The following is a 229,698-nucleotide window of genomic DNA, read 5'->3' on the forward strand; positions in this document are numbered from 1 at the left end:
GCGGACATGCTGAATGCGCCCCTGCTGAGAGGGAGTCGTAGGTAGTGGGTTGGCCGCTTCCGGCTGCTGGCGAATGCCGTACCCGGGTCAAGCGGCTCGGGCTACATTACGCACCCCGCCAAGACGCGTCAACTTGGCCGACGTCGCGGCGTATGAGCCCGATACGGGCTAACCGTAGGGTCGTTGGTGATCCAAAACCGCCATGGGTGGACGGCGCCCTCGCCGGACACTCCGGTGCGGGGACCGTTGCTTACCTGATGGGAGGGGACGGGTGTACCGGCCAGCATCCTCAAGGGTGTCTCGCCCGTGGTGCACGCGTCCGTGCCGTCCAGGGAGCGGTCTACGTCCAGGGCGGTGGCCAGGCGGGCGGGGCCTTTGGCCAGTTCTTTGTCATTTCGGGCCGAGAGTCGACGTTTGCGCGCGAGTTCGGCGCCCTCGACGATCTCGCCGGCGCGAAGCAGGACCCCTCTTGCCGTGCCCTCCGGACCGCACACCAGGTTCATGCAGTGCCACATGCCGTAGGTGAAGTAGACGTACACGTACCCAGGCGGACCGAACATCACGCCGTTGCGGGCGGTCGGACCCCGATATGCGTGGGACGCGGGGTCGTTGCCGCCGTCGTAGGCCTCGACCTCTGTGATGCGCAGGACGATCGGGCCGTCGGGGGTCGTACGGACGACGATGCGGCCCAGGAGGTCGGGGGCGACCTCCAGTACAGGGCGGTCGAAGAACTCTCTGGGGAGTGGCATACGGTCCGGGGGCGCGATCATGGCGTCCGAGCGTAGTCCAGGCGCGCTTGTGCCAAGGGGTGGTCAAGGTTCCGTCCGCTTGCCAGGGTGTGGCGCGGAACCGGGCGCGGTCGGTTCGCGTTTGTAGGGATCAAGGGTCCATACGTAAAGGGAGAGTCATGGCGTTCAAGAAGCTGCTCGCGAGCCTGGGGGCCGGCGGGGCTTCGGTGGAGACGGTGCTGACCGAGGTCAACGTCGTTCCGGGCGGGGTCGTCCAGGGCGAGGTTCGGATCCAGGGCGGGTCCGTCGCCCAGGAGATCCAGGGGCTCTCGGTCGGACTGCAGGCCAAGGTCGAGATCGAGAGCGGCGACCAGGAGTACAAGCAGGACATCGAGTTCACGAAGGTGCGGCTGGGCGGTGCCTTCGAGTTGCAGGCGGGTGCCGCGCACAACGTGCCGTTCGGGCTGGAGATCCCCTGGGAGACGCCGGTCACGATGATCGACGGCCAGCCGCTGCGCGGGATGCACATCGGGGTGAGCACCGAGCTGGCGATCGCGCGGGCCGTGGACTCCAGTGACCTCGACCCGGTCAGCGTGCACCCGCTGCCGGCGCAGAAGGCGATCCTGGACGCCTTCATCCGGCTCGGCTTCCGCTTCAAGAACGCGGACATGGAGCGCGGTCACATCCGGGGGACGCGGCAGAAGCTGCCGTTCTACCAGGAGATCGAGTTCTACCCGCCGTCGCAGTACCGCGGGCTGAACCAGGTCGAGTTGAGCTTCGTGGCCGACGAGAACGCGATGGACGTCATCCTGGAGATGGACAAGAAGCCGGGCCTGTTCAGCGAGGGCAGTGACACCTTCCGGTCCTTCCAGGTGGGTCTGCACGACTTCCAGGGGACCGACTGGGCGGCGTACCTCAACCAGTGGCTGTCCGAGGTCGGCAGCAAGCGCAACTGGTTCTAGGCTCGGTATCCACTGAAGAAACCGATCAGGAGGTACCGAGGTGACCGAGCTCAAGCGGCGGCCGCTCCCCCATGACTTCCACCCGCCCGTGCCGGCGTTCACGGTGACGAGTGAGGACGTCGAACCGGGGGCGAAGCTCAAGGACGCTCAGGTCTACGCGGCCGGCAACACCTCGCCGCAGCTGCGGTGGGAGGGCTTCCCGCCCGAGACCAAGAGTTTCGCCGTGACCTGTTACGACCCGGACGCCCCTACGGGGAGCGGGTTCTGGCACTGGACCGTGTTCGACATCCCGGTCTCGGTGACCGAGCTGCCGGAGGGTGCGGGCAGCGGCAAGTTCGAGGGACTGCCGGAGGGCGCCGTACAGGTGCGCAACGACTACGGGTCGAAGGACTTCGGCGGTGCCGCGCCGCCGCCCGGGGACGGGTCGCACCGTTATGTGTTCACGGTGTACGCCGTGGATGCGGAGAAACTTGGTCCGGACTCGGACGTTTCTCCGGCGGTCGTCGGTTTCAACCTGCGGTTCCACGCGCTGGCGCGTGCCCAGCTGATCGGTGAGTACGAAGCGCCCGCCGAAGACTGACCTTCATAGAACGTTTGCCCGCCTCTGGTCTTGGAATTGATCAGGGGCGGGCATTTTTTATTGCGTTGTCCATCTCGGCATGCCCGGCCAGAGTTGATCCAAGCCCGCCGTGCGGTGGGCCGGTTGCACATGGGAGGTGGGCTGGATGCGGGACACGCTGGTGCTGAACGCGAGCTTCGAGCCGCTGTCGACGGTGTCGTTGAATCGAGCCGTCGTTCTGGTGCTGCAGGACAAGGCTGTCGTCGAGCAGGCCCACCCCGAACTGCGGATGCGCGGAGCCGAGGTCGATATACCGGTCCCCCGGGTGATCCGGCTGTGCAGGTATGTCAGGGTGCCGTTCCGAAGACAAGCTCCCTGGTCGAGGCGCGGTGTGCTGGTCCGGGACCGGCACAGGTGCGCGTACTGCGGCAGGCGGGCGACGACGGTCGACCACGTGGTGCCGAGGGCGCAGGGCGGTCAGGACTCCTGGCTGAATACGGTGGCCTCGTGTGCGGAGGACAACCATCGCAAGGCGGCGCGGACTCCGGAGCAGGCGGGGATGCCGTTGCTGCGGCAGCCGTTCGAGCCGACGCCCGCTGACGCGATGCTGTTGGCACTGGGGACCGAGGACTTCGATGCGCTGCCGGAGTGGTTGATCCAGCCGGCCGCGTAGAGCGCGTGAGCAGAACTGGGGCCCATCTCCTGCGGGAGGTGGGCCCCAGTGTCGTGGCTACGACCCGTCAGTCGATGGACGGCTTCTCTCGGCGTTCCGAATTGCCGTCCGAGTTGCCGGAGTTGCCTCCGCCGCCGCCCGAACCGCCGCCGAACGGGCCCACGTTGCCCATGGCGCCGGAGAGGCCCTTGAGGGCGTCGCCGATTTCGCTGGGGACGATCCAGAGCTTGTTGGCGTCACCTGCAGCGATCTTGGGCAGCATCTGGAGGTACTGGTAGGAGAGGAGCTTCTGGTCGGCGTCGCCCGCATGGATCGCCTCGAAGACCGTGCGGACGGCCTGGGCCTCACCCTCGGCGCGGAGGGCCGCGGCCTTGGCCTCACCTTCGGCGCGCAGGATCTGGGACTGCTTCTCACCTTCGGCGGTGAGGATGGCGGCCTGGCGCGTACCTTCCGCGGTGAGGATCGCGGCGCGCTTGTCACGGTCGGCGCGCATCTGCTTCTCCATCGAGTCCTGGATGGAGGTGGGGGGCTCAATTGCCTTGAGCTCGACGCGGTTTACGCGAATGCCCCACTTGCCCGTCGCCTCGTCGAGGACTCCGCGCAGGGCCGCGTTGATCTCCTCGCGGGAGGTCAGGGTCCGCTCCAGGTCCATGCCGCCGATGATGTTGCGGAGCGTGGTGACCGTGAGCTGCTCGATCGCCTGGATGTAGCTGGCCACTTCGTAGGTCGCGGCCCGCGCGTCCGTCACCTGGTAGTAGATGACCGTGTCGATGTTGACGACCAGGTTGTCCTGGGTGATCACCGGCTGCGGCGGGAACGGTACGACCTGTTCGCGCAGGTCGATGCGGTTGCGGATCGTGTCGATGAACGGGACGACGATGTTGAGTCCCGCGTTGAGTGTCCGTGTGTAGCGACCGAATCGCTCGACGATCGCGGCACTTGCCTGCGGGATGACCTGGATCGTCTTGATCAAAGCGATGAAGACCAACACCACCAGGATGATCAAGACGATGATGACCGGTTCCATCGTGCTCCCCGTACCCTTCTCCGCCTCGGCGCTTTCGGAAGATCTTATGGTTGTTGAAGATCTTGCTGGTCGAGTCTGTCAGACCGTCACGCAACTCGTGTGCTGTTCGGTTCAGTTGAGACCTGCCAGGTCATCAGTCGTGTCCTGCGAGATCGTCGGTTGAGTCCTGCGAGGTCAGATGACGATCGCGGTGGCTCCCTCGATCTCCACGACGTCCACCTCCTGGCCCGGTTCATAGGCGCGGTCGGTGTCGAGCGAGCGGGCCGACCAGATCTCTCCGGCCAGCTTGATCCGGCCGCCGCCGGAACTGTCCACGCGCTCCAGGACGACGGCCCGTTTGCCCTTCAAGGCATCGATGCCCGTGGCGAGTTGGGGCAGCGTCGCGCGGTGCCGGGTCGCGATGGGTCGTACGACCGCGATGAGGGCGACCGAGACGACGACGAAGACGAGGACCTGGACGACGATGCCCCCGCCGATCCCGGCGGTCACCGCGGCGGCGACGGCGCCCACGCCGAACATGCCGAATTCCGGCATCGCGGTCACCACGAGGGGGATCCCGAGTGCTGCCGCGCCGACGAGCCACCACACCCATGCGTCGATGTCGTTCACATCGTCAATGGTAGGGCTGCGGGTCCCGTCACGGACAGGGCGCATATGTCCCTACACCCGCTTCTTACAAGGCAGTTCAGGCCATGGGGAGACCGTGAGCGGTCCAGCGGTCGCCGACCTGCTCCACGATGAGCGGGAGACCGAAGCACAACGACAGGTTGCGGGCGGTGAGTTCGAGCTCCAGCGGGCCCGCGGCGAGGACCTTGCCCTGACGGATCATCAGGACATGGGTGAAGCCGGGGGCGATCTCCTCGACGTGGTGCGTGACCATGATCATGGAGGGGGCGATCGGGTCACGGGCGAGGCGGCCGAGCCGGCGTACGAGGTCCTCGCGACCGCCGAGGTCGAGGCCGGCGGCGGGCTCGTCGAGGAGCAGCAGCTCGGGGTCGGTCATCAGGGCGCGGGCGATGAGGGTGCGCTTGCGCTCGCCCTCGGACAGCGTGCCGAACTTGCGGTCCAGGTAGTCGCTCATGCCGAGGCGGTCGAGGAAGGCGCGGGCGCGCTGCTCGTCGACGTCCTCGTAGTCCTCGTTCCAGCCCGCGGTCATGCCATAAGCCGCGGTCAGGACGGTCTGCAGGACGGTCTGGCGCTTGGGGAGCTTCTCGGCCATGGCGATGCCGGCGACGCCGATGCGGGGGCGCAGTTCGAAGACGTCGACCTTGCCGAGGGTCTCGCCGAGGATGGTGGCGGTGCCGCTGCTGGGGAACAGGTAGCTGGACGCGACGTTCAGGAGCGTGGTCTTGCCGGCGCCGTTCGGGCCGAGGATGACCCAGCGCTCGCCCTCCTTGACCGACCAGGAGACCTGGTCCACCAGAGCCCGGCCCTCCCGGACCACGGTTACGTCCTCCAGCTCCAGAACATCGCTCATGAGCGCGCTGTCTCCCATTGCATCGTCGGCCTGTCTCGGCTGTCGCGTGCGCCGGTAGGCGCAGCCCTCGAAGAAATCTACGCCACCGGCCGGGCGGTCCATTCCATCGGTCCTGTCCTTAGGGTGGACGCCATGCTTTCGGAACCACGCTCAGGACGCCTCGCCGCCTGGGGAAATGCCCTGTTGGCCGGACTTGTCTCGCCGGACGACGCCGTCCTCGCCATCGTGGGCGAGGACGCCGTGCACCGGGTGGAGGGGCTGCCGGGCGAGTCGGCACCCGTCGGACTCACCCTCGCGCTGGGACGGCTGCGCACCCTCGGGGCGACCGGCCTGCGGGTGGCGCTGCCCACGTCGGGACACCCCCTGGGGCTGAGCGGCCCGCCCGCCTTCAACGCCCGCGCACTGGAGGCCGAGGAGGCGGTGATCTGCTACGGCGTCGCGCTCGGCCTCGTTCCCGAGGTGTACGAGGCCGGTCCCGCCGGTGACGTCCATGTCGAGGTCGTGTGGCACTGCCTGCCAGTGCGGGAGGCGCCGCCCGCCGATGTGCCCTCGCTCGGGGAGGCCGAGCGGGAGCTGGCGGAGGCGCTGCGCGACGCGACAGCGGTGTTGTCGCGGCTCGACGTCGCCGGGTCCGGACCGGTGGCCGAGGCTGCGGTCGACGCGTATCGGGCGCGGGCGGAGCGGGGGCGGGAGGTGTTGGCGCCGGGGTATCCGCCGCGGGCGGTGCGGGTGCTGGAGCTTGCGCAGCGGGTGGGGTTGTTGGTGTCCGTGGCTTACGAGAACGGGCCCGGGGGTGCGGTGAGCGCGTCCGAGATGGGGGCGCGGGCCGAGGCGTTGCGGCCGGTGGAGCGGACGGCTCGGCGGGCTCAGGTGGCTGCGTACAACTCCGTTGTGGAGGAGCGGGAGAAGGGGGTGCGGTGAGCGTTTCGTTGCGATGGTTGCCCTGTGTTGGTGTGGGCGTCTTCTGGGGGCTCTGCCCCCAGACCCCCGTTCGGCCCTGAACGGGCCTCGTCCTCAAACGCCGGACGGGCTGAACAATGCCGGCCTGGGTTGAAAGGCGAGCCCGCGCAGAAAGCCTGACTTCGCTTCAGGTGTCACAAGGAGGGGCCCCGCGAGTCGTCGTTGACTCGTGGGGCCCCTCTTCAGTGCTGTGGGCGTCAGTCGTTGATGCCCTTGTTGCCGAACGCGGGGTTCAGCAGGCCGATGACGTTGACGCTGTCGCCGACGACGTTGACCGGGACGTGGACCGGGACCTGGACGGCGTTGCCCGAACCGACACCCGGGGACTTCACGGCCGCGCCGTCGGCACCGGCGTCGGCGAAAGCGGCACCGGCGGAGGCGCCGGCGGCGATACCGGCGACGGTGAGGGCCACAGCGGCCTTCTTGGCGATGTTCATGGGAAGCGTTCCTCCTGCGATTGCGTGACCGACCCGGCCGCGGGTCGTGCGCTGATCAACGCACGGAACGGCGGAAACGGCACGGACATCCGCGTTTGACTGCCCGTTCGGATCATTGGCGCGACAAGCCGACCAGGTGACCAGGTGACGAGCAGACCGGCCTCCCAGGGAGTGCCCTGGGAGGCCGGAGGTCACTGTCGCGGGGCGACGTGCGTCACTGGTTGACGCCCAGGTTGCCGAAGGCGGGGTTCAGGACGCCGATGACGTTCACGCTGTTGCCGACCGCGTTGACCGGGACGTGCACCGGGACCTGGACGACGTTGCCCGAGGCGACGCCGGGCGAACCGGCGGCCTGGCCGTTCGCCAGACCGTCGGCGGAGGCCAGCCCGGCACCGGCGGCTACCAGCCCGCCGGCCACCATCGTCACGGCCGCTGCCTTCTTCAGGTTCTTCACTTCTGAGCCCTCCTAGCGATCACCGCGGCAGGCGCCGCGGCACGCACTGGAGAACGGCGGAGATCCACGAAGGATGCGCCATTCGAGGGACATTCCCACGACGGTATGAATCTCAGCCCGGAACGAGACGCTCCGTGTTGCCGTCATGCCACCACTGCGACACCGCTCACCTGGTCAGACCGTGGCGTACGGCGAACAGCGCGGCCTGGGTGCGGTCCGCCAGGTCGAGCTTCATCAGGATGTTCGAGACGTGGGTCTTGACCGTCTTCTCGGAGAGCACCAGGGCGCGGGCTATCTCGCGGTTGGAGCGGCCGTCGGCGATCAGGCCGAGCACCTCGCGCTCCCGCTCGGTGAGCGAACCGCCTCTCCCCTGCCCCGAGTTGGACTCCTCCTGGGACAACAGGACGCCGGCGACCTCGGGTTGGAGCAGGATGTGGCCCGCGTGGACGGAACGGATGGCGCCGGCCAGGGCGTCCGGGTCCACGTCCTTGTAGACGTAACCGGCGGCGCCCGCGCGCAGAGCCGGGATCACCGTGCGCTGTTCGGTGAAGCTGGTGACGATCAACACGCGCGCGGGGTGGTCGAGTTCGCGGAGCTTGCGCAGGGCCTCGATGCCGTCCATGCCCGGCATCTTGACGTCCATGAGAACGACGTCGGGCTTCAACTCCTCGGTGCGGGCGACTCCTTCGGCGCCGTCGGCCGCCTCGCCGACGACCTCGATGTCGTCCTGCACCTCCAGGAAGGTGCGCAGGCCCCGGCGGACGACCTGGTGGTCGTCGACGATCAGCACCTTGATTGCGTCAGCCACCGGGGACCTCCATCTCGATCGTGGTGCCCTTTCCGGGCGCCGATTCCACGGTCAGCGTGCCGCCGACGCCGTTCGTCCGGTCCCGCATGGAGACCAGGCCGAGGTGGCGTCCCGCGCGTCGGATCGACTGGGGTTCGAAGCCGCTGCCGTCGTCGGTGATCCGTAGGACCGCTCCGCAGCCGCGTCGCTCCAGGGTCACGGCGACGTGGTCCGCGCCGGAGTGGCGCAGTGCGTTGTGCAGGGCCTCCTGGGCGACGCGGAGCATGGCCTCCTCCTGGGCGGCTGGCAGGGCGCGGAAGCCGCGGCCGGTGAAGGTCACGCGTGCGGTGTGGGCGCGGTCGAGGACCTGGATCTGGGTGCGCAGGGTGGCGCTCAGTCCGTCCTCGTCGAGGGCGGCGGGGCGCAACTCGACGACGGCGGCGCGCAGTTCGTCGGCTGCCTCGGCGGCGAGCGCGGCCACCTGCTGGAGTTCGCCCTTGGCCCGGGAGGGGTCGCGGTCCACGAGGGTGGCGGCGGCCTGTGCGGTGAGGCGGAGCGAGAACAGCTTCTGGGACACCGCGTCGTGCAGTTCGTGGGCCAGGCGGGAGCGCTCCTCGGCGATGGTCAGCTCGCGGCTGCGCTCGTACAGGCGGGCGTTGGTGAGGGCGATGGCGGCGTGTTGGGCGAGGATGGCGAGCAGCTCCTCGTCCTCCTCCGTGAAGCCGCAACTGCCGTCCCGCTTCGGGCAGTTCTTGTTGGCGAGGAAGAGTGCGCCGATGACCTCGTCGTCGTCGCGGATGGGCAGGCCCAGGAAGTCGGACATGTCGGGGTGGGCCGAGGGCCAGCCCTCGAAGCGCGGGTCCTTGCGTACGTCCGCGAGGCGCTCGGCCTTGGCCTCGTGCAGCATCGAGGCGAGGATGCCGTGCTGGCGCGGGAGCGGGCCGATGGCCTTCCACTGGGCGTCGCTGACGCCGTCGACCACGAACTGGGCGAAGCCGCCGTGGTCGTCGGGGACGCCGAGCGCGGCGTACTGCGCGTCGAGCAGCTCGCGGGCCGAGGCGACGATCGTCTTGAGGACGTCGCGCACCTCAAGGTGCCTGCTCATGGCCAGCAGTGCGGTACTCACCGCCGCGAGGCCGGACCGTGGACCTTGACTCATGTCCTCACGGTACCGGCGGGGTCCGACAGTGCGGATCGGGCTGGTGGCGGCCGTCGTCTGGTCCGGTGGACCTAGGGCGAAGGGCCCCGGTGGACTGCGGCCGACGTCCGACGCGGCGGAGGCGATCCCGTTCCTACGTTGGGGGCACGCCGACGGAGGCGTAGTGGACGAGGGGACGTGTGTCATGTCGGTAGCGATCATCACGGGGGCGTCGAAGGGGCTGGGGCGGGCACTCGCCGAGGCGCTGGCCGCGCGGGGCTGGGACCTGGTGCTCGACGCCAGGACCGAGGGGGTGCTCACAGACGCCGCGGTGGCCGTCGCCGCGTACGGCACGCGCGTGGAAGCCTTTCCCGGGGACGTCACGGATGCCGCGCACCGCGCGGAGCTGGTGGCCGCGGCGGGGAAGCTGGGCGGCGTCGACCTGGTCGTCAGCAACGCGAGCGCGCTGGGCGCCGAGCCGCTCGTACGCCTTGAGGAGCTGACCCTGGACGGGCTGCGGCGGGCGCTGGAGGTGAACGTGGTGGCCGCGCTGGGGTTGGTCCAGGAGGCGTTGCCGCTGTTGCGGGCCTCGCGGGCGGGTGCGGTGATCGCGGTCAGCTCGGACGCGGCGGCCGAGGCCTACGAGACATGGGGCGGCTACGGGGCGTCCAAGGCGGCCCTCGACCATCTTGCGGCCGTGCTCGGCGCCGAGGAGCCCAGGCTGCGGGTCTGGGCGGTCGACCCCGGGGACATGGGCACCGACCTGTACGCGGCGGCCGTACCGGACGACGACGATCCGCGGCCGTCGCCGACCTCCGTAGTACCGGCCTTTCTACGGCTGCTGGACGAGCGTCCGGCGAGCGGGCGCTACGGGGCGCCGGCCCTCCTGGAGGAGCGATGACAGTGGCCGTGCGGGTCCCGGACGAGCTGTCCGCGCGTGTGCCCGCCGAGCAGCGCGGGCCCGGGCTCGACCGGGATGCCGTACGACTGCTCGTGTCGCGCGGTACCGAGGTGTCGCATCACGTGTTCGCGGAGCTGCCGCGGCTGCTGCGGGCCGGGGATCTGTTGGTCGTGAACACGTCGCCGACGCTCGCCGCGGCGGTGGACGGGTGGATCGGGCACGCACGCGTGGTGGTGCATTTCTCCACCCGGGGCGATGACGGACGGTGGGCGGTCGAACTGCGCGAGCCGGACGGGAAGGGCACCACACGCGCGCGTGCGGGCGGCCCGGAGGGGACGCAGGTGCGGCTGCCCGGAGGTGTGCGGCTGGTCCTGGAGGAGCCGCTGAGTGCGCGCGGTGAGCGGTTGTGGTGGGGGCGGGTGTCGGGGGTGTCGCATCCAGAAACGCCGGGGACCGGCGTGCCCGCGCTGCTCCGGGAGCATGGGCGGCCCATCCGTTACTCCTATACGGAGCGCGATCAGCCGCTCTCCGTCTACCAGACGGTGTTCTCGCTGCCTACGGAGGACGGGACGGGCAGTGCGGAGATGCCCAGTGCGGCTCGGCCCTTCACCGCGCGGCTGGTGGCGGAGCTGGTGAGTCGGGGGGTGCAGTTCGCGCCGATCACCTTGCACACCGGGGTGGCCTCGGCCGAGGTGCAGGAGCCGCCGTATCCGGAGCGGTTCGCGGTGTCGGAGGTGTCGGCCCGGTTGATCAACGCGGCCCGGGCCGGAGACGGCCGGGTGATCGCGGTCGGGACCACCGCCGTGCGAGCCGTCGAGTCGGCCGCCGGGGACGACGGGGTCGTACGCGCGCGTGCGGGGTGGACCGATCTCGTCGTGACGCCGGAGCGGGGGGTGCGGGTGGTGGACGGGCTGCTGACGGGGCTGCACGAGCCGGAGGCCTCGCATCTGCTGATGCTGGAGGCGGTCGCCGGGCGGGCCGCCGTAGGCCGGAGTTATGAGGAGGCGCTGCGGGGGCTCTACCTGTGGCACGAGTTCGGGGACGTGCATCTCATCCTCCCGGAGGAGGGCCCTCACGCGGCGCGTTGCTCCAGCAACTCGGAGTGAGGTTGATGTGCGGTCGATGTGACCCCGCACATAGGGCGCAGATCACGTACTAGCGGACATAGGAGATATAGGCGCCCCCCTTGAGCGGGACAGACGGCCCTGTCTGTCCCGTTTTGCCCTGGACCGGTCAACTACCCGGGATCGTACGTCACACCTTTGCCAGGGGTTTTTGCGGCCGCTAAGAATTGCAGCCGTCGCTCAGCGCCGTGGATCCCGTCCGCGGCGTTTGTGCCGGAAGCACCCGCGTCCCCGCCGGACGGTGAGCGACCTCCGCGCAATTCGAAGAGGTCCATCCGCCATGCCCAAGAACTCGAACACTCCTGGTCATAGTCGCCTGACCAAGCTGAACAAGCTGAACAAGCAGCACAAGATCGCGCTCGCCGGTGTCGCCACGCTCGGCGCCGCCGCCCTCGCCTTCTCCGCGGTGCCCAGCGACGCGGGGACGACCACGAGCGACGCCGCGGCCTCGACGAAGGTCGCGTACAGCACGGAGCCCATCAAGGGCGTCAAGGCCAGCGTCACCGACCAGCTCGCCGGTGCCGGCGTGAAGACCGAGGCGATCCAGGCGAAGGCCGACGCCAAGGCGAAGGCCGCGAAAGCCAAGGTCGACGCCGCCGCGAAGAAGAAGGCCGCCGCCGAGGCCGCCGCCAAGAAGAAGGCGGAGGCCGCGCGCAAGGCCAAGAAGGCCGCGAGCCGCTCCACCGAGCGCGTCAAGCTCCAGCCCGTCGCCGCGACGACGTACGCCAACAACCTCAACGGCTGGATCAACCACGCGCTGGCGATCATGAAGCAGAAGGGCATCCCGGGCTCGTACAACGGCCTGTACAAGAACATCATGCGGGAGTCCTCGGGCAACCCGAGCGCCATCAACGGCTGGGACGTCAACGCGGTCAACGGCACCCCGTCGATCGGTCTGCTCCAGGTCATCCAGCCGACGTTCAACGCCTACCACGTCTCCGGTACCTCGTCGAACATCTACGACCCGGTCGCCAACATCACCGCCGCCGCCAACTACGCGGCCGACCGGTACGGCTCGATCGACAACGTCAACAGCGCGTACTGAGACGCGTACCGAGGCCTCCGGCGGACCTCTGGGTCTCGGTATCGACGCCGAAGGGCGGCACCCGTGTGAGGGGTGCCGCCCTTCGGCGTCGTACGGGAAGAACTACTTGCGCATGACCTCGGGCTCGTGGCGGCGCAGGAAGCGGGCCACGAAGAAGCCGCAGATCACGCCGAGGGCGATCAGGGCGGCCATGTCCATGCCCCAGGCGCCGACGGTGTGCTCCCACAGCGGGTCGGTGGCGTCGCCGGGCTTGGGCGGGCTGATCTTGTTGAAGTCCAGCGTGGCGCCCGCGGCACCGACCGCCCAGCGCGAGGGCATCAGGTACGAAAACTGGTTGACGCCGACCGCGCCGTTCAGGGTGAACAGGCAGCCGGTGAACACGACCTGGATGATCGCGAACATGACCAGCAGGGGCATGGTCTTCTCGGCCGTCTTCACGAGTGCGGAGATGATCAGGCCGAACATCATCGCGGTGAAGCCGAGACCCATGATCGGGATGCAGAGTTCGAGCATGGTCTGGCTGCCGAGGACCAGGCCCTGCTTGGGGATCTCCCGGCTCGCGAAGCCGATGACACCGACCATCAGGCCCTGCAGCGCGGTGATCACACCGAGCACGAACACCTTCGACATCAGGTACGCCGAGCGGGAGAGGCCGGTCGCGCGCTCCCGTTCGTAGATGACCCGTTCCTTGATCAGTTCGCGGACGGAGTTGGCCGCTCCGGCGAAGCAGGCTCCGACCGCGAGGATCAGCAGGACGGTGGTGGCCGTGCCGTTCGGGATGATGGTGCCGTTCGCCCGGGCCGGGTTGGGCAGCAGGCTGTTGCCCGAGTCGATGAGCAGGCTCACCGCGCCCAGGACGGCCGGCAGGATCACCATCAGGGCCAGGAAGCCCTTGTCGGAGGCGATCACCCCGACATAGCGGCGCACCAGCGTGACGAACTGGGACATCCAGCCCTGCGGCTTCGGCGGCTTCATCGCCTGCATCGGAGGCATCTGTACGGACTGCGGCGCAATCGCGTCGATGTCGGCGGCGTACATCTGGTAGTGCTGCGAGCCCTTCCAGCGGCCCGCCCAGTCGTAGTCGCGGTAGTTCTCGAAGGCGGAGAAGACGTCGGCCCAGGTGTCGTAGCCGAAGAAGTTCAGCGCCTCCTCGGGCGGGCCGAAGTAGGCGACGCTGCCGCCCGGAGCCATCACCAACAGCTTGTCGCAGATGGCCAGTTCGGCCACGGAGTGGGTGACGACGAGGACCGTGCGGCCGTCGTCGGCGAGGCCGCGCAGCAGCTGCATGACATCGCGGTCCATGCCCGGGTCGAGGCCCGAGGTGGGCTCGTCCAGGAAGATCAGCGAGGGCTTGGTGAGGAGTTCCAGGGCGACCGAGACGCGCTTGCGCTGGCCGCCGGAGAGGGAGGTGATCTTCTTCTCTTTGTGGATGTCGAGCTTCAGCTCGCGCAGCACCTCGTCGATACGGGCCTCGCGCTCGGCGCCGGTGGTGTCGGCGGGGAAGCGCAGCTTGGCGGCGTACTTGAGGGCCTTCTTGACGGTCAGTTCCTTGTGCAGGATGTCGTCCTGCGGGACCAGACCGATGCGCTGGCGCAGCTCGGCGAACTGCTTGTAGAGGTTCCGGTTGTCGTAGAGGACGTCGCCCTGGTTGGCGGGCCGGTAGCCGGTGAGCGCCTTCAGCAGGGTCGACTTGCCGGAGCCCGACGGGCCGATGACCGCGATCAGCGACTTCTCCGGTACGCCGAAGGAGACGTCCTTCAGGATCTGCTTGCCGCCGTCGACCGTCACCGTCAAGTGCCGGGCGGAGAAGGAGACTTCACCGGTGTCGACGAACTCTTCGAGCCGGTCCCCGACCAGCCGGAACGTCGAGTGGCCGACGCCGACGATGTCGTTCGGGCCCAGCAGCGCCGAGCCGCCCTTGGTGATCGGCTGGCCGTTGACGTACGTGCCGTTGTGCGAGCCCAGGTCGCGGATCTCGAAGCGGCCGTCGGGCGTCGCGTGGAACTCGGCGTGGTGGCGCGAGACTTGGAGGTCGGAGACCACCAACTCGTTCTCCAGCGCACGGCCGATGCGCATCACGCGGCCCAGCGAGAACTGGTGGAACGTGGTCGGGCTGCGGTCGCCGTAGACCGGCGGCGCCCCCGCGCCGACACCGGGTCCCGGCTGCTGCGGAATCTGGGCGGCGGCCGACGGCGGCTGGTAGCGCTGCTGCTCAGGCGTCTGCGCCGGGGCCTGTTGCGGCGGTGCCTGCTGGGCCCAGCCGGGGCTCGCGCCCTGTGCGGCGTACGGCTGTTGCTGCGGCTGGGCCTGCGGGCTCGCCACGGAGGCCGCGGCGCCGGACAGGCTCAGCCGCGGGCCGTCGGTCGCGTTGCCCAGGTGCACGGACGAGCCGGGGCCGATCTCCATCTGATGGATGCGCTGGCCCTGCACGAACGTGCCGTTGGTGCTGCCGTGGTCGTCGATGACCCAACTCCGGCCGCTCCAGCTGATCGTGGCGTGCCGCCAGGAGACCCTGGCGTCGTCGACCACGACATCCCCCTGCGGATCACGTCCGAGGGTGTAGGGCCTGGACGCGTCGAGCGTCCAGGTCCGTCCATTCAATTCCAGTACGAGTTCCGGCACTCCATGCCCCACTGAGTAGTCCCCCGAGTTACCCCCATCACAGGGAGTCTAGGGATGGCGAACATCGTCGGGAACTATTTCAGGCTGCACCCCCTGACCGAAAGTCGGGCCTTGTGAAGACCACGTCCATACGCTTCCGTCGGTTCCGTTGACGGGGTTGAAACCGGCCCGGAGAGTGGTAATCCACGCGAGGGGGACATGCGTGGTGTCCGCACCGCGCCGCGGATCGGGGGGTCTGCCATGAGCTCAGCTACGAGTGTCAGGACGCCGAACTACGACACGAGGGTGCCCTGGGTCGACGTCCTGCTGTCCGCGATCGCCGCGGTGAGCTGGGCGCTGATAGGCATGGCGGGCACGGCCGCGCTCGGCCTGCACCTGCTGGGCGCCGACGCGACGGGCTCGCTCGGGCCCATGACCGCGGCGGTGGTCGCCCTCGGTGCGGGCGGGTCGGTCACCCCGACCGGCGACGTCTCCGCCTTCGGCCTGACCGGCGCCCAGGCGACCACGGCGGTGACGATCACGCCGTTGGGCGTGAGCCTGGTGGGAGCACTGCTTCTTTCGTACTTCTTCCTACGGTCCCTGCGGGCGGCCGGAGTTGTGATCGCCCCGGCCGAACTCCTCGCGCGCGTGGGCTCGGTGATCGCGCTCTTCGTGGCGATGCTGGGTGGGCTGGCCTGGGCCGGGCACGATGTCATCACGATCGACGGCAGCAAACTCGGCCTCGACAAACTGACGGGCGGCGGTGGAGGGAACGGCGGCGGGCTGAGCATCCCCGGCCTCGGCGACATCGGTGACATCGGCGGGCTGCTGCCGGGCAAGATCAGCGACCTGGTCAAGGCGAAGGCGGCGGTGGGCTTCACGGTCGACACGGCGCCGACGTTGCTGGGCGGCCTCGGCTGGTCGGCCGGCATCCTGCTGATCGCGCTGTTGGCCTCGCGCCGAACTCCTTTGCCGCGCGGTTGGGAGGCCGTCCATCGTGTCGTACGCCCGGCCGCGTCCGCGCTCGTGGCGGTACTGCTGGTCGCGGTGGCGGCGGGGCTCGCGGCGGCGGTGTACGCGGCGATCGGCGACGACCACCCGAAGCGAATTGCCGGCGCCGCGCTCCTTGGCGCCCCCAACGGAGTCTGGCTCGGCATCCCGATCGGCCTCTTCGTTCCCTGGGACGGCAGGGCGACGGGCGAACTGGCAAAACTCCTCCCCCATCCCCTGGACCAACTCCTCAGCGTGAAGTCCGACCAGCCGGTGACGTTGGGGCGGCTGGCCGAACTGGACAGCCGGGTATGGCTGTTGGGGGTTGCGGCGGCGCTGATGATGTTGCTGGCGGGGGTGTTGACGGCGGTGCGGACGCCCTTGGGGGCGGGGCCGGGGAGCGGCTCTGATCGTGCCGGTGCCGGTGAGCGCGGTGTTGCGGGGATTCGCGGGAGTGCTCTCGGTTTCGCCGGGCGGTGTGGTTTACGGCTTGGGGTCGTCACCGCGCTGACGTTGCCGTTGCTGGCGTGGCTGACGGATGTGTCGGTGGACGCGTCGCTGTCGGTGCTGGGGTTCGACGCGTTCGGTGCGGGGATCGAGTTGCACGGGCAGCTGGGGATGGCGTTGGTGCTCGGTGCGGTGTGGGGTGCGGGGGCGGGGTTCCTCGGGGGGTTGCTCGCGTACGCGACCGGGGCTGCGGGGCGGCAGGCTTCGCGGTTGGCACGGGGTGACTTGGGGACGGTGGGATCGGTTCCGGGGACGGGGTCGGGGACGGATTCCGGGTCCGGGTCGGATGCCTGGGCGCCGGGGCAGCCGGGGTATCCGGAACACGCGCAGCCTGCGGGGGGTGTGGGACATGCAGGGCATCCGGCGAGCGCCGGGGACCCTGGGCCCTACGTGCCCAGTTCGCCCTACCGCGCGCCGAACCCCGAGACCAACCCGTATCTGCAACTGCCCGATGAGCTACGGCAACCGGAAGACCGCAGGCCGCCGCCGAGTGGACCCTGGCCTGGTGGGAAGCCACCGGGGCAAGGGGGCGGGGCAGGGCCCAGAGGTTCGGGGTCTGAGGGTGCGGGGCCAGGTGCTTCGGGGCCTAGCGGTGCCATGCCTGGCGGTGGGGCTCGGTCCCGTGGACCGGGGTGGCCGCCGGACGCGGGCTCGGCTCAGGAGGGTGGGTGGCCACCCGGCGCACGGGCGCCGCGGGAAGGCGGTCGGCCGCCCGGCGGAGGCCCGCGGCCCGGCAGCGGCCCTCAACCTCCGGGAAACGCCGGGCAGTTCGGGGCCGGCCCAGTGCCCGGAGCCGCAGGGCCCGGTGGAGTAGGCCCGTATCCCGGAAGCTCGCAGTCGGGCGGAGCCGTCCCGCCTGACGACGGCACTCGCCCCTACGACGACCCGCAGTCGCCCGGCATCCCTTCGCCGCCCGCCGACATGTACGGCGCTCCGACCATGGCCCAGTCCTACGAACCGCCGTCCCGGTCGCCCCGGCGTCGGCCCGGGGCACGTTCGCGGGACTGGCCGGGGGACGACTCGGACGGTGGGCAACCTCCTCCTCCGCCCCCGCCCCCGCCACCACCGCCTCCGCCTCCGGGTAGGCCCAAGGGACGCCGGTGATCCACGTCGGCGCCGGGTGAGCCGGCCGTGGGCGATGTCGGAGAAGACGTGGGGCAAGAGGTAGCGGCATCCCCACGACCCGACAGCCAGACAACCCAGCAGCCCAACCCCCTGCACCCCACCCGTCCGGCCGTATCCCCGCACCCGGCGCCCCACCAATCACCTCTCGCCCAACGACCGGCCAATCCCTGATCGGCACCACACCTCCCCGCGATCACCTCAACGCGTCTCCTGACCGCCCCTCAGCCGACTCTCGACCACCCACAGCCCACTCCTGACCAGGTCACCGCCCCTTCGTGATCGCCTCGTAAGATTCGCGCCACCGACCCGACACCCACTGTTCCGTGTCCGCTAGGCGGACCTCTGCGGCATAAGGCACTCCGTGCCGGATACGGTGGGTACACCATGAGCGCTTCGCAGACCTCTGACGTCCCCACTCTCCTCGTCAAGATCTTCGGCAAGGACAGGCCGGGCATCACGGCCGGACTCTTCGACACCCTCGCCGCCTACTCCGTCGACGTGGTCGACATCGAGCAGGTCGTCACGCGTGGCCGGATGGTGCTGTGCGCGCTCGTGACGCCGCCGCCCGCCGGGCTCGAAGGGGGTCTGCGGGCCACCGTGCACAGCTGGGCCGAGTCGATGAAGATGCAGGCGGAGATCATCTCCGGCCTCGGCGACAACCGGCCGCGTGGGCTCGGGCGTTCGCTCGTGACCGTGCTCGGCCACCCCCTCACCGCGGAGTCCACCGCCGCGATCGCCGCCCGCATCACCAAGGCCGGCGGCAACATCGACCGAATCTTCCGGCTCGCCAAGTACCCCGTGACAGCAGTGGAGTTCGCGGTGTCCGGCGTGGAGACCGAGCCCCTGCGCACCGCCCTCGTGACTCACGCGGCGACGTTCGGCGTCGACATCGCCGTCGTGGCGGCGGGGCTGCACCGGCGGGCCCAGCGGCTGGTCGTCATGGACGTCGACTCCACGCTCATCCAGGACGAGGTCATCGAACTCTTCGCCGCGCACGCCGGCTGCGAGGGCGAGGTCGCCGAGGTCACCGCCGCCGCGATGCGCGGGGAGCTGGACTTCGAGCAGTCGCTGCACGCGCGCGTGGCGTTGCTGGCGGGGCTGGACGCGTCGGTCGTCGACAAGGTGCGCAGCGAGGTGCGCCTGACACCGGGCGCCCGCACCCTCATCCGTACGCTCAAGCGACTCGGCTACCAAGTCGGCGTCGTATCAGGCGGGTTCACCCAGGTCACCGACGACCTCAAGGACCGGCTCGGGCTCGACTTCGCCCAGGCCAACACCCTGGAGATCATCGACGGCAAGCTGACCGGCAAGGTCACCGGCGAGATCGTCGACCGCGCGGGCAAGGCGCGGCTGCTGCGCCGCTTCGCCGCCGAGGCGGGCGTACCGCTCGCACAGACCGTGGCGATCGGCGACGGCGCCAACGACCTGGACATGCTCAACGCGGCCGGTCTCGGTGTCGCCTTCAACGCGAAGCCGGTCGTACGGGAGGCCGCGCACACCGCGGTGAACGTGCCGTTCCTCGACACCGTGCTGTACCTGCTGGGCGTCACCCGCGAAGAGGTCGAGGCCGCGGACACGCACGACGAGGACTGATCCCGGCCTCGCACGACTTTCGGGGGCCCGGCACCGCATGGTGCCGGGCCCTTTCTTTGTCGTACGAGTCCGCAGAGCTGCGGGGCTATGGGTCTGCGGAGCTACGGGCTACGGGCTACGGGCTACGGGTCTGCAGGGTTACGGGCTACAGGTCCGCGGGGTTACTCCGACGGCGCCCAGTAGTCGTCCAGCGTGGCCACGCCCGGCTCCAGCGCCTTCCAGGAACCCGTGAAGGACAGGACGGCGAAACCGGCGGTCGCGAACCCACGGCGGTCCAGCCACTCACGGGCCTCGCCGGAACCCGCTCCCGCGCCCGGGAGGATCTCGGCCAGGCCCTGCACGCTCGGGTTGTGGCCGACGAGGATCACGTTCCGCGCGTCGTCCGGCGTCTCGTTCAGCACCGCGATCAGCTCGCCGGGCGAGGCCTCGTAGAGCCGCTCCTCGTAGACGGTTTTCGGCCGGTGCGCGAGCTCGTGGACCGCGAGCTTCCAGGTCTCCCGGGTCCGGACCGCCGTGGAGCAGAGGGCCAGATCGAAGGGGATGCCGGTGTCGGCCAGTCTACTTCCGGCCGTGGCCGCGTCCAGGCGACCGCGCTCAGCGAGCGGTCGCTCGTGATCGGTCACCTCGGGCCAGTCGGCTTTCGCATGCCGGAAGAGGACAATCCTGCGGGATTCTGCGACGCTCATGGGATCCAGCTTCGCATGAAACAGGCCATGGGGCGCAGGGAGTTGACCGGGCGGCTCCGCACGTGCACAACGGGTGCTCAGCGGGCTATGAGCTGCTGCACGCGCTCGAACAATTGGGTGATCATCGGGTCCGAGGTCGCCGCTTGCGCGTCCGTCGGGTTGAGCATCATCACGAGCAGCACGACGAACGCGAGCGCCGGCAGGGCGAGAGCCCACCACGGCAGCCTGATGTCGACGCCGCCCGTGGTCGCCGGGAGGGGCCGGGTGTGCGTTGGGGCCGACATGGGTGCCTCCGCTGGTCTCCGAGTGGTCCGCGATCCGCTTCTCGCGGTCACATCTCGAAGTTACGGAACCCGCGGCCCCCAACCCATCCGGAGATCCACCCACTTGACCCTGAGCCTCACCCCCTAGGGGATGGTGGGGACAACCCCACCATCGGCCCGCGGAGGCGCGTTCACGGGCACGTGGTCACGGGGACGCGATCGTCGCGATGATGGCGATGACGATGAAGATGGCGAAGAACGAACCGAAGACGATGAGCATCTTCCGCTGGCCGTTCTGGGGGTTCGGGTCGAGCACTGGCATACGGCAAGTCTCGCACCCACCGACGACGCCACGTCCGCCGGGGTGAGGTCAGCGGGCCGCCTCGTCCTCCACCGTGCGGTTGCGCCCCGCGAGGACGCCGACAACCATCTGCGGGACCATCAGGCCGGCCATGAGCGCGATCGGCAGCCCCCAGCCGCCGCTGTGCTGGTAGAGCACGCCGACCAGGAGCGGCCCCGGGATGGAGATCAGATACCCGGTGCTCTGCGCGAAGGCCGACAACTGGGCGACGCCCGCACCGGTCCTGGCCCGCATCCCGACCATCGTCAGGGCCAGCGGGAAGGAGCAGTTGGCGATGCCGAGCAGTACCGCCCAGGCCCAGGCGCCGCCGGCCGGCGCGAGGTACAGGCCCGCGTATCCGGCGAGGCCGCAGACGCCGAGGGCGATCACGATCGGGCCCTGCCGAGGCAGCCGGGTGGCCACGCGCGGGATGACGAAGGCCAGCGGCACGCCCATCACCATGGTGACGGCGAGCAGCAGTCCGGCGGTGCCCGCGGAGACCCCCGCGTCCCGGAAGATCTGCGCCATCCAGCCCATCGTGATGTAGGCGGCGGTGGCCTGGAGCCCGAAGAACACGGCGAGCGCCCAGGCGGTTCGGCTGCGGGTGATCCGCAGCACCGGCTGCGCCTGCTCGGCGTCCCGCGCGCGGGAGCGCTGTTCCCCGGCTGCCTCCGCTCCGGAGGGCACCTCCCGGTGTCGTACAAGAGCGATCCACGGCAGTACGGCGGCGGCGGCCAGTGCTGCCCACACGGCCAGGCCGGAGCGCCAACTGCCGCCCAGGGCATCGGTGATGGGCACGGTGACCGCGGCTGCGGAAGCCGTGCCGAGGGCCAGACCCATCGAGTAGAGGCCGGTCATGGAGCCGACCCGGTCGGGGAACCAGCGCTTGACGATCACCGGCATGAGGACGTTGCTGACCGCGATGCCCATGAGCGCGAGGGCGCTGCCGATCAGGAAGCCGACCGTGCCGCCTATGTAGGGCCGTATGAGCAGGCCCGCGGTGATGAGGACCATGCCCGCGCAGACCACCGCGGGCGGGCCGAAGCGGCGGGCGAGGCGCGGGGCCATGACGCCGAAGACGGCGAAGCACAGCGGGGGTACGGAGGTGAGCAGTCCGGCGACGCTGCCGCTCATGCCGAGCCCGTCGCGGACCTCTTCGAGGAGGGCACCGAGGCTGGTGATGGCGGGGCGGAGGTTCAGCGCGGCCAGCACGATGCCGAGGACGAGCAGACGCGTCGTCCACGCGCGCGTGGACGCTTTCTCGGGCTGCGTCCCGGTCCGCTTTCCTGTCGGCGCCGGGGAGTCGCTCGCGGCCGAGCTGTCGACGTTGCCGCTGACGTTCGTCGTGGACTTCAGTGTCCGGGTTTCCTCGCTTGCCATGCCGCCCATCATAGAATGATGGGATGATTGGTTGTCCATCCCCGGGTGGCCCGCTCCCGCCCCGCACATGCGAAGGTGTGCCATGCCCCTGAGCCACCCCCGCCGTTCGGTGCTGTCCGAGCAGGTCATCGCCTCACTGCGGAACCAGATCACCTCGGGCGAGTGGCCGGTCGGCTCCCGGATCCCGACCGAGCCGGAGCTGGTCGAGCAGCTCGGGGTCGCCCGCAACACGGTCCGCGAGGCCGTCCGCGCGCTCGCGCACAACGGCCTGCTGGACATCCGCCAGGGCTCCGGGACGTACGTCGTGGCGACGAGCGAGCTGGCCGGCGTGATGCACCGCCGCTTCGCGGACGCCGACCCCCGGCACATCGCCGAACTGCGCTCCACGCTGGAGTCGTCGGCGGCGCAGCTGGCGGCCGAGCGGCGCACCGAGAAGGACCTCAAACAGCTGGACGCCCTCCTCGTACGACGGGAAGAGGCCTGGGCATCGGGCGACACGGAGGCCTTCGTGACGGCCGACGCGACCCTGCACATGGCCGTGGTGGCGGCCTCCCACAACGACGTCATGACGGCGATGTACGCCGACCTGGGCGAGGTGCTGCGGGACTGGCTGCGCGCGGACGTCGGCGAGGCGCTGACTCCGGAGACGTACATGGACCACACGCGCCTGGTGGACGCGATCCGCACGGGTGACGGGCAGGCGGCCGCCGAGGAGGCCGCGGGCTATCCGTTCGTGTGCCGCCCGGGGAGGCTCAGCTCGCCCGCTTCTGGTGGCTGACCCACACCGCGCGGACGTCCTCCCAGCAGCGGCCGGTGAGCCGTACGGTCTGCGCCGGGCCCGCGTCGGTCGCGATGCCGTCGCTGTCGATGTCCCACCAGCGGTCGCACTCGATGTGCAGGCTGACGCGGTCGGTGCCGGGGTACGGGTTGTGGCAGTACGCGATCACCTGCGAGCCGTGGACGGCGGTGCGGCAGTCGGCGCCGAACAGCTGGGGCGCGGCCGGTTTTCGGGCCTCCACGCGCGTGTGGGGCATCGCCTCGTACGCCAGGGAGATGACGAGCGCGACGGCGACGGTCACTGAGGCCAGGCTGCGGGACAGGCGCACAAGGGAAACCTCCTCGGCAGTGCTGGGGAGGGAATCGCGTGGTGAACGCGTAATCAAGAGTGCGCAGTTGTGCCCTGCCCCCGCCCGGCCGGAGGGGCCGAACGGGTGACGCCCCGCTCCCCGCGCGGTGCGGGAAACGGGGCGTCGACGCCGTAGGAGAGGCCGGGTCGGGAGGTCAGGCTCCGATGGCGTGCAGGCCGCCGTCCACGTGGACGATCTCGCCGGTGGTCTTCGGGAACCAGTCGCTCAGGAGGGCGACGATGGCCTTGCCGGCCGGCTCCGGGTCGTTGAGGTCCCACTCCAGGGGGGAGCGGTTGTCCCACACGGAGGCCAGCTCGCTGAAGCCCGGGATGGACTTGGCGGCCATCGAGCCGAGCGGGCCCGCGGAGACGAGGTTGCAGCGGATGTTCTGCTTGCCCAGGTCGCGGGCGAGGTAGCGGCTGGTGGCCTCCAGGGCGGCCTTGGCCGGGCCCATCCAGTCATACTGCGGCCACGCGAAGGACGCGTCGAAGGTGAGGCCGACGACCGAGCCGCCGTTCTGCATCAGCGGCAGGCAGGCCATGGTCAGCGACTTCAGGGAGAACGCCGAGACGTGCATCGCCGTGGCGACCGACTCGAACGGCGTGTTCAGGAAGTTGCCGCCGAGCGCGTCCGGCGGCGCGAACCCGATGGAGTGCACGACACCGTCGAGGCCGCCCAGCTCCTCACCGACGACGTCGGCGACGCGCGCGAGGTGCTCGCTGTTCGTCACGTCGAGCTCGATGACCTTGGTGGGCTTGGGGAGCTTCTTGGCGATGCGCTCGGTCAGCGTGGGCCGCGGGAACGCGGTCAGGATGATCTCCGCGCCCTGCTCCTGGGCCTGCTTGGCGGCGTGGAAGGCGATGGAGGACTCCAGCAGCACACCGGAGATCAGGACGCGCTTGCCCTCGAGAATTCCGCTCATGGTGATCAGTGACCCATTCCCAGTCCGCCGTCTACGGGGATGACGGCTCCAGTGATGTACGAGGCGTCGTCCGAGGCCAGGAACCGCACCGTCGCGGCGACCTCCTCGGGCTGCGCGTAACGGCCGAGCGGCACCTGCTTGACGATGTTCTCGCGCTGCTCGTCGGTGAGCGCCTTGGTCATGTCGGTGTCGACGAAGCCGGGCGCGACGACGTTGAAGGTGATGTTGCGCGAGCCCAGCTCACGGGCGAGGGAACGCGCGAAGCCGACGAGGGCGGCCTTGGAGGCGGCGTAGTTCGACTGGCCGGGGCCGCCCATCAGGCCGACGACCGACGAGATCAGGACGACGCGGCCCTTCCTGGCGCGCAGCATCGCGCGGTTGGCGCGCTTGACGACGCGGAAGGTGCCGGTGAGGTTGGTGTCGATGACCGAGGTGAAGTCGTCCTCGGACATGCGCATCAGGAGCTGGTCCTTGGTGACGCCGGCGTTGGCGATCAGGACCTCGACCGGGCCGTGCTCGGCCTCGATCTCCTTGTAGGCCTGCTCCACCTGCTCGGAGTCGGTGATGTCGCACTTCACGGCCAGGCAGCCCAATTCCAGCAAGGCGGCCGGCGGCTCTCCCGAGCGGTAGGTGAAGGCGACCTTGTCGCCGGCGTCGGCGAACGCACGGGCGATGGCGAGGCCGATGCCCCGGTTGCCTCCGGTGACGAGAACCGAGCGGCTCAACGGATCACTCTTTCGATCGACGGTTATGTACCCGTCGAAACTATCTCGGCCCGGCATCGGGCGCCGAATCCGGCGTCAACAGGGGGCGAGGGTGGGTTCTGTCGGGTCTCCACAGTTCCCACCCAGTCCGTGCCCGGCTTCTCGGGTCGTACGTCACTCCATGCCGGGGGCGTGGGCGCGCAGACCTGCCGCGAGAGCCGTGTCCAGCATGCGTTTGTCGTAGGTCACCAGAGCCGTGAGATCCTCCCCCAGGCTGAGGGCGCTGGCGACATGGATCGCGTCCAGCGCGCGCAGTTGGTTGGTCAGCCCGCCAGAGACCCGACGCACCTCCGAAGTCAGCAGTACTTCACCGACCCTACGCTCCAGTTCGGCCATGGCACCGGGAACGTACCCATGAGGTCGAGCGCGCGGGTCGTCTCCACGAAGCCTTGCTGAGGAAGGCGTCGAGAGCGGTCCAGTGATTGCGCTGCGACATCCATGTTTCCAGCGCGGAGACGTCCATGTAGATCACCGGTAGTCCTCCTCGCGCTCGGCGAGAAGAGTGGCGAGCGGGTCCACGCCTTCGGGCACGTCATAGGGCGGCATGTCGTGGAGGAGAGCGGTGGTGAACTCTGCCAGTCGGATCTTGCCCTCCGCAACCAGGTGCGCGTACTTCTGCAGCGGGCTGGCCGCCGGGGTCAGATGGCGATGACGTTGCCGTGGCAGGTGACCTGCAAGGTCCCTCCTCGTCCCACTCGGGCGAAGATGGCGCTGGGGTTGGGGGAGAACTCGCGGATTGAGATGGCGCTCATAGCGACCTCTTCGATTGTGCATACATGACATTCACTGTAACCACAATCGAGATATCCGGGTCACGCCATGCCCGGCTCCTCAATCCGCTTCCTTTTCGTCCTCCACGTCCCCCAGGAGGCGCCAGGCGAGATCGGCGAGCGTCTCTCCGTCCTGGGTGGCCCAACGCGCGGTTCCCTGGTTGGAGACAGGGCGGTCTTCCCACTCGGCAAGTTCCCACATCCGCGCGATGAGGCCACTGGGCGAATAGGCAAGGCCGTCGGCTGCCCAGATGATCGGCCGCGCCCGGTTAGTGTTGGTCCACTTCGCCAAAGCGCGGCGCGGGTTCGCGTCGAGCCATGCGGCGAGGGCATCCTTCTCCGGCAGTACGTACAGAGACAGATGTAGGGGGGTGCCCTCTTCCAAGGCACCACTGTTGACGATGACATGTACCGCGTTGGGCCGACGGCGTTTGCGGGGCTTGATCTCCTCGCGCCGGTATCTGGCAGCGGCGCCTTCGGTGCCACCGCCTTCGAGGGCCGTGAGAACCGCCGCCACGAGGCCGACGGCCTCCCCGGAGTCAGCGCACACACGCTGGAGGCTCGACCGGGTCCCCACCTCGTCGTCCAGGGTTTGCACGAGCACTGGCACGGTGCGCTTCACGAGGTCGGGCACCTGACCGCGGGCCGTAGCGGCCCAGGCGAGTGAGGGGTCCGGCTCACCCATGCCGGCGTCCTGCGTGAGCAATTGCCGGAACACCAGGTGGGTGATGAGAAAGATGCCGTCGTCGATGACAGCGGCCGCACGCCCTGTGTACTGCTCGCGTTCAGCGCGCAACGCAGTGCGTACGGAACGCAGGACGTTTACGGCGTTCCAGGTCTCGTACACGTTGGGCACGGATCGGAAGAGCGGGTCGTAGATACCGCTGCTGCCCCTCTCCCACAACACGTCGGTGGACTCGGCTGCGACGAGTCGGGCCGCGAACCGGCTGCCGACGTGGGCACAAGCCAACGCGCACGCGGCTTCCACGACCGAGCAGCCCTCGTTGTCCTGCGGTTCGAGTTCGCTGCGACGCACGCTATACACCAGGCCGAGCTCGGCGCGGAACTCCTCGATGAGGACCGCCTGGACGGGATCGAGGGCGATGCGGTCGCGTTCAGTGATGTGGTTCTGCCGGTTGGTAGCCTGCGTGGTCCGATCGGCGAACTCGGTGTCGCCACCGGTGACGATGAACCGGACGGTGACCTGGGCGAGTTCGGCATCTTCCGCCTGCTGGGCGGCATCGATGACGGAGCGTACGGTCTGCGCGCCGTTCACGACACTAGCGCCGTGCGCGACGAGCCGGACAGGGGAACGTTCAGGCACTCTCTGCGACCCCGGCACCGCGTCCAGAGACTCGCACAGGACGGTGATCCCGTTGTTGAAGTACCAGAAGTGGGACGGCTCGTCGGTGAGGGTGTCCACCAACTCTTTATTGATAGGCGTCAGCCCGAGCGGGTTGCGGATGTTGCGAACGAACAGTTCGTTACCGTGGTCTGCCCAGCGCGCGACTTCCTCGGCCTGCATCACACCCTCGTACGACAGGTAGGGCGACGGCACGCTGAACCAGGGCTGGAGCGTCGCCTCCAGGGTGACGGGCTCGCTGCGCTGATCCTGTCTGACGAGAGCGTGGATCTGCGGAGCATGAAGGAAGTGGTGGCCGACGTAGTCACCGTGGGAGTTGAACTCCCGTTCGCCGTTGGCGATGACCTGCCGTACACCCGGGGAGGGCGGCTCGGTCCCCATGAGGACGATCACCTGCGTGACCTTGGGGGCCTTCGCGCCGATGAGGTCGTGTGCCTTCTTGGCCAGAATCTGACCGCGGGGGTTGAACTGTGCAGCCTCTCCGGAGTCGATGAGCCTCAGTCCGGCGAACAGCTTATGGACGGCCGTCTCGTCGGCCTTCGCTGATCCGGTCAGGCTCCATTTGGCCTGAACGAGGTAGATCTGCTCCTTGCCCTCGTCGATGGCGATGGCATCGATCCCCTGGTCCTGGCCACCATCGATGACACAGTCAGCCGCCTGTTCGGGGGCCCACCCTGTCATGATGCGCACCGCGTGCGCCGCGAGGGCTCGCGAGCGGAAGGCGGGCGTGGTCTGCTCCGGCGGCCGGTTGCCGAAGTCACTCATGTCGATGAGACCGGTGTACGTCTCGTCGAAGGCGCGGGCGACCTGGCGGACCTGGGTGGGGACGTCGGGCTGCTGGGGGGCGGAATTCATACGGATGTGGTTCCTGTTCGGCCGGCTGCGAGCGGTGGGAACGAGGTCTACAGAGATCAACGCAGGGAGTCCACAACCGCCTGGAAGCTCTTCTGGGCATCGCCGAGATGGTCCACGATCGACTTCGCGATGTCACGCGGGTTGCCGAAGTCGTCGAGCTCACTGGAGGGATCGGCGTTCAGGAGGAGGCTGGCCTTGGGGTCATCCAGCACCTGCCGCACGTCGTAACGCTTAAATCGTCGCGATTTCGTGCGCACTGAGAGGCCGTCCACGCCGGACCGATATCCCTGCAGAAACTCCGCGAAGTCCTCCTCTGTAACCCGATTGTCCGTGTCCGTGTGATGGCGATCTCGAGCGTCGTAGACCCACAGTTCACGGGTCGCGGCCTCGCCGGACGGCCTAGGGGCGGACTTCGTGAAGAACAGGATGTTCGACTTGGAGCCGGTGTCGTAGAACATTCCGGTCGGGAGCCGCAGCAGGGCGTGTACGTCGCAGTTGTTCAGCAGCGCCCGGCGGATCGTAGCCGCTGCGCCTCCGTGGAACAGCACGCCGTCGGGGACGAAGACAGCGGCCCTGGCGCCCTGGGGCAGGGTGATGGCGATGTGCTGGAGAAAGTTGGCGGGGAGGATCGCGTTCGGCGCCCAGAAGTCGTCGCGCCGTTCGGTGTCGGCAGGGACATCGCTCTTGAACGGCGGATTGCAGATGGCGACGGTCGCGGCTACATCCCGCTCGTGGCGCCGCACCACGTGCTCGCGTGCCTTGAGGGAGTCTGCGCGCAGGATCGGCGGTACATCGTGGAACGGGCGCCCTGTGTTGAGCAGCACGTTCATCGTGGCAAGGCGACACATCTGGACGTCGATATCGGCGCCCGCTATGGCCGAGGCGTCGATGCGCTCCCCGTGCGCGGCCATCTCTCGGTGCGCGGCAATGAGGCTGGTGCCGATACCGACGGCCGCGTCGACGACCTTGTCGCCCGGAGTCAGGGCAAGCGCCTTGGCGACGACTGCGAGCAGCGGGGGTGGGGTGAGGAACTGGCCGGTGTCCCGCTTGGTCCGCAGGTCGTCCCGGCAGTCGGCCAGCAACTGCGCGAAGGCACCGCCGAGTTCGTCTCTCGGTACGTTCGACCAGCGGTACGGGTTGAACTCTTCGGTGATCAGCCGCCCGAGTTCCGCCATCCGGTCCTCGTTCCACGGCTGGGCGTCCTGGAACACAACGCTCGCAGTTGCGCGCCGCGGGTCCGTCGGGTTGGGCCTGCCCAGCTCGTCCATCAGCTGGCCGAGGGTCTTGTGCAGTGCGTCGCCGCTGGCGTCCACGAGCCGGGGCCACGCGCCCACGGGCGCAACCGCGGGACGTGCGAACGCCCCAGTGCGCTGGGCGCGTTCGTGGTCGAGCTTGAGGAAGAGCAGGTACGCGATGTGCTCGGTGAACTCAATCCGCCGCAGCGCCTTGCCCGTGATCTTCTGCTCACGGAACCGATTCCAGCGCTTGAGTATCCGATCCCCTGTCCAGCGGTCCTCCGGCCCTCTCGCCGCTATGTCGTCCCGCTCTGTCGCCATGTGTGGGCCCCACCCGTCGTCGTACGTCCCTGTGCGAGCGGATACGCCGACGACGGCATGCGGTGACGCCGCGCCGGAACGACCCAGGGGCCGGGCGATCTACTCCCGTTCATCGTAACGGCGCGGGGCGGGGATTCGCTGGGACGAACAGTTAGTTGACCGGGCACTACTCCCTGAGATCCGGCAGCGGACCCGCGTGCCGATGGGCGTGGTGACCCCACCACCCCGGATCGAGCAGATCCACGAGGGGGAACTCCTGCGTTTCATCGCGTCGGATTGGGCCGCGTTGCAGACGGGTGTGATGGCGGGCGAGCTGTGAGCTCGTGGCGCAGACGCAACGGCAGTGGGCCGGTGGTTCTCGGAGAACCACCGGCCCACTGCCGTCCGCCCGTCGTCGCTACTTGTCGTCATCGGACGACGGCGCGTCCTTCTTCAGGGCGCGGGCCACCGCCGTGAACTCGGCCAGCGCCACCTCGAGTTCGTCGACGATCTCCTGTGCAATCACGTCAGGGGAAGGGTACTGCGCGGTGGCGCCGGAGTCGGACTTCAGGACCGTGAGATCGAGGTTGACCTTGTCGCGAGCGATCAGGTCGTCGTAGTCGTAGGCTCGGAAGCGGTCGCTCGGGGTGCGCTTGGTGAAATCCGTACCGCCCGAGTGGTAGGCGGCGACGAAGTCGTCGAGGTGTTCGCGCCTCAACTGCCGCTGCTTGAGTGTGAAGCGCTGGTCCGTGCGGAAGTCGTAGACCCAGAGCTGGCGGGTGCCGGGACGGCCGCCGGTGCGCTGTCCGGACTTTTCGAAGAAGAGGACGTTGGCCTTGACGCCGTTGGCGTAAAAGATGCCGGTGGGCAGGCGCAGGAGGGTGTGGACGTCACAGAGGTTGAGCAGGTTGTTGCGGATCGTCTCGCCGGCGCCGCCTTCGAAGAGGACGTTGTCGGGCAGGACGAGGGCGGCTCGGCCGTTGGTCTTGAGCAGGTTGTAGATGTGCTGAACGAAGTTGAGCTGCTTGTTGGTGGTCGGCGCCCAGAAGTCGGTACGGGCCGCGTACGACTCGCCAGTCACCGAGCCGACGCCGAAGGGCGGGTTAGCCAGCACGATGTCGTAGTGCTTGATCGGGGAGCGGGCCAGGGAGTCCTGGATGGTGATGAGCGGCTTGGCCTCGGAGCGGCCAATGCCGTGCAACAGCATGTTCATCAGGGCGAGACGGCCGGTTTCGCGGACGAGTTCGTAGCCGGTGATCGCACCGGTCTGCAGGGCGCGGCCCTTGTCGCCGTAGAGCTCATCCTCGTGGTTCTGGACGAGGTGGGCGTGCGCGGCGATGAGGAAGCCACCCGTGCCGCAAGCCGGGTCGGTGAGGGTCTCGCCGGGGCGGGGCTGCACACAGTCGACCATGGCATCGATGAGCGGCCGAGGCGTGAAGTACTGCCCGGCACCCGTCTTGCGGTCCTCTGCGCCTCGCTGGAGGAGGCCTTCGTAGGCGTCGCCCTTGAGGTCCTGGTTCTCGGTGGTCCAGGTGTACGGGTCGATCAGATCCTTGATGAGGCGTTCGAGGACGGCCGGTTCGTGGATCTTGTTCTGCGCTTTGAGGAAGACTTCGCCGAGCATCGTGCCACCACGCTGACCGAGATCCTTGAGGATGAACTCGTAGTGGTCGAGCAGTGCTTCGGCGGACCGTGTCGTCAGGCTCTTCCAGTCCCGGCCCGCAGGGACGAGGGGCTCCTCAGGGAGATTGCGCCGGAAGGTCGCGGGGCGGTTGGCGCGCTCGTCGGCCATCTTAAGGAAGAGGAGGTACGTGAGCTGTTCGACGTAGTCGAGGGTCGAGACGCCGGAGTGGCGCAGCAGCTCGCAGTACGACCAGAGGCGGTTGACCAGGGTGGAGGTCGAGGCCGCTGCAGGTGCTGGTGTACGGGGGATGGGGGTTGCAGGGGGCGTCACGGCGGCGCTGTCGAGGGCGTCCGCGGGAGTCGGCTTCTCGGTCCTGTCGCTCATCGTGGTACTCACAGAGGGAGTGCTTCCTGGGTGCCGGAGGGAACCGATCGGCCGGAGGTGGTAGGGGCGGCGGCCTGGGTTGCCTTACGGGGGGCGCGCTTGCGCCTGGCGGTCGTCGGCTTGGCCTCGGCGGCTGCCCGCTGGGCTCGGATCCGGTCGAGGAGGGTGGATGCTGGCTCGTCGGCGGGGTCCTGAGGGACGAGGACGCCGGTAAAGGCGGCGTGGAGGAGGGCGCTGCGAAGTTCAAGCGCCTCCCCATTCAAACCGCGAACACTTTCCTCAAGTCCGGCAAGCTGCTCCATCGATGCCGCTACTTCCTCGCACAGCGCATCCTGAAGGCTCCTCGGGGGAACTGGGATGGGGAGCTCCCTACAGGTTGAAAGAGCAATATTGAACTGCCCGGCAGTCGCGCGTGCCGTTCTTACCAAGAGGCCAATGACATACGGAGACTGAAGCACAAATCGCAGCCAATCCGGCGAGATATCCGACCCTGCGCGAAATGCAACAATAGCTTGATTCATATTCCACTCGGGGTGATCCGCCGGAACCACGGCCGTCTTCCCCAATGGTGGACCCACAATATTCGTTAGAACATCACCCGGCAGCACCCTGGACCGCTTGAGCCCCCGTTCATGCGTCTCACGATCGACAAAAGTGGGGCGCACCGTGAAATCAACAAATCCACGCTTTGAGATATTGTAAACTTTAAGGAATGGAACGTCGCCAGCATCTGCATACATGAGCGAAGCCTGCGGTGTGGAACCAGACACGATCGATGAGCACACGTCCCGTGCAACACGCCATGACCACCCTGCAGGCAGCGCACGCAAGGACGAATAATCGATCTTCCTGCTGGATTTGGTTTGAATTCCCTTCAGAGACTCCTGCTCTGACTCATACTTCAAACCAAGGACACACCTGTCAAGGATGCTGTCCACTAGCGGTTGATGTTGAGCGATGGCAGCCTCGACGGCAGCCTCGCCCGCCTTGATGTGCGCCAGCTGTTCGTCCAGCTTGGTGACGATACGGTGCTGTTCGGCGAGGGGCGGAACAGGAACGTCGAGCTCCATGATGTCCCGCTCACGAACGGCGGGGTAACTGACTCCTCGCTGCCGCTCAGTCACACGCGATACGAACTCGCCGGATGTAACCAGGTGAAACAGGTACCGGCGATCAATAGCCTCCCCGGAACGGAGAACGCAAAAACCTGTAGAAGCGATCTCGCCATCAAGCCCATCAGGAATGTAAGCAATCTTCCGCAGGTACGGCCTTACAGTCGAGAATACCGTGTCACCAGCTTTAAGGAGCTGCCTTGCACGACTAGGAGCCGCCTGCGTATCCATCTCGACAGCTTCCACAATAGCGGAGGTGGAAGAGTCCACTGATCCGATATCGACATACCGAAATGTGGAACGCTCCAAGTTAGCTGGCAAAATTTTCTCAACAGGGAGGCACAGCTCTCTGAGTGTCGCCCATCCCCACCCCTTCTGCAGCCCTCCCTCAACGCCCTCGGCACCCCCCGGCCCCGCACCCCTGTAGGCCGTCATCACGCGCTCAGCTCCCTGTCCAGTTCATCGATGATTTGTTCTGCCCATGTCTCGCCGAATTCAGCGAGGAACCCATCCGTTCCGTTTCGCTTGGCGAAAGGATCGTAATCGAGGTCAGAGGGATCGAAGCGTACACTCCCGGCGGTCGCCGTAGCGATGCGGTCGAGCCACCAACACTGACGTTCAGTGAAACGGGTGCCCTTCTGTTCCTGGCGGGCGATCCACGCCGCGTAGCGCTCCTCCACGAGCTTCGCGTACGGGCGCGGCGCCGGGGCACCCCGTTCGACGCCGCCGGCAAGTTCGTAGCGGAGCAGGGACAGCAGGTCGGCGGCGGTGTGCTTGCGGCGGGCCTCTTCCAGCACCGCCTCGCCGAGCTGCTCGTACGACCTCCACAGCCGGTCCGGGGTCCAGACGCGCGGCGGGCGGGCGATGCTGCGGGCCACGTCCTTCAGCTGGCGCATCGCCTCGCCAGGCCGCACTTCGGAGCCCGCGCTGAAAGCCACGGACATCGAGGCGATCCTGTCACGGTTCTCGTCGATGTACTGTCGCCAGCCGCGGACCGTTTCCGTCGCCGTTTCCTTGTCGTCGACGACCCCACCTGCGCGCAACAGCTCGTCCACGCCGTTCTCGTCGTAGAGGATGTCCTTCGCCCGGCGCATCTCCAACAGGCGGGCGCGCAGCGCCGGTTGGGCGGCGAGGGGCTTGACCGCCTCTTCGATGAGGTCGCGTACCTCCCGCTCAGGGCTACGGCCCGCACGCTCGGCGGCCTCGCGCGCCTCCAGTTGTTCGTCGGCCGAGACAGACCTGACCATCTCCCGGACGATGTCTTTCAACTCGCGGCCGCCGCTCAGGCGCTCGATCTCAGCGCGCTCCTCACCCGTCATCTGGATGTCGAGTTTGGCGAGGCGGGCGGCGAGGGTTGAGACCTCTTCCTCCTCAATGGTGTTGGCCGCTGTCTTGCGCAGCAGCTTCTCCAGGCTGATCTGCTTCTCGGTGTGGCGCTCCAGCGGTGCCGCGTCGATCTTCGGCTTCTTCGTCACGCCGACCGCGTCGACGATCACGAAATGCGTCTTGGGGCCGACTCCGGGGGTCACCTTCTCGAATTCCGTCAGCGTCAGGGTGCGCGCGCCGCGACCCTTCATCTGCTCGAAGTAAGCCCAGCTCTTCACGTCCCGCAAGAACAGCAGGCACTCCAGCGGCTTGACGTCCGTACCCGTCGCGATCATGTCGACGGTCACAGCGATACGCATCTGAGGGAGGTTGCGGAAGTTGGCCAGTCGCTCGGCCGCGTTGTTCGCCGCGCTCGTGATCTTCGCGCAGAAGTCGTTGCCCTTGCCGAAGACGTCTCGAATGACCTCGACGATCTCTTCCGCATGGTTGTCGTTCTTGGCGAAGACCAGCGTCTTGGGGACGTACATCTCGTCCCACAGCAGCGCGCCCGCGGCCGCGTCACGCTTCGCCCGCTCCGGGAAGATCTCCGTGAATAGGCGATCGCGGAAGGTCTGGACGACCGTGCGCAACTGATCTTTGCTGATGACGCCGACGCCGACCTGCTTGGCGCCGTACTCGATGTCCTCGTCGATGTCCTCGTAGCGCTGGCGGCGGGTGCGGCGGTCGCGCATCGGGATCGTGCCCTTCGCAATGACACCGCCCTCGGCTGTTATCCGTGTTTCGATCTCGTAGACGGAGAAGTCGACGTTGACGCGGTCGGCGACCGCCTCCTGGTACGAGTACTCGCTTACCAAGTTGCCGTTGAAGTAGCCGAAGGTCTGGGCCACGGGGGTGGCGGTGAGGCCGACGATCGGGGCATCGAAGTACTCCAGGACGGAGCGCCACTTGCCGTAGATCGAGCGGTGGCACTCGTCGACGATGATCAGGTCGAAGGCCTCGGGCGGGATGGTCGCGTTGTAGCCGACTTCGATACCGCCTGGCACGTTCACGTCGTATGAGACGTCGTCGCCGTCGGCGTCCCGGTCTGCGTTCGGCAAGCTCGCGCCCGTGAGTTCCATGTAGAGGCGCTGGACGGTGGAGATGACGACCTTGGAGGAGGGGAGCATCCCTTCCGCGCCGAGCCGCTGGACGTTGTAGAGGTCGGCGAACTTGCGGTCGGTGTCAGGGGTCTTGAAGTTCTCGAACTCGGCGAAGGCCTGCGCCCCGAGGTTGTTGCGGTCGACGAGAAACAGTACGCGCTCCGCACGCGCGTACTTGATCATCCGGTAGGAGAACGTCACCGCCGTGAACGTCTTCCCCGCACCGGTCGCCATCTGGACGAGCGAGCGGGACTGGCCCATGCCCTGCTGGCCCTTGCCGTGCGCCACCGAATCCTCGACACCGCGTACCGCCTTGATCTGCGCCGGACGCAAGGAGCGTTCGTCGAGCTCATCCATGCGCTCACGCAGGCGGGCCCGGTAGCTGGGCGCCTGCGGGTCCTCCTCGGCCTGCCGGATCCAGCGGGCCAGGGTACGCGGCTGGTGGAAGGAGAAGATCCGGCGGGTGCGGGAGTCGGGATCGAGGGTAGAGCGGAAACGGGTCTCGCCGCCGTCGCTGACGTAGCGGAACGGGAGCGGGGTCTGCCAGGCGGTCAGGCGCTCTTGTGCGCTGGTGAGATGGTCGGCGTAGCGGTTGGCCTGGTCCTCGGCGGCGGACAGGTCGGCGCCCTCGCGCTTGGCCTCGATGACGCCGACGAGTTTGCGGTCGACATAGAGGGCGTAGTCGGCCCGGCCCTTTGCCGTGGTGACCTCTCGGACGGCGATGCCGTTACCGCGCCAGTCGCCCTGGACATGGAGGTTGAGGTCCGCGCCGGCGTTCTGGACGTCCCAGCCCGCCTCGGTGAGCATCTCGTCGAGACGCTGGCGGACCTGTACCTCGGTGAGCGGTTCGCGGGAGGCCTGCTCCGCGTTGTCAAGGAGGCGGGCGCGCTCGGCGACCGCGGCCGAGGATGCGGCTCGGTCGGTCGCGTCGGCACGGCTGCGCCCCGCCTGCTCGGCCTCGGCGGCGGCCTGGAACTGGCTGAGCTGGTCCTGCATGGCCGCGACTGCGCGGGCCAACTCCTCCCGCTCGGCACGCGCCCGGGCCAGTTCACGTTCGGCGGCGGCTCGAGCGGCCTGCTCGGCCTCGGCCTGGGAGGCTTGGTCGCGGTAGCTGAGACGGGCTTCTTCGAGCTTCTTGCGGGCCCGCTCAACCTCCTGGAGCAGACGCCCGCTCTCCGCAGCGGGGGTTCGGTCCGGGCTGGGTGGTACAAAGGCCAGCTGATCGCGCGAGCCGGTGAGCAGACGGTGATACCAGACACCGAGACGGAAACAGGTGCGCAGAGCTCGGAAGGCGTCGTCAGCGCTGTCGAGGCCCTCATGACTCGCGGCGTTGCCGAGTGTGCGTACCTCATGGAAGGCGGTGGCCACATCACCGTGGAGGTAGCCCTCCCGGTCCAAGGCGCGCAGCCGGTCGAACTGCGTGCTGCCCTCCGCCCGGACCCGGCCCCGGCTCACTAGATCCGCGGCGAGGGCTTCGCCGAACTGACGGGACTTGATCAGCGAGGTGTTCGGGTCGGTGAAGACATGGCTCTCGGCCGACGATCCGTACGCCACGAGCAACGGCAAGTGCGGGAGCAGAAACCCGAAGTTGTGGGACCGCCCGGCGAGGCGTACGAGTCGCGGGTCCGGTGTCCGGGACGCTCCGCCTGCGCTGCTCATGGGGTGGTACCGCCTCTCAGTGAGTGCAGGGGCCTGCGCTGCTCATGGGGTGTGATCGCCCATCGAGCCTAACCGGCTGCCTGTCTTTTGCGCTGACCTTCGGGCACCGCAACTACTTTCACCTCAGGCTGAGCACCGCAATCCGATGGCCGGACTGCACCCCTCCGCGTCATGGTTCACTCATTCGCACTACGCCGTGACAGAAATAGAGGGGGAAGCCGCCCGTGGCCCATTACATCGATCAGTCCTTCACTGCGCTTCCGCTACGGGCCCTGGCCGACGCCGCGCTGGCACGCGCGCGTGCGCTGGGGGCGGAGCACGCGGACTTCCGGTTCGAGCGGGTGCGCAGCGCGTCCTGGCGCCTGCGCGATGCCCGGCCCGCGGGTACGTCGGACACCACCGACCTCGGGTACGCGGTGCGGGTCGTGCACGGCGGCACCTGGGGGTTCGCGTCGGGCGTGGACCTGAGCCTCGACGCCGCCGCCAAGGTCGCCTCGCAGGCGGTGGCCATGGCGAAGCTCTCCGCCCAGGTGATCAAGGCGGCCGGGTCGGACGAGCGGGTCGAGCTGGCCGCCGAGCCCGTGCACGAGGAGCGGACGTGGATCTCGTCGTACGAGATCGATCCGTTCTCGGTGCCCGACGAGGAGAAGGCGGGGCTGCTGGCGGACTGGAGCTCCCGGCTGCTCGCGGCCGACGGCGTCAACCACGTGGACGCCTCGCTGCTCACCGTGCACGAGAACAAGTTCTACGCCGACACCGCCGGGACGGTGACCACCCAGCAGCGGGTCCGGCTGCACCCGCAGTTGAACGCGGTGTCGGTCGACGAGTCGAGCGGTGAGTTCGACTCCATGCGCACCATCGCGCCGCCCGTGGGCCGCGGCTGGGAGTACCTCACGGGCACCGGCTGGGACTGGGACGAGGAGCTGGCGCGGATCCCCGAGCTGCTCGCCGAGAAGATGCGGGCGCCGAGCGTCGAGGCGGGCCTGTACGACCTCGTCGTGGACCCGTCCAACCTGTGGCTGACGATCCACGAGTCCATCGGCCACGCGACCGAACTGGACCGCGCGCTCGGCTACGAGGCCGCCTACGCCGGCACGTCCTTCGCCACCTTCGACAAGCTGAACAAGTTGAAGTACGGCTCCGAGCGGATGAACGTCACCGGGGACCGCACCGCCGAGCACGGCCTCGCGACCATCGGCTACGACGACGAGGGCGTCGAGGGTCAGTCCTGGGACCTCGTCAAGGACGGCACCCTGGTCGGCTACCAACTCGACCGCCGTATCGCCAAGTTGACCGGCTTCGAGCGTTCCAACGGCTGCGCGTACGCCGACTCCCCCGGGCATGTGCCGGTGCAGCGCATGGCCAACGTGTCGCTCCAGCCGGACCCGGCGGGGCTGTCCACGGAGGATCTGATCGGCGGGGTCGACCGCGGGATCTACGTGGTCGGCGACCGGTCGTGGTCGATCGACATGCAGCGCTACAACTTCCAGTTCACCGGGCAACGGTTCTTCAAGATCGAGAACGGGCGGATCACCGGGCAGCTGCGGGACGTCGCGTACCAGGCGACGACCACCGACTTCTGGGGGTCCATGGCGGCGGTCGGCGGTCCGCAGACCTACGTCCTGGGCGGCGCCTTCAACTGCGGCAAGGCCCAGCCGGGCCAGGTCGCCGCGGTGTCGCACGGCTGCCCGTCGGCCCTCTTCTCGGGCGTCAACATCCTTAACACCACCCAGGAGGCCGGTCGATGAGCGCCCGTACGAACAAGCCGCACGAGATCGTCGAGCGCGCCCTCGAACTGTCGCGGGCCGACGGCTGTGTCGTCATCGCCGACGAGCAGTCCACCGCCAACCTCCGCTGGGCGGGCAACGCGCTGACCACGAACGGCGTCACGCGCGGGCGCACGCTCACCGTCATCGCGACCGTCGACGGCAAGGAGGGCACGGCCTCGGGGGTCGTGTCCCGGTCGGCCGTCACCCCGGAGGAGCTGGAGCCGCTGGTGCGGGCCGCCGAGGCCGCCGCGCGCGGTGCCGCGCCCGCCGAGGACGCGCAGCCGCTGGTCACGGGCGTACCGCAGTCGCCCGACTTCACGGACGCGCCCGCCGAGACCTCGTCCTCCGTGTTCGCCGACTTCGCCCCGGCGCTCGGCGAATCGTTCGCACGCGCGCGTGCCGGCGGTCGCGAGCTGTACGGCTTCGCCAACCACGAGCTGGTCAGCAGCTACCTCGGTACGTCGACGGGGCTGCGCCTGCGCCACGACCAGCCCAACGGCACGCTGGAGCTGAACGCCAAGTCCCCGGACCGTACGCGCTCGGCCTGGGCCGGCCGCTCGACCCGGGACTTCAAGGACGTCGATCCGGCGGCCCTGGACGCCGAGTTGGCCGTACGGCTGGGCTGGGCGGAGCGGAGGATTCCGCTGCCCGCGGGCCGGTACGAGACGCTGCTGCCGCCGACCGCGGTCGCGGACCTGCTGATCTACCAGATGTGGTCGGCGTCGGGCCGGGACGCGGTCGAGGGGCGCACGGTGTTCTCCAAGCCCGGCGGCGGCACCCGCGTCGGCGAGAAGCTCACCGAGCTGCCCCTGACGCTGCGCAGCGACCCGAACGAACCGGGCCTGGAATCCGCCCCGTTCGTGCTCGCGCACACTTCCGGGGGCGACCAATCGGTGTTCGACAACGGGCTGCCGCTGACCGCCACCGACTGGGTGCGCGAGGGCGAGCTGCAGCACCTGCTGACGAGCCGGCACAGCGCGGGCCTGACCGGGCTGCCAGTCGCGCCGTCCATCGACAACCTGATCCTGAGCGGGGGCGAGGACCGTTCCCTGGAGGAGATGGTCGCGAACACCACGCGCGGGCTGCTGCTGACCTGCCTCTGGTACATCCGCGAGGTCGACCCGGCGACGCTGCTGCTCACCGGGCTGACCCGGGACGGTGTCTACCTCGTGGAGAACGGCGAGGTGGTGGGCGAGGTGAACAACTTCCGGTTCAACGAGTCGCCGGTGGATCTGCTGGGGCGCGCGACCGAGGCGGGGCGGACGGAAAAGACGCTGCCGAGGGAATGGAGCGACTGGTTCACTAGGGCTGCGATGCCCGCGCTGCGGGTGCCGGACTTCAATATGAGCTCTGTCAGTCAGGGCGTATAACCTCGTACCTGATCCACGAGACCATCCCAAGGAGATACGAGAACCGTGACGGACATCGTCGACGAACTGCAGTGGCGGGGGCTCATCGCTCTCTCCACTGACGAGGACGCATTGCGCAAGGCGTTCGCGGACGGTCCCGTCACGTTCTATTGCGGTTTCGACCCGACCGCGCCCAGCCTGCACCTCGGCAACCTCGTGCAGATCCTGACGATGCGCCGGATCCAGCAGGCCGGCAACCGTCCGCTGGGCCTGGTCGGCGGTGCCACGGGCCTGATCGGCGACCCGAAGCCGAACGCGGAGCGGACGCTGAACGAGCCCGAGGTCGTGGCCCAGTGGGTCGACCGGCTGCGCGCGCAGATCGCCCCGCTGCTGGACTTCGAGGGCCCGCACGCCGCGATCATGGTCAACAACCTGGACTGGACCCAGGGTCTGTCGGCCATCGAGTTCCTGCGGGACATCGGCAAGCACTTCCGGGTCAACAAGATGATCGCCAAGGAGGCCGTGTCCCGGCGGCTCAACTCCGACGCGGGCATCAGCTACACCGAGTTCAGCTACCAGATCCTCCAGGGCATGGACTTCCTGGAGCTGTACCGCAGGCACGGCTGCACGCTCCAGACCGGCGGCAGCGACCAGTGGGGCAACCTCACCTCGGGTACCGACCTGATCCACCGGGTCGACCCGGAGGCCGAGGTGCACGCGCTGGGCACGCCGCTGATCACCAAGGCCGACGGCACCAAGTTCGGCAAGACGGAGTCCGGCACGGTCTGGCTCGACCCCGAGATGACCACGCCGTACGCCTTCTACCAGTTCTGGCTGAACGCGGACGACCGGGACGCCTCCAAGTTCCTGCGCATCTTCAGCTTCCGGTCCCACGAGGAGATCGAGGAGCTGGAGAAGCAGACCGAGGAACGCCCGCAGGCCCGTGCCGCGCAGCGCGCGCTGGCCGAGGAGCTGACGACGCTGGTGCACGGCGCCGAGCAGACGGCCGCCGTGACCGCCGCGTCCAAGGCCCTCTTCGGGCAGGGCGAGCTGGCGGACCTGGACGAGAGGACGCTGGCCGCGTCGCTCTCCGAGGTCCCGCACGTCCAGGTCGCCGAACTCGGTCTCGTCGTCGATCTGTTCGCCGAGGTCGGCCTGGTGGCAAGCAAGTCGGCCGCGCGGCGGACCGTGAAGGAGGGCGGGGCCTACGTGAACAACGTGAAGGTCGCCGCCGAGGATGCCGTGCCGGCCAAGGAAGATCTGCTGCACGGGCGGTGGCTGGTGCTGCGGCGGGGCAAGAAGAACCTGGCGGCCGTGGAGGTCACGGGCGCGTGAGTGCTTGAGCGCATGACGAAGGGGCGGTTTCCCGGTTCGGGAGGCCGCCCCTTCGTCGTACGACTGTCAGGCTCGTTGTTTGTTCTTGCCGATCGTCGCCATGTACGCCATGTCGACGACGAAGACGATGATGACCGCGGCGACGAGCTGGAACGCGTGGCGGCTCCAGTCGATGCCACTGGTCGCGTCGACGCCGGCCGCTCGGGCGATCGCGTTACCCACGATGGCGCCGAGAATGCCGCAGATGGTGGTCAGCCAGAGGGGACTGTGCTGCTTGCCCGGGATGATCGCCTTCGCGATCAGGCCCAGCACGAATCCCACGATGATCGCCCACAACCAGCCCATGGCTGCCTCCTTGTACGGCTCTACGTGAGCATTACGCCAAGTGTGGGTCCGGTCGCCGTACGGCGCATGTCGGGTGCGGCCATACGCGCTACGGCGCAGTTCGGTCGCCCGGACCGGAGGTCCCCCGGTCTCGAAGGCGACGGAGGCGCGGCGTAACGTGGGACGTGTCGGGGCCCGGTTCCCGGATCGGGTGCGGACCGGGGTTGCGGGCCGGGGAGAGTCCGATGCGGGCGGATGGTGGAATGTGATGCGGAAGCTGCACGGCGAAGGCAACGCCCAGGTGTTCCGGATCACCGGAGCCCGGACGGGACTCGCGGAGGACATCCGCGGACGGCAGCGCAGATACGTCATCTCCATGTCGATCCGTACGGTGTCGGTGATCCTCGCGTGCGCGCTGTGGAACGTCGAACGGCACGTCGCGATCGTCGCGTTGGTGCTCGGTGTGCTGCTCCCCTATGTCGCCGTCGTGATCGCGAACGCCGGGCGGGAGAACGCGCCGGGGCTTCCGTCGACCTTTGTGACCGCTCCGCTGCGGCCGATGATCGCACCGCCGAGGTCGGACGAGGCGTTCGCGGAATCCGTCCCGGAAGACGTCGTGCCCGAGTCGGCACCCCGTGCGGGAGGCGAACCTTCCGACCGGTCGTGACCATGGCGAACGTGCCATAAGCGGAAGTCGGCTCCGCACCAAGCTCAAGAAAAGCTCAGATCAATCATGTTGTTCCGGTGCCGGGCGACCGGTCACCCGTGACATACTTCGTACGCGCTCCGCATCCCCCGTCGGAGCGACGGACCGACGCCGGGCAGCTCCCCCCGTGGCTGCTCGGCGTCGCCTTTTCAGCGCATCTGTGAGACGAAATCCCGTGAGTTCCCGTGAGTGACGAGACACCGATCTGCTCCGCGAAGGGCTGCCGCGCCGACGCCGTGTGGGTGCTCGCGTGGAACAACCCGAAGATCCATACGCCGGAGCGACGCAAGACGTGGCTCGCGTGCGAGGAGCATCGCGAGCATCTGTCCCAGTTCCTCGGTGTACGCGGGTTCTTGAAGGACGTCGTCAAGTTCGCCGACTGGGAAGAGCCCGAGGCCCCGTAGGACCCGTAGGGCCTCTTCGCCTACGACGGCTGCTCAGCCGCCGATCGCCGACATCGGCCGGTCCGGCTGCAGGAACGACGGGTCGTCCAGGCCCGAGCCCGCCTTCTTGCCCCACATCGCCAGGCGCCAGATGCAGGCGATCTCCTCGTCCGGGGCGTCGGAGCGCAGCGCCGCGCGGAGGCTGGTCTCCTCGCGGGCGAACAGGCAGTTGCGTATCTGGCCGTCGGCCGTCAGGCGGGTGCGGTCGCAGGCTCCGCAGAACGGGCGGGTGACCGAGGCGATGACACCCACGCGGTGCGGGCCGCCGTCCACGATCCAGCGCTCGGCGGGGGCCGAGCCGCGCTCGTCGGAGCCTTCGGGGGTCAGCTCGAAGCGGGTGCGGAGGGAGGCGAGGATGTCGCCCGCCGTGACCATGCCCTCGCGTGTCCAGCCGTGCTGGGCGTCCAGGGGCATCTGCTCGATGAAGCGCAGTTCGTAGTCCTGCTCCACGGCCCAGGCCAACAGGTCCGGGGCCTCGTCGGCGTTGAGTCCCGGCATCAGCACCGAGTTGATCTTCACCGGGGTCAGGCCCGCGTCGTGGGCGGCTTCCAGGCCCGCGAGGACGTCCTTGAGGCGGTCGCGGCGGGTGAGCGTCTTGAAGACGTCGGGGCGCAGGGTGTCCAGGGAGACGTTGACCCGGTCCAGGCCCGCCGCCTTCAGGGCGGCCGCCGTGCGCTTGAGGCCGATGCCGTTGGTCGTGAGGGACATCTGGGGGCGGGGCTCCAGGGCCGCGACCCGCTCGACGATGCCGACCAGGCCGGGGCGCAGCAGGGGCTCGCCGCCGGTGAAGCGGACCTCCTCGATGCCCAGGGAAGTGACCGCGATGTCTATCAGGCGGACGATCTCGTCGTCCGTGAGGAGGTCGGGCTTCGCCAGCCATTGCAGGCCCTCCTCGGGCATGCAGTACGTACACCGGAGATTGCACCGGTCGGTCAGCGAAACCCGCAGGTCGGTGGCTACTCGGCCATAGGTGTCGATGAGCACGTGGGCCCCCTCCCTCGATTCGGATCGCATGTTTTCCGACACCTGCGAGCCTACGCGACACCTCTGACAACGAGAGCGGCCCGATCCCACGAGGTACGACACGGCCGCGTCGTAGGGATCTACGACGCGGCCGTCGACGTGGGGGGACCTGGTGGGGGGACTCAGGTGGACTGGGCGGGGCGGCTCAGTGGGCTCCGGTGCCGGTCAGGGACCGTACCTCCAGCTCCGCGTACTTGCCGGTGTCCGGCTCCTCCTTGGAGAGGATCGTGCCGAGCCAGCCCAGCAGGAAGCCGACGGGGATGGAGATGATGCCCGGGTTCTCCAGGGGGAACCAGTGGAAGTCGACGTCGGGGAACATCGACGTGGGCTTGCCCGAGACCACGGGCGAGAACAGGACCAGGCCGACCGCGGCGACCAATCCGCCGTAGATCGACCACAGGGCTCCGGAAGTGGTGAACCGCTTCCAGAAGAGGCTGTAGAGGATCGTCGGGAGGTTGGCGGAGGCGGCGACCGCGAAGGCGAGGGCCACCAGGCCGGCCACGTTCAGGTCGCGGGCGAGGGCGCCGAGGAGGATGGAGACGGCGCCGATGCCGATCGTGGCGTAGCGGGCGGCGGCCATCTCCTGCTTCTCCGTCGCCTGTCCCCGCTTGATGACGTTCGCGTAGATGTCGTGGGCGAACGAGGAGGACGAGGCCAGGGTCAGACCGGCGACGACCGCGAGGATCGTGGCGAAGGCGACCGCTGAGATGGTGGCCAGGAGGATGGCGCCCCAGTTGGAGTCGACGCCTCCCAGATGCAGTGCCAGGAGTGGGGCGGCCGTGTTGCCCGCCTTGTTGGAGGCGATGATCTCGTCAGGTTTGATCAGTGCGGCGGCGCCGAAACCGAGGGCCAGGGTCATCAGGTAGAAGGCGCCGATCAGACCGATGGCCCAGATGACCGACTTACGGGCGGCCTTGGCGGTGGGCACCGTGTAGAAGCGGATCAGGATGTGCGGCAGGCCCGCGGTGCCGAGGACCAGGGCGATGCCCAGGGAGATGAAGTCCAGCTTGGTGGTGCCGGTGGCGCCGTACTTGAGGCCGGGGTTCAGGAAGGCGGTGCCCTTGCCGCTGTTGGAGGCGGCCTTGCCGAGCAGGTCGGAGATGTTGAAGTTGAACTTCAGCAGCACCAGGAAGGTCAGCAGCAGGGCGCCGGCGATGAGCAGGCAGGCCTTGACCATCTGGACCCAGGTGGTGCCCTTCATGCCGCCGATGGTGACGTAGACGATCATCAGGACGCCGACCAGGGCGACGATGCCGATCTTGCCGGCGTCGGTGGTGATGCCGAGGAGCAGCGAGACCAGGACGCCCGCGCCCGCCATCTGCGCGAGCAGATAGAAGATCGACACCACGATGGTGGAGGTGCCGGCCGCGGTACGGACCGGGCGCTGGCGCATGCGGTACGCGAGGACGTCGCCCATGGTGTAGCGGCCCGAGTTGCGCAGCGGTTCGGCCACCAGGAGCAGGGCGACCAGCCACGCGACCAGGAAGCCGATGGAGTACAGGAAGCCGTCGTAGCCGAAGAGCGCGATCGCGCCCGCGATGCCGAGGAAGGACGCGGCGGACATGTAGTCGCCGGAGACGGCGAGGCCGTTCTGGAAGGCGGTGAACTGACGGCCGCCCGCGTAGAAGTCGGCGGCGCTCTTGGTCTGGCGACCCGCCCATACGGTGATGACGAGCGTGGCGGCGACGAAGATCGCGAACAGGGTGATGATCAGCGGCCGGTGCTGGCTCGCCTCGCCTGCGGCCAGGGTGATCTCGGGGCTCATGCGCTGCCCTCCATCCGGGACTTGATGGCCTCACCCTTGGGGTCGAGCTTCGCGGCGGAGTAGCGCGCGTACCACCAGGCGATGAGGAACGTGGTGAGGAACTGGGCGAGGCCCAGGACCAGGGCGACGTTGATGTTGCCGACGACCTTGGTGTCCATGAAGTCGTCCGCGTAGTTGCACAGCAGCACGTACAGCAGGTACCAGACGATGAAGGCGACGGTCACCGGGAAGGCGAAGGAGCGGTGGGCGCTGCGCAGTTCGGCGAACTCCGCGCTCTCCTGGACCTGTTCGAACTCCTCGGTACTGGGGAGTTGGTGTTCGGCTTTCGAGGGGGGTGGTGTCTCGGTGGCCACGGTGTCTCCTCGCGTTACGGACCTGCGGGTTCTGGTCTGGCTCGGCGCTTCCTGCCCAAGGGCACGGCGCGACACGTCGACCGGTTCAACTCCTTTGACTTCTTTCGGTAGTCGTCTTTGGGAAATCATTGCTGGCCAGCCACCACGGGAGATAGCTTCAGGTCTGCACCACTAGTCATGTACCTGCCCGAACGCACCGCCACGTCTCGGGCCGTCTCGTTTTCCGGATGATGTGGAGATCCCATGGCTCATCTGCGCCCCAGACGCCGGCTCGCCCTGGCCGTACCGGTCGTGCTGTCGCTGACCGCCTCGCTCGGCTTCCTCCCGTCGGCGGCCTCGGCGGTCCCGGCCGCGGAGACCACCGCGCAGACCGCTGACGCGCCCAACCTTGCGTATGTGGTCAACACCCGGCTGGACCACTGGACGATCAACTCGGTCAAGAAGGCGATCAATGCGGCCGGCGGCACCATCGTGGTGACGTACGAGAAGATCGGTGTGATCGTCGTGCACTCGGCGAACCCCGACTTCGGGCCGACCATTCGCAAGGTGCACGGTGTGCAGTCGGCCGGTGCCACGCGTACGGCGCCGCTGAGCCCCGCCTCGACGACCGACGAGGGCGCGGTGCAGTACCTGTCCAAGGATCAGGCCGCGAAGACGGCGAAGGCCTCCGCCGCCGCCGGTGACACCGAGCCGCTCGAAGCCGACCAGTGGGACCTGCCCGCGATCGGCGCCGACAAGGCCGCGAAGATCAACCCGGGCAGCAAGAGCGTGACGGTCGCCGTGATCGACGTCGGCGTCGACGACACCCACCCGGACATCGCCCCGAACTTCTCCGCCTCGCAGTCCGCCAACTGCGTGGGCGGCAAGGCGGACACGACGTACGGCTCCTGGCGCCCCGTGGACTCCGCCCACTACCACGGCACGCATGTAGCGGGTGAGATCGCCGCCGCCCGCAACGGCATCGGCGTGGCCGGGGTCGCGCCGGGTGTGAAGGTCTCCGGGATCACGGTGGCCGAGCCGGACTCGACCCAGCTGTTCTACCCGGAGAGCGTGGTCTGCGCGTTCGTGTTCGCCGCGGATCACGGCGTGGAGATCACCAACAACAGCTACTACGTTGATCCTTGGCTGTACAACTGCATGGACGACCCCGATCAACGTGCCATCGTGGACGCGGTCAACAGGGCCCAGCTGTACGCCCAGCACAAGGGCACGCTCAATGTCGCTGCGGCCGGCAACTCCAACGACGACCTCGACTCCGACGCGCTCGTCGACGCCTCCAGTCCCGACGACTCGACCGCGACGACCCGGACGGTCGACCCGCACGAGTGCTTCGACGTGCCGACCCAGTTGCCGGGTGTCGTCACGGTGAGCTCGGTCGGTGTCACGAAGGCCAAGTCGTACTTCTCCAGCTACGGCAAGAACGTGATCGACGTGGCGGCGCCGGGCGGGGACGCCCGGCAGATCCCGGACACCCCGTCGAAGAACGGCCGCATCCTGTCCACGCTGCCGAACAACACGTACGGCTATCTCCAGGGCACCTCGATGGCGACCCCGCACGTCGCCGCCGTGGCCGCGCTGCTCAAGTCGACGCACCCGCACGCCGGTCCGGCGCAGTTGCAGGCGCTGCTGAAGGCTGAGGCGGACAACCCGGGTTGCCCGACCGACCCGTACGACACCAACGGTGACGGTGTCGCGGACGCGACCTGCGTGGGCGGCAAGCGCGTCAACGGCTTCTACGGATTCGGCATCGTCAACGCGCTGCGGGCGGTGAAGTAGCCGACACCCGTGCACAGGGCCGGGCGGATCTCCGCCCGGCCCTTTCGTGTCCGTCAGGTCATCCATATCTGCATGATCTGCATGACCTGCACGCGAATGTTGATTGAATCAATACTGCATAGTGCAGTCATGACTGACATCAAGGTGGCATGGGCCGCGATGGGCGGCGATCCCGCTCTGGTCTCATACGTCTCGACCGTCACGCGTCAGGGGGCGCTCGAAGCGCGGCTTCCCGTACGGGAGTTGGCACGGGCCTGCGTGGGAGCGTGCGCGTTGGCCGCAGCGGAACTAGGGGCGCGGCGGGCCGGGCTCGCGGAGGTGCCCGCGGTTCGGGTGGACGACGGGGCCGTCGCCACGGCGTTCGTCAGTGAGCGGCATCTGTCGATCGACGGGCGGGCGCCGGTCAACTTCGCGCCGCTGTCGAGGTTCTGGCGGACGGCCGACGGCTGGGTCCGCACCCACGCGAACTATCCGCACCACCGGGCGCGACTACTGGGGGCGTTGAAGCTGCCGGGGGACGCGTCGGTGGAGGACGTGGCCGGTGTGCTCGCCGAGCGGTCCGCCCTGGAGGTCGAGACCGCGGTGTACCGCGCCGGAGGTCTCGCGGTCGCGCTGCGGACGACGGAGGAATGGGCCGCGCACCCGCAAGGGACCGCGGTGGCCGGGCGGCCGCTCATCGAACGCGAGCGGCTCGGCAGCGCACACGCGCGTGCCTTCCTGCCGCTCGACGGCGATCCGTTGCTGCCCGCTGCCGGGCTGCGCGTGCTCGACCTGACGCGGGTCATCGCGGGCCCGGTCGCCACCCGCACGCTCGCGTTGCTGGGCGCGGACGTGCTGCGCGTGGACGCCCCGCGGTTGCCGGAGGACCCGGACGCGCACGCGGACACCGGTTTCGGGAAGCGGTCGACCCGGCTGGACCTCGGCACGGCTGCCGACCGGCGGACCTTCGAGGGGTTGCTCGCGCGGGCGGACGTGGTCGTCACCGGGTATCGGCCGGGTGCGCTGGACCGGTTCGGGCTCTCCCCCGATGCGCTGGTCGACCGCAGGCCCGGGCTGATCGTGGCGCAGTTGTCGGCGTGGGGCGCGTACGGGCCGTGGGGCGGCCGGCGTGGGTTCGACAGCCTGGTGCAGGTCGCCACCGGCATCGCGGCGACCGAGGGGATCGAGCGGGGCGAGGGGGCACCGGAACGGCCCGGCGCGCTGCCCGCGCAGGCCCTCGACCACGGCACCGGGTATCTGCTGGCGGGCGCGGTGCTGCGGGCGCTGACGGAGCAGTCGGAGCAGGGGCACGGCCTCGTCCTGCGGCTGGCGCTCGCGCGGACCGCGGCCTGGTTGACGGCGGACGGGGCGGGCGAGCGGGGAGGGGTGGCCCACGAGTCGCGCGGGACGGCGTACAACCAGCCGGATGCCTGGCTGGTCGAGACGGACAGCGGTATCGGGCGGCTGCGGCATGCCCTGTCGCCGGTGTCGTTCGCCGGTGGACCCGTGAACTGGGCGCGTCCGCCGGGTCGTTGGGGCACGGACCCGGCTCGTTGGGCTTGATCCGGGGGTCGACCGGAAACGTACCTATGAGCGGAATGCCGTTCCGCCAGTTGTTTTGTTGCACTTGCCCGGTTCTGTGGCGGCTGGTGAAGATCTTGGGGTGACCTTGATACGACCGACTGTCGAAGCGGCCGACACGAGCGGCTCCGGGCGGCGCCCCGGTACGCGTCGGGCCGTCGCCGTACTGGCCCTGGTGGTGCTCGCCGCGCTGATACCGCTGCTCGGCCCGTCCGCCGCGCTGCACGACACCGGGGAGGCCGCCGCGCCCGGCGTAGGCGGCATCGCGCTGCTACGGGCGGTGTTGTTCGGGGCGCTGTGCGTCCCCCTGGGTGAGCTGTTCGTGAACCGGCTCGCGCGTACCGTGCCCGGCGCTCCCCCGATCGGCCCCCGCAGCTGGGCCCCGTACGCGGCCGGTGCCGGTTTCGTCGCCGCGCTGGGGCTCGCGTCGGTCGTGGCGACGGGCAACCTGGTGCCGCACAGCCTCGCCCAGATCGATGTCGGCGGCCTCTATCAGTCCCGGGACGGCAAGTTGGCGCTCCTGGAGGTCAACGCGTTCGCCGTGGCGGCCCTGTGTGCCCGGTCGCGCAGGCCCGGCCTCCAGGTGTGGCCCCTGGCCGCCGTGGTCGTCGCGGAGGCGCTGCGGGTGCACCCGGCGAGCGAGCACAGTCCGCTGGTCGGCTCCGAACTCACCCTCGTGCACCTGACGTGCGCGGCACTGTGGGTGGGCGGTCTGCTGCATGCGCTGCGGACGTTGCGGCAATGGGGCGGTGCCGAGGCGGGGGCCGCGTTGTTGGGGCTCTACGCGCGCGTGGCCGCCGTGCTGCTCGCCGCGATCACCGCCACGGGGGTATGGAGTTCGCTGCGCCGGATGCCGGCCGGCACGATCCTGGACCAGCTGACGACGACGGCGTACGGGCGCACCCTGCTGGCCAAGGTGATCCTCGTCGCCGCCGTCGCCGTCCTCGCGCTCTGGGCGCGGTACCGGCTGCGCAGGGCCTCCGATCCGCTGACCGCGCACTCACCCGCGCGGGCCGAGGTCGTCGCCCTGGGAGTGGTGGTCGTGGTCTCCGGACTGTTGACGGCATTGCCGGTGCCGATCCGCTGGCATTGACCGATCAGGCAATCAATCCATCGATCAAGAGTTGATCCACTAGTTGATCAGCTGTTCGTGACCAGGACCTTCAGAGCCGTGCGCTCGTCCATCGCCTTGTAGCCGTCGGGTACGCCCTCCAGATCGACCGTCAGGTCGAAGACGGGCGAGGGGTCGATGGTGCCGTCCAGGATGTCGGGCAGCAGCTCCGGGATGTACGTGCGGACCGGTGCGACCCCGCCGCGCAGCGCGATGTTCCGGTCGAACATGACCCCGAGGTCGAGACCGGTGCCGCTGCCGTGCGGCACGCCGACGAAGCCGATCGCGCCGCCGTCGCGCGCGATGCCGACGGCCGTCCGCATGGACTGCTCGGTGCCGACGGCCTCGACGACGGCGTGTGCGCCCTGGCCGCGGGTGAGTTCACGGACGGCCGCGACGGCGTCCTCGCCGCGTGCGGCGACGACGTCGGTGGCGCCGAAGCGGCGGGCGATGTCCGTGCGCACCTCGTGGCGGCCGAGCGCGATGATCCGCTCGGCGCCCAGGCGCTTGGCGGCGAGCACGGCGCACAGGCCGACCGCCCCGTCGCCCACGACGGCGACGGTGGCGCCTTTGCGGACGCCCGCGCCGAGGGCCGCGTGGTGGCCGGTGCCCATGACGTCGGACAGGGTCAGCAGCGCGGACAGCAGATGGTCGTCGGAGGCCGCCTCCTTCGGCAGCCGTACGAGGGTGCCGTCGGCGAAGGGCACGCGTACCGCCTCCCCCTGGCCACCGTCGTAGCCCACGGCGCCCCAGAAGCCGCCGTGGACGCAGGAGGTGGTGAGGCCCTCGCGGCAGTAGTCGCAGACGCCGTCGGACCACACGAAGGGCGCGACCACGAGGTCACCGGTCCTGACGCCGCTCACCTCGGAGCCGGTCTCCTCCACGATCCCGAGGAACTCGTGCCCGATGCGCTGCCCGGACTGCCGGGCCGACTCGCCGCGGTACGCCCACAGGTCGCTGCCGCAGATGCAGGCGCGCAGCACCCGGACCACCGCGTCGGTGGGCAACTGCACGAGGGGCTCGGGCACGTCCTCCACGCGCATGTCGAACGGGGCGTGGATGGTGGTGGCGCGCATGGCGAGGGTCCTTCTCGTCGCGGGTGTGCGGGTGCGGTGCGCTCAGGGGGTGGTCGAGCGCACTTCACGGTACGCCGCCGTCGGTGCGCGCCGCTCGGCGAGGGTGCCGAGCACGCCCTGGACCAGCAGGAACTGCGCGGCGGCGTACGTCAGCATGATCCAGAAGTCGGGCCTTGGCGGTTGCGGCCAGTCGGCGACGCCGGTCGCGATGAGGGTGTCGGAGACCACGAACAGTGCCCCGCCGAGCCCGGCGACGAGACCGAGCCGGGTGGCCACGGCACACGCCATGGCCGTGAGGAGAGTGCTGTAGCCGGCCACGGGGACGCGCAGGTCCGCCGGGAGGTCCGGCCACAGCAGCGTGACGGTGACGGCCAGGGCGGCGGCGTACCCGGCGACGAGGAGACCGGCACGCACGCGTGGAGCACGTTTCGGGCCGCCGTACGTCCTGAAAAGGGCGAGGTAGCAGAGGTGACCCGCCGCGAAGCAGGCCATGCCGGCGAGGAAGGCGGGGTCGGCGTCGGAGAGCAGCAGGGTGTCGCCGCCCCAGCCGCAGAGGAGCGCGGCGACGAGGAGCCGGGGTGCGCCGCGCAGGGCCGCGTACGCGGCGAGGAGCGGCATCAGGAGGGGCTTGGTGACGGTGTGGGCGGGGTCGTGGCCGACGGCGAGCGCGAGCAGGTCCACGAGGGTCACCAGTGCGAAGCCGGTCAGGAGCGCGCGGGAGACGGCCGGGTGTGCGGTGCGTGAGTTCACGCGGCCGCGGTCTCCTCGGCGGCCGGGATGCCCTGCTCCGGGACGGGTACCGGCTGCCAGCCCGGTCCCCGGAACACGCGTCCCGCGCGCTCGCGCCAACTGGTCGCCGTCTTCAGGTCCTTGGCGATGGCGACGTACTCATGGGTGGCCACCTTGATCGGGTTGAACGTGTTGATGTTCTTGGTCAACCCATAGACGGGCCGCTCAACCTCCGGGACGAACGACCCGAAGAGCCGGTCCCAGACGATGAGGATGCCGCCGAAGTTGCGGTCCAGATAGCCGCCCTGGGAGGCGTGGTGGACCCGGTGGTGGGACGGAGTGTTGAAGACGAATTCGAACCAGCGGGGCATCCTGTCGATCCGCTCGGTGTGGATCCAGAACTGGTAGACGAGGTTCGCCGAGGAGCAGAACGCCAGCGCGGCGGGATGCACGCCCAGGGCGACGAGCGGGACATAGAACGGCCATACCGTGAGGGTCGTCCAGGGCTGGCGCAGGGCCGTGGTGAGGTTGAACCTGCGGCTGGAGTGGTGGACTACGTGGCAGGCCCACAGGATGCGGATGACGTGGTGGCCGCGGTGGGACCAGTAGTAGAAGAAGTCCTGTCCGAGCAGCATCAGCGGGATCGTCCACCACAGGACGGGCACGCGCAGCGGGGTGAGTTCGTAGATCGCCGTGTAGACGGCGACGATCGGGATCTTCCAGAGGAAGTCGAAGACGAGGCTCCCGAGCCCCATGCCGACGCTTGTGACGGCGTCCTTCGCCTCGTAGCCCGCCGCGTCCTCGTCGGGGTGGACGCGCACGCTGATCATCTCGATCACGGCGAGCAGCACGAAGGCGGGTATCGACCAGAGCACGACATCGGGCAGGTTCGGCATGGGTGAACCGTAGGACCGCAGATCGGCCGCGACTAGACGTTGTTACCGACAAGTATTACCGGGGGTATGCGCTTGCTTGTTGGCGATCTCCACCAATGCGCCCGCCATGTCCCGGTTGTGGGTCACTACACCCCGGCCGCCCCCAGCAACGCCCCCGCCGCATAGGTGACCCCCATCGCCAGTGCCCCGCCTGCCACGTTCCGCAGCATCGCCGGCCTCGTGTCCGCCGCCCCGAGCCGTGCGCTGCTCCAGCCCGTCAGCACCAGCGCCGCCAGTGACGACACCACGGTGACGCCGAGCCGCCAGTCGGCCGGGGGGAGGATGATCGCCAAGAGGGGCAGCAGGGCGCCGACCGTGAAGGACAGGAAGCTCGCCCAGGCCGCGTGCCAGGGGTTGGTCAGGTCGTCGGGGTCGATGTTGAGCTCCACGCGCGCGTGGGCACGCAGCGCATCGCGTTCCGTGAGCTGGGCCGCTGCCTCCATGGCCACCTCACGGGTCAGGCCGCGGTCCTGGAGGAGCTCGGTCAACTCCTCCAGTTCGGCCTCCGGTTGCTCCTTCAGCTCGCGCTTCTCCAGGGCGAGGGCGGCTTTCTCGGAGTCGCGCTGGGTGGAGACGGACACGTACTCCCCTGCCGCCATCGACATGGAGCCGGCCAGGAGACCCGCGAGGCCGGCCGTCAGCAGCGCCGAGCGGTCGTCCGTGGCACCTGCCACGCCGACGACGAGACCGGCGGTGGACACGATGCCGTCGTTGGCTCCCAGTACCGCGGCCCGCAGCCAGTTCAACCGTGAGCCCAGGGAGCCGTCATGGGCCTCGTCATGGCTCTCGCCGTGGGCCTCGTCGTTGGTCGGTTCCGTCACACCGCGAAGGATCGCACCCCCGCCCTCACCACACCCGTACCGACGCCCCTCGCGCGAACACCGGGCTCGTCGCGCCCGCCGGTGGTTCGGCGAGCGGCTCCGCGATCTCGGTCACCGTGGGGCCGACCTTCGCCGCGATCGGGTCCAGGACGTCGAGGTCGAAGCCGTAGACGCGGGCCGCGTTGCCGCCCACCATGGCGGCGACCTCCTCGCGCGGCACGCGCGCGTAGGCGAAGCGCAGGCCCTCCCTGGAGTACGGGTACGTGCCCTCGTCGTGCGGGTAGTCGCTGCCCCACATGATCTTCTCGATGCCGATGCGGTCGCGCAGGGGCACCTCATGGGGGCGCATGAAACTGGCGCCCACGAAGCAGTTGTCGCGCCATACCTCCGAGGGACCCTTGCCCATCGAAGTGGCGAGCCCCGCGCCGAACTTGGACTCCGCGGTCGATGCCGCCGATGCTTTCGTGGCCGCCGCGACCAAGCGCCCGTGGTAGTAGTCCAGCATGTCGAGCACCCCGGGTATCCAGCCGGAGCCCTGCTCGGTCAGGACCAGCTTCAGGTCCGGGTGACGGCGGAAGGCGCCGCCGAAGATCAGGTGCCACAGGGCGCGGTGCGAGAACCAGGTCGTCTCGACCATGTACACCGCGCGGGCGGCCGGTTCGTCGCCGAGGGGCGGGGAGGCCGACCCCGCGTGGTGGTTGACGGGGACGCCGAGTTCCGCGCACGCGGCCCAGATCGGGTCGTATGTCGACGAGTACAGCTCCGGCAGTCCCGAGCCGGGTGGAGTGCCAGGCAGCAGCAACCCGCCCCTCAGGCCCGCTTCGACCGCCCACCGGATCTCCTGGACGGCCTCCTGGACGTCGTTCAGGAGGATCTGGAAGACGCCCGCCCGTCGACCGGGTGCCGCCGAGCAGAAGTCCGCCAGCCAGCGGTTGTGGGCGCGCAGGCCGGCCCAGCGGCGCCGGAACTCCTCGAGTGTCGGCGCGGGCGCCATCAAGGAGCCGGACGGGAAGAACGGCGGGATGGTGTTCGGGAAGACGACCTCGGCGACGATCCCGTCCTGCTCCAGCTCCGCGATCCGCCGCCCGGAGTTCCAGTTCTTGTCGGCCGTGTCGGCGACCAGGTCCTCGTACGGGTTGACGTACGTGGCCGCCCACGCGTCGAAGTCGTCGTGGTACCGCTTCTCCAAGTAGGGCCGGTAGTCCAGGAGATCGGCGCCCGCGTGGCAGTCCGCGGAGATGACCGTGTACCTGTCCGCGCCGTCGGGACCAATGGAGCCCGTGGGGATCATGGGGGTCATGGCGTCACCCCCAGCACCGGGAAGTCGTGGTCGGTCAGCCAGTGCCGTCCGACCTCGCGCGAGCGGGCCCAGGACGCCGTCACGGCCGCCTGGTCGTCCTGCTGGCCGAGTTCGGCGGGGGTCGGGCCGATCCGGCGGGCCAGCGGCTCCAGGGCCGCCACGTCGAAGCCGAAGGCGTCCGCCGCCGCCAGGCCCAGCATGCGCCGGGTCTCGTCCACCGGGATGTCGTGGAAGGTGCGCTTCAGCCACGCGCGCGTGTCGGGCCAGGTGCCCTCGGGATGCGGGAAGTCGCTGCCCCAGAGGATGTTGTCGACGCCGATCTCGTAGCGCTGGGCCAGTTCGCGGCGCTTGGTGTTGGTGGCGCAGATGAAGACCTGTCGGTCGAGGTACTCGCTCGGCGGCCGTTTCAGCTCCGCGAAGGGTGAGAGCTTCTTGCCGCCGTGGGCACCCAGGTAGAGGCGGTCCATGAACCAGAGCTGGTTCGGCAGCCACCAGCAACCCGACTCCGCCACACCGAACTTGAGACCCGGATGGCGTTCGAAGACCCCGGACCAGAGCAGGAACCAGAGCGGCCGGGCGGGCCACCAGGTCACCTCGCTCACATAGATGCCCAAGTGGTCGCCGTACTCGTGGCGGGGCGCGGCCCCGGAGTGCGTGAGTACCGGCATCCCGCACTCGGCGGCCGCCGTCCACACCGGGTCGTAACGGCGGTCGTGGTAGGGCTCCTTGTCGACCCACATGGAGGGGATCATCAGGGCGCCGAGGCCCGACTCCTTGGCACGGTGGATCTCCGCGACGACCTTCTCCGTAGGGGCCGTCACGGGCAACAGGGCGACTCCGCAGTGCCGTTGGGGGTTCTCGGAGACGAAGTCGGCGAGCCAGCGGTTGTGCGCCTGGGCGCCCGCCATGCCCAACTCGGGGTCCTGGTAGCCGGAGAGGCCGAGGCCCACCCCGAAGGGTGCGGCCGTCTGGCTGTCCACGGCGTCGGCGTCCGGGAAGACCACCTCGGCGGCCACCCCGTCCCCGTCCAGCTCCTTGAGGCGCTGCGCGGTGTCCCAACCCCCGCGCAGGCCTTCCTCGTTGTCCTGGAACCACTTGGCCGCGAACGCCTCGTTGCGGATGCCGAGCCGGGTCATCTCCTCGCGGCGCCGGTCGCGTCCGGCGAGGAACTCGTCGAAGTCCCGGTGGAACCGGGCGTCCAGATAGGGCCGGTACTCCTCGGTGGGCAGTCCGGCGTGGCAGTCGGAGGAGATGATCAGGTACGGCTCCTGGTCGGTCACAACAGCCCCCTCAGTCCAGGATGAAGCTCTCTAGGTACGACGGGTTCGCACGGTCGAGCATTGAACCCGCCCTCGCCCGGATCTGGGCATCGCTGTGCTCGCTCTCGGGCAGCAGCCAGAAGCGGTCCGCGCGAATGCCGTCCACGACGAGGTCGGCGACCTCCTCGACGAGCGTGAAGGCGACTTCCTTGCCCGCCTCCTTCATCGCGGTCTCCCACTGGTCGAGGCTGCGGTACGGGGTTCTACGGGGACGTTCCTTCGCGTACCGGTCGGGGCGGTTGCGGTGCGACTCCCACAGGCCCGTGCGCAGCATGTGCGGCCCCGGGAAGAGCACCGAGGCGCCCACGCGCGCGTGCTCCGCCTTCAAGTGGGCGTACAGGGACTCGGTCATCGTCACGACGGCCGCCTTGGTGACGGCGTACACGGAGGCGGTGGGCAGCGGGGCGATACCGCCGTCCCCGGAGGACGTGTTGACGACATGACCGGGTTGACCCGACTTGATCATCCTCGGCACGAACGCCTGGATGCCGTGGAAGACGCCCCACACGTTGACGGCGAACGCCCACTGCCAGTCGTTCGGTTCGTGCTCCCACATCCGGCCCTCGGCGCCCGAGCCGACCCCGGCGTTGTTGCACAGGACGTGGACGGCGCCGTACGTCTCGTAGGCCGACTCGGCGAGATCCAGGACCTGTTGGCGTACGCCGACGTCGACCACGCGCGCGTGCACGTCGGCACCGTCGGCGCGCAGATCCGCGGCGGCCTTGTCGAGGGCACCCTCCTCGACGTCGGCGAGCACCACCTTGAGCCCGTCGGCGGCGAACCGCCGTGCCATCGCGAGCCCGATCCCGCTCGCGGCCCCGGTGACGACGGCGACCTGACCCTCCGTCAACTCCATTACGCGCTCCCCTCGGGCGGTCCGTCGTGGATCTGCTGCGGGTCGTCGTAGCGCTGGTGGATGTACGGCAACAGGGCGCGCGCGTCGACCCGTTCGACGACCTTGCCGCGCTGGTCGCTGGTCTTCTCGCCGATGGTGATGTCGACGAGGGTGCGTACGGGGAGGTCGGCGACGGGGTCGTACATGGACTCCCGTAGGACGACGTCTCCGGTGACGCGTTCGAGGCGACGGACCTTCTCGTTGCGCAGGCAGTGCACGAGCACGGGGTCGGCGTCGAAGCCCGAACCGTCCACCGCGGGAAGGAACTTGAAGTAGAAGTCGGTCTTCTGCGTCGGCCCGGGGAGGGGCAGTTCCTCGCTGATCGCGCCGCGGACCTCGACGAAGGCGATGCCGTGCCGGGCCAGGGACGCGTGCACGACGAGGCCCACGCGCTCGAGGGTGACCTCGCCGAGTTTCTTGGGCTCTCCGAAGACCTCACGGCCGCCGGTGAGGGCCCGCTCGTGGGTCATCGGCATCACCAGGGGGTACCAGCCCTCGACGCCGTCGTGCGCGGCGGCGACCGCGAACGAGCCCGCGCCCAAGGGATATCCGGTCAGCTCCACCTTGCTGATGTTCACCCGGACCAGAGGCCGCCCGGTGGGCTTGAGGGGCGGCGGCAGGACCGCCGCGACCGCGTCCGGGTCGCTCTCCCAGACGGCCACCACACCGGTGGACCAGATGTCGGGGAGCTTGGAGCTCGCTGTGCGTGCGGCGGCGATCTCCGCCTCGGTCCGTGCGCCGTACCGTACGCGTGCCATACGCCGTACCGCCCTTCGTAGGCCGTCATCCGTCAGGCGGGCAGCACGCTTGCACCGGGCGGGCAAAAGGTCCATAGCCACGCGCGCGTGCGTTCGGCGGACCCGAACGGGCGGCCGGGACAAGGCACCTGAGGGACAGGGCTGTCAGTGACGGCCCGTATCCTCAGTGACCATGCTCGAAGACCACTCGCCGACAGTGTCCGCAGCCACTCCGTGGCCGGCCGCGTATCCCCAGGGGTATGCGGTAGTTGACGTGGAGACCACCGGCCTGGCCCGGGACGACCGGATAATCTCCGCGGCCGTCTACCGTCTGGACGCGCTCGGCGAGGTCGAGGACCACTGGTACACGATGGTCAACCCGGAGCGCGATCCCGGCCCCGTGTGGATCCACGGTCTGACGAGTGACGTCCTGGAGGGAGCGCCCCTCTTCAAGGACATCGCCGAGGAGTTCGCGACCCGTCTGGAGGGCCGGGTGCTGGTCGCGCACAACGCGGTCTTCGACTGGCAGATGATCGCGCGGGAGTACGCGCGCGTGCAGATCGAGCCCCCGGTCCGTCAGCGCCTGTGCACCATCGCGCTCTCCAAGGAGCTGAGCCTGCCGCTGCCCAACCACAAACTGGAGTCCCTGGCAGCGCACTTCGGTGTCGTCCAGCAGCGCGCGCACCACGCGCTGGACGACGCGCGCGTGCTCGCCGAGGCATTCCGGCCGAGCCTGCGGGCGGCGGCACTGGGCGGCGTACGGCTGCCGCTGCACGAGTGCCGGCCACTGACCGAGTGGACCGCCGACCGGCCCGCGCCCCGGATCGGCCAGCAGGCGGGCGGCTACAGCGGCTACGGGGCGGGCAGTTGGCGCCCCGCGCGCAAGCGGCCCGCGTGCCCGTATCCGAACCCGGGGCGGTTCGAGGACGGCAGGCCGCTCAAGCAGGGGATGCGGATCGCGTTCTCCGGGGACACGTCCATCGAGCGCGAGCTGCTGGAGGACCGGGCCGTGGAGGCCGGCCTGCATGTCGCGACGAGCCTGTCCCGGCTGACCAGCCTGCTCGTCACGAACGACCCGGACTCGGGCACCTCGAAGGTGGTCAAGGCCAAGCAGTTCGGCACTCCTGTGGTGGACGAGGCCGCGTTCGGGCAGTTGCTGCGGGACGTCGAGGCGGCGGACTGACAGCCCCTGGCGACCGTACGGACGGGTGATTGTCGTACGACTCGCCCCGCGCCCGCTCGCCCGTGCCGGGTGGACGGCCCACCCTGTGGCGCATGGCGAGATGTGAAGTGTGCGGCAATGACTACGGCATGAGTTTCGAGGTGCACGCGCAGGGCGCGGTGCACGTCTTCGACTGCTTCTCCTGCGCGATCCACCGCATGGCCCCGATCTGCGAGCACTGCCGGGTGCAGATCATCGGTCAGGGCGTGGAGGTCGAGGGCCACTGGTTCTGCGGGGGCCACTGCGCGCGGGCGGAGGGGATGGTGGGGATCATCGACAAGGTGTGAGGACAGACCCCCCTCAATGCGCCCCGCGACCGAGTTGTACGGTCGTGGGGTGTACCGCTTCCTGATGTCCCGGCAGTGGGTGATCCTCGCGTTGATCACCCTTCTCCTGATCCCGACGATGATCAGGCTGGGCATCTGGCAGATGCACCGCTACGAGATGCGCAGCGCCCGGAACCAGTTGGTCGCGGACGCGCTGCACGCCAAGCCGGTCCCCGTGGAGACGATCAGCACCCCCGGGCACGCGGTCACCCGTACGGAGAAGTACCGCACCGTCACCGCGACCGGCACCTTCGAGACTTCTAAAGAAGTCGTCGTCCGGCGTCGTACCAATGACGACGACGAGGTCGGCTTCCATGTACTGACCCCGTTCGTGTTGACGGACGGCAAGGTCGTATTGATCAACCGTGGATGGATCCCGGCGACCGGCGTGCAGACCGCGTTCCCGAAGATCCCCGCACCGCCGGCCGGCAAGACGACCATCACGGGGCGTCTGATGGCCGACGAGACGACCGCGGCCAGCGGCATCAAGGACATCAAGGGCCTGCCCGACCGCCAGATCATGTTGATCAACAGCGAGGAACAGGCGAAGCGACTCAACGCCCAGGTGCTCGGCGGCTATGTCGAGCAGACCGCGCCGGAGCCGAAGGGCGACACACCGGAGCAGATCTCCGACCCGGGCAAGGAAGACGCCCCGCTGAACTACGCGTACATGATCCAGTGGTGGCTGTTCGCCGCGGCCGTACCCGTCGGCTACGTAGTCCTCGCCCGCCGTGAGGCCCGCGACCGCCGGGAGGCGACGGCGAAGGAAGCGGAGACGGCGGAGGCCGAGCCCGCGCCGGTGTGAGCCCTCCCCCGCTTCACCCGCCCGGCCCCGAACCTTGATTGCCTCACCGACAGGCAGGGAACCCGCACCCCGTGCACCCACGTATCGAGGACTACGCCCTCATCGGCGACGAACAGACCGCGGCCCTGGTCGGCATGGACGGCTCGGTCGACTGGCTGTGCCTGCCGCGCTTCGACTCGGCCGCCTGCTTCGCCAGAATGCTCGGCGACCAGGACAACGGCCACTGGCGCATCGCCCCCAAGGGCGCGGACCGCTGCACCCGCCGCGGCTACCGCCCCGACACCCTGGTCCTGGACACGGAGTGGGAGACCGACGAGGGCACGATCCGCGTCACCGACCTGATGCCCCAGCGCCACCGCGCCCCCGACGTCGTACGCATCGTGGAAGGCGTCAGCGGCAAGGTCACCGTCCACAGCAGGCTCCGCCTGCGCTTCGACTACGGCTCGGTCGTGCCGTGGGTGCGCCGGTCCGACGGGCACCGGGTGGCCGTCGCCGGTCCCGACTCGGTGTGGCTGCGCAGCGAGCCCGAGGTGCGCACCTGGGGCGAGGATTTCAGCACCCTCTCGGAGTTCACCGTCGAGGCCGGCCAGAAGGTCGCCTTCGTCCTCACCTGGCATCCCTCGCACGAGCCCCGTCCGCCGCTCGTCGACCCGTACAAGTCGCTGCGCACCAGCGTCGCGGACTGGAAGCGCTGGGCGGCCCGCTGCCGCTACGACGGCCCCTACAGGGACGCGGTCGTACGCTCCCTGATCACGCTCAAGGCGCTCACCTACCGCCCGACGGGCGGCATCGTCGCCGCGGCCACCACGTCACTCCCCGAGGAGATGGGCGGTGTCCGCAACTGGGACTACCGCTACTGCTGGCTGCGCGATTCGAGCCTCACCCTGGGCGCCCTGGTCTCCGCGGGCTACCACAAGGAGGCCGAGGCCTGGCGCGACTGGCTGCTCCGCGCGGTCGCGGGCGATCCGGCGGACCTGCAGATCATGTACGGCGTGGCGGGCGAACGACGGCTCCCCGAATTCGAACTGCCGCACCTCTCCGGCTTCGCCGGTTCGGCCCCCGTACGGATCGGCAACGGCGCCGTCAACCAGCTCCAACTCGACGTCTACGGAGAGGTCCTGGACTCCCTGTGGCTGGCCCGCCGCGCGGGCCTGTCGCCCAAGCCGCACATGTGGTCGCTCCAGGCCGTCCTCCTGGAGTGGCTGCGCGCGCAGTGGCAGCAGCCGGACGAGGGCCTGTGGGAGGTGCGCGGCGGGCGCCGGCACTTCGTGCACTCCAAGGTCATGGTGTGGGTGGCCGCCGACCGCGCGGTCCGCACCCTGGAGGAGTTCGCCGACCTGCCCGGCGACCTGGAGGGCTGGCGCGAGCTGCGGGACGCGGTGCACCGGGACGTGTGCGAGAAGGGCTACGACCCGGTGCGCAACACCTTCACGCAGTACTACGGCTCGCAGGAACTCGACGCCGCCCTGCTGCTCATCCCCCGCTTCGGTTTCCTGCCGCCCGACGATCCACGGGTCGTCGGCACGGTCGACGCGGTCCGCGAGGCCCTGGGCCACGACGGCTTCGTACGCCGCTACGACACCGCCGCCGACACCCCCGTGGACGGGCTGCCCGGCGACGAGGGCGCCTTCCTGGCGTGCTCCTTCTGGCTCGTGGACGCCCTGCACCTGACGGGCCGCACCAAGGAGGCCAAGGTGCTGTTCGAGCGGCTGGTGGGGCTCGCGAACGACGTGGGGCTGCTCGCGGAGGAGTACGACCCCGTGGCCGGCCGTCAGCTGGGCAACTTCCCACAGGCGTTCAGCCACATCGGCCTCGTGAGCAGCGCCCTCGCCCTGTTCGGGGACGAGAAGGCAGGATAGGGGCCATGGATCTTGGACTGAAGGACCGGGTGTACGTCGTCACCGGGGCCACCCGCGGGCTGGGCAACGCCTCAGCGCGCGGGCTGGTGGCCGACGGCGCGAAGGTGGTCGTCAGCGGGCGGGACGAGAAGCGGGCCGCCGAAGCGGCGGCCGAGCTGGGGCCGAACGCGATCGGCGTGGCCGTCGACAACGCCGACGCTCAGGCGCCGGCCCGGCTGATCGCCGCCGCGCGCGAGCACTTCGGGCGCTTCGACGGCATCCTCGTGAGCGTCGGCGGGCCGCCGGCCGGGTTCGTCGCCGACACCACCGACGAGCAGTGGCAGGCGTCGCTCGAGTCGGTGTTCCTCGGCGCGGTGCGGCTCGCCCGCGCGGCGGCCGGGGAGTTGGGGGCGGGCGGTGTCATCGGGTTCGTGCTGTCCGGGTCGGTGTACGAGCCGATCCCCGGGCTGACGATCTCGAACGCGCTGCGGCCGGGTCTCGCCGGTTTCGCCAAGTCCCTCGCGGACGAGCTGGGGCCGCGCGGCATCCGTGTCGTGGGGCTGCTGCCGGCCCGCATCGACACGGATCGCGCGCGCGAGCTGGACGGGTTGTCCGCGGACCCGCAGGCCACGCGTGCGGCCAACGAGTCGCGGATTCCGCTGCGGCGGTACGGGACGGCTGAGGAGTTCGGGCGGGTGGCGACGTTCCTGCTGTCGCCGGCCGCCTCCTACCTGACGGGGATCATGGTGCCTGTCGACGGTGGGATGCGGCACGGATTCTGACGCTCCGTCAATTCAAGCTCCCACCCAACCCGTCGAATCAACCTGTCAACTCACCCGCTCCGCGCGGTGCTTGACGCCCGTCAGGCGGACTTCCGTCGGCAGCGTCTCCAGGCCCGCCGATTCGCGGGCGTGGGAGAGGGCGTTGGCCGTCAGGTGGTCGAGGGCGACTCCGGGGTCCACGTGCGGTTCCAGGCTGAGCTGGACGCGGGCCTCGGGGGCCGTGCGGGTGCCGGCGAGCCGCACGCGCGCGTGGGCGACGCCGTCCAGGGCGCCCGCGTCGGTGGCGAGGACGCCCTCCAGGGCCCGGCCCCGCAGCAGCGCGCCCTCGCCGTCACCGGTGCTGACGGCGACCTCGGCGAGCCGACGGCGACGTAGTACCGCGACGAGCCACCACAGGGCGAGCAGGACGAGGACGGCGAGCACGGCGAGGACCGTCGGCCACCACCAGCCGTCGCCCCGCCAGCGCGTGCGCCAGGCGTCGCTCAGCACGACGTCGTGGCGCCCGTCGTAGATCCACCAGGAGGGTGGCTTCACGCCGAGCCCGACGGCCAGTACGGAGCCGCCCAGCACGAGCAGGACGAGGCCCACGACACCGATCACCGCGCGGTTGACGATCCTGAGCATCGGCCTCATCCCTTCCGTCCGGAACGGCCGACGTGCACCGACAGGGCGGGCGGCCGGGCGAGTCCGAGCCCGGTGATCGCATCGCCGAGCACGGCGTCCAAGTCAGCCCGTACGTCGTCGAGTTCACGGAAATGCGACACCGCGCGGACGTCGGCTTTGGTCCGGCTCGTGCGCACGCGTACCGACTGCACGCCCGAGACCTCCATGGCCCGGTCGCGCAGCACCATCGCGGCGGCGGCGCGTTGCAGGCCGGCCCGGACGTCGGCGTGGGTGCGGCGCATCGGCAGCACCTGGCGCAGGCCGGGCGTCAGGGCGAGCACGATCAGCCAGAGGCCGAGGGCGGCGGCGATGCCGGCGCCGACGAGCACCCAGGTGTCGTCCAGGGGCCGTTCGGCGAGCTGCCGGGCCAGTTCCCGGCGCCAGTGCGCGGCGGGCCGCTCCGCGCGCACGGCGGTGACGTCGTAGAGCAGGGCGCCCGCGCCGACGAGCAGCAGGACGGCGACGATGGCCGCGGGGACGCGGCGCGCCGACCAGAAGCGGCCACCCTTGCCGTCGCCGTCGTGGACGACGGGAACGGGGTCGTAGTCCGACGGGGTCGTGTACCCGCCGGGTCCTGGATCGGTCTCCTTCTCGATGACCGGTAGTCGTTGGGTCGTGCCGTCGGAGCCCTGGAGCTCGCTCATCGCGTCCTCCCCTGTGCCGCGCGCGCCTGTGCCGGATGCAGCCGTTCCACTTGGACGGCGACCTCGGGCACCTCCATGCCCACCAACGCGCGTACCCGCTGAACCACCTGTCGACGCACCTGGAAACAGCGGTCGCCGATATCGCAGGGATAGTCGAGTTCGAGGTGCACGCGTACGCGTACCGTCTCGTGGTGTACGACGACGGTGGCATGCGGCGGTGCGACCTCCGGGGGCAGCGGTCCGAGCGCCTCACGCGCGGCCTGCGCGGCGATCTTCGCCACCACCCGGTCGGCGATCCGGGTGGCGCCCCGCTCGCCGGGCGCGACGACCGCCAGAGGCCTGCCGCGCTCGTCGACCGCGCCGTCCGCGCCGCTCATGGACGTCATCGCCGCCGGTCGTCACGCGAGCGGAAGAAGTCGCCGAGTTCCAGGTCCCCCTCCAGGAACCGGCCGACGACGAACCCGATGGCGCCCAGGGCCGCCACCAGCAGGAAGGCCCCGAACCCGCCGAAGTATCCGGCGAAGCCCAGTGCCATTCCGGCGATCATGCCGACCACGGCCCTGCTCATCCTGCGCTCCTCAACTCGTTCGTCGGCCCGCTCATGGGTTCGTTCGTCGGCTCGGTCACTGGAGTCGGGGCTCCGGTTCCTCGTCCTCTTCGTCAGGCAGCTTCACGTCGCTGACCGCGATGTTGACCTCGACGACCTCAAGTCCGGTCATCCGCTCCACGGCCGCGATGACGTTCTCCCGTACGGCCCGGGCCACGTCCGCGATCGACACCCCGTAGTCGACGACGATCTCCAGGTCGAGCGCGGTCTGCACCTCGCCGACTTCTGCCTTCACACCCCGGGACACCGATTTCGTACCGCCGGGCACCCGGTCGCGCACGGCCCCGAAGGTGCGGGACAGCCCGCTGCCCATGGCGTGCACGCCCAGGACGTCCCGGGCGGCCAGCCCGGCGATCTTCTCCACGACCCCGTCGGCGATGGTGGTCCGCCCCCGGGACGCGGGGTCGCCGCCGCCGCGTTTGGTGGGGGGTTTGCGGGTCTGTACGGGCTCCCGCTCACCGTCGGGGTCCTGGGTCCGGTTCCGCTCCGTCATGTCGGTCATCGCCGTACGTCCCTTTCGGTCGTCGTCCTTCGACCAAGGTAGTTGCGGTTGCGCGGTCCCGCGCTGGACATGCGGCAGGCTGGAGGGATGACGGCGGACGCGTGGACGCGAGGAGTACGGCATCAACTGCGGCTCGGCAGGCTGCTGCCACTGGGTGATCGGCGCGACGGGGCGTGGATTGCCGAGCGTGCGGCGGAGGGGGTGCTGCGGGACGCGGCGCGGCATGTGCGGGGTGTACGGCTGGGCGCGCTACGGATCGCGCTCGCCGATCCGAAGGACGCGCACGAGCCCGCCGTACCGCCTCCGCCGGGGGCGCTGCCACCCGGGCGGCTGCGGATCACGGCCGACTTCGCGGCCGTGACGACCGAGCCGCTGCCGGCCACGGCGTCCCGGTTGCGTACGGCCCTGGCCACGGCCGCTGCGGAGCGGCTCGGTCTGGTGGTGGACGAGGTTGATCTACAAGTGACTGTCCTGCTGGACCATATGGACGACGTTGACGGTATGGACGATGTCGACCGTGTGGACGATGCGGATCACGATCCTGCCGCCGACCTTGACCATGTTGATGACATTGATCGTGTGGACGATGTTGACCGTGTTGACGGCGACGGCGAGTCCCTGGTCGCCGCCGCCGCGCTCGTCGTCCCGGGAGTGGCCCGACTGACCGGTGCGCTGGGCGGGCTCGGCCGGGCGGTGCACATCGAGGAGGTCGCCGGCGAAGGGGCGCTGCCGCGTCTCCACGTACGCGTGGAGTGCGCGGTGCGCGCGGACCACCGGGCCCTGGATGTGGCCCGGGCGGTCCGCGCGGGGATCGGCGAGGCGCTGCCGGATCACCCGACCGTGGCCGTACTGGTCACCAAGGTGGACTGACGGCAGGGTGGGCCGACGGCCTTATTCGCCGACGCCGGCCAGGTCCCTCAGGCGACGCGCCTGGGCGGCACGCTCGGCGGCGCGCTGGTCGTCGTAGACGCGGCCCTGGACGCCCTGGAGCAGCGCCTTGGTCTCGATGACGGCGTCGCGTGGGGCGGCCAGCAGTGCGGTCGCTAGGTCGCGTACGGCGTCCTCGACCTGGTCGGCGGGCACGGCGATGTTCGCGAGGCCGGTGCTGACGGCTTCCTCGGCCAGCACGGAGCGCCCAGTGACGCAGATCTCCAGCGCTCGGGCGTAGCCGACAAGGCCCACCAGGGGATGCGTGCCGGTCAGGTCGGGCACGAGTCCGAAGCTGGTCTCGCGCATGGCGAACTGCACATCGTCGGCGACGACGCGCAGGTCACAGGCGAGGGCGAGTTGGAAGCCGGCCCCGATGGCATGCCCCTGGACGGCGGCGATGGACACGATGTCGCTGCGTCGCCACCAGGTGAAGCCCGCCTGGTATTCGGCGATGGTCCCGTCCAGCACGGCGTCACTGCTGTGCGCGAGGTCGATGAACGACGGTTCGCCGTCGAAGCCCTCGGGCGTGAACGCCTGTCGGTCGAGTCCGGCCGAGAAGGACTTGCCCTCGGCACGCAGTACCACGACGCGGACGGAGCCCGGCAGCAACCGCCCGGCCTCCGCCAACGCCCGCCAGAGAGCAGGACTTTGAGCGTTGCGCTTGGCCGGGTTGGTCAGGGTCACCGTGGCGATCGCGTCGTCTACGGTGAGCCGTACGCCGTCCTTGTCGAGTACGGGACCGAGGTCCTTGTCGTCCTGTTCGGGCGAAGCCATGGGGCGCCTCCGATGTGTGCGGTCAACAGAGCAGAGCTAAGTGACTGCACAGTAACCACCCGGTCGGTCAGTAGTCCGACCGGGTGGCCACCATCGAAGCCGATGAGCCACCCGGGGTCAGGCCGAAGCCTTCTTGCCCCGGGTCGCCCCGCCACGCCCACGGAGCGTGACGCCCGACTCACTGAGCATCCGGTGGACGAAGCCATACGAGCGGCCGGTCTCCTCGGCCAGCGCTCGGATGCTCGCACCGGAGTCGTACTTCTTCTTCAGGTCTGCCGCGAGCTTGTCGCGCGCGGCGCCGGTTACCCGGCTGCCCTTCTTCAGAGTCTCGGCCACCCGTGCCTCCTCATGGGAAGTGCGCTCTTGGTCTCCTCATGATCACCCCTCCAAGCGTTCATGGCCACCCATTCGGCAAGGTCCGTAAGACAAGGTTTTGACGACAGGAGTGCGTCCCCACAAGTGGAATGTGGAATTCCTGAGGGTCCCGTCCGTACGGCCGAACGAGTTGTTCCGTGAAGTACCTGGTCAGAGACGCAGGACGGCCGAGCCCTTGTCGATAAAGGACTCGGCCGGGAAATCGGTGTACGACACACCTCGGTACGAGGAGATCTCACACAGATGATGGATCACCGGTGGGCCGAATGATCCATACGCCGTGGATCAAGCATTCGGTCAAGCGCCACTGACCGTCAGACGGCACTGACCGTCAGGCGAGCGCGACGAGATCCGCGTAGTCCGCGCCCCACAGGTCCTCGACGCCGTCCGGCAGCAGGATGATGCGCTCCGGCTGCAGCGCCTCGACGGCGCCCTCGTCGTGGGTGACGAGAACGACGGCGCCCTTGTAGGTGCGCAGTGCGCCGAGGATCTCCTCGCGGCTGGCGGGGTCCAGGTTGTTCGTCGGCTCGTCCAGGAGGAGGACGTTCGCGGACGACACCACCAGGGTGGCGAGCGCGAGGCGGGTCTTCTCGCCGCCGGAGAGGACCCCGGCCGGCTTGTCGACGTCGTCTCCGGAGAACAGGAACGAGCCCAGCGTCTTGCGGACCTCGACCAGGTCCAGGTCGGGGGCGGCGGAGCGCATGTTCTCCAGGACCGTGCGCTCCGGGTCGAGGGTCTCGTGCTCCTGCGCGTAGTAGCCGAGCTTGAGGCCGTGGCCCTCGATGACCTCTCCGGTGTCCGGCTTCTCGGCACCACCGAGGAGCTTCAGGAGGGTCGTCTTGCCCGCGCCGTTCAGGCCGAGGATGACGACGCGCGAACCCTTGTCGATGGCCAGGTCGACGTCGGTGAAGATCTCCAGGGAGCCGTACGACTTCGACAGGCCCTCCGCCATGAGCGGGGTCTTGCCGCAGGGCGAGGGTTCCGGGAAGCGCAGCTTGGCGACCTTGTCGGAGACGCGCACGGCGTCCAGTCCGGCGAGCAGCCGGTCGGCGCGCTTGGCCATGTTCTGCGCGGCGACCGTCTTGGTGGCCTTGGCGCGCATCTTGTCGGCCTGCGAGTGCAGGGCGGCGGCCTTCTTCTCGGCGTTCTGCCGCTCGCGCTTGCGGCGCTTCTCGTCGGCCTCACGCTGCTGCTGGTAGAGCTTCCAGCCCATGTTGTAGTAGTCGATCTGGGAGCGGTTGGCGTCCAGATAGAACACCTTGTTGACTACGGTCTCGACGAGGTCGGTGTCGTGGGAGATCACGATGAAGCCGCCGCGGTACGTCTTCAGGTAGTCGCGCAGCCAGACGATCGAGTCGGCGTCGAGGTGGTTCGTGGGCTCGTCGAGGAGCAGCGTGTCCGCGTCGGAGAACAGGATGCGGGCCAGCTCGATACGGCGGCGCTGACCGCCGGAGAGCGTATGGAGCGGCTGGCCGAGCACGCGGTCCGGGAGGTTCAGCGCGGCGGCGATGGTGGCGGCCTCGGCCTCGGCGGAATAACCGCCCTTGGTGAGGAACTCCGTCTCCTGGCGCTCGTACTGGCGCATGGCCTTGTCGCGGGTGGCGCCGCTGCCGTTGGCGATGCGCTGTTCGTTCTCGCGCATCTTGCGGATCAGGGTGTCCAGGCCGCGCGCGGAGAGGATGCGGTCGCTGGCGAGCACGTCCAGGTCGCCGGTGCGGGGGTCCTGCGGGAGGTAGCCGACCTCGCCGGAGCGGGTGACGGTGCCGCCGGCGGGCTGGCCCTCGCCGGCCAGGACCTTGGTCAGGGTGGTCTTGCCGGCGCCGTTGCGCCCGACCAGACCGATGCGGTCGCCCTTGGCGACACGGAAGGTGGCGGACTCGATGAGGACGCGGGCACCGGCGCGCAGCTCGATACCGGAGGCGGAGATCACGGTCAGACTCCAGAGCGGGGTCGTAGGCGGAAGGGGCGGCTGAGGACGTTCCCGCCGTCTAATGCGCGAGGAGAATGGCCATGGGCCAAGTCTAACGGGGCCGTGCAAGCGCTTTTCCTGTGCGCGGCGGGTCATTGCCCTGGGGTGCGCGGCCCGGAGTGATGCGGCTGGGGCCGTGCACGGCGATGAGCTGGGCGGTACGGGGCTGTGCGGATCGGCGAGGGGCGCCGACACCGTGACGTACGGCACGCGCGTGCGTGGAGCCGGGCGGCCGGGACCGAGGTCGTCCCCCGTTCGGACGCAAGTCCGGCGCCTCGCCGGGGGCGGCGGGCGAGGATGACGCCATGCAGTTCGACGACGACGCGAATCTGGACACCTCCGAGGTGCAGGACGTGCGCGGCAGCCGGATTCCCGGTGGTCGGGCGACCGTGGGCGGTGGCCTCGCGGGGCTGATCGCGCTGCTGCTCGGGCTCTTCTTCGGTGTCGGTCCCGACAACCTGGGGTTGTCGTCGGGCAGCGACTCACCGGTGGCCACCGCGTCCTCGCTGGCCCAGGTGCAGTCGACCTGCCGTACCGGGCAGGACGCGAACACCAAGGAGGACTGCCGCATCGTGGCGGTGGTCAACAGCGTGCAGGACTTCTGGGCGCAGGAGTTCCAGCGGCGCAGCGGTACCTACACGCGGTCGCCGACGGTCTTCTTCAGCGGGCAGGTCGCCACCGCGTGCGGGACGGCGACCTCGGCGGTGGGGCCGTTCTACTGCCCCGGCGACCGGAAGGTCTATCTGGACCTGGGGTTCTTCGACGAGCTGCGGACGAAGTTCGGCTCCAGTGGCGGGCCGTTCGCGCAGGCGTACGTCGTGGCGCACGAGTACGGGCACCACGTGCAGGACCTGATGGGCACGCTCGGCAGGTCGCAGGACGGACGGACCGGCGCGAACAGCAACGCGGTGAAGGTGGAACTGCAGGCCGACTGCTACGCCGGGGTCTGGGCGCACCACGCGACCACCACGAAGGACGAGTCGACCGGCCGGCCGTTGATCACCAGCCTCACGGACGCCGACATCCAGGACGGGCTGGACGCGGCGGCGGCCGTGGGCGACGACCGGATCCAGGAGCGGTTCCAGGGCCGGGTGACGCCGGAGAGCTGGACGCACGGGTCGGCGGCGCAGCGGCAGCAGTGGTTCTACACGGGCTACCGGACCGGGGACATGGCGCAGTGCAACACCTTCCGCTGACGGCCGTCGTCGGCCGCTCTTCCCGGTTCGAGGGGCGTTGTCAGTGGCAGGTGCAAGACTCGTCGAAAGCACTCAGACCATCGAAAAACACCCGATGGGCGACGAACACCCGATGCACAAGGAAGTGATCGGCATGGCATGCGAGGACAGCGGGCGTCCCAGCATCTCCCCGTCCATCTACCCGTCCCTGCTCTACGCGGACGCGAAGGCGGCGATCCGCCAGCTCACGGAGGCCTTCGGCTTCACCGAACTGGCGGTGTACGAGGGCGAGGACGGCTCCGTGATGCACGCGGAGCTGGTGCAGGGCAACGGCGCGGTGATGCTCGGCTCCAAGGGCCGCGGCGGCCGTTTCGACGAGGCGATGAAGAGCGCGGGTCCCGCCGGGGTGTACATCGTCGTGGACGACGTCGACGCCCATCACCGGCGGGCCGTGGAGCACGGCGCGGAGATCCTGATGCCCCCGACGGACCAGGACTACGGATCGCGGGACTACATGGCCCGGGACGCCGAGGGCAACATCTGGAGCTTCGGTACGTACGCTCCGGAGCTGCCGGAGAGACCGAAGACCGGGGCCTGACCGCGCCTAGCTTCCCCCCGTGTGCACCTGGAAGGCGGCCCGGCGTACGGCCTTGGCGAGGGCCGGGTCGGGGTGGGCGGCGGCGAGCGCGACGAGGACCTGCACCGTGCGGGGATGGCCTACGGCGCGCACCTCGTCGAGGAGCATCGGGACGGTCGGCTGGATCGCGGACTCCAGGTGGCGCACCAGCAGCGGGGCCTCACCGTGGTCGGCGACGGCGGCGGCGCTGTCGACCCACAGCCAGGTGGCCTCTTCGCGGGTGAGGACCTCATGGGCGTCCTCCGGGTCGATCCCGTCGTGCTCGGCGAGCCACAGCAGGGCGTACGGCCGCAGCGTGGCCTCGTCGGCGACGGCGCGGACGTCGGGCTCGGCCGGGGCGCCGACGACGCGCAGCGCCTCGAAGGCGAGACCGCGCAGCAGGGCGTCCTCGCCGCGGGCGGCGTCGATCAGCTGGCCGACCGCAGTGCCCACGGTGCGGGCCGCGAGCCAGGCGCGGTACTCGGCGCGGGCGGCGTTCGGGCGGAGCTGGGAGCAGCCGCGGAGCATGTCCTCGGCGGACTGCTCGATGTTCCCGGCGGGGCTCTGCGCGGCGACGCAGATCTGCTCCAGCTTGACCCAGACCGCCCAGCTGCCGAGCGGGGTGAGGGTGGCCTGGGCGTCGCCGTAGGTGAGGGCGCCGACGGAGGCGAGGGCGTGCAGGGCCCAGTCGAGGAGGGGATCGAGGGGGGTGTCGATGGAGGCGTCGGCGGCCGGTGGCTGCTGGACGGGTTCGGGCTGGGGGCCGTAGGGGATCTCGCAGCGCTCGGTGCGCAGTTCGGTGACCCGTTGGCCGAGGAGGTCGAGGAGCTGTTCGACGGGGACAGGCCCGGCGGAGAGCTGGAGGAAGGAGAGCACCTGGGGCATGGCCGAGACGACCTCGGCGACGGCTGAGGGCTCGTGCTCCCGGGGTTCCGGGTGGGCGAGCGACCAGGCGTCGAAGAGGGCGACCCAGCCGCGCAGTACGGCGCTGTCGTCGCGGTCCCAGGCACGCAGCCGCCAGCCGGGGCGGGCCTCGTCGCCGTGCACCTCGACGAGGCCGGCGAGGCGGGCGGTGTCCCAGTCGGCGCGGACCTGAGCCGGGGTCAGGCCCAGCTCCTCGGCCGCGAGTTCGGCGGTCGCGTCGGAGAGGGTGCCCTTGCCGTCGGGGCTCGCGCTGTCACGGCCGGGGCGTAGTGCCGCGTCGGCCCAGTGGGCGACGCGGGCGGCTCCGGCCAGGCCGGAGCGTGCCATTCTGGCCAGTTCCGCGGGGGCCGGTGTGCCCTCCGGAGGGCGGGGTGCGGGGCGGCGCGAGCGCCGCTGGTTCATCGCTCGGGGGGCGGCGGCCAGGGGTCGCGGGCGGACGAGTCGAAGCCTGGAGTCGCGCGGGATACGGGACGTCACGGGTGCAGTCTTCCGGTTGACGGTCCGAAAACCCAAACGGAATGTCACGGCGGGCGACGGGGAGGGCCAAGGCACGGGGTCCCGCGGGCAGCTGAGGACCGGGATCAGGCCAGTGGTACAGGGCTAAACGGAAGGTCGGCGGGGTGTGGTGGGGGGCGAGTCCGGGGTGGTGAAGGGAGGGCGGCCGGTATGGGCCGGGGGATCACATCAGCGGTGCGCGGGGCACGTCAGCGGTGCGTGGATCACGTCAGCGGTGCGCGGGGCGCATCGGCGGTGTGCGGATCGTATCCGCTCACATCAGCGGTGTCAGGAAGCGGCGCAGGATCTCCTCGTAGCCGGCCGGGTCGGCGTTCCACATCGCGCTGTGCGGGGCGTGGGCGACCGGCTGGAGGGTGATCAGGTCGGGGCGGTGGGCGGCGAAGCGACGGGAGAACGTCCAGGGGGCGACCGCGTCCTCGGGGCCGTGGAAGATCAGGGTCGGGACCCTGAGCCGGTTCGGGTCGGCGGCCTCGGCGATGCGGTCGCCGTGCAGACCGGTGCGGCCCTGGGCGGCGCGGACCGCCAGCGGCAGCAGTGCGCCCGGGGTGTGCCGGGCCGTGGCGAGGGCGCGCAGCGTGGTCTCCCAGTCGAGCACCGGCGAGTCCAGCACCAGGCCGGAGACGTGGTCGCGCATCGCGGAGTGGGCGGCGGCGCGCAGCGCCATGGTGGCGCCGGTCGACCAGCCGTACAGGACGACGTGCTCGGCGCCGTAGCGCACGGCATAGCGGATCGCCGCGTCCAGGTCGCGCCACTCGGTCTCGCCGAGGTGGTTCAGGCCGTCGGGGTTACGGGGTGCGCCGAGGTCACCGCGGTAGGCGAGGGCGAGCACCGGGAAGCTGTTGCGGTGCAGGAACTCCATGACGTTCAGGGGGAGTTCGCGGGTGGCGGCCAGTCCGTGGACCGCGATCACCCAGGTGCTCCGCGCTCCGGGCACGAACCACGCGGGCAGGGAGCCGAGTTCGCCGGGGATGTCGATGTCGGCGTGGTCCAGGCCGAGGGCGGCGCTCGGGTTGCCGATGTGGACGTTCGGGGTGAGCCACACCTTGTCGCCGGGGCGCAGGGTGCCGTGGGTGACGCGTTCCAGGCGGCGTACGACCGCGTCGGCGGAGGGGGCCGCCGTATCGATGACCGGGCCGACGACCGCGTGGGAGCCGTCGCCGGCGAGGCCGTAGGTGCCGGGGCGCAGCGAGGCCAGGTCCCGGGTGAGGGTGATCTGGCCGGCGGCGGTGGAGTGCACCGTGAGCCGGGGTTCACCCGGCAGCGGGCGGCCGGGCGGCGCCTTCAGCGCGGCGTCACTGGCGTACCGGCCGGCGGCGACGCCGGCCGCACCGGCCGCGAGGGCCACGGAGACGGCCGCGGCCGTCGCTTTGACTGTGCGCACGGGTCCAGTGTCCCGGCGTACCGGGCGGGCGGCCAGCCGGAGCGGGCCCGGAGTGACGGGCGGGGCGATTTCAGCGGTGAGGGTCGGGTGATGCGGGGCGGCTCGGGGGCACCGGAAGGGTTCACGGCGGCCGAGCACCGGCGCGACGGGCGGAACGCGTCAGCAACAGGGGGCGGCCCGGCGTCACCGGAACCGCTCACCGCGGCCGAGCGGCGAGCGGCGAGGGAGGCGGCGAAGGGGTCGGCACAGCAGCTCGGCGTCACCGGAAATGCTCACCACGGCCGAGCACCGACGCGACTGGCCGAACGCGTCGGCGAAGGGAGGCAGCACGGCGGTGGGAGGACCGGCGAGAGATGCCGACGACGGCAGGGGGACCGCCGGGAAAGGCGTCGACACCGGCAAGAAGCCCACCGCAGACAGCGACCGTCACACCTGTCGCCCTCATCCCCGCCACCGTCAAGCTCCGTCGCCCTCAAGCCCCCGTCAGCATCCGCCCCGATTGCCGTCACGCCCGTCGCTCTCACCAGGGTTACCGTCACACCCGTCGCTCTCACCCGGGCTGCCCTCAACCCTGCCGCCCTCAACTCCGGCCACCCTCACCCCAGCAGACCTCGCCCCCCGACCGTCACCCCCGCTTCCACCCCGCTCACCCCCTCACCCCACCCCGCACCCTCCCCCTCACCCCACCGCCCGCTCCCCCTGCCCATACCCCCGCAACCGCTCCCCCGCCTCCGCCACCTGTTCCCCCGTCAGCAACGTCGGCGACAACCCCGGCACCGACGAAGCCGTAAGCCACAGCCGGCACATCCACTCCAGCTGGGCCGTGCGGTCGAAGGCCTGGTCCAGAGACGCGCCGTAGGCGATCGTGCCGTGGTTCTGGAGGAGGCAGGCCGAGCGGTCCGCCAGGGCCCGGAGCATGTTCTCGGCCAACTCCTCCGTGCCGTAGGTCGCATACGGGGCAACCCGGACCGGGCCGCCGAGGGCGCCGGACATGTAGTGGACGGAGGGGAGTTCGGGGACGAGGGTCGAGACGGCCGTCGCGTGGACGGCGTGGGTGTGGACGACGGCGTGGGCGTCGGTGCTGCGGTAGACGGCCAGATGCATGGGAAGTTCGCTCGTCGGGAGCAGGGTGCCGAGGACCTGTCGGCCGTCGAGGTCGACGCCGACCGTGTCGGTGGGCGTCAGGCGGTCGTAGGGGACGCCTGAGGGGGTGACCAGGACGGTGTCACCGACGCGCACCGAGACGTTCCCGGAGGTGCCGACGACCAGGCCGTCGGAGACCGTCCGGCGGGCGGTCGCGACGAGCGCGCCCCAGGCGTGCGCCTCCTCGGCGCGCACACTCCTCCTCCGCGTCTCCCCCACGGTGCCCGCACTCTCCCGGGTGTCTCGCCCGCCCCGCTGGTCCCGCCGTTGCTCAGCCATGCCGTGATCCTGTCAGCCGGTGACCCAACGCACGTTCGGGCGAAGGCACTTTAGGCCGGAAGGCGCGCATCCGAAAGATGACATATGGGTGCCAACCACCCACTCCGGCCGCTTGGCCGGAGACCGACCGGCATCGACAGACCTTCCAATAACCTCTGGGAGATTTGTCGTGCACGCCGCCATTTCCGGGGGAACCATGGCCCGTGATCGCAAACCGTCCCTGACCCACGCCCGCCGCCACCTCCACCTCCATCGCCACCCCCGCGCCCGCCTCGCCGCGGCCGCCGTCGCCGCGCTCACCGTCGGCGGCACCACGCTCGCGCTCGCCGAGATCCCGGCCACCGCCGCGGACATCGCCGCGAGCCCGACGAAGGGCCACGACGTCTCCTCGCACCAGAAGAACGTCAACTGGCCGAGCGCGAAGGCGAAGGGCGCCACGTTCGTCTACGTCAAGGCGACCGAGTCGACCACCTACCGCAACCCGTACTTCGGTCAGCAGTACGACGGCGCCCGCAAGTCCGGCATCATCCGCGGCGCGTACCACTTCGCCCTGCCGGACAAGTCGTCGGGCGCGAGCCAGGCCGCGTACTTCGTGGCGCACGGCGGCGACTGGAAGGCGGACGGCTGGACGCTGCCGCCCGCGCTGGACATCGAATACAACCCGTACGACAAGAAGCACGGCTGCTACGGCCTGAGCAAGGCCAAGATGGTCGGCTGGATCAAGGCCTTCAGCGCCGAGGTGAACCGGGAGACCGGCCGCCGCCCGGTGATCTACACGACCACCCTGTGGTGGAAGACCTGCACGGGCGACAACAGCTCCCTGGCCTCGACACACGCGCTGTGGATCGCCCGGCACGCGTCGGCGGACGCGGGCTCGCTGCCCGCCGGATGGTCGTACTGGACCTTCTGGCAGTACGACAACAGCGGGAGCCTGCCGGGTGACCAGAATCTCTTCAACGGGACGGTGAGCCAGCTGCGGAAGTTCGCCCGCGGTTACTAGGCAATCCGGCCACCGCAGAGACCCTCTCAGTTCATCTTCCGTTCACCCAGGTTTCCTACGGTCAACGCACCAATGACTTCGAACGATTGCCTGGGTAAATGGAAAACTTCTCGCTGATCCTCGCGATTGTGGTAATCACCGCACTCGCGTTCGATTTTACGAACGGTTTCCACGACACCGCCAACGCGATGGCCACCACCATCTCGACCGGCGCACTCAAGCCCAAGGTCGCGGTGGCCATGTCGGCCACCCTCAACCTGGTGGGCGCTTTTCTCTCCGTGGAGGTCGCCAACACGATCTCCAAGGGTCTGGTCGATGAGAGCGGCATCCGTCCCGAGGTCATTTTCGCCGCCCTCGTCGGCGCGATCCTCTGGAACCTGGTGACCTGGCTCGTCGGCCTGCCCTCCAGTTCCTCGCACGCCCTGATGGGCGGTCTGATCGGCGCCACCATCGCCTCGGCCGGTACCGGCGCGGTCCACGGCGACGTCCTCGTCACCAAGGTCCTGCTCCCGGCGATCGCCGCCCCGATCGTCGCCGGCCTCGCGGCGATGCTCGCCACCCGCTTCTCGTACGCCCTGAGCCGCAACGCCGAGGGCAAGGCCGCCGACAAGGGTTTCCGCGTCGGCCAGATCGCCTCCGCCGGGCTGGTCTCGCTGGCCCACGGCACGAACGACGCGCAGAAGACGATGGGCATCATCACCCTCGCCCTGATCGCCGGCGGCTCCATCGCCCCTGACTCCGACCCGCCCACCTGGGTCATCCTCTCCGCGGGCCTGGCCATCGCGATGGGCACGTACATCGGCGGCTGGCGCATCATCCGCACGATGGGCAAGGGCCTGACCGACCTCCGGCCGCAACAGGGCTTCGCCGCCCAGACCAGCGCCGCCGCGGTCATCCTGGCCTCCTCGCACATCGGCTTCTCGCTCTCCACCACGCACGCCGTCTCCGGCTCGGTGATGGGCGCGGGCCTCGGCCGCAAGGGCGGGGTCGTCCGCTGGTCGACCGCCACCCGGATGTTCGTCGCCTGGGGCCTGACGCTGCCGGCCGCCGCGCTGGTCGGCGCGCTCGCCGAGTCCGTGACCGACCTCGGCGACTGGGGCACCGCGCTGGTGGCCGTCTTCCTGGTCGCGTCCAGCGCCGGCATCTGGCTGCTCTCCCGCCGCCAGGTCGTCGACGCCTCGAACGTCAACGAGATCGACGAACCGGCCGGCGTGATCACCACCGCGATCGCCGCCGTGACCCCGCCGCCCCCGTCGGTCGCCCTCTCCGAAGGCCTCACGGCGACGATCCTCTCGCCGCCCGTGAACCCGGCCCCGGTCGTGAAGTCCGACCCGGCGACACCGCCGGCCGCCGCCGTCTGAGCCCGCGCCCCGGACACGAAGGAACGAATCAGCATGCACATCGACTGGGCAGCCCTCGGCTCCGTCTTCGGCGTCAGCCTCGGCGCCACCGTCGCCCTGGTGGCCGTCTTCACCCTCGGCATCGTCGGCCTCTCCCGCCGCGAACGCGCCACCGCCCAGGGCGACTCCGCGCCCCTCGCCCTGACCGGCGCGTACGCCTGCTTCGCGGCCTGCGCGGCGGCGGTGGCGTACGGGATCTATCTCATCGTGGCCTGACCGGCCGCCAGTTGGACCCACCGTGGGGTGCGGGACGGATCACCGTCCCGCACCCCACGTCCGTGTGACCCCTCAGCCCATGTGAACGGCCCCTCGCATGTGGGCATCAGCACACTCCGTCCCCGCAGGTCAACAGCAAGTTGACGGCCCTTCCAACAGCATGGTGGACTGCCGGAGCCATGTACGGCGGCAGGAGAGGAAGCCGGTGCGAATCCGGCGCGGTCCCGCCACTGTCACCGGGGTAGACACCCCCGGGAGCCAGGAACTCTCACCGCCGGTCTCGTCGAACCAGGGCGTGGACACCCTGAGTGAGGACATATCGCCATGCTCGGCTGCCGTTCGAGGTCCCGTACCAGCGCAGTGCCCGCCCCAGCGATCGGCTGAGCCGATGCGTGCCGATCGCGTCTACGCGTACGGCGCCGCCGCCGGCCTCCTCGGCGACCACCTGCTCGGCGATCCCCGCCGCGGGCATCCGGTCGCCGCCTTCGGCCGTGCCGCCGGTGCCGTGGAACAGGTGCTGTGGCGCGACCACCGAGGCTGGGGCGCCCTGCACACCGCCGTGTGCGTGGGTGGCACCATCACCCTCGCCGCCGCGGCCGCTTCGGCCCTACGGCCTTCCCGTACGGCCTCTGCCGCCCTCACCGCCGCCGCCACCTGGGCCGTCCTCGGCGGGACCTCCCTCGCGCGCGAGGCCGGGGTCATCGGGCGCGCGCTGGAGGCCGGTGACATCGACGGTGCGCGGTCCCGGCTCCCCCACCTCTGCGGGCGGGACCCGCAGTCCCTCGACGCCGACGGGATCGCCCGGGCCGTCGTCGAGTCCGTCGCCGAGAACACCTCCGACGCGATAGTCGGCGCCCTGGTCTGGGGCGGCGTCGCGGGCGTCCCGGGCCTGCTCGGCTTCCGGGCGGTGAACACGCTGGACGCGATGGTCGGCCACAAGTCGGCCAAGTACCGCCGCTACGGCTGGGCTTCGGCCCGCCTCGACGACGTCGCCGGCTGGCCGGGCGCCCGCCTCACCGCCGCCCTCGCGACCGTAGCGGGCGGCGACCCGCGCGGAGCGGTACGCGCCTGGCGCACCGACGCCCGCAAACACCCGAGCCCCAACGCCGGCCCCGTGGAGGCCTCCTTCGCTGGCGCCCTAGGCGTACGCCTCGGCGGGACGCTCTCCTACGGCGGCCGGGTCGAGCACCGGCCCGTGCTCAACGGCGACGGACGCGCCGTCGCGGTATCGGACATCGCGCGTGCCGTACGGCTGTCCCGGCGCGTCGGTCTGCTCGCGCTCGGGGTCAGTGTCGCCGGGCGGCTCCTCGTGAAGGGACGCAAGTCATGAGCGGCGGCGGGCTGTTGGTGGCCGGCACCACCTCGGACGCCGGGAAGAGTGTCGTCACCGCCGGGATCTGCCGGTGGCTGGTGCGGCAGGGTGTGAAGGTCGCGCCGTTCAAGGCGCAGAACATGTCCCTGAACTCGTTCGTGACGCGCGAGGGGGCGGAGATCGGGCGGGCGCAGGCCATGCAGGCGCAGGCGTGCCGGATCGAGCCGACCGCACTGATGAACCCCGTGCTGCTGAAGCCGGGCAGCGACCGCACCAGCCAAGTGGTCCTCATGGGCAAGCCAGTTGGCGAGATGAGTGCGCGCGGCTATCACGGCGGGCGCCAAGAGGCGCTGCTCGGCACGGTGTTGGACTGTCTCGCCGAGTTGCGGGGCACGTATGACGCGGTGATCTGTGAGGGGGCCGGTTCGCCCGCGGAGATCAATCTGCGGCGGACCGACATCGTGAACATGGGCATCGCACGCAATGCCCGACTGCCCGTGCTCGTGGTCGGCGACATCGACCGCGGGGGCGTCTTCGCCTCCTTCTTCGGGACCGTCGCGCTGCTCAGCCCCGAGGACCAGGCGTTCGTCGCCGGGTTCCTCGTCAACAAATTCCGGGGCGATGTGTCGTTGCTGGAACCGGGGTTGGAGATGCTGCTCGGCCTCACCGGGCGGCGGACGTACGGCGTGCTGCCGTTCCGGCACGGGCTCGGGATCGACGAGGAGGACGGGCTGCGGATCTCGCTGCGCGGCACCGTGCGGGAGTCGAACACCGCGCCGCCGGTCGGCGAGGACGTGCTGCGTGTCGCCGTCTGCGCGATCCCCCTCATGTCCAACTTCACCGACGTGGACGCGCTGGCCGCCGAACCGGGCGTCGTGGTGCGGTTCGTGGACCGGCCGGAGGAGCTGTCCGACGCCGATCTCGTCGTCATCCCCGGGACCCGGGGGACGGTGAAGGCGCTGGAGTGGCTGCGGGAGCGGGGACTTGCGGACGCCCTCGTGCGCAGGGCAGCCGAACAACGGCCAACTCTCGGTATCTGCGGCGGCTTTCAGATCCTCGGCGAACACATCGAGGACGAGGTCGAGAGCCGACAGGGGGCGGTGGAGGGACTTGGGGTGCTGCCGCTGCGTGTGCGGTTCTCTCGCGAGAAGACCCTCACTCGGCCCGTCGGCGAAGCCCTCGGCGAACCGGTCGAGGGGTACGAGATCCATCATGGGGTGGCCCAACTCACCGGCGGGGAACCCTTCTTGGACGGCTGCCGGGTCGGTCAGACCTGGGGTACCCACTGGCACGGCTCGCTGGAGTCGGACGGGTTCCGGCGGGCGTTTCTGCGCGAGGTGGCGACCGCCGCGGGCCGCCGGTTCGTACCGGCGCCCGACACCTCGTTCGCCGCGCTGCGCGAGGAGCAGCTCGACCGGCTCGGCGACCTCATCGAACAGCACGCGGACACGGACGCGCTCTGGCGACTCATCGAGTCCGGCGCGCCGCAAGGACTGCCTTTCATTCCACCGGGAGCGCCCGCATGAGCACAGTGTTGTTGTTGTCGACCGCCGACACGGATCTGCTGGCGGCCCGGGCCTCCGGCGCCGCGTACCGGATCGGCAACCCGAACCGAGTAGACGTGGCAGCCGAGTTGCCCGCACTCGTCGCGGGCGCGGACATCGCCGTCGTACGACTGCTCGGCGGCAAGCGCGCCTGGGAGGACGGGCTCGCCGCGCTGAAGGCGTCCGGGATTCCGACCGTGCTGCTCGGCGGAGAGACCGTCCCCGACGCCGAGTTGATGGCCGAGTCGTCGGTACCGGCCGGGGTCGTGGCCGAGGCGCTCAGGTATCTCGTCGAGGGCGGTCCGGAGAACCTCGCCGAACTCGCCCGGTTCCTCTCGGACACCGTGCTGCTCACAGGCGAGGGCTTCGAAGAGCCGCAGAAGATGGCCGAGTTCGGCGTCCACGGCGAGCGTGCCTCCGTCGAGGGCCGGCCGACGGTCGGTGTCCTCTTCTACCGGGCGCATCACCTCAGCGGCAACACCGCCTTCGTGGACACCCTCTGCGACCAGATCGAGGCGAAGGGCGCCAACGCCCTTGCCGTGTACTGCGGTTCACTGCGCGGCGCCGACTCCGGGCTGTACGAGATCCTCGGCACGGCGGATGCGCTGATCGCCACCGTCCTCGCCTCGGGCGGTACGCATGCCTCTCAGGCCTCGGCCGGTGGTGACGAGGAGGCATGGGACATCGGGGCGCTCGCCGACCTCAACGTGCCTGTGCTGCAAGGACTTTGCCTTACGTCGTCCAGGGCAACCTGGGACGAATCCTCCGCCGCGCTCTCCCCCATGGACGCGGCGATGCAGGTCGCGATCCCCGAGTTCGACGGGCGGCTGATCACGGTCCCGTTCTCCTTCAAGGAGCAGGGTCCGGACGACGTCCCGGTCTACGTCGCCGACCCCGAGCGGGCCGCGCGGGTCGCCGGAATCGCCGTACGGCACGCGAAGTTGAAGGACAAGCCGAACGCCGAGAAGAAGCTCGCGATCGTCTTCACCGCCTATCCGACGAAGCATTCGCGGGTCGGCAACGCGGTCGGTCTGGACACGCCCGCCTCGGCGATCCGGGTGCTGGACGCGTTGCGGGACGCCGGGTACGGGGTCGACGAACACCCGGACAACGGGGACGAGTTGATCCACCGGCTCATCAACGCCGGTGGCCACGACGTGGAGTGGCTGACGGAGGAGCAGTTGGCCGCCGCACCCGCGCGCGTGCCGCTCGCCGACTACCAGGCATGGTTCGACAAGCTCGAACCGGACCTCAGGCAGGGCATGTTGGACGCGTGGGGTGAGCCGCCCGGCAACCTCTACGTCGACGGCGACGACATCGTGCTCGCCTCACTCCAGTTCGGGAACGTCGTCGTGATGATCCAGCCGCCGCGCGGCTTCGGGGAGAACCCGATCGCGATCTACCACGACCCCGACATGCCGCCCTCGCACCACTACATGGCCGCGTACCGCTGGCTGGACAACAGCTTCGGCGCCGACGCGATCATCCACATGGGCAAGCACGGCACCATGGAATGGCTGCCCGGCAAGGGACTTGGGCTCAGCAGCGGCTGCGCGCCGGACGCCGTACTGGGTGAACTCCCCCTGATCTACCCGTTCATCGTCAACGACCCCGGCGAGGGGACGCAGGCCAAGCGGCGCGGGCACGCCACGGTCGTCGACCACCTGGTGCCGCCGATGGCGCGTGCCGACACCTACGGCGATCTGGCGAAGCTGGAGCAACTCCTCGACGAGTACGCCCTGGTGTCCGACCTGGACCCGACGAAGGCGCCGGCCGTGCGCGCGCAGATCTGGACGCTGGTGAAGGCGGCCGAGCTGCACCACGACCTGCATGTGGACGACCAGCCGGACGACGCGGCGTTCGACGAGTTCGTGATGCACATCGATGGCTATCTGTGCGAGATCAAGGACGTGCAGATCCGCGACGGGCTGCACATCCTCGGCGGCGGTCCGGTCGGCGAGGCGCGCGTGAACCTCGTGCTCGCGGTGCTGCGCGCCTCGCAGGTGTGGGGCGGTAAGGCGAACGCGCTGCCGGGTCTGCGGGCCGCGCTGGCGCTCCACTTCGGCCTGGTCGAGAAGGAGTTGCTGGCCGAGCCGGGTGCGCCGGTGAAGGTGCCGGTGGAGCTGACCGAGCTGGTCGACGGGCCCGCCCGTTCCGCCGCCGACGCGATCGATCTGCTGGAGCAGCTGTGCCGCCGGTTCGCCGAGGGCATGGAGTCCCAGGAGTGGGAGGTCACGGCGGTCCCCGCGCTCGTCCGCACCGTCATCGGCACCGAACTCCCGGACGCCGTGGCCGTGTTGGAGTTCGCCTGCGTCGAGGTCGTGCCCCGGCTCGCCCGCACGACCGACGAGATCGACCACATCCTGCTCGCGCTCAACGGCGGTTACGTCCCGGCGGGTCCGTCGGGCTCCCCGACCCGTGGACTGGTCAACGTCCTGCCGACCGGCCGGAACTTCTACTCCGTCGACCCCAAGGCCATTCCGTCCAGGCTGAGTTGGGAGGTCGGGCAAGCGCTGGCCGACTCGCTCGTGCAGCGGTACCTCCAGGACAACGGCGAGTTCCCCCAGTCCGTCGGCCTCACGGTCTGGGGTACGTCGGCGATGCGCACCCAGGGTGACGACATCGCCGAGATCCTCGCGCTGCTGGGCTGCCGTCCGGTCTGGGACGACGCCTCGCGCCGGGTCACCGGCTTCGAGATCGTGCCCGTCACGGAGTTGGGCCGGCCGCGCATCGACGTCACGGTGCGGATCTCCGGCTTCTTCCGGGACGCGTTCCCGCACGTCGTCGGATTGATCGACGACGCGGTGCGGGCGGTGGCCGAGCTGGCGGAGCCGCCCGAGTCCAACTACGTCCGCAAGCACGCCGACGAGGACACCGCCGAGCACGGCGACCGGCGCCGGGCCACGGCCCGTATCTTCGGCTCCAAGCCGGGCGCTTACGGCGCCGGGTTGCTGCCGCTGATCGACGCGCGCAACTGGCGCAGCGACGCGGACCTCGCCGAGGTGTACGCGGTGTGGGGCGGTTACGCCTACGGGCGCGGGCTCGACGGGCGTGCGGCGCGCGGGGACATGGAGACGGCGTTCAAGCGCATTGCCGTAGCGGCCAAGAATGTTGACACCCGCGAGCACGATCTCGTCGACGCGGACGACTACTTCCAGTACCACGGCGGCATGGTCGCCATGGTCCGCCACCTGACGGGCACCAGCCCCGAGGCGTACGTGGGTGACTCGGCGACACCGGACCAGGTGAAGACGCGCACGCTGGGCGAGGAGACGCACCGCGTCTTCCGCGCCCGGGTCGTCAACCCCCGCTGGATGGCGGCGATGCGACGCCACGGCTACAAGGGCGCCTTCGAGATGGCGGCGACCGTCGACTACCTCTTCGGCTACGACGCGACGGCCGGAGTCGTCGACGACTGGATGTACGAGAAGCTCAGCGCCGAGTACGTCTTCGACCCGGAGAACCGGGACTTCATGAAGAAGTCCAATCCGTGGGCGCTGCGCGGCATCACCGAGCGGCTGCTCGAAGCGGCCGAGCGCGGCCTGTGGGCCGAGCCGGACGCGGACACGCTGGAACGACTGCGGGCCACCTACCTGGAGCTCGAAGGCGACCTGGAGGGCGACGACAAGTGACAACTCCCTTTCCGTTCACGGCCGTTGTCGGCCAGGACGATCTACGGCTCGCGCTGCTGCTGAACGCCGTGTCGCCGGCGGTCGGCGGTGTGCTGGTGCGCGGCGAGAAGGGCACCGCCAAGTCCACGGCCGTGCGCGCCCTTTCGGCGCTGCTGCCTGAGGTCGCCGTCGTGCCCGGCTGCCGCTTCTCCTGCGATCCCGCCGCGCCCGACCCGGCCTGCCCGGACGGGCCGCACGAGACCGGGCCCGGCACCCAACGCCCGGCCCGCATGGTCGAGTTGCCGGTCGGCGCCTCCGAGGACCGGCTCGTCGGCGCCCTCGACATCGAGCGGGCGCTCGCCGAGGGCGTCAAGGCCTTCGAGCCGGGCCTGCTGGCCGACGCGCACCGGGGCATCCTGTACGTCGACGAGGTCAACCTCCTCCACGACCACCTGGTCGACCTGCTGTTGGACGCGGCGGCGATGGGCGCGTCGTACGTCGAACGCGAAGGCGTCTCCGTCCGGCACGCCGCCCGCTTCCTGCTCGTCGGCACCATGAACCCCGAAGAGGGCGAACTGCGACCGCAGTTGCTCGACCGGTTCGGGCTGACCGTGGAGGTCGCGGCCTCGCGGGAACCCGACCAGCGGGTGGAGGTCGTACGGCGCAGGCTCGCCTACGACGACGAACCCGCCGCCTTCACCGCGCGCTGGGCGGACGAGGAGTCCTCCGTACGGGCGCGGATCATCGCCGCGCGTGCGCTGTTGCCGTCCGTGCGGCTGGGCGACGGGGCGCTGCGGCAGATCGCGGCGACCTGTGCCGCCTTCGAGGTGGACGGTATGCGGGCCGACATCGTGATGGCCCGTACGGCGACCGCGCTGGCCGCGTGGGCCGGGCGGACCGATGTACTCGCCGAGGACGTACGGCAGGCCGCGTTGCTCGCGCTGCCGCACCGGCGGCGGCGAAATCCCTTTGACGCGCCGGGACTTGACGAGAACAAGCTCGACGACACGTTGGAGGAGTTCGCGGAGCAGGAACAGGAACAGGAACCGACGCAGGGGCCCGAGGACGACGATCCGGGGCCGGATGGCCCTGACGGTCCGGGTGGCGGCGGTGGGCAGTCGCCCGAGGACGACCCGGACGCTCCCCAGGGCGGTGACACGGCCGCGCAGCCCGAGGCCGGCGAAGGCGGGGAACCGCAGCCTTCGGGTACGGGCTCGGGTGAGCAGCAGCCCGTACGGGCCTCCGAGCCCTTCCGCACCAAGGTGTTGAGCGTGCCGGGTCTCGGTCAGGGTGCCGCCGGGCGACGGTCGCGGGCGCGGACCGAGCACGGGCGGACCACCGGGGCCCGGCGGCCCCAAGGGGCGCTCACCAAGCTGCACTTGGCGGCGACCGTGCAGGCTGCGGCACCGCATCAGCTGGCGCGCGGGCGGGCCGGGCGTGGGCTGGTCGTACGGCGTGACGATCTGCGCCAGGCGACACGGGAAGGGCGTGAGGGCAACCTCGTGCTGTTCGTCGTGGATGCCTCCGGGTCGATGGCGGCGCGGCAGCGGATGAGTGCGGTGAAGGGGGCTGTGCTGTCGTTGCTGCTCGACGCGTATCAACGGCGGGACAAGGTGGGGCTGGTGACCTTCCGGGGGTCGGCCGCCGATGTTGCCCTGCCGCCGACTTCCTCCGTGGACGCCGCCGCCGTACGGCTGGAGTCGTTGCCGACCGGGGGGCGTACGCCGCTTGCCGCCGGGCTGCTCAAGGCGCATGACGTGCTGCGGGTGGAGCGGTTGCGGGATCCGGCTCGGCGGGCGTTGGTGGTCGTGGTGACCGATGGGCGGGCCACCGGTGGGCCCGAGCCGGTCGCGCTGGCCGGGCGGGCGGCGCGGTTGTTCGCCGCCGACGGGGTCGCTTCCGTGGTCGTGGACTGCGAGTCGGGGCCCGTACGGCTGGGGCTGGCCGGGCAGTTGGCCGGTGAACTGGAGGGTACGGCGGTGACGCTGGACGAGTTGCGGGCGGACTCGATCGCCGGGCTCGTGAAGGACGTACAGAGGAGGGCCGCGTAATGCCGCAGGGGCAGCCGAGTGTCGTACCGGACGACGGGCTGACGACCCGTCAGCGTCGTAATCGGCCACTTGTCGTTGTGCATACGGGAGTTGGGAAAGGCAAGTCGACTGCCGCTTTCGGGCTCGCCTTGCGTGCCTGGAATCAGGGGTGGCCGATCGGGGTGTTCCAGTTCGTCAAGTCCGCGAAGTGGAAGGTCGGGGAGGAGAACGCTCTTCGGGTGCTGGGGGCTTCCGGTGAGGGCGGGTCCGTCGACTGGCACAAGATGGGTGAGGGGTGGTCGTGGGTTCAGCGCGACTCCCAGATGGACAACGAGGAGAAGGCGCGCGAGGGCTGGGAACAGGTCAAGCGGGATCTTGCCGCCGAGACCTACAAGTTGTACGTGCTGGACGAGTTCGCCTATCCGATGCACTGGGGGTGGGTCGATGTCGATGAGGTCGTCTCCGTGCTGCGGGATCGGCCCGGGAACCAGCACGTTGTGATCACGGGGCGGAACGCGCCCGAGAAGCTCGTCGAGTACGCCGACCTCGTCACCGACATGTCCAAGGTCAAGCACCCTATGGACGCCGGGCAGAAGGGTCAGCGGGGTATCGAGTGGTGAAGCTGTCGTGAGCTCCTCGTCCTCCTCGTCCGCCTTGGTCTCCGTCCCTCGGTTGGTTGTTGCCGCGCCGTCTTCCGGTAGTGGCAAGACCACCGTTGCTACGGGGTTGATGGCCGCGTTCGCCTCGCGGGGGCTTGCCGTGTCTCCGCACAAGGTCGGGCCCGACTACATCGATCCCGGGTATCACGCGCTTGCCACCGGGCGGGTGGGGCGGAACCTCGACGCGTATCTGTGTGGGCCGGAGTTGGTCGGGCCGCTGTTCGCACACGGTGCTCGCGGGTGTGATCTCGCTGTGGTCGAGGGTGTGATGGGGATGTACGACGGGGCTGCGGGGGAAGGGGAGTTGGCGTCCACGGCGCATGTGGCGAAGTTGCTGCGGGCGCCTGTCGTGCTGGTCGTCGACGCGTCTTCGCAGTCTCGGTCCGTTGCGGCGCTGGTGCATGGGTTTGCTTCCTGGGATCCGGAAGTGCGGGTCGGGGGCGTGATCCTGAACAAGGTGGCGTCCGATCGGCATGAGGCTTTGCTGCGGGAGGCGTTGGACTCGGCGGGTGTGCCGGTGCTGGGGGTGTTGCGGCGGGCTCCTCAGGTGGATACGCCTTCTCGGCATCTGGGGTTGGTGCCGGTTGCTGAGCGGCAGGCGGCTGCGGTGGAGGCCGTTGCGGCTATGGGGGCGCAGGTGGACGCCGGGTGTGATCTTGAGGGGTTGCTGGCGCTGGCGCGTAGTGCTGGTGCGTTGGGTTGTGCGGCTTGGGATGCGGGTGAGGCCTTGGCTTCTTCGCCCCCGCCGCCCCTACCCGTCCCGTCCCTGGGGGCTGCGCCCCCACACCCCCGCTTCGGCCCTGAAGGGGCCTCGTCCTCAAACGCCGGACGGGCTGATTTTGCCCGACCCAGTTCGAAAGTGAAGGTTGCCGTCGCCGGCGGCCCCGCCTTCACCTTCTCCTACGCCGAGCACGCCGAGCTCCTCACCGCCGCCGGTGCCGAAGTCGTCGTATTCGACCCCCTCCGCGATGAGCAACTCCCGGACGGGACACGAGGGTTGGTGATCGGGGGCGGGTTCCCCGAGGTGTATGCCGCCGAGTTGTCCGCCAACGAACCCTTGCGCAAAGCCGTCTCCGCCCTCGCAGAGACCGGCGCTCCCGTCGCCGCCGAATGTGCCGGACTCCTCTACCTGTGCCGGGAGTTGGACGGGATGCCGATGTGCGGGGTGCTCGACGCCTCCGGGCGGATGAGCGAGCGGCTGACTCTGGGGTATCGGGATGCCGTCGCGTTGAGCGACAGTGTGCTGGCCGTGGCCGGGACGCGGATGCGGGGGCACGAGTTTCATCGGACCGTCGTCGAGCCCGGCTCGGGGGCGGCTCCCGCCTGGGGGGTTCGTGCCCCTGAGCGGCGGGTCGAAGGTTTCGTACAACAGGGTGTGCACGCGAGTTATCTGCACACGCACTGGGCGGCCGAGCCCGGTGTGGCCCGTCGGTTCGTGGAGAGGTGCCGGACGTCATGAGCAGCAGCAGGTTGATCGGAGTCGGGGTGGGTCCCGGCGATCCGGAGCTGGTGACCGTCAAGGGCGTCAACGCTCTGCGGGCCGCCGATGTCGTGGTGGTGCCGGTCATGGACAGTGGGGAGCGCGGGCGGGCCGAGGCCACCGTTCTGCATTACGTGCCTGAAGCGAAGGTGCTGCGGGTTGTGTTCGCGCTGAATGAGCGGACCGATCGGGCTCGGCGTGAGGCCGCCTGGGATGCCGCGGGGGCGAAAGTGGCCGAGTTGCTCGGCGCGCATCGCGTCGTCGCGTTCGCCACCATCGGGGACCCCAACGTCTACTCCACCTTCACCTATCTCGCCCTGACCATCGGGGAGTTGGTGCCGGGGACCGTCGTCGAGACCGTGCCCGGGATCACCGCCATGCAGGATCTCGCCGCGCGGTCCGGGGCCGTACTCACCGAAGGGACCGAGCCGCTCACGCTCGTGCCGGTGACCGCGGGGGCCGCCGTGCTCAAGGACGCGCTCGCCGGGCCGGGGACGGTCGTGGCGTACAAGTTCGGGCGGCAGGCCGGTGAGGTCGCCGAGGCGCTCAGGGAGACCGGGCGGATCGGGGACGCGGTGTGGGGGTCGGCGCTCGGGCTGCCCGAGGAGTCGATCCGGCCCGCCGCCGAACTCGACGGGCAGCCGCTGCCGTACCTCTCCACGCTCATCGCGCCCGCACGGCGTGAGGGCGGGCGGGGCGGGAAACTATGACCTCCGCCCCCGGAAGATCAGCCGGCCAGGCCCACCACCAGCCAGATGAACGCCGCTCCCGCGACCGTGCACAGCAGCGTCGCGGGTGCGGGGTGTTCGTGGTGGGCCTCGGGGAGGATCTCGGCGGCGGCGAGGTAGAGGAGCACGCCTCCGAAGAAGCCGAGATAGCCGCCGAGCAGGGCCTCCGGGATGGTGAGGAAGGCCGTCGAGGCGGCGCCCACCACCGGGGCCGCCGCGTCCGCGAACAGCATCGCGATCGCCTTGCGGCGGGCGTTGCCGTACAGGCTCGTGATCGTGTACGTGTTGAAGCCGTCCGCGAAGTCATGGGCGACGACCGCGAGCGCGACCGCCGTGCCCATGCCGCCGCCCACCTGGAACGCGGCGCCGATCGCGACCCCGTCCATGAAGCTGTGGCCGACCATCGCGGCCGCCGCCGTGAGGCCCACCTCGGGTGCTCTGCCGTTGTTCTCCTCGGCTCCGTGCGAGGCCTGGCGAGCCGCGAGCAGGCGTTCGACCAGATGGGCCACGAGGAAGCCGGCCACGAAGAGCAACAGGGCGGCCGGTACGCCGAAGACCTCGCGGCCCGCCGCGCGCAGCGCCTCCGGCAGCAGGTCGAGGCCGACCACGCCCAGCATCAGGCCGCCGGCCAGGCCCAGCACGAGATGACGGCGGTCGGTCACCCGCTGTGCCGTCCAGCCGCCGGCCAGCGTCATCAGGAACGCGCCGAGCGCGACGAAGACCGCCATAGTCCCCTTGCTATCCGATCAACCCCTGTTCGCGCACATCCTGCCCCACTCCACCCCCACTCGTATTGACGTTCCCCACGTCTCTCACGTTCCGTATGTTCCGCGTGTTCCGCATGTTGTGTTTGAGAGGATCCGACCCCATGGCCGATGCCGCTGCCGACGCCGATACCCCCGTCGGCAAGGTGACCTTCGTCGGTGCCGGCCCCGGCGCCGCCGACCTGCTGACGTTCCGTGCCGCGCGTGCCATCGCCGAGGCCGACGTGGTGATCTGGGCGGCCAGCCTGGTGCAGGCCGAGGTCCTCCAGCACGCGCGCGAGGGCGCCGAGATCCTGGACTCGGCGACCATGTCCCTGGAGGACGTCGTCGCCGTCTACGAGCGGGCCGGGAGTGAGGGGTTGCGGGTCGCCCGCATTCACTCCGGCGATCCTGCCCTCTGGGGCGGTACTCAGGAGCAGGTCGACCGGTGCGCCGCGATCGGCATCGCGACCGAGATCGTCCCGGGCGTCTCGGCGTTCTCCGCCGTCGCCGCCCTCGCGCAGCGCGAGCTGACGATCCCCGAGGTCGCGCAGTCCGTCGTCCTCACCCGGCTCGGCGGGGGCAAGACGCCGATGCCGCCCGGGGAGGAGGTGCGGGAGTTCGCGCGCCACGGCACGACCATGGCGATCTTCCTGTCGGCCGCCCGCAGCGGGCAGTTGGTGCGGGAGCTGCTGGAGGGCGGCTATCCGACGGAGACGCCCGTCGTCGTCGCCTACCAGGCGACCTGGCCGGAGGAACTGATCGTGAAGTGCACGATCGCCACGCTGGAGGAGACGGTCAAGGAGCACAAGCTCTGGAAGCACACCCTCTTCCTGGTCGGCCCGGCCCTCGACGCCCACGGCACCCGCTCGCACCTCTACCACCCGGGCCACTTCCACGGCTTCCGCAAGGCCGACCCGGAGGCCCGCAGGGCCCTGCGCTCGCGGGGTGCGAGCACGTGATCACGGTCGTGGGCATGGGGACGGGTACGGGGGCGGCGGTCGCGGAGGACGTGCTCGCCGGTGCCCGGCTCGTCGTCGGCGGGCACCGGCATCTCGCCGCCGTGGCGGTCCCGGAGGACGCCGAACAGGTCGTCCTCGGTCCGCTGGCGCCCGCGCTCGACACCATCGAGGCCTACGTCGGGAAGGGCGAGCCCGTCGTCGTGCTGGCCTCGGGGGACCCCGGGTTCTTCGGGATCGTACGGGCGCTGGCGGAACGGTTCACCAGCGATGCCCTCGACGTCCGCCCCGGCGTCTCCTCCGTCGCCACCGCCTTCGCCCGCGCGGGGCTGACCTGGGACGACGCGGTCGTCGTCAGCGCGCACGGACGGGATCTGCGTACGGCGGTCAACGCGTGCCGTGCGCATCCCAAGGTCGCGGTGCTGACCGGGCCGGGGGCCGGACCCGCCGAGCTGGGGGCCGCGCTCACCCACCGGACCGGCGGGCGGGTCCTCGTCGTCGCGTCCGCACTCGGTTCCGGGGAGGAGCAGGTGGAGCGGGTCACGCCCGCCGAGGCCGCCGCCCGGGACTGGGGTACGGCGGTGAGCGTGGTGCTGTGTCTGGACGAGTCGCGAGCGCTGGGTGCCGTGCGGACGGTCGCCGGGGCTGCCGTCGGGCCCGCCCAATGGGCGCTGGACGAGCGGGAGTTCACGCACCGGGACTCGATGATCACCAAGTTCGAGGTACGGGCGCTGGCGCTGGCCCGGCTCGGGCCGCGGCTCGGCGAACTGGTCTGGGACGTCGGCTCGGGCTCCGGGTCCGTGGCCGTCGAGTGCGCGCGGCTCGGCGCCGCCGTCACCGCCGTCGAGAAGACCCTGGACGGTGTCGAGCGGATCCGCGCCAACGCCGAGGCGCACGGCGTGGACGTGCACACCGTGCACGGGGCGGCGCCGACCGTGCTGTCCGACCTCGACGACCCCGACGCCGTGTTCGTCGGCGGGGGCGGGCGCGAACTGCCCGCCATCGTCACCGCGTCCGCGCGGCGGGCCCGGCGGACCGTGGTCGTCGCGATGGCCGCCCTGGACCGGGTACCGGCCGTTCGGGAGGCTCTCTCGGCGGCAGGTCTCGAGGTCGACGGGGTGCTGCTGCAGTCGTCCCGGCTGGCGCCGCTGCCGGGCGACGTGACCCGGCTCGCGGCCACCAATCCTGTTTTTCTGTTGTGGGGCGTCAGGACACCCGAGTCCCGAACCCCGGTGTATCGAGAAGGAGTTGCTTCGTGATCGGCCTCATTTCCGCCACCGCGGCGGGCGCGGGTGCGCGGGACCGGCTGGCCGCCGCGTGGCCTGACCGTACGCGTGTGTACGACGGTCCCGTGGGGGACGCCGTCCGGTCCGCGTTCGCGGAGTGCGAGCAGCTCGTGTGCTTCCTCGCCACGGGTGCCGTCGTACGGCTGATCGCCCCGCTGCTGGGCGACAAGCTCACCGACCCGGGGGTCGTGTGCGTCGACGAGGGCGGACGGTTCGCCGTGTCGCTGGTCGGCGGGCACGGCGGCGGGGCCAATGAACTCGCCGTGGAGGTGGGTGAGTTGCTCGCCGCGCAGCCGGTGGTTACGACGGCCACGGACGCGGTCGGTGTGCCCGGTCTCGACACGCTCGGGTTCCCCGTGGAGGGCGATGTCGCCGGGGTCTCGCGGGCCCTGCTCGACGGCGAACCAGTCACCCTGGACGCCGAGTTGGCGTGGCCGCTGCCGCCGCTGCGAGTCTCGAACAGCGGCTCCTACGTCATCCGCGTCACCGATCGGGCCGTCGCACCCGGCGAGCGGGAGGTCGTGCTGCGGCCGCCGTCCCTCGTCGTCGGGGTCGGCGCGTCCAAGGGCGCACCCGTGAACGAGGTGCTCGGACTGGTCTACGACGCGCTGCGCGAGGCGGGACTGTCCGTCGGCAACATCGCCGAACTCGCCACCGTGGACGCCAAGGCGGAGGAGCCCGGCATCGTCCAGGCGGCTCAGCGCCTGCGGGTGCCGCTGGTGACCTACTCCGCCGAGGAGTTGGCCGCCGTGGAGGTACCCAATCCGTCCGACGCTCCCCTGGCGGCCCTGGGCACGCCGTCCGTGGCGGAGGCCGCCGCGCTCGTCGGCGGGGGCGAACTCCTCGTCCCCAAGCGGAAGTCGGAGCACGCCGACGGGCAACCGGCCATGGCGACCTGTGCTGTTGTACGACGGGTCGCGCGCGGGCGGCTCGCGGTGGTCGGGCTCGGGCCCGGCGCCCGGGATCTGCTCACCCCGCGCGCCAAGGCCGAACTCCGGCGCGCCGCCGTGCTCGTGGGGCTCGACCAGTACGTCGACCAGATCCGCGATCTGCTGCGGCCCGGGACGCTGGTCCTGGAGTCGGGGCTCGGTGCCGAGGAGGAACGGGCCCGTACCGCCGTGGCCGAGGCGCGCAAGGGGCAGGCGGTCGCGCTGATCGGCAGCGGGGACGCCGGGGTGTACGCGATGGCCTCGCCCGCGCTCGCGGAGGCGTCGGACGACATCGACGTGGTCGGAGTCCCGGGCGTGACCGCCGCGTTGGCCGCCTCGGCGATCCTCGGGGCGCCGCTCGGCCACGACCATGTCTCCATCAGCCTCTCCGATCTGCACACGCCGTGGGAGGTCATCGAGCGGCGGGTGCGGGCGGCGGCCGAGGCGGACATCGTGGTGACGTTCTACAACCCCCGTAGCCGGGGCCGGGATTGGCAGCTCCCGAAGGCCCTCGCGATCCTCGCCGAGCACCGGGAGCCGTCGACGCCGGTCGGTGTCGTACGGAACGCCTCGCGGCCCGACGAGTCCAGTCGGCTGACGACATTGGCCGCGCTGGATCCGGCGTGGGTCGACATGATGACGGTGGTGACCGTGGGCAACACGGCCACCCGGGACATCGCGGGGCGCATGGTGACGCCGCGTGGGTACCGCTGGCAGGCGTCGCAGGCAGGTCAGGCAGCGCAGGCAGCGCAGGCAGCGCAGGCAGCGCAGGCAGCGCAGGAGGTGGCGAAGTGAGTTCTGTGGACCGGGTGGAGCGTGTGGTTCATCCGATCGAGGTGGAGTCCTACCGGCGGATGCGCGCCCGGCTGGACACCTCGCACTTGCCGCCGCTGACCCGCGCGGTCGTGGAGCGGGTCGTCCACTCCGCCGCCGACCTGGAGTACGCGACCGATCTCGTCCTGGACGAGGGCGAGTTGGCGAAGGCGCACGCCGCGCTGCACGCGGGGGCGCCGGTGGTGGTGGACGTGGCGATGGTCGCGGCCGGGATCACCGGGCGCCGGACCGTGTGCCGACTCAAGGACGCCGAGTCCGGGCCGGGGCTGACCCGTTCGGCACACGCGATCCGGCTCGCCTACGAGGAGGTCGGGCCCGGCGCCCTGTGGGTGATCGGCAACGCGCCGACCGCCCTGGAGGAGTTGCTGACGCTGGACGCCTCCCCCGCGCTCGTCATCGGGCTGCCCGTCGGCTTCGTCGGCGCGGTCGAGTCCAAGGCCGCGTTGCGCGCGAGCGGGCTGCCCGCGGTGAGCAACGTGTCCGAGAAGGGCGGTTCGGCGGTGGCCGCGGCCGCCCTCAACGCCCTGCTGTATCAACCTGTTTCACCTATCGAGGAGAAATCGTGACCACCCCGCCGCCCGCCCTGCTCATCGCCGGACACGGCACCCGGGACGAGGCCGGAGCCGAGGCGTTCCGGTCCTTCGTACGGGAGTTGGGCCGCCGTCACCCCGAACTGCCCGTCGCGGGCGGGTTCATCGAGCTGTCGCCGCCACCGCTCGGGGACGCGGTGACCGAGCTGGTGGAACGGGGGGTGCGCCGGTTCGCCGCCGTACCGCTGATGCTGGTGTCCGCCGGGCACGCCAAGGGGGACATCCCGGCGGCGCTGGCCCGGGAGAAGGAGCGGCACGAGGGGATCTCGTACACCTACGGGCGTCCGCTGGGCCCGCACCCGTCGCTGCTGAACGTGCTGGAGCGGCGGCTCGACGAGGCGCTGGGCGAGTCGGTGCGCACGCCCGCCGACCGGGCCGATGTGACCGTGCTGCTGGTGGGGCGCGGTTCGACCGACCCGGACGCCAACGCCGAGGTGCACAAGGCGGCGCGGCTGCTGTGGGAGGGGCGCGGATACGCGGGCGTGGAACCGGCGTTCGTGTCGCTCGCGGCGCCGGACGTGCCGAGCGGCCTCGACCGGTGTGTGAAGCTGGGCGCCCGGCGGATCGTCGTCCTGCCGTACTTCCTGTTCACCGGCATCCTGCCGGAACGGGTGCGGCAGCAGACGGAGGGCTGGGCGGCGGCCCACCCCGAGATCGAGGTACGGTCCGCCGAAGTCATCGGCCCCGAGCCGGAGTTGCTCGACCTGGTGATGGAGCGGTACCGGGAGGCGGTCAAGGGTGATCTGCGGATGAACTGCGACTCGTGCGTGTACCGCATCGCGCTGCCCGGCTTCGAGGACAAGGTGGGGCAGCCGCAGCAGCCGCACTTCCACCCGGACGACGACGGTCACGACCACGACGGTCACCACCACGGGCATCACCATCACGGTGGGCACGCCCATGCACACTGACAGAGCCCACGACCACGATCCGACGGACAGAGCCCACGATCTGCGCCATCACGGTGACGTCGAAGTCCGGGACGACGGCGCCCAGTTGATCGACCTCGCCGTGAACGTCCGCGCGGACACTCCCCCGGCCTGGCTGCGCGAGCGGATAGCCGGTTCGCTGACCGGTCTCGCCGCCTATCCGGACGGGCGGGCCGCGCGGGCGGCGGTCGCGGCGCGGCACGGGCTGCCGGTGGAGCGGGTGTTGCTCACGGCGGGTGCGGCCGAGGCCTTCGTGCTGCTCGCCCGCGCGCTGAAGGTCCGTCAGCCGGTCGTCGTGCACCCGCAGTTCACGGAGCCGGAGGCGGCGCTGCGGGACGCGGGGCACACGGTGGAGCGGGTGCTGTTGCGGGAGGCGGACGGTTTCCGGCTGGGTCCGGGGGCGGTGCGGGGAGTGCCCGAGGACGCGGACCTGGTGGTGATCGGCAACCCGACGAACCCGACGTCCGTCCTGCACCCAGCTGCGGCGATCTCCCAACTCGCCCGCCCCGGGCGGACGTTGGTGGTCGACGAGGCGTTCATGGACGCGGTGCCGGGTGAGCGGGAGTCGTTGGCGGGCCGGACGGACGTCCCCGGCCTGGTGGTCCTCCGCAGCCTCACCAAGATGTGGGGTCTTGCCGGGCTGCGGATCGGCTACGTCCTTGCCGCGCCCGAGACGATCGCGGAACTGGAGCGGGCCCAGCCGTTGTGGCCGGTGTCCTCGCCGGCGCTGGCTGCGGCGGAGGCCTGCATGGAGCCGCGGGCTCTGGCCGAGGCCGCCCACGCCGCGCACCGTGTCGCCGCCGACCGGGCGCATCTCGTCGCCGGGCTGACCGAGTTCACCCCCGACGGACTCCGGGTCATGGAGCCTGCCGAGGGACCGTTCGTCCTCGTCCGCGTCCCGAACGCGGTCGCCGTACGACGGCACCTGCGCGACCTGGGCTTCGCCGTTCGCCGTGGGGACACGTTTCCGGGGTTGGGTGAGGCGTGGCTACGGCTCGCGGTGCGGGATCGGGCGACGGTGAATCGGTTTCTGCAGGCGTTGGATCAGGCGGTGACGTTGGCGGGGCGGTGAGGTGGGCTCCGCCTCTGCCACCCGCCCACCCGACTCGGTTGGCCAAGAGATGACCGTCCAAGCCTTGCCCACCCGCCCGCCCGACTCGGTTGGCCAAGTGGTTGGCCTTCAAGCCTTTCTCGCCCGCCCGTTTGCTGTCGGTTGAAGGGTGAGCCTCCAAAACGCCCGAGACGGGTGGGTGGGTGGGAAAGGTAGTTGCTCAGCTTCGACGCCGGCGCGTCATCATCAGCGCTCCACCACCCGTCGCCAGCAACAACACCGCCCCGCCCGCGATGTACGGCGTCATGGAGCTGCCTCCCGTCTCGGCCAACCCCGCCTCCGCAGGCGCCCCTTGGGGCTTCACATCCGGCGCCGGCTGCGAAGAGGGCGGAGTCACGGCAACAGCCTTCGGTGCCTCACACGTCGCCTGCGCCAAAGTCACCGTCCCCTCCACATCAGCCACGTTCAGCTTCAACGGGTTGACCGAGACCTTGAGTTCGAGCGCGGTCGCAGCCGCCGTACGGGACGTGGTCGACGTCTTGGACAGATCGAGGCTCACCGAACCGACCCCCGGCACCTGAACCTCCGTAGGACCGCTCGCGGTCACCGTGATCCGCTTGCCGAGCACCGTCACCGCCCCCGGCAGATGCGACGTGGCGACCGGCGCCTTCCCGGCCTCGCACGTCGCCTTCGACGTGACCGCGTCGATCTCGATGAGCGAGAGCAGTGGCAGCCCGGGCACATGGAGCCGCGCGTGGGCGAGGTTCGTGTACCCCTCGGCCTTGGTCGCGGACACCGTCGCCTTCGCCGTGGCGACGTCCGCGCCGAGCACACTGAACGGCTGCCCGCCGTTCACCCCGTCCAACTGGGCGGTGAGCGCGGTCTTTTCGGCGCTCTGCGGTGCCTGGACCTCGTTGAGGGAGACCGCGAGCGGGACGTCCACGGTCTTGTTGAGCAGGGACACATCGAGCCCGGTGCGGAGCACTACGGCGCTCGCGCGACCCTGGTCAACGGTCGCGTGGGCGGAACCCACGCCGGCCAGCGCCACGGGACCGGCGGCGAGGGCGGTCGCCGTGGCCACAGTGGCCCAACGGCGTGCGGGCATGCGGAAGTTGGTGCCGTTCAAGGTGTGGGACCCCCAGAAGAGACATGCTTGGGACCCGGTAAGAATTACCCACGACGAGTGAACCGTCAGCGATCCTGCGTCACTTCACCCCATCGTGGGTTTTCCGTGAACGCATTCGAATCGACTGGCGACTATTCGACCACCAGCCCGTTCAGCACCACCCGCCGCGGCGACGCCAGCACGCGCACATCGGCGCGCGGGTCCGCCTCGTAGACGACGAAGTCCGCCGGCGCGCCCTCCTCCAACCCGGGCCGCCCGAGCCACCGCCGCGCACCCCACGCGGTCGCCGACAGCGCCTCTACGGCCGGGATGCCGGCGGTGACGAGTTCGGCGACCTCGGCGGCGACCAGGCCGTGGGCGAGGGAGCCGCCGGCGTCCGTGCCGACGTAGACCGGGACCCCGGCGTCGTAGGCGGCGCGCACGGTGTCGTAGCGGCGCTCGTACAGTCGCCGCATATGGGCCGACCAGCGCGGGAACTTGGCGTCGCCGCCGTCCGCGAGCTGCGGGAAGGTCGCGATGTTCACGAGGGTCGGGACAATCGCGACGCCCCGTGAGGCGAACAGCGGGACGAGGTCCTCGGTGAGGCCGGTCGCGTGCTCGATGCAGTCGATGCCCGCCTCGACCAGGTCGCGCAACGCGTCCTCGCCGAAGCAGTGCGCGGTGACGCGCGCGCCGAGCCGGTGGGCCTCGGCGATGGCCGCCTCCACCGCCTCGCGCGGCCAGCAGGCGGAGAGGTCGCCGAGGTCGCGGTCGATCCAGTCGCCCACCAACTTGACCCAGCCGTCGCCGCGTTGGGCTTCCTGGGCGACGTGGGCGACGAGTTCGTCGGGTTCGATCTCGTGGGCGAAGTTGCGGATGTAGCGGCGGGTGCGGGCGATGTGTTTGCCCGCGCGGATGATTTTCGGGAGGTCCTCGCGGTCGTCGACCCAGCGGGTGTCGGAGGGCGAGCCCGCGTCGCGGAGCAGGAGGGTGCCGGCGTCGCGGTCGGTGCGGGCCTGTTGCTCGGCGGTGTCGGTGTCTACGGGGCCGTGTGTGCCTAGGCCTACGTGGCAGTGGGCGTCGACCAGGCCGGGGAGGGCCCAGCCGTCGACCGTCCGGATGTCATGGGCGTCGCGGGGATGCTCGTAGGTGATGCGGCCGTCGATCACCCAGAGTTCGTCGCGGATGTCCTCGGGGCCCACCAGGACTCGACCCTTCATGTGCAGCACCGGTAGATCGCTCATGGAACGCACGATAGTTCGTCGGGTGCGGGTCCGTTGTGGCTGGTCGCGCAGTTCCCCGCGCCCCTTTAGGGGGCGCTTTCCTCGTCCTGTACCTCAGCCATCGCTGGGTCCAGGAGCCTCGACAAGAAATGGCGGGTGCGGTCGTGCCGTGGGTTGGTGATGACCTGGGCCGGAGTGCCGTCCTCAACGATCACTCCACCGTCCATGAACACAACCCGGTCGGCCACCTCGCGCGCGAACGTCATCTCGTGGGTGACCACCATCATCGTCATGCCCTCGTTCGCCAGCATCCGCATCACCGCCAGCACGTCCCCCACCAACTCCGGGTCGAGTGCCGACGTCGGTTCGTCGAACAACATCACCTCGGGGCCCATCGCCAACGCCCTCGCGATCGCGACGCGTTGCTGCTGGCCGCCGGAGAGGGACGCGGGGTAGGCGGTGGCCTTCTCGGAGAGGCCCACGCGGCGCAGGTTCTCGGCGGCGACCTTCGCCGCCTCCGCCTTGTCCCGGCGCAGGACCCGGCGTTGGGGCAGGGTGAGGTTCTCGGTGACGGTCAAGTGCGGGAAGAGGTTGAACTGCTGGAAGACCATGCCGATACGGCGGCGTACGGCGTCGATGTCCACATCGGGATCGGTGATCTCCGTGCCGCCGACGAACACCCGCCCCTTGGTGGGTACTTCGAGCAGGTTCACGCACCGCAGGAGGGTGGACTTGCCGGAACCGGAGGGGCCGATGACGCACACGACCTCGCCCTGGCCGATCTCCAGGTCGATGCCGCGCAGCACCTCGTTGGCGCCGAACGACTTGTGCAGGCCGCGTACTTGGATCTCCGGAGTGCCCACGACTGGACGGCCGTTCACCGGACCGCCTCCCCCGTCTTCGTCTCCATCCGGCGCACCACGAAGCTCAGCGGGATCGTGACGAGGAGATAGCACAGGCCCGCCACCAGGATCGGCGTGGAGTTGGCCGTCGTACTCGCCAAGTCCCTTCCGTATTTGGACAGTTCGCGTTCTTCCAGGGTGACGCCGAGGAACAGGACCAGGGAGGAGTCCTTGAAGAGGAGGACGAGTTCGTTGGTCAGCGGCGGGAGGATGATGCGGAAGGCCTGCGGGACGATGATCGAGACCATGGCCCTCGCCTGCGAGAAGCCGAGTGAACGGGCCGCCTCCAACTGCCCTTTGGGCACCGCCTGGATGCCCGCGCGGATCGTCTCCGCCATGTACGCGGCCGACACCAGGCCGAGCGCGAGGGCGACCTTGCCGTAGGTACCGCCGATGATCTCCGTGCCGGGGAAGGCGAGCGGCACCGCGACGCCGACGAAGATGAAGATCAGCAGGGCGGGCAGGCCGCGGAAGATCTCGATGTAGATCCCCGCGAGCCAGCGGTAGGGCCCCACGGACGACAGCCGCATCAGCGCCACGACCATGCCGAGGACCAGCCCGAAGACGAAGCCCGACAGGGTGTACAGCACGGTGTTCTTGAGCGCGAGGGTGATGACGTCCGGGAACATCTGCTTGGCGATGCTCCACTGCGCGAACTGGTTCTTCAGGCGGCCCCAGTCGGCGGTGACCGCGAAGGCGATCACGACGGCGGCGAAGACGGCGTACTGCACGCCCTGGGACAGCCTGCGCCGCTGACGTCTGCTCAACCCCTGTCTCCTGGGCTGGAGTTGGGGGTCCGCGGTGTCGCCGGTCATGAGGCCGACGGAGAGGCGGTGGCCGTGGCGTCGTACGGGCCGATCCACTTCTCGTACAGCTTCTTGTACGTGCCGTCCGCCTTCGCGTCCTTGATCGCCCTGTTGATCGCGGCGAGGAGTTTCGTGTTGCCCTTCTTGACCGTGAAGCCGTACTGCTCACCGGTGTTGAGGTTGTCGACGACCTGGAACGCGTCGGCGTTGGCCTTGGTCCTGAGCCAGCCCTGGACGACCGGGTAGTCGATGATGACGGCCTGGACCTGGCCGGTGCGCAGGCCGTTGAGGACTGCGTCGGAGGACTCGAAGGAGACGGGGTCGAAGCCCTTGCTCTTGGCGTAGTCCTCGCCGGTGGTCTGCGCCTGCGCGCCGAGCTTCTTGCCCTTGGTCTTCACGTCGGCGAGGGAGGTGATCCCGCTCTTCTTGTCGACGAGGACGGCCTGGGTGGCGTCGAAGTACGGGTCGGAGAAGTCGACGTTCTTCTTGCGCTCGGCGGTGATGGTCATGCCGGCGGCGGCCAGGTCGCACTCGTCGGCGTTGAGGAAGGCGCCGGTCTTGAAGTTCTCGAAGGGGGTGTCGAGGATCGTCTGCTTCACGCCGAGGTTCTTGGCGACCAGGTCGATGAGGGAGACGTCGAAGCCCTGCACCTTGCCCTCGATCTCGGACTGGAAGGGCGGGTAGGGCAGGTGCGTGCAGGTGGTGAGCCGGCCGGCCTTGACGAGTTCGACGCCACCGGCGGCGGTCTTCGAACCGCTGCCGCCGCTGTCGCTCGACGTGCAGCCGGCCGCGAGGACTAGGGCGAGTGCGGCCGTCGCGGTGGTGGCGGCCAGGGTGCGGGCCCGGCGGCCGAGGAGCGTGTTCACGGAGGCCTCCTGTGACGGAACTATGGGTTCCGATTATTGGAAGGAGTCCGGTGGGGCGCTCACCCGGAACGGTGACCAGGGGGCCGTCCGGGCTAAGAAGTCGTCGGTCGGAGGGGCACGGAGGGTGGTGAGGGGCGCCGGTTACGCTCATCTCCGTCGATCAGGACCGCCCCTCCCTCCCTCCCCTCCCCCTCCCCCCTCCCCGCGAGCGAAAGAGCACCGCCATGACCCACCCCTTCCTCGACCTGGCCCCGCTGAGCGCCGCGCACTTCGCCGCGATCGAGGACCGGGTGGCCCGGCTGCTCGGTACCGAGCAGGATGTCGTGATCATGCAGGGCGAGGCGTTGCTGCCGCTGGAGGGCGCGATCCGCTCGGCGGCCGGTCCGGGCACGGTCGCGCTGAACGTCATCACCGGCCCCTACGGGCAGACCTTCGGGAACTGGCTGCGGGACTGCGGTGCCGAAGTGATCGACCTCGCCGTCCCGTTCCACACGGCGGTGACCGCCGAGCAGATCCGGGAGGCCTTCGCCGAGCGCCCCGAGATCGACTTCGTGTCCCTCGTCCACGCGGAGGCGGCGACCGGCAACACCAACCCGGTCGCGGAGATCGGCGAGGTGGTGCGCGCGCACGGCGCACTCTTCTACCTCGACGCGGTGGCCTCGATCGGCGCGGAGCCGGTGCTGCCGGACGCGTGGGGTGTCGACCTGTGCGTGATCGGGGCGCAGAAGGCGATGGGTGGACCGGCGGGTGTGTCGGCGGTGTCGGTGAGCGCGCGGGCGTGGGCACGGATGTCCGCCAACCCGGGGGCGCCGCGCCGGTCGTACCTCTCCCTCCTCGACTGGAAGGAGCGCTGGGTGGACGCGGGCCGCAAGACGCTGCTGCACGCACCGGCGCAGCTGGAGATGCTGGCGCTGGAGGCGTGCGTGGAGCGGATCGAGTCGGAGGGGCTGGACGCGGTGATGCGCCGCCACGCGGTCGCGGCGGCGGCGACGCGCGCGGGCGCGGTGGCCCTGGGCGGCGGTCTCGTCCCGTACGTCCACGACGCGTCCGAGGCCGCCCCGGTCGCCACGACACTCAGGACACCGCCGGGTGTCGTCGCCTCGGACCTGGTGGCGAGGGCCCTGTTCTCGGACCCCGCGCTGCCGCTCGCCGCGGGTGGGGGCGCCCTGGCGAAGGAGATGATCCGGGTCAACCACTACGGGGTGGACGCGACGGTGGGCGCGGTACAGGGCTCCTTGGCAGCGCTGGGCGCGGCACTGGGCGAGCTGGGGGTGCCGGTGGATCGGGAGGGGGCCCGGGCTGCCGTGGAGAGTGCGTGGCGGTAGTCGTGGGCTGAGGTCCTTCTGGGGGCTCCGCCCCCAGACCGCAGGACTCCAGACCCCGAGACCCCCGATCGGCCCTGAAGAGGCCTCGTCCTCAAACTCCCCCAGAGGGGGGACCCCCAACGGGCTGGATCATGCCGGCCTGCACTGGAAAGGCCCCGGCACAGACCCCCCGTGCCATGCTCCCCCGCATGACCACCGACACGCCCCGGACCCTGCCCGACGGCCGCCCCATCCCCCTCATGACCGGCGCCGAGCGCCCCATGCTCGAAAGCTGGCTCGCGTTTCATCGCGCCACGCTGGAGGTGAAGTGCGCCGGCCTCGATGACACACAGGTGCGGCTCGCCGCGGCCGAGCCCTCCTCGCTGACATTGCTCGGCCTGGTCCAGCATCTCGCCGAGGTCGAACGGACCTGGTTCCAGCGGGTGTTCGGGCTCGACGTGCCGACGGTGTACGGCAGCGAGGACGGATACGCCCTCGAACCCGGGCGCGGGATCGAGCAGGCGCTGGCCGTGTGGCGCCGGGAGATCGCGCGCGGGCAGGAGCACCGCGCCGGGCTGTCGCTCGACGACCACGGGCGGATCCCCGACGGGCCGATGGCCGGGGTCGAGGTCAGTCTGCGGTGGGTGCTGATTCATCTGGTCGAGGAGTACGCCCGGCACAACGGTCACGCCGATATTCTGCGGGAAAGCATCGACGGATTGACCGGGGCCTAATTCGGATGTAATTCCAGAATTCTTCTGCCCGATTTCCGTGCACCTAAACGCAAATAATTCGCGTAGATCTCGTGAGGGTTACACTCCTGTGACCCGTTACACAAGCCGCGCGTTTTGCGCCTTATTAACGGGTCAAAACGGTGCATAACCTGCGGCTTCGCACGCGTGATAACACAGCGCTGCCTCAGACGTAACCCCATCCCTCCATGCAATTTCGAATTTCCCTCGGTAAATTCAATTCGCATGACTGCCACCCAAGCAGACCTGCACATCGACCGCCCCACGGTGGCCGACGGCGCCGCGTTGTGGCGTATCGCCAAGGACTCGCACGCCCTCGACCTGAACTCGTCGTACAGCTATCTCCTGTGGTGCCGGGACTTCTCCGGCACCTCGGCCGTCGTGCGGGACGAGCGCGGAGAGCCGGTCGGGTTCGTCACCGGGTATGTGCGGCCGGAGCGGCCCGGCACCCTGCTCGTGTGGCAGGTGGCCGTCGACGCCGCGCAGCGTGGTCGCGGGCTGGCCGCACGGCTGCTCGACGGGCTCACCGAGCGGGTCGACGCCGAGTACGGGGTGACCGAGATCGAGACCACGATCACGCCCGGCAACACCGCGTCCGAGCGCCTCTTCACGTCGTACGCCGAACGTCACGGCGCCCCCGTCGAACGCACGGTCCTGTTCGAGGCCGGTGACTTCCCCGACGGACCGCACGACCCCGAGGTGCTGTACCGCATCGGCCCGCTGAGCCTCTGAGTCTTCGAAGACCCCGGCGGTTTCCTCCCCGGGCTTCCCGCTGTACCCCCCACACCTAGGAGCGATTCGCGTGACCATCACCCAGCCCGATCTCAGCGTCTTCGAGACCCTGGAGTCCGAGGTCCGCAGCTACTGCCGCGCCTGGCCCACCGTCTTCGACCGGGCCCGGGGCAGCCGTATGTACGACGAGGACGGCCACGCCTACCTCGACTTCTTCGCGGGCGCCGGCTCGCTCAACTACGGGCACAACAACCCGGTCCTGAAACGGGCGTTGATCGACTACCTGGAACGCGACGGCGTCACCCACGGGCTCGACATGTCGACCGGTGCCAAGCGCGCGTTCCTGCAGACCTTCCAGGACCTGGTGCTGCGCCCGCGCGACCTGCCGTACAAGGTGATGTTCCCGGGCCCGACCGGCACCAACGCCGTTGAGTCCGCGCTGAAGTTGGCGCGGAAGGTGAAGGGGCGCGAGTCGATCGTGTCGTTCACCAACGCCTTCCACGGCATGTCCCTGGGCTCGCTGGCCGTGACCGGCAACGCCTTCAAGCGGGCCGGTGCGGGTATCCCGCTGGTGCACGGTACGCCGATGCCGTTCGACAACTACTTCGACGGCAAGGTCCCCGACTTCCTGTGGTTCGAGCGGTTGTTGGAGGACCAGGGCTCCGGCCTCAACAAGCCGGCCGCCGTGATCGTCGAGTCCGTGCAGGGCGAGGGCGGCATCAACGTCGCCCGCCCCGAATGGCTGCGCGCGCTCGCCGAGTTGTGCGAGCGCCAGGACATGCTGCTCATCGTCGACGACATCCAGATGGGTTGCGGACGCACCGGCGCGTTCTTCTCCTTCGAGGAGTCCGGGGTCGTGCCCGACATCGTCACCGTGTCGAAGTCCATCAGCGGCTACGGCCTTCCCATGTCCCTGTGCCTGTTCAAGCCCGAGCTGGACATCTGGGAGCCGGGCGAGCACAACGGCACCTTCCGCGGCAACAACCCGGCGTTCGTCACCGCCACCGCCGCCCTGGAGACGTACTGGGCGGACGGCTCCGCGATGGAGAAGCAGACCCGGACCCGCGGTGAGCAGGTCGAGCAGGGGCTGATCTCCATCACCGAGGAGAACCTCGCCGACATCAAGGAGTACCGGGGCCGCGGGCTGGTCTGGGGCATCGAGTTCAAGGACCCCGAGCGCGCCGGGCGGATCTGCGCCCGCGCCTTCGAACTCGGCCTGCTCGTCGAGACGTCGGGGCCGCAGAGCGAGGTCGTGAAGCTGCTGCCCGCGCTGACCATCACCCCCGAAGAGCTGGACGAGGGGCTGAGCATCCTCGCCCGCGCCGTACGGGAAACAGTCTGACCACCCCTTTCACCACCATCTGACACCGCGTCAAGGAGGCGTAAACAGCCCGTGATTGTCCGTTCGTTCAAGGAACTCGAAGGCACCGACCGGCACATCAAGGCCGCGTCCGGCACCTGGGAGAGCAAGCGCATCGTCCTCGCCAAGGAGCGGGTCGGTTTCTCGGTGCACGAGACCGTCCTCTACGCGGGCACCGAGACGTCGATGTGGTACGCGAACCACATCGAGGCCGTCGTCTGCGTCGAGGGCCACGCCGAACTCACCGACGAGGAGACCGGGAAGACGTACACGATCACGCCCGGGACCATGTACCTCCTCGACGGACACGAGCGGCACACGATGCGGATCAAGGAGGACTTCCGCTGCATCTGTGTCTTCAACCCGCCCGTCACCGGACGGGAGGACCACGACGAGAACGGCATCTACCCGCTGCTCACGGAACCCGAGGAGGTGTGACGAGCATGACCACCGTCACCAGCGTCACCGACCTGTACCCCAGCCGCGGCACCACCGAGGTGTCCGTCCCGCGCAAGGACCCCGTCGTCTGGGGCTCCCCCGACACCCCGGGCCCGATCCCGAACGGTGACCTCCAGGCGTTCGAGCGCGACGGCTTCCTCGCCATGGAGGAACTCCTCGGGGACGACGAAGTCGGCCTCTACCGGCGGGAGTTGGAGCGCCTTGTCGCCGACCCCGCGATCCGGGACGACGAGCGGTCGATCGTCGAGTCGAAGTCCAAGGAGATCCGGTCCGTCTTCGAAGTGCACCGGATCAGCGAGGTGTTCGCGCGGCTCGTGCGGGACGAGCGGGTCGTCGGGCGGGCCCGGCAGATCCTCGGCTCGGACGTGTACGTCCACCAGTCCCGGATCAACGTGAAGCCCGGCTTCGGCGCGAGCGGCTTCTACTGGCACTCCGACTTCGAGACCTGGCACGCCGAGGACGGCCTGCCGAACATGCGCACCGTGTCCGTGTCGATCGCGCTCACCGAGAACCACGACACCAACGGCGGCCTCATGATCATGCCGGGCTCGCACCGGACGTTCCTGGGCTGCGCGGGCGCGACCCCCGAGGACAACTACCGCCAGTCGCTCCAGATGCAGGACGCGGGCACCCCGTCCGACGAGGCGCTGACCGGCATGGCCTCCGAGTACGGCATCAAGTTGTTCACGGGCAGGGCCGGTTCGGCGACGTGGTTCGACTGCAACTGCATGCACGGCTCCGGCGACAACATCACGCCGTTCCCCCGCAGCAACGTCTTCATCGTGTTCAACAGCGTGGAGAACAAGGCAGTTGAGCCGTTCGCCGCGCCGGTACGACGGCCCGAGTTCATCGGGGCCAGGGACTTCACGCCGGTGAAGTGACGGCCAGGCGGTTCGCCGCAAGGACACAGGGCACCTCGGTCACGGCGACCGGGGTGCCCTTCGCCGTGTCCGTCAGCCGGCGAAGACGTCGAGCAACCGGTCCACGTCCTCGGCGGTGTTGTAGAGGTGGAAGGCCGCGCGCAAGTTCCCCGCCCGGTTGGAGACTTCGACCCCGGCCGCGCTCAACTCACCCTGCCTGCGGCCGAGTCCGGGCACGGAGACGATCGGTGCGCCTGGGGATGCGATGGGCTCATGGCCGAGGGCGTCGAGGCCCGCGCGGAAGCGGTCGGCGAGGGTCAGGTCGTGGGTGCGTACGGCCGCCACGCCCAACTCCTCCAGCAGCGCGAGGGAGTGGCGGGCACCGGCGTAGGAGAAGAGAGCCGGGCTCTCGTCGAACCGGCGGGCGGAGTGGGCGAGTTCCTCGACCGGGCCGTAGCAACTGTCCCAGGGTGCCTCGCCCGCCACCCAGCCGGCGAAGATCGGGTTGAGGCCGCCGAGGTCCGCCGGGGTGACCAGGAACGCGACCCCGCGCGGGCAGAAGAGCCACTTGAAGCCGACGGCGGCGACATAGTCGTAGGCGCCCGCGTCGAGGTCGAACCAGCCGACGGCCTGCGACGCGTCGACGTACGTACGCGCCCCGTGTTCGCGTGCCGCCGCCCGGAGCGCGGGCAGGTCGGCGATCCGGCCGTCGGCGGACTGGGCGGCGCTGACCGCGACGAGTGCGGTGCCGGGGCGTACCGACTCGGCGATCCGCTCCAGTGGGACGCTGCGGACCTTGAGGTCGGGGCGCATGTGGAAGGGGTTCACGACCGAGCTGAAGTCGGCCTCGGCGGTGAGGACTTCGGCGCCCGCCGGTAGTGACGAGGCGATCAGTCCGCTGTAGACCGCGACCGAGGCCCCGGCCGCCACCCGGCCCACCGGCACGTCCGCCAGACGTGCGAAGGCTGCGCGCGATGCCTCCACGTCGTCGAACATGTCGGTCGGCGTGCCCACCGCGGCGGCCTCGATCGCGGTGCGCATCGCGGTGACGGTGCGGGTCGGCAGGAGGCCGGTGCTCGCGGTGTTGAGGTAGGTGTTCTTCGGGGCGAACTCGGCGCGGACGAGGCTCTCGAAGGTCTCCATGTCACCACTCTGCGGTGCCGAGAAGCCCTCGTCCATTGCGAATTTTTACGTGGATCCGCTAAGGAACACTTATAGGTCACCGGGCGATCAGCCCTGACCAGCGCCTTTTCAGGCCTGCGGTACCGCGCACCCGTCGGGGCCGCACGCCTCCGCGTCGACATCGGCGCCGCTGTCGATCAGCTTCAGCGGGGAGTGCTCGCCCCAGGCCTGGGTCAGTGCCTGGGCGAAGACCTCGGCGGGCTGGGCGCCGGAGACGCCGTACTTGCGGTCCAGGACGAAGAACGGGACCCCGTTGGCGCCCAGCTCGGCGGCCTCGCGCTCGTCGGCGCGGACGTCGTCGGCGTACGCGGTCGGGTCGGCCAGCACCTTGCGGGCGGCGTCCGCGTCCAGGCCGACACCGACGGCAAGCTCGACAAGCCGCTCGTCGTCGCCGAACACAGACCGCTCCTCGGCGAAGTTCGCCTTGTACAGCGCCTGGATCAACTCGTCCTGGCGGCCCTGGTCCTTGGCGAAGTGGAGGATGCGGTGCATGTCGAAGGTGTTGCCGTGGTCGCGGTCGCGGGTGCGGTAGTCGAGGCCCTCGGCGGCGGCCTGCGCGCCCAGGTTGTCCTCGCCCGCCTGCGCCTGCGCCTCGCTCATGCCGTACTTCTTGGTGAGCATCTTGAGCACAGGCTGGATGTCGGTCCTGGCGCGGCCGGGGTCGAGCTCGAAGGAGCGGTGCACCACCTCGACGCCGTCGCGGTGCGGGAAGGCCTCGAGGGCCTTCTCGAAGCGGGCCTTGCCCACGTAGCACCAGGGGCAGGCGATGTCCGACCAGATCTCGACGCGCATTCTTCGGCTCTTTCCAGGGCGTGCGGCGGATACGGAGAGTCCCTCCGTATCCCCCGTGAACGTTCAGGCGCCTCGCTTCATTCCCCCGTCACGGCCAGGCGCATCTCCAGGTGATGACTGCCGTCGGCCGGCTCGGCGACCCAGCCCTGCCGGACGTAGAAGGCCTGCGCCCGCTCGTTGTCGACATGCACGTCGAGTACGACGGTCCGCCGGCCGTCGGCCCGCCACTGTTCGAGGCAGGCCGCGTGCAGGGCCGTACCGAGGCCGGAGCGCCACTGGTCGGGGTCGACGTGGAACTGGAACAGCTTGACCGTTTCCGCCGGTTCTCCTTCCGGGGTGCGGAAGGAGGCCAGGGCGACGATGCGGCCCTGGTCGAGCAGGCAGAGCACGTAGGCCTTGGGGCGTGCGATGGCGCCCTGCCAGACGGCGAGCCAGTCCGTTCCGTCGTCCGGGATGCCGTCGGGGTAGTAGGTCGAGCGGGCCCGGTGGTGCAGGTCGGTGATGGCCTGCGCATCGGCGGGCAGGGCGGTTCTGATCACCCGGGTTTCGTGGACACGGTCACTGATCATGCAACCGATGACGTGAGGGCGCTTGTTTCGGTTCCGAGGCGGGTGAACTGGGCCCGGTAGGCGCTCGGGGTCAGACCGGTGCGGCGGACCACGTGGGCGCGCAGGGAGTCCGCGGTGCCCAGGCCGGAGGCTCGGGCCAGCTGGTCCATGGGGAGGGTGGTGGTCTCCAGGAGTTCCTTGGCGCGCTCGATGCGCTGGTGGAGCAGCCATTGGAGGGGGCTCACGCCGCTCTCCGCGTGGAAGCGGCGGGTGAGGGTGCGGACGCTCACGCCCGCGTGCCGGGCCAGGTCGGTGAGGGTGAGCGGTTTGTCGAGGTTGCGCATGGCCCAGCCGCGGGTGTCGGCGCAGGCGGTGCCCCGCTCGGGCGGGAGCGGGGTCTGCGTGAACTGGGTCTGGCCGCCCGGGCGTACGGGTGCGACGAGGGCGAGGCGGGCCACCTCGTTGGCGACGGCGGCGCCGTAGTCGGTGCGGATGATGTGCAGGCAGAGGTCGATGCCGGCGGCGTATCCGGAGGCGGTCAGGAACTGGCCGTCCTGGACGTAGAGGACGTCGCCGGTGAGGTCGACCTCCGGATAGCGCCTGCGGAGTTCCTCGGCCTGGTTCCAGTAGGTCGTGGCCCGGCGGCCGTCCAGGAGTCCCGCCTCGGCCAGGGCGAACGCGCCGCTGCAGATGGAGGCGATGCGCTTGCCCGCGGCGGCGGCCTCGCGGAGGGCGGTCACCGTGCGCGGGTCGGGTGTGTACCGGTGGCCCGTGCCGACGACGAGGACCATGTCCGCGTCCCGCGTGGCGTCGAGGCCCTGCCGTACGTGGAGTTCGAGGCCGCCTGTGGTGGGGACGGGACCCGGTTCGGGAGCGCAGATGACCGTCTCGTAGCCCGGCTCCCCGTCGATCTCGACCCGCCCGAACAGCAGCTCCGGGATGGCCAGGTTGAACATCGAGACGGGGGTCGCCGCGATGACGGCGACCCGACGGGGACGGCTGGGCTGGACCATGGCCAGAACCTCCGGACGTATGGCGTTCCGGCCACTACTGTAGGGCCTCGCGAGTCCGCACCATGAGGACATGACAACACCCACCACCCAACTCAGGCTCCGCACCGGCGGTTTGACCCCGCCCTCCCCCACACTCACCCTCGCCGCCGCCCTCCTCGGCTTCGCGCTCATCAGCCTCGACGCGTCCGTGGTGAACGTGGCGCTGCCGTCCATCGAGGACGCGTTCGGCGGCGGGATGTCGGGACTGCAGTGGGTGGTCGACGCGTACACGCTGTCCTTCGCCGCGCTGATGCTGTCCACCGGCGCCTTCGCGGACCGGGCCGGGGCGAGCCGCGCGTATGCGATCGGCATCGCGGTCTTCACCCTCGCCTCGGCCGCCTGCGGCCTGGTCCCGAACCTGCCCGCGCTGATCGCCGCACGCGCGGCGCAGGGTGTGGCGGCGGCCGTCGTCCTGCCGGCCTCGCTGTCCCTGGTACGACAGGCCTACGCCGAACCGGCCAAGAGGGCGCGGGCGGTGGCGACTTGGGGGGCCGGGGGTGCGGTGGCGGTGGCCCTGGGCCCGGTGGCGGGCGGTGCGCTGACCACGGTCTGGGACTGGCGGGGCATCTTCTTCATCAACCTGCCGCTGGGCGCGGTGGCGCTGTTGCTGCTGCTCCGGGCGCCGCGCTCGGAACGCCGGCCCGCACCGCTGGACCTGCCGGGCCAACTGCTGGCGGTGCTCACCCTCACGGCCGTGACCTTCGCGGTGATCGAGGGCGGGGTGACGGGAGTTGTGGCGCTGCTGATCGCGCTCGTCGCGGGCGCGGCCTTCGTCCGGGTCGAGCTGCGCCAGTCGCATCCGGTGGTGCCGTTCGGCCTCTTCCGCAGTCGTACGGTGTCCGTGGCGGTCGCGTCGGGTGTCGCGTGCAGTGTCGCCTTCTTCGGCCTGGTCTTCCTCTTCTCGCTCTTCTTCCAGCAGGTGCAGGGTCGTTCGGCGCTGTACGCCGGCCTGATGTTCCTGCCGATGACCGGCCTGATCGGCGTGACGAACGTCGTGTCGGGCAAACTGGCGGCCCGCCACGGCCCCCAACTACCCATGCTGATAGGCCAGTCGCTCGCCGCACTGGGCTCCCTCGTCCTCCTCTGCGTCGACGAGAACACGCCCCCGTTCCTCGTGGCCTGGCTCCTCGTCCCGATGGCCCTCGGCTGCGCCCTGACGGTCCCGCCACTGACCATCGCGATGATGGACGCGGTACCGGCCGAACGGGCGGGACTGGCGGCCGGTGTCCTCAACTCCGCGCGTCAGGTGGCGGGCGGACTGGGCATCGCCGTGTTCGGGGCGCTGGTCTCCGACGGGTTCACGGCGGGCCTGCGGGAGAGCCTCGCGATCAGCGCGACCCTCTTCGCGGTGACGGCCTTCCTCAGCTTCCGTCTCTCAGGTCGTCCGGCCAACTAGGCCTGAACTCAAGGTGGTCGTACGTCACGACACACCCCTCCCCCATCGGCGACTGCGTCATGAACCCGACCAGCGCCGCGTCCGTCTCCTTCTCGTCGCCGAGGGTGAAGAGCCGGATGAAGGTCCAGCGCTCACCGTCCCGCGACGCGTGAAAGGCGAAGGCCCGCCCGGTACGGCTGACCCGCAGCCACACCGAACTACCGTCCACCGTGAAGGAGTTGGCGTCGTCCGAGTGCCCCCGGGTGACTACCGTGCAGACGGTAGGCACATCGGGCGAGTACTCCAGACACAACTTCGCCCAGGCCCGCTCCCCCACGTGGACGTAGAGCACCCCGGCATCGAAGGACCCCGCGAACCCGACGGTGACACGGGCTATGAGTTGGAAGTCCCCGTGCGGCGCCCCGAGAAGACGGGGCGCATCGGAGGCAGGATCCAACCCTTCCCCGGTGGGCGGCACGAACCGATCCTGCCGAGGCCCGGCCCACCCCGTGAGCACACTGTCCTCGTAGGACCAATGCCCGTCGGGCCCGTAAGCACGGAGGGGAAAGGGTAGTTGGGAGAGTTCCAAGTCCATCCACTCACTATCGCAGGCCGAGGGAGTTGCCTTCAGGGGCGCGGGGCTGTATCGATTTGCGGCTCCGCCGCGTGGGCGCGACCAGCCACAACGAACCGGCACTCCGCACTCAACCGCACCCCAACGGCGCTACCGCTCCAAATGCCCGTCATAACGCCGAGGCAGCCCCAGCGGATTACCGTCCCGCAACTCCAACGGCAGCAAAGCCTCAGGCGTGTTCTGGTAAGCAACAGGCCGCAGCCACCGCTCAATAGCCGTACCACCAACAGAAGTTGAGGTAGACGTCGTAGCCGGGTAAGGCCCCCCGTGATGCTGCGCGGGCGCAACCGCAACACCCGTGGGCCACGCGTTCACCAACACCCGCCCGGCCAACGGCGTGAGCTCCGCAAGGATCTCCGCCCCACGCCCCTCCCCGGCCGCCTCCTCCGCCGACAGATGAACCGTCGCCGTAAGATTCCCCGGCAGCCTCGACAGCACGGCGTTCGCCTGCGCGTCATCGTCGTAGCGCGCCACCACGGTGACCGGCCCGAAGCACTCTTCGAGAAGCAGGTCGTACGCCCCCTCAGCCGCCAGCTTCTCCGCCGGCACCGTCAGGAACCCGGGACTCACCGTGTGCTCACTCCCCGCCCCCGGTGTCACCGGCGACTCCACCTCGGGCAACCCGGCCCGCTCGGTGACGCCCGCAAGGAAGTTGTCGCGCATCCGGTGGTCCAGCAGCACCCCAGAGTCCGTGTTGCTGACCGCGTCGGTGAGGGACTTGAGCAGCCCGTCCCCCGCGGAGCCGGACGGCACGAGCACAAGCCCCGGCTTCACACAGAACTGGCCGACGCCCAGGGTCATCGAACCCGCGAGCCCCGTACCGATCGCCTCGGCCCGCTCGGCCGCGGCCGCCTCGGTGACAACTACCGGGTTCAGGGAGCCCAGTTCGCCATGGAACGGGATCGGGACCGGACGTGCCGACGCCGCGTCGAACAGGGCACGACCGCCGCGTACGGAACCGGTGAACCCGGCCGCCGAGACCAGCGGGTGCTTGACGAGCTCGACGCCCGCCTCGAAGCCGTGCACCAGGCCGAGGACACCGGCCGGGATGCCCTGCTCGGCGGCGGCCCTGCGCAGCACGCTCGCGACCAGCTCGGACAGGCCCGGGTGGTCCGGGTGGGCCTTGACGACGACCGGGCAGCCGGCGGCCAGCGCGCTCGCCGTGTCGCCGCCGGGGACGGAGAAGGCGAAGGGGAAGTTGGAGGCCGAGTAGACGGCGACGACGCCCAGCGGCACCTTGTAGCGGCGCAGGTCCGGGATCGGCGGAGTGGCCGTGTCGTCGGGGTGGTTGATGACCACGTCGAGGAAGGCGCCCTCGTCGACGATGTCCGCGAAGGCCCTCAACTGGTAGCAGGTGCGGGCGAGTTCGCCGTTGAGCCGGACCGGGCCGAGCGCGGTCTCCGCGTCGGCGACCTCGACCAACTGGTTCTTGGCCGCTTCGAGCTGGTCGGCGGCACCGCGCAGGAAGGCGGCGCGGACCGTACGGTCGGCGAGCGAACCCCGTGCCGCGTGCGCGGCGCGGACGGCGGTGTCCACCTCCTGGGCTGTGGCCTCCACCGCAACCTGTTCACGCTGCTTCCCGGTTCGGGGGTCGACACTCCAGACTGGTGCTGCTGCCACCGCGGGTCCCTCCACACATGTAATGCCGCAGTTCTGGGTCATTCACCAGGGTCGTTCGATATGCTGAACGCTGTCTCTGATGATGAATATGCTCTCGGAGACTATTTCCCGTCGAACGAAGGGGTCAAGGGCGATGTCGGCAGGCGAGACAGGCGGCGGGGCACAGGTCAAGTCCGCGGTGCGGACGGTGGAGCTGCTCGAATACTTCGCCGGCCGGCCCGGTATGCACTCCCTCGCGGCGGTCCAGGAGGCCGTCGGATATCCCAAGTCCAGTCTGTACATGTTGCTGCGCACGCTTGTCGAGCTGGGCTGGGTGGAGACGGACGCCACGGGCACGCGGTACGGCATCGGCGTACGGGCACTCCTCGTGGGCACGTCGTACATCGACGGCGACGAGGTGGTGGCCGCCGCCCGTCCGACGCTGGACCGCCTCTCCGACGACACCACGGAGACCATCCACCTCGCACGCCTCGACGGCACGAACGTGGTCTACCTGGCCACCCGCCAGTCCCAGCACTATCTACGGCCCTTCACCCGCGTCGGCCGCCGGCTCCCCGCGCACTCGACCTCGCTGGGCAAGGCGCTGCTGAGCACGTACTCCGACGAGCAGGTCCGCAAGATGCTCCCGGAGACGCTGCCCGCGCTCACCGAGCACACGATCACCGACCGCGAGAAGCTCATCGAGGAGCTCCACCAGGTGCGGGATCAGGGCTTCGCCGTGGACCGCGAGGAGAACACGCTGGGACTGCGCTGCTTCGGTGTCGCGATCCCGTACCGCACCCCCGCGCGGGACGCGATCAGCTGCTCGGTGCCGGTGGCGCGGCTGACGCCCGCGCACGAACAGATGGTGAAGGACGCCCTGTTCGACGCCCGTGACCGGCTGACCCTCGCCACCCGGAGGCTCTGAACCCATGCAGGTCTCGCTCCGCCCCGTCCACGACAGCGATCTGCCGGTCTTCTTCCGGCAGATGAACGACCTCGAGTCCGTCCGGATGGCCGCCTTCACCGCGAAGGACCCGGCCGACAGGGACGCCTTCGACGCCCACTGGAAGCGCATCCGCGCCTTGCCTGGCGTCCTGAACCGCACGGTCCTCGCCGACGGCGACGTCGTGGGCAGCGCCGCGGTCTACGGCGACCCGGGCGAGCGCGAGGTGACGTACTGGATCGACCGCACCTACTGGGGCAAGGGCATCGCGACGGCCGCACTGCGCGACCTGCTGGCCGAGGCGCCCGAACGCCCGGTGCACGCGCGCGTGGCGGCCGACAACGCGGGCTCGCGGCGCGTGCTGGAGAAGTGTGGGTTCCGCATCACCGGGCACGACCGGGGGTTCGCGAACGCGCGGGGCGAGGAGATCGACGAGCTGGTCCTGACGCTGGACTCATGAACTCTCGATGAGCGAGCGGGTTCATGCTCGATGAGCGGGTTCATGAGCAGTCGATGAGAAAAGCGATGTAAGGGAACGATTCGTTCCCACCCGGTCGTCTTCAGAGCGGGATGAACAAGACGATCAGGCGCACCTCCGTCTTCGTACTGCTCCTCGTGTTCGCTCTGCTGGTGCGGGCGACCTGGGTGCAGTTCTACGAAGGCCAGGCACTCGCGGACGACAAGGACAACCGGCGCAACGCGATCGAGACGTACGCGGACCCGCTCGGGAACATCATCGTGGCCGGGAACGCGATCACCGGCTCGGCGCGGACGGGGAGCAGCAGCGACCTCGCGTACAAACGCACGTACACGGACGGCAAGCTCTACGCGGCGGTGACGGGCTACGCCTCGCAGAGCTATGCGCCGACGCAGTTGGAGGGGATCTACGCGGATCTCCTCGACGGCACGGACAGCAGCCTGAAGACCGCGATGGACACGGTCACCGGCGAGCGGGCCGCCCCGGGCAACGTGGTCACGACGATCGACCCGGATGTACAGAAGGCCGCTTACAACGCGCTCGGCGACAAGAAGGGTGCCGCCGTCGCGATCGATCCGACGACCGGCAAGATCCTCGCCGTCGTCTCGACCCCGTCCTACGACCCCTCGGCGCTGACCGACGCCGACACCGCCGGGACGGCCTGGAAGCAGCTCAACGCCGACTCCGACAAGCCGCTGACCAACCGCGCGCTGCGCCAGCCGCTGCCGCCGGGGTCGACGTTCAAGCTGGTCGTGGCGGCGGCCGCGCTGGAGGACGGGCTGTACTCCTCGGTGGACGAGAAGACGACGAGCCCCTCGCCGTACACCCTGCCGGGCACGGTCACGAAGCTGACGAACGAGAGCTCCTCCGCGCCCTGCACGAACGCCTCGATCCGGGTCGCGCTCCAGTACTCGTGCAACACCGTGTTCGCGAAGATGGCCGTCGACCTGGGCCAGGACAAGGTCAAGGCGATGGCCGAGAAGTTCGGCTTCAACGACGACAAGCTGGACATCCCGGTGCGGGCCTACCCGAGCGTCTACCCGTCCAACATGAACACGTCGTCCACGGCCCTGACCGGCATCGGCCAGTACGACGTGACCGCCACCCCGCTCCAGATGGCCATGGTGTCGGCCGCCATAGCCAACGACGGCAAGCTGGTCTCCCCGCACATGGTGTCGGAGACCACCGACAGCGGCGGCGATGTGGTCCACAACTACGACGACAGCACGTCGACGAAGCAGATCGTCAGCTCGCGCACGGCCCAGCAACTCCAGTCGGCGATGCAGACGGTCATCACGGACGGCACCGGCACGAACGCCGAGATCGCGGGCGTGACGGTCGGCGGCAAGACGGGTACCGCCCAGCACGGTGAGAACAACGACCAGTCGCCGTATGCCTGGTTCACCGCGTACGGCAAGTCCGACTCGACGGGCAAGGAGGTCGCGGTGGCGGTACTGGTGGAACAGTCGGACGCGGCAAGGTCGGAGATCAGCGGCAACGGCTTGGCGGCTCCGGTGGCCAAGGCCATGATGAAAGCGGCCTTGCTGTGATGCCGCCAAGGGGCGCGGGGCTGTGTCTATTTGCGGCTCCGCCGCGTGGGCGCGACCAGCCACGACGAACTCGCGGCCGATCGCGCAGCGACCCCTACTCCTACTTCACACCCAGAATCTGCTCCACCGGGTCGATGGCGAAGTAGACGAGGAACAGCGCCGACACACCCCACAGCAACCAGTTGATCTCCTTCGCCTTACCGAGCACCGCCTTGATCACGACGTAAGAGATGAACCCGGCACCAATGCCATCGGTGATCGAGTACGTGAACGGCATCACAGCGATGGTGAGGAACGCCGGAATCGCGATCTCGTACTTGTCCCAGTCGATGTGCTTGACGTGGGTCATCATCAGGAACCCAACCGCGATCAGCGCGGGCGCGGCGGCCTGAAGCGGCACGATCGTGAGCAGCGGCGTAAGGAACAACGCCAGCCCGAACAACCCACCGGTGATCAGATTCGAGAACCCGGTACGCGAGCCCTCACCGACCCCGGACGCCGACTCGATGTACGCGGTGTTGGAGGACGCGGACCCGAGCCCACCGGCGACGGCGGCGGCCCCGTCGATGAACAGGACGCGACCGATGTTCGGCACCTGACCATCGTCGTCCAGCAGACCGGCCTCCGCGCTGATACCGACGATCGTGCCCATGGCGTCGAAGAAGTCGGACAGGATCAGCGTGAAGATCAGTAGGACGACAGTGATCGCGCTGGTCTCGCCGAACGCGCCGAACAGGCTGAAGTGACCGATGAGCCCGAAGTCGGGCGCTTCCACGATCTTGTCCGGCACCTTGGGCGTCATCAGACCCCAACTCTTGATGTCGGCAACGGAGTTGATGATGATCGCGAGGACGGTCATCGTGACGATGCTGATCAGGATCGCGCCCTTCACCTTGCGGGCGACGAGCGCGATGGTCAGCAGGACACCGAGACAGAAGACGAGCACGGGCCAGCCGGCCAGATGACCGACGGCGCCGAGTTGCACGGGGACCGTGGTCTGCGCGACGTCCGGTATACGACTGACGAAGCCCGCGTCGACGAAGCCGATGAACGCGATGAACAGCCCGATGCCGACGCCGATGGCCTGCTTGAGCTGTTGCGGGATCGCGTTCATGATCGCCTCGCGCAGCCCGGTGAGGACCAGGACGCAGATCAGGACGCCCTCGATGACGACGAGTCCCATCGCGTCGGGCCAGCTCATCAGCGGGGCCAGCTGGAAGGCGACGACGGCGTTGAGGCCGAGGCCCGCGGCGATGGCGAGCGGCAGGTTGCCGCCGACGCCCATGATGACGGTCATCACACAGGCCACCAGGGCGGTGGCGGTGACCAGTTGGCCGGTGTCGAGGGTGTGGCCGAACTTGTCCTTGGCGCTGCCCAGGATGATCGGGTTCAGGACGAGGATGTAGGCCATCGTGAAGAACGTGGCGAAGCCGCCGCGTATCTCACGGCCGAAGGTGGATCCCCGTTCGGAGATCTTGAAGAACCGGTCGACACCGTTCGCCGCCGGTGGTTCGGCACTTGGCCGGTCGGCCACCTTCTGTGACTCGGACATGCGGGTACTCCTCGTGGCTTCAATGATCGTGCGCGGATGCTGGCTGGATTGTTCCCGCGTTGAACCTGTTTCAGGTTTTCCCCGTGTTACGGAATCAGGGTCGGCCTGGCGGTCTACGGTCGACGGGTCAGACGCCGTTCGAAGGTCCGTACCAGATCGGCCAGTTGATCACTGCTACGCTTCCGGATCTCGTCGGGATCATCCCCGAACAAACACGTGTCATCTACATGACACTCACAAACCGCAGCGAGGAGAGGTCCGCCGTGGGCACAGTCGTCGACGACGCCGCCTCCGAGGAGTTCCACGCCTTCTTCGAGCGCCACTACGCCGAACTGTCCAGGCTCGCCCACCTGTTGACGGGTGAGGCGGACGCCGCCGACGATCTCGCGGCCGACGCGCTGCTCGCGCTCTGGCACCGCTGGGACCGGGTGCGCGCCGCCGACCATCCCGCGGCCTACGCCCGTGGGGTCGTCGCCAATCTGGCCCGCACCCGGATCCGCAGCGCGGTGCGTGAGCGGCGGCGGGTCGCCCTGTTCTGGTCACAGCGCGAGGAGAAGACCGAGAATCCGGACGTGGCCGGCGTGGTCGACGTCCAAGAGGCCCTGCGCAGACTGCCGTTCCGCAAGCGGGCCTGTGTCGTGCTGCGGCACGCGTTCGACCTGTCGGAGAAGGACACCGCGCTCGCCCTCGGTGTTTCCGTCGGTACGGTTAAGAGCCAGACGTCGAAGGGGATGGCGGAGTTGCAGCGGTTGCTCGGTCCGCAGAGCCCTCCGCTGCGGATGCACGCGGCGCTGGCACGCGGCGGCGAGAGTGGAGGGAGGACCCGATGAGGCATCAGGACGTGCACGACGACGAGTTGATCGCCCGGCTGCACGAGGCGGCCGAGGGACACGAACCCGACCGCTCCCGCATCCTGGCCCGGCTCGAACGCGGTATGGCGGCGCAGTCCCGCCCCGATCACCGGGCCACCCGGCCGCCCGTGTTCGGCTGGGTGCGGGTGGTCAGCGCGACGGCCGCGGTGGCGAGCGTCCTCGCGATCGGCGGCTACGCGGTGGCGTCCGCAGTGAAGAACAACTCCCCCGCCGAGCAGACGGTCTCCGTCTCACCGACGCCCACACCCACTCCGTCGCCGGACGCGACGAGCCGTACGCCGGTCAAACCGGTTGCCCCGAAGCCGAGTTCAGGCTCGGGCGACACCTCGCACAGCTCCCCGAAGGCGAGCGCCTCGCCGACGGAGTCCCCGACCGCCTCCACCTCCACACCCGCGCTGCCGCCAGCCTCCGGTACCCAGGACGGCCCGCTCTGGTCGGACGGTTCGATCGACCCGGGCAGCAACGACTTCTGGGCGCAGAGCGATGTCACCCTGAAGACGAGCAAGCAACTCACTTCACTCACCGTCCAGTTGAAGGTCAAGCTGACCGCCGGGGTCACCTCCGCGGGCGCCTGGCGCTCGCTGCCCGAGCAGGACTTCACGCAGACGGTGACGGAACAGGACGGGTTCCTGGTCTACACGTGGGTGCTCAAGGAGGGCCGTACGGTCGCGGTCGGCGAGTGGGTCTTCGCCGGGCAGTACAACCATGCGCGCGGCGGCCGGGACGCCAAGGACGACAGCTACTCGGCGGCGGGCACGGCGGCCGGCCAACAGCTCGCGGTGAAGGGCGACTTCGCGGCGCAGAAGTCGTAGCAGACCGTCGTAGAGAGCGGCCGTAGAGAAATCTTCGGACGCGCGGCAACCCTTTCTCCGCCGGTGGCGACGAAGAGGCGCAAGGTTCCTCTCGCACGGAGTCACACGGAGCAAGTCGCTTGAGCACGCACAAGAAGCACCTCACCCGCAGGCGGGTGCTCGGGGCCTCCGCGATCGGTGTCGCCGCCACCGGCGCGGCCGTCGCGGGCGGTACCGGCCTCCTCTCGTCCGCCAACGCCGCCGCCTTCGGCTACACCGACGACGGCTCCAACTACGTGATCACCACGGGCAGTTCACTCATCCTCAAGGTCTCCAAGTCGACGGGTGACATCACGTCCCTCGCCTACAAGGGCAAGGAGTACGAGGGCTACGGCGGCATGCACTCGCATGTCGAGTCCGGCCTCGGCGCCTCCACGGTCACCATCAAGCAATCAGGCTCGACGATCCTGGTGAAGGTCGCGCACGGCGCGATCACCCAGTGGTACGCGGCCCGCAGCGGCGAGAACAACGTCTACCTGTGGACGAACAAGGCGGACGCGTCCTTCACCGCGACCCGGTACATCGTTCGTGTGAAGGCGGGGGTGTTCCCCAACTCCGGTTCGGACGCGTGGGATTCGACCACCGACACGATCATCGAGGCCGGTGACGTCTGGAAGCACCCTGCCGGCACGACCCGCTCCAAGCACTACTCGGGCAAGCGGACCATCGACTACGACCACGTCGGCTTCACCACCGGCTCGGTCGGCCTGTACCTGGTCCGCTCCAACCACGAGAAGGCGTCCGGCGGCCCGTTCTACCGCTCGCTGCTGCGCCACTCGAACGAGGGCGGGGCGGGACTGTACGAGATCCTGCACTACAACGAGGCCCAGACGGAGCCCGAACGCTTCGGTCTGCAGGGCCCGTTCGTGGTCGCTTTCACGGATGGCGGCACCCCGTCCCCCTCCCTCTTCGCCGCGAACCTCGACACCTCCTGGGCGGACTCGCTGGGCATCACGGGCTGGGTCGGCAAGGCGGGCCGGGGAAAGGTGGCGGGGGTCGGCCTGAAGGGCATGGACGCCAAGTATCCCTACACGGTGGGCTTTTCCAACGCGGACGCACAGTACTGGGCGAAGGCCGCGGCCGGCACCGGTGCCTTCTCCTGCAAGGGGATGCTGCCGGGGACGTACACGCTGACCGTCTTCAAGGGCGAACTCGCCGTGCACAGCCAGTCGGTGGCGGTGACAGCGGGCGGTACGACGTCCCTGCACACCCTGAGCATCACAGGTGACCCGTCCGCCGCGGCGTCCGTATGGCGGCTTGGCAACTGGGACGGTACGCCCGGGGAGTTCAAGAACGCCGAGCTGATGACATACGCGCATCCCTCCGACGCCCGGGCGGAGAAGTGGACCGGCAACGTCACGATCGGGAGCGGGAGCGAGGCCGCGTCCTTCCCGGCGTACATCTGGAAGGACGTCAACAACGGGGTACTTGTGTACTTCAAGCTCACCGCGGCACAGGCCGCCGCAGCGCACACCCTGCGGGTCGGGGTGACGACGGCGTACATCAACGCCCGCCCCCAAGTCACCGTGAACGACTGGGTCTCGGCCATCCCCACCCCACCCACACAACCCTCGACGCGGGATCTCACCACGGGTTCCTATCGCGGAAACAACCACACGTTCGTTTTCAACGTCCTTTCCAGTGCGTGGAGTTCGGACGCGACGAAGTACAACGTGCTGAAGATCAATGTCGTCAGTGGTTCGACGGGGTCGGGGTTCCTCAGCCCGGGCACGTCGTTCGACTGCATAGACCTGCTGACCTGAGCCCCCCTCGGTCAGCAGAGCAACGCCCCTGCCGGTGACGACCGGCGGGGGCGTTGTCCCATGGACGTCAGGGACTCGTGCGTCGCGGTGTCCGGATGCGCAGGGCCTGGACGGACCAGTCGAAGACGGGGGCGAGACTTTCCGGGGCCGACCAGCCGTTGACCACCGCCAGCAGCTGGAGATATCGCTCCCTGCGGGGGTCGTTGACGCTCTCCAGCCGAGTCGCCAGCCGGTGGCGGAGCTCGATGTCGTCGGGACAGCCGAGAAGCTGCGCGTAGTGCGCGGTGAACGCAGCGACGAACGGAACGGCCTGAGGTGAGGCCGGGTCAATGCCGGCGGCCAGAGCCGGCCCGACCTGGTCGCGGACGGCTGCGGCGATGTCGCGGCGCGGGACCGCCGTGCCGCTTCGGGCCTGCTCGGCTGCCTGGTCCTCGGCCATCCGCCGCACGGAGGCTCGGAAGTCCGGGTCCAGGGACAGTTCGGCCAACTCCACCCACGCCTGGACCTGTTCAGCCTCCGGGTTGTCGGGCAGTTCGGGGGTCATCGAGCGCATGACCCCGGCGAATGCGGGGGCGGCGTCGTCGAGACCGCCGAATACGGCGTCGAGGAAATCGCCGATCAGACGTCGGCGTTCGTCCTCGGAGAGCTGGGCCAGCCGGTGCATGAGTTCCGTCTCCTCAGGTGTGGACCCGCGCTCGGCCACCGCCATCAACACCGCGCGCCGTATACGCAGGACCCGGATCTGCACGGCCAGCGCTTCGGCGTGCGCCGCGGCGACCTCGGGAAGCGAGAGCTCACGGTCCACGACCTTGCGGATCGTGGAGAGATCAACTCCCAGCTCGCGCAAGGTCCTTACAAGGTCCAGGCGTGCGACGGCGTCGATGCCGTAGAGGCGGTGGCCGGCCGGGCTGCGGTCCGTCGGCGCCACGATTCCGTGATCGGAGTAGAACCGGATGGTCTTGACCGTGAGACCGGTCCGCCGAGCGAGTTCACCGATCGAGTGGAGCGTGTCGCCGTCCATGCCCCCACCTTTGCGTCTCCCCTTACTGGAGACTCAAGCCCCTTCGCCTGCCGACGGGCAACCATCTCAAAGGTCCACAAGGACTAGCGCCGGATGCTCGCGGCCGAGCAGGCCTGGTGATCGTGGTTGTCCGCTCTGAAGGGCACACCGTGGGCAACGTGGGCGCCGCCCAATCCGTCCGCGTCCGCTACGGCGCACGGGATCTGGACCTCACCGTTGCGGTGAACGTGGCGTTGGCAGCGGACTACGACACCGACGCGATCCTCACCCTCGACCGGCGCGATTTCCGTGCCGTACGTCCGCTCGGCCGGCTCAAGTCATTCCGCGTCCGGCCCGCTGATCTGCCGCTGCGACGAGGGAACGGCAGGCTGCGATCTTCTGGTGCGGGGTATTGCGGCATGAACAGTGAAGCCGCGGGGCGGCGCCTTGTCCCGACGTCGGCAGCCTTGTGCGTAAGAATCGAACCGGCACTCTAAGCCTGAGAAGCTCAGGTGTTCCAGGAGCGCACCCAGCCGGCCCGAATCAGTGCCGCGTTGCGGTCGGCGCTAGACCACCCTGCCCTTGCCCAGCGAGTCACCCAACGACTTGAACATCCGTGCCAACCGCGCGTCCGCCTCTGGCGGCGGTTCCGTGATCGGTGCGCCGGCGGCGATGTGCTCGCCCACCAGCCACAGCACCTCGTACAGGTCCTCTGCGGTGTCACGGTCGAGGCGCAGGACAATGTCATCGGTCATTGGCGCAAGCTATCGCCTGAAGGGTGAGACACGAGGCGTGGGCCGTGGCTGGGCCTCTTCGTCCCGAAGCACGACGGAGACGTCAAGCCGTCCGGGGCAGGTCCTAAATCCCTTTGAGACGGTCGCGGTCTCTCCTATGTTGGCCCGCGTGACGATCGAGGTGCCCTACCAGCCAATTCTGGTTGATCAGGCGGACGTTCGCTATGCCCACGGCCCCGACTCGGCTCCACAGCCGGACGTGCCCGTCGGGGAGACGATCGAGTTCGACTGGAACGACAGCGCGATCTACCCGGGCACGTCGCGGAAGTTCTGGGTCCATGTGCCCGCGCGGTACGACCCCGCCGAGCCGGCGTCGCTGATGGTGTTCCAGGACGGGTGGTGGTACCTGGACCCCACAGGGGAGGTCCGTGGCGCGACAGTCCTGGACAACCTCGTCCACCGTGGGGACATCCCGGTCACCATCGGCGTGTTCGTCGACCCCGGCGTCTTCCCCGACGCCGAGCATCCGAAGAACCGCAACACCGAGTACGACGCCTACGACGATGCGTATGCCGGCTTCCTCCTGAACGAGATCATCCCCGAGGTCAGGAAGCGCTACTCGATCGCCGAAGACCCGGATCGCTGGGGCATCTGCGGGGGCAGCAGTGGCGGCAACTGCGCCTTCACCGCGGCGTGGCTGCGCCCGGACAAGTTCCGCCGAGTCATCGGGTACCTGTCCAGCTTCGCGCAGATGCCAGGCGGCAACCCGTACCCCGAAGTCATTCCGCGCGTTCCCCGCAAGCCGCTGCGGATCTTCCTCCAGGCGGGCCATCGTGACCTGCGCTGGAACGAGCCCGAGGCGAACTGGCTCGCCGCCAACCTGCGTGTCGCGGCCGCGCTCGCAGAGGGCGGCTACGACTTCCGTCTCGTCCTGGGTGACGGCGGCCACAGCCCCAACCACGGTGGTGTCCTGCTCCCCGACGCCTTGCGCTGGTTGTGGCGGACCGACATCGGTGGTTGCCCGGGTTGCTGTCCTTCGTCGCCGTACAGCAGCATCGAACGATGTCCCGAACAGTAGGCGCGCACACTGTCGACCCATGCCCTCGGTGCTTCGTTCACGCGGTCCGGCTGGGCGAGCCGACGACTGTCGGTGGCTGCGATGTGGTCCGCTACCTCTGCGATCAATGTGCGCATGCGTGGACTCGGCCGGTCGAGGATGACCTGGACGTCTACGACATCGTCAGGGCGGACCTGCCCGACGCCACGCTCTACGGCACTGTCTGGCAGCTGGACGCCGGTCGCGTCCTGGTGCGCGGTACGGGCGGTGAGTGGCTGCGGTGGGTCGAGCGCTGGAGGGTGATCGTCTACTGAAGACCCTCACGAGGCAGAGACCCCGGTCAACCCGCAGTGACGGGGTCCGGGGTCTCCTCACGCGTCAGGTCAGTCCATCGTCGCGCCGATAGTCGTAGACCCCGTCGTCAAGAACGTCGTCGTCGGCAACGTCCCGCTGGACGACCTCGCCCCGTACGCCGCAGTCGCGTCCGTCGACTTGAAGGACGGAGTCGCGACCCCGCTGTCCCAGTTGTTGGCCGCGGACACCGCCGACGAACCGAGCTTGTCCAGGCCCCCCTTGTTGCCGACGGCGAGGTTGCGGGCCAGGCGGGACTTGCTCGTGGCGAAGAAGAAGCCGGCCTCCGTGTTGGCGTAGGCCGTGTTGCGGTTGAGGATGATCGCGCCGGTGTTGGAGTTCTCGGTGAAGCCGTTGAGGGTGTTGTCCCAGGCCGCGTTGTCGTTGACGACGTGTGCGACCGAGACGCCTCCGCCGCCGAGCTTGAAGCCGTTGCCGTTGCCCTCGAAGGCTGAGTCGTTCCAGCGGTTCTTCCCGTTGCCGAACGCCCAGGAGTGCTCGATGGTGACCGGCGAGGAGAACTGCCACAGGTCGAGGCCGTCGTCCGAGTTGTTGTAGAGGCGGGCGCCGGTGACCTTGTTGCCGGTGCCGGAGCCGAACTTGATGGCGATGCCGTCGGCGTTCTGGCCATGTCCTGCGGCGTCGTAGTTGCCGTAACTGTCCAGGTTCTGGACGAGGTTGTTCGTGGTGCCGTCGCCGCGCAGGGTGAAGCCGGAGTCCCCGTTGTTCGCCGTCACCAGGTTCTTGAAGATGCCGCCGACGGAGGACGTCGCGACGAAGCCCTGGGCCGGGGAACTCTGGAAGGTGAGGTTCTGGACGGTCCAGTAGTCGCCGTAGATGCCGGCCAGCCACTGGCCCGCGGGCAGCTTGGAGCCGTCGATCTTCACCTTCTCCGTGCCGTACGCCTCCAGCGTGATGCGGGCCGAACTGGTGCCGTTCGCCGTGGACTTGAGGGTCGCGGCCGGGGTGTAGGTGCCTGCCCTGACCTGGATGACGGTTCCCGCCGTGGCGTTGGCCACGGCCGACTCCAGCTGGGCGGTGGTGGACACGGTGACCGTCGACGAAGCGGCTTGCGCGCCGCCGCTGTTGAGGCCGAGGTAGACGCCGCCCGCCCCTGCGGCGACGGCCACCGCGGCGGCGATCGAGAGGGTGCGGGTCCTGCGGTGGCGTCCGGTGCTCGTGCGCACGGCGTTGGTTCCTTTCCTGGATGATGAGGACGAAACGGGCCCGAGGGGCCGCCCCGGCCCGTTTCTGATCCCTGGTCGCCGCCGCGGCCGGAAAGGGTTGCCGCGGTCACGGCAAAAGAACCCGGGAAAGGAACCGAAACTTTCGCTCCGCCCCGTCCCACCCGCACCGATTGACGCCCCGCACCCCACTGGTGACACTCCGAAGGCACAGCCATTCAACAGAATCCCCCACACCCCCACAGGATGTGCCATGCGACCCCGCACCGCCCGCACCCTCCTGCTCCCCTTCCTGACCCTCCTCACCCTTCTCCTCGCCCTCCTCGCCGCCCCACCCAGCACCGCGCACTCAGGAGCACCGCCCGTGACCCACCCCAAATACGCCGGCTACCTCTTCGCCTACTTCACCGGCGAGGGCACCGCCGACGGCGAACAGATCCGCTACGCCCTCAGCCGGGGCAACGACCCGCTGCACTGGCGGGAGTTGAACCAGGGCAAGCCGGTCCTGACGTCGACGATCGGCGAGAGGGGGCTGCGCGACCCGTTCGTGATCCGCTCCCCCAAGGGCGACAAGTTCTATCTCATCGCCACCGACCTGCGGATGTACCAGAACAGCAGCGGGAGTTGGGACGACGTCCAGCGGCACGGCAGCAAGTCCGTGATGATCTGGGAGTCGACCGACCTGGTCCACTGGACCGACCAGCGGCTGGTGCAGGTGGCCCCGGACAACGCGGGCAGCACCTGGGCGCCGGAGGCCTATTGGGACGACTCGCTCGGTGAGTACGTCGTCTTCTGGGCGTCGAAGCTGTACGCCGACGACGACCCCGACCACACCGGCTCGACGTACAACCGCATGATGTACGCGACGACGAAGGACTTCCGCACCTTCAGCGACCCGAAGGTCTGGGACGACCCCGGTTACTCCGTCATCGACTCAACTGTCGTGAAGTACAAGGACACTTACTACCGCTACACCAAGGACGAACGCGACCCGTCCTCCAGCTCCCCCTGCTCGAAGTTCATCACCGGTGAGAAGTCGACCTCGCTGACCTCCACGTCGTACGAATTCGTCTCGGAGTGCGTCGGCAGCGGTGCGATCGAGCGGGGCGAGGGGCCGACGGTGTTCAAGTCCAACACCGAGAAGAAGTGGTATCTGTTCGTCGACGAGTACGGGCTGCGCGGCTACGTCCCCTTCGAGACCACCGACCTCGACTCCGGCCAATGGACCCCGTCCACGGACTACCAACTGCCGGCAAGCCCCCGGCACGGCACGGTACTTCCGGTGACACAGGCGGAGTACGACCGGCTGCTGGCCGCGTATCCGGCGACCCCCACCTCGGTCGTGGACGCAACGGCACACGGACAGGAGGGGTACGCGGTCGTCACGGAGGCCGCATCGAAGGTCGTGCTGCCGATGCAACCCGGCGCGGATCTAAGGCACTTGGCGCCGACCCTCGCGATGGGCGCGGACGCGACGATCAGCCCGCCGTCCGGCAAGCGACGCGACTTCCGCACACCACAGCAGTACACAGTCACGGCCGCGGACGGGACGAGCCGGACCTGGACGGTGGAAGCGGTGCCGACCCGAAGTCCCGTGCTGCCAGGGCTGACCGCCGATCCGGACGTGCACTATCTCGACGGGCAGTACTGGATCTACCCGACGAGCGACGGCTACGCGGGCTGGAGCGGGACGAGCTTCAAGGCTTACTCCTCAAGGGACTTGGTCCACTGGCAGGACCACGGAGTGATCCTCGACCTGGGGCCCGACGTCTCCTGGGCCGACAAGAACGCGTGGGCGCCGGCGATCGCGGAACGCGACGGGAAGTACTACTTCTACTTCTGCGCCGAGCAGCAGATCGGGGTCGCGGTGGCGGACTCCCCCGCCGGCCCGTTCAAGGACGCGCTCGGCAAACCCCTTGTGGCGAAGGGTGGTTCGTTCAGCGGCCAGATGATCGACCCGGCCGTCTTCACGGACGACGACGGGCAGTCGTATCTCTACTGGGGCAACGGGCACGCGTACGTGGTGCCGCTGAACGCGGACATGACGTCGTACGACGCGACGAAGGTGAAGGACATCACGACGGGCGACTTCCGTGAGGGGTCCTTCGTGGTGAAGCGCAAGGGGACCTACTACTTCATGTGGTCCGAGGACGACACCCGCAGCGAGAACTACCACGTGGCCTACGCGACGGGACCGTCCCCGCTCGGTCCGTGGACCAAGCGGGGCACGATCCTGTCCAAGAACCCCGAGTACGGCATCCTCGGCACCGGCCACCACTCCGTGGTGAACGCTCCGGGGACCGACGACTGGTACATCGTCTATCACCGGTTCGCCCTGAACGGGCCGGGAAAGCCTGGTGGGGACGGCACCCACCGGGAGACCACGATCGACCGCCTGCGCTTCGCGGCGGACGGCACGATCCTGCCGGTGGTGCCCACCCTCGGGTCGGTCAGCCCCGTACGGACGACCCGTACGGACTAGCTGACGAAGTAGGTCGGGTTCGGGATCTTGTACGTCTTGTCGGCGTAGCCCCCGTCGAGGTCCGAGTACTGGTCGCCGAAGTTGGCGATGATGTTGTACCCGAGGTCCTCGATGTGCTTCCTGGTGCCGGACTTGTACTGCACGGTGGTGCAGGTCCAGGTACCGGCGGTCGCGCAACCGCTCAAGTACGACGGCGGGTTGGCCGTGTTCTTGAGGAACATGTGGTCGGCGTCGAGGTTGACGTCGGCGCCGACCTTCTTCAGGTTGTCGACCGCGTAGGTGCGCTGCGCCTCGCTGAGACCCGAGTTGTAGAACACCGTGACGCCCTTGGACGCGGCGTACTTGACCAGCTCGGGGGTGCCGAAGACCTCCGGGCGGTTGGCCTGGGCGACGTACGCGGCCCAAGTGGCCGAGCTGTAGCCGTAGTTGTTCTTCTTCTCGTAGTCGAGGCTGAGCAGCAGCGTGTCGTCGATGTCGAAGACGACCGCGGGCTTGACGCCCTTGTGGTGCTTGCGCACGGCCTCGTCTATGTACTTCTTCGCCGACGCGTCGATGCGCGCCAGGTCCTTGGCGTACGGGCTGGTCGCCGAGGCCTGGTAGACGCCACCGCTGTCGAGCGCGGTGCCGTAGTAGGTGTCGATGTCCTTCGTCAACAGGCCGATGTTGTACGGCTCGTGCGTCGAGTTCGCCGTCGACTGACCGGCGGTGGCGACGCCACTGCCGTACAGGGCGGCACCGGCGACGACACAGGCGGCGCCGAGGGCGGCCGCTCTAAGGGACTTCCGCATGGAATCTCCGGATCTGGTTCCGATGGGTGATGCACCAGGTCAGGGACTGTCTACGCGCATCACGCGCCGGGCGCGAGGAGCGTTATCCGATCGATATGCAATCCACAGGGCGGGTGATTACCCGCGCATGGGCCTCACTTGACCTTCTCTTGGCGGGCCTCCCCTACCGTCGTGGACGCGACTGCGAACGGGGGAACGCGCGATGGGTGACGGCAACGACCCGGCCAAGGTGCTCGACATCAAGACCGCCGACGTGGCGGACGGTCATGTCGACAACGACGAGTTGACCGCCGGGATGTTCACCGAAGTGAAGGTCACCGATGCGGACGGTGCCGGTGAGCGGTGAGGACGAGGCCCGGAAGATCCTGCTGGATCTGGGCCTGTGGTGGCCGGAGGCCGACTCCGGGAAGCTGCGGTCGGCGACCGCTGACACAGAACACATCACCGAAGGAGAACCGAGAACGTGATCGACATCGTCTTCGCCCTGGGCGGTCTGCTGGCTCTGTGGTGCGGATTGAGCTGGGCCTTCGATGTGCGGGGGATCACCACGCGGAGGTCCGAACGGATCCGGCGCAAGAACGAGGCGGCATGGGCGGCGGTGGGGCGCCTCGGTGGTTCGCCCACCGTTTTCGCGACCGTCGGCTATCTGCGGTTCCTGGGTGTCGTCATGGCGGGCGCGGGGCTGCTCCTCCTGGTCGTGGCGTATGCCCTGTGGCACCTGTCCGCCTAGTGCCGGCGCGGGCTCGGCCGACCTTCTGCGGCATCTCGGCCGAGCCCACACCACACCTCAGTTCATGACGTCAGTTCATCGTCGCGCCGATCGTCGTGCTCCCCGTCGTCAGGAAGGTCGTGGACGGGAGTGTGCCGCTGGACGAGCGGGCGTTGTACGTCGTCGACGCGTCCGTGGAGACGAAGGACGGGGTGGAGATGCCGGAGTCCCAGTTGTTGCCGGACGAGGTGACCGCGGAACCCTTGCTCACCGAACCGCCGCCGTTGCTCACCGCGAGGTTCTTGCCGAGTTTGGCGGAGCTGGTGGCGAAGTAGTAGCCCGAGCCGCTGTTGGCGTACGCGGTGGTGCGGTTGATGACGATGGCGCCGGTGTTGGAGTTCTCGGTGAACCCGTTGCCCGAATTCCCCCAGGCGGCCGAGTTGTTGACGACGTGGGCGACGGTGACGCCGTTGCCGCCCAGCTTGTAGCCGTTGCCGTTGCCCTCGAAGGCGGAGTCGCCCCAGCGGTTGATCCCGTTGCCGAAGGACCAGCTGTGCTCGATGGTGACCGGCGACGAGAAGGACCAGAGGTCGATGCCGTCGTCCGAGTTGTTGTACAGGCGGGCGCCGGTGACGAGGTTGCCGGTGCCTGAGCCGAACTTGATGGCGACCCCGTCCGCGTTCTGGCCGTGCGTCGCGGCATCGTAATTACCGTACGAGTCAAGGTTCTTGACGGTGTTGTTCACCGTGCCGTCGCCGGTGAGCGTGAAGCCGGAGTCGCCGCCGTTGATGGTCTTGACGTTGCTCCAGTTGGTGCCGGTGCAGGACTGGCAGACGACCGCGCTGTCCGGGGAGTTCTGGAAGGTGAGGTTGGAGACGTTCCAGTAGTCGGCGGTCAGCTTGAAGATCCACGACCCGGACGGCAGCGACGAGCCGTCGATCTTGACCGTCTCCGAGCCGTACGCGGTGAGGGTGATCGGCGCGGAGGAGGTGCCGTTGGTCGTCGACTGGAGGGTGGCCGTCGGGTAGTAGGTGCCGGCGCGGACCTGGATGACCGTGCCGGCGGTGGCGTTCTTGATGGCGCTGGTCAGATCGGTGGAGTTGCTGACCACGACGGTCGCCGCGTGTGCCGGGGTGGCGATCACGGCGAGTCCGAGCGAGGCCGTGGTCACGGCGAGCGCGGTGAAGGTGCTGATACGACGCATGACGTGCGGGTCCTTTCGTCGATCAGAGTGGGCGTACGGGTCGCCAGTCACCGAGGTAGGCGGCAAGGGTGTGCAAGTCGGCCTCGGCGGGCGTGAGTTGGGGCCGGTTCTCCGGGACGGTGATCACGGAGCCCGGTCCCGTGTTGCGGTACTCGTGGAAGCGCATCGACTGCCAGGGGTAGGCGTCGCGCATGTTCGTGTAGGGCGCGACCGGGTCGATGCCGGGCCCGATCCGGGTGTCCCGCACGACGAGGGACGGCCAGGCCGTCGTCTCGTACGACGGGACCCACGGCCGGGCCAGCTTGTAGGCGGCGTCCTCGGCGCCGGAGGTGATCCGCGAACGGACCGCGAGGATGCCGTACGGGTTGGCACGGGCGGTGGACGGGGCGAAGACCATGCCCTTGGGCGTGAAGGCAACGTCCCGTTGGAGGGTGTGGAAGTGGCAGTCCACGAAGACCGCCGTGGCCCGCCCGAAGACGAAGTCGACGTCCCCCTCGATGTAACAGCCGGAGAAGTACTGCCGGTTGAAGGCCTCCAGCGCCGTCGTGTCGACGAACAGCGTGTCCTGGTGGGCCAGCAGGCGGACGTTCGAGAACCGCGAACGGTCCCCCGTCACATACGCGGCCACCGCCTGCGTCCCCGTGATCTCCGGATGGTCCGCGCGCAGCCAGTCGTTGGCGAGGGTCAGGTCGCGCACGGTCAGCCCGGGCGCCGCCGAGGTGAACGTCGCGGAGCCCGCCGTCCCGTACGTCCCCGAACCGTCCGGTTTCTGCGTCCCGTTGGCGTTGTCGTAGACGATGACGACGTCACGCGGATCACGAGTGGCGCCGCGCAACGTCAACTCGCCGACCTCCGCAGGCACGTTGACGACTTCGCGGTACGTCCCCGGGTGCACGACGATCGTCCAGCCGCCGCCCTCCACCGCGTCCAAGGCCGCCTGCACCGAGTCACCGGGCCGGACGTGCAGGACATGACGACGGTCGAGCGCTACGGCGGGCCCGGCACCGGCGGCCACCAGACCACCGCCGATTCCGGTCAGCCCCGCCATTCCTGCCATTCCCGTCAGAAGCGTGCGTCTGCGCAGGGTCATCTCAGCGCCTCCGCCCGGGTGTCCAGTCGCCGAGATACCCCTCGCGGGTCGCCGACGCGGCCTGTTCGGCGGTGAGTTGGGGCCGGTTCCCCGGAACGCTGATGACGGCACCCGGGCCCGTGTTGCGGTACTCGGCGAACCGCTGGCTCTGCCAGGGATAGGTGTCCGACATGTTGGTGTACGGCGCCACCGCGTCGATCCCCGGACCCAGAGCCGTCTCCCGCACGGTAAGCATCGGATGGGCGGTGGTGTCCGAGCCGGGCACCCAGGGACGGGCCAACTTGTAGTAGCCGCCCGGGGCTTCACTGCTCACGCGGCTGTGCGTCACCAGATATCCGCGCGGGTTCGCGACCGCCGTGGAGGGCGCGAAGACGAAGCCGTACGGTGCCGTCGCCAGGTCGGTGCGGTCGAGCGTGCGGAAGTGGCAGTGGTCGTAGACGGCGGTCGCCCGCCCGAAGACGAAGTCGACGTCTCCCTCGATGTAACAGCGCGCGTAGTACTGACGGGCGAAGACGCCGAGGGCCAACGAGTCGGCGTACAGGGTGTCTTGATGGCCGAGGAAGTGGCAGTCGAAGAACGCCGAACGATCGCCCTGCACCTTGATCGCGACCGCCTGTGTGCCGGTGATGTCGGGGTGGTCGGCGCGCAGCCAGTCGTTGGCGAAGGTGATCCGGCGGGCGGTGAAGCCGTCGGTGCGGATGGTCGTCGTGGCCGAGCCGGTGGTGCCGTAGGTACCCGAACCATCGGGTTTCTGCGTCCCGTTGGCGTTGTCGTAGACGATCACGACATCACGCGGATTCTCGCTCGCGCCGAGCCAGGTCATCTCCGTCGCGGCGTCGGTGAGTTGGCCGGTGGTCGGGTCGGTGACTCCGGCGATGACCGTCTCGCGGTAGACGCCGGGGGCGATGACCAGGGTGTATCCGGCGGTGGTCGCGGCCGACACGGCTCCCCGGACGGTGGTGAAGTCGCCCCGGCCGCGCGGGTCGACGTACAGGGTGAGCGGGGTCAGGCGCGCGGCCGGTGAACCGTACCGGCCGAACGGGCGCGGCCGGCCGGCGGCCTGGGCGGGTCCGGAAACGAGGCCGAGCGCGGCGCCGGCGGCGACGGTGCCCGCGGCGAGGAACCCCCGTCTGGACAAGGGGCGTTGGAGGTGGTCGGGCGAGGGCATGCGGGTGCTCCTTATGACGGAGGGTCAGCGCAGGCGACCCGCACCGGCGTTGTGGTCGACGACGTACGGCACGGCCCTCGCGGGGTCGATCTTCGTGCGCAGGGTCGGTGTCCAGCCCGCGCCGGACTGGAGGATCTCCGTGGGCACACCGGCGTTGTGGACGGCGATCAGGTCGGTGAGCTCGCCGTTGACGTAGTTGTCGTCGGCGGTGAGCGGCGCCTCGGACCACTTCTTGAGGATCGTGGCCTCGGAGATGCCGGCCGGGACGGTGAACGCGTTGTGTTCCGCGACGAGTTGGGACTCCAGGCCGATGCCGTAGCTGTAGCCGTATCCGGGCTCGGCGACGAAGTGGTTGTTGTAGGAGTCCACTTGACCGAAGCGGACCCGGGGTGCGCGCTCGACCAGGTTGGAGAACAGGTTGTGGTGGAGTGTCACCTTCAGGTGACCCCGGTCGACCGCGGCGGTGGAGGCGCTGTCGCTGTTACCGATGAGGATCGTCTTGTCGTGGTCGCCGAAGACGTTCCAGGAGGCGGTGACGTAGTCGGCGCCCTTGACGATGTCGAGTTCGCCGTCGTGCTGCTCGAAGATCCGCCCGAAGTAGGTGGGCAGCGTGCTGTCCGGGTGGTCGCCGTCGGTGAACGAGTCGTGGTCCAACCACACATGCGTGGAGCCGTAGATGACGGCGCTGTCGTACTCGGAGTTCCAGTTGCCCGTGTCCCCGTCGGTCGGGTCCCACTGCGGGAAGCAGTCGAGCGGGCTCTCGAACGAGAGGTTCCGGACGATGACGTTGTCGACGGCCGTGATCTGGAGGCTGGCGCCCTTGAAGCCGGCGTTCTTCCCGATACCGATGAGAGTGGTATTGGCGGGGATGAAGGCCTTGATGGCGGTGTTCTGGTTGGCGCCGGAGACGCGGCGCAGGCCCTCGGGGCTGTCGGCGGGTTCGTTGTCGAGGTTCTGGTCGTAGCCCCAGACTGCGGGGTCGTAGGTGGCGAGGTACTGCGCGAAGTCGTAGCCGGGCGCGGCGAAGGAGTCGCAGCCCTCGGCGTTGGCGTCGATCACGCCCTTCACTCTGATGATCTTCGGCGCGCTGCCGCCGGCGGCCAACGCGGCCTTGAAATCAGCCCAGTTGGTGACGGTGTAGACGTGCTCGGCGGTCGCGCTCGCACCACCGCTGGTGCCGGTGCCGTAGGAGCCCCAGCCGTCACCGGCGCCGAGGGTCTGCCGGTCGAGGGCGCGCGGATGGGCCTGGGCCGTGGTCGTGGTGACGGCGAGGGCCAGGGCGGTGCAGCCCACCAGCGTTGCTATGACACGTCCATGACATTTCTGTGTGCGCATCGTGCGGGTCTCCTTGCCTACGCGTCCGAGGCGTCGCTCGCCTCGGGCCAGGTGATCCAGGACGGGGGAATCTCGTCGTGCAGCCGGACGAACTCACGTGACGCGAGCACCCGGGTGCGCAGCAACTCCCGCGCCACGAGCCGCGCCACGGCGATCGCACCGGGCGGATTGAAGTGCGTGTTGTCCTGCTCGGTGTCGGTCCAGTTGAAGTAGACCTTCGTCTCCTCGACCCCGAGCCGCTGCCACAACGCGAGCGACAACGCCTCGATGTCGAGCAGCGCGACACGTTCCTGTTGGGCGAGCGCCCGCATCGCCCCCGGGTAATCCCCGTGCGTCGGCAGCGCGTTGCCGTCGACGTCGAACCTGCGCCGCTCGACGGGGGTGGCGAGCACGGGCCGGGCGCCACGGCCTCGGGCCCCGTCGATGTACATCCGCAGATAGTCCTGGTAGGTCGTCCAGGGCTCGGTGTACCGGATGGGGTCGGCGATCTTCTCGTCGTTGTGCGCGAACTGGATGAGGAGGAGATCGCCGGGCCGGATGTCGGCGAGAATCGCGTCCAGCCGTCCCTCGTCGACGAAACTCTTGGAACTCCGGCCATTCACCGCCTGGTTGGAGACCTTCACGCCCTTCCGCAGGAAGAAGGGGAGGGCCATTCCCCACCCGGTTTCGGGCGCTTCGGGGATGTACTTCTGGGCAGCCGTGGAATCACCGGCAATGTAAAGAGTGCGGTCCTTCCGCCCGCCCAGGCGAAGAGGAACGGCGGCAAGCGCCGCAAGAGTGACCTGTCTACGACTTAAGGACACAGGGGTGCCTTTCAACGCAGCTGAGGTGCATGTCTTTAGGGGCGCGGGGAACTGCGCGGCCAGCCACAACGGGTCGGCAGTCCCCCACAATCCGCAACCACCCGAATCAGTGGTTCTGCTTCCAGTCCGCCTGAGCCTTGTTCAACTGGTCGGCCAACGTGTCCAGAAACTCCTTCGCCGTCATCTTCCCCAGCAACAGCTTCTGGAAGTTCGGCTCGTTGTCCGCCTTGGAGATCGTGTTCCAGTCCGGCAGGTAATACGGCAGCTGCACAATCTTCGTGGACGCCCCGTTCAACGCCGCCGCAGCCAACTCCGTGGGCTCGGACTTCTGAATCCAGGCCGCACCGGCCGCATCCGTGTTGGCCGGCACCTGCCCCGCCGACTCGTTGTACTTCGAGTTCTCCGCCGCGGACACCGCGAACTCGATGAACTTCCAGGCCGCTTCCTTGTTCTTGCTGGACTTGAACAGACTGAGCCCGTCAACGGGGTTGGAGATCTGCACCCGCGTACCGTCGTCCAGCGTCGGATTGGGAATGCCCTTGAACTTGTCCGCGCCCAACGCCTTCAGGTGATCCTGATAGGACCCGAGGTTGTGACTCAGCATCCCGATCGTGCCGCTGTCCCACTGCGCGACCATTTTCGTGAAGTCGTTGTTGAGGTCGGCGGACGGCGTGTCCTTCTTGAACAGCCCGACGTACTTCGCCAACGCGGCAACATTCTTCGGGTCATTGACCGTGGTCTTGTCCCCGTTCCAGAAGGACGTGATCCCGGTCTGCCCGTACACCGCGTCCAACGCGGGCGCGATCGAACCCTCGCCACCCCGAATGGTGAACCCGAACTTGTTCTTCGCCTTGTCGGTGAGCTTGTCCGCGGCGGCGTAGAACTTCGACCAGGTGGTCGGCGCGTCCAACCCCGCCGCCTTGAACAGATCGGTGCGGTACCACAAGGTCCCATTGTTGGCGGAGGTAGGAATCTGGTACAGCGTGTCCCCACCCCCCGCGCTCTTGCTGACGTCGAGCAGGTTCTGGCTCAACTTCCCGTTCAGGGAACTCGACTTGAGCCGGCTGTCCAACGGCTCCAACGCCCCCTGCACCGCTACCTCCGCGAGCACGGCCGTCCCCACACCGCCGACGTCGGGCAGCCCGCCGCCCTGGATCGCGGTGTCGTACTTGGACTGGGCGCTCGCGGCCGGTATCCCGACGTACTTGACCTTGATGTCGGGGTTCTTCTTCTCGAAGTCCGCGATGATCTGCTTCCAGATGTCGGTGCGGACACCGCCGTTGTTGTCCCAGAAGGTGATCGTGCCCTTGCCGGACCCCTCGTCGCCCTTGTCCCCCGCGGCGCCGCTGCCGTCGTCGCCGCACGCGGTGGCGGTCAGCGCGAGCACGGAGCCCAGGGCGACGGCCACGGCGGCACGCCTGCTTCTGCGGATGCTGGTCTTCATAGAGCGGCTCTCTTCTTGTGGATACGACGGTGTGATCGCCTCGCGGGCGGTGGGCAAGCGCTTGCCACGGAGGTGCGTCATTGCGACTCCCAACAGGCGTACGGGCAGGGCGAGTCAACGGAGCGACTGAACAGGACGAGTTACTGGAGAGAACTGATCCGGAACCGCGTGAACGTGGCCGCGCCGGCATGTCCCGTGCCGACGGGCGCGAGCGAGAAGAGCCCGAGCAGGGCGCCGACCCAGCGCCAGGGGGTGGCGGCGAAGACCTGGCCGGTCGCACGCGGCCCGCCCCCGACGTCGTAGAAGAAACGGCAGCGCGCCCCGGTGCCGATCTCGATGCGCAGCCGGACGCGGCCCTCGGGGGCGAGGCACGGCTCCCCCGCGTCGCGTTCGCGCTCGGCGACGGGCTCCGCGAAGCGGTGGACGAACATCACCCTTCCGTCCGCGCCCCGCTCCAGCCCGATCCAGCTGTACGCGTCGCCGAGCACCGCGAGTCCGGCTCGCGCCCCCAACTCCTCGCTGTGCAGCCGCAGTTCGACCTCGACGGCGACGGGCGTGGCGGGCAGGCGCTGGGTGAGGAGATTCGGGAGCCTGCGCAGGTCGTGCGCGTCGGCCGTGCGGGCGCAGGTCAGGCGTAGGCCGTCGCCTGAGTGGTGGGTGGCCCAGCCGTCCTGCGGGTTCGCCGTCCACTGCCACTGGCGGCCGTACCGTCCGCCGGGGAAGTCGTCGTCGGTGGCGGGCGCGGCGGGCGGCTGCGGCGGGAGGTCGGGCTTCCGGTGTACGGCTACGGGGGCGCCCGCGTCGCCGACGACCGGCCAGCCGTCGGCGCCCCAGCGCATCGGCTGGAGGTGGACCAACCGGCCGTAGGCGCCCCGCTGTTGGAAGTGCAGGAACCAGTCCTCGCCGGACGGGGTGCGCACCCACGCGCCCTGGTGGGGGCCGTTGACGTCGGTGTTCCGCTGCTCCAGGACGACCCTTTCCTCGTACGGACCGAAGAATCCGCGTGAGCGGAACGCGCCCTGCCAGCCGGTCTCGACTCCCCCGGCGGGGGCGAAGATCCAGTACCAGCCGTCGTGTTGGTGGACCTTGGGGCCCTCCAGGGTGAACCAGCCGGGGATGCGGTCGGCGTCGACGATCACCTTGCCGTCGTCGAGCAGGGTCGTGCCGTCGGGGTGCATACGGTGGCCGGTGAGGCGGTTCTTGATGCCCGCGCGGGACTTGGCCCAGGCGTGGACGAGGTAGGCCTCGTCGTTGTCGTCGTCCCACAGCGGGCACGGGTCGATGAGGCCCTTGCCCTCTTTGAGGAGGTGCGGGCGGGTCCAAGGGCCGCGTATCTCGGGGGCGTTGATCTGGAAGATGCCCTGGTCGGGGTCGCCCCAGAAGATCCAGAAGCGTTCGTCGTGGTACCTCAACGCCGGTGCCCACACGCCGCAGTCGTGCCGTGTGGTCCTGAACTCCCGTTCCGGTTCCAGGCGTTGGAGGGCGTGGCCGATCAGGGTCCAGTTGACCAGGTCGCGGGAGTGGAGCAGCGGCAGGCCCGGTACGCGGCCGAAGCTGGACGCGGTGAGGTAGAAGTCGTCGCCGACGCGGATGACGTCCGGGTCGGACCAGTCGGCGTTCAGGACGGGGTTCGTGTACGTCTCGTGGGTCACCGGCCGAGTCACTGGCTGACCGCCTTCCGCACCAGCACCGACGCCTCGCCCGGGTCCAGGCGGCCGTCCGCGACGATGGTGACGACGCGCCGTACGACCGTGTCGCCGGGCGGTATCGGCAGCCGTTCGGCCGAGGCCAACGACGCGCCCACGCCCGGGTATTCGGCGGTGCGGACGAACCACGGGTCCTGGCGGGAGCGGTCCGTGGCGCCGGCGAAGACCAGCGTCCAGCCGGTACCGGCGAGCGCGAGCCAGTCGGCGCGGGTGCCGTGGATCTCCAGTTCGCCCTCGCGGTCCGCGGTGAAGACCTGCGGCGTCTCCGCCTCCTTGCGGGCCCGCCAGAAGAAGCCGCCGTACGCGGCTCCGGGGCGGCCGTTGGTGGCGGGGCTGCCCATGGAAAGCGGGGTCGGGGTCACGTTGGTGAGGGAGAACGTGAAGTCCAACGCCCATGCCGTGTCGGTGAGTTCGGTGGCCGCGACCGTACGGCGCTCGCGCAGCAGCTCGGCGCCGGAGGCCATCCAGCGCAGTTCCTCCACGAAGCCGTCGGGGTCGCGGAGTTGGAAGGTGGAGTGGCGTTGGGCGCCGTGGTTGTCCAGTTCCGTGGGGCCCTGGTCGTGTACGTACGTTCGGCCGCCCCAGAAGTTGTGCCCCTCGACGTCGGGAACGGCGACACCGACGCCGAGGTGGTGGGTGTGGTCGACGGGGCTGAGTTCGGTGACCGCCGTGCCGGCCAGGGTGGTGACGGGGTGCAGATACGGGCGCGGGGAGAGCCGCTCGGGCAGCTCGGGCCTGGTGACGTACCGGGCGACCGGGCGGCCCGCGACGCGCAGCACCGGGGTGTCGTGGGTGATCATCAGGTGCTCACCTCTTTCGGTGGGGCCCAGGAGGCGCCCAGCTCGGAGTAGAGGGCGAGGGTGTCGGCCGCCGCCGTGACCAGTGCGTCGATGCCGGGGACGACCCGGCGGTTCTCGGCGGTCAGCAAGTGCCAGGCATCGGTGGGGAGTCGGTCCGGGTCGGGAGCCTCGCGGATCGCCTCGACGACCTTCATGAACGCGCCTGTCGCGTCCGGTTCGACCAACAGCTCGTCGCCGTCGGTGAGATGGGCGACCAGGTTCTCCAGCAGGTCCGTGCTGCCGTACTCGAACTCCTCGGGGCCGTGGCCCGCTCGCTGGAGCAGGGCGCGGTCCTGCTTGTACCAGTAGGTGATCCGGCCCTCGCTGCCGTGCACCAGCACGTAGGGCTCGCCGGGGTGTTCGGCACACAGGGTCACCGCGACGGTGACCGGGCGGCCCTGCACGGTGGTGACGCGGACGCAGGAGGTGTCGTCGGACTCGATGTCGTTGGCGCGCACGAGTTCCGTCTCGATACAGGTCACGTCCTCGGCGCGGGTCGTGCCGTTGAGGGCGAGGGCAGTGGCCACGGCATGCGCGAGGGGGTTGGTGAGGGCGCCGTCGATCACGTCGACGCCGTTCAGGCGCCGCTTGCCCGCCCAGGGGGCGCGTCGGTAGTACGCCTCGTCGCGGGCCCAGGCACCGGCGCCGCCGACGCCGGTCAGCGTGCCGATCGTGCCCTTGGCGATCAGCTCGCGGATCGCGGGCACGGCGTGCGAGCCGAGCGACTGGAACCCGATCTGGCAGGCCACCCCGGCCGCTGCGACCCCGTCGGCCATCCGGCGGAACTCGGCGTACGAGGGCGCGGGCGGCTTCTCCAGCAGCAGGTGCACGCCTCGCTTCGCGGCGGCCAGGGCGAGGTCCGTGTGGGTCGGGATCGGGGTGCAGACCACGGCGACCTGGGCGCCGGTGGAGTCGAGGAGGGCGCCGAAGTCCGGTGACTGCGCGGGGAGTTCGCCGCCGAACTCCTCCTCGGTCAGCGGGGTCAGCTCGCAGATGCCGACGAGGCGTACGAGGCCCTTGTCCTGGAGCCGGCGGATGTTCTCGACGTGCCAGCGGCCGTGGCCCCGGGCGCCGGCGAGGACGACGGAGACGGGCGGGGCGAGGGGCGCGGTGACTGCCGTAGCCGCGGGTGTGGTGACGGTCGTAGGACCGGTGTTGGTGGTCATGGGATTCTCCCTGCGTCGACGATCTTCGCCAGCAGGGTAAGCGGTTGCCTCATCCCTTCACCGCCCCCGCGCTGAAGCCGGTGATCAGCCACTTCTGAATGAAGGCGAACACGATCACCACCGGTATCGCCGCGACGATGCCGCCCGCGGCGAGTGCGCCGAGGTCGACGCTGTCCGCGCTCATCAGGGTGTTGAGGCCGACCGGGATCGTCTGCTTGCTCTGGTCGGAGAGGAACATCAGGGCGAAGAGGAAGTGGTTCCAGGCGTGCACGAAGGCGAAGGAGCCGACGGCGATCAGCCCGGGCCGCAGCAGCGGGAGGACGACGATGCGGAACGCGGCGAAGCGGTTGCAGCCGTCGACCCAGGCGGCCTCTTCCAGGGACTGCGGGACGTTCCGGATGAAGCCGCTGATCAGGATCATCGACAGTGGCAACTGGAAGACGGTCTCCGCGAGGATGACGCTGCCGAGCGAGTTGATCATCTGGAGCTTGGCGAAGATCTGGAAGAGCGGGACCAACAGCAGGGCGCCCGGCACGAATTGGGAGCAGAGCAGGGCCAGCATGAACGCGCGCTTGACCTTGAACTCGAAGCGGGCGAGCGCGTAGCCGCCGGCCAGCGCGACCACGGTGGTGAGGATCAGGGTCGCGACGCCGACGTAGACGCTGTTCTGGAAGTAGACGCCGAAGCTGCGTTCGGTCCACACCTTCTGGAAGTGGTCGAGGGTCATCGGCCAGGGCACCAGGGAGGTCGAGCCGGCCGGGCGGAACGCGAAGAGCAGGATCCAGTAGAAGGGGATCAGGGTGAAGACGAGGTAGATGCCCAGAGGGAGGTAGATCTGCCAGCGCGGGACCTCGTCCCAGGCGCGGCGGACCTTGCGGGGCTGCTGCGGTGCGGCGGACTCCCGCTCGCGGGCCGGAGCGATCTCGGTGATCACTTGTCGCCGCCTCCGAACTTGCTCAGGCGCAGATAGATGATCGAGAAGAAGAGCAGGATCACGAAGGCGACCGTGGTGAGGGCCGAGGCGTAGCCGAAGTTGTGCGCTTCGACGCTGGTGTTGGCGACGTAGAGCGGGAGCGTGGTCGTCTCGCCGGCCGGACCGCCGCCGGTCAGGGTGTAGAGGAGGTCGACGTTGTTGAACTCCCACACCGCGCGCAGCAGGGTGGAGAGGACGATCGCGTCCTTGAGGTGCGGCAGGGTGATGTTCCGGAACTGCTGGAAGCGGCTGGCTCCGTCGACCTCGGCGGCCTCGTAGAGGTCCTTCGAGACGGACTGGAGGTCGGCGAGGATGAGGATCGCGAAGAAGGGGACGCCTCGCCAGAGATCCGCAACGACCGCTGCGGAGAAGACCGTTGAGGGGTCGGAGAGCCAACTCGTGCCGTACTGGCCGATTCCCATATCGGCGAGGTAACGGGTCACGCCCGTCTGGGAGTTGTAGAGCAGCACCCAGATCGCGGAGGTCAGGACGCCCGACACGGCCCACGGGGAGAACACCAGCGCGCGGCCGATGGACCGGCCCACGAAGGTCTGGTTGACGATCAGGGCGAGGGCCAGTCCGAAGAGCAGTTGGAGGCCCACCTCCACGACGACCCACTTGGCGCTGAAGGTCAACGTGTCCCAGAACTGGGGGTCGCTGGTGAAAGCGTGGGTGAAGTTGTCGAGGCCCGCGAAGCCGTTGCGCCATGGCTTGGTGGGGTTGTAGTTCTGCAGGCTGTAGTAGAAGACGCTGATGACCGGGTAGGCGATGAAGCCCAGCATGAGCAGGGCCGCCGGGGCGATCAGCAGGTACGGGAGCCTGCGCGGGGTCGCGGAGGCACGGCGCCGCCGGGGTGGCGCGGGCGGTTTCGCCACGGCTGCGGCTTGGGCCATGACTGTTCTCCGTTCAGTACAGGAAGCGCTTGCTTGACAGGCATGGGAAGGAGCTCAACCGGCATACGGGTCAGGCACCTTGCCCGGCCGGGCCAGGAACTCGAAGTCGCAGCCGGTGTCCGCCTGGGTGATCTGGTCGTTGTAGAGCGCGCCGTAGCCGCGCTCGTACCGTGCGGGCGGCGGTGTCCACTCCGCCCTGCGTCGCCCCAACTCCTCGTCGTCCACGTTGAGTTGGAGGGTGCGTGCCTCGACGTCCAGGGTGATGGTGTCCCCGGTCCGCACGAGCGCCAGTGGTCCGCCGACGTACGACTCGGGCGCGATGTGCAGCACGCATGTGCCGTAACTCGTCCCGCTCATCCGGGCGTCGGAGATCCGGACCATGTCCCGGACGCCCTGCTTGAGGAGGTGGTCGGGGAGCGGGAGCATGCCGTACTCGGGCATGCCGGGGCCACCCTTGGGACCCGCGTTGCGCAGCACCAGCACGCTGTCGGCGGTGATGCCCAACTCCGGGTCGTTGATGGTGCGTTGCATGGTCCGGTAGTCGTCGAAGACGACCGCGGGGCCGGTGTGCTTGAGCAGGTGCGGTTCGGCGGCGATGTGCTTGATGACCGCACCGTCCGGGCAGAGGTTGCCGCGCAGGACGGCGACCCCGCCCTCGTGCGCGACCGGGTTGTCGCGCGGGCGGATCACGTCGTCGTTGTGCACCTGCGCGTCGGCGAGCTGTTCGCGCAGGGTGTCGTAGGAGACCGTCGGTCGGTCCAGGTGGAGCAGGTCGGTGATCCGGGAGAGGAAGCCGGGGAGGCCGCCGGCGAAGTGGAAGTCCTCCATGAGGTAGGTCTGGCCACCGGGCCGTATGTTCGCGAGGACCGGGACCGTGCGGGCGATGCGGTCGAAGTCGTCGAGCGTGAGGTGGACGCCCGCGCGACCGGCCATGGCGATGAGGTGGATCACGGCGTTGGTCGAACCACCGAGGCCGAGGACGGTGGTGACCGCGTCCTCGAAGGCGTCTTGGGTGAGAATCGACGAGAGAACACGCCCCTTGTGGACTTGTTCAACGATCCTCATGCCGGATTGCGCGGCCATCCGATCGTGCCCCGAGTCCACGGCCGGGATGCTCGACGCGCCCGGCACGGTCACGCCCAGCGCCTCCGCCGCGGCCGTCAGCGTGGACGCCGTCCCCATGGTCATGCAGTGCCCGGGCGAGCGCGCGAGGCCGCTCTCCAGCTCGGTCATCTCGCACTCGCCGATGAGGCCGGCGCGCTTGTCGTCCCAGTACTTCCACATGTCGGTGCCGGAGCCGAGGATCTCGTTGCGCCAGTGGCCCGGGAGCATCGGCCCAGCGGGCACGAAGACGGTGGGCAGGTCGACGCTGGCGGCGCCCATGAGCAGCGCGGGGGTCGACTTGTCGCAGCCGCCCATCAGTACGGCGCCGTCGACCGGGTACGACCGCAGCAGTTCCTCGGTCTCCATCGCGAGGAGGTTGCGGTAGAGCATCGGGGTCGGCTTCTGGAAGGTCTCGCTGAGTGTGGAGACGGGGAATTCGAGCGGGAAGCCGCCCGCCTGCCACACACCCCGTTTGACCGCCTGGGCGCGCTCACGGAGGTGCACATGACAGGGATTGATGTCCGACCAGGTGTTGAGGATCGCGATGACGGGCTTGCCGAGGTGTTCCTCGGGGAGGTAGCCGAGCTGGCGGGTGCGGGCCCGGTGACTGAAGGAGCGCAGCCCGTCGGTGCCGTACCACTGGTGGCTTCTGAGCTCGTCCGGTGACTTCATACGGACCATCCGGCGGCTATCGCGGCGACCTCGGCACGCTCGCCCTCGGGCAGGGGCCTGCTGGGCGGGCGGACCTCGCGGCGGCAGAGCCCGAGGGACGCAAGCGCTTCCTTGACGATGGTGACGTTGTTCGCGGAGCCGTTTGCGGCCCTTAGTTCCTCAAAACGGCGGATCTGCTCCCACACCTTCATCGCCCCGGGATAGTCCCCCGATCGAAGCGCTTCGATCATGTTCAGCGAGACGGACGGGGCGACGTTCACAAGCCCTGAGGTGAAGCCGGTGGCGCCCGCCGAGAAGTAGGAGGGCGCGTACGGTTCGGCCAGCCCGGCCACCCACACGAAGCGTTCGAGCCCCGCGTCCCGGGCGAAGGCGGCGAAGCGGGCCGCGTCCGGGACGGCGTACTTGACGCCGATCACGTTCGGGCAGTCGTCGGCGAGTTCGGCGAGGCGGGCGCCGAGGAGTTGGGCGTTGCGGATGTACGGGACGACGCCCAGGTCGGGCACGGCCTCGGCGATGGCGCGGTGGTAGTCGACCCAGCCGTCCTGTGAGACGTACGGGTGGACGGGCTGGTGGACCATCACCATCTGGGCGCCCAACTCGCGGGCGTGCAGGGCGGATTGGACGGCGGTGGGTACGTCGTGTCCGACGCCGACGAGGATCGCGGCGCGTTCGCCCACCTCGTCGACGGTCAACTCCGTGACCAGTTGCCGCTCTTGGGGAGTCAGGGCGTAGAACTCGCCGGTGTTCCCATTGGGCGTGACGATCCTGACCCCGCCGTCGAGCAGTCGGCGCAGCAGGGCCCGGTGGGTGTCCTGGTCGACGCCGCCGTCCTCGGCGAACGGGGTCACCGGGATCGCCACGACGTCGGCCAGGGCGGCGCGTTGGGCCTCGAACCTCGCCGTCATTCCCGACCGTCCTCTCCGTGGGTGTCCCGTCCGGGGGTGTCCAGACCGGGGGTGTCCCGACCGGGGGTGTCCTGCCCGCGGGTCTCCAACTCCGTGCCGGGGAAGGCCCGTTGCACGAACGACGCGATGTGGGTGTGCAGTGCGGTCGCCGCACCGTCCGCGTCGCCGTCGAGGGCGAGTCGCAGGATCTCGCGGTGTTCGCCGGCCTCCCGTTCCCAGGAGGGCGAGGCGGCCCAGGCGACGGCGGAGACGAGGGCGGCCTGGTCGCGGACCTCGTCGAGCATCCGGCCGAGCAGCGGGTTGCCGCACGGCAGGTACAGCGCGCGGTGGAACTCCCGGTTGGCGAGGGAGCGTTCGGCGGTGTCGGTGGCCTCGTCGGCGCGGGTCAGCGCGTCGCGTGCGGCGTCGAGGGAGGCCTGGCGTCGTACGGCACGGCGGAGCGCCTCGGGTTCGAGGAGCAGCCGTACGTCGTACACCTCGCGCGCCATGTCCGCGTCCACCATGCGCACCGTGACGCCCTTGTACTGGTTCATCACGACGAGCCCGGTACCGGCCAGGGTCTTGAGCGCCTCGCGCACCGGGGTCTTGGACACCCCGAACTGTGCGGCGAGGTCGGTCTCGACCAGTGGCTGACCCGGCGTCAACTGCCCGGTGAGGATGCGGCGTTTGATCTCCTCCTGCACGTACTGCGTGCGGGACGGGATCGGCGTGGGCACAGAGGTCATGCGCGCCTCTCGGATGTCACGTGGTTGCGGTCGCGTATCTGATCTCGCGTATCGCGTCTCATATATGACGTACGAAGTACGACGCGTTGAAGGTAGGAGCGGCCCTGTGTTTCGTCAATGCTTCTGACAAAGGAACCAGAAAGCGCTTCACATGGTCTTGGTGACGCCTTCCAGCGCGGCGGAGGTCCGGCCGGGGAAGATCGCGGCGGCGCGTTCCAGGGCCGCTTCGCGGGTGAGGGTGGGTCCCACGTGGGTGATGAGGAGTTCGCGCGCGCCCTTGGCGCAGGCGGCGGCGTCCTCGGGCGTGAGGTGGACCTGGCGTTCGCCTTCGCGATGCCGGTCGATGTCGGCCTCGCACAGGAACACGTCGGCGCCGCCCGCGAGTTCGGTCAGTGCCTCGCAGGGTCCGCTGTCCCCGGAGTACCCCAGGACACTCCCCTGGCACTCGGCGCGCAGCCCGTACGCCTCGGTGTCGTGGGCGACGGCGCGTGCGGTGAGCCGGAGGTTCCAGTGCCGGACGGTGTGGCCGTCGTAGAGCGATCGGAAGTCGAAGACGCCGTTCAGGAAGCGGACGTCCGGCTGTCCGAAGAAGCCGGCGAGTCGGCGGGCGCAGTCCTGCGGGGCGTAGAGCGGGATCGGGGAGGTCGGGGTCATCCCGCCGAAGGCGAACGCGTAGGCGGCGGCGAGGAGATCGGCGCTGTGGTCGGCGTGCAGATGCGAGATCCAGATCGCGGTGAGCCGCGCCGGATCGGTGTGCCGCTGCAACTCGGCGAACGTCCCGGTGCCCGCGTCCAGCCACACCTCGGCGCCGCCGCCGCGCAGCAGGTACCCGGAGCAGGGGCGGCCGGGGCGCGGATGCGGGGAGGCGGTGCCGAGGATGGTCAGACTGAGAGGCATGGTGGGGAAGAGTACGGTTCCGGAGCCCGCGGCACTCACATTTCAGGGCGTTCCGTGGTGCTCGGCCTCAGGACGGTCTACGGACACCCACCAGAGGAAGCTGCGGTCAGTACCCTGGCGCGGTGATGACCAACGCTCTTTTGTCGAGGGCGATGAGCGGCACCGTCGACCCTCCTCTGCTCCCGCTGCCGGATCGTGTCGTCGAGCTTCTGTCGGAGCTGGGCAGCCCGCCGCGGCTGGCGGCTCATCTGCGAGCCGTCCATGACGTCGCGCATCAACTGGTCGGCTGGGTGGAGCAGCGCTACCCGGTCGTGGTCTTCGACCGCGAGGCGGTGCTCTTCGGGGCGGCGACGCACGACGTGGGGAAGACGGTGCACGTCTCCGAGCTGTCCGGACCCGGGGCGGCGCACGAGGAGGCGGGACGGACTCTCCTGCTCGGCCACGGCGTCAGCCCGGAGCTGGCCCGCTTCGCCGCTACGCACGCATCGTGGGCGCGGTCACGTGTTGGCCTGGAGGACCTCCTGGTGAGCCTCGCCGACAAGATCTGGAAGAACAAGCGTGTTCCCGAGCTGGAGGATCTCGTCGTGGCCCGGCTGACCGAGGCGACGGGCAGGGCGGTGTGGGAGGAGTTCATCGCGCTCGACGAGGTCCTCGCCCGCATCGGCGACATGGCCGACGAACGCCTGGCGTTCCAGGCGTCCTTCCCGATCCACGCCTGAGGGCTCGTCGGACGCTCCTACGGCTTCCACCCCGGATCCCGCCCACTCAACCCCACCGCCCGCTCCAGCAGCGGCGCGTCCGCCGGTACCGGTACCACCGGGCCGAAGATGCCCCCGCCCCCGGTCGGGTCCTCGGCCGCCGCCAGCAGAAAGGTGTACGACGCCTGCAGTGCGGCCGGGTCGGGCTCGTACGGCTGGCCGGTGGCGTTGGCCAAGTCCCAGCCGTGGATGACCAGTTCGTCGGCGACGACGGCCGCGGCGACCGCGCCGGGGAGGTCGATGCCACCCGCGCGGGTCATGCCGGTCCAGGCGGCCGGGTCGCGCCAGGCCTCGGCGAGTCCGTCGAGAACCTTCGGGAAGTCCTCGCGCCAGCCGGGGCCGATGTCGGAGGCACCGGTGTCCGGTGCGGTGTCCGTCATGACGCCCAGGTCCTTGCGCGCGGCGTCGCGGAAGGCGACGGACAGGCCGAGCAGGTGTCCCAGCATGTTGCGTACGGCGGTGCCGGGGCACGGGGTCACGTCCCTGAGTTGCTCGTCGGTGACGCCCTCCACGAGGCGGCCCACCACTCGGGCCTGCGGGCCGAGGTCGAAGATGCTGTCGGTCATGGGCTTCCCTTCCGGGGTTCGGTCTCCACTCGTGAGGTAGACCGGCGGCGGCCCCGAAACTCATCGCGCGCCCGTGCCACGCCCCCGCAGCCGCGCTTTTCTACGGCACCTGCCCGATGCCGTCGCCCCTGCCTTAGACCCACGATGACCAGGCATGACGACAAACTGGACGGTCACACGCATCCTGCGGGACCGCAACGCGGGGCTGTATTTCGTGGGCCTGGTGGTGTCCGCCTTCGGGACGTCCGCGCTGGGCCTGGCGGCCGGCGTGTGGGTGAAGGACCTCACCGGCTCGAACGGTCTCGCCGCGCTGTGCATGTTCGCGGTCTGGGCGCCGACCCTGTTCGGCCCGGCCCTCGGCACGATCGCCGACCGCGTCCGCCGCAAACCCCTGCTGATCCGGACGAACCTCGGCCTGGCCGCCCTCCTCCTCACCCTCTTCGGCGTCCACTCCCGCGCCGACCTGTGGCTCCTCTTCACCGTCCTGTTCGTCTACGGCACCACCGTCGTCGTCCAGGACCCCGCCGAGTCGGCCCTGGTCGCCACCATCGTCGACCGGGACCTCCTCGGCGACTTCAACGGGCTGCGGATGACGGCCGTGGAGGGCATGAAACTGGTCGCGCCGCTGACGGGCGCGGGCCTGTACGCGGCGTTCGGCGGGCCTACGGTGGCCGTTCTGGACGCGGTCACGTTCGCGCTGGCGGCGGGCCTGTGGCTGCTCATCCGCGCGCAGGAGGAACGGCCGCAGCGCCCCGCCGGCACCTGGCGGGCTCAAACCGCCGAGGGCGTCCGCGAGTTGTGGAGGCATCCCCTCCTACGCCCGCTGGTCCTGGCGGGCGGGGCCACGATGTTCCTCGCCTCCCTGAGCAGCACCACGACCTACGCGATCGTCGACGCCCTCGGGCACACCCCGGCCTACTCCGGCGTGCTGTACGTGGCCCAGGGCGCCGGCTCGGTGGCGGTCGGTCTCGTCTCCGGACCTGCTCTACGACGGCTCGGCGAGCGGCGGTTCGGGGCGGCCGGGATCGCGCTCACGGCGGTGGCGGTGGCTGCGCGGGCGGTGCCGTCCGACCCGGTCGTCCTGGCCTGCAGCGCGGCGATCGGTCTGGGGTTGCCGTGCGTGCTGATCGCCGCGTTCACCGCCGTACAGCGGGAGTTGCCGGGACCGGTCCTCGGGCGGGCGACCGCCACCGCCAACACCCTGATCTTCACTCCGAACGTGATCGGGCTGGGGGCGGGGGCGGCGCTGGTCGAACTGGTCGGCCATCGGCTGCTGTTGGTCCTGTACGGCCTCGCGCTGCTTACGACGAGTGCTTCTCTCGCGCTGGTCGCGAAGGGCGTGTCCCCGCCTCAGAGCCCGGCCAACGCCTCCCGTACCTCCGCCAAGTCCCCCTCCGACGCCAACCCCGCGTGATAGAGCCGCAGTTCGGTCGCCCCGAGGCCTTGGGCCCGTGCCGCGTCCGCCGCCAGCGCACCCGGCCGTCCTCCCATCCCGGAGACCACCGTGAAGTTGGCGGCCAACACGGCCCCGTCCACGCCCTGTTCGGCGAACGGCGTCAACAGGCCCGCGCCGCCCGTGCAGGGGACGACCACGCCGTCGGCCACGGACAGGATGTGCCCGGGGTCCACGCCCGCGTTGGCGCCGCAGTGGTACGACTCCGGGTCCGCGTGCAGCAGCACCTGGAAGTCGGCGGGTGCGGCCGCCCGGACCGCGGCGACCGCCGTCTCCTGGAGCGTGCGGGCCCGCTCGTCGCGCCACGCGCGCGTGGCCGTCGCGTTCGTCTCGCCGAGGAGTTTCTCGACCCCCGCCCAGCCGCCGTCGGAGGGCGCCCCCTGCCACACCGGTTCCAGCGCGGCGCGTACGACCTCCGCCAACTCCTCGGCGTCGAGGCCCTGTTCGCCGTAGCCCTCCCGGCAGGTCGGGCAGAAGCACAGGGCCATCAGGTACTGGCCGGCGTCCCCGAGGCCGATGCCGGCGGTCTTGTCGTGGGCGTGCAGGTGGGTGAGGCCGTACCAGCCGAGGGACTCCAGTTCGGTGCCGCGCGCACCGGGGCGTACGGCCGCCTCGGCGGCGAGGTCGACGAGGTACGCGCGCGTGGCGGGCTGAGCGATGCAGGGTGCCCAGGGGTAGCGGTCACCGTAGGCGTTGACCACCGACGTGTCCGGATGGTCCGCGCCCAGACGGGAGTTGTGGGCGAGCACGACCCAGGTGTGCACCTCCAGGCCCGCGTCCGCGAGGGCGGCGGACGCCTCACCGTAGGCATCACCGGGAGCCCAGTCGCCGGCCGCGTACGGCCTCAACTCCCGCCCCTCCCAACGGGTGTCCGTGGGGTACAGGACCGCCGCGTGCTCGGCGGTGACGATGCGGTGGCGCGGGTGGCGGGGGGTCAACGCGCGTGTGGAGTGGTACGCGGAGGCGAGAGTCGCCTGCTGGACGCCGAGTTCGGTGATCCTGGCGCCTGCCGCCGGGTCGCCGTTGACGTCCCAGGGATAGACGAAAGCCGATGCCTTCACGCGCCCTCCTCGATCCGCGAATCCATCTGTGACTCGATCAACGTGTAGCCGCGCTCGATGAGTTGGGCGAGCTGCTTGACGTGGTCCTCGGTCGGTTCGGTCAGCGGCGGGCGGACCTCGCCTACGTCCAACCCTCGCATCCGCACACCCGCCTTGACGAGCGAGACGGCGTAACCACGGCCCTGGGCGCGCAGTTCGACGAACGGCAGGTAGAAACCGTCCAGGAGACGGTTGGCCGTGATGTCGTCGCCGGTCGCGAGCGCTCGGTGGAAGGCGAGCGCGATCTCGGGGACGAAGCAGAACACGGCGGACGAGTAGAGGGTGATGCCGATGCCCCGGTAGGCGAGTTGGGTCTGTTCGGCGGTCGGCAGTCCGTTGAAGTACAGGAAGTCTCCCGGGACTTCGGTGCGGACGGTGCTCACGATCCGCTGCATCAGATCGAGGTCGCCGAGGCCGTCCTTGAAGCCGATGATGCCCTCGGTGCGCGCGAGTTCGACCACCGTGGCCGGGGTGAACACCGCGTTGTCGCGCTGGTAGACGATGACGGGCAGCGCGGTCGCCGCGGCCACCTCGCGGTAGTGCCGCAGCAGCCCCTCCTGCCCGGCGACCACGAGGTACGGCGGCATGGCCAGCAGCCCGTCCGCGCCGGCGGCCTCCGCGAGCCGTGCGTACCGTACGGCGAGCGCCGTGCCGTAGCCCGCGCCCGCGACCACCGGCACCCGGCCCTCGGTCGCCTCCACGGCGGCCCGCACACACGCCTCGAACTCCTCGGGCAGCAGCGCGTGGAACTCCCCGGTGCCGCAGCACGCGAAGACCGCGGCGGCTCCGGCCGCTACGCCCCGGCGGACATGCTCGCGGTAGACGTCGGGATCGACGGAGCCGTCGGGGCCGTACGGAGTGACGGGGAAGAACAGCGGCCCGCTGGGAATACTGAGCCGGTCGGCGAGAGGGGCTGGCGTCACGGGCTCTCCCTTGAACAAGCGCGTACGTTCTTCTGATCAATGTCCACATCTCTGAACAACCTCACCCTAAGGAGCCGCCTCTGGGTGGGTCAAGCGCGCGAATGAGCAACAGGGGAGCGGATTCCCCAGGTCCGCGCCACACTTGACGGGCACGGCGACCGATCCCTAGCTTGTCCATGCATGTGAATATCATTCACGGATGAGGCCGACCACTCAAGGAGACCGAGGATGCCCGCTCCCCGCACCGTTCTGCTCACCGGCGCCGCAGGCGGGCTCGGCACCCTGATGCGGGACCTGCTCCCCGCGTACGGCTACGAGTTGCGGCTGCTCGACCTCCGCCCCATCGAGGGCGAGCCGGACGCGATCACCGCCGACCTCTCCGACCGGGCGGCGCTCCGCGAGGCCGTGCGGGGCGTCGACGCGATCATCCATCTCGCGGGCATCTCCCTGGAAGCGTCCTTCGACAAGATCCTGAAGTCGAACATCGAGGGCACGTACAACCTCTACGAGGCCGCCCGCGAGGAGGGCGTCGCCCGCATCGTCTTCGCCTCCTCCAACCATGCGGTGGGCTACACCCCGAGGCCGCAGAACAGCGACCCGCTCATCCCGATCGACACCCCGCACCGCCCCGACACCTTCTACGGCCTGTCGAAGTCCTTCGGTGAGGACCTGGCGCAGCTCTACTGGGACAAGCACGGCCTGGAGACCGTCTCCGTGCGCATCGGCTCCTGCTTCGCGGAGCCCAGCAGCGTGCGCATGCTGTCGATCTGGATGAGCCCCGGCGACGGTGCCCGCCTCTTCCACGCGGCCCTGACCGCCGAGGACGTACAGCACACCGTCGTCTACGGCTCCTCCGCCAACACCCGCCTGTGGTGGGACCTTTCGACCGCGCGGGCGCTCGGTTACGAGCCGCGGGACGACTCCGAGCCGTACGCCGAGAAGATCGTCGCCGAGCAGGGCGAGCTCCGGCCGGGAGTCGAGGCGCACGCCTATCTCGGTGGCCACTTCGTGAACGACCCGCCGATCTGGCCGTACTGACACGGGCCGTACATCCGGTCGTACTGACGGGAAAAGGGTCTCCGGAGACGCGGGCGGGCACCGAACGGGCCCGCCCGCAGGCATGTTCGGGCACGGACGCTGCCCGATCTCACGCCCGGGCGGACAGCCGCGCAGGTCCGCGACGGGCACACCGCGCGGTAAACGGTCACACACGGGCAGCATCGGGCGTGCAACAGGCCTGGTCAGTGCCGCGCACCCGCTGTAGAACTTCCCCCAAGGGCCGCACCGGGCCCGAACGGGCAGTACTCCAGTGAGCGGGAAGGTGGTGTCGGCCATGAGCGCGAGTTCGGCGGAGGAGCGTCAGCGGGAGATCGTGCGGGCCGCGCGCCGCACCGGCTCGGTCGACGTCACCGCGCTCGCCGCGGAGCTGGGCGTGGCCAAGGAGACCGTACGGCGCGATCTGCGCGCCCTGGAGGACCACGGGCTGGTTCGCAGGACCCATGGCGGCGCCTACCCCGTGGAGAGCGCCGGTTTCGAGACGACGCTCGCCTTCCGCGCCACCAGCCATGTCCCGGAGAAGCGCCGGATCGCGATCGCCGCGGCCGAGCTGCTCGGGGACGCCGAGACCGTCTTCGTCGACGAGGGCTTCACCCCACAGCTCATCGCCGAGGCGCTGCCCAGGGACCGACCCCTGACCGTGGTCACCGCGTCCCTGCCCGTGGCGGGCGTGCTCGCCGAGTCGGAGAACACCTCGGTGCTGCTGCTCGGCGGCCGGGTCCGGCACGGCACGCTGGCCACCGTGGACCACTGGACGACGAAGATGCTCGCCGGCTTCGTCCTCGACCTCGCCTTCATCGGCGCCAACGGCATCTCCCGCGAACACGGCCTGACCACACCCGACCCCGCCGTCAGCGAGGTCAAGGCCCAGGCCATCCGCGCCGCCCGGCGCACCGTGTTCGCGGGCGTGCACACCAAGTTCGGGGCGGTCAGTTTCTGCCGGTTCGCCGAGATCGGCGCCCTGGAGACGATCGTCACGAGCACGCTGCTCCCGTCGGCCGAAGCCCACCGCTACTCGTTGCTGGGGCCACAGGTCATACGCGTCTAGGGCGCCACGAGCATCGGGCGCGTCCAGTAAGCCGTTTGAAAAACCAACTGAGTCACTACGTAGGGCGCAGCCATGCCCGGCGACGCCTTTGTCACCCCAAAAGTCCATCCAGAAGTCCAACTCCCCTTACTGCAGGAGCGATCCATGCGAACCCAGAGCCGACGACGGCCGCCGCGAGCCACGCTCGCCCTGGCCGCCGTAGGGACGCTGCTCGCCCCGCTGCTCTCCGGCTGCTGGGTCGGAGCGGGCGGCGCCGGATCAGGCGGCAACTCGATCAACGTCCTGATGGTCAACAACCCCCAGATGACCGAACTCCAGAAACTGGCCCCGCACTTCACGAAGGAGACCGGCATCAAGGTCAACTTCACGGTGCTGCCCGAGAACGACGTCCGCGACAAGATCAGCCAGGACTTCGCCAACCAGGCCGGCCAGTACGACGTGGCGACCCTCTCCAACTACGAGATCCCGATCTACGCCCGCAACGGCTGGCTGCACGAGATGAACTCGTACGTCGCGAAGGACCCGGCCTACGACGAGCAGGACATCCTCAAGCCGATGCGGGAGTCCCTGACCGCCGACGACGGCAAGCTCTACGGGCAGCCGTTCTACGGCGAGTCGTCCTTCCTGATGTACCGCAAGGACGTGCTCGCCGAGAAGAACCTCACGATGCCCGCGCACCCGACCTGGACCCAGGTGGCCGACATCGCCGCCAAGGTCGACGGCGCCAAGCCGGGCATGAAGGGCATCTGCCTGCGCGGGCTGCCCGGTTGGGGCGAGCTGATGGCGCCGCTGACCACCGTCGTGAACACCTTCGGCGGCACCTGGTTCGACAAGAACTGGAAGGCGCAGCTCGACTCCCCCGGCTTCGAACAGGCGACGAAGTTCTATGTCGACCTCGTCCGCAAGCACGGCGAGTCCGGCGCGGCCCAGTCCGGCTTCGCCGAGTGCCTCAACAACATCACGCAGAGCAAGGTCGCCATGTGGTACGACGCCACCTCGGCGGCCGGATCGCTGGAGGCCAAGGGCTCCCCGGTGAAGGGCAAGATCGGCTACGTCCCCGCCCCGGTCGAGAAGACCGATTCCTCCGGCTGGCTCTACACGTGGGCCTGGGGCATCCAGAAGGCGTCCCACAACTCCGACAAGGCCTGGAAGTTCGTGTCCTGGGCGTCCGGCAAGCAGTACGAGCAGCTGGTCGGCGAGACGGACGGCTGGGCCAACGTGCCGGCCGGGAAGCGCGCCTCGACGTACACGAACCCCGAGTACGTGAAAGAGGCCGCCGCCTTCCAGGAGCAGACGAAGGAAGCCATCGAGGGCGCCAAACCCAATGACCCGGGCGTGCAGCCGCGGCCCGCGCCCGGCATCCAGTTCGTCGACATCCCCGAGTTCACCGACCTCGGTACGAAGGTCTCCCAGGAGATCAGTTCGGCCATCGCCGGACGGCAGTCCGTCGACTCGGCCCTGAAGAAGTCCCAGAAACTCGCCGAGAAGATCTCCAAGGAGTACGAGGGACGATGACCGCCACGACAACGGCCCCGCTGGCCACCAGTCCGACCCGTACCGCGCGACAGCCATCGGACAAGCTGCGCGCCTGGGCCACCCGCGCCCCCCTGCTCCCCGCCCTGATCTTCATGATCGTCGTGACCCAACTCCCCTTCGTGGCCACGCTGGTGATCTCCTTCTTCGACTGGAACGCGCTCTACCCGAAGGCCCGGCACTTCACCGGTTTCGACAACTACCAGCAGGTCCTGACCGACGCCGACCTGCGCCACTCGGTGTGGACGACCGTCCTGCTCACCGTGGCGGTGGTGGTGGCCAGCCTGGTCTTCGGCCTGCTGCTCGCGCTGCTCCTGGACCGGAAGTTCAAGGGCCGGGGCTTTGTCCGCACGCTGCTGATCGCCCCGTTCCTGGTGGTGCCGGTGGCCGCGGCCCTGCTCTGGAAGCATGTGCTCTACAACCCTGAATACGGCCTGTTCAATGGGCTGTTGCACTATGTGGGCGGCCCACAGCCGGACTGGATCTCCAACACCCCGCTGCTCGCGGTCGAGGCCTCCCTGGTGTGGCAGTGGACGCCGTTCATGATGCTGATCCTGCTGGCCGGCCTCCAGAGCCGCGACCATCAGCAGATCGAGGCCGCGAAGGTGGACGGCGCGAGCGACTGGCAGGTCTTCCGCTATCTGACCCTGCCGCACCTGCGCCGCTATCTTGAACTCGGCGCCCTGCTGGGCTCGATCTACATCGTCCAGAACTTCGACGCGGTCTTCACCATCACGTCCGGCGGCCTGGGCACCGCCAACCTGCCCTACACCGTCTACCAGAGCTTCTACCAGGCGCACGAGAACGGCCTCGCCTCGGCGGCCGGTGTCCTGGTCGTCATCGGCTCGATCATCATCGCGACCTTCGCCCTGCGCGTCGTGTCGTCCCTGTTCCGTGAGGAGGCGTCCCGCGCATGAGCAGCATCGCCGTACGCGTGCGTGACCGCCGTAAAGGAGCGGGCCTCGGCCTGGTGGCCTGGCTTCTCGGCATCGTGTTCTTCCTGCCCATCGCCTGGATGGCGCTGACGTCCTTCCACTCGGAGACGGACGCGGCGACCAATCCGCCGTCCTTCGGGGCCGCCCTCACCCTGAGCGGCTACCGGGAGTTCTTCGGCACGGGCGGCGGCGCGAGCCCCTGGCCCGCGCTGACCAACTCGCTGGTCGCGTCGGTGGCTTCGACGCTCTTCGTGCTGGTGCTGGCGTTCCCGGCGGCCTACGCGCTGTCGATCCGCCCGGTGAAGAAGTGGACCGACGTCCTGTTCTTCTTCCTGTCCACGAAGATGCTCCCGGTGGTGGCGGGCCTGCTGCCGATCTACCTGTTCGCGAAGAACGCCGGGATGCTGGACAACATCTGGCTCCTGGTCATCCTCTACACCTCGATGAACCTGCCGATCGCGGTGTGGATGATGCAGTCGTTCCTCGCCGAGGTCCCGGTCGCCGTCATCGAGGCGGCGCAGATCGACGGCGCGCGGCTGCCGACCATCCTCGCGCGCGTGGTGGCCCCGATCGCCCTCCCCGGTATCGCGGCGACCTCCCTGATCTGCTTCATCTTCAGCTGGAACGAGCTGCTGTTCGCCCGGGTCCTCACGGGTGTGGTCGCCGAGACCGCCCCCGTCTTCCTGACCGGCTTCATCACCAGCCAGGGCCTGTTCCTGGCGAAGGTGTGCGCCGCGTCGCTCGTCGTCTCCCTGCCGGTGCTCGCCGCGGGGTTCGCCGCCCAGGACAAGCTGGTCCAGGGCCTCTCCTTGGGAGCCGTGAAATGAAGGCCGCCGTCATCGAGTCCGTGGGCCGCGCCGTCGTCACCGAGGTCCCCGACCCGACGCCGGGCCCCCGCGAGGTCGTCGTCGAGGTCGCTGCCTGCGGGCTGTGCGGCACCGATCTGCACATCCTCCAGGGCGAGTTCGCGCCCAAGCTGCCGATCGTGCCGGGCCACGAGTTCGCCGGCGAGATCGTCGCGGTCGGCACCCAGGTCACCGAGGTCTCGGTCGGCGACCAGGTGGCCGTGGACCCATCCCTCTACTGCTACGAGTGCCGGCAGTGCCGCAACGGCCACAACAACCTCTGCGAACGCTGGGCCGCGATCGGCGTCACCACGGCGGGCGGCGCGGCCCAGTACGCACTCGCCCCGGTGGCGAACTGCGTGAAGCTCCCCGAACACGTCCGCACCCAGGACGCGGCCCTCGTCGAGCCACTGTCGTGCGCGGTGCGCGGCTACGACGTCCTCAAGTCCCGCCTCGGCGCGCACGTCCTGATCTACGGCTCCGGGACCATGGGCCTGATGATGCTGGAGCTGGCGAAGCGCACCGGTGCGGCGAGCGTCGACATCGTGGACCTGAACCCGGCCCGCCTGGAGACGGCCCGCACGCTCGGTGTCTCCGGCTCCGCGGCGAACGCGGACGAGCTGGACAAGCCGCAGGGCTGGGACCTCGTGGTCGACGCGACCGGCAACGCGGCGGCGATCCAGGACGGCCTGGGCCGGGTGGCGAAGGCGGGCACGTTCCTCCAGTTCGGGGTGGCCGACTACGCGACCCGGGTGTCGATCGACCCGTACCGCATCTACAACCAGGAGATCACCATCACCGGCTCCATGGCGGTGCTGCACAGCTTCGAACGGGCGGCGGAGCTGTTCGCGAACGGGGTCCTCGACCCGGAGATCTTCATCAGCGACCGGATCGAGCTGGAGCGGTATCCGCAGGCGCTGGAGCAGTTCGCGGCGGGGGTGGGCCGGAAGATCGTGGTGATTCCCTAGTCCGCAGGAGGGTCAGGGGCGGTTTCGAGCCGGTGGTTCCAAGGGTTGGCCAATTGGTCGCTTGGTAAGGGAACGGCAAAATGGTCTCGGTCGTTCACGAGTCATGACAGCTATGACCCCCGGCTCGAACATCCCTCTCTCCGCCGCGCGCGTGACGGTGGACGTCGCCGCCCCGGTGCGGCTCGACGTATCGGGCCTGCTGCTCACGGGCGACGGCAAGGTGCGCTCCGACGACGACTTCATCTTCTACAACCAGCCGACGGGCCCCGGCGTGACCTACCGCTCAGGCGGCGGTACGGCACCCGACGCGATCACCGTCGACACCGGCGCCGTCCCGCCGGGCATCGAGAAGATCGTCGTCACCGCCAGCCCGGACGCGGCCGGCCAGAGCTTCCAGGGCATCGAGCCCACGGCCACCATCCGCAACGCGGACGACAACAGCGTGCTGGGCACCTTCACACCCCCGCAGCTCGGCGCCGAGACGGCACTCGTGGTCGTCGAGATCTATCTGCGCAACGGCGTCTGGAAGGCCCGCGCGGTCGGCCAGGGATACGCCAACGGCCTGGCGGGCATCGCCACCGACTTCGGCGTCTCGGTGGAGGAGCCGGCTCCGACACCGGCGCCGGTGGCCCCGCCCACCCCCACGGTGCAGACCCCGGTGGCGCCTCCCGTACCGCAGGCTGCCGTGACTCCCCCACCGCCGCCCGCCGCACCCCCGCTGGGCGCCGGAAAGATCAACCTCGACAAGGGCCGCGTCAGCCTCCAGAAGAACCAGACCGTCTCCCTGGTCAAGGGCGGCCGTCCGCTCCTCTCCCAGGTCAAGATGGGCCTCGGCTGGGAGCCCGCGTACCGCGGCAAGGACATCGACCTGGACGCCTCGGTCATCGCCTACGGCCCGCAGCGCAACCACGTCGACAGCTGCTACTTCGGCAAGCTCTCGATCCTGAACGGCGCGATCAAGCACTCCGGTGACAACTTGACGGGCGAGGGCGGCGGTGACGACGAGGTGATCGTGGTCGACCTCGGCCGCATCCCCCAGGAGGTCACCGGCCTGGTCTTCACGGTCAACTCCTTCTCCGGCCAGAAGTTCACCGAGGTCGCCAAGGCCTACTGCCGCCTCCTGGACGCCGCGACCGGCGAGGAACTGGTCCGCTTCGACCTCACCAACGCCGAGTCCCAAACGGGCGTGATGATGGCGAAGCTGGTCAAGCAGTTCACCGGCGAGTGGGACATGACGGCGATGGGCGACTTCGTGAAGTCCCGCACGGTGCGCGGCATGGTGAAGCCGGCGGCCCAAGCGCTGTAACCACCCCACACAGTCCTACGACCGCTGCGGGCGCCCCTTCCGAGGGGCGCCCGGCGTTCACTCCGACCCGGCAGCGGGCCGTAGGCCCTCCGTCAGCAGGGACAGGTAGCGGCGGATGTGCTTCCCCTGCCCGTTCGCCAACTCCGAGGCCGTCGACACCCCGTGGGCGAGCCGCAGGACCTCGATCGGCTCGATGTCCTGACGCAGGGTCCCCTCCCGCTGTGCCGCCTCCACCAGCCGCTGCGCCGCGCTCTTCATATGCGTACCGCAGACCGTGAGCGCGCGATTGCTGCCGTCCGCGACGGCCGAGCCCAGCAGGGCCTTCATGCCGCGCACCTGGATCGTGCCGACGCACACCTCGTACAACCACTCGGCCAGCGCCTCGCCCGGAGGCAGTTCCTTCGCGAGTTCGTCGGCGCGGGTCCCGAGCGCCTCGATCCGGTCGACGTAGGCCGCCTCCAACAGCGCCTGCCGGGTGGGGAAATGCCGGTACAGCGTCCCTGACCCGACGCCCGCACGCTTGGCGATGTCGTCGAGGGACGCGTTCTCCCCGTGCTCGGCGAAAGCCTCCGCCGCCACCTTCAGCAGTCGGTCGTAGTTGCGCCGGGCGTCCGCGCGCATGGGTCTGACCTGCGCCATCCAGATACTCCTTGCGAACCGGGGACCGTCTCCGTATCTTACCGAGTACTAAACGGAGACAGTCCCCGCTTACCACTGCGGGCAGTCCGTGCTGCCCGCACGCCTTTCACACGGGGACGCCAGACCGGGAGAACTACATGTCCACCCCGTCCGCACCGTCCACCACCGCCGATCCTCTCTCCGCACCACCCCGAACCGCCAGGCTCGGCACCGTCCTCTTCGTCGTCGTCACGGCCTATTTGATGGTCGGCGTCGACTCCACTGTCGTCAACGTAGCGCTGCCGGACATCCAGAAGGACCTCGACTTCAGCCCCACCGGCCTGTCCTGGGTCCTCAACGCCTACACGCTCGCCTTCGGCGGGCTGCTTCTGCTGGGCGGCCGGGTCGGAGACATCGTGGGCCGCCGCCGTACGCTCACGATCGGCGTCCTCCTCTTCGCGACCTCCTCCCTGCTCGGCGGACTCGCCACCGACAGCGCCTGGCTGCTCGCGGCCCGCGCACTACAGGGCGTGGGCGCCGCGCTCATCGCACCCAACACGCTCGCCCTGATCACCACCAACTTCCCGGAGGGCCCGCGCCGTCACCATGCGCTCGGCATCTACTCCTCCATGGCGGGCATCGGCGCCTCGATAGGCCTGGTCATCGGCGGCATGCTCACCTCCTGGGCGTCCTGGCGCTGGGCCCTGCTGATCAACGTGCCGATCGGCGTCGCGGTGGCCACCGCCCTTCCCCGTTTCGTCGCCGAACCACCGCGCCACGCGGGCCGGTTCGACGCGGCGGGCGCGCTCACCGGCACCGCCGGGATGACCTCGCTGGTGTACGCGTTCATCCGGGTCTCCTCGGACGGCTGGGGCGATACGCAGGCGCAGTTGGGGTTCAGTTTCGCGGCGGCCCTGCTGGCGGGCTTCACCCTGGTCGAGTCCCGCGCCGCCCAACCCATCATGCCGCTGCGCCTGTTCACGAGCCGCAACCGCGCGGGCGGCTACGCGGGCGTCCTGCTGCTGCCGGCGGGCATGTTCGGCGCGTTCTACTTCCTCACCTTGATCAGCCAACGTGTCCTGGACTACAGCCCGTTGCGCGCGGGCTTCGCGTTCCTGCCGATGACGCTGGCGATGTTCACGGTCGTGCGTCTCGTACCGCGCCTGCTGGCCCGCTTCGGCGCCAAGCCGATCCTGCTCACCGGCATGGCCGTGCTCGTCGCGTCGGCGACGTGGCTGTGGCAACTCCGCCCCGGCGACGGCTACTTGACCGGCCTGCTGGGCCCCCTGTTCCTGATGGGCCTGGGCGTCGGCCTCAGCTTCATGCCGCTCAACGTGACGATCCTCGCGGGCATCGAGCCGCGTGAGGCGGGCGCCGCGTCGGGTCTCCTCCAGACCCTTCAGTGGCTCGGCGGCACCCTCGGACTGTCCATCCTGGTCACGGTCTTCGGCACGGCGACCCGGCACGCGACCGGGTCACCGTCCGAGATCCTCGTCCACGGGTCGGCCAGGGCGTTCGGCGTCGGCGCGCTGATCGCCCTGGTCGCGCTGCTGGTGTCGGCGCTCGTGATCACCGGCAGGAAACCCGAGCGGGCCGAGGGGACTGCCTAGAGAGGACTGAGGGGACTGAGGGGGACTGCTGGGACCGCCTAGAACAGCGCGCTGTACGCGTTCAGCGCGGGCTGGCCGCCGAGGTGGGCGTACAGGACTGTGGAGTCGGCGGCGATCTCACCGCGGGCGACCAGGTCGATCATCCCTGCCATGGACTTGCCCTCGTAGACGGGGTCGGTGACCATCCCCTCGGTGCGGGCGGCGAGGCGCATCGCCTCCAGGGTGGTCTCGTCGGGGATGCCGTAGATGCCGGCGTGGTAGCGGTCGTCCAGTTCGACGTCGTCGAGGGTCAACTCGCGCTTGATACCGATCAGTTGGGCGGTGCCCTGGGCGATGCGGGCCACCTGCTCGCGGGTCTCGGCGGGCTTCGCCGAGGCGTCGATGCCGAGCACCCGGCGCTCACGCCCGCCCGCCTCCTCGATGGCCTTGAACCCCGCGACCATGCCGGCCTGGGTGGAGCCGGTCACCGAGCACACCACCACCGTGTCGAAGAAGACGCCCAACTCCTCTTCCTGCTGGGCGACTTCGTGGGCCCAGTTGGCGAAGCCGAGGCCGCCGAGCGGGTGGTCGGAGGCGCCGGCCGGGATGGCGTACGGCTTGCCGCCGCCCTCCTCGACCTCGCGCAGAGCCTGCTCCCAGCTCTCCTTGAAGCCGATGCCGAACCCGGCCTTCACCAGCCGTACGTCCGCTCCGGCGAGGCGGCTGATCAGGATGTTGCCGACCTTGTCGTAGACGGAGTCGGGCCACTCCACCCAACTCTCCTGGATCAGCACGCACTTGAGCCCGGCGCGGGCGGCACAGGCCGCGACCTGGCGGGTGTGGTTGGACTGCACGCCGCCGATCGAGACGAGGGTGTCGCAGCCCTTCGCGAGGGCGTCGGCGACGAGGTACTCCAGCTTGCGGGTCTTGTTGCCGCCGTACGCGACACCGGAGTTGCAGTCCTCGCGCTTGGCCCAGAGGGCTGCGCCGCCGAGGTGTGCGGTGAGGCGCTCCAGCGGGTGGACGGGCGAGGGGCCGAAGAGGAGGGGGTAACGGTCGTACGAGGAAAGGGACATGAGTTCTCCAGGGTCAGTCGGCGTCGGCCAGGTCCGCGAGGGTGTGCCAGATGTCGGCCGTGACGCGGACCGCACCGTCCGTGTCACCTTCGGCGCAGGCCTCGATCAGCCGCTCGTGCAGTCCGGCCGAGCGGCAGGAGCCGCCCTCACCGAAGCGTCGTCGCTCCAGTCGGCGGATGAGCGGGGTGTAACGGGCGATGGTGGCGGCGGCGGCGCGATTGCCGCTCACCCGCACCGGTACGTCGTGGAGTTCGTCGTCGGCGCGCAGGGCCGCGTCCACGTCACCGGCGGCCACGGCGGCGGCGAACCGGTCGTTGGCCGCGCGCATCACGTCAACGTCCGTGTCCCGCAAGAGGGGTACGGCGACGCGCGTCACCAACTCGTGCATGGCCCCGACCACGGCGGCGGCGTCCCGCACCTCGGCGGCCACCACCGGCGTCACCCGGGTGTAGCTCTGCGGCTTGCTCTCCAGCAGGCCCTCCTCCACCAGCCGCGAGAACGCCTCGCGTACCGGCGCCCGCGACAACCCGAGCCGCTCGGCGAGATCGGCGTCCCGCACCACGGACCCGGGCTCGATCTCCCCGGCCACGATGGCGTCGCGGATCGCTTCGTAGGCGCGGTCGCGGAGAAGGGTGCGCGGGACGGGCCGTAGGGCTTCCATGAACCGAATAGTAGAACTGAAATGTTAGATGTCAATGGTGCGCCCACACCCTCGTCCACACATGGGTGTGGCCCGCACCCATGTGTGGGTGCGGGCCACATGTCTCACTTCAGGCCGCCCAGGGCCAGTCCGCGTCCCGGGCCGCCTCCAGCAGCGGCACCATCCGGAAGGCCGCGTCCGAGAGGCCGCCGAAGGTGTGCCGGTTGGCGGTGCCGGACGGGCCGTGGCCTGCCCGGTACCCGGCGAGGTTCCAGGTGTAAACCGGCACCCCGGCCGGTACCTGCGCGGTCGGGTCGCCGTGCCGGCTGTACTCGTACTGCTCGTCGGTGACGATCAGCACCCGGTCCTGACCCCGGTAGTGCGAGCGGACCGCCGAGGTGGTGTCGGTGCCGCCCAGGTCGCCGAAGCGGCCCAGGATCCTGAGCACCGACTCGCCCGCGCCGAAGTCCAGGCGCTTGCTCGTGGTGCCGAACTCGACGAGGTCCGCGTCCGCCGCCCGCAGCGCGAGCGCCGTGCCGAAGATCGCCGCCGCGTCGGCCCGGTTGAGCTCCGAGCGGTCGGACAGCCGCGAGAAGAACATCGAGCCCGAGCGGTCCACGAGCACCAGCGTGCGGCCCGGCAGCGCGGGCACGTTGGCCAGCGAGTGGCCGAGCGCCTGCTCCAGCGGGTACGACCAGCGCAGCGAGGGCGCGTGCTGGTACGCGGCGAGGTACCGGAAGGGGAACTGCCGCGAGCGCGCGACCTCCGCCGGGTCGCTGATCTTCGCCGCGACCCGGGCCGCGACCTCGTCGCAGACCCCGGCCTCGTCGAAGTTCCGGAGGTTCCGGACCAGCGCCATCGAACCCATGGACGGGATGGCCGCCTCCCAGGCCGCCTTGTCCATCGGCCCCTGGAGCCAGCCGGCCAGCGCCTCCCACGTCATCCCGGCCGCCGCGAGCCGCTCCGCGCCGTCGGCCGCGGTGACGACAGCGCGTCGCCGCTCGACCGGCAGCGCCATCAACTCGCGGTGCGCGGTGAGGACTTGGTTCGACGCGGGCGGTACGGCGGTGTCCGGGTGGTGCCGCCGGTCCAGCGCGTACTGGAACAGCTCGCCCTGCCACGCCTTGTCCGGGTCCGGCGCCGCGTGCACCAGGTTGAGGATGTCGCCGAAGCGGTAGCCCCTGGCCGCGGTGTCGTACTTCAGCAGCGACTTGCCGCCGTAGAGACGCCGTACGGCGTCGGCGACACCGCGCTTGACGGGCTTCGGGATGGCGCGGCCGTAGCGCGTGGTCCAGTACGCGAGCAGCTCGCCGGGCTCGTCCGGGCGCCGGAGCACGGAGTCGACGACCTGTCGGTTCGAGGGGCCGTCGGTCGCGCCGGCGTCGAGGCGGGCCTTCACGTACTCGGCGGCGCCCACGAGGGAGGCCGTACGGAGGTTGCCCTCGCCGCGCAGCCAGCCGAGGAGGCCGGCCGTCCAGGCCGGGTCGGTGACGGCGAGCTCGCGCACGAGCGTGGCGAAGCGGTCGTCGCGGTCGGCGCCGGTCTCGTAAAAGGTCTGCTGGGAGACGAAGTTGGCGACGGCGAGCAGAAAAAGCTCGGAGCGCGCGTCGCGCTCACTGCCTCGGCCGCCCTGGTAGGTACGGAGCACTCGGCCCGTGGAGGTGACGCGCGAAGTGGGCTGGGTCTTCGCCGCCTTGGTGTTGAATCGCGCCATGGTGAATTCCCCCGAATTCCTTGGTGTTTCGGAGGAAGACGCAGCGGAAGGTGGATGCCCGAGATCAGAGAGCGGCGACGGACTTATCAGATGCTCTACCCAATTGAGCTACACCGACCCGAAGTCGATGACGGGACTCGAACCCGCAACCGTCTGGCCCAATGAAGTAACCGTTGCCTGCGCACCGGGCACCCACCATGAGCTGCGCCTCCCGAGATCAAGAACGGCTGCGGTGTCTTTTTCGATCACAACGAAGTAACCGCCGCCTGCGCACCGGGAGGTGCGTGCTGTTGTGATCTCAGAGTAGGAGGCGCAGCTCTGGAGGGGCCAACCAATTAATTCCGTACGGGAGTTCAGCCGCGCTTCTGCCGCTTCCACGGCCCCGTGATCGCCAGCATGATCCCCGGAGTCTGGATGTTGGCGTAGAGCGTCTTGCCGTCGGGTGAGAAGGTCACGCCGGTGAACTCACTGTATTCCGGCTTCTCTTCGGTGCCGATGTTGAGTTCGTTACGGGCGATCGGGTACGTGCGTCCGCTGTCCGTCGCGCCGAACAGGTGCTGGACGCCCTCGCCGTCCTCGGCGATGACGAGGCCGCCGTAGGGAGAGACGGTGATGTTGTCGGGGCCGTCGAACGCGCCGTCCACGGACGGGTCGGGGTTGACGCCGATGAGGACCTTGAGGGTGAGGGTGCGGCGCTTGGGGTCGTAGAACCAGACGGCGCCGTCGTGCTGGACGGGGCTCTCCGTGCGGGCGAACGAGGAGACGATGTACGTGCCGCCGTCGCCCCACCACATGCCCTCCAGCTTGCGGGCGCGGGTGATCTCACCGGCGGCGAACTGCTTGCGGACGGAGGTCGTCTTGGCGTCGCGGTCGGGGACGTCGACCCAGTCGACGCCGTAGACCGTGCCGATCTTCGTGGCGCGGGAGAGGTCGTCGACGAACTTGCCGCCGGAGTCGAAGCACTTGAAGGCCTGGAGGACGCCCGCGTCGTCGGCGAGGGTGCGCAGCTTGCCGCGGCCGTGGTGGAAGTGCTCCGGCGGGGTCCAGCGGTAGAGGAGGCCGTTGGGGTTGGCCGCGTCCTCGGTCAGGTAGAGGTGGCCGCGCTTGGGGTCGACCACGACGGCCTCGTGGGCGTAGCGGCCAAGTGCCTTGATGGGCTTGGGGTTTCGGTTGGCGCGACGGTCGACCGGGTCGACCTCGAAGACGTAACCGTGGTCCTTGGTGAAGCCGTTGGTGCCGGCCTTGTCCTCGGTCTCCTCGCAGGTGAGCCAGGTGTCCCAAGGGGTGTTGCCGCCCGCGCAGTTGGTGACGGTGCCGGCGATGCCGACCCACTCGGCGACGTGGTCGCGGCGGACCTCGACGACCGTGCAGCCGCCGGCCCCGGCGGGGTCGTAGACGAGGCCCTCGGTGAGCGGGACGGGGTGGGGCCACTGGGCGCGGGGGCCGGCCAGCTCGTGGTTGTTGACGAGGAGGGTGGCGCCGCGCGGGCCGTCGAAGGTGGACGTGCCGTCGTGGTTGGAGGGGGTGAACTCGCCCGATTCCAGCTTGGTTTTCCCGCAGTAGGTGATGACGCGGTATTTGAAGCCGGCGGGGAGGGCGAGAAGGCCGTCCGGGTCGGCGAGCAGCGGGCCGTAGCCGACGCCGGGGTGCTGGTGCCCGTGACCGTATTCGGCCGCCGAGTCCTCACTGTCGGTGTCGGTGGCGGCGAGGGCGTTGGGCGCGGTGGCGAGGGCGCCGACGCTGCCCGCCAGCGCGACCCCGGCACCGGTCAGCGCGGACTTTGCGGTGAAATCCCTGCGGGTGAGCGACATGCGTGTCTCCTGTGACGGTGGGTGTGCCGTGGAGGGTGGCGGACCTCGGTCGGCGCCACGCTCCCGCCCATGCCTGAACGGGAGTTGAACGCCGAGCGACATCGCCAGTCCCTCTTCCATGAATCCGTATGTACTCCCCCACGAAACCCAAAAGTCATCCGCTCCGGAAGAATCGGCCGGGCGGCACTTCGAAAGCAAGGTCAAAGGGCGTGTAGCGGACGGAAAGTATGGATCGGGGCGAAATTCGTGATTCATTTCAGATTGCCTTGACTCTGCCTGCCCCCCGGCCATAGACCTGAAGAGCACACCGCGGAGGGCCGGTTCACGAATCCGGCCCGTGTGAGCGGGAAGTGCCCCCTTGAACGGCCCTTTCGAGAAGGCGCGATCGCAGCAGCCATAAGGGACCGAGAGCCGTGACCCGATGAGGTGGTCTGGCGTGAGCCAGCCCGAGATGATGCGAGGACCGACCGGCGGCCAGCTGAGTGACAGCTCCCGCCGGCAAGCGAATTCAGACTTCCTGCGGCCGCAGTCGCCGCTGGCCAACGTCGTCGGCTTCGGCCACGGCGTGAAGTGGATCGACGGACAGGCCACGGGCGAAGCGGCCGTGCTGGTGTTCGTGACCCAGAAGGTGCCGGAGTCCCAGCTCCCCGAGCGGGATGTCATCCCGCGGACGATGGACGACGGCACCCCCACCGACGTCGTCGCGGTCGGCCATGTCGCCGCGCAGCGTCAGCAGCAGCAACGCAGGACCCCGGGCCGCTCCGAGGACCGCGGTACCTCCTACCGGAGCGACGGCAGCACGGCCGAGCAACTCGCCGGCCTCGCGCAGCCGTTGCTGGAAGAGCTGGGCGGGCTCGGCCAGTTCGAGCCGCAGCTCCTCAAGCGCCGTATGCGCCCGGCTCGTTCAGGCGTCTCGATCGGCAACGTGCGAGTGACCGCGGGCACGTTGGGCAGCGTGGTGTACGACTTCCTGCCGGGCGCCTCCGTGGACCCGCCGGGCCCCGGCCTCGGCACACCCGCGAGGTTCTACGTCCTCTCCAACAACCACGTGCTGGCCGACTGCAACCGCGCCCAGCTGGGGAGTTCGATCCTTCAGCCCGGCGCCTACGACGGCGGCACGGACCCCGACGACCGCCTCGCGACCCTGGACCGGTTCATCCCGATCCAGTTCGCGCCGCAGATCCCGGTGGAGCACCACAACAACGTGGTGGACTGCGCGCTCGGCGCCGTGGACTTCCAGGACGCCACCCGTGAGCAGCACTTCAGCGGTGCGCCGCGCGCCTGGCGGCGCAAGGCCAACGTCTCGGTCGGCGACCTGGTGAAGAAGACCGGCCGTACGACGAACATCAGCTTCGGCCGGATCATCGCGACCGACGTCACGATCGACGTCGGCTACGGCACGGCGGGCACGGCCCGGTTCAAGGACCAGGTCCTGACGACGAGCATCTCGGCGGGCGGCGACTCCGGTTCGCTGGTGACCTCCCTCGACAACGTCGCGACCGGTCTGCTCTTCGCGGGCTCCTCGGTCGTCACCGTGGCCAACCACATCGAGAACGTCCGCGCACTGCTGCGGGTGGAGATCGCCGAGCAGCTGGCCTGACGGTCACTCAGCACCCGTAACGGTCGCTCAACACCCGTACCGGAAGAGGGAATCAGCATGACCACGCAGGCCAAGCGGCAGAAGAGCCATACCGGCTCCGAGCACCGCTTCCACAATCCCCAGGGCGCGGAAGTAAAGACGCGTGACGAGGCGTTCGCCTCCCAGCAGGACATGACCGCCGAGGCGGCCTCCGCGTCCACCAAGCTGGAACTGCACAACGGGTCGATGACCTTCGCCATCGAGGTGGAGTACAACCCCAACACGTACCCGCACGTCGTGACCGGCGGCCGGATCACCTCCGGCATCAGCGGCGCCCCCTGGGACATCACGGGCGGCTTCATGGGCGAGACGATCCGTCTCGACGCGAAGCGCACCGGCCAGGGCGCCCATGCCAACGCGATGACCCTCGTCGGCGAGTTCCAGAACCCGCCGGCCTACCGGGGTACGTACGGCTTCAACGGGGACTCCTCGTCGTTCAAGCACACGACGAGCTACCACTGCTGAGGCGGTGAACCGTCGGGGTGTGGGGAGGTCGACCTCCCCACACTCCGGCTTTCCGCGTCAATTCCCTTGCTGGGAGCGCGCCTTGAAGGCCGCCTTGCGCGCTTCCTTCGCGATCCGCTTGTCGGGGTGCAGGCGTCCCATCGCCTCCAGGACGTCCGCGGTCGCCGGGTGGTCGACCCGCCAGGCCGCCGCGAAGAAGCCGTTGTGCTGCTGGGCCAGGCCCTCGACCAGGGCTTGCAGCTCCTCGGAGTTGCCCTCGGCGGCGAGTTGCGCGGCGACCGTGTCGACGGTCAGCCAGAACACCAGGTCCTCGGAGGGCGCGGGGACGTCGCTCGCGCCGTGTTCGCTCAGCCAGACGCGGGCGAGGCCGCCCAGTTCGGGGTCGTCGAGCACCTCGCGCAGTGCGGGCTCGGCCTCGTCGCCGACGAGGGAGAGTGCCTGCTGGCAGAGCAGCCGCCGTAGCGGCGCGCCGGTGTCGGCGCCGCGGGCCGCGGCGAGCAACTCCCGTGCCGCGGCGAGGGGTTCACGACCGGCCAGCCACTGCTCGGTCTCGGCCCGCGCGGCCGCCTGCGGGAACGTCGACGTCCCGTCGAGCAGCGCGTCCGCGCCCTTGTCCGCGAGATCTCCTACGGCGGGGGCGGCGAAGCCCGCTTCGAGGAGGCGGGCGCGCAGGCCGTAGAGGCCGAGGGGGGTGAGGCGGACCATGCCGTAGCGGGTGACGTCGGTCTCGTCGACGGGCGCGGTGGGTCCGTCGGTCAGCTCGTCGGGGTCGGCCATGAGGGCCTCGTCGACGGGCTGGTACTCGACGATGCCGACCGGTTCGAGGAGCCGGAACTGGTCGTCGAGGCGCATCATCGCGTCGGAGACCTGTTCCAGGACGTCGTTGGTGGGCTCGCCCATGTCGCTGGGCACGATCATGGAGGCGGCGAGCGCAGGCAGCGGGACGGGGCCGTCGCCGGGGCCGTCCTCGTTGACAGTCAGGAGGTAGAGGTTGCCGAGGACGCCGTCGAGGAACTCGGCCTCCGCCTCGGGATCCCAGTCGAGTGACGAGAAATCGACCTCGCCGCCCTCGTCCATGGCGTCGACAAGACCGTCCAGATCGGGCACGCTCGCGTCCGCGAGAAGGGTGTCGAGGGCCCCGAGCCACACCGCAAGCACATCGCCGGGCGAGCCGGAGGTGAGCTGCGCCAGCTCCTCGCCCGCCGCCACGGTGCCCTCCTCCTCGTCGACGACCTCGACGAGCCCGGTGTCCACGGCGACCCGCCAGGCCTCGCTCGCGTCGGCCGCGGCGTCCTCGCCGGTGAGACCGAGGAGCTCGGCCGCGGCGGGCAGTTGCTCGTCGACAAGGCTGCCACCGGCGTCGATGCGGGTGTCGGGCCCCGCCCAGCGGGCGAGCCGTGCGGCCCGGGCGAGCAGGGGTGTGGACAGCGCGTCGCGCGCCAGCTCCGCTTCGGAGTGCAGCCGCACCGGCGGCAAGGGGGAGCTGTCTGACATCGGTGGGTTCTCCTAGGGCGCCTCGAAGGCCGTACGACGGCTGTACGACGGCCGTACACGACACACGACTCAGCCGCTCAGCCTAGACGGATTTCGCCCCATGCCGCCCGGTTCATGTTCCGGCCACGAGGAGTACATGGCCGAAACCTTGACAACTGGGCGGCCTCGCAATGAGATTGACGCGCGTAGAAATGTCATGGACACCTATTCCAGGTAAGTTCTACGCGCGTCGCCACCGCCCCACCGGTTCGCGGCTCCCACCGCCGTATTACCTGTTCTCACCTGTTCCTGTTGTTCCATCACCCTCGTCCCGGCACTCATGCATGTCCCCGGAGGGATCCCGTTGCCGAGCAAGTCCTCCGCGCGTCTCGCCGCGCTCACCGTCGCCGCCGTCTGTTCCGTGGCGTCCACGATCGTTCTCACCTCGCCCGCGCACGCCGACAGCGTGCGCATCCATGACATCCAGGGCACGACCCGGGTATCCCCGTACGCCGGCCAGAAGGTCGCGGACGTACCGGGCATCGTCACGGGCGTCCGTACGTACGGCTCGTCGAAGGGGTTCTGGTTCCAGGACGCGACCCCGGACGACAACCCGGCCACGAGCGAGGGCGTCTTCGTCTTCACCAGCTCCACGCCGAAGGTCGCCGTCGGCGACTCGGTCACCGTCTCCGGCACGGTCTCCGAGTACGTGCCGGGCGGTGCCGCCACGGGCAACCAGTCGCTGACCGAGATCACCAAGCCGACGGTCACCGTCGTCTCCAGCGGCAACGCCGTTCCGGCCGCCGTCGTGATCAGCGACCGGTCCGTGCCGAGCAAGTACACGCCGGCCGGCGACACCGCCGCGAGCAGCTCGATCAACGCGCTGACGCTCCAGCCGAAGAAGTACGCCCTGGACTACTACGAGTCCCTTGAGGGCATGAACGTCCAGGTCTCCGACGCGCGCGTGGTCACCGCGACCGACCCGTACGCGGAGCTGTGGGTCACGGTGAAGCCGCACGAGAACGCCACCAAGCGCGGTGGCACGATCTACGGCTCCTACGACTCCCAGAACGGCGGGCGCCTGCAGATCCAGTCCCTGGGCGCGACTGCGGACTTCCCGGTCGTCAACGTCGGCGACAAGCTCACCGGCACCACGGCCGGCCCGCTGGACTTCAACCAGTACGGCGGCTACACCCTCGTCGCGAACGAGATCGGCGCCGTGAAGAGCGCGGGCCTCAAGCGCGAGACGACGAAGAAGCAGTCGAAGAGCCAGCTCGCGGTGGCGACGTACAACGTCGAGAACCTCGACCCGTCGGACGGCACCTTCGCCGCGCACGCCGCCGCGATCGTGAACAACCTCCAGTCCCCCGACATCGTGTCCCTGGAGGAGATCCAGGACAACAACGGTGCCACGGACGACGGCACGGTCGACGCGAGCGTCACGGTGAACAAGCTGATCGACGCGATCGTCGCGGCGGGCGGCCCGAAGTACGACTGGCGCTCGATCAACCCGGTCAACGACCAGGACGGCGGCGAGCCCGGCGGCAACATCCGCCAGGTGTTCCTGTTCAACCCGGAGCGGGTCTCCTTCACCGACCGCACGGGCGGCGACTCGACGACCGCCGTCGGTGTCACCAAGGTGCACGGCAAGGCCCAACTCACCGCGTCCCCGGGCCGGATCGACCCGGCCAACGCGGCCTGGAGCGCGAGCCGCAAGCCGCTCGCGGGCGAGTTCGTCTTCAAGGGCAAGACGGTCTTCGTGATCGCCAACCACCTGATCTCCAAGGGCGGCGACCAGCCCCTGACCGCCCAGTACCAGCCGGTCACCCGCAGCTCGGAGACCCAGCGGCACGCGCAGGCGACGGCGGTCAACGCCTTCGTCAACGAGATCCTCGCCGCGCAGAAGAACGCGGACGTGATCACGCTCGGCGACATGAACGACTTCGAGTTCTCCGACACCGCGAAGATCCTCGAAGGCGACGGCGAGCTGTACTCGGCGATCAAGTCCCTGCCGAAGAACGAGCGTTACACGTACGACTACCAGGGCAACCAGCAGGTCCTGGACCAGATCCTGATCAGCCCGTCGATCCGCAAGGACTGCTTCGAGTACGACAGCGTCCACATCAACTCGGAGTTCAACGACCAGATCAGCGACCACGACCCGCAGGTGCTGCGCTTCCAGCCGTAGCACCCGCGGGGCCCACGGGGGGCACGGGGGGCACGGGGGGGTGGTTGGACGGGGTCTCGCCGACTTGCACCAGGTCAGGCGAAGGCCCCGTCCAGCCAGTTCCGCCAGGCGAGTTCGTTCGCCTTGGCGTCGGCGTCCGGGGCGAAGTCGTGGACGCTGATGCCGACCGGGGCGCCCCAGTGGTTGCGCCCGAAGAAGCGGATCAGTGCGCTGTCGGTGCGCAGTCCGATGAAGTACGGGTCGCGGAAGTCGAGTACGGCGTCCAGGAGTTGACCCTCGGGACCGCGCGCCTGGATCCGTGTCCCTTGCTCGGTGTCGTCCGCGAGGCCGAGCGCCCGGCCGACAACTCCGAAGGCGTCGGCGGCGGTTGAGGCGTCGGGGCCGTCGAACGTCGCGAACGCGACTGGCCGACCCGCGAAGTGGGTGACGTACTCCCGCAGGGTGTGCAGATAGAACGCGTTGTGCTTGCGCGCGCCGTCGTACTGGTTGTCCCAGTCGTCGGTGAAGATCCCGCTGTGCACGTACCGCACCCAGGCCCGCCGGCCGTCGTCACGGGGCTCGATGGTCTCGTCGATCTGGTTGAGACTCTGGGTGGGGAAGCCCACATCCTCACTGAGGGCGGTGAGCCGGTGCGGCGGGTCGAAGTTCGTGAGCGTGGACCCGAAGGGCCCGACCCGCTTCTCCCCGTCGAACTCCATCGGCCACAGCCACCCGCCCGTACCGGACGTGATGGCGTCCCACACCTCCCCCGGCGTGGCGTCGACCTCAAACTCGTAGACGATCTCGAATTCCTTGGACATGGCTGACTCCTGAGTACTACGGGTTCTACGGGTTCTACGGGTTCTACTGGCTCTATTGGCTCTATTGGCTCTGCTGGTTCTGCTGGTCCAGTTCTGGGGTGGGTGGCGTCTTGAGCGTGGGGTGGACGGCCACGACGATCCGGTGGTCGCGCCCCTCCTCTGCGTCACCCGCGTCGTACTTGCGGATGAGGGCGCTCACCCCGGCGGTCAGCTCCTGGATGAACGCGGCCCGGTCGGCGGCGGACGCGAAGCGCACCTCGCCGTCCAGCGCGTAGGTCGCCAGCCGCTGGTGAGCCTTGGTCGCGCCGGTGATCAGCGAACCGACGTCCCGCACCAGCCGGGCGCCGAGCGCCAGCAGCCAGCGCGCGGAGAGCTGGTCGCGGAACCGGTCCGGGTCCGGCTGCACGGCGGCGAGCGCGAGCGGCGAGATGACGTACGACGCGGCGGTCGCCCGCATCATCCGCTCGGTGACATTGCCCTTGCGCCGCTCGCCGTCCAGCTCGACCAGGCCGTGCCGTTCCAACGCCTTGAGGTGGTAGTTCACCTTCTGCCGGGGCAGTCCGACCTTGCCGGCCAGCATGGTGGCCGACGCGGGTCCACCCGCCAGCTCGGCGAGCAGGCGGGCCCTTATGGGGTCCAGCGAGACGGCTGCGGCCTCGGGGTCCTCGATCACGGTGACGTCCAGCATGCGTCCACCGTCTCACCGAACACTTTTTTTGTCCAGGGGGGTGAGATTGTCGGTGGGGGTGCCGGGGGGCGCCATTCTTTACGGGTCCCGCTCCGCGCGGGGGGGGCGACGCCACGACGCCACATCGACCAGGGGGATCCAGTGATGAGCACCGATCCGGAGCGCACACCGCGCCTCGCCGAGGACGCCACGGCGGAGGACGCCTGAGCGATCTACGACTTTCTGGTGCCGCGTCTCGAATCGCTGCGGCGGGCTCACGACAGCGGCACGGAGGAGCACCGCACGGCCGCGGCTCTCGTCGAGGCGGTGTCCGCCCCGGTGCCGGCGATCGAATCGGAGATCCGAGGCACCGAGAAAGTGCGCATCGCCGACCCCTCGGCCCGACCGCTCACTCCCGCCCCGGCGTCGGCCGAGAGCGAGCGGATCGCCAAGGAGAAGCGGCGACTCGGCATGATCAGGGAGTACTGGAACCAGCTCTGCGGCATCGTTCACACCTGGCGCGGGAGCGACGGTTACGACCAGGCCCGGTGGCAGCAGGCGACGTTCCTGGACGCGAGCGCCGAGGCCGAGTACCACCGGTACCGCACCGCAGCACCGTGATCAGTCGGCGACGAGCCCGAGCGCGTGGTCGTAGCGGCTGACCGTGGTGCTCTTCAACCCCGGCCAGGTCTGGACGCGTTGCCACAGCTCGGTGGCGGAGCCGATGCCGTCGCCGGGGGCCGCGAGGGCCTCGATGTGGGACTGGGCGCTGTCCCACTCCGCGTAGTTGAGGACGCGGGTGCCGTCGGTGGAGAGGTGGAAGTGGGCGGAGATGCCGCCGGGGTGCGGCGCGGGTTCGTTCTCCAGGGCCTCGAACACGGCGTCCACCCAGGCGCGTTGGCGGTCGGGGTCGGGGCCCTCGAACTCGATGTCCACGATCACGATGCAGCCGGGGATGCGCCTGGGGATGCGTCCGCCCCGGTCCGCCGGAGCGCCACCGCTGCGGTAGTGCCGGTAGCGGCCGAGGCCGAGCCGCTCGATGCCCGGTACGGCGGTGTCGATCTCGTCGACGCGCTCCTGACGGCGGGTCTTGACGAAGGCCTCGTACGCCGGCTCGCTCGTCCACTGCGCGTAGTGCAGCAGGGTGGAGGCGTCGTGGCCGGTGTACACGTGGTAGCCGAGGAGGTCGCCGGCGGGCCAGGGGCGGCGCTCCCAGGCACCGGCGATCGCCTCCACGGACTGCCGTTGGCGCAGGGGTGTTCCCACGCGCCAGGTGCTGAAGAAGGGGGCGCCGACGCGGGGGTCGGCGAGGTCGGGGTGGGAGTCGGTTCGGCGGGTGGTCATGCGGGCCTCCGGTGCTCGGTACGGGTGCGTGTACCGAGCAGCCTTCAACCTCGACCAGAGTTGAGGTCAAGGCCCGCTCCCTACTGCTGTGCCCCGCCCCCTTCCAGCCGCGCCAACCGGCTCTGGAACCAGTCGAGCCGGGCCTGCAACAGGGCGGCCTCCGCGACGAGTTCGGGCACGCCGAGCCCTTCGGGAAGCCCGGGGTCGACGGTCGCCGCCGGGTCGCCTGGATCTCCCGGGTCGCCTGGATCTCCCGGGTCGCCTGGGCCTCCCGGGCCTCCTGGGGCGCCGCTCCCGGCCACCACCCGCAGCCCGTCCCCGGCCAGCCGGGCGAACGTGGCGAGTGAGACGGACGTACGGCCGTGGACGCAGCCCGCGCACGCGGCGGCCAGGGCGCGCCAACCGGGCCTGCCCCAACCGGCGTCGGCGAGCGCGACGGCTCGCGCGCCGCAGGCGCAGGGACCGACGGTGGCGGTGCGGATGCGCTGGCGGGCGTAGCGGAAGCCGAGTTCGAAGCGGATGTAGGTGCCGAGGACGGTGATGTCGAGGAGGACCGCCGCGCGGTGCTCGGCGATGCACAACAGGGCTTCCGCGGTGGCCCGTTCGTGCACACAGTGAAAGCCGCAGTCGCAGCGCCGCGCGGGCGAACGGTGCCGGCTGCCGTAGACGCAGGACGCGTCGGCCATGACTCCGTACGGCAGCGCGCCGCCCAGCGACACACCGGTGAACCCGGCCCGGGTGCCGTCCTGGGACAGCACCGGGTGGGCGATCTTGAATCCGGTCGGCGGCTCCGTCGGACGTTCCTCGGGGAGCCGCAGCCTCATCGGGCGGCCGGAACCTCTTCGGGCGCCTTCTCCCGCGTGAACTCCGCCGCGCTCTCGGGGAGTTCGAGCTCTTCCTCGTGAATCTGCGGCCGCTCTTCGGCTACTCCGGTGGCCAGTGCCTTGCCGAGCTTCATGACGCCTCCCGTGACCAGGGGTCGATCAACTTCCCACGTCTGTGACCTTCCTGGCCATGGTGACCCATGAAAGGGCCAGTTGGACATAGGGCCTTGATGCTCGGGGCGCGGAGCGCTAGTAGGGGCCGCCCCGGAAGTAGAGACTCCTGTACGGCCGGGGGCGGTCGCCGTGTTCGTGCGCGGCGTCGGAGCGGTCGGCGGGGGTCGAACGGTCGGCCAGGTCTCGCAACGTCTTCAGGCCGGTCAGGATCTCGGCGCGGTGTTCGGCGGTCTTCATCCAGGCCGGCAGCCGCGCGAACATCGCCAGCGTCGGTGACAGTCGGCCCCGTTCGCGCAACTGCGCGCCCACGTAGGCCGAGAGGGCGTCGATGTGTTCCTCGTTGTAGGCCCACAGGATGTGGCCGGCGCAGCGGGTCTGGAGCCAGAGCGGCCGACGGAAGAAGGGGTCCTCGGTGCCGCCCGGCTCGGCGCCGACCAGGGCGTTGTCCCGTGTGTCGGCTTTCCAGTCGGCGACGGCCCCGCACCCGGCGCACGCCAACCGGCGCGGCTGGAACAGCAGTTCCATGGCGGACCGGGGCGCGGGCAGGCCAGGTCGCGGGACCACGAGCGCACGGCCGCCGCAGCGGGGGCAGACCACCAGCACCCGACCGGTGAACCGGGCCAGCGGGACGCCCTCGTCGCGGTGCCGTGCGGGATCCCCCGCGGCGTCGCCCTTCCCCGTCACGCCGCCCCCAACGCCTTCGCGACCGCGTCCCTGTCCTCTTCCTCCGAGGGGGCCGATCGGCCCTGGCCCGCCGCGAGTTCGGCGAGGGAGGTCATCGTCACGCCGGGCAGGCCGCAGGCCGTGAAACGGGTGAACTCCGCAAGGTCGGACGTGATGTTGAGGGCGAAGCCGTGGCTCGTCACGCCGCCCCGATGGGGGCCCCTCCCGCTCGAGCGAAGCCGAGAGTGGGGGAGCATCCCGATCGAGGCGAGCTTCGCGCCGTCCGGTGTCCACACGCCGACCAGGGACTGGGCGCCGGGTGGGGTGTCCCGTCGTAGCGTCTCGAAACCGAGGGTGGTGCAGGCGTCGATCAGGGCGTTCTCGACCTGGCGCACGATGTCGCCGGGGCCGCGCTCGCGGAGGTTGAGGACCAGGTAGCCGATCAGCCGGCCGGGGCCGTGGTAGGTGGCCTGGCCGCCGCGGTCGACCGGGATCAGGGGGATCGGGGAGTCGGTGGGGAGTTCGGCGGGCGGGGTGCGGGCGCTGTAGGTGATGACGGGCGGGTGGGTGAGCAGGGCGAGGCGGTCGGGGATCTCGCCCGCGCGGCGCTGCCCGACCCAGCGGGTTATCCGCTCGACGGCCTCCTCGTACGGCACCTCGCCGAGGTCGAACCGCTCGATGTCACCCATTGTGCAGTATTCCTGATTGGTATTCGGCAGAAGAATTAAGTAGTGCTTCACTGTCGTTCTGCCGAGACTACTCCTATGACACACACGGCCCCCTCCGCCCCACCCCCTTTCGGCCGCGCCCTGTGCGCGATGATCACGCCCTTCACGGAGGCGGGGGAACTCGACCTCCCCGGTGCTCAACTCCTCGCCGCGCGGCTGGTGTCGGAGGGCTGTGACGGGCTCGTGCTGTCCGGGACGACCGGTGAGTCACCGACCACGACGGACGCGGAGAAGTCGGCGCTGATCACGGCCGTCCGCGAGGCCGTCGGCGACCGGGTCCCGCTCGTCTCGGGTGTGGGCACCTTCGACACCCGGCACACCGTGGAACTCGCCCGGCAGGCCGAAAAGGCGGGCGCGGACGGGGTGTTGGTGGTCTCGCCGTACTACAGCCGACCCCCGCAGGACGCCCTGGAGGCACACTTCCGCGAGGTCGCCCACGCCTCGGGACTGCCCCTCGTGCTCTACGACATCCCGGGCCGCACCGGCACCCGTATCGAACCGGAGACGATGATCCGGCTCGCCGAGCACCCCAGGATCGTCGCGGTCAAGGACTGTTCCTACGACTTCCTGGGCGCCCAAAAGGTGCTGGGCAGAACGGAGTTGGCGTATTACGCCGGCTGCGACGAGCACATTCTCGCGCTGTACGCGGTGGGCGGGGTGGGCTATGTGAGCACGGTCGCGAACGTCGTCCCGGCTCAACTCCGGGCGATCCTGGACGTGTTCGAGGCGGGCGACACCCCCGTGTCCGCCCGCCTCCAACAACGTGCCACACCGCTCATCGAGTTGCTGATGGCGGCGGGACTGCCCGGCACCGTGACGGTCAAGGCGCTGCTCAACTCCCTCGGCCTGCCCGGGGGTTCGGTCCGGGCTCCGCTGCGGCCCGCCGGCCGGGATGCGGTCGACGGGCTGCGGGCGGCGTACGAGGAGTTCATCGCCGTATGACCGGACCGGCGCCAAGTCGGCGCCGGTCCGTCAGCGTTGAGCGAAGACGGGCTTCCACCGTCCGGCGCTGACGTCCGTGCTGCCTCCCAGGAAGCCGCTCAGCGGTACCTCCTTGTCGCTGCCGATGGTGACCAGCACGAGCCGCGCATGGAACTCGCTCTTCCCCGCCCCCGAATCCCCCTTCCCGATGTCCCAGGCGATGAGCGACTTGTCGTCGGCCCAGGCGAGCAGTTCCTGCCCGTGGATCTCGGTCTTCTCGCCGGTGGCGGAGTCGATGACGTACGACGAGGTGGTCCACGCCTCCCCAGCGAAGTCACCGGCGACGTGCTTGCCGTCGGGGGACAGGCCCGCGTCGATGTACGAGACCAGGTACTTGTCGCCGTTCTGCGGCGCGGGGACCTCGGCGCCGGTGAAGTCGTAGAACAGCTTGTTGACTTCCTCGGAGGGGACGCCGGCCCAGACGTATCTGTCGTCGGAGGTGAAGGCGAAGTCCTGGCGGTTGTTGATGAGGGTGTTCAGGCCGTCCGCCCGCTGGCCGCCGACCGCGACCCCGCCCCAGGTGCTCTTGCCGGAGGCCACGTCGAAGACGTAGAAACCGGTGCGGCTCGACGGCTTTTCGGGCTCCCCGACGTTGGGATCCGCCGGTTGGAAGTTCGCGTCGGGGTTGTAGGTGTAGGTCGTGGCGACCAGTTTCCGGCCGTCGGCCGAGAACGACAGGCCACCGACCTTGTGACTGACCGGCATCCACCGCTTCACCTCGCCGGTGGCCAGGTCGAGCAGGCCGATCCGGGAGGCGGGCAGGGTCCGTTCCAGGACGGCGGCGGTCTTCATTCCCGGGGCGACGGCGACGAACGACCACTTGGCGGCCTTCACATAGGTGCCGCTCTTGCGGTCGAACAGCCAGTAGGTGCGCTCGGTGACCTTTTCCGTGGCCGACTTCTTGACGGTGGTCGGGATGTAGTAGGCGGCAAGTGCCCTGCTCCCGGCGGCGATCAGCTCACGCGGCGGCGACTGGTTCGGATGGGCGCTCGTCCTGTCCCCGCCCACCACGCCCGACGGACGGACGTCGCTCTTCCCCGAGTCGAGCAGCGGCACGCCCACCGCGACGGCGGCCACGGCGACCGCGGCGGCGACGACGGTCACGAGCCTTCGGGTACGGCGGCGCCGGCGGACGGCGAGCACCCAGTCGGCGAACCCCGGTCCCGCCGGGGGCTGTTCGGCGGCCTGCTCGCGCAACGTGTCGCGCAGGAGATCGTCGACGTTCACGGGCGCACCTCCACGGGCGAGTGGTCACGGGACGACCAGGATTCGGCGTCGGCCGGGCCCAGGGCGGCCAACTCCGGTGCGAGGACGCGCAGTCGGGCGAGGGAGCGGTGGGTGGTGGACCGTACGGTGCCGACGGAACAGCCCAGCAGCCGGGCCACGTCGGCCTCCGGCAGGTCCTCGAAGTAGCGCAGCACGAGGACCGTGCGCTGGCGGGCGGTGAGCCGGGACAGCGCCTCGCGCATCACGACGCGCAGTTCGGCGGCGGACGAGGCGTCCGTGTCCGCGCGGGTCTCGGGCGGTTCGGCGACGGTCAGTTCGCGTCTTCGCCACTTCAGCCGCCACCGGCTGACCTGCTGCCGGTAGAGGATCTGCCGTACGTACGCCTCGGGTTCGTCGATCCGCTCCCACCGCCCGGCCGCCTTGGCCAGCGCGTTCTGCAGCAGATCCTCACCGGCGTACCGGTCTCCCCCGCTGAGCAGCACGGCGGTCCTCAGCAGCGCCGACGACCTGTTGTCCACGAAGTCCCGGAAACCTTCCAGCCCTTCGGCATCCATCGTCACCTTCACTCACTTCCCCGACGGCACACGATGCCCCGCCCCTGTGATCCTTGGGACGCGGGCGGACAGCTTCCGCTATGCCTGTGGGCGCGAGAAAGTTCGGCACGAGAGAATTCCGCCCGCCTCGGCCCGACACAGGTGAGCGCCCCTCCGGCGAACGGAAGGGCGCTCCATCACACATACGACGCTGGTCAGTTGTGGCTGTGCAGGATCTCGTTCAGGCCGCCCCAGACCGCGTTGTTCGGGCGGGCCTCGACCGTGCCGGTGACCGAGTTGCGGCGGAAGAGGATGTTGGAGGCGCCGGAGAGTTCGCGGGCCTTGACGATCTGGCCGTCGGGCATCGTGACGCGGGTGCCCGCGGTGACGTAGAGGCCTGCCTCGACGACGCACTCGTCGCCGAGCGCGATGCCGACGCCCGCCTCGGCGCCGACCAGGCAGCGCTCGCCGATGGTGATGCGGACGTTGCCGCCGCCGGACAGCGTGCCCATCGTGGACGCGCCGCCGCCGATGTCCGAGCCGTCGCCGACCACGACGCCGGCGGAGATCCGGCCCTCGACCATCGACGTGCCGAGCGTGCCGGCGTTGAAGTTGACGAAGCCCTCGTGCATCACGGTCGTGCCCTCGGCGAGGTGCGCGCCCAGGCGGACCCGGTCGGCGTCGGCGATGCGGACGCCCTTGGGAGCCACGTAGTCCGTCATGCGCGGGAACTTGTCGATGGACGTCACCTGGAGGTGCAGGCCCTCGGCGCGCGCGTTCAGCCGTACCTTCTCGACGTCGTCCACGGCGACCGGGCCGAGCGAGGTCCAGGCGACGTTGGCGAGGAAGCCGAACATGCCGTCCAGGCTCTGGCCGTGCGGCTTGACCAGGCGGTGCGAGAGGAGGTGCAGGCGCAGGTACACGTCGTGCGCGTCGAGCGGCTTGTCGTCGAGTGAGGCGATGACCGTGCGGACCGCGATGACCTCGACGCCCCGGCGGGCGTCCGGGCCGATCGCCTTGGCCGCACCCGCGCCGAGCAGCTCCACGGCACGCTCGGCGGACAGCCGCTCCGTACCGGCGGGCCCGGGTTCGGCGGACAGTTCGGGCGCGGGGAACCAGGTGTCGAGTACGGTCCCGTCGGCGGCGAGAGTGGCGAGCCCGGCGGCAACGGCGCCGGTGGTGCGAGGTGCGGTCGTGTCGGTCATGAGGGAAACCTAACCTGGCGGGGGCGGCGGGGACCAACTCGTCCGCGGGGCGTCTCAGGGAACGACACGCCCGTACCCCTCTCGGCGGTGTTACGGGCGGCCCGCACTCCCCTCGTGGTGCGGGCCGCCCGTGCTCGGGGTGCCGGGTCAGCCGCGTTCGCCGGCCTTGTCCACCACCGCCCGCGCGGCGATCGCGTTGCCGCCGACGACCTTGCCGTCCTGGACCATCCGCATGCCGACGATCCGGTAGGTCTGCGGGTCGAGCAGCCACTGGTCCGCCATCGACTCCCCGGACTTGGGGTTGTCCTCCCTGGCGTAGCTCAGAGCGATCACCCGGCGCCCCGAGGCGTCCTTCACCAGGTGGTCGGCGACCGTCCCGCCGGGCAGGGTCGCGAGGGCGCGGTAGAGCGAGGCCAGCCCCTTGGACGGCATCACGTCGGCGGTCAGCAGGACACTGATCTCCGTGTAGTCCGACTCGGCCTGGGTCGCCCCCTGGCCATCGGCGATGGCGTTCTTCTCACGGAGGAACGTGAGGGTCTGCCGGGCACCGGCGGGCAGCGCGTCCAGCACCCGGTACAGCTCGCGCGGCGAGCGGTCGTCGCCCTCACCGCCGTTCTCCAGGTGCATCTTGGTGATGGAGAGCTTGGACTTCTGCCCCTTGGGGACCGGATTCCGGGAGGCCATCGCGCTGCCGTCGTACCGGATCCAACCCGGTTGCTCGATCGCCGACTTGCCCAGCATCTTCACGAGCCCCGGATCGGGCGACTCCGACATCTGCAGGGTGTAGATCCACTGATCGGCCCTGGGTACGGCGGAGTCCGGCTCCTTCTCGACCAACTCGGCTGCCCGCTGCAGGAGTTGAGCCGCACGGATCCCCTTCAGGCTCACGTTCGGCGTGCTCGCGGGCTCCACCTTCCGGCTGCCGGGGGCGGTCCCGCTCAGCAGCACGGTGACGGTGACGGCCACCGCGGTCACCGCCGCCACCACCGCGACGATCACGAACTCCCGCCGCCGCCACAGCACTTGGTGCCGCCCTCCGGCCCGTACCCTCTCGGTGAGTCGCGTACGCCCCGCCGCGAGCCGTCCGCGGTCGGGCGCCGGCGCTCCGGCGCGCAGCTCGCGCACCTGCGTCATCTCGTCCATCGCTACGCCACCTCCGCCGCGTCGTTCACGAATGCGGGATCGGCACCCAGTGCCGAACGCACCTTGCGCCGTGCCCTGTTGAGCCGGGAACGGACGGTGCCGACCGGGATGTCCAGCGCCTCGGCGACCTCCTGATAGGTGAGGTCGGCCCAGGCGACGAGCAGCAACACGTTCCGGTCGCCCGCCGAGAGCGCGGCGAGGGCACCGGCGAGCGGGCCCTGCGCGGCGATCCGGCTGTCGGTGTCCTCGACCCAGGAGTCACCCCAGGACGCGGCGACGGGGTCCTGTCCGGTGCGGGCCAGCGCCTTGAGCGCCCGTACTTCGGTACGGCGCCGCTTGCCAATGAGGTTGCCCGCTATGCCGTACAGCCAGGGGCGCGCGTTGGCCCGCGTCAGGTCGTAGCGCGAGCGGATACGGAACGCCGCGAGGAAGGTGTCGGCGGTGATGTCATCGGCCGCACCGTCGCCCAACCGCCGCGCCGCGTACCGGTGGATGTCCGACGCGTACCGGTCGTAGAGCAGGGCGAACAACTCCGGCTGCTCCAACGACCGGGCGACGACCTCCGCGTCGTTGCCGTCCCGCGCCGCGCCTGGCGGTGGTCCACTCACAAGGCTTCCCCCCGATTCGTCAGTAGCGTCGACGGCGTCGAAATGCCGTCGTGTCGACTCCTGTTACCCGGTGGGGGCCGAAGAGTTCACGGGGCCGGAGAGTTCATGGGGAGTGCGGGAAAGTGCTTCAGTGCGCCGCGGGCCGCGGGATCACCCGCCCCAGCACCTCCCGCGCATACCCCTCGTCGTACACCGCGTCCGTCAACAGCACCTGCAGACAGATCCCGTCGATCAGCGCGACCAGTGCCCGCGCGGTCACCGGGTCGGTACGCCGGGCCAGTTGCTCGGCGAGGTCGCGGGCCCACTCGTCGGCGACGGGGCGCAGCGCGGGGCGGCGCAGGGCGGCCAGGTACAGCTCGTACTCCAACTCGACGCCCGTACGGTCACCCGCGAGCCACTCCCCCATCCAGCCGGCCAGCTCCTCGGCGAGGTCGGTGCGCGGGTCCTCAAGACCACCCCGCGAGGCGATCACCTTGGCGAAGGCCTCGTTGGCCTGGCGCAGGGCGGCGACCATCAGCTCGTCGAGGGTCGTGAAGTGGTACGTCGTCGAGCCGAGCGGAACATCGGCCTCGGCGGCGACGGAACGGTGACTGAGGCCGGCGATGCCCTTCGCCCCGACCACGCGGATCGCCGCGTCGATGATCCGCTGCCGCCGCTCGGGGTCGTAACGCCGGGCCATCAGTGCGCGCCTCCCTCGGTCGAGCGCATGTCTTCTATGGTCATCAGTGCGCACCGCCCATGTTGAGGACAACCACCCCGATGATGATCAGCGCGATCCCGGCGGCCTTCGCGAGGGTCATCCCCTCGCCGAGGAACACCGTCCCGATCCCCACGATCGCCGCGGTACCGAGCCCGGACCAGATCGCGTAGGCCGTACCCACCGACATGGACTTCAGCGTCTGCGCGAGCAACGCGAAGGAAACCACGTACCCGAGAACCGTAAGAACCGACGGCCACAGCCGGCTGAAGCCGTGGCTGAACTTCATGGCGGTGGTGCCGCCCACCTCCGCGGCGATCGCCGTGAGGAGCATCAGGAATCCCATGTGTACGAGTGTACATAACGAAATCTCGTAGAAACCGCTCACTGAAACGGCTGCTCGAACACCTCTCGCTCCACTACTGTTTCACCGTTCACACACCTGGCTTTCACGGTCACGGCCGTCGCCATGGGCGCCGCTGGAGGAACAGCGCAATGCCAGACAGCTCACCCCCGCCCTCCCCCAACTCCCCCTGGGAGAACGGCTGGACCCCCGACAGCTCCCGGGCCCCCGGAACCCGCCGGCTCTATCTGGCCGGGGCGCTCGCCGTCGCCACGATCGCCGTGTGCGTCACGGCAATTGTCGTGACGGACAAGCAAACTGACGACACGTCACGCACCAAGCGGGCAGACCCGTCGGCACTCCCCGGCGCGGACGGTCCCGGCCTGCTCTCGTTCGCCTCCCCGTCGAAGCAGGGCACGCCGACGGCCGACGAGCACACGTCGAACTCGGCCTCGACGAAGGCACCCGGCACCACCACGTCGGCCACCGCCGCGGAACAGAGCAAGAAGCCCTCCGCAAAGGCACCGTCCCCGTCCAAGTCGACGTCGTCCCAAGGAAGTTCATCCGGATCGTCGGGCTCGTCCGGCTCATCCGGGTCGTCGGGCTCCTCGTCCTCCACCACCTGGAAGTCGGTCCGCTCGGTCAACTACCCGGACCGCTACTGGCAGGTGAGCGGCGGCCTCGTCAAGCTCAACCCGGTCAGCTCCACCGCAGGCCGCCGCGCCGCCACCTTCAAACTGGTCAAGGGCCTTGCGAAGAGCTCCTGTTACTCCTTCGCGACGGCCGACGGCACCTACCTCCGCCACCGCAACTTCATCCTCCGCGCGGAACGCAACGACGGCTCCGCCCTGTTCAAACAGGACGCCACCTTCTGTCCCCGCCCCTCGTCCACGTCGGGCGCGGTGATGCTGGAGTCGGTCAACTACCCGGGCCGCTTCCTGCGCCACCAGAACTTCCAACTCAAGCTGGACCGCTACCAGGACAGCGGCCAGTACCGGTCGGACTCGGCGTTCCGGCTGGTGGCGGGGCTCAACTAGGGGGCTCCACTGGGCGGGCGCGTCACGAAGGGCGATCGTCACGGAAGGCGATCAGCGAGGCCTTGGGCCGCAGTACGCAGAACTCGTTGCCCTCCGGGTCGGCGAGCACCACCCAGCCCACCGCCTCGCCCTGCCCGATGTCGACCCGCCGCGCACCCAGCGCGAGGATCCGCTGGACCTCGGCCTCCTGATCGTCGGGGGCGAGGTCGAAGTGGAGTCGGTTCTTGACGGTCTTCGGATCGCTCACCGGCATGAAGCAGATGCCCGTCTCCGCGAACTCCCCTGGCCCGATGACCACTTCACGCGGTTTCTCGGACAGCACCCGCCAGTCCAGCACCCCGCACCAGAAGCGCGCGAGACCCGGTAGATCGTGCGTGTCGATGACGACGTGATGCAAAGAAACGGCCATACCCCAAAGGTATGGCCGTTCCGGTGAACCCGAAGGCTCAGAGCTGCTCAGGCAGGCTCACACGTTCTCAGACGTTGAACCCCAACGCCCGAAGCTGATCCCGGCCGTCGTCCGTGATCTTGTCCGGGCCCCACGGCGGCATCCACACCCAGTTGATGCGGAGCTCGTTGACGAGGCCGTCCGTCGCGGACTTGGCCTGGTCCTCGATGACGTCCGTCAGCGGGCAGGCCGCCGAGGTCAGGGTCATGTCGATGGTGGCGATGTTGGCGTCGTCGATGTGCACGCCGTAGATCAGCCCGAGGTTGACGACGTCGATGCCCAGTTCGGGGTCGACGACGTCGAGGAGGGCCTCGCGGACCTCCTCCTCGGAGGCGGGCTTGATCTCCATGGTCTCGGTGTCACTCATGCCGTCTTCCTTTCCGCGTCGGAGTCGGCTCCGCCCAGGGCCTGGGCCGTCGCGTCCTTCCACGCCATCCAGCTGAGGAGGGCGCACTTCACCCGTGCCGGGTACTTGGAGACACCGGCGAACGCGATCGCGTCCTCCAGCACCTCCTCCATCGCGTCGTCGGGCTCGATCCTGCCCTTGGACTGCATCAGCTCCAGGAAAGTCTCCTGGATCTTCTGCGCCTCGGACAGCTCCTTGCCGACGAGGAGGTCGTTCAGTACGGAGGCCGATGCCTGACTGATCGAGCAGCCCTGGCCCTCGTAGGAGATGTCCGTGATCTGCTCGCCGTCGTACTTCACGCGCAGCGTGATCTCGTCGCCGCACGTCGGGTTGACGTGGTGCACCTCGGCGTCGCCATCCCGCAAGCCCCGGCCGTGCGGGTGCTTGTAGTGGTCCAGGATGACTTCCTGGTACATCGAATCCAGCTTCACGACGACAAACCTCGCATCCCATCCTCCGTGGCGTGGTACTTCAGCCGGGGGTCCGGGGGTTGTCCCCCGGGATAGCACAGCACGGTCTCAGTTCACGTCCCTCAGCCGAAGAAGTTCCGTACGTGCTCCAAGCCGTCGACCAGTGCGTCGATCTCGGCCGGCGTGGAGTACAGATAGAACGACGCTCGCGTGGTCGCAGGAATTCCGTAGCGCAGGCAGACAGGCCTCGCGCAGTGGTGGCCGACACGCACCGCGATGCCTTCCTCGTCCAGCACCTGGCCCACGTCGTGCGGGTGGATGTCACCCAGCGTGAAGGAGATCGCCGCGCCCCGGTCCTCGGCCGTGGTGGGGCCGATGATCCGCAGGTCGGGGACGTCCAGCAGGCGCTTCACCGCGTACTCCGTGAGCGCGTGCTCATGGGCGAGGATCTTGTCCATGCCGATCGCCGACAGGTAGTCGATGGCCGCACCGAGACCGACCGCCTGGGCGATCGGCGGGGTGCCCGCCTCGAACTTGTGCGGCGCCGGGGCGTACGTCGACGAGTGCATCGACACGGTCTCGATCATCTCGCCGCCACCCAGGAACGGGGGGAGGTCTTCGAGCAGCTCCTGGCGGCCCCAGAGGACGCCGATGCCCGTCGGGCCGCACATCTTGTGGCCGGTGAAGGCGACGAAGTCGGCCTGGAGGGCCTGGACGTCCAGCGGCATGTGCGGCGCTGCCTGCGAGGCGTCGATCAGGACCAGGGCCCCGACCTCCTGCGCGCGGCGCACGATCTTCTCGACCGGGTTGACCGTGCCGAGGATGTTCGACACCAGGACGAAGGAGACGATCTTCGTCTTCTCCGTGATGATCTCGTCGATGTTCGAGAGGTCGAGGCGGCCGTCGTCCGTGAGGCCGAACCACTTCAGCTTCGCGCCGGTGCGCTGCGAGAGCAGCTGCCACGGCACGATGTTGGAGTGGTGCTCCATCTCCGTGATGACGATCTCGGTCTCGTGGTCCACGCGGTAGGGCTCGTCGGCCCAACCCAGCATGTTCGCAACGAGGTTGAGCGACTCGGAGGCGTTCTTGGTGAAGATCACCTCGTCGCGGCTGGGCGCGTTGATGAACGTCGCAACCTTGTCGCGCGCGCCCTCGTACAGCGCCGTGGCCTCCTCGGCGAGCACATGCACACCGCGGTGGACGTTGGCGTTGTAGCGCTCGTAGTACTCGTTCAGGGCGTCGAGCACCTGGCGCGGCTTCTGCGAGGTCGCCGCGTTGTCCAGGTACACGAGCTTCTTACCGTCGTGAACCGTACGGTCCAGGATGGGGAAGTCCTTGCGGAGCGCCTCAGTGTCGAGGAGACCCGGCAGCTGCGTCACGCTGATACGCCACCCTTCGTGGTGTAGGCCTCGTAGCCCTCGTTCTCCAGCTTGTCGGCCAGCTCGGCGCCGCCGGACTCGACGATCCTGCCGCCGGAGAAGACGTGCACGAAGTCGGGCTTGATGTAGCGCAGGATGCGCGTGTAGTGCGTGATCAGCAGGGTGCCGACCTCACCGGTCTCGCGGACGCGGTTGACGCCCTCGGAGACGACGCGGAGGGCGTCGACGTCCAGGCCGGAGTCGGTCTCGTCGAGGATCGCGATCTTCGGCTTGAGCAGCTCCAGCTGAAGGATCTCGTGGCGCTTCTTCTCACCGCCGGAGAAGCCCTCGTTGACGTTGCGCTCGGCGAAGGCGGGGTCCATGGAGAGGCGCTCCATGGTCTCCTTGACCTCCTTCACCCAGGTACGCAGCTTCGGCGCCTCACCGCGGATGGCGGTGGCGGACGTACGAAGGAAGTTGGAGACGGAGACACCGGGGACCTCGACCGGGTACTGCATGGCGAGGAAGAGGCCGGCGCGGGCGCGCTCGTCGACGGACATCTCGAGGACGTCCTCGCCGTCGAGGGTGACGGTGCCGCCGGTGATCGTGTACTTCGGGTGGCCCGCGAGCGAGTAGGCGAGGGTCGACTTGCCGGAGCCGTTCGGGCCCATGATGGCGTGGGTCTCGCCCTGCTTCACGGTGAGGTCGACGCCCTTGAGGATCTCCTTCGTGGCGTTGTCGGCCTCGACGGTGACGTGCAGGTCGTGGATTTCAAGCGTTGCCATGGGTTCCTCAGGACTCCTGGGTGAGGGAGACGAGCACGTCGTCCCCTTCGATCTTTACGGGGTAAACGGGTACGGGGCGCGTGGCGGGGAGGCCGGACGGCTTGCCGGTGCGCAGGTCGAACGCGGAGCCGTGCAGCCAGCACTCGATCTGACAGTCCTCCACCTCGCCCTCGGAGAGCGAGACGTTCGCGTGCGAGCAGATGTCGTTGATCGCGAACACCTCCCCCTCCGTCTTCACGACCGAGACCGGCGTGCCGTCGAGTTCCACCCGCTTCGGGGTGTTCTCCTCCAGCTCGCCGAAGCCGCAGGCGCGGACGAAGGCCGACATCAGACCGACGCCTCCAGCTCCGCGTCGATCTTCTCGAGCAGCCGTTCCTGGATGTCGGCGACACCGATCTGCTGGACCAGCTCGGCGAAGAAGCCGCGGACCACCAGGCGTCGGGCGTCGTCGGCGGGGATACCGCGGGCCATCAGGTAGAAGAGCTGCTCGTCGTCGAAGCGGCCGGTCGCGGAGGCGTGTCCGGCGCCGACGATCTCGCCGGTCTCGATCTCCAGGTTCGGCACGGAGTCGACGCGGGCGCCGTCGGTCAGCACGAGGTTGCGGTTCATCTCGTACGTGTCGGTGCCCTCGGCGGTGGCCTCGATGAGCACGTCGCCGATCCACACCGCGTGGGCACCCTCGCCCTGGAGCGCGCCCTTGTAGATGGCGTTGGACTTGCAGTGCGGGACGTTGTGGTCGACCAGGAGGCGGTGCTCCTGGTGCTGGCCGGCGTCCGTGAAGTACAGGCCGAACAGCTCGGCCTCGCCACCGGGTCCGGCGTAGGCCACGCGCGGGTGCAGTCGTACGAGGTCGCCGCCGAACGTGACGACGAACGACTTGAACGTGGCGTCCCGGCCGATCAGGGCATTGTGCTGGCCGACGTGCACGGCCTTGTCGTCCCAGTCCTGGACGGAGACGACGGTGAGCTTGGCGCCGTCACCGAGGACGTATTCGACGTTGCCGCCGAAGACGCCGTCACCGGTGTGGTCGATCACGACGACGGCCTCGGCGAAGGCGCCGACCTCGATCAGGAAGTGGCTGTAGTCGGTTCCGCCCTGGCCGTGCACGGCGATCCGGACCGGCTCGCTCAGCTGGGTGTCCTTGGGGATCGAGACGACCCCCGCCTTCTCGAACGCGCTGAACACCTGGGCCGCGACCCGGTCCACCGGCTTGCCGGCCCGGCCGAGGCGCTCGTCGTCCCGGCCCACCTGCTTGTAGGTGACGCCGGCCGGCGTGGTGACCTCGTACCGGAACCCGCCGTCGGCGACCGCGGTGCCGTCGTGCAGCCCGCGCAGGCGCTCCAGCGGGGTGAACCGCCACTCCTCCTCACGGCCGTGGGGGACCGGGAAGTCCGCCACGTCGAAGGAGGGGGGCGCGCTCATGCGCGTGGCGACGGTCGACTCGGCGGCAACGGCCACCGCGCCGGCGGTGGTGGACCCCACCGGAATACTCTGAGCCTCAGCCATGGCTGTCGGTCTGCTCTCTTTCCTGCGTCAGAATTCGCTTGCTGCTCTACGGAGGGCGGTCTTAACCGACCGAGCCTTCCATCTGCAGCTCGATCAGCCGGTTGAGTTCGAGGGCGTACTCCATCGGCAGCTCCTTGGCGATCGGCTCGACGAAGCCGCGCACGATCATCGCCATCGCCTCGAACTCGGTCATGCCCCGGCTCATCAGGTAGAAGAGCTGGTCGTCGCTGACCTTGGAGACGGTCGCCTCGTGGCCCATGGACACGTCGTCCTCGCGGACGTCCACGTACGGGTACGTGTCCGAGCGGGAGATCGTGTCGACGAGCAGCGCGTCGCACAGCACGTTCGACTTGGAGCCGTGGGCGCCCTCGCCGATCTCGACGAGACCGCGGTAGGACGTACGACCGCCGCCGCGCGCCACCGACTTGGAGACGATGTTGGAGGAGGTGTTCGGCGCCATGTGGACCATCTTCGAGCCGGCGTCCTGGTGCTGGCCCTCGCCCGCGAAGGCGATGGAGAGGGTCTCGCCCTTGGCGTGCTCGCCCATCAGGTAGACGGCCGGGTACTTCATCGTCACCTTGGAGCCGATGTTGCCGTCGATCCACTCCATGGTCGCGCCCTCGTAGGCGACGGCGCGCTTGGTGACCAGGTTGTAGACGTTGTTCGACCAGTTCTGGATGGTCGTGTAGCGGCAGCGGCCGCCCTTCTTCACGATGATCTCGACCACCGCGGAGTGCAGGGAGTCCGAGGAGTAGATCGGCGCCGTACAACCCTCGACGTAGTGCACATAGGCGCCCTCGTCGACGATGATCAGCGTCCGCTCGAACTGGCCCATGTTCTCCGTGTTGATACGGAAGTAGGCCTGGAGCGGGATCTCGACGTGCACGCCCTTCGGCACGTAGATGAAGGAGCCGCCGGACCATACGGCGCTGTTCAGCGACGCGAACTTGTTGTCACCGACCGGGATGACGGTCCCGAAGTACTCCTTGAAGAGCTCTGGGTGCTCCTTCAGCGCGGTGTCGGTGTCCATGAAGATGACACCCTGCGCCTCGAGCTCTTCGTTGATCTGGTGGTAGACGACCTCGGACTCGTACTGGGCCGCGACACCGGCGACGAGGCGCTGCTTCTCCGCCTCGGGGATGCCGAGCTTGTCGTACGTGTTCTTGATGTCCTCGGGCAGGTCCTCCCAGGACTCCGCCTGCTTCTCCGTGGAGCGCACGAAGTACTTGATGTTGTCGAAGTCGATGCCGGAGAGGTCGGAGCCCCAGTTCGGCATGGGCTTCTTCTCGAACAGGCGCAGGCCCTTGAGGCGGAGCTTGGTCATCCACTCCGGCTCGTTCTTCTTGCCGGAGATGTCCCGGACGACGTCCTCGTTGATGCCGCGCTTGGCGGAGGCACCGGCCACGTCGGAGTCGGCCCAGCCGTATTCGTACGTGCCCAGACCCTCGAGCTCGGGGTGGGCGGTCTCCTCGATGGGGAGCGTCATGCGGGGTTCCTCCCGGCGGTACGTGCAGATGAGTCAGATGGATCGGAAACGGTCTTGGAAATCTTCGGGATAAACGTGGTGCACACGCCGTCGCCGTGGGCGATGGTGGCCAGTCGCTGGACATGTGTGCCGAGCAGTTGGGAGAAGAGCTCGGTCTCCGCCTCGCACAGTTGCGGGAACTGCTCGGCGACATGGGCGACCGGGCAGTGGTGCTGGCAGAGCTGCTCACCGACCGGTGCGCTACGCGCCGTAGCAGCGTACCCGTCCACGCTCAGGGCCTTGGCCAGGGCTTCCGCGCGGTTCTCGGGCGCGGCGGCCTCGACGACCTTGCGGTAGGCGATGGCCTGGGCGGCCATGCGGTCGCGGGCGAAGGCGACGACGGCCTCGTCCCCGCCCTCACGCTGCGCGATCCAGCGCAGCGCGTCCGCGGCGAGCTTGTCGTAGGACTGGTCGAAGGCGTCGCGACCGCAGTCGGTCAGGGCGAACACCTTTGCGGGGCGGCCGCGCGTGCGCGCTCCGTAGACCCGCTGCTCACGTGCTTCCACGACGTCGTCGGCGACGAGTGCGTCGAGATGACGGCGTACGGCGGCCTGGGTCAGCCCCAGCCGGCCGGCGAGGTCGGCCACGGTCGACGGGCCGTGGTCCAGGATGGAGCGCGCGACACGGTTGCGGGTGGACCGCTCACCGGTCGCGAGTTCCTCCTGCGGAGCCTCGCCAACGTTTTTCACAACGCCATTGTTGCGTAATTCCTCAGAGCCTGACAACCCGCGCCCGGCGGATGGACGGTGCGCTGCATCACTTAGGCATACCTAATCTGACCTGCGAAAACGATCTTTGATCGATCAATTCACCGGTGCCACCGACCCCCTTCGAGGACACTCCACGACCATGCCCACACCCCCTCCCACCGGCCCACTTGTCACCCGGGACACAGTCGCCGCACAACTGCGCGAGCTCGGCGTCCACCCCGGTGAGACCCTCCTCGCGCACACCTCCCTCAGCTCCCTCGGATGGGTCTGCGGAGGCGGCGTGGCGGTCGTCCAAGGAGTCCTCGAAGCACTCGGTCCGGACGGCACCCTGGTGGTCCCCACCCAGTCCGCCGACCTCTCGGACCCGGCCCACTGGGGAAACCCGCCGGTCCCGCGCGAGTGGTGGGACACCATCCGCACCTCCATGCCCTCCTACGACCCTCTCGTCACGCCCTCACTCGGCGTCGGCGTCGTCCCGGAGACCGTCCGCACCTGGCCGGGTGCCCTGCGCTCCGCGCACCCGCAGACCTCCTTCGCGGCGATCGGTCCCCGCGCGGCCGAGATCCTCGCCGGCCACGCGACCGACTGCCGGCTCGGCGAGCGCAGCCCGCTGGCGCGCCTGGAGGGCCTCCACGCGCGCGTGCTGCTGCTCGGCGCGGGCTACGACACCTGCACGAGCTTCCATCTCGCCGAGTACCGCATCGCCTCGCCCCTGGTCGAGATCGGCCGCCCGGGACCGGACGGCTGGGAGACGGTGACCGAGGTGTCGATCTCCTCGGACCGCTTCGACGAACTGGGCCACGACTTCGAACGGGACCGTTCCGTCGTACGGGGAAAGGTGGGCGCGGCGGACGTACGGCTGTTCCCGGTGGCGGACGCCGTGGCCTACGCCGAACGCTGGCTGCCCCTGCACCGCCCCCGTGAGGAGGAGATCTCGCACCCGCCGCTCTGAGCGCGGGCCGGGCTACCTAGACTCGGGCGCATGCGAAGTGAGCCCGTGCTCCAGGTCCAGGCCCTGGTGAAGCGGTACGGCACGAAGACCGCGGTGAACGGCCTCGACCTGGTGGCCCATGCGGGTGTCACCGCAGTACTCGGTCCCAACGGAGCGGGCAAGACGACCACGGTCGAGACCTGCGAGGGGTACCGGAAGCCGGACTCCGGCACGGTGCGCGTCCTGGGCCTCGACCCGGTCCGCGAGTCCGCCGCACTGCGCCCCAGAATCGGCGTGATGCTCCAGTCCGGCGGCGTCTACTCGGGCGCCCGCGCCGACGAGATGCTCCGCCACGTGGCCAAGCTGCACGCGCACCCGCTGGACGTGGACGCGCTCATCGAGCGCCTGGGACTTGGCAGTTGCGGCCGGACGACGTACCGCCGGCTGTCCGGCGGCCAGCAACAGCGTCTGGCCCTGGCGATGGCGATCGTGGGCCGCCCCGAACTGGTCTTCCTGGACGAGCCGACGGCCGGCCTCGACCCCCAGGCCCGCCGCGCGACCTGGGACCTGGTCCGCGACCTCCGCGCGGACGGCGTCTCGGTCGTCCTCACGACCCACCACATGGACGAGGCCGAGCAACTCGCCGACGACGTCGCCATCATCGACGCAGGCAAGGTCATCGCCCACGGCTCCCCCGAGGACCTGTGCCGAGGCGGCGCCGAGAACACCCTCCGCTTCACCGGCCGCCCCGGCCTCGACGTCGGCTCCCTCCTGAAGGCCCTCCCGGCCGACTCCACGGCCGCCGAACTGACCCCGGGCTCCTACCGCGTCGGCGGCAAGGTCGACCCGCAACTGCTCGCCACGGTCACCTCCTGGTGTGCGCAGCACGGGGTGATGCCGGAGAAGATCTCGGTCGAACGGCACACCCTGGAGGACGTGTTCCTGGAACTCACCGGCAAGGAGCTGCGCTCATGACCACGGCGACTTATGCGCCCGCACCGGGGGCGGCGCCCCTCCCCCGCATGATCGCGGCCCAGGCGGCCCTCGAAACGAAGATGCTCCTACGGAACGGCGAGCAGCTCCTCCTCACGGTGGTCATCCCGACCCTCCTGCTGGTCCTGTTCAGCTCGGTGGACATCGTCGACACCGGCAAGGGCAAGTCCGTCGACTTCCTCACCCCCGGCATCCTCGCCCTCGCCGTCATGTCGACGGCGTTCACCGGCCAGGCCATCGCGACGGGCTTCGAGCGCCGCTACGGCGTCCTGAAGCGCCTCGCGTCCTCCCCACTGCCCCGCTGGGGCCTGATGACTGCGAAGACGGCGTCGGTGCTCGTCACGGAGATCCTCCAGATCATCCTGCTGACGGCGATCGCCTTCGCCCTGGGCTGGTCCCCGCACGGCAACCCCCTCGCGGTGCTCCTCCTCCTGATCCTCGGTACGGCGGCCTTCTCGGGCCTGGGGCTGCTGATGGCGGGCACGCTGAAGGCGGAGGCCACGCTGGCCGCCGCGAACCTGGTGTTCCTGCTGCTCCTGGTCGGCGGCGGGGTGATCGTCCCGATGGACAAGTACCCGTCGGGCGTCCAGGACGTGCTCGGCCTGCTGCCGATCTCGGCCCTCTCGGACGGCCTGCGGGACGTGTTGCAGCACGGGGCCGGGATGCCGTGGGGCGATCTGGGGATCCTGGGCGTGTGGGCGGTCGTCGGGCTGGCGGCGGCCGGGCGCTTCTTCCGCTGGGAGTGAGTGCCGTACTCCGGACCCTCGTGAAAGCGTGCACAAGCGGCGCCCTACGATGGTCCCCGTGCCCAAAGTGACCCACGCCGACGTCGTAGCCGCCGCGCGCAACCCCCTCGCCTTCATCGCCGCACGCTGGACCCCGGATCCCCGGACCGTTCAGCGGGCGGCTCTCGCCGCGCTCGTCATGTCGGTGGTCATCGTGGTCACCGGCGGTGCCGTGCGGCTGACGGGATCCGGGCTCGGCTGCCCGACCTGGCCCAAGTGCACGGACGACTCGCTCACCACGACCAGCGCGATGGGCTTCCACGGTGCCATCGAGTTCGGCAACCGGATGCTGACGTACGTGCTGTGCGCGGCCGTCGGCTGGGCGATCATCGCGGCGCGCTCGGAGAAGCCGTACCGCCGTACCCTCACCCGGCTGGGCTGGGCGCAGTTCTGGATCGTGATGAGCAACGCGATCCTCGGCGGGATCGTGGTCCTCGTCGGCCTCAACCCGTACACGGTCGCGGCCCACTTCCTGCTCTCCTCGGCGCTGATCGCGGTCGCCACACTGATGTGGCAGCGCAGCCGGGAGGGCGACGGCGAGGCCAAGCCGCTGGTCGGCAAGGCCGTGCAGCAGCTGGTGTGGTTCCTGGTCACCGCCTCCGTGCTGCTGATCGCGGTCGGCACGGTGGTCACCGGCGCGGGCCCGCACGCGGGTGACTCCAAGGAGGTCGACCGGATCCCGATCGACTGGGAGACGGTCGCCAAGCTGCACGCGGTGCTCGCCTGGATCGTGGTCACGCTGACGTTCGCCCTGTGGTTCGTCCTCAAGGCGGTCGACGCCCCCAAGGGCCCCCTGGACCGCACCCGCGACCTGTTCCTGATCCTGCTCTCCCAGGGCGTCATCGGTTACGTCCAGTACTTCACGAACCTCCCCGAGGCCCTGGTCGCCCTCCACATGTTCGGCTCGTGCCTGGTGTGGATCGGGGTGCTGCGGGTGCTGCTGTCGCTGCGCGAGCGGCCCGACGTACTCGCGGATCTGCCGGGTCCTTCGGCGGAGCAGTCGGTGCCCACGCGCGCGTGAAGCCTCACCTGCAATAAACGGCTCACCCGTAGCGGGTGACCAACTCGTCGATCGCCGGGCCCAGATAGGCCCGGGTCAGCTCCGCCCTGCGGCGGAGCCAATCGCCCTCTACGGAGGCGGCGGACGGGACCGTATCGTCGTAACGCCGCCGTACGACGTCCTCCACGACCTCCATCGGAGCGCCGAGCGCGGGCAGCAGGTCGAGGGCCTCGCGCTTGGTGATCAGGCGGCCGTCCCGGCGGGTGACGGTCGCGCGGGCGAAGGTGGTCAGGCCCACGTCGACCCAGATGTCCTGGAGCCAGACCTCCGGCTTGTCCACGGCCGGTCGCCAGTAATCCCGCTGGTCCCGTACGACGAACTCGGCCAGCTCCTGGTCCGTCACCTCCGGCAGCAGGTCCTTCGGTGAGCCGCCCTGCAACACCCGCCCGAAGTCGTGCAGTTCACGTCGGGTGACGGCGGTGACGGGTCGGCGGGTGACGTGGTCGTGGGCCCAGGTGAGGTGGCGCTGGTTCGGGGCGTCCTGGGTGCCGGGCGCGAGGTAGCTGCAGTGCAGGTGGCCGGCGAGGGGGTCGGTGCGCAGCCCTCGGTGCAGGGCGACGAGTTGGCGGGCGGTGCTCGGCTTGAGGGGATGGTCCAGGATGGCTATCAGGTCCAGGTCGCTGCGGCCCTCCTGGTAGTCGCCCCCGGCGAGCGAACCGTGGGCCCACACGGCAACGGGTTCCAGCGGGGCCAGTTCGTTCAGGAAGCGGGTGAGCAACGCGTCGGTCGGCATTGGCCCAGTCTGTACAGCTCACTCCAGTCCGTACACCCTCTTTGCGTTGCCGACCGCGATCAGTCCCGCGACGCGTTGCGCGTCCACCAGCGACCAGGCCCCTTCGGCGACCCAGTTGCCGAGCACCCGCCCGAGCGCCTCGCGGAACAACCGGGCGCCCACGACGTGCAGTTCGGGCAGTCCGTGGGCCCCGCTGGAGAAGAGGATCTTGCCGAAGGGCGCCAGCTCCAGGATCTCGGCGAGCACGGTCGCCGCGCGGGCACCGGTGCGGACGAGGGCGGCGCCGGAGTCGGCGTAGACGTGCGGGAAGACACCCGCGAGATGGGCCGCGTGGCGGTGGTACGGGTAGCTGTGCAGCAACACCAGGTCCGTGCCGAGGCCGGCCGTCGCCCGCACGAAGTCGGTGAGCAGGACGGGGTCGGTACGGTCGATGCGGACGCCCGGTTCGCCTAATCCGGCGTGCAGTTGGAGGGGCAGCCCGGATGCTACGGCGATCCACAGCAGGTGCCGTAGCAGCACCGGGTCGCTGAGCGTCCCGCCGACGCGGCGCCCGGCCAGCCAACGGCCCGCCGCACCCCGTACCTCGCCGGGGCCGGGTGGTTCGGGCGCGAGCGCGAGACCGTGCCGTACGCCCGCCACGGAGGTGAAGGCCACCGCGCTGCCCGCTGCGCCGTGCACCGACTCGGCGAGGTTGGCGAGGAAGGACTCGACGGTGCCGGAGGTGTCGGCGACCTGTTCGGCGAGGAGTTCGAGGCGGACGATCTCCCGTGCGTCCGCCTGGCCCGCCGTCGCCATCTCGGCGGGGCCCGTGAGGTCGCCGGGCAGGCCCGTGTCGATCAGGTACGTCGTGATACCACTGCCGCGCAGCAGCCTGCGGCCCGCTTCCAGTACGCCGAGTTCACGGCGCCGGGCGAGATAGCGGGCGGGCGGGCAGTGCGGCTCCAGGCCGAGGAGGGGTGGGCACCAGCGTCGTACGGCGAAGCCGGTCTGGGTGTCGAAGAGGGTGGTGCCGGCTGCGGGTGGGCCCTCGGTGCGGGCCAGTTGGGCCTCGAAGGTGCCGAGGCCCAACTCCGTTCTCAGTACGCCGTGGCAGTACTGGTCCACGAGGGACGGCGTTTCGATCATCCGGACTCCCCGTGGCGGTGACTGCGTCGCTTGTACGGGGCCTAACGGGTGAACGGGGTGTCAGGTGTTGCTCGCGCGCACCCCGTGTGAGGGGGCGCCATGGGGAGGGGGTACGGGTTCATCAGCGGCCCGAGGTCCGTTGTGGCTGGTCGCGCCGTTCCCCGCGCCCCTTTGGGGCGCGTCCAGCGGGCCCTGTTCAGCTGTTGCTGGGGCCGCCTACCTGGATTCCCGCCATGCGCGTCCACTCGTACGGGCCCGTCTTCACCTTTGCCGCGAACTCGCCGTCGAAGGCCTCGTGGGCGGTGATCCCGGACTTCTCGACCGCCTGCTGGGCGATCTCGTACGTCGTGGCCACCAGGTCGCCCCAGCCGCCGTCCTCGCCGACGAGGACGATGCGGGCGCCGCGTTCCCCGATGTACGCGACCTGGGCCTCGGCGCCGCCATGTGCCTTGGAGAAGGTGCCGATCTGCTGGGCGAGGCGGGCCACCTGGCGCTCGGCCTTCGCGTCAACCTGCTGCGTTTCTGCCATGGCCAGGATGCTACCGACCAGTAGATCGAACGGCGACGGGCGGGGTGAGTGACTCCTACCTCAGGAAGGGGTCCACCGCGATCGACACGAACAGGATCGACACATAGGTGATCGACCAGTGGAACAGCCGCATCTCCTTGAGCTTGCCGCCGGTCACCTCGGCCTTGGCGCGGTTCTGCAGGCCGTGGGCCTCCCAGAGCCAGAAGCCGCCGGCCAGGAGCGCGACCGTCGTGTAGAACCAGCCCGTGTAGCCGAGCAGAGGGAGAAGGAGGGAGATACCGACCATCGCCCAGCTGTAGATGACGATCTGGCGGGCGACGACCTTGTTCGAGGCGACGACCGGGAGCATCGGAACGCCCACGCGCGCGTAGTCGTCGCGGACCTTCATGGACAGCGGCCAGTAGTGCGGCGGCGTCCAGAGGAACATCACCCCGAAGAGGATGATCGGCGCCCACGACATGGAGTCCGTGACGGCCGACCAGCCGATGAGCACCGGGAGGCAGCCGGCGATGCCGCCCCACACGATGTTCTGCGAGGTACGGCGTTTGAGGATCATCGTGTAGACGACGACGTAGAAGAGGAGTGCGCCGAGCGCGAGCCAGGCGGACAGCCAGTTGACGGTCAGGCCGAACATCAGGGTCGAGATGACGCCGAGCGAGATGCCGAAGGCGAGGCATTCGCGGGGGCTGACCATGCCGGTGACCAGGGGGCGCTGCGAGGTGCGGTCCATGAGCGCGTCGATGTCGCGGTCGATGTACATGTTGAGCGCGTTGGCGCCACCGGCGGACAGGTAGCCGCCGATACAGGTGAGGAGGACCAGCTTGAGGTCCGGCACACCCTGCTGGGCCAGGAACATCACCGGAACGGTGGTGATCAGCAGCAGCTCGATGATCCGCGGCTTCGTCAGCGCCACGAACGCCATGATCCGGGCCCCGATCGGCCGCCGGCTCGGGCTCTGGCTCGCCCCGACAATCCCCGCTGGACGGGATTCAACGGCCGTCACGCACACCCCTGACAGAGACATCCCAGCAAGCCTTCGGGTGTGAACTCCCCGTAACGGCTCGCGCGTACCACGCCACTGTAGACGTTGCCCAGACCCGGACATTCGCGGGGGTGGGGTCGTGTTGGGGGGCACCCCCGGAAGAGCTGATCGGCACTCTGTTGAGCACTCGAACGAGCACCTCCGTATTCAGTTGCCGAATGCGAAACGGACCAGTAACGGACCAGTCGGGAGGCGGATCCGCGAGAGTCCCGGCAGTCTGGAATGACTCGAAAAAATGCACGTTCTTACGGGGGTAGGCTCGACAACGGCCGGTGGGCGCCGCGTGCACCGGCATTCGACATGCGTGACATGTGGAGAGGAGCCCTGACCCAGGGTGAGCACCAAGCCGACCACCACAGACCTCGAGTGGACCGAGTTGGACCAGCGGGCGGTGGACACCGCCCGCGTCCTGGCCGCCGATGCCGTACAGAAGGTCGGTAACGGCCATCCCGGTACGGCGATGAGCCTGGCCCCGGCCGCGTACACCCTCTTCCAGAAGGTGATGCGCCACGACCCCGCCGACGCCGACTGGGTCGGACGCGACCGGTTCGTGCTGTCCGCCGGCCACTCGTCCCTGACCCTCTACACGCAGCTCTACCTGGCCGGTTTCGGCCTGGAGCTGGCCGACCTCGAAGCGTTCCGTACGTGGGGCTCGAAGACTCCGGGCCACCCCGAGTACGGGCACACCACCGGCGTGGAGACGACGACCGGTCCGCTGGGCCAGGGTGTCGCCAACGCGGTGGGCATGGCCATGGCCGCCCGCTACGAGCGCGGTCTGTTCGACCCGGACGCCCCGCAGGGCGAGTCCCCGTTCGACCACTTCATCTACGCGATCGCCGGTGACGGCTGCCTCCAGGAGGGCATCTCCGCGGAGGCGTCCTCCATGGCGGGCCACCAGGAGCTCGGCAACCTCGTCCTCCTGTGGGACGACAACCACATCTCCATTGAGGGCGACACCGAGACCGCGGTCTCCGAGGACACGGTCAAGCGCTACGAGGCCTACGGCTGGCACGTCCAGCGCGTCGCCCCGAAGCCGGACGGCGACCTGGACCCGCACGCCATCTACAACGCCATCGAGGCCGCGAAGAAGGTGACGAACAAGCCGTCGTTCATCGCGATGCGCTCGATCATCGCCTGGCCCGCGCCGCACGCGCAGAACACCGAGGCCGCGCACGGCTCGGCGCTCGGCGCCGACGAGGTCGCGGCCACCAAGCGTGTCCTCGGCTTCGACCCGGAGAAGTCCTTCGACGTCTCCGACGACGTCCTCAAGCACACCCGCCAGGCGCTGGACCGGGGCCGCGAGGCGAAGGCCGCGTGGGACCCGTCGTACCAGGAGTGGCGCACCAACAACCCGGAGCGGGCGGCCGAGTACGACCGCATCCGCGCGGGCGAGCTGCCGACCGGCTGGGAAGAGCAGCTTCCCGCCTTCGAGACGGGCAAGTCCGTCGCCACCCGTGCCGCGTCCGGCAAGGTGCTCCAGGCGCTCGGCGCGGTCATCCCGGAGCTGTGGGGCGGCTCGGCCGACCTCGCGGGTTCGAACAACACGACGATCGACAAGACCTCGTCGTTCCTCCCGGCGGACAACCCGCTGCCGGAGGCGAACCCGTACGGCCGCACGATCCACTTCGGCATCCGCGAGCACTCCATGGGCGCGGAGCTGAACGGCATCACGCTGCACGGCAACACGCGTGCCTACGGCGGTACGTTCCTCGTCTTCTCCGACTACATGCGCAACGCCGTACGACTGTCGGCGCTGATGCACCTGCCGGTGACGTACGTATGGACGCACGACTCCGTCGGTCTCGGCGAGGACGGCCCGACCCACCAGCCGGTCGAGCACCTCGCGTCGCTGCGCGCCATCCCGGGCCTGAACGTGGTCCGCCCGGCCGACGCCAACGAGACGGCCATCGCCTGGCGCGAGGTCCTGCGCCGCTACACCAAGGTGTACGGCGAGGGCGCTCCGCACGGTTTCGCGCTGACGCGTCAGGGTGTGCCGACGTACGACGCCAACGAGGACACTGCCAAGGGCGGCTACGTGCTGTTCGAGGCGTCCACGGGTACGCCCGAGGTGATCCTCATCGGTACCGGTTCCGAGGTGCACGTGGCCGTCGAGGCGCGCGAGCAGCTGGAGGCCTCCGGGGTTCCGACGCGGGTCGTGTCCATGCCCTGTGTGGAGTGGTTCGACGCGCAGGACCAGGGGTACCGGGACAGCGTGCTGCCGCCGTCCGTCAAGGCGCGGGTCGCGGTCGAGGCCGGGATCGGTCTGACCTGGTACCGGTTCGTCGGGGACGCCGGTCGCATCGTTTCCCTGGAGCACTTCGGGGCTTCCGCCGACGGCAAGGTGCTCTTCCAGGAGTTCGGCTTCACTGCCGAGAACGTGGCCGACAAGGCCCGGGAATCCATCGCCGCCGCCCAGAGCTGACGCTGACAAACGACACGTAGGAGATGCATTTTCCATGACAGACGCACTCAAGCGCCTCTCTGAAGAAGGCGTCGCGATCTGGCTGGACGACCTGTCGCGCAAGCGGATCACGTCCGGCAACCTCGCCGAACTGATCGACCAGCAGCACGTCGTGGGCGTCACCACCAACCCGTCGATCTTCCAGAAGGCCATCTCGTCGGGCGACGGTTACGAGCAGCAGCTCACCGACCTCGCCGCCCGCAAGGTGACCGTCGAGGAAGCCATCCGCATGATCACGACGGCGGACGTCCGTGACGCCGCCGACATCCTGCGTCCGGTCTACGACACGAGCGGCGGCCAGGACGGCCGGGTCTCCATCGAGGTCGACCCGCGCCTGGCGCACAACACGGCGGCGACCATCGCCGAGGCCAAGCAGCTCGCGTGGCTGGTGGACCGCCCGAACACCCTGATCAAGATCCCGGCCACCCGGGCGGGTCTGCCGGCGATCACCGAGGTCATCGGCCTCGGCATCAGCGTCAACGTGACGCTGATCTTCTCGCTGGCGCGCTACCGCGAGGTCATGGACGCGTTCATCGCCGGCCTGGAGAAGGCCAAGGAACGCGGCCTGGACCTCTCGAAGATCCACTCCGTGGCGTCCTTCTTCGTGTCCCGCGTGGACACCGAGATCGACAAGCGGATCGACGCGCTGGGCACCGACGAGGCCAAGGCCGCCCGCGGCAAGGCCGGTCTCGCCAACGCGCGGCTCGCCTACGAGGCGTACGAAGAGGTCTTCGCCACGCCGCGCTGGGCCGCCCTCGACAAGGCGCAGGCCAACAAGCAGCGTCCGCTGTGGGCCTCGACCGGCGTCAAGGACAAGGCGTACAAGGACACCCTGTACGTGGACGACCTGGTGGCGCCGAACACGGTGAACACCATGCCGGAGGCCACTCTTGAGGCCACCGACGACCACGGCCAGATCACCGGCAACACCATCTCCGGCACGTACGAGCAGTCCCGCGCCGAGATCGCCGCGGTCGAGGCGCTCGGGATCTCTTACGACGAGGTCGTGCAGCTGCTGGAGGACGAGGGCGTCGAGAAGTTCGAGGCGGCCTGGACCGATCTGCTCAAGTCGACCGAGGCGGAGCTTGCGCGCCTCGCCCCTTCGGAGGGCTGAGACCTTGGCTCCTCATTCCGGTTCCGGAGCGAATCCGCTTCGTGACCCCGCCGACCGACGGCTCCCGCGTATCGCGGGGCCGTCGGGCCTGGTCATCTTCGGCGTCACAGGCGATTTGTCACGCAAAAAGCTGATGCCCGCCGTGTACGACCTCGCCAACCGCGGTCTGCTGCCGCCGGGCTTCTCGCTCGTCGGCTTCGCCCGGCGCGAGTGGGCCCACGAGGACTTCGCACAGGAGGTCCACGACGCGGTCAAGGAGCACTCCCGTACGCCGTTCCGTGAGGAGGTCTGGCAGCAGCTCGTCCAGGGGATGCGCTTCGTCCAGGGCACCTTCGACGACGACGACGCGTTCGAGCGGCTGCGCGACACGATCGACGAACTGGACAAGGCGCAGGGCACGGGCGGCAACTTCGCCTTCTATCTGTCGGTGCCGCCGCGTTCCTTCCCGGTCGTCATCCAGCAGCTGAAGAAGCACGGTCTCGCCGACCAGGAGAAGGGTTCCTGGCGCCGCGCGGTCATCGAGAAGCCCTTCGGCCACGATCTCAAGTCGGCCGAGGACCTCAACAAGGTCGTGCACGAGGTCTTCGCCGCGGACCAGGTCTTCCGCATCGACCACTACCTCGGCAAGGAGACCGTCCAGAACATCCTGGCGCTCCGCTTCGCCAACACGATGTTCGAGCCGATCTGGAACCGGTCCTTCGTGGACCACGTGCAGATCACCATGGCCGAGGACATCGGCATCGGCGGCCGGGCCGGCTACTACGACGGCATCGGCGCCGCCCGTGACGTCATCCAGAACCACCTGCTCCAGCTGATGGCGCTGACCGCGATGGAGGAGCCGTCCTCCTTCTCCGCCGACGCGCTGGCCGCCGAGAAGGAGAAGGTGCTCGGCGCGGTACGGCTGCCGAAGGACCTGGGCAGGAACACGGTCCGCGGGCAGTACGCGGAGGGCTGGCAGGGCGGTGAGAAGGCCGTCGGCTACCTCCAGGAAGACGGTATCGACCCCCAGTCGAAGACCGACACCTACGCCGCCATCAAGGTCGAGGTCGACAACCGCCGCTGGGCGGGCGTCCCCTTCTACCTGCGCACCGGCAAGCGTCTTGGCCGGCGCGTCACCGAGATCGCGGTGGTCTTCCAGCGCGCCCCGCACTCCCCCTTCGACCAGACGGCGACGGAGGAGCTGGGCCAGAACGCGATCGTCTTCCGCGTCCAGCCCGACGAGGGTGTCACGGTCCGCTTCGGCTCCAAGGTGCCCGGCACCTCGATGGAGATCCGGGACGTCTCCATGGACTTCGCCTACGGCGAGTCGTTCACGGAGTCCAGCCCGGAGGCGTACGAGCGGCTGATCCTCGACGTCCTGCTCGGCGACTCGAACCTCTTCCCGCGCACGGAGGAGGTCGAGCTGTCCTGGAAGATCCTCGACCCGATCGAGCAGTACTGGGACAAGCACGGCAAGCCCGCGCAGTACCAGTCCGGGACGTGGGGTCCGGTCGAGGCGGACGAAATGCTCGCACGAGAGGGACGGAGCTGGCGTCGGCCATGAAAATAGACCTCACCGACACCACTGCCAGCAAGATCAACAAGGGGCTGGTGAAAGCCCGCCGCGCCATCGGCACCCCGGCCGTCGGCATGGTGCTCACCCTCGTCGTCGTCACGGACGAGGAGAACGCCTACGACGCGCTGAAGGCCGCCAACGACGCGTCCCGCGAGCACCCCTCGCGCACGCTCGTGGTCATCAAGCGCGTCTCGCGCTCCCCCCGGGACCGCACCCAGTCCCGCCTCGACGCCGAGGTCCGGGTGGGCACGGACGCGGGCAGCGGCGAGACGGTCGTCCTGCGGCTCTACGGCGAGGTCTCCGACCACGCCCAGTCCGTGGTGCTGCCGCTGCTGCTGCCGGACGCGCCGGTGGTGGTCTGGTGGTCGGTGGACGCGCCGCGCGACCCGGCGAACGACCCGCTGGGCGCCCTGAGCCAGCGCCGGGTCACCGACAGCTACGCGGCGGAGAAGCCCGTCGACGAGCTGCGGTCCCGCGCCGAGAGCTACGAGCCGGGCGACACCGACCTGGCCTGGGCCCGGATCACCCCGTGGCGTTCGATGCTGGCCGCCGCGCTCGACCAGGTCGACTGCGAGATCGTCTCCGTCGAGGTGGCGGGCGAGGAGTCCAACCCGAGCGTCGAACTGCTCGCGATGTGGCTCGCCGACCGCCTCCACGTGCACGTACGGCGGGCGGTCTCCGCGGGTCCCGGTCTGACCCAGGTGCGCCTGGAGACGACCGGTGGGCCCATCACGCTGCACCGGTCGGACGGGGCGATGGCCACCCTGGCCCTGCCCGGCCAGCCGGACCGCGCGGTGGCGCTCAAGCGCCGCGAGACCTCCGAACTCCTCGCTGAAGAGCTGCGCAGGCTCGACCCGGACGACACCTACGCGTCCGCGCTGAGGTTCGGCGTGGACCGGCTAGGCGGTATCCAGTCGGCGGCGGAGCGGGCGGAAGCGGCTGCTCAGCCGGTGCCGGCGCTGCCGGTGCGCGCGGTGACGGAACCGGCGGCGACCGGTGTACAGCCGGCCTCCTCGGAGAGCGGCGCCTCGGACCGGCCCACCCCCGCGAAGATGCCCCCGGTGAAGAAGGCTGATCCGCAGTGAGCACTCCCCAACTCGTCGTCCACCGCGACAAGGAACTGATGGCCCAGGCCGCCGCGGCCCGCCTGATCACGAAGATCGTGGACGCGCAGGCCTCGCGCGGCTACGCCTCGATCGTGCTCACCGGCGGTCGCAACGGCAACGGTCTGCTGGCAGCTCTGGCGGGACAGCCCGCCCGGGACGCCATCGACTGGGGCCGCCTCGACCTGTGGTGGGGCGACGAGCGGTTCCTCCCCGAGGGCGACCCGGAGCGCAATGTCACCCAGGCCCGCGAGGCGCTGCTCGACGCGGTGCCGCTGGACCCGAAGCGCGTGCACGCCATGCCCGCGTCCGACGGCCTCTACGGCAACGACGTCGAAGCTGCGGCGGCAGGCTACGCCGAGGAACTCGCCCGGTCCGCCGGTCCCGAGAACCACGGCTCCGTCCCGACCTTCGACGTCCTCATGCTGGGCGTCGGCCCGGACACCCATGTGGCGTCGCTCTTCCCGGAGTTGCCCGCCGTACGGGAGACCGAGCGCACGGTCGTCGGCGTACACGGCGCACCCAAGCCGCCGCCGACCCGGGTCACGCTGACCCTGCCGGCGATCCGCTCCGCCCGCGAGGTGTGGCTGCTCGCGGCCGGCGAGGACAAGGCGGAGGCCGCGGCCATCGCCCTGTCCGGCGCGGGCGAGATCCAGGCACCGGCGGCCGGTGCGCAGGGCCGCGCCCGCACCCTGTGGCTGCTGGACGCGGCGGCGGCCTCCCAGCTGCCCCGCGCGCTGTACCCGCCCGCTTCGGCCTGACACCGGCTGCTGCACCGGCGAGGCCGGCGACCTGTTGAAGAGCCCGTACGGCCTCGGCCGTACGGGCTCTTCGGCGTCTCAACGCCCGCGCAGCTCGCGGTACTTGGCGACCAGGGCCGTCGTCGACGCGTCCAGGCCGGGTACGTCCGCGCCCTCGCTCAGGGCGGGTTCGACGCGCTTGGCGAGGACCTTGCCCAGCTCGACGCCCCACTGGTCGAAGGAGTCGATGTTCCAGACCGCGCCCTGCACGAACACCTTGTGCTCGTAGAGCGCGATGAGCTGACCGAGGACCGACGGGGTCAACTCGCGGGCCAGGATCGTCGTCGTGGGGTGGTTGCCCTTGAACGTCTTGTGCGGCACCAGCTCCTCGGACACCCCCTCCGCCCGCACCTCGTCCGGTGTCTTGCCGAACGCCAACGCCTGTGTCTGCGCGAAGAAGTTGGCCATCAGCAGGTCGTGCTGCGCCTTGAGCCCGTCGCTCAGTTCGGCCACCGGCTCGGCGAAGCCGATGAAGTCCGCCGGGATCAACTTCGTGCCCTGGTGGATGAGTTGGTAGTACGCGTGCTGTCCATTGGTCCCGGGCGTGCCCCACACCACCGGCCCGGTCTGCCAGTCGACCTCCTGGCCGTCCCGGCCCACGTACTTGCCGTTCGACTCCATGTCCAACTGCTGCAGATACGCGGTGAACTTGGAGAGGTAGTGGCTGTACGGCAGCACGGCATGTGACTGGGCGTCATGGAAGTTGCCGTACCAGACACCCAACAGGCCCAGCAGCAAAGGCACGTTGGACTCGGCGGGCGCGGTACGGAAGTGCTCGTCGACGAGGTGGAAACCGTCGAGCATCTCGCGGAAACGGTCCGGCCCGATGGCGATCATCAGCGACAGCCCGATCGCCGAGTCGTACGAGTACCGTCCGCCGACCCAGTCCCAGAACTCGAACATGTTGGCCGTGTCGATGCCGAACTCGCTCACCTTGCCGGCGTTCGTCGACAGCGCCACGAAGTGCTTCGCTACAGCGTCCTGACCGGCCTTCAGCTCCGTGAGCAGCCAGTCGCGGGCCGAGGTCGCGTTGGTGATCGTCTCGATCGTGGTGAAGGTCTTGGACGCGATGATGAACAGCGTCTCCGCCGGGTCGAGGTCCCGGGTCGCCTCGTGCAGATCGGCTCCGTCCACGTTCGACACGAATCGGACCGTCAGATCGCGGTCGGTGAAGCTCCGCAGCACCTCGTACGCCATCGCGGGACCGAGGTCGGAGCCGCCGATGCCGATGTTGACGATGTTCTTGATGCGCTTGCCGGTGTGTCCGGTCCACTCGCCGGAGCGGACGCGGTCCGCGAAGCCGGCCATCTTGTCGAGCACGGCGTGGACCTGGGGCACCACGTTCTCGCCGTCGACCTCGATCACCGCGTCACGCGGGGCGCGCAGCGCGGTGTGCAGGACCGCGCGGTCCTCGGTGACGTTGATCTTCTCGCCGCGGAACATCGCGTCCCGCAGCCCGAACACGTCCGTGGCGGCGGCCAGCGCGTGCAGCAGCCGCAGGGTCTCGTCGGTGACGAGATGCTTCGAGTAGTCGAGGTGCAGGTCACCGACCCGGAGCGTGTAGCCGGTGCCGCGACCGGGATCGGCGGCGAACAGCTCCCGCAGCCGCACCTCGCCGAGCTCCTCACGGTGCTTGGCCAAGGCGGTCCACTCGGGCGTCTGGTTGAGCCTGGTACGGCCGTCTGCGTTCATTGCGACTTCAGCCTTCTTTCCTACCGACCTGGGGGCCGGTTCCAACCTAATTGATCAGCCCGTGGCGCGAGCGGTCGTCCCGTCGTCCTGCGGGGCAACAACAGGTACGTCCTGCTTGACCCCGGGTATCAACGAGGCGACGGCCAGCCCGAAGAGGGCTGCCGCGAGCAGTGCGGGGCCGTTCAGTCCGTAGGTCCCCGCCACGACTCCGCCGAGCAGGGCGCCGAGCGGGGCGCCCGACGTCGAGGACGTGCGGAACGCGGAGGCGATACGGCCGACCATGGCGGCGGGGCTGCGCTGCTGCATCAGGGTGACCTGGTTGACGTTCCACACCATGTTCATCGCGCCGAGCAGCAGCATGCCCGCGATCAGGGCGGCCAGGTGGCGGACGGTCCCCATGAGCAGCAGCGACGCCGTCTGGACGCTCCCGGCCAGCAGCAGCGCCCGGACCCGCCCGGTGCGGCGCGCGATCCGCTGGGCGAGGAAGCCCCCGGAGAAGCTGCCCATGGCGTACGCCGTCATCGCGGCCGCGTATCCGGCGTTGCCCGCGTGCAGCCAGCGGGTCACGTGCAGGACCAGTGTGGCGATCAGGGCGCCCATGCCGATGTTGCACAGCAGGGTGGCCACGCACACCGCGCGCAGGGCCCGGTCGCCCCACAGGGCGCGCAGGCCTTCCGCTATCTCCGTCCTGAGGGTGCTGCCGGCCGGGCGCGGCTCCCGCTCGGGCGGGCGGGTGCGCAGGGAGGCCACGAGGGCGGCGGCCAGGAGATAGGTGCTCGCGTCGGCCGCGAACGGCATGAAGGCCCCGGCCGTCAGCAGCAGTGGCACGAGCGGACCGGCCAGCAGACCGCCCGCGAGCTGCTGCCCGGTCATCAGCCGGGCGTTGGCGCTGCCCAACGCCTCGCGGTCCACCAGGGACGGCAGCAGAGCCGTGGACGCGTTGTCGAAGAGGGTCTGGAGCGTGGTCAGACAGAAGGCGAGGGCGAGCAGCAGCGGGATCGAGGCGTGGCCGAGTCCGACGGCGAGCGCGAAGCACGCGACGAGCAGGCCTCTTACCAGATCCACGGCCCACATCGCGCGCCGCTGGTCGACCCGGTCCGCGACGGCGCCGCCGAGGAGCCCGAAGAGCAGCCAGGGGAGGTATCCACAGGCGGTGACGGAGGCGATGACGAGTGGATCGTCGGTGAGCCGCACGGCGAGCAGCGGCAGCGCGGCCGTACGCAGCGCGTCCCCGAACCGGGAGATCACGGCGGCACTCCACAGCCGCCCGAACCCCCCACGCCACGCGGGTACATGAGTACCCGTCACCTCGACCGTCGTCACAGCTCCCCCTCACGATTCGTCACTTCACAAACCGTAGAGGGCACCACTGACAATCGGTCCGGAGGCGGGTCGGCCACCGGCCTGCGAAACAGCTCCGGCCGGACACCCTGTGGGCGTCCGGCCGGTTCAACTCCTAGATTTCTCCCCGCAGTTTGGCGAGCGCCTCGGCGAGGATCGCCTCGCCGTCCGCGTCGCTGCGCCGCTCCCGTACATACGCGAGGTGCGTCTTGTAGGGCTCGGTGCGCGGCGGGGCCGGCGGGTTGTCCCGGTCCTGTCCGGCCGGGAAGCCGCAGCGCGGGCAGTCCCAAGTGTCGGGAACCTGCGCGTCGCTGGCGAAGCTGGGCTGTGTCTCGTGTCCGTTGGAGCACCAGAAGACGATGCGCAGCCGGGGCGCGGACTCGCCGCGCTCGGCCTCGCCCATCGGCCCCGCCCCGACCCGGCTTCCTCGGATCGCGTTGCCACTTGCCACGGTCGTAACTCCCTGCGTGATGGTGCCGCGAAGCGAGTCGGCGTTTTCGCTCCGTTGCGAGCGCCTCAGTCTACGTAAGGCCCAACGCGCGTCCAGTGGTTGGAGTTACAGCCCCTACACCTAGACGCAAGCCCCATGATAGGCCGCGCTCAGCTGCGCGTACCGAACATGGGGCCTTACGTACGGAATGTGCGAAGGAACGTGCGGTCAGCCCGTCTTCATCAGCAGGCCGAGCACGACGATGCAGGCGAACCAGAGCACACCGAGCACCACGGTGATGCGGTCCAGGTTGCGCTCGGCGACCGAAGAGCCGCCGACGGACGACGCCATGCCGCCACCGAACATGTCGGAGAGACCGCCGCCCTTCCCCTTGTGCATCAGCACCAGCAGCATCAGCAGCAGGCTGAAGACGATCAGGGCGATCGAGAACCCCAAAACCACGGCTGGACCAACTTCCTCGGATTCGGATGAACGACAGGGGCATAGCGGCTGGCGCTATGCCCCCGCAAGAGTACGACGGATCGCGGCTACCGCCTACACGCGGCTTGTCGGTTCGCCTCCGGGGCGCTCAAGCCGGTGTCGAGAGGCCGACCGTGCTCAGCCCTTCGGGCCTCCGCGCGCTCGTCCTCTCGACACCGGCCGCGCCCCTGCGTCTCGCTGCCGGACTCACTGGTCGCGGAAGCGCGCGATCTTGACGAACTCGTCCGCGTCCAGTGAGGCACCGCCGACCAGGGCACCGTCGACGTCGGGCTGCGCCATGATCTCGGCGACGTTGCCGGACTTGACGGAGCCGCCGTACTGGATGCGGACCTGGTCGGCCAGCTCCTGCGAGTACAGCTCGGCGAGCTTGCCGCGGATGGCCTGGCAGACCTCCTGGGCGTCACCGGCGCCGCAGACCTTGCCGGTGCCGATGGCCCAGACGGGCTCGTAGGCGATGACGACGGACTCGGCCTGCTCGGCCGGGACGTCCTTGAGGCCGCCCTCGACCTGGGCCAGGGTGTGCGGGACGTGGTTGGCCGCCTCGCGCACCTCCAGCTCCTCGCCGACGCAGAGGATCGGGGTCAGGCCGTGCTTGTAGGCGGCCTTCACCTTGGCGTTGACGATCTCGTCGGTCTCCGCGTGGTACTGGCGGCGCTCGGAGTGGCCGATCGCCACGTACGTGCACTTGAGCTTGGCCAGCATCGCACCGGAGATCTCGCCGGTGTAGGCGCCGGAGTCGTGCGCCGAGATGTCCTGGGCGCCGTACTTGATCTTGAGCTTGTCGCCGTCGACCAGGGTCTGCACGGAGCGCAGGTCGGTGAAGGGCGGCAGGACGGCGACCTCGACGGCCTCGTAGTCCTTGTCCGCGAGGGCGAAGGCGAGCTTCTGGACGTGGGCGATGGCCTCGAGGTGGTTGAGGTTCATCTTCCAGTTGCCCGCCATGATCGGCGTGCGCCCAGAGGAAATAGATGGAGCCATTAAGGTCAGTCCTCCAGTGCGGCGAGGCCGGGGAGCGTCTTGCCCTCGAGGTATTCGAGGGAGGCGCCGCCGCCGGTCGAGATGTGGCCGAATGCGGTCTCGTCGAAGCCCAGGATGCGGACGGCCGCGGCGGAGTCGCCACCGCCGACGACCGTGAAGGCCGGGGAGTCGAGAAGGGCCTGGGCGACCGCCTTGGTGCCCTCGGCGTAGTCGGGGTGCTCGAAGACGCCCATCGGACCGTTCCAGAAGATGGTGGCCGCGTCGGCGAGCTTCGAGGCGTACAGGGCACCGGTCTCGGGACCGATGTCGAGGCCCATCTGGTCGGCGGGGATGGCGTCCGCGGCGACGACAGTGGGGTTGGACGGGGCCTTCGTCTTCAAGTCCGGGAACCCGGCCGAGGTCACGACGTCGACCGGGACGACCAGCTCGACGCCGTTCTTCTCGGCGCGTTCGACGTACTCGGTGACGGCGGGCAGCTGGTCGTCCTGGACCAGGGAGGCGCCGATCTCGTAGCCCTTGGCCTTGAGGAAGGTGAAGGCCATGCCGCCGCCGATGAGGATGCGGTCGGCCTTGCCGAGCAGCTGGTCGATGACGGCGAGCTTGTCGGAGACCTTGGAGCCGCCGAGGGCGACCACGTAGGGGCGCTTGACGTCCTCGGTGAGCTTCTTCAGGACGCCGACCTCGGTGGCGATGAGGTATCCGGCGTAGTGCGGCAGGCGGGCCGGGAGGTCGTACACGGAGGCGTGCTTGCGGTGCACGGCGCCGAAACCGTCGCCTACGTAGATGTCCGCCAGGGCGGCGAGCTGGTCGGCGAACTCGCCGCGCTCGACGTCGTCCTTGGCGGTCTCGCCCGCGTTGAAGCGCAGGTTCTCGATGACCGCGACCTGGCCGGGTTCGAGGCCGCGCACCGCGTCGTGCGCGGCGGGGCCGACGGTGTCCTGGGCGAACGCGACCGGCGCGCCCAGGAGTTCGGCCAGGCGCTCGGCGGGCTGGAGGAGGGAGAAGGCCGGGTCCGGGGCGCCCTTGGGGCGGCCCAGGTGCGAGGCCACGATCACCTTGGCGCCCGCCTCGACGAGGGCCTTGATCGTGGGCAGTACGGCGCGGATGCGGCCGTCGTCGGTGATGAGGCCGTCGGCCAGCGGGACGTTCAGGTCGGCGCGGACGAAGACCCGCTTGCCTTCCACGCCTTCGGCGAGAAGTTCGTCGATCGTCTTCATTAAGGGACTCCTAGGGAGGGCTCTTCAGATCCGAGAGGGCTGATCGATCACTACGTAGTGAAGGCCTAAGGCTCGGACACTACGTAGCAAGGGCTCGGGCAGCGCGGCGTGCGCTGCCCGAGCCCTGACTCACATCGAGTTGCCTGCTCCGGGAGTTAGAGCTGGCCGCCGACGAAGACCGTGAGGTCGACGAGGCGGTTGGAGTAGCCCCACTCGTTGTCGTACCAGCCGAGGATCTTCACCGTGTTGCCTTCCTGAACCATCGTCAGGAGGGAGTCGAAGGTGCAGGAGGCCTGGTCGCCGACGATGTCCGAGGAGACGATCGGGTCCTCGGTGTACGTCAGGTAGCCCTTGAGGTCGCCGTCCTCGGAGGCCTTCTTGAACGCGGCGTTGACCTCGTCCTTGGTGACCTCGCGCTGGAGCGTCACGACCAGGTCGGTGGCCGAGCCGGTCGGGACCGGGACGCGCATCGCGATGCCGTCCAGCTTGCCCTTGAGCTGCGGGAGGACCAGGGCGGTGGCCTTGGCGGCACCGGTCGTGGTCGGGATGATGTTCTCGGCGGCGGCACGCGCGCGGCGCAGGTCCGAGTGCGGGAAGTCCAGGATGCGCTGGTCGTTCGTGTAAGCGTGGACCGTCGTCATCAGGCCCTTGACGATGCCGAAGTTCTCGTCGAGAACCTTGGCCATCGGCGCCACACAGTTGGTGGTGCAGGAGGCGTTCGAGATGACGTGGTGGTTGGCCGCGTCGTACTTGTCCTGGTTGACGCCCATCACGATCGTGATGTCCTCGTCCTTGGCCGGAGCCGAGATGAGGACCTTCTTGGCGCCGCCGGCGATGTGCTTCTCGGCGTCGGCCTTCTTCGTGAAGATGCCGGTCGACTCGATGACGATGTCGACGCCCAGCTCGCCCCACGGGATGTCGGCGGGGTTGCGCTCGGACAGCACCTTGATCGTGTGCCCGTCGACGGTGATCGTGTCGGCGGTGTGCGACACCTCGGCCTGGAGGCGGCCCAGGATGGTGTCGTACTTGAGCAGGTGAGCGGTGGTCGCGGTGTCACCCAGGTCGTTGACAGCCACGATCTCGATGTCAGCACCCTGCTTCAGCAGCGCGCGGAAGTAGTTACGACCGATGCGGCCAAAGCCGTTGATGCCTACGCGGATCGTCACGAACCGATCTCCTCGTTGGTACGCCGGCTCAGTGCCGGCGAGTTGTATGGGATGTCCCCGACCGCCTACGACCCTACCTCCCTGAGCCCTCCGTGGTGACATCGAGATGCCCCATACACGGCAGGGCGGTCCGTACCCGCCAGTAGGGGTACGGACCGCCCTTGATGTTCATGACATCGTCACACAGGGTCAGCTGGTCAGAGCGGTCAGCGCCTTCTTGAGAAGGGCCGCGCGGTCGGTCGCCGAGGTGACCTGTTCCAGGCCGAAGCCGAGCAGCACGGTGCGGTCGGTGGTGACGGCGCCGTACGTCTGGAAGAGGGCTCCGGTGCGGGTCCAGTCGTTCAGGACCGCGGGGCTGCCCGCGGGCGGGCCGCTCACGCTCCAGGCGCCCAGCGAGGTCTCGAAGCCCTCGGTCTGCGTCGCCGTACCGCCCACGACGACGGAGGTGTCGTCGGCGAGTACGCCGTGGCCGCCGGAGCCCGGGTCGGTGATGTAACTGAGCGAGACCTCGACCGACTTGCCGGCGTAGGCGCTCAGGTCGAAGCCGACCTGCTGCCAGCCGTTGGAGGCGCCGGTGAAGCTGTTCCACGAGCCGGTGGTGCCGGTCGCGGTGCAGCCGCTGGAGGCGATGGTCAGGTAGTGCTTGAGCCAGGGGTGCTCGGCGATCAGGAAGCCCGCCTCGCACTCCGTCGGTACGGCGGTGCTGGTGGCGCCGCCGACCTCCGGGAGCGTGGTCCAGTCGTCGGCGCCGGTGGTGTGGATCTCGACGACGGCGTGGTCGTAGCCGGGCTCGGTGTCCCACAGCAGCTCGCTGCGCAGCGTGGGCTTGTCGGCCGCGCTCACCCCGGTGAGGTCGATGGTGCGGGTGAGGCGCTTGTAGGAGTCGTCGGTGTGGACGGCGGCGGCCATGTAGGAGCCCGCGTAGGGGCCGTACGGGTTGACGGTCCCTGCGAACTGTCCCGCGCCCGCGCTCGCGAACTGCGGGTACGTGGTGGGCGACAGGGAGTCGGAGGTGACGCTGTAGGTGCCGGCCCGGTCCAGCGGGTTGCCGGGGGCGCCGCTGAGCGGCCCGGTGAAGCCGGCGAGCTTGCCGGAGCCGGTGAAAGCGGTGGCTCCGGGGGTGGACGTACGCGAGTAGGCGCCCAGGTAGTACTGGCTGAAGTCGTTCGAGGGGGTGCCGTCGGCGAGGGCGACGGAGCCGCCGGCCTGCTCGCCGGCCTCGATCAGCTTGCCGCCCTCGTTGAGGAAGGCGCGCAGCTGGAGCTGGGTGTCGTTGCCCGGTCCCGCCGTGCCCGAGTAGTGGACGACGGTCTTGAAGTGGTCGAGCACGCCGAGCGCGTCGGGCGCGCCCTGGGTGGCGACGTCCCAGACGACCGCCTTGCGGCCGTTCGCCTTCAGCGCGTCGACGTAGGTCTGCGCCTGGGTGGCGGCAGTGCCCTCCTCGGCGACGACAAGGGTGTCGGCCGCGGGCCGTGTGGCCACCGTGTAGGTGAAGTGCGCGCTGGAGGTGGGCTTCCCGGCCTTCGTCTCGCCGGTGAACCAGACCTCGACCTTGTCACCCGGGTCGCCGTCCTTGACCTTGGCGCGGTACTCGTCGAAGTACAGGTTGTCGTCCCCGCCGTAGGTCTGGCCGCCCTTCCAGGACTTGAGCGCCATGTCCTCCGTACGGCCGCCGTTGACGCGGTACTTGAGCTCCTTGTCGCGCACGGACTTCCGTACGACGACGGAGACCTCCTGGTCGGCGCCGCGGGAGTACGACGTGGAGAAGGTGGCCGGGGTGAAGTCGGCGGCGCTGAGGCCGACCGACGACGTGGGCTGGTCGGGGTGGGCCGCGGTCTCGGCGACGGAGAGCGCGAAGGGGATGTTCTTCGCGAACTCGTCCTGGATCAGCTTCTCGTCGTCCGGGTAGTTGAAGACGGACTGGCAGTCGGCCGCGTTCCAGGCGTCGGTCGGGTCGATGTTCGACGCGGTCTGGCAGGTCGACATCTCGGGGGTGAACATCGACATGCCGTTGACGTTCGACGCGTGGCCGTCCGCCTCGCCGTTGGTCGTGTACAGCTCCGAGGAGACCTGGGAGTGGTAGCCGGGGATCGCCGGGTTGTCAGGCGTACCCGCGAGGGCCTTGTAGAGGACGTCGTCCGGGGTCGGGGTCGCGACCTGCCAGCCGACTCCGTAGAGGAGGAGTTCGGCGGCCGAGTGGTAGTTGATGCCGTAGCTGAAGCCGATGCGCTTCTCGAAGGTGTCGAGCGCCTGGGTCTCGGGCTCGGAGGCGGGGGCCGTACCGCGGTAGGTCTCGCTGGTGGGGTTCGGGGACGAACCCTCGTCGTCGTAGCCCCACTTGTAGGAGAAGTTGCGGTTGAGGTCGACGCCGTCGCCGGTGGAGATGGTGCCGTCGCCGTTGACGTCCCGCAGGTTCTTGCGCCACAGGCGGGTGTCGGAGTTCTGGAAGGTGTAGTCGTAGCCGTCCGGGTTGGCGGACAGCACGAACCACAGCTCGGTCGAGTCGACGATCTTCTTGATGCGCTTGTCGGTCTTGTAGTTGTCCAGGTAGTAGTGCATCAGCCGACGGGTCATCTCCGGCGTGATCCACTCGCGCGCGTGCTGGTTGGACACGTACAGCACCGAGGGCTTGGAGCCGTCCTTGGTCTTCTTCGCGTTCTTGGTCAGTTTGAGCGCGAGGATGTCCTGGCCGTCGATCGTCTTGCCGATGGACTCGACCTTGGTGAGCCCGGGGTTGGCCTGCCCGGTCCTGAGGATCTCCTCCTCCAGCCCGCCGCTTCCGCTGTACGGGCGGAACACGCCCTGCGCCGCGTCCTCGACCCGCGTCTCGGCCTTCGCCGACAGGGTGTGCTCGGTGAGGTCGACGCCCTGCTTCTCCAGCTTCTGGGCCTGCTGGTCGGTGAGGTAGACCTCGACGGCGGTCTTGCCGGCCGCGGAGAACTGGTTGTCGCCGAGTTCGTGGGCGTCCTGTCCGGCCTTCAGGAGCAGGGGTATCTGCTTCTGGGTGACGTCGGCGCGGAAGACCTTGACCTCGGCGGGGTCGGACTTCGCCGAACTCCCGCCCTGCGCCTGGGCGATCGGTGCGATGCTCGCCCCTGCGATCAGGAGGGCGCCGACAGCGAGGATCGATCTCGCTCTGTGTCTCATGAATCCCCCTAGCAATCGTCCGCCACAGCGGCGAACAGTTGCCAGGCTCATGACACTTCATGATCGAGTCAAGGGGGCCTCAAGGACGGTCAAATGGCGGGGTGGGTGGGCGACTTCGGCAGGGGCGGCGGATCGTGCCGGGGAGGCGAGGGGCGACGCGTGTCCCTCGCGGGGCCCAGACGACGTTGCTCGTGGGCCGCGCGGGGCCGAGCCGTATCGAGTTCTGCGGCGCCCAAGGCAGACGTACGGCGACGCGGGAGCCCTCGGGCAAGCCCGGCCGATCTCCTTGAAGGGCGTGGGTTGGGCGCGGGGCGTTTCTCCTTGAGGGGCATGGGGCGGGCGCGGGTCGTTTCTCCTTGAGGGGCGCGGGGCGTTGATTCTCCCCGGCCTGATCAGCCGACAGGCCGAAGGGGCGCCTGCACCGGTGTATCGGCAGCTCGCCGGCATCCGGACGAGAGCGCCCACAGCGCAAAGAAGCGCCGGCGCCAGGGCCTTCCGACGAGGCCCGCGGGTCTTCTCCAAGGCCGCACGGGCCAGCACACACTCGCCCGGTGGGAGCCCTCGCAGCCTTGCCCTCGGCCATCGGCGCCCTCGCGCCGACCGGTCATCCTCGTTTTCCTCCGGCCCGATCCACCGGGCACGCCCGGACGGGGCCCGCACCGGCGAATGGACGACCCGTCGGCATCGAGGCAATTGCACCCCGGCAGAAAACACGCCGCCGCCTGCGCCCTCGGACGAGCCCGTACATCCTCCCGGGGACGCCCGGGCCGGCTCCCACTCGCCCGGCGGACAACCCTCTCGGTCCGCCTCCTGCCGCCGCCCCCTCACGTCGATCGGCCGCCGTTGACCTCCTCCGGCCCGATCCGCCAGGCACGCCCGCGCAGGCGCCCCGCACCGGCGGATTGACGGCCCGTCGGCATCGAAGCCGAGGCACCCCACGACAGACGAACGCCGGTGCCGACGCCCGGACTGGGCACCCGCACCGGCGTATTGACGGATCGTCAACCGATCCGTGACGAGTGATCGTCAGCCGACCATGTTGTCGGCCATCTCCTCCGTGATGCTGGACTCCGTGCCCGGGATACCCAGGTCCTGAGCCCGCTTGTCGGCCATCGCCAGCAGGCGGCGGATGCGGCCGGCGACCGCGTCCTTGGTCAGCGGCGGGTCGGCGAGGGCGCCGAGCTCCTCCAGGGAGGCCTGCTTGTGGTCCATGCGGAGCCGGCCGGCCGCCGCGAGGTGCTCGGGGACCTCGTCGGCGAGGATCTCCAGCGCACGCCCCACACGGGCTCCGGCGGCGACGGCCGCGCGGGCCGAGCGGCGGAGGTTGGCGTCGTCGAAGTTGGCGAGGCGGTTCGCCGTGGCGCGCACCTCGCGGCGCATCCGGCGCTCCTCCCAGGCCAGCACCGACTCGTGCGCGCCGAGCCGGGTGAGCAGGGCACCGATCGCGTCGCCGTCACGGACGACCACCCGGTCGACCCCGCGCACCTCGCGCGCCTTCGCCGCGATCGACAGCCGGCGGGCGGCGCCGACCAGCGCGAGCGCGGCCTCCGGACCCGGGCAGGTCACCTCAAGGGAGGAGGACCGGCCGGGCTCGGTCAGCGAGCCGTGGGCCAGGAAGGCGCCTCTCCAGGCCGCCTCCGCGTCACAGGTGGCCCCCGAGACGACCTGCGGCGGCAGGCCCCGGATGGGGCGTCCGCGGCCGTCCACGAGCCCGGTCTGCCGGGCCAGCTGATCGCCGCCCGCTACCACCCGGACGACGTAACGGGAACCGCGGCGGAGTCCGCCGGGCGCCATCACGATCAGTTCGGAGCTGTGGCCGAAGATCTCCAGAATGTCCCGCTTGAGCCGGCGCGCCGCCATCGCGGTGTCCAGCTCCGCCTCGATCACGATGCGCCCGCTCACCAGGTGGAGGCCTCCGGCGAACCGCAGAATGGCGGAGACCTCCGCCTTCCTGCAGCAGGTCCGGGTGACGGGGAGCCGGGAGATCTCATCCTTCACCGCTGCCGTCATCGCCATGGGCCGATCCTTCCATGCATCCGAAAAATACGGTCGTACGCGGCGGCCAACAGCTCCGGGTCGTGCCTTGGAGTTCCGTCGGTCCGGGCCACCGGCGCCAGCTCGACCGCGGCGTCCAGCCGCTTGGCGGCTTCGGTGAGCGACGCGCGATCGGGCACGGCGGCCTCGTCGGCCAGCACCACGTCCAGGGCGAGTTTAGGGGCGTGTCGTCCCAAAACCTCCAAATGACGCTGCGGTGAGAAGCCATCGGTTTCTCCGGGCTGCGGCGCGAGGTTCAGGGAGAGTACCCGGCGCGCCTTCGTCTCGGTGAGCGCGTCGAGCAGTTCCGGCACCAGCAGGTGCGGGATGACGGACGAGAACCAGGAGCCGGGACCGAGCACCACCCAGTCCGCGTCGAGCACGGCGGCGACGGCCTCGGGCACGGCCGGCGGGTCGTGCGGCACGACGTGCACGGACATCACCTCACCGGGCGTGAGCGCCACGGTCGCCTGTCCCCGCACGGTGTCGACGTCGTCGGGCCGCGCCGGATCGTGCCCCTTGACCAGGGCCTGCAACTCCAGCGGCACGGCGGACATGGGCAGCACGCGCCCGTGCGCGCCGAGCAGCTTGCCGACCAGGTCGAGGGCCTGGACGTGGTCGCCGAGCTGCTCCCACAGGGCGACGATCAGCAGATTGCCGACCGCGTGTTCGTGCAGGTCGCCCTTGGACTGGAAGCGGTGCTGGATGACGCGGGCCCAGGTCTGGCCCCAGTCGTCGTCGCCGCACAGCGCGGCGAGGGCCTTGCGCAGGTCCCCCGGGGGCAGCACGCCCAGTTCGTCGCGCAGGCGGCCGCTGGAGCCGCCGTCGTCGGCCACGGTGACGACGGCGGTGAGGTCGCCGGTGATCCGGCGCAGTGCGGTGAGTGAGGCGGACAGGCCCATGCCACCGCCGAGGGCGACCACCTTGGGCTGGGTGCCGCGCCGGCGCGGCTTGCCACCGCGGGCCTCGACGGGCCTGGTCGTCCGTCCTTCGGGCACCACGCGGCGCAGCCTGCCCAGCCGTGGGCTACGTCCTGTCATTCCCGTCCCATGTCCCGGTGTACGACCACCGTCTCCACGCCCTCGGCCACGAGCCGCGCGGCGAGCTTCTCCGCCGTGGCGACCGAGCGGTGCTTGCCGCCGGTGCAGCCGATCGCGATCGTCACGTACCGCTTGCCCTCACGCCGGTAACCGGCCGCGATGAGCCTGAGCAGCTCGGCGTACCGGTCGAGGAACTCCTTGGCGCCGGGCTGGTTGAAGACGTACGCCGAGACCTCTTCGTTGAGGCCGTTGAAGGGGCGCAGCTCCGGGACCCAGTGCGGGTTGGGCAGGAAGCGCATGTCGGCGACCAGGTCGGCGTCGACCGGGAGGCCGTACTTGAAGCCGAAGGACATGACGGTGGCCCGCAGCGCGGGCTCCTCCTCGCCGGCGAACTGGGCGTCCATCTTGGCGCGCAGTTCGTGGACGTTGAGGCTGGAGGTGTCGATGACCAGGTCGGCGTCGCCGCGCAGTTCGCGCAGCAGCTCGCGTTCGGCGTCGATGCCGTCGACGATGCGGCCGTCGCCCTGGAGGGGGTGCGGGCGGCGCACCGACTCGAAGCGGCGCACCAGGGCGTCGTCGGAGGACTCCAGGAAGACGATCCGCCGGGTGACGTTCTTCGACTCCAGGTCGGCGAGGGACTCGCGGAGGTTGTCGAAGAAGCGCCGTCCGCGTACGTCGACGACGACCGCGATGCGTGCCACGTTGCCCTGGGAGCGGGCGCCGAGCTCCACCATGGTGGGGATCAGGGCGGGCGGGAGGTTGTCGACGACGAACCAGCCGAGGTCCTCAAGACACTTGGCGGCCGTGGACCGCCCGGCCCCGGACATGCCGGAGATGATCACCAGCTCGGGGATGGCCGCTTCGGGGACCCCGGGGGTCGTGCTGTCCGTACTCACTTCTGCTCCGTTGTCCTGGGTCTCTTCCGGTGGAGCCTGATCCTCGCCCGTCTCCTTGTGGGTCTGATCTCGGTCCGCTGTGGGCCGCTTCTCGTGTTCGCTCATGTCTCCTGCCCCCGTCGCTCGTCCGGGGCTCCCGCGGGTACGGGCTCCCCTGGGGCGCCCGCCGTCGTCTCGGGTGTCCCGTCTTCCATGTCATCCATGATCTCTCCAGTCGCCGTGTTCACGGCGGGTGCGGCCGGGGCCGCCTGGGCGAGGGCCACCGCGATGGTCTCGGCGGTCTTGCGACCTATGCCCGGAACCTCGCAGATCTGATCGATTGTCGCGGATCGCAGCTTCTTCACCGAACCGAAGTGTTTGATCAGCGCCTGCTTGCGGGTCTCGCCGAGGCCGGGCACGTCGTCCAGGGGGCTCGCCCGGAACCGCTTGGCACGCTTGGCGCGCTGATAGGTGATCGCGAAGCGGTGGGCCTCGTCGCGGACGCGCTGGAGGAGGTAGAGGCCCTCACTGGTGCGGGGCAGGACCACGGGGTCGTCCTCGTCGGGCAGCCAGACCTCCTCCAGGCGCTTGGCGAGGCCGCACACGGCGATGTCGTCGATGCCCAGCTCGTCGAGGGCCTTCTTGGCGGCGGCGACCTGCGGCTGCCCGCCGTCGACGACCACGAGCTGCGGCGGGTAGGCGAACCGCTTGGGGCGGCCCTCGTCGTCCTTGAGGTCCGTCAGCTCGTCGCCGTCGGCCCACTCCCCCGTCTTCTCCTTCTCGGCGAGATAGCGCCGGAAGCGGCGGGTGATCACCTCGTGCATCGAGCGGACGTCGTCCTGGCCCTCGAAGCCCTTGATCTGGAAGCGGCGGTACTCGCTCTTGCGGGCCAGCCCGTCCTCGAAGACGACCATCGACGCCACGACGTCGTCGCCCTGGAGGTGCGAGATGTCGTAGCACTCGATCCTCAGGGGGGCGCTGTCCAGGTCGAGGGCCTCGGAGATCTCCTCCAGGGCGCGCGAGCGGGTGGTGAGGTCGGAGGCGCGCTTGGTCTTGTGGAGGATCAGCGACTGCTGGGCGTTGCGCGCGACGGTCTCCATGAGGGACTTCTTGTCGCCGCGCTGCGGGATGCGCAGTGACACGTTCGCCCCGCGGCGGTCCGTCAGCCACTGCTGGACCGGCTCCACCGGGTCGGGCAGGGCCGGGACGAGGACCTCCTTGGGGACGGAGTCCCCGGTCTCCTCGCCGTAGAGCTGCTGGAGGGCGTGTTCGACGAGGGCCGCGGTGGTGACGTCCTCGACCTTGTCGGTGACCCAGCCGCGCTGGCCGCGCACGCGTCCGCCGCGGACGTGGAAGATCTGGACGGCCGCCTCCAGCTCGTCCTCGGCGACCGCGATCAGGTCGGCGTCGGTGGCGTCGGCGAGGACGACCGCGCTCTTCTCCATGGCCTTCTTCAGGGCCTCGACGTCGTCACGGAGGCGGGCGGCCCGCTCGTACTCCATCTCCTCGGCCGCGTCCGTCATCGCCTTCTCCAGGCGGCGGATGTACGTGCCGGTGCGCCCGGCCATGAAGTCGCTGAACTCCTCGGCCAGTTCGCGGTGCTCCTCCTCGGAGACGCGGCCGACGCAAGGGGCGGAGCACTTGCCGATGTAGCCGAGCAGACAGGGGCGGCCGGTGCGGGCCGCGTTCTTGAAGACGCCGGCCGAGCAGGTGCGGACGGGGAACACGCGCAGCAGGAGGTCCACGGTGTCGCGGATCGCCCAGGCGTGTCCGTACGGCCCGAAGTAGCGGACGCCCTTCTTCTTGTGACCGCGCATCACCTGGACGCGCGGGTACTCCTCGTTCATCGTCACCGCGAGGTACGGGTAGCTCTTGTCGTCGCGGTACTTGACGTTGAACCGGGGGTCGTACTCCTTGATCCAGGAGTACTCCAGCTGGAGTGCCTCGACCTCCGTGGACACCACCGTCCACTCCACCGACGCGGCCGTGGTGACCATCGTGCGCGTGCGTGGGTGGAGTCCGGCCAGGTCCTGGAAGTAGTTCGCCAGGCGCTGGCGCAGGCTCTTCGCCTTTCCGACGTAGATCACCCGGCGGTGCTCGTCGCGGAATTTGTAGACCCCGGGCGAGTCCGGGATCTCTCCCGGCCTGGGGCGGTAGCTGGAGGGATCGGCCATGTTTCACACCCTACTGGCGCGGAGTGACAGCGCGGTGGGGCTGTGGACAACGCCGGACACGCCCGGCGGACCTCTTGTCGGAACGATTGTCGGATGTCCTGCCGGAACTCCTAGCGGGACTCCAGAAACGTGAGAACCGCCAGGACACGGCGGTGGTCGTCGGCGGCTTCCGGAAGGTGGAGTTTGCCCAGGATGCTGCGGACGTGTTTCTCGACGGTGCCCTCGGTGACCCACAGCCGGCGGCCGATGCCGGCGTTGGAGCGGCCCTCCGCCATCAGCGCCAGGACCTCGCGCTCGCGGGTGCTGAGGAAGGACAGCGGGTCGTCGCGGCGCTGCGCGGAGAACAGCTCGTGCACCAGGGAGGGGTCGACGACCGAGCCGCCCTTGTGGATGCGGTCGAGGGCCTCGACGAACTCGTCGACGACCGTGATCCGGCTCTTGAGGAGATAGCCGACCTTGTGCCCGCCGGCCAGCAGCTCCAGGGCCTCCTCGACCTCGACGAACGCGGACAGCACGAGGATGCCGGTGTCGGGGTGGCGCTCACGGATCGTCCGGGCCGCCTTGAGGCCCTCGGTGGAGTGGTCGGGCGGCATCCTGATGTCGACGATCGCGAGGTCGGGCCGCTCGGTGTCGACCAGGTCCAGGAGCCGTACGGCGTCGCCGGCCTGGCCCGCCACCTCGTAGCCCAGGCGTTCGCACAGGCTCGCGAGGCCCTCCCTGAGCAGGACGTCGTCGTCGGCGAGGACGACCCGTCCCCGCGCGGCCTGCTGCGATGCGTCCATCGTCACGGCTCCCCTTGCCCGACCGGTGCGGTGCGCCAGGCACAGCCTGCCGGACCGGGTCGGGTACGGCTAGCCGGTAAGGGAATTGGGGGGTGACCGTGAAGACGTGGCGCCGCGTCCGGGCGATTCTCTTAGGAGTACGGATGCGGGCGGACCGGTCACCCGGGCGAGAAGCGACGGGCCCGGGCCGGAACGTCGGAAGGGCTGCGGGAGATGCGGCGGACACGGGCAGGCAGACGACGGCGGTCGATCCGTGTCCGCCCGTACGAGGACGACACCCGGTCCCTGAAGGACCTCCTCGACCCGCGGGACCCCGACCTGTTCCGCGCCAAACAGCTGCGTGCCAGCACCTCGCGGCACCCCAAGAGCCGGACGGCTGCCTCTCCGTCCGAGAAGACCGCCCGACGCGTACGCGACGTCACCGAGTCCAAGGCTCCCCCCGACCTGGACCCCGTCGCGTACGCCTCGGGCGGTCACCCCTGCGTCCGGGGAAGTGGCAGTCGTACGACGAGAGTTGTGCCCTCCCCGGGTGGGCTGGCGACGCGCAGCTTGCCGCCGATCGCCTCGACGCGGTCGACGAGGCCGATGAGACCGGAGCCGTGCCCGAGGTCGGCGCCGCCCACTCCGTCGTCGGCGATCGTCACCTCCAGGACGTCATCTTCGACCCGCGCCGACACCGCCACGAAGCTCGCGCGCGCGTGCTTGACGGCGTTGGTGAGGCACTCGGAGGTCACGTAGTAGACGGCGACCTCGATCCCCTCCGGGAGGCGGCCGGCGGGGAGGCGCAGGTCGAGTTCCACGGGGACGGCGGAGCGGCGGGCGAGTGCGCGCAGGGCCGGGCCCAGGCCGCCCTTGGAGAGGATCGCGGGGTGGATGCCGCGTGCGACCTGCAACAGGTCGGCGAAGGCGTCGTCCAGGCCCTTGGCGATGTGGTCCAGTTGCTCGGCGAGTTCCTGCGGCTGCTCGTCCAGCATCGACTGGGCCATTCTGAGGTCGAGTTGGAGCGATACGAGGCGCTGTTGGACACCGTCGTGCAGATCGCGTTCGATACGGCGCCTGGAGGCGTCCCCGGCGGCCACCACGCGCGCGCGTGACGCGGTGAGCTGGTCGCGGCCGTCGGCGTTGGCGAGGGCGGTGGCGACGAGTTCGGTGAAGTCGGCGAGCCGGGACTCGGTGCCCGGGGGCAGCGGTTCGGGTCCGGCGGCGGCCGCGACGACGGCACCCCACAGCCGGTCGTCCACGACGATGGGGGCGCCCACCGAGCGGCCCACGCGCGCGGGGCGGGCGGTGCGCGCAACCTCCGCGGCGGCGGCCGTCTCGGCCTCGGTGGCGGGCCCGCGGGCGGACCCGAGGACGGTGGCGGCTCCGTCGACGCCGTAGCGCAGGACCGCGGCGGAGCCGCTGCTCAGGACCCTGCCCACCTGGTCGGCGACTTCGGAGAACACCTCGTGCGGTGGCACCCCGCGCGCGACGAGGGTGGCGACCCGGCGCAGCGCGGCCTGTTCGCGGGCGGCGCGGCGGCTTTCGGTGACGTCGCGCGCGGCGGCGTAGATCAGGCCGTCCGCGGTGACCGGGCGGGCGCTCCACTGGAGCCAGCGTTCGGTGCCGTCGTCCCGGACGAAGCGGTTCTCGAACTCGGCCAGTTCGACGCCGCTCGCCAGCCGGTCGAGGACGGCACGCGTGCGTGCCCGGTCCTCCGGGTGCACGAACTCCAGCCAGGGTCTGCCCAGGAGTGCGTCGGCGGAGTGCCCGAGGGTCCGCTCGAAGGCGGGGTTCACGCGCTTGAAGTAGCCGTCGAGTCCCGCGATGCACAACAGGTCGAGGGAGAGATGGAAGATGCTCGCCAGCTCCTGCTCGGCCTTGTCGCGCCGCCCGTGCGCGGCGGCGAAGGACGCCATGGTGCCGTTCATGCCGCCGAGCAGCTGCGCCCAGGTCCCCTCGAACGCGGCGACGTCCGCGCGGTGGCCGAGCCGGTTGTCGTCGATCGCCGTGTTCATGGTGTTGATCTCGCCGGCGAGCCGTTCGGTTGTGACCCGAAGTTCGCGGAACGTGTCGGCGACGGCGCCGAGTTCGTCCCGGCCCGCGTACCGGATGTCGTACGACAGGTCGCCCTCGGAGAGCGCGCGGGCGCCCGCGGAGACCTCGCCGAGGGGGCGGGTGATCGACAGGCGCAGGGTCAGCGCGAGGACGGTGACGGCGGCCAGGACGGCCAGCGACACGCTGAGATCGCGTGCCTCACGCGCGCGTGCGGTGTCGAGGTCCCGCGCGGCGGCACGGCCCAGTTCGGCGGCGGCCTGGTGCTGGATGCCGCGCAGTGTCTCGATGCGCTGGGTCGAGGCGGTAAGCCAACTGGCGTACGTAGGCCAGGCGTTGCGGTCGGCATGCGGGTCGGCGAGGGTTTCGCGGGTCTTGCGGACGACGAGGCCGGGGTGCTGGAGCAGGGCGACGTAGAGCCTGCCCTTCAGGTCGGCGGGCGCGGTCCGGCCGAAGTCGTCCAGGAGGGCCTTCTCCAAGGCGGACCAGCGGTCCGTGGCGGTGGCGTGCGGGGCGTCGGGGGTGTCGAACAGCACGGCCAGTTCGGTGCGTTCGCGTTCGGCGGCCTCGATGGCGTTCAGGAGCGCGATGTGGGCGTCGGCCGCCTGCCCGGAGGTGCGGGTCGGGCGGCCGGACTCCAGGGTGGCGGCCAGCTCCAGGAGATCGTCCTCGATCGTGTCGTACTGGGCGGCCAGTTGGGGCGCGGCGAGCGAGTCGGTACCCAACTGGAGCCGTAGGGCGTGCAGTTGGCGGTTGCGCGCGGCGAGCCTGCCGGTGACATCGGTCGGTACGGGTAGGTCGGCCGCGCTCAGGAGGGCCGCGTTCAGGGCGCGGTCGGTGGCGCGCTGCGCAGCGGAGCGTTCCGTCAGGGTCGCCGGGCCGGGACGCAGCCGGGCCCGCACGGCGGCGATGCGCTCCCGGGCGATGGCGTCGGTCAGCGCAGTGGTCCTGAACGACAGCGCGGTCGCCGTACGGAAGTCCCGCAGCGTCTGGGCGTCGTGCCACTGCGAGACGGCGCCGAACACGGTGAACGCCAGCATGCCGGTCACCGGGAGCAGCACCAGGAGCATCAGCTTGCGCCCGACGCGCAGCCGGGCGAGGAAGGGGATCCGGAGGGCGCCGCCGGGCCGCGGGCGCCGCCGGCGGGGGCCGTACGGGGCGGGCCGGTCGGAGCGCGGACTGCGCAGCTCCGGGAGCGCGGTGGGCGTGGCGAGGTCGGGCTCGGGTCGGAGCCCTGGCAGCACCCTACGGAGCGGGCCCGGGGACAGGGGGCGACGCACGGCGGGCTCTCAGCGGCCGGCGGGTGGGGAGTTCCGGAGATGGTCGGTCACGTGCCCAGCCTGCCCCCAACCGGCCATGATCGTCAGGGCCTTGGGGAGGACGGGTCCCTCGAAGTCGGGCACGCGCGCGTAAGAGCCATGTCAGGCACGCGTGCGTAGGACCCCGTCGGGCAGGCGTCCGCGAAACGTATGTCGGGTACGTGCGCGTAAGACCCCGTCAGGCACACCCCCGTGGAACCCCTGTCGAGCACGCACGCGTAAGATCCCGCCGGGCACACGCCGTGGAACCCCTGTCGAGTGTCGAGCACTCGCGAGTAGGAACCCGTCCGGCACACCCCCGTAGAACCCCGTCAGGCACACACGCGTGCCGCACGTTTTCGCTACGTGCTCGGGGGATAGCCGTCGTGCGCCGCGAGGTCCTTGTCGATCTGTTTGGCCGCCTCGTCCAGGGTGGCCTTGACCGGCGCCCGGTTGAAGATGATCTTCGCGAAGGCCCGGGAGAAGGCGTCGGTGATCGCCGGATAGGCGGGCGTCTGCGGCCTGGGGCGGGCGACTCCGTCCCGGAGCTGCTCGATGAAGAGGTGCTCGGGGCCGCCGGGGGCGTACTGCGGCGAGAGCTTGATCGCGCTCTCGGTGGCCGGGATCGCCCCGTTGGCCACGGTCATCCGGTGCACCTGGGCGGGCTGGAGCAGGAAGGACAGGAAGCGCCAGACGGCGTCCCCGTCCGCGTTGCCCGCCGGGACGCCCCACTGGAAGGAGCCCATGCCGGTGACGGTCCCCTGGCCGAAGTCGGGCAGCGGGACGATCGCGACGTCCCCGGGGAAGGCCTTGTTGAATTCCGGATAAGTCCAGTGCCCGCACCAGGAGATCGCGCTGCGGCCACTGACGAACGCCTTGTCGTCCTTGACCATGTCGATGAGCCCCGCCTTGGCCCAGTTCTGCATGTCGGTGAGCGCCTTCACCGAACCGGGGCCGTTCACATAGCCGTCGGCGGTGCGGTAGTTCTCGGGCTCGATCAGGTCGCCGCCCGCCGACCACACGGCGGGTGCGAAGCCGTACGTGTTCCACTCCTGGCCCGGCTGCGCGTAGACGAGCCGCAGGTCTAGGGGGGCCTGGTAGCCCTGGGTGCGCAACTTGCGCAGGATGCCCGTCAGTTCAATGGCCGTCCAGGCGTCCTTGGGGCCGGTCGGGATGCGTATTCCGGCCTTCTTCATGACGGACTTGCGCACATACAGGCCCATGCCCGAGTCGAAGGTGCCGATGCCCCACAACCTGCCCGCGTAGGTGCCCTGTTGGCGGATCGTCGGCAACAGGTCGGCACGGACGCTCGCGGGCACACAGGAGTCGATCGGCCGGAGCTTGCCCGACCAGGCGTAGCTGTAGAGGTTGGGCCCGTCGAAGTCGAGGAGGTCGGGCAGGTCCCCGCTGGCGGCGGCGGAGAGCACCAGGTCGTTGTAGACGCGGTTCTCCGGGAGGGTGACCAGCTCGACCCGTACCTGCTTCTGCGCCTTGTTGAAGTCCTTCACCTGGTTCTGCAGCGTGGTGAACTCGCCGCTCGGGCCCGCGTGGAACCACACCGTGATGTGCGCGATGCCGTGGATCTTCCCGTCGCAGGTGGTGTCCTTCGGGGACGCGCTCGCCTCCTTGGCGTCGCTCCCGCCGCTGTCGCACGCGGCCAGCAGCAGGGCCGCGCACACCACCCAGGGGACCAGGATTCGGCGGA

212 protein-coding genes, 2 pseudogenes and 1 riboswitch (1 of these 215 running past the window's edge) are annotated in these 229,698 nt (G+C 69.6%); of the genes and pseudogenes, 86 read left to right on the forward strand and 128 right to left on the reverse strand.

The window, feature by feature from the left end; all coding sequences use genetic code 11:
• Positions 1-128 precede the first annotated feature (128 nt).
• Entirely contained in the window at positions 129-770 is a 642-nt protein-coding gene (locus OG588_RS10685) for a DNA-3-methyladenine glycosylase (protein ID WP_019060711.1), read from the reverse strand.
• A 137-nt stretch (positions 771-907) separates the two neighbouring features.
• Between OG588_RS10685 and OG588_RS10690 the strand changes: the two genes are divergently transcribed.
• The 3 genes from OG588_RS10690 to OG588_RS10700 all read left to right on the forward strand — a co-directional run bounded on the left by OG588_RS10690 (position 908) and on the right by OG588_RS10700 (position 2,922).
• Positions 908-1,690, forward strand: a complete 783-nt coding sequence (locus OG588_RS10690; RefSeq protein ID WP_366091661.1) for a sporulation protein — start codon at positions 908-910, stop codon at positions 1,688-1,690.
• A gap of 40 nt (positions 1,691-1,730) precedes the next feature.
• A complete protein-coding gene (locus OG588_RS10695) occupies positions 1,731-2,270 on the forward strand; it encodes a YbhB/YbcL family Raf kinase inhibitor-like protein (protein ID WP_405947071.1) in 540 nt (179 codons plus the stop codon).
• A 145-nt stretch (positions 2,271-2,415) separates the two neighbouring features.
• Positions 2,416-2,922, forward strand: coding sequence for an HNH endonuclease (locus OG588_RS10700; protein WP_393050195.1), 507 nt, complete (start codon positions 2,416-2,418; stop codon positions 2,920-2,922).
• A 67-nt stretch (positions 2,923-2,989) separates the two neighbouring features.
• Here the strand turns inward: OG588_RS10700 and OG588_RS10705 are convergent, their stop codons facing one another.
• The 3 genes and pseudogenes from OG588_RS10705 to OG588_RS10715 form a co-directional block, all read right to left on the reverse strand.
• Complete coding sequence (locus OG588_RS10705) at positions 2,990-3,949, reverse strand: SPFH domain-containing protein (protein WP_405947072.1); 960 nt, start codon at positions 3,947-3,949, stop codon at positions 2,990-2,992.
• A gap of 174 nt (positions 3,950-4,123) precedes the next feature.
• Positions 4,124-4,558, reverse strand: coding sequence for an NfeD family protein (locus OG588_RS10710; protein WP_405947073.1), 435 nt, complete (start codon positions 4,556-4,558; stop codon positions 4,124-4,126).
• Positions 4,559-4,901: 343 nt separating this feature from the next.
• Positions 4,902-5,528: pseudogene (locus OG588_RS10715) on the reverse strand (ABC transporter ATP-binding protein); the annotation flags it as partial.
• Between the two features lie 30 nt (positions 5,529-5,558).
• Between OG588_RS10715 and OG588_RS10720 the strand changes: the two are divergent.
• Positions 5,559-6,347, forward strand: a complete 789-nt coding sequence (locus OG588_RS10720; RefSeq protein WP_318015465.1) for a hypothetical protein — start codon at positions 5,559-5,561, stop codon at positions 6,345-6,347.
• 236 nt (positions 6,348-6,583) lie between these two features.
• Here OG588_RS10720 and OG588_RS10725 read toward each other — a convergent pair whose 3' ends face one another.
• The 4 genes from OG588_RS10725 to OG588_RS10740 all read right to left on the reverse strand — a co-directional run bounded on the left by OG588_RS10725 (position 6,584) and on the right by OG588_RS10740 (position 9,223).
• Positions 6,584-6,823: a chaplin family protein gene (locus OG588_RS10725; RefSeq protein WP_033286425.1), complete on the reverse strand. Its 240-nt coding sequence runs from the start codon at positions 6,821-6,823 to the stop codon at positions 6,584-6,586.
• A gap of 214 nt (positions 6,824-7,037) precedes the next feature.
• Positions 7,038-7,277 (reverse strand): chaplin, encoded by a 240-nt coding sequence (locus OG588_RS10730; RefSeq protein WP_019060702.1) that lies wholly within the window; start codon positions 7,275-7,277, stop codon positions 7,038-7,040.
• Positions 7,278-7,443: 166 nt separating this feature from the next.
• Positions 7,444-8,085: a response regulator transcription factor gene (locus tag OG588_RS10735; protein WP_019060701.1), complete on the reverse strand. Its 642-nt coding sequence runs from the start codon at positions 8,083-8,085 to the stop codon at positions 7,444-7,446.
• On the reverse strand, positions 8,078-9,223 hold the full coding sequence (locus OG588_RS10740; RefSeq protein ID WP_405947074.1) for a GAF domain-containing sensor histidine kinase: 1,146 nt from the start codon (positions 9,221-9,223) through the stop codon (positions 8,078-8,080). The genes OG588_RS10735 and OG588_RS10740 overlap by 8 nt, the downstream gene beginning before the upstream one ends.
• Positions 9,224-9,407: 184 nt before the next feature.
• Between OG588_RS10740 and OG588_RS10745 the strand changes: the two genes are divergently transcribed.
• From OG588_RS10745 to OG588_RS10755, 3 genes are all read left to right on the forward strand, one after another.
• Positions 9,408-10,103: an SDR family NAD(P)-dependent oxidoreductase gene (locus OG588_RS10745; protein WP_405947075.1), complete on the forward strand. Its 696-nt coding sequence runs from the start codon at positions 9,408-9,410 to the stop codon at positions 10,101-10,103.
• Positions 10,100-11,209 (forward strand): S-adenosylmethionine:tRNA ribosyltransferase-isomerase, encoded by a 1,110-nt coding sequence (locus OG588_RS10750; protein WP_405947076.1) that lies wholly within the window; start codon positions 10,100-10,102, stop codon positions 11,207-11,209. Before OG588_RS10745 ends, OG588_RS10750 begins: the two co-directional genes overlap by 4 nt.
• Before the next feature lie 298 nt (positions 11,210-11,507).
• Positions 11,508-12,272: a transglycosylase SLT domain-containing protein gene (locus OG588_RS10755; RefSeq protein ID WP_405947077.1), complete on the forward strand. Its 765-nt coding sequence runs from the start codon at positions 11,508-11,510 to the stop codon at positions 12,270-12,272.
• A gap of 102 nt (positions 12,273-12,374) precedes the next feature.
• On the opposite strand, the gene OG588_RS10760 is transcribed toward OG588_RS10755, so the two are convergent.
• Positions 12,375-14,894: an FHA domain-containing protein gene (locus OG588_RS10760; protein ID WP_405947078.1), complete on the reverse strand. Its 2,520-nt coding sequence runs from the start codon at positions 14,892-14,894 to the stop codon at positions 12,375-12,377.
• Between the two features lie 240 nt (positions 14,895-15,134).
• On the opposite strand from OG588_RS10760, the gene OG588_RS10765 reads away from it, so the two are divergent.
• Positions 15,135-17,474 carry a streptophobe family protein gene (locus tag OG588_RS10765; RefSeq protein ID WP_405947079.1) on the forward strand — a complete coding sequence of 780 codons (2,340 nt, stop codon included), beginning with the start codon at positions 15,135-15,137 and terminating at the stop codon, positions 17,472-17,474.
• 405 nt (positions 17,475-17,879) lie between these two features.
• Positions 17,880-19,088: a phosphoserine phosphatase SerB gene (gene serB, locus OG588_RS10770; protein WP_405947080.1), complete on the forward strand. Its 1,209-nt coding sequence runs from the start codon at positions 17,880-17,882 to the stop codon at positions 19,086-19,088.
• Positions 19,089-19,249: 161 nt separating this feature from the next.
• On the opposite strand, the gene OG588_RS10775 is transcribed toward serB, so the two are convergent.
• From OG588_RS10775 to OG588_RS10790, 4 genes are all read right to left on the reverse strand, one after another.
• Positions 19,250-19,774 (reverse strand): histidine phosphatase family protein, encoded by a 525-nt coding sequence (locus OG588_RS10775; protein ID WP_266875288.1) that lies wholly within the window; start codon positions 19,772-19,774, stop codon positions 19,250-19,252.
• Between the two features lie 77 nt (positions 19,775-19,851).
• Positions 19,852-20,058 carry a hypothetical protein gene (locus OG588_RS10780; RefSeq protein WP_405947081.1) on the reverse strand — a complete coding sequence of 69 codons (207 nt, stop codon included), beginning with the start codon at positions 20,056-20,058 and terminating at the stop codon, positions 19,852-19,854.
• 184 nt (positions 20,059-20,242) lie between these two features.
• Positions 20,243-20,359 carry an SGM_5486 family transporter-associated protein gene (locus OG588_RS10785; RefSeq protein WP_019060691.1) on the reverse strand — a complete coding sequence of 39 codons (117 nt, stop codon included), beginning with the start codon at positions 20,357-20,359 and terminating at the stop codon, positions 20,243-20,245.
• Positions 20,360-20,407: 48 nt separating this feature from the next.
• A complete protein-coding gene (locus OG588_RS10790) occupies positions 20,408-21,757 on the reverse strand; it encodes a CynX/NimT family MFS transporter (RefSeq protein ID WP_405947082.1) in 1,350 nt (449 codons plus the stop codon).
• Positions 21,758-21,839: 82 nt separating this feature from the next.
• On the opposite strand from OG588_RS10790, the gene OG588_RS10795 reads away from it, so the two are divergent.
• Positions 21,840-22,535, forward strand: coding sequence for a FadR/GntR family transcriptional regulator (locus OG588_RS10795; RefSeq protein ID WP_405947083.1), 696 nt, complete (start codon positions 21,840-21,842; stop codon positions 22,533-22,535).
• Here the strand turns inward: OG588_RS10795 and OG588_RS10800 are convergent.
• The 9 genes from OG588_RS10800 to OG588_RS10840 form a co-directional block, all read right to left on the reverse strand.
• The gene (locus OG588_RS10800; RefSeq protein WP_019060688.1) at positions 22,510-22,863 is read right to left on the reverse strand and encodes a hypothetical protein; all 354 of its coding nucleotides are present in this window, start codon (positions 22,861-22,863) and stop codon (positions 22,510-22,512) included. The genes OG588_RS10795 and OG588_RS10800 overlap by 26 nt on opposite strands.
• A 175-nt stretch (positions 22,864-23,038) precedes the next feature.
• Positions 23,039-23,806, reverse strand: coding sequence for an enoyl-ACP reductase FabI (fabI, locus tag OG588_RS10805; protein WP_019060687.1), 768 nt, complete (start codon positions 23,804-23,806; stop codon positions 23,039-23,041).
• Between the two features lie 5 nt (positions 23,807-23,811).
• Positions 23,812-24,531, reverse strand: coding sequence for a 3-oxoacyl-[acyl-carrier-protein] reductase (fabG, locus tag OG588_RS10810; protein WP_405947084.1), 720 nt, complete (start codon positions 24,529-24,531; stop codon positions 23,812-23,814).
• A gap of 153 nt (positions 24,532-24,684) precedes the next feature.
• Positions 24,685-24,906 carry a hypothetical protein gene (locus tag OG588_RS10815; protein ID WP_405947085.1) on the reverse strand — a complete coding sequence of 74 codons (222 nt, stop codon included), beginning with the start codon at positions 24,904-24,906 and terminating at the stop codon, positions 24,685-24,687.
• A 495-nt stretch (positions 24,907-25,401) separates the two neighbouring features.
• Complete coding sequence (locus OG588_RS10820) at positions 25,402-27,558, reverse strand: AIPR family protein (protein WP_405947086.1); 2,157 nt, start codon at positions 27,556-27,558, stop codon at positions 25,402-25,404.
• 56 nt (positions 27,559-27,614) lie between these two features.
• Positions 27,615-29,114 (reverse strand): N-6 DNA methylase, encoded by a 1,500-nt coding sequence (locus OG588_RS10825; protein WP_405947087.1) that lies wholly within the window; start codon positions 29,112-29,114, stop codon positions 27,615-27,617.
• 397 nt (positions 29,115-29,511) lie between these two features.
• Complete coding sequence (locus OG588_RS10830) at positions 29,512-31,101, reverse strand: N-6 DNA methylase (RefSeq protein ID WP_405947088.1); 1,590 nt, start codon at positions 31,099-31,101, stop codon at positions 29,512-29,514.
• An 8-nt stretch (positions 31,102-31,109) separates the two neighbouring features.
• Entirely contained in the window at positions 31,110-32,444 is a 1,335-nt protein-coding gene (locus OG588_RS10835; protein ID WP_405947089.1) for a restriction endonuclease subunit S, read from the reverse strand.
• 203 nt (positions 32,445-32,647) lie between these two features.
• Positions 32,648-36,337, reverse strand: coding sequence for a DEAD/DEAH box helicase family protein (locus OG588_RS10840; protein ID WP_405947090.1), 3,690 nt, complete (start codon positions 36,335-36,337; stop codon positions 32,648-32,650).
• A 224-nt stretch (positions 36,338-36,561) separates the two neighbouring features.
• On the opposite strand from OG588_RS10840, the gene OG588_RS10845 reads away from it, so the two are divergent.
• The 3 genes from OG588_RS10845 to tyrS are packed head-to-tail and all read left to right on the forward strand — an operon-like array spanning position 36,562 to position 40,790.
• Positions 36,562-38,085 (forward strand): TldD/PmbA family protein, encoded by a 1,524-nt coding sequence (locus tag OG588_RS10845; protein ID WP_405947091.1) that lies wholly within the window; start codon positions 36,562-36,564, stop codon positions 38,083-38,085.
• On the forward strand, positions 38,082-39,476 hold the full coding sequence (locus OG588_RS10850) for a metallopeptidase TldD-related protein (RefSeq protein WP_405947092.1): 1,395 nt from the start codon (positions 38,082-38,084) through the stop codon (positions 39,474-39,476). The genes OG588_RS10845 and OG588_RS10850 overlap by 4 nt, the downstream gene beginning before the upstream one ends.
• Before the next feature lie 45 nt (positions 39,477-39,521).
• Positions 39,522-40,790, forward strand: coding sequence for a tyrosine--tRNA ligase (tyrS, locus tag OG588_RS10855; RefSeq protein ID WP_405947093.1), 1,269 nt, complete (start codon positions 39,522-39,524; stop codon positions 40,788-40,790).
• A 66-nt stretch (positions 40,791-40,856) separates the two neighbouring features.
• Here tyrS and OG588_RS10860 read toward each other — a convergent pair whose 3' ends face one another.
• Complete coding sequence (locus OG588_RS10860) at positions 40,857-41,135, reverse strand: GlsB/YeaQ/YmgE family stress response membrane protein (RefSeq protein ID WP_019060682.1); 279 nt, start codon at positions 41,133-41,135, stop codon at positions 40,857-40,859.
• 247 nt (positions 41,136-41,382) lie between these two features.
• Here OG588_RS10860 and OG588_RS10865 point away from each other — a divergent pair, with 247 nt between their 5' ends.
• Together OG588_RS10865 and OG588_RS10870 are read left to right on the forward strand one after the other, a co-directional pair.
• A complete protein-coding gene (locus tag OG588_RS10865; protein WP_405947094.1) occupies positions 41,383-41,781 on the forward strand; it encodes a DUF3099 domain-containing protein in 399 nt (132 codons plus the stop codon).
• Between the two features lie 224 nt (positions 41,782-42,005).
• On the forward strand, positions 42,006-42,224 hold the full coding sequence (locus tag OG588_RS10870) for a hypothetical protein (RefSeq protein ID WP_360072108.1): 219 nt from the start codon (positions 42,006-42,008) through the stop codon (positions 42,222-42,224).
• Between the two features lie 33 nt (positions 42,225-42,257).
• On the opposite strand, the gene moaA is transcribed toward OG588_RS10870, so the two are convergent.
• From moaA to OG588_RS10885, 3 genes are all read right to left on the reverse strand, one after another.
• Positions 42,258-43,247 carry a GTP 3',8-cyclase MoaA gene (gene moaA, locus OG588_RS10875; RefSeq protein WP_405947095.1) on the reverse strand — a complete coding sequence of 330 codons (990 nt, stop codon included), beginning with the start codon at positions 43,245-43,247 and terminating at the stop codon, positions 42,258-42,260.
• Positions 43,248-43,431: 184 nt separating this feature from the next.
• Positions 43,432-45,051 (reverse strand): cation acetate symporter, encoded by a 1,620-nt coding sequence (locus OG588_RS10880; protein WP_405947096.1) that lies wholly within the window; start codon positions 45,049-45,051, stop codon positions 43,432-43,434.
• The gene (locus OG588_RS10885; RefSeq protein ID WP_405947097.1) at positions 45,048-45,404 is read right to left on the reverse strand and encodes a DUF485 domain-containing protein; all 357 of its coding nucleotides are present in this window, start codon (positions 45,402-45,404) and stop codon (positions 45,048-45,050) included. Before OG588_RS10885 ends, OG588_RS10880 begins: the two co-directional genes overlap by 4 nt.
• Positions 45,405-45,647: 243 nt before the next feature.
• Between OG588_RS10885 and OG588_RS10890 the strand changes: the two genes are divergently transcribed.
• The 3 genes from OG588_RS10890 to OG588_RS10900 all read left to right on the forward strand — a co-directional run bounded on the left by OG588_RS10890 (position 45,648) and on the right by OG588_RS10900 (position 49,833).
• Complete coding sequence (locus OG588_RS10890) at positions 45,648-47,180, forward strand: S8 family serine peptidase (protein ID WP_405947098.1); 1,533 nt, start codon at positions 45,648-45,650, stop codon at positions 47,178-47,180.
• A gap of 129 nt (positions 47,181-47,309) precedes the next feature.
• Positions 47,310-48,722, forward strand: a complete 1,413-nt coding sequence (locus OG588_RS10895) for a CoA transferase (RefSeq protein WP_405947099.1) — start codon at positions 47,310-47,312, stop codon at positions 48,720-48,722.
• A gap of 100 nt (positions 48,723-48,822) precedes the next feature.
• Positions 48,823-49,833, forward strand: coding sequence for a CopD family protein (locus tag OG588_RS10900; RefSeq protein WP_405947100.1), 1,011 nt, complete (start codon positions 48,823-48,825; stop codon positions 49,831-49,833).
• A gap of 47 nt (positions 49,834-49,880) precedes the next feature.
• Here the strand turns inward: OG588_RS10900 and OG588_RS10905 are convergent, their stop codons facing one another.
• The 8 genes from OG588_RS10905 to OG588_RS10940 form a co-directional block, all read right to left on the reverse strand.
• On the reverse strand, positions 49,881-50,927 hold the full coding sequence (locus OG588_RS10905; protein WP_405947101.1) for a zinc-dependent alcohol dehydrogenase family protein: 1,047 nt from the start codon (positions 50,925-50,927) through the stop codon (positions 49,881-49,883).
• 42 nt (positions 50,928-50,969) lie between these two features.
• Positions 50,970-51,677: a lysoplasmalogenase gene (locus OG588_RS10910; protein ID WP_405947102.1), complete on the reverse strand. Its 708-nt coding sequence runs from the start codon at positions 51,675-51,677 to the stop codon at positions 50,970-50,972.
• Entirely contained in the window at positions 51,674-52,552 is an 879-nt protein-coding gene (locus OG588_RS10915; protein WP_405947103.1) for a sterol desaturase family protein, read from the reverse strand. The genes OG588_RS10910 and OG588_RS10915 overlap by 4 nt, the downstream gene beginning before the upstream one ends.
• Positions 52,553-52,677: 125 nt before the next feature.
• On the reverse strand, positions 52,678-53,412 hold the full coding sequence (locus OG588_RS10920) for a VIT family protein (RefSeq protein WP_405947104.1): 735 nt from the start codon (positions 53,410-53,412) through the stop codon (positions 52,678-52,680).
• 25 nt (positions 53,413-53,437) lie between these two features.
• Positions 53,438-54,712: an amidohydrolase family protein gene (locus tag OG588_RS10925; protein ID WP_405947105.1), complete on the reverse strand. Its 1,275-nt coding sequence runs from the start codon at positions 54,710-54,712 to the stop codon at positions 53,438-53,440.
• Entirely contained in the window at positions 54,709-55,992 is a 1,284-nt protein-coding gene (locus tag OG588_RS10930; RefSeq protein ID WP_405947106.1) for an amidohydrolase family protein, read from the reverse strand. The genes OG588_RS10925 and OG588_RS10930 overlap by 4 nt, the downstream gene beginning before the upstream one ends.
• Before the next feature lie 10 nt (positions 55,993-56,002).
• Positions 56,003-56,887, reverse strand: coding sequence for an SDR family NAD(P)-dependent oxidoreductase (locus OG588_RS10935; protein WP_405947107.1), 885 nt, complete (start codon positions 56,885-56,887; stop codon positions 56,003-56,005).
• On the reverse strand, positions 56,887-57,684 hold the full coding sequence (locus tag OG588_RS10940; protein ID WP_405947108.1) for an acetoacetate decarboxylase family protein: 798 nt from the start codon (positions 57,682-57,684) through the stop codon (positions 56,887-56,889). The genes OG588_RS10935 and OG588_RS10940 overlap by 1 nt, the downstream gene beginning before the upstream one ends.
• Positions 57,685-57,856: 172 nt before the next feature.
• Between OG588_RS10940 and OG588_RS10945 the strand changes: the two genes are divergently transcribed.
• The 5 genes from OG588_RS10945 (at position 57,857) to OG588_RS10965 (ending at position 62,636) form a co-directional block, all read left to right on the forward strand.
• Entirely contained in the window at positions 57,857-58,846 is a 990-nt protein-coding gene (locus OG588_RS10945) for a DEDDh family exonuclease (protein WP_026150969.1), read from the forward strand.
• A gap of 92 nt (positions 58,847-58,938) precedes the next feature.
• A complete protein-coding gene (locus tag OG588_RS10950) occupies positions 58,939-59,172 on the forward strand; it encodes a hypothetical protein (RefSeq protein ID WP_078623033.1) in 234 nt (77 codons plus the stop codon).
• A gap of 16 nt (positions 59,173-59,188) precedes the next feature.
• Positions 59,189-60,016 carry an SURF1 family protein gene (locus OG588_RS10955; RefSeq protein WP_405947109.1) on the forward strand — a complete coding sequence of 276 codons (828 nt, stop codon included), beginning with the start codon at positions 59,189-59,191 and terminating at the stop codon, positions 60,014-60,016.
• Positions 60,017-60,087: 71 nt separating this feature from the next.
• On the forward strand, positions 60,088-61,875 hold the full coding sequence (locus OG588_RS10960; RefSeq protein ID WP_405947110.1) for a glycoside hydrolase family 15 protein: 1,788 nt from the start codon (positions 60,088-60,090) through the stop codon (positions 61,873-61,875).
• A 5-nt stretch (positions 61,876-61,880) separates the two neighbouring features.
• On the forward strand, positions 61,881-62,636 hold the full coding sequence (locus OG588_RS10965; RefSeq protein ID WP_405947111.1) for an SDR family oxidoreductase: 756 nt from the start codon (positions 61,881-61,883) through the stop codon (positions 62,634-62,636).
• 45 nt (positions 62,637-62,681) lie between these two features.
• Here OG588_RS10965 and amaP read toward each other — a convergent pair whose 3' ends face one another.
• The 5 genes from amaP to OG588_RS10990 are packed head-to-tail and all read right to left on the reverse strand — an operon-like array spanning position 62,682 to position 65,052.
• Positions 62,682-63,260: an alkaline shock response membrane anchor protein AmaP gene (amaP, locus tag OG588_RS10970; RefSeq protein WP_405947112.1), complete on the reverse strand. Its 579-nt coding sequence runs from the start codon at positions 63,258-63,260 to the stop codon at positions 62,682-62,684.
• A 5-nt stretch (positions 63,261-63,265) separates the two neighbouring features.
• Positions 63,266-63,943 (reverse strand): DUF6286 domain-containing protein, encoded by a 678-nt coding sequence (locus OG588_RS10975; protein ID WP_405947113.1) that lies wholly within the window; start codon positions 63,941-63,943, stop codon positions 63,266-63,268.
• On the reverse strand, positions 63,940-64,329 hold the full coding sequence (locus tag OG588_RS10980; protein ID WP_405947114.1) for a hypothetical protein: 390 nt from the start codon (positions 64,327-64,329) through the stop codon (positions 63,940-63,942). The genes OG588_RS10975 and OG588_RS10980 overlap by 4 nt, the downstream gene beginning before the upstream one ends.
• Positions 64,326-64,511, reverse strand: a complete 186-nt coding sequence (locus OG588_RS10985) for a hypothetical protein (protein WP_019060657.1) — start codon at positions 64,509-64,511, stop codon at positions 64,326-64,328. Before OG588_RS10985 ends, OG588_RS10980 begins: the two co-directional genes overlap by 4 nt.
• Before the next feature lie 55 nt (positions 64,512-64,566).
• Positions 64,567-65,052 carry an Asp23/Gls24 family envelope stress response protein gene (locus tag OG588_RS10990; RefSeq protein WP_019060656.1) on the reverse strand — a complete coding sequence of 162 codons (486 nt, stop codon included), beginning with the start codon at positions 65,050-65,052 and terminating at the stop codon, positions 64,567-64,569.
• 87 nt (positions 65,053-65,139) lie between these two features.
• On the opposite strand from OG588_RS10990, the gene OG588_RS10995 reads away from it, so the two are divergent.
• The gene (locus tag OG588_RS10995) at positions 65,140-65,922 is read left to right on the forward strand and encodes a nucleopolyhedrovirus P10 family protein (RefSeq protein WP_405947115.1); all 783 of its coding nucleotides are present in this window, start codon (positions 65,140-65,142) and stop codon (positions 65,920-65,922) included.
• 21 nt (positions 65,923-65,943) lie between these two features.
• Here the strand turns inward: OG588_RS10995 and OG588_RS11000 are convergent, their stop codons facing one another.
• The 3 genes from OG588_RS11000 to OG588_RS11010 all read right to left on the reverse strand — a co-directional run bounded on the left by OG588_RS11000 (position 65,944) and on the right by OG588_RS11010 (position 69,061).
• Complete coding sequence (locus OG588_RS11000) at positions 65,944-66,756, reverse strand: enoyl-CoA hydratase/isomerase family protein (RefSeq protein ID WP_405947116.1); 813 nt, start codon at positions 66,754-66,756, stop codon at positions 65,944-65,946.
• Positions 66,757-66,873: 117 nt separating this feature from the next.
• A complete protein-coding gene (locus OG588_RS11005; RefSeq protein ID WP_019060653.1) occupies positions 66,874-67,092 on the reverse strand; it encodes a helix-turn-helix domain-containing protein in 219 nt (72 codons plus the stop codon).
• A 370-nt stretch (positions 67,093-67,462) separates the two neighbouring features.
• Entirely contained in the window at positions 67,463-69,061 is a 1,599-nt protein-coding gene (locus tag OG588_RS11010; protein WP_266767336.1) for an ABC-F family ATP-binding cassette domain-containing protein, read from the reverse strand.
• A gap of 344 nt (positions 69,062-69,405) precedes the next feature.
• Between OG588_RS11010 and OG588_RS11015 the strand changes: the two genes are divergently transcribed.
• Entirely contained in the window at positions 69,406-70,296 is an 891-nt protein-coding gene (locus OG588_RS11015) for a neutral zinc metallopeptidase (RefSeq protein ID WP_405947117.1), read from the forward strand.
• A gap of 112 nt (positions 70,297-70,408) precedes the next feature.
• On the forward strand, positions 70,409-70,873 hold the full coding sequence (locus OG588_RS11020) for a VOC family protein (protein WP_405953089.1): 465 nt from the start codon (positions 70,409-70,411) through the stop codon (positions 70,871-70,873).
• 6 nt (positions 70,874-70,879) lie between these two features.
• On the opposite strand, the gene OG588_RS11025 is transcribed toward OG588_RS11020, so the two are convergent.
• From OG588_RS11025 to OG588_RS11035, 3 genes are all read right to left on the reverse strand, one after another.
• A complete protein-coding gene (locus OG588_RS11025; protein ID WP_266875468.1) occupies positions 70,880-72,292 on the reverse strand; it encodes a hypothetical protein in 1,413 nt (470 codons plus the stop codon).
• Between the two features lie 292 nt (positions 72,293-72,584).
• Positions 72,585-73,712, reverse strand: coding sequence for an alpha/beta hydrolase family protein (locus OG588_RS11030; RefSeq protein WP_405947118.1), 1,128 nt, complete (start codon positions 73,710-73,712; stop codon positions 72,585-72,587).
• Between the two features lie 678 nt (positions 73,713-74,390).
• Positions 74,391-75,134, reverse strand: coding sequence for a class II aldolase/adducin family protein (locus tag OG588_RS11035; RefSeq protein ID WP_405947119.1), 744 nt, complete (start codon positions 75,132-75,134; stop codon positions 74,391-74,393).
• 196 nt (positions 75,135-75,330) lie between these two features.
• Here OG588_RS11035 and OG588_RS11040 point away from each other — a divergent pair, with 196 nt between their 5' ends.
• The 10 genes from OG588_RS11040 (at position 75,331) to cobI (ending at position 89,096) form a co-directional block, all read left to right on the forward strand.
• Positions 75,331-76,134 carry a lysozyme gene (locus OG588_RS11040; RefSeq protein ID WP_405947120.1) on the forward strand — a complete coding sequence of 268 codons (804 nt, stop codon included), beginning with the start codon at positions 75,331-75,333 and terminating at the stop codon, positions 76,132-76,134.
• Positions 76,135-76,232: 98 nt separating this feature from the next.
• A complete protein-coding gene (locus tag OG588_RS11045; protein WP_019060644.1) occupies positions 76,233-77,495 on the forward strand; it encodes an inorganic phosphate transporter in 1,263 nt (420 codons plus the stop codon).
• Positions 77,496-77,528: 33 nt separating this feature from the next.
• Positions 77,529-77,750: a hypothetical protein gene (locus OG588_RS11050; RefSeq protein ID WP_266875484.1), complete on the forward strand. Its 222-nt coding sequence runs from the start codon at positions 77,529-77,531 to the stop codon at positions 77,748-77,750.
• Between the two features lie 146 nt (positions 77,751-77,896).
• Positions 77,897-78,039: riboswitch (cobalamin riboswitch) on the forward strand.
• A gap of 99 nt (positions 78,040-78,138) precedes the next feature.
• Positions 78,139-79,080, forward strand: coding sequence for a cobalamin biosynthesis protein (locus tag OG588_RS11055; protein WP_405947121.1), 942 nt, complete (start codon positions 78,139-78,141; stop codon positions 79,078-79,080).
• Complete coding sequence (locus tag OG588_RS11060) at positions 79,077-80,588, forward strand: cobyric acid synthase (RefSeq protein ID WP_405947122.1); 1,512 nt, start codon at positions 79,077-79,079, stop codon at positions 80,586-80,588. The genes OG588_RS11055 and OG588_RS11060 overlap by 4 nt, the downstream gene beginning before the upstream one ends.
• Positions 80,585-84,238 (forward strand): cobaltochelatase subunit CobN, encoded by a 3,654-nt coding sequence (gene cobN / locus OG588_RS11065; RefSeq protein ID WP_405947123.1) that lies wholly within the window; start codon positions 80,585-80,587, stop codon positions 84,236-84,238. The genes OG588_RS11060 and cobN overlap by 4 nt, the downstream gene beginning before the upstream one ends.
• On the forward strand, positions 84,235-86,268 hold the full coding sequence (locus OG588_RS11070) for a putative cobaltochelatase (RefSeq protein WP_405947124.1): 2,034 nt from the start codon (positions 84,235-84,237) through the stop codon (positions 86,266-86,268). Before cobN ends, OG588_RS11070 begins: the two co-directional genes overlap by 4 nt.
• Positions 86,268-86,867: a cob(I)yrinic acid a,c-diamide adenosyltransferase gene (gene cobO, locus OG588_RS11075; RefSeq protein ID WP_026150966.1), complete on the forward strand. Its 600-nt coding sequence runs from the start codon at positions 86,268-86,270 to the stop codon at positions 86,865-86,867. The genes OG588_RS11070 and cobO overlap by 1 nt, the downstream gene beginning before the upstream one ends.
• A 7-nt stretch (positions 86,868-86,874) precedes the next feature.
• A complete protein-coding gene (locus OG588_RS11080) occupies positions 86,875-88,365 on the forward strand; it encodes a cobyrinate a,c-diamide synthase (RefSeq protein ID WP_405947125.1) in 1,491 nt (496 codons plus the stop codon).
• Entirely contained in the window at positions 88,350-89,096 is a 747-nt protein-coding gene (gene cobI / locus OG588_RS11085; RefSeq protein ID WP_405947126.1) for a precorrin-2 C(20)-methyltransferase, read from the forward strand. The genes OG588_RS11080 and cobI overlap by 16 nt, the downstream gene beginning before the upstream one ends.
• 17 nt (positions 89,097-89,113) lie before the next feature.
• Here the strand turns inward: cobI and OG588_RS11090 are convergent, their stop codons facing one another.
• Entirely contained in the window at positions 89,114-89,842 is a 729-nt protein-coding gene (locus OG588_RS11090) for a ZIP family metal transporter (protein WP_366091711.1), read from the reverse strand.
• A 140-nt stretch (positions 89,843-89,982) separates the two neighbouring features.
• Here OG588_RS11090 and cobM point away from each other — a divergent pair, with 140 nt between their 5' ends.
• From cobM to cobC, 6 genes are read left to right on the forward strand one after another with little or no spacing between them, the layout of a single operon-like run.
• On the forward strand, positions 89,983-90,819 hold the full coding sequence (cobM, locus tag OG588_RS11095; protein WP_405947127.1) for a precorrin-4 C(11)-methyltransferase: 837 nt from the start codon (positions 89,983-89,985) through the stop codon (positions 90,817-90,819).
• On the forward strand, positions 90,816-92,075 hold the full coding sequence (gene cbiE / locus OG588_RS11100; RefSeq protein WP_405947128.1) for a precorrin-6y C5,15-methyltransferase (decarboxylating) subunit CbiE: 1,260 nt from the start codon (positions 90,816-90,818) through the stop codon (positions 92,073-92,075). Before cobM ends, cbiE begins: the two co-directional genes overlap by 4 nt.
• Positions 92,072-93,826, forward strand: coding sequence for a precorrin-3B C(17)-methyltransferase (gene cobJ / locus OG588_RS11105; RefSeq protein ID WP_405947129.1), 1,755 nt, complete (start codon positions 92,072-92,074; stop codon positions 93,824-93,826). Before cbiE ends, cobJ begins: the two co-directional genes overlap by 4 nt.
• A gap of 14 nt (positions 93,827-93,840) precedes the next feature.
• Positions 93,841-94,431 (forward strand): precorrin-8X methylmutase, encoded by a 591-nt coding sequence (locus OG588_RS11110; RefSeq protein ID WP_405953090.1) that lies wholly within the window; start codon positions 93,841-93,843, stop codon positions 94,429-94,431.
• Positions 94,428-95,366 carry a sirohydrochlorin chelatase gene (locus tag OG588_RS11115; protein WP_405947130.1) on the forward strand — a complete coding sequence of 313 codons (939 nt, stop codon included), beginning with the start codon at positions 94,428-94,430 and terminating at the stop codon, positions 95,364-95,366. The genes OG588_RS11110 and OG588_RS11115 overlap by 4 nt, the downstream gene beginning before the upstream one ends.
• Positions 95,356-96,456, forward strand: a complete 1,101-nt coding sequence (gene cobC / locus OG588_RS11120; protein ID WP_405947131.1) for an Rv2231c family pyridoxal phosphate-dependent protein CobC — start codon at positions 95,356-95,358, stop codon at positions 96,454-96,456. Before OG588_RS11115 ends, cobC begins: the two co-directional genes overlap by 11 nt.
• 199 nt (positions 96,457-96,655) lie before the next feature.
• Here the strand turns inward: cobC and OG588_RS11125 are convergent, their stop codons facing one another.
• The 5 genes from OG588_RS11125 to OG588_RS11145 form a co-directional block, all read right to left on the reverse strand.
• Entirely contained in the window at positions 96,656-97,561 is a 906-nt protein-coding gene (locus OG588_RS11125; protein ID WP_405947132.1) for an SCO1860 family LAETG-anchored protein, read from the reverse strand.
• A 131-nt stretch (positions 97,562-97,692) separates the two neighbouring features.
• Positions 97,693-98,784: an amidohydrolase family protein gene (locus tag OG588_RS11130; protein ID WP_405947133.1), complete on the reverse strand. Its 1,092-nt coding sequence runs from the start codon at positions 98,782-98,784 to the stop codon at positions 97,693-97,695.
• Positions 98,785-98,849: 65 nt separating this feature from the next.
• Complete coding sequence (locus OG588_RS11135) at positions 98,850-99,626, reverse strand: amino acid ABC transporter ATP-binding protein (RefSeq protein WP_405953091.1); 777 nt, start codon at positions 99,624-99,626, stop codon at positions 98,850-98,852.
• Between the two features lie 14 nt (positions 99,627-99,640).
• Positions 99,641-100,480 (reverse strand): amino acid ABC transporter permease, encoded by an 840-nt coding sequence (locus OG588_RS11140; protein ID WP_405947134.1) that lies wholly within the window; start codon positions 100,478-100,480, stop codon positions 99,641-99,643.
• Entirely contained in the window at positions 100,477-101,337 is an 861-nt protein-coding gene (locus tag OG588_RS11145; protein ID WP_405947135.1) for a transporter substrate-binding domain-containing protein, read from the reverse strand. Before OG588_RS11145 ends, OG588_RS11140 begins: the two co-directional genes overlap by 4 nt.
• Before the next feature lie 224 nt (positions 101,338-101,561).
• On the opposite strand from OG588_RS11145, the gene OG588_RS11150 reads away from it, so the two are divergent.
• From OG588_RS11150 to thpD, 6 genes are all read left to right on the forward strand, one after another.
• Positions 101,562-102,662: a pyridoxal-phosphate-dependent aminotransferase family protein gene (locus OG588_RS11150; RefSeq protein WP_405947136.1), complete on the forward strand. Its 1,101-nt coding sequence runs from the start codon at positions 101,562-101,564 to the stop codon at positions 102,660-102,662.
• Between the two features lie 188 nt (positions 102,663-102,850).
• Positions 102,851-103,375 carry a DinB family protein gene (locus tag OG588_RS11155; protein ID WP_405947137.1) on the forward strand — a complete coding sequence of 175 codons (525 nt, stop codon included), beginning with the start codon at positions 102,851-102,853 and terminating at the stop codon, positions 103,373-103,375.
• Positions 103,376-103,618: 243 nt separating this feature from the next.
• Positions 103,619-104,125, forward strand: coding sequence for a diaminobutyrate acetyltransferase (ectA, locus tag OG588_RS11160; protein WP_405947138.1), 507 nt, complete (start codon positions 103,619-103,621; stop codon positions 104,123-104,125).
• A gap of 70 nt (positions 104,126-104,195) precedes the next feature.
• Positions 104,196-105,467: a diaminobutyrate--2-oxoglutarate transaminase gene (gene ectB, locus OG588_RS11165; RefSeq protein WP_405947139.1), complete on the forward strand. Its 1,272-nt coding sequence runs from the start codon at positions 104,196-104,198 to the stop codon at positions 105,465-105,467.
• A gap of 51 nt (positions 105,468-105,518) precedes the next feature.
• Positions 105,519-105,923, forward strand: a complete 405-nt coding sequence (locus tag OG588_RS11170; RefSeq protein ID WP_405947140.1) for an ectoine synthase — start codon at positions 105,519-105,521, stop codon at positions 105,921-105,923.
• Between the two features lie 5 nt (positions 105,924-105,928).
• Complete coding sequence (gene thpD, locus OG588_RS11175; protein ID WP_405947141.1) at positions 105,929-106,825, forward strand: ectoine hydroxylase; 897 nt, start codon at positions 105,929-105,931, stop codon at positions 106,823-106,825.
• A gap of 72 nt (positions 106,826-106,897) precedes the next feature.
• Here thpD and OG588_RS11180 read toward each other — a convergent pair whose 3' ends face one another.
• From OG588_RS11180 to OG588_RS11195, 4 genes are all read right to left on the reverse strand, one after another.
• Complete coding sequence (locus OG588_RS11180; protein WP_405947142.1) at positions 106,898-107,947, reverse strand: aminotransferase class V-fold PLP-dependent enzyme; 1,050 nt, start codon at positions 107,945-107,947, stop codon at positions 106,898-106,900.
• 108 nt (positions 107,948-108,055) lie between these two features.
• Positions 108,056-108,778: a DsbA family oxidoreductase gene (locus tag OG588_RS11185; protein WP_405947143.1), complete on the reverse strand. Its 723-nt coding sequence runs from the start codon at positions 108,776-108,778 to the stop codon at positions 108,056-108,058.
• Between the two features lie 77 nt (positions 108,779-108,855).
• Complete coding sequence (locus OG588_RS11190) at positions 108,856-109,347, reverse strand: GNAT family N-acetyltransferase (RefSeq protein WP_405947144.1); 492 nt, start codon at positions 109,345-109,347, stop codon at positions 108,856-108,858.
• Positions 109,344-110,339, reverse strand: coding sequence for a GlxA family transcriptional regulator (locus tag OG588_RS11195; RefSeq protein WP_405947145.1), 996 nt, complete (start codon positions 110,337-110,339; stop codon positions 109,344-109,346). Before OG588_RS11195 ends, OG588_RS11190 begins: the two co-directional genes overlap by 4 nt.
• Positions 110,340-110,409: 70 nt before the next feature.
• Here OG588_RS11195 and OG588_RS11200 point away from each other — a divergent pair, with 70 nt between their 5' ends.
• Positions 110,410-111,774 carry an MFS transporter gene (locus OG588_RS11200; RefSeq protein WP_405947146.1) on the forward strand — a complete coding sequence of 455 codons (1,365 nt, stop codon included), beginning with the start codon at positions 110,410-110,412 and terminating at the stop codon, positions 111,772-111,774.
• On the opposite strand, the gene OG588_RS11205 is transcribed toward OG588_RS11200, so the two are convergent.
• The gene (locus tag OG588_RS11205) at positions 111,740-112,348 is read right to left on the reverse strand and encodes a DUF1349 domain-containing protein (protein ID WP_405947147.1); all 609 of its coding nucleotides are present in this window, start codon (positions 112,346-112,348) and stop codon (positions 111,740-111,742) included. The two genes, OG588_RS11200 and OG588_RS11205, sit on opposite strands and share 35 nt — an antisense overlap.
• A gap of 129 nt (positions 112,349-112,477) precedes the next feature.
• Positions 112,478-114,007: an aldehyde dehydrogenase (NADP(+)) gene (locus tag OG588_RS11210; protein WP_405947148.1), complete on the reverse strand. Its 1,530-nt coding sequence runs from the start codon at positions 114,005-114,007 to the stop codon at positions 112,478-112,480.
• A 133-nt stretch (positions 114,008-114,140) separates the two neighbouring features.
• Between OG588_RS11210 and OG588_RS11215 the strand changes: the two genes are divergently transcribed.
• From OG588_RS11215 to OG588_RS11225, 3 genes are all read left to right on the forward strand, one after another.
• Positions 114,141-114,914, forward strand: a complete 774-nt coding sequence (locus OG588_RS11215; protein ID WP_019060609.1) for an IclR family transcriptional regulator — start codon at positions 114,141-114,143, stop codon at positions 114,912-114,914.
• 4 nt (positions 114,915-114,918) lie between these two features.
• A complete protein-coding gene (locus OG588_RS11220; protein WP_405947149.1) occupies positions 114,919-115,392 on the forward strand; it encodes a GNAT family N-acetyltransferase in 474 nt (157 codons plus the stop codon).
• A gap of 110 nt (positions 115,393-115,502) precedes the next feature.
• Entirely contained in the window at positions 115,503-116,960 is a 1,458-nt protein-coding gene (locus tag OG588_RS11225) for a peptidoglycan D,D-transpeptidase FtsI family protein (RefSeq protein ID WP_405947150.1), read from the forward strand.
• Between the two features lie 100 nt (positions 116,961-117,060).
• On the opposite strand, the gene OG588_RS11230 is transcribed toward OG588_RS11225, so the two are convergent.
• Entirely contained in the window at positions 117,061-118,512 is a 1,452-nt protein-coding gene (locus OG588_RS11230) for an NCS2 family permease (RefSeq protein ID WP_405947151.1), read from the reverse strand.
• 263 nt (positions 118,513-118,775) lie between these two features.
• Here OG588_RS11230 and OG588_RS11235 point away from each other — a divergent pair, with 263 nt between their 5' ends.
• The 3 genes from OG588_RS11235 to OG588_RS11245 all read left to right on the forward strand — a co-directional run bounded on the left by OG588_RS11235 (position 118,776) and on the right by OG588_RS11245 (position 121,998).
• Complete coding sequence (locus OG588_RS11235; protein WP_019060605.1) at positions 118,776-119,342, forward strand: SigE family RNA polymerase sigma factor; 567 nt, start codon at positions 118,776-118,778, stop codon at positions 119,340-119,342.
• The gene (locus tag OG588_RS11240) at positions 119,339-120,196 is read left to right on the forward strand and encodes a hypothetical protein (protein WP_405947152.1); all 858 of its coding nucleotides are present in this window, start codon (positions 119,339-119,341) and stop codon (positions 120,194-120,196) included. Before OG588_RS11235 ends, OG588_RS11240 begins: the two co-directional genes overlap by 4 nt.
• Positions 120,197-120,315: 119 nt before the next feature.
• Entirely contained in the window at positions 120,316-121,998 is a 1,683-nt protein-coding gene (locus tag OG588_RS11245) for a rhamnogalacturonan lyase B N-terminal domain-containing protein (protein WP_405947153.1), read from the forward strand.
• Between the two features lie 67 nt (positions 121,999-122,065).
• On the opposite strand, the gene OG588_RS11250 is transcribed toward OG588_RS11245, so the two are convergent.
• Positions 122,066-123,019, reverse strand: a complete 954-nt coding sequence (locus tag OG588_RS11250) for a MerR family transcriptional regulator (RefSeq protein WP_405947154.1) — start codon at positions 123,017-123,019, stop codon at positions 122,066-122,068.
• 146 nt (positions 123,020-123,165) lie between these two features.
• Between OG588_RS11250 and OG588_RS11255 the strand changes: the two are divergent.
• Positions 123,166-123,369: pseudogene (locus tag OG588_RS11255) on the forward strand (VapC toxin family PIN domain ribonuclease); the annotation flags it as partial.
• A 195-nt stretch (positions 123,370-123,564) separates the two neighbouring features.
• Here the strand turns inward: OG588_RS11255 and OG588_RS11260 are convergent.
• Positions 123,565-123,753, reverse strand: coding sequence for a hypothetical protein (locus tag OG588_RS11260; protein WP_019060600.1), 189 nt, complete (start codon positions 123,751-123,753; stop codon positions 123,565-123,567).
• A 148-nt stretch (positions 123,754-123,901) separates the two neighbouring features.
• Between OG588_RS11260 and OG588_RS11265 the strand changes: the two genes are divergently transcribed.
• Both OG588_RS11265 and OG588_RS11270 read left to right on the forward strand, forming a co-directional pair.
• Positions 123,902-124,810, forward strand: coding sequence for an alpha/beta hydrolase (locus tag OG588_RS11265; protein ID WP_405947155.1), 909 nt, complete (start codon positions 123,902-123,904; stop codon positions 124,808-124,810).
• A complete protein-coding gene (locus OG588_RS11270) occupies positions 124,795-125,103 on the forward strand; it encodes a hypothetical protein (RefSeq protein WP_405947156.1) in 309 nt (102 codons plus the stop codon). Before OG588_RS11265 ends, OG588_RS11270 begins: the two co-directional genes overlap by 16 nt.
• A gap of 69 nt (positions 125,104-125,172) precedes the next feature.
• On the opposite strand, the gene OG588_RS11275 is transcribed toward OG588_RS11270, so the two are convergent.
• Positions 125,173-126,327, reverse strand: a complete 1,155-nt coding sequence (locus tag OG588_RS11275; RefSeq protein WP_405947157.1) for a right-handed parallel beta-helix repeat-containing protein — start codon at positions 126,325-126,327, stop codon at positions 125,173-125,175.
• 250 nt (positions 126,328-126,577) lie between these two features.
• On the opposite strand from OG588_RS11275, the gene OG588_RS11280 reads away from it, so the two are divergent.
• Positions 126,578-128,806 (forward strand): family 43 glycosylhydrolase, encoded by a 2,229-nt coding sequence (locus tag OG588_RS11280; protein WP_405947158.1) that lies wholly within the window; start codon positions 126,578-126,580, stop codon positions 128,804-128,806.
• On the opposite strand, the gene OG588_RS11285 is transcribed toward OG588_RS11280, so the two are convergent.
• Positions 128,803-129,594 carry an HAD family acid phosphatase gene (locus OG588_RS11285; protein WP_317770391.1) on the reverse strand — a complete coding sequence of 264 codons (792 nt, stop codon included), beginning with the start codon at positions 129,592-129,594 and terminating at the stop codon, positions 128,803-128,805. The two genes, OG588_RS11280 and OG588_RS11285, sit on opposite strands and share 4 nt — an antisense overlap.
• 202 nt (positions 129,595-129,796) lie before the next feature.
• On the opposite strand from OG588_RS11285, the gene OG588_RS11290 reads away from it, so the two are divergent.
• Both OG588_RS11290 and OG588_RS11295 read left to right on the forward strand, forming a co-directional pair.
• The gene (locus OG588_RS11290; RefSeq protein WP_405947159.1) at positions 129,797-129,940 is read left to right on the forward strand and encodes a hypothetical protein; all 144 of its coding nucleotides are present in this window, start codon (positions 129,797-129,799) and stop codon (positions 129,938-129,940) included.
• A gap of 117 nt (positions 129,941-130,057) precedes the next feature.
• Positions 130,058-130,324, forward strand: coding sequence for a hypothetical protein (locus OG588_RS11295; RefSeq protein ID WP_405947160.1), 267 nt, complete (start codon positions 130,058-130,060; stop codon positions 130,322-130,324).
• Between the two features lie 70 nt (positions 130,325-130,394).
• Here the strand turns inward: OG588_RS11295 and OG588_RS11300 are convergent, their stop codons facing one another.
• The 15 genes from OG588_RS11300 to OG588_RS11370 all read right to left on the reverse strand — a co-directional run bounded on the left by OG588_RS11300 (position 130,395) and on the right by OG588_RS11370 (position 147,227).
• Positions 130,395-131,498 (reverse strand): right-handed parallel beta-helix repeat-containing protein, encoded by a 1,104-nt coding sequence (locus OG588_RS11300; RefSeq protein ID WP_405953092.1) that lies wholly within the window; start codon positions 131,496-131,498, stop codon positions 130,395-130,397.
• Positions 131,499-131,529: 31 nt separating this feature from the next.
• Positions 131,530-132,591, reverse strand: a complete 1,062-nt coding sequence (locus tag OG588_RS11305) for a pectinesterase family protein (protein ID WP_405953093.1) — start codon at positions 132,589-132,591, stop codon at positions 131,530-131,532.
• A gap of 7 nt (positions 132,592-132,598) precedes the next feature.
• Positions 132,599-133,765: a pectinesterase family protein gene (locus OG588_RS11310; RefSeq protein ID WP_405947161.1), complete on the reverse strand. Its 1,167-nt coding sequence runs from the start codon at positions 133,763-133,765 to the stop codon at positions 132,599-132,601.
• Positions 133,766-133,789: 24 nt separating this feature from the next.
• Positions 133,790-135,100, reverse strand: coding sequence for a polysaccharide lyase family 1 protein (locus OG588_RS11315; protein ID WP_405947162.1), 1,311 nt, complete (start codon positions 135,098-135,100; stop codon positions 133,790-133,792).
• A 17-nt stretch (positions 135,101-135,117) separates the two neighbouring features.
• The gene (locus OG588_RS11320; RefSeq protein WP_405947163.1) at positions 135,118-135,903 is read right to left on the reverse strand and encodes a rhamnogalacturonan acetylesterase; all 786 of its coding nucleotides are present in this window, start codon (positions 135,901-135,903) and stop codon (positions 135,118-135,120) included.
• Between the two features lie 106 nt (positions 135,904-136,009).
• Positions 136,010-137,347, reverse strand: a complete 1,338-nt coding sequence (locus tag OG588_RS11325) for an ABC transporter substrate-binding protein (RefSeq protein WP_405947164.1) — start codon at positions 137,345-137,347, stop codon at positions 136,010-136,012.
• Between the two features lie 140 nt (positions 137,348-137,487).
• Positions 137,488-138,999 (reverse strand): family 43 glycosylhydrolase, encoded by a 1,512-nt coding sequence (locus OG588_RS11330; RefSeq protein ID WP_405947165.1) that lies wholly within the window; start codon positions 138,997-138,999, stop codon positions 137,488-137,490.
• 8 nt (positions 139,000-139,007) lie between these two features.
• Entirely contained in the window at positions 139,008-139,853 is an 846-nt protein-coding gene (locus tag OG588_RS11335) for a PmoA family protein (RefSeq protein ID WP_405947166.1), read from the reverse strand.
• A complete protein-coding gene (locus OG588_RS11340; RefSeq protein ID WP_405947167.1) occupies positions 139,853-141,058 on the reverse strand; it encodes a Gfo/Idh/MocA family protein in 1,206 nt (401 codons plus the stop codon). Before OG588_RS11340 ends, OG588_RS11335 begins: the two co-directional genes overlap by 1 nt.
• Positions 141,059-141,107: 49 nt before the next feature.
• On the reverse strand, positions 141,108-141,992 hold the full coding sequence (locus tag OG588_RS11345) for a carbohydrate ABC transporter permease (RefSeq protein WP_317770403.1): 885 nt from the start codon (positions 141,990-141,992) through the stop codon (positions 141,108-141,110).
• Complete coding sequence (locus tag OG588_RS11350) at positions 141,989-142,924, reverse strand: sugar ABC transporter permease (protein WP_365309116.1); 936 nt, start codon at positions 142,922-142,924, stop codon at positions 141,989-141,991. The genes OG588_RS11345 and OG588_RS11350 overlap by 4 nt, the downstream gene beginning before the upstream one ends.
• 54 nt (positions 142,925-142,978) lie before the next feature.
• On the reverse strand, positions 142,979-144,709 hold the full coding sequence (gene araD, locus OG588_RS11355; protein WP_405947168.1) for an L-arabinonate dehydratase: 1,731 nt from the start codon (positions 144,707-144,709) through the stop codon (positions 142,979-142,981).
• The gene (locus tag OG588_RS11360) at positions 144,697-145,605 is read right to left on the reverse strand and encodes a dihydrodipicolinate synthase family protein (RefSeq protein ID WP_366091765.1); all 909 of its coding nucleotides are present in this window, start codon (positions 145,603-145,605) and stop codon (positions 144,697-144,699) included. The genes araD and OG588_RS11360 overlap by 13 nt, the downstream gene beginning before the upstream one ends.
• Positions 145,602-146,330: a GntR family transcriptional regulator gene (locus tag OG588_RS11365; protein ID WP_405947169.1), complete on the reverse strand. Its 729-nt coding sequence runs from the start codon at positions 146,328-146,330 to the stop codon at positions 145,602-145,604. The genes OG588_RS11360 and OG588_RS11365 overlap by 4 nt, the downstream gene beginning before the upstream one ends.
• 147 nt (positions 146,331-146,477) lie before the next feature.
• Complete coding sequence (locus OG588_RS11370; protein ID WP_405947170.1) at positions 146,478-147,227, reverse strand: MBL fold metallo-hydrolase; 750 nt, start codon at positions 147,225-147,227, stop codon at positions 146,478-146,480.
• Positions 147,228-147,352: 125 nt separating this feature from the next.
• Between OG588_RS11370 and OG588_RS11375 the strand changes: the two genes are divergently transcribed.
• Complete coding sequence (locus OG588_RS11375; protein ID WP_405947171.1) at positions 147,353-147,946, forward strand: HD domain-containing protein; 594 nt, start codon at positions 147,353-147,355, stop codon at positions 147,944-147,946.
• A 17-nt stretch (positions 147,947-147,963) separates the two neighbouring features.
• Here OG588_RS11375 and OG588_RS11380 read toward each other — a convergent pair whose 3' ends face one another.
• The gene (locus OG588_RS11380) at positions 147,964-148,551 is read right to left on the reverse strand and encodes a TIGR03086 family metal-binding protein (protein ID WP_405947172.1); all 588 of its coding nucleotides are present in this window, start codon (positions 148,549-148,551) and stop codon (positions 147,964-147,966) included.
• Between the two features lie 154 nt (positions 148,552-148,705).
• Between OG588_RS11380 and OG588_RS11385 the strand changes: the two genes are divergently transcribed.
• On the forward strand, positions 148,706-149,965 hold the full coding sequence (locus tag OG588_RS11385) for an MFS transporter (protein WP_405947173.1): 1,260 nt from the start codon (positions 148,706-148,708) through the stop codon (positions 149,963-149,965).
• Here the strand turns inward: OG588_RS11385 and OG588_RS11390 are convergent.
• Positions 149,902-151,065, reverse strand: coding sequence for a hypothetical protein (locus OG588_RS11390; RefSeq protein ID WP_405947174.1), 1,164 nt, complete (start codon positions 151,063-151,065; stop codon positions 149,902-149,904). The genes OG588_RS11385 and OG588_RS11390 overlap by 64 nt on opposite strands.
• Positions 151,062-152,027 (reverse strand): 5-dehydro-4-deoxyglucarate dehydratase, encoded by a 966-nt coding sequence (locus OG588_RS11395; protein ID WP_405947175.1) that lies wholly within the window; start codon positions 152,025-152,027, stop codon positions 151,062-151,064. The genes OG588_RS11390 and OG588_RS11395 overlap by 4 nt, the downstream gene beginning before the upstream one ends.
• 228 nt (positions 152,028-152,255) lie before the next feature.
• On the opposite strand from OG588_RS11395, the gene OG588_RS11400 reads away from it, so the two are divergent.
• The 7 genes from OG588_RS11400 to OG588_RS11430 all read left to right on the forward strand — a co-directional run bounded on the left by OG588_RS11400 (position 152,256) and on the right by OG588_RS11430 (position 159,718).
• Positions 152,256-153,065: an NAD-dependent epimerase/dehydratase family protein gene (locus OG588_RS11400; protein ID WP_405947176.1), complete on the forward strand. Its 810-nt coding sequence runs from the start codon at positions 152,256-152,258 to the stop codon at positions 153,063-153,065.
• A 295-nt stretch (positions 153,066-153,360) separates the two neighbouring features.
• Complete coding sequence (locus tag OG588_RS11405; RefSeq protein WP_360078482.1) at positions 153,361-154,131, forward strand: DeoR/GlpR family DNA-binding transcription regulator; 771 nt, start codon at positions 153,361-153,363, stop codon at positions 154,129-154,131.
• A gap of 144 nt (positions 154,132-154,275) precedes the next feature.
• Positions 154,276-155,646 (forward strand): ABC transporter substrate-binding protein, encoded by a 1,371-nt coding sequence (locus OG588_RS11410; protein WP_405947177.1) that lies wholly within the window; start codon positions 154,276-154,278, stop codon positions 155,644-155,646.
• Positions 155,643-156,581 (forward strand): carbohydrate ABC transporter permease, encoded by a 939-nt coding sequence (locus OG588_RS11415; RefSeq protein ID WP_405947178.1) that lies wholly within the window; start codon positions 155,643-155,645, stop codon positions 156,579-156,581. The genes OG588_RS11410 and OG588_RS11415 overlap by 4 nt, the downstream gene beginning before the upstream one ends.
• On the forward strand, positions 156,578-157,426 hold the full coding sequence (locus tag OG588_RS11420; RefSeq protein ID WP_405947179.1) for a carbohydrate ABC transporter permease: 849 nt from the start codon (positions 156,578-156,580) through the stop codon (positions 157,424-157,426). Before OG588_RS11415 ends, OG588_RS11420 begins: the two co-directional genes overlap by 4 nt.
• A complete protein-coding gene (locus OG588_RS11425; RefSeq protein WP_405947180.1) occupies positions 157,423-158,412 on the forward strand; it encodes a zinc-dependent alcohol dehydrogenase family protein in 990 nt (329 codons plus the stop codon). The genes OG588_RS11420 and OG588_RS11425 overlap by 4 nt, the downstream gene beginning before the upstream one ends.
• Before the next feature lie 112 nt (positions 158,413-158,524).
• Positions 158,525-159,718, forward strand: coding sequence for a TerD family protein (locus OG588_RS11430; RefSeq protein WP_405953094.1), 1,194 nt, complete (start codon positions 158,525-158,527; stop codon positions 159,716-159,718).
• Positions 159,719-159,775: 57 nt separating this feature from the next.
• Here OG588_RS11430 and OG588_RS11435 read toward each other — a convergent pair whose 3' ends face one another.
• Positions 159,776-160,357: a TetR/AcrR family transcriptional regulator gene (locus tag OG588_RS11435; RefSeq protein WP_405947181.1), complete on the reverse strand. Its 582-nt coding sequence runs from the start codon at positions 160,355-160,357 to the stop codon at positions 159,776-159,778.
• Between the two features lie 137 nt (positions 160,358-160,494).
• On the opposite strand from OG588_RS11435, the gene OG588_RS11440 reads away from it, so the two are divergent.
• A complete protein-coding gene (locus tag OG588_RS11440) occupies positions 160,495-161,946 on the forward strand; it encodes an MFS transporter (protein WP_405947182.1) in 1,452 nt (483 codons plus the stop codon).
• A 38-nt stretch (positions 161,947-161,984) separates the two neighbouring features.
• Here the strand turns inward: OG588_RS11440 and OG588_RS11445 are convergent, their stop codons facing one another.
• From OG588_RS11445 to OG588_RS11460, 4 genes are all read right to left on the reverse strand, one after another.
• Positions 161,985-163,001 (reverse strand): 1-aminocyclopropane-1-carboxylate deaminase, encoded by a 1,017-nt coding sequence (locus OG588_RS11445; protein ID WP_405947183.1) that lies wholly within the window; start codon positions 162,999-163,001, stop codon positions 161,985-161,987.
• 13 nt (positions 163,002-163,014) lie between these two features.
• Entirely contained in the window at positions 163,015-163,662 is a 648-nt protein-coding gene (locus tag OG588_RS11450) for a GntR family transcriptional regulator (RefSeq protein ID WP_266875895.1), read from the reverse strand.
• A gap of 109 nt (positions 163,663-163,771) precedes the next feature.
• On the reverse strand, positions 163,772-165,355 hold the full coding sequence (locus OG588_RS11455; RefSeq protein ID WP_405947184.1) for a TROVE domain-containing protein: 1,584 nt from the start codon (positions 165,353-165,355) through the stop codon (positions 163,772-163,774).
• 353 nt (positions 165,356-165,708) lie between these two features.
• A complete protein-coding gene (locus OG588_RS11460) occupies positions 165,709-167,166 on the reverse strand; it encodes an alkaline phosphatase PhoX (protein ID WP_405947185.1) in 1,458 nt (485 codons plus the stop codon).
• A gap of 436 nt (positions 167,167-167,602) precedes the next feature.
• Between OG588_RS11460 and OG588_RS11465 the strand changes: the two genes are divergently transcribed.
• Together OG588_RS11465 and OG588_RS11470 are read left to right on the forward strand one after the other, a co-directional pair.
• Positions 167,603-168,766: a hypothetical protein gene (locus tag OG588_RS11465; RefSeq protein ID WP_405947186.1), complete on the forward strand. Its 1,164-nt coding sequence runs from the start codon at positions 167,603-167,605 to the stop codon at positions 168,764-168,766.
• 57 nt (positions 168,767-168,823) lie between these two features.
• Positions 168,824-169,270 (forward strand): hypothetical protein, encoded by a 447-nt coding sequence (locus OG588_RS11470; RefSeq protein ID WP_405947187.1) that lies wholly within the window; start codon positions 168,824-168,826, stop codon positions 169,268-169,270.
• A gap of 57 nt (positions 169,271-169,327) precedes the next feature.
• On the opposite strand, the gene OG588_RS11475 is transcribed toward OG588_RS11470, so the two are convergent.
• Complete coding sequence (locus OG588_RS11475) at positions 169,328-170,764, reverse strand: hypothetical protein (protein ID WP_405947188.1); 1,437 nt, start codon at positions 170,762-170,764, stop codon at positions 169,328-169,330.
• Between the two features lie 343 nt (positions 170,765-171,107).
• On the opposite strand from OG588_RS11475, the gene OG588_RS11480 reads away from it, so the two are divergent.
• Complete coding sequence (locus tag OG588_RS11480; RefSeq protein WP_405947189.1) at positions 171,108-172,931, forward strand: endonuclease/exonuclease/phosphatase family protein; 1,824 nt, start codon at positions 171,108-171,110, stop codon at positions 172,929-172,931.
• 74 nt (positions 172,932-173,005) lie between these two features.
• Here OG588_RS11480 and OG588_RS11485 read toward each other — a convergent pair whose 3' ends face one another.
• Together OG588_RS11485 and OG588_RS11490 are read right to left on the reverse strand one after the other, a co-directional pair.
• Positions 173,006-173,731, reverse strand: coding sequence for an SRPBCC domain-containing protein (locus OG588_RS11485; RefSeq protein WP_405947190.1), 726 nt, complete (start codon positions 173,729-173,731; stop codon positions 173,006-173,008).
• Between the two features lie 61 nt (positions 173,732-173,792).
• Positions 173,793-174,419, reverse strand: coding sequence for an ArsR/SmtB family transcription factor (locus OG588_RS11490; RefSeq protein WP_405947191.1), 627 nt, complete (start codon positions 174,417-174,419; stop codon positions 173,793-173,795).
• Between the two features lie 225 nt (positions 174,420-174,644).
• Between OG588_RS11490 and OG588_RS11495 the strand changes: the two genes are divergently transcribed.
• Positions 174,645-175,019, forward strand: a complete 375-nt coding sequence (locus OG588_RS11495; RefSeq protein WP_405947192.1) for a hypothetical protein — start codon at positions 174,645-174,647, stop codon at positions 175,017-175,019.
• On the opposite strand, the gene OG588_RS11500 is transcribed toward OG588_RS11495, so the two are convergent.
• From OG588_RS11500 to lipB, 5 genes are all read right to left on the reverse strand, one after another.
• A complete protein-coding gene (locus OG588_RS11500) occupies positions 175,020-175,742 on the reverse strand; it encodes an antibiotic biosynthesis monooxygenase (protein WP_405947193.1) in 723 nt (240 codons plus the stop codon).
• Between the two features lie 80 nt (positions 175,743-175,822).
• A complete protein-coding gene (locus OG588_RS11505) occupies positions 175,823-176,566 on the reverse strand; it encodes a hypothetical protein (protein ID WP_405947194.1) in 744 nt (247 codons plus the stop codon).
• Positions 176,563-176,700, reverse strand: coding sequence for a hypothetical protein (locus OG588_RS11510; protein WP_405947195.1), 138 nt, complete (start codon positions 176,698-176,700; stop codon positions 176,563-176,565). Before OG588_RS11510 ends, OG588_RS11505 begins: the two co-directional genes overlap by 4 nt.
• Positions 176,701-176,815: 115 nt before the next feature.
• Positions 176,816-177,424, reverse strand: coding sequence for a hypothetical protein (locus tag OG588_RS11515; protein WP_405947196.1), 609 nt, complete (start codon positions 177,422-177,424; stop codon positions 176,816-176,818).
• Positions 177,421-178,092 carry a lipoyl(octanoyl) transferase LipB gene (lipB, locus tag OG588_RS11520; RefSeq protein ID WP_405947197.1) on the reverse strand — a complete coding sequence of 224 codons (672 nt, stop codon included), beginning with the start codon at positions 178,090-178,092 and terminating at the stop codon, positions 177,421-177,423. The genes OG588_RS11515 and lipB overlap by 4 nt, the downstream gene beginning before the upstream one ends.
• Before the next feature lie 75 nt (positions 178,093-178,167).
• Between lipB and dapA the strand changes: the two genes are divergently transcribed.
• Positions 178,168-179,073 carry a 4-hydroxy-tetrahydrodipicolinate synthase gene (gene dapA / locus OG588_RS11525; RefSeq protein WP_405947198.1) on the forward strand — a complete coding sequence of 302 codons (906 nt, stop codon included), beginning with the start codon at positions 178,168-178,170 and terminating at the stop codon, positions 179,071-179,073.
• Positions 179,074-179,103: 30 nt separating this feature from the next.
• Here dapA and OG588_RS11530 read toward each other — a convergent pair whose 3' ends face one another.
• From OG588_RS11530 to OG588_RS11560, 7 genes are all read right to left on the reverse strand, one after another.
• Entirely contained in the window at positions 179,104-180,339 is a 1,236-nt protein-coding gene (locus OG588_RS11530) for a WD40 repeat domain-containing protein (RefSeq protein WP_405947199.1), read from the reverse strand.
• Positions 180,336-180,893, reverse strand: coding sequence for a SigE family RNA polymerase sigma factor (locus tag OG588_RS11535; RefSeq protein WP_405947200.1), 558 nt, complete (start codon positions 180,891-180,893; stop codon positions 180,336-180,338). Before OG588_RS11535 ends, OG588_RS11530 begins: the two co-directional genes overlap by 4 nt.
• A 194-nt stretch (positions 180,894-181,087) precedes the next feature.
• A complete protein-coding gene (gene dapD / locus OG588_RS11540) occupies positions 181,088-182,077 on the reverse strand; it encodes a 2,3,4,5-tetrahydropyridine-2,6-dicarboxylate N-succinyltransferase (protein WP_405947201.1) in 990 nt (329 codons plus the stop codon).
• Positions 182,078-182,224: 147 nt separating this feature from the next.
• Positions 182,225-183,220, reverse strand: a complete 996-nt coding sequence (locus tag OG588_RS11545) for a CU044_5270 family protein (protein WP_405947202.1) — start codon at positions 183,218-183,220, stop codon at positions 182,225-182,227.
• Positions 183,221-183,222: 2 nt separating this feature from the next.
• A complete protein-coding gene (locus OG588_RS11550; protein WP_405947203.1) occupies positions 183,223-183,828 on the reverse strand; it encodes an RNA polymerase sigma factor in 606 nt (201 codons plus the stop codon).
• Between the two features lie 127 nt (positions 183,829-183,955).
• Positions 183,956-184,507 (reverse strand): TetR/AcrR family transcriptional regulator, encoded by a 552-nt coding sequence (locus tag OG588_RS11555; RefSeq protein WP_405947204.1) that lies wholly within the window; start codon positions 184,505-184,507, stop codon positions 183,956-183,958.
• A 43-nt stretch (positions 184,508-184,550) separates the two neighbouring features.
• Positions 184,551-184,895 (reverse strand): DMT family transporter, encoded by a 345-nt coding sequence (locus tag OG588_RS11560; protein WP_405953095.1) that lies wholly within the window; start codon positions 184,893-184,895, stop codon positions 184,551-184,553.
• 125 nt (positions 184,896-185,020) lie between these two features.
• Between OG588_RS11560 and OG588_RS11565 the strand changes: the two genes are divergently transcribed.
• Positions 185,021-185,905, forward strand: a complete 885-nt coding sequence (locus OG588_RS11565) for an AbfB domain-containing protein (RefSeq protein WP_405947205.1) — start codon at positions 185,021-185,023, stop codon at positions 185,903-185,905.
• Between the two features lie 22 nt (positions 185,906-185,927).
• Here the strand turns inward: OG588_RS11565 and OG588_RS11570 are convergent, their stop codons facing one another.
• From OG588_RS11570 to OG588_RS11610, 9 genes are all read right to left on the reverse strand, one after another.
• A complete protein-coding gene (locus OG588_RS11570) occupies positions 185,928-186,314 on the reverse strand; it encodes a VOC family protein (protein ID WP_405947206.1) in 387 nt (128 codons plus the stop codon).
• A gap of 67 nt (positions 186,315-186,381) precedes the next feature.
• Positions 186,382-186,720 carry a metal-sulfur cluster assembly factor gene (locus OG588_RS11575; protein WP_019060535.1) on the reverse strand — a complete coding sequence of 113 codons (339 nt, stop codon included), beginning with the start codon at positions 186,718-186,720 and terminating at the stop codon, positions 186,382-186,384.
• Positions 186,717-187,190 (reverse strand): Fe-S cluster assembly sulfur transfer protein SufU, encoded by a 474-nt coding sequence (sufU, locus tag OG588_RS11580; protein ID WP_019060534.1) that lies wholly within the window; start codon positions 187,188-187,190, stop codon positions 186,717-186,719. The genes OG588_RS11575 and sufU overlap by 4 nt, the downstream gene beginning before the upstream one ends.
• A 101-nt stretch (positions 187,191-187,291) precedes the next feature.
• Complete coding sequence (locus tag OG588_RS11585; RefSeq protein WP_266876275.1) at positions 187,292-188,548, reverse strand: cysteine desulfurase; 1,257 nt, start codon at positions 188,546-188,548, stop codon at positions 187,292-187,294.
• A complete protein-coding gene (sufC, locus tag OG588_RS11590; protein WP_019060532.1) occupies positions 188,545-189,312 on the reverse strand; it encodes a Fe-S cluster assembly ATPase SufC in 768 nt (255 codons plus the stop codon). The genes OG588_RS11585 and sufC overlap by 4 nt, the downstream gene beginning before the upstream one ends.
• 7 nt (positions 189,313-189,319) lie before the next feature.
• Complete coding sequence (locus OG588_RS11595) at positions 189,320-189,640, reverse strand: non-heme iron oxygenase ferredoxin subunit (RefSeq protein WP_405947207.1); 321 nt, start codon at positions 189,638-189,640, stop codon at positions 189,320-189,322.
• Positions 189,640-190,818, reverse strand: coding sequence for a Fe-S cluster assembly protein SufD (sufD, locus tag OG588_RS11600; protein WP_266876280.1), 1,179 nt, complete (start codon positions 190,816-190,818; stop codon positions 189,640-189,642). The genes OG588_RS11595 and sufD overlap by 1 nt, the downstream gene beginning before the upstream one ends.
• Positions 190,819-190,879: 61 nt before the next feature.
• Positions 190,880-192,304, reverse strand: a complete 1,425-nt coding sequence (sufB, locus tag OG588_RS11605; protein WP_019060529.1) for a Fe-S cluster assembly protein SufB — start codon at positions 192,302-192,304, stop codon at positions 190,880-190,882.
• Positions 192,301-193,032 carry a metalloregulator ArsR/SmtB family transcription factor gene (locus OG588_RS11610; RefSeq protein WP_019060528.1) on the reverse strand — a complete coding sequence of 244 codons (732 nt, stop codon included), beginning with the start codon at positions 193,030-193,032 and terminating at the stop codon, positions 192,301-192,303. Before OG588_RS11610 ends, sufB begins: the two co-directional genes overlap by 4 nt.
• A gap of 160 nt (positions 193,033-193,192) precedes the next feature.
• Between OG588_RS11610 and OG588_RS11615 the strand changes: the two genes are divergently transcribed.
• The 4 genes from OG588_RS11615 to OG588_RS11630 are packed head-to-tail and all read left to right on the forward strand — an operon-like array spanning position 193,193 to position 196,783.
• On the forward strand, positions 193,193-194,005 hold the full coding sequence (locus tag OG588_RS11615) for an aminoglycoside N(3)-acetyltransferase (RefSeq protein ID WP_405947208.1): 813 nt from the start codon (positions 193,193-193,195) through the stop codon (positions 194,003-194,005).
• Between the two features lie 30 nt (positions 194,006-194,035).
• Positions 194,036-194,959 carry an ABC transporter ATP-binding protein gene (locus tag OG588_RS11620; protein ID WP_398849502.1) on the forward strand — a complete coding sequence of 308 codons (924 nt, stop codon included), beginning with the start codon at positions 194,036-194,038 and terminating at the stop codon, positions 194,957-194,959.
• Positions 194,956-195,723, forward strand: a complete 768-nt coding sequence (locus OG588_RS11625) for an ABC transporter permease (protein ID WP_405947209.1) — start codon at positions 194,956-194,958, stop codon at positions 195,721-195,723. Before OG588_RS11620 ends, OG588_RS11625 begins: the two co-directional genes overlap by 4 nt.
• A gap of 49 nt (positions 195,724-195,772) precedes the next feature.
• Positions 195,773-196,783: a heme A synthase gene (locus OG588_RS11630; RefSeq protein ID WP_398849493.1), complete on the forward strand. Its 1,011-nt coding sequence runs from the start codon at positions 195,773-195,775 to the stop codon at positions 196,781-196,783.
• Between the two features lie 22 nt (positions 196,784-196,805).
• Here OG588_RS11630 and OG588_RS11635 read toward each other — a convergent pair whose 3' ends face one another.
• From OG588_RS11635 to OG588_RS11650, 4 genes are all read right to left on the reverse strand, one after another.
• Entirely contained in the window at positions 196,806-197,555 is a 750-nt protein-coding gene (locus tag OG588_RS11635) for a nucleotidyltransferase domain-containing protein (protein ID WP_405947210.1), read from the reverse strand.
• A gap of 18 nt (positions 197,556-197,573) precedes the next feature.
• Positions 197,574-198,680: an amidohydrolase family protein gene (locus tag OG588_RS11640; RefSeq protein ID WP_405947211.1), complete on the reverse strand. Its 1,107-nt coding sequence runs from the start codon at positions 198,678-198,680 to the stop codon at positions 197,574-197,576.
• A gap of 196 nt (positions 198,681-198,876) precedes the next feature.
• Entirely contained in the window at positions 198,877-199,209 is a 333-nt protein-coding gene (locus OG588_RS11645) for a hypothetical protein (RefSeq protein WP_405947212.1), read from the reverse strand.
• Positions 199,210-199,264: 55 nt separating this feature from the next.
• A complete protein-coding gene (locus tag OG588_RS11650) occupies positions 199,265-200,218 on the reverse strand; it encodes a heme o synthase (protein ID WP_366092112.1) in 954 nt (317 codons plus the stop codon).
• Between the two features lie 367 nt (positions 200,219-200,585).
• Here OG588_RS11650 and tkt point away from each other — a divergent pair, with 367 nt between their 5' ends.
• The 5 genes from tkt to pgl are packed head-to-tail and all read left to right on the forward strand — an operon-like array spanning position 200,586 to position 207,245.
• Complete coding sequence (gene tkt, locus OG588_RS11655; protein ID WP_405947213.1) at positions 200,586-202,673, forward strand: transketolase; 2,088 nt, start codon at positions 200,586-200,588, stop codon at positions 202,671-202,673.
• A gap of 34 nt (positions 202,674-202,707) precedes the next feature.
• Entirely contained in the window at positions 202,708-203,826 is a 1,119-nt protein-coding gene (gene tal / locus OG588_RS11660; RefSeq protein ID WP_366091810.1) for a transaldolase, read from the forward strand.
• A gap of 4 nt (positions 203,827-203,830) precedes the next feature.
• Complete coding sequence (zwf, locus tag OG588_RS11665; RefSeq protein WP_366091811.1) at positions 203,831-205,369, forward strand: glucose-6-phosphate dehydrogenase; 1,539 nt, start codon at positions 203,831-203,833, stop codon at positions 205,367-205,369.
• Positions 205,366-206,466 carry a glucose-6-phosphate dehydrogenase assembly protein OpcA gene (gene opcA, locus OG588_RS11670; RefSeq protein ID WP_405947214.1) on the forward strand — a complete coding sequence of 367 codons (1,101 nt, stop codon included), beginning with the start codon at positions 205,366-205,368 and terminating at the stop codon, positions 206,464-206,466. The genes zwf and opcA overlap by 4 nt, the downstream gene beginning before the upstream one ends.
• Positions 206,463-207,245 carry a 6-phosphogluconolactonase gene (gene pgl / locus OG588_RS11675; RefSeq protein ID WP_329247416.1) on the forward strand — a complete coding sequence of 261 codons (783 nt, stop codon included), beginning with the start codon at positions 206,463-206,465 and terminating at the stop codon, positions 207,243-207,245. Before opcA ends, pgl begins: the two co-directional genes overlap by 4 nt.
• Positions 207,246-207,323: 78 nt before the next feature.
• On the opposite strand, the gene pgi is transcribed toward pgl, so the two are convergent.
• The 15 genes from pgi to OG588_RS11750 form a co-directional block, all read right to left on the reverse strand.
• Positions 207,324-208,976 carry a glucose-6-phosphate isomerase gene (gene pgi, locus OG588_RS11680; protein ID WP_405947215.1) on the reverse strand — a complete coding sequence of 551 codons (1,653 nt, stop codon included), beginning with the start codon at positions 208,974-208,976 and terminating at the stop codon, positions 207,324-207,326.
• Positions 208,977-209,030: 54 nt separating this feature from the next.
• A complete protein-coding gene (locus tag OG588_RS11685) occupies positions 209,031-210,299 on the reverse strand; it encodes an MFS transporter (protein WP_405947216.1) in 1,269 nt (422 codons plus the stop codon).
• A gap of 133 nt (positions 210,300-210,432) precedes the next feature.
• Entirely contained in the window at positions 210,433-210,768 is a 336-nt protein-coding gene (locus tag OG588_RS11690) for an RNA polymerase-binding protein RbpA (protein ID WP_200689387.1), read from the reverse strand.
• A gap of 207 nt (positions 210,769-210,975) precedes the next feature.
• Complete coding sequence (secG, locus tag OG588_RS11695) at positions 210,976-211,209, reverse strand: preprotein translocase subunit SecG (protein ID WP_106437029.1); 234 nt, start codon at positions 211,207-211,209, stop codon at positions 210,976-210,978.
• A 225-nt stretch (positions 211,210-211,434) separates the two neighbouring features.
• Positions 211,435-212,190: a triose-phosphate isomerase gene (tpiA, locus tag OG588_RS11700; RefSeq protein ID WP_328686541.1), complete on the reverse strand. Its 756-nt coding sequence runs from the start codon at positions 212,188-212,190 to the stop codon at positions 211,435-211,437.
• A 41-nt stretch (positions 212,191-212,231) separates the two neighbouring features.
• The gene (locus OG588_RS11705; RefSeq protein ID WP_405947217.1) at positions 212,232-213,443 is read right to left on the reverse strand and encodes a phosphoglycerate kinase; all 1,212 of its coding nucleotides are present in this window, start codon (positions 213,441-213,443) and stop codon (positions 212,232-212,234) included.
• 155 nt (positions 213,444-213,598) lie between these two features.
• Entirely contained in the window at positions 213,599-214,609 is a 1,011-nt protein-coding gene (gap, locus tag OG588_RS11710) for a type I glyceraldehyde-3-phosphate dehydrogenase (protein WP_019060508.1), read from the reverse strand.
• Positions 214,610-214,798: 189 nt separating this feature from the next.
• On the reverse strand, positions 214,799-217,756 hold the full coding sequence (locus tag OG588_RS11715) for a M14 family zinc carboxypeptidase (protein ID WP_405947218.1): 2,958 nt from the start codon (positions 217,754-217,756) through the stop codon (positions 214,799-214,801).
• Positions 217,757-218,782: 1,026 nt separating this feature from the next.
• Complete coding sequence (gene whiA, locus OG588_RS11720; RefSeq protein ID WP_019060506.1) at positions 218,783-219,772, reverse strand: DNA-binding protein WhiA; 990 nt, start codon at positions 219,770-219,772, stop codon at positions 218,783-218,785.
• Entirely contained in the window at positions 219,763-220,830 is a 1,068-nt protein-coding gene (gene yvcK, locus OG588_RS11725) for a uridine diphosphate-N-acetylglucosamine-binding protein YvcK (protein ID WP_026150944.1), read from the reverse strand. Before yvcK ends, whiA begins: the two co-directional genes overlap by 10 nt.
• Complete coding sequence (gene rapZ, locus OG588_RS11730; RefSeq protein WP_405947219.1) at positions 220,827-221,831, reverse strand: RNase adapter RapZ; 1,005 nt, start codon at positions 221,829-221,831, stop codon at positions 220,827-220,829. The genes yvcK and rapZ overlap by 4 nt, the downstream gene beginning before the upstream one ends.
• Positions 221,828-223,879 carry an excinuclease ABC subunit UvrC gene (gene uvrC / locus OG588_RS11735; RefSeq protein ID WP_405947220.1) on the reverse strand — a complete coding sequence of 684 codons (2,052 nt, stop codon included), beginning with the start codon at positions 223,877-223,879 and terminating at the stop codon, positions 221,828-221,830. Before uvrC ends, rapZ begins: the two co-directional genes overlap by 4 nt.
• Before the next feature lie 110 nt (positions 223,880-223,989).
• Positions 223,990-224,661 (reverse strand): response regulator, encoded by a 672-nt coding sequence (locus OG588_RS11740; RefSeq protein ID WP_405947221.1) that lies wholly within the window; start codon positions 224,659-224,661, stop codon positions 223,990-223,992.
• Between the two features lie 473 nt (positions 224,662-225,134).
• A complete protein-coding gene (locus OG588_RS11745) occupies positions 225,135-227,765 on the reverse strand; it encodes a PAS domain S-box protein (protein WP_405953096.1) in 2,631 nt (876 codons plus the stop codon).
• A 590-nt stretch (positions 227,766-228,355) separates the two neighbouring features.
• A protein-coding gene (locus OG588_RS11750; RefSeq protein WP_405947222.1) for an extracellular solute-binding protein crosses the window boundary here: on the reverse strand, positions 228,356-229,698 show its 3' portion. The gene runs 64 nt beyond the window's last position; only the last 1,343 of its 1,407 coding nucleotides appear in the window; its start codon lies beyond the right edge, outside the window; the stop codon is at positions 228,356-228,358.

The organism is Streptomyces prunicolor, assembly GCF_045162825.1.
In the GTDB taxonomy this organism is placed as follows: Bacteria; Actinomycetota; Actinomycetes; order Streptomycetales; family Streptomycetaceae; genus Streptomyces; species Streptomyces prunicolor.

Coding starts and splice junctions, on each gene's coding strand:
- OG588_RS11455 (WP_405947184.1), bottom strand. CDS start 165,355: ATGGCGCGATTCAACACCAAGGCGGCGAAGACCCAGCCCACTTCGCGC.
- OG588_RS10750 (WP_405947076.1), top strand. CDS start 10,100: ATGACAGTGGCCGTGCGGGTCCCGGACGAGCTGTCCGCGCGTGTGCCC.
- sufD (WP_266876280.1), bottom strand. CDS start 190,818: ATGGCTGAGGCTCAGAGTATTCCGGTGGGGTCCACCACCGCCGGCGCG.
- uvrC (WP_405947220.1), bottom strand. CDS start 223,879: ATGGCCGATCCCTCCAGCTACCGCCCCAGGCCGGGAGAGATCCCGGAC.
- OG588_RS11055 (WP_405947121.1), top strand. CDS start 78,139: ATGCGTGCCGATCGCGTCTACGCGTACGGCGCCGCCGCCGGCCTCCTC.
- lipB (WP_405947197.1), bottom strand. CDS start 178,092: ATGGGTGACATCGAGCGGTTCGACCTCGGCGAGGTGCCGTACGAGGAG.
- OG588_RS10790 (WP_405947082.1), bottom strand. CDS start 21,757: ATGGCAAGCGAGGAAACCCGGACACTGAAGTCCACGACGAACGTCAGC.
- OG588_RS10905 (WP_405947101.1), bottom strand. CDS start 50,927: ATGCGCGCCACCACCATCCACGCCCCGTTCGACATGCGCGTGGAGGAC.
- OG588_RS11150 (WP_405947136.1), top strand. CDS start 101,562: ATGACCCACCCCTTCCTCGACCTGGCCCCGCTGAGCGCCGCGCACTTC.
- OG588_RS11060 (WP_405947122.1), top strand. CDS start 79,077: ATGAGCGGCGGCGGGCTGTTGGTGGCCGGCACCACCTCGGACGCCGGG.
- OG588_RS11185 (WP_405947143.1), bottom strand. CDS start 108,778: ATGCGCGTCGAGATCTGGTCGGACATCGCCTGCCCCTGGTGCTACGTG.
- OG588_RS11015 (WP_405947117.1), top strand. CDS start 69,406: ATGCAGTTCGACGACGACGCGAATCTGGACACCTCCGAGGTGCAGGAC.
- tal (WP_366091810.1), top strand. CDS start 202,708: ATGACAGACGCACTCAAGCGCCTCTCTGAAGAAGGCGTCGCGATCTGG.
- OG588_RS11380 (WP_405947172.1), bottom strand. CDS start 148,551: ATGACCGACAGCATCTTCGACCTCGGCCCGCAGGCCCGAGTGGTGGGC.
- OG588_RS10865 (WP_405947094.1), top strand. CDS start 41,383: ATGCGGAAGCTGCACGGCGAAGGCAACGCCCAGGTGTTCCGGATCACC.
- OG588_RS11200 (WP_405947146.1), top strand. CDS start 110,410: ATGACAACACCCACCACCCAACTCAGGCTCCGCACCGGCGGTTTGACC.
- OG588_RS10820 (WP_405947086.1), bottom strand. CDS start 27,558: ATGAATTCCGCCCCCCAGCAGCCCGACGTCCCCACCCAGGTCCGCCAG.
- rapZ (WP_405947219.1), bottom strand. CDS start 221,831: ATGAGCGAACACGAGAAGCGGCCCACAGCGGACCGAGATCAGACCCAC.
- OG588_RS10685 (WP_019060711.1), bottom strand. CDS start 770: ATGATCGCGCCCCCGGACCGTATGCCACTCCCCAGAGAGTTCTTCGAC.
- OG588_RS11000 (WP_405947116.1), bottom strand. CDS start 66,756: ATGGCTTCGCCCGAACAGGACGACAAGGACCTCGGTCCCGTACTCGAC.
- OG588_RS10720 (WP_318015465.1), top strand. CDS start 5,559: ATGCTTTCGGAACCACGCTCAGGACGCCTCGCCGCCTGGGGAAATGCC.
- OG588_RS11555 (WP_405947204.1), bottom strand. CDS start 184,507: ATGGCCCGGCGTTACGACCCCGAGCGGCGGCAGCGGATCATCGACGCG.
- pgi (WP_405947215.1), bottom strand. CDS start 208,976: ATGAACGCAGACGGCCGTACCAGGCTCAACCAGACGCCCGAGTGGACC.
- OG588_RS11220 (WP_405947149.1), top strand. CDS start 114,919: ATGCAGGTCTCGCTCCGCCCCGTCCACGACAGCGATCTGCCGGTCTTC.
- OG588_RS11420 (WP_405947179.1), top strand. CDS start 156,578: ATGAGCAGCATCGCCGTACGCGTGCGTGACCGCCGTAAAGGAGCGGGC.
- OG588_RS11450 (WP_266875895.1), bottom strand. CDS start 163,662: ATGGAAGCCCTACGGCCCGTCCCGCGCACCCTTCTCCGCGACCGCGCC.
- OG588_RS11445 (WP_405947183.1), bottom strand. CDS start 163,001: ATGTCCCTTTCCTCGTACGACCGTTACCCCCTCCTCTTCGGCCCCTCG.
- OG588_RS10940 (WP_405947108.1), bottom strand. CDS start 57,684: ATGGCACGCGTACGGTACGGCGCACGGACCGAGGCGGAGATCGCCGCC.
- OG588_RS11020 (WP_405953089.1), top strand. CDS start 70,409: ATGCACAAGGAAGTGATCGGCATGGCATGCGAGGACAGCGGGCGTCCC.
- OG588_RS10990 (WP_019060656.1), bottom strand. CDS start 65,052: ATGACCGACATGACGGAGCGGAACCGGACCCAGGACCCCGACGGTGAG.
- OG588_RS11745 (WP_405953096.1), bottom strand. CDS start 227,765: ATGCTCCTGGTGCTGCTCCCGGTGACCGGCATGCTGGCGTTCACCGTG.
- OG588_RS10795 (WP_405947083.1), top strand. CDS start 21,840: ATGCCCCTGAGCCACCCCCGCCGTTCGGTGCTGTCCGAGCAGGTCATC.
- OG588_RS11400 (WP_405947176.1), top strand. CDS start 152,256: ATGCCCGCTCCCCGCACCGTTCTGCTCACCGGCGCCGCAGGCGGGCTC.
- OG588_RS11035 (WP_405947119.1), bottom strand. CDS start 75,134: ATGGCTGAGCAACGGCGGGACCAGCGGGGCGGGCGAGACACCCGGGAG.
- OG588_RS11205 (WP_405947147.1), bottom strand. CDS start 112,348: ATGGACTTGGAACTCTCCCAACTACCCTTTCCCCTCCGTGCTTACGGG.
- thpD (WP_405947141.1), top strand. CDS start 105,929: ATGACCACCGTCACCAGCGTCACCGACCTGTACCCCAGCCGCGGCACC.
- OG588_RS10980 (WP_405947114.1), bottom strand. CDS start 64,329: ATGACGTCCATGAGCGGCGCGGACGGCGCGGTCGACGAGCGCGGCAGG.
- OG588_RS11570 (WP_405947206.1), bottom strand. CDS start 186,314: ATGGCCGTTTCTTTGCATCACGTCGTCATCGACACGCACGATCTACCG.
- OG588_RS11225 (WP_405947150.1), top strand. CDS start 115,503: ATGAACAAGACGATCAGGCGCACCTCCGTCTTCGTACTGCTCCTCGTG.
- tpiA (WP_328686541.1), bottom strand. CDS start 212,190: ATGGCGGGCAACTGGAAGATGAACCTCAACCACCTCGAGGCCATCGCC.
- OG588_RS11565 (WP_405947205.1), top strand. CDS start 185,021: ATGCCAGACAGCTCACCCCCGCCCTCCCCCAACTCCCCCTGGGAGAAC.
- OG588_RS10850 (WP_405947092.1), top strand. CDS start 38,082: ATGAGCGCCCGTACGAACAAGCCGCACGAGATCGTCGAGCGCGCCCTC.
- OG588_RS10705 (WP_405947072.1), bottom strand. CDS start 3,949: ATGGAACCGGTCATCATCGTCTTGATCATCCTGGTGGTGTTGGTCTTC.
- OG588_RS11290 (WP_405947159.1), top strand. CDS start 129,797: ATGGGTGACGGCAACGACCCGGCCAAGGTGCTCGACATCAAGACCGCC.
- OG588_RS11260 (WP_019060600.1), bottom strand. CDS start 123,753: ATGACCGATGACATTGTCCTGCGCCTCGACCGTGACACCGCAGAGGAC.
- OG588_RS10975 (WP_405947113.1), bottom strand. CDS start 63,943: ATGAGCGAGCTCCAGGGCTCCGACGGCACGACCCAACGACTACCGGTC.
- OG588_RS11705 (WP_405947217.1), bottom strand. CDS start 213,443: ATGAAGACGATCGACGAACTTCTCGCCGAAGGCGTGGAAGGCAAGCGG.
- fabI (WP_019060687.1), bottom strand. CDS start 23,806: ATGAGCGGAATTCTCGAGGGCAAGCGCGTCCTGATCTCCGGTGTGCTG.
- dapA (WP_405947198.1), top strand. CDS start 178,168: ATGACACACACGGCCCCCTCCGCCCCACCCCCTTTCGGCCGCGCCCTG.
- OG588_RS11155 (WP_405947137.1), top strand. CDS start 102,851: ATGACCACCGACACGCCCCGGACCCTGCCCGACGGCCGCCCCATCCCC.
- araD (WP_405947168.1), bottom strand. CDS start 144,709: ATGGTCCGTATGAAGTCACCGGACGAGCTCAGAAGCCACCAGTGGTAC.
- OG588_RS10880 (WP_405947096.1), bottom strand. CDS start 45,051: ATGAGCCCCGAGATCACCCTGGCCGCAGGCGAGGCGAGCCAGCACCGG.
- OG588_RS11475 (WP_405947188.1), bottom strand. CDS start 170,764: ATGTCAGACAGCTCCCCCTTGCCGCCGGTGCGGCTGCACTCCGAAGCG.
- OG588_RS11545 (WP_405947202.1), bottom strand. CDS start 183,220: ATGGACGAGATGACGCAGGTGCGCGAGCTGCGCGCCGGAGCGCCGGCG.
- OG588_RS10925 (WP_405947105.1), bottom strand. CDS start 54,712: ATGACCCCCATGATCCCCACGGGCTCCATTGGTCCCGACGGCGCGGAC.
- sufC (WP_019060532.1), bottom strand. CDS start 189,312: ATGGCAACGCTTGAAATCCACGACCTGCACGTCACCGTCGAGGCCGAC.
- OG588_RS10995 (WP_405947115.1), top strand. CDS start 65,140: ATGACGGCGGACGCGTGGACGCGAGGAGTACGGCATCAACTGCGGCTC.
- OG588_RS11310 (WP_405947161.1), bottom strand. CDS start 133,765: ATGCCCTCGCCCGACCACCTCCAACGCCCCTTGTCCAGACGGGGGTTC.
- OG588_RS10915 (WP_405947103.1), bottom strand. CDS start 52,552: ATGCCGAACCTGCCCGATGTCGTGCTCTGGTCGATACCCGCCTTCGTG.
- OG588_RS10740 (WP_405947074.1), bottom strand. CDS start 9,223: ATGAGTCAAGGTCCACGGTCCGGCCTCGCGGCGGTGAGTACCGCACTG.
- OG588_RS10830 (WP_405947088.1), bottom strand. CDS start 31,101: ATGAGCGACAGGACCGAGAAGCCGACTCCCGCGGACGCCCTCGACAGC.
- OG588_RS11040 (WP_405947120.1), top strand. CDS start 75,331: ATGGCCCGTGATCGCAAACCGTCCCTGACCCACGCCCGCCGCCACCTC.
- sufB (WP_019060529.1), bottom strand. CDS start 192,304: ATGACGCTCCCCATCGAGGAGACCGCCCACCCCGAGCTCGAGGGTCTG.
- OG588_RS11425 (WP_405947180.1), top strand. CDS start 157,423: ATGAAGGCCGCCGTCATCGAGTCCGTGGGCCGCGCCGTCGTCACCGAG.
- OG588_RS11410 (WP_405947177.1), top strand. CDS start 154,276: ATGCGAACCCAGAGCCGACGACGGCCGCCGCGAGCCACGCTCGCCCTG.
- OG588_RS11635 (WP_405947210.1), bottom strand. CDS start 197,555: ATGCCGACCGACGCGTTGCTCACCCGCTTCCTGAACGAACTGGCCCCG.
- OG588_RS10765 (WP_405947079.1), top strand. CDS start 15,135: ATGAGCTCAGCTACGAGTGTCAGGACGCCGAACTACGACACGAGGGTG.
- OG588_RS10935 (WP_405947107.1), bottom strand. CDS start 56,887: ATGGAGTTGACGGAGGGTCAGGTCGCCGTCGTCACCGGGGCCGCGAGC.
- OG588_RS10690 (WP_366091661.1), top strand. CDS start 908: ATGGCGTTCAAGAAGCTGCTCGCGAGCCTGGGGGCCGGCGGGGCTTCG.
- OG588_RS11640 (WP_405947211.1), bottom strand. CDS start 198,680: ATGATCGAAACGCCGTCCCTCGTGGACCAGTACTGCCACGGCGTACTG.
- OG588_RS11470 (WP_405947187.1), top strand. CDS start 168,824: ATGACCACGCAGGCCAAGCGGCAGAAGAGCCATACCGGCTCCGAGCAC.
- OG588_RS11250 (WP_405947154.1), bottom strand. CDS start 123,019: ATGGACGGCGACACGCTCCACTCGATCGGTGAACTCGCTCGGCGGACC.
- OG588_RS11315 (WP_405947162.1), bottom strand. CDS start 135,100: ATGCGCACACAGAAATGTCATGGACGTGTCATAGCAACGCTGGTGGGC.
- OG588_RS11195 (WP_405947145.1), bottom strand. CDS start 110,339: ATGGTCCAGCCCAGCCGTCCCCGTCGGGTCGCCGTCATCGCGGCGACC.
- cobO (WP_026150966.1), top strand. CDS start 86,268: ATGCCGCAGGGGCAGCCGAGTGTCGTACCGGACGACGGGCTGACGACC.
- cobN (WP_405947123.1), top strand. CDS start 80,585: ATGAGCACAGTGTTGTTGTTGTCGACCGCCGACACGGATCTGCTGGCG.
- OG588_RS10945 (WP_026150969.1), top strand. CDS start 57,857: ATGCTCGAAGACCACTCGCCGACAGTGTCCGCAGCCACTCCGTGGCCG.
- OG588_RS11440 (WP_405947182.1), top strand. CDS start 160,495: ATGTCCACCCCGTCCGCACCGTCCACCACCGCCGATCCTCTCTCCGCA.
- OG588_RS11435 (WP_405947181.1), bottom strand. CDS start 160,357: ATGGCGCAGGTCAGACCCATGCGCGCGGACGCCCGGCGCAACTACGAC.
- OG588_RS10745 (WP_405947075.1), top strand. CDS start 9,408: ATGTCGGTAGCGATCATCACGGGGGCGTCGAAGGGGCTGGGGCGGGCA.
- OG588_RS11230 (WP_405947151.1), bottom strand. CDS start 118,512: ATGTCCGAGTCACAGAAGGTGGCCGACCGGCCAAGTGCCGAACCACCG.
- OG588_RS10965 (WP_405947111.1), top strand. CDS start 61,881: ATGGATCTTGGACTGAAGGACCGGGTGTACGTCGTCACCGGGGCCACC.
- OG588_RS10700 (WP_393050195.1), top strand. CDS start 2,416: ATGCGGGACACGCTGGTGCTGAACGCGAGCTTCGAGCCGCTGTCGACG.
- OG588_RS10895 (WP_405947099.1), top strand. CDS start 47,310: ATGACTGACATCAAGGTGGCATGGGCCGCGATGGGCGGCGATCCCGCT.
- OG588_RS10725 (WP_033286425.1), bottom strand. CDS start 6,823: ATGAACATCGCCAAGAAGGCCGCTGTGGCCCTCACCGTCGCCGGTATC.
- OG588_RS11385 (WP_405947173.1), top strand. CDS start 148,706: ATGACGACAAACTGGACGGTCACACGCATCCTGCGGGACCGCAACGCG.
- OG588_RS11090 (WP_366091711.1), bottom strand. CDS start 89,842: ATGGCGGTCTTCGTCGCGCTCGGCGCGTTCCTGATGACGCTGGCCGGC.
- cobC (WP_405947131.1), top strand. CDS start 95,356: ATGCACACTGACAGAGCCCACGACCACGATCCGACGGACAGAGCCCAC.
- whiA (WP_019060506.1), bottom strand. CDS start 219,772: ATGGCGATGACGGCAGCGGTGAAGGATGAGATCTCCCGGCTCCCCGTC.
- OG588_RS11190 (WP_405947144.1), bottom strand. CDS start 109,347: ATGATCAGTGACCGTGTCCACGAAACCCGGGTGATCAGAACCGCCCTG.
- OG588_RS11415 (WP_405947178.1), top strand. CDS start 155,643: ATGACCGCCACGACAACGGCCCCGCTGGCCACCAGTCCGACCCGTACC.
- OG588_RS10815 (WP_405947085.1), bottom strand. CDS start 24,906: ATGGCCGAACTGGAGCGTAGGGTCGGTGAAGTACTGCTGACTTCGGAG.
- OG588_RS11340 (WP_405947167.1), bottom strand. CDS start 141,058: ATGACCACCAACACCGGTCCTACGACCGTCACCACACCCGCGGCTACG.
- OG588_RS10780 (WP_405947081.1), bottom strand. CDS start 20,058: ATGTCGGCCCCAACGCACACCCGGCCCCTCCCGGCGACCACGGGCGGC.
- opcA (WP_405947214.1), top strand. CDS start 205,366: ATGAAAATAGACCTCACCGACACCACTGCCAGCAAGATCAACAAGGGG.
- OG588_RS11360 (WP_366091765.1), bottom strand. CDS start 145,605: ATGACGGCGAGGTTCGAGGCCCAACGCGCCGCCCTGGCCGACGTCGTG.
- OG588_RS11270 (WP_405947156.1), top strand. CDS start 124,795: ATGTCCCGAACAGTAGGCGCGCACACTGTCGACCCATGCCCTCGGTGC.
- OG588_RS10835 (WP_405947089.1), bottom strand. CDS start 32,444: ATGGATACGCAGGCGGCTCCTAGTCGTGCAAGGCAGCTCCTTAAAGCT.
- OG588_RS11625 (WP_405947209.1), top strand. CDS start 194,956: ATGACCACGGCGACTTATGCGCCCGCACCGGGGGCGGCGCCCCTCCCC.
- OG588_RS11325 (WP_405947164.1), bottom strand. CDS start 137,347: ATGAAGACCAGCATCCGCAGAAGCAGGCGTGCCGCCGTGGCCGTCGCC.
- OG588_RS11140 (WP_405947134.1), bottom strand. CDS start 100,480: ATGACCGGCGACACCGCGGACCCCCAACTCCAGCCCAGGAGACAGGGG.
- OG588_RS11285 (WP_317770391.1), bottom strand. CDS start 129,594: ATGCGGAAGTCCCTTAGAGCGGCCGCCCTCGGCGCCGCCTGTGTCGTC.
- OG588_RS11370 (WP_405947170.1), bottom strand. CDS start 147,227: ATGCCTCTCAGTCTGACCATCCTCGGCACCGCCTCCCCGCATCCGCGC.
- amaP (WP_405947112.1), bottom strand. CDS start 63,260: ATGCTCAGGATCGTCAACCGCGCGGTGATCGGTGTCGTGGGCCTCGTC.
- serB (WP_405947080.1), top strand. CDS start 17,880: ATGAGCGCTTCGCAGACCTCTGACGTCCCCACTCTCCTCGTCAAGATC.
- OG588_RS11240 (WP_405947152.1), top strand. CDS start 119,339: ATGAGGCATCAGGACGTGCACGACGACGAGTTGATCGCCCGGCTGCAC.
- OG588_RS11615 (WP_405947208.1), top strand. CDS start 193,193: ATGCCCACACCCCCTCCCACCGGCCCACTTGTCACCCGGGACACAGTC.
- OG588_RS11430 (WP_405953094.1), top strand. CDS start 158,525: ATGACCCCCGGCTCGAACATCCCTCTCTCCGCCGCGCGCGTGACGGTG.
- OG588_RS11460 (WP_405947185.1), bottom strand. CDS start 167,166: ATGTCGCTCACCCGCAGGGATTTCACCGCAAAGTCCGCGCTGACCGGT.
- OG588_RS11505 (WP_405947194.1), bottom strand. CDS start 176,566: ATGAGGCTGCGGCTCCCCGAGGAACGTCCGACGGAGCCGCCGACCGGA.
- OG588_RS11350 (WP_365309116.1), bottom strand. CDS start 142,924: ATGGCCCAAGCCGCAGCCGTGGCGAAACCGCCCGCGCCACCCCGGCGG.
- OG588_RS11645 (WP_405947212.1), bottom strand. CDS start 199,209: ATGGCAGAAACGCAGCAGGTTGACGCGAAGGCCGAGCGCCAGGTGGCC.
- OG588_RS10985 (WP_019060657.1), bottom strand. CDS start 64,511: ATGAGCAGGGCCGTGGTCGGCATGATCGCCGGAATGGCACTGGGCTTC.
- OG588_RS11405 (WP_360078482.1), top strand. CDS start 153,361: ATGAGCGCGAGTTCGGCGGAGGAGCGTCAGCGGGAGATCGTGCGGGCC.
- OG588_RS10840 (WP_405947090.1), bottom strand. CDS start 36,337: ATGAGCAGCGCAGGCGGAGCGTCCCGGACACCGGACCCGCGACTCGTA.
- OG588_RS10825 (WP_405947087.1), bottom strand. CDS start 29,114: ATGGCGACAGAGCGGGACGACATAGCGGCGAGAGGGCCGGAGGACCGC.
- OG588_RS11630 (WP_398849493.1), top strand. CDS start 195,773: ATGGTCCCCGTGCCCAAAGTGACCCACGCCGACGTCGTAGCCGCCGCG.
- OG588_RS11500 (WP_405947193.1), bottom strand. CDS start 175,742: ATGACCACCCGCCGAACCGACTCCCACCCCGACCTCGCCGACCCCCGC.
- OG588_RS11215 (WP_019060609.1), top strand. CDS start 114,141: ATGTCGGCAGGCGAGACAGGCGGCGGGGCACAGGTCAAGTCCGCGGTG.
- OG588_RS11595 (WP_405947207.1), bottom strand. CDS start 189,640: ATGTCGGCCTTCGTCCGCGCCTGCGGCTTCGGCGAGCTGGAGGAGAAC.
- OG588_RS11740 (WP_405947221.1), bottom strand. CDS start 224,661: ATGGACGCATCGCAGCAGGCCGCGCGGGGACGGGTCGTCCTCGCCGAC.
- OG588_RS11180 (WP_405947142.1), bottom strand. CDS start 107,947: ATGGAGACCTTCGAGAGCCTCGTCCGCGCCGAGTTCGCCCCGAAGAAC.
- OG588_RS10775 (WP_266875288.1), bottom strand. CDS start 19,774: ATGAGCGTCGCAGAATCCCGCAGGATTGTCCTCTTCCGGCATGCGAAA.
- OG588_RS10950 (WP_078623033.1), top strand. CDS start 58,939: ATGGCGAGATGTGAAGTGTGCGGCAATGACTACGGCATGAGTTTCGAG.
- OG588_RS11715 (WP_405947218.1), bottom strand. CDS start 217,756: ATGAGACACAGAGCGAGATCGATCCTCGCTGTCGGCGCCCTCCTGATC.
- OG588_RS11575 (WP_019060535.1), bottom strand. CDS start 186,720: ATGAGTGACACCGAGACCATGGAGATCAAGCCCGCCTCCGAGGAGGAG.
- OG588_RS11130 (WP_405947133.1), bottom strand. CDS start 98,784: ATGAGCGATCTACCGGTGCTGCACATGAAGGGTCGAGTCCTGGTGGGC.
- OG588_RS11510 (WP_405947195.1), bottom strand. CDS start 176,700: ATGAAGCTCGGCAAGGCACTGGCCACCGGAGTAGCCGAAGAGCGGCCG.
- yvcK (WP_026150944.1), bottom strand. CDS start 220,830: ATGACAGGACGTAGCCCACGGCTGGGCAGGCTGCGCCGCGTGGTGCCC.
- OG588_RS11045 (WP_019060644.1), top strand. CDS start 76,233: ATGGAAAACTTCTCGCTGATCCTCGCGATTGTGGTAATCACCGCACTC.
- OG588_RS10755 (WP_405947077.1), top strand. CDS start 11,508: ATGCCCAAGAACTCGAACACTCCTGGTCATAGTCGCCTGACCAAGCTG.
- OG588_RS11050 (WP_266875484.1), top strand. CDS start 77,529: ATGCACATCGACTGGGCAGCCCTCGGCTCCGTCTTCGGCGTCAGCCTC.
- OG588_RS11365 (WP_405947169.1), bottom strand. CDS start 146,330: ATGACCTCTGTGCCCACGCCGATCCCGTCCCGCACGCAGTACGTGCAG.
- OG588_RS11485 (WP_405947190.1), bottom strand. CDS start 173,731: ATGTCCAAGGAATTCGAGATCGTCTACGAGTTTGAGGTCGACGCCACG.
- OG588_RS10890 (WP_405947098.1), top strand. CDS start 45,648: ATGGCTCATCTGCGCCCCAGACGCCGGCTCGCCCTGGCCGTACCGGTC.
- OG588_RS11620 (WP_398849502.1), top strand. CDS start 194,036: ATGCGAAGTGAGCCCGTGCTCCAGGTCCAGGCCCTGGTGAAGCGGTAC.
- OG588_RS10955 (WP_405947109.1), top strand. CDS start 59,189: ATGCGCCCCGCGACCGAGTTGTACGGTCGTGGGGTGTACCGCTTCCTG.
- OG588_RS11535 (WP_405947200.1), bottom strand. CDS start 180,893: ATGGATGCCGAAGGGCTGGAAGGTTTCCGGGACTTCGTGGACAACAGG.
- ectA (WP_405947138.1), top strand. CDS start 103,619: ATGACTGCCACCCAAGCAGACCTGCACATCGACCGCCCCACGGTGGCC.
- OG588_RS11375 (WP_405947171.1), top strand. CDS start 147,353: ATGACCAACGCTCTTTTGTCGAGGGCGATGAGCGGCACCGTCGACCCT.
- OG588_RS10785 (WP_019060691.1), bottom strand. CDS start 20,359: ATGCCAGTGCTCGACCCGAACCCCCAGAACGGCCAGCGGAAGATGCTC.
- dapD (WP_405947201.1), bottom strand. CDS start 182,077: ATGACCGACACGACCGCACCTCGCACCACCGGCGCCGTTGCCGCCGGG.
- OG588_RS11280 (WP_405947158.1), top strand. CDS start 126,578: ATGCGACCCCGCACCGCCCGCACCCTCCTGCTCCCCTTCCTGACCCTC.
- OG588_RS11335 (WP_405947166.1), bottom strand. CDS start 139,853: ATGATCACCCACGACACCCCGGTGCTGCGCGTCGCGGGCCGCCCGGTC.
- OG588_RS11490 (WP_405947191.1), bottom strand. CDS start 174,419: ATGCTGGACGTCACCGTGATCGAGGACCCCGAGGCCGCAGCCGTCTCG.
- OG588_RS10860 (WP_019060682.1), bottom strand. CDS start 41,135: ATGGGCTGGTTGTGGGCGATCATCGTGGGATTCGTGCTGGGCCTGATC.
- cobM (WP_405947127.1), top strand. CDS start 89,983: ATGGCCGATGCCGCTGCCGACGCCGATACCCCCGTCGGCAAGGTGACC.